Genomic DNA, 225719 nt, shown 5'->3' on the forward strand with positions numbered 1-225719 from the left:
CCCAATTCGTTGTGCAGTTTGCGGTAGCCATAGGGGAAGTACCAGGCGATCGCGCAAGCGGTGTGTTTCTGCAGGTCATCGACCAGGTCCTGGAGTTCCTCGGGGCTGGCATGCTGGCCGGCCTTCCACGGAGTGACGAACAGCGCCCCGGCCTTGAATTGGCTGGCGTAGGCGATCGTCTTGGCGTGGTTGGCGGTTTCCTGCAAGGCCGGGCCCATGTCGAGACGGGCCATGCGCGGCCAGCGTTGGCTGGTGTGCAGGTGGATCGACTCTTCGGCGCTGTTGATACTCAGGTCGCCGCGGGCCTCACGCTCGCCTTCGTCACGCTGTTTCTTGCTCGTGTACTGCTGCAGCGCCGTCAGCTCGGCCTGCCAGGCGGCCGCTGCGAGCAGTCCGGTGTTGGCGGCGGCGCCATGCCAATAGGGGGCTTCGTTGTCGCCCTGGAACTGGTTGAAGCGGTCGATGCAGTCGACCCAGCGTTCCAGGGCCGGGCGCAGGAATTCCAGGCGCGGGTTATTGATGATCAGGCCTTGCATGCTGCGCTCCTTGTCATTGTGATTGAGGCCAGCCGAAATGGTGGCTAAGTGATATCACCGCTTTGAGTGTGGCACAAGCTGGCGGATCGGCCATTGACCCAGGCCAGAACGGTCTTCGTTCGATTGACGCTCCCGGTGCAACCCTCTAACCTTCGCGGCGTGTTTCAGGTGCCCGGCGAACTGCGGTTCGGCAGGGTGAAACTGGGAAGCCGGTGAGCGCCAGCAGGCGCGAGTCCGGCGCTGCCCCCGCAACGGTAGGTGAGTAAAAGACGGCGCATGGCCACTGGGTACAGGTATCCGGGAAGGCGCGTCGTCCGGGCATGTCCCGCTCGCGAGCCCGGAGACCGGCCTGTCACTGCCAACGGCATCACGGAGGGTGATGTGCGGTGCGATGTGGCCTTGGGCCACGGCCCCTGCGCGTTCTCCGTCTGCCCGCCTTTTCCCTGTCGCCAACCGGCGACAGCCTGCGGAGACCCCTGATGAGCGAATCCACCGAACGCGACGAACGTCACCTGGCGCGCATGCTGCGCAAGAAGGCGATCATCGACGAGCGCATCGCCAATTCCCCCAACGAGTGCGGCCTGCTGCTGGTACTGACCGGCAATGGCAAGGGCAAGAGCAGTTCGGCCTTCGGCATGCTCGCCCGCGCCCTGGGCCATGGCATGCAATGCGGTGTGGTGCAGTTCATCAAGGGCCGCAACAGCACCGGCGAAGAGCTGTTCTTCCGCCGCTTCCCCGAGCAAGTGCGCTATCACGTGATGGGCGAGGGCTTCACTTGGGAGACCCAGGACCGCCAGCGCGACATCGCGGCCGCCGAAGCGGCCTGGGCGGTATCGCGCCAGTTGCTGCAGGATCCGTCGATCCAGTTCGTGGTGCTCGATGAGCTGAACATCGCCCTCAAGCATGGCTACCTCGACCTCGACCAGGTGCTGTCGGACATCCAGGCCCGCCCACCGATGCAGCATGTGATCGTCACCGGCCGTGCGGCCAAGCCCGAAATGATCGAACTGGCCGATACCGTCACCGAGATGGGCATGCTCAAGCACGCCTTCCAGGCCGGTATCCGCGCACAGAAGGGCGTCGAGCTGTGAGTGACTCGCGCCAATGCCCCGCCGTACTGATCGCGGCCCCGGCCTCGGGCCAGGGCAAGACCACGGTCACCGCTGCCCTGGCCCGCCTGCACCGCAACCTCGGGCGCAAGGTGCGGGTGTTCAAGTGCGGGCCTGACTTTCTCGACCCGATGATCCTCGAGCGTGCCAGTGGCGCGCCGGTCTACCAGCTGGACCTGTGGATGATCGGTGCCGAGGAGAGTCGTCGCCTGCTGTGGGAAGCGGCGGGCGAAGCCGACCTGATCCTGATCGAAGGCGTGATGGGGCTGTTCGACGGCACGCCGTCGAGCGCCGACCTGGCCCGCCATTTTGGCGTGCCGGTGCTGGCGGTGATCGATGGCACGGCCATGGCCCAGACCTTCGGCGCCCTGGCCCTGGGCCTGGCACGTTACCAGCCCGACCTGCCGTTTGCCGGGGTGCTGGCCAACCGGGTTGGCAGCCTGCGCCATGCGCAGTTGCTCGAAGGCAGCCTCACCGAAGGCCTGCGCTGGTACGGCGGGTTGTCCCGCGAGCGTGGCATCGAGCTGCCCAGCCGCCACCTCGGCCTGGTCCAGGCCAGTGAACTGAACGACCTGGATGCGCGCCTGGATGCCGCCGCCGAAGCGCTGGGTGCCAGCTGCGATGCCGCATTGCCGCCACCGGTCGGTTTTGCCCGACCTGAGCTGCTGGGCGTGACCACGCCGCTTGCCGGGGTGCGCATCGGGGTGGCCCACGACGAAGCCTTCGCCTTCACCTATGGGGCCAACCTGGATCTGCTGCGCAGCCTCGGCGCGCAGCTCGAATTCTTCTCGCCGTTGCATGATCGTGAGTTGCCTGATGTAGACAGCCTGTACCTGCCAGGCGGCTACCCGGAGCTGCACCATCAGGCCCTGGCCGCCAACGCACCGATGCTGGAGGCGATCCGAGGCCACCACGCCGAGGGCAAGCCGTTGCTGGCCGAATGTGGCGGCATGCTCTACCTGCTCGACGCACTGACCGATGTGGCCGGTGTGCGTGCGCCGTTGGCAGGCCTGCTGCCGGGCGAGGCGACCATGCAGAAGCGCCTGGCGGCCCTGGCCCTGCAGGCCGTCGAGTTGCCCGAAGGCACCCTGCGCGGCCACACCTATCACCATTCGCTGACCAGCACCGAGCTGCAACCGATAGCCCGGGGCCTGAGCCCCAACGGCGGCCGCGGCAACGAGGCGGTCTTCCGCCTGGGCCGGCTGACCGCTTCCTACGTGCACTTCTATTTTCCGTCCAACCCCGACGCGGCGGCGGCGCTGTTGCGACCATGAGCGAACACGCGTACAGCGCCGTTGAACGCGCGGCTATCTACCGGGCCATCGGTGAGCGCCGCGACATGCGCCATTTCGCCGGCGGCGAGGTGGCGCCCGAGTTGCTCGGGCGTCTGCTGGCCGCGGCTCACCAAGCCCCCAGCGTGGGCCTGATGCAGCCCTGGCGCTTCATTCGTATCAGCCAGCGCGGTTTGCGCGAACGTATCCAGGCTTTGGTGGAGGAAGAGCGGGTGCGCACCGCCGAAGCCCTGGGCGAACGCTCCGATGAGTTCATGAAGCTCAAGGTCGAAGGCATCAACGACTGCGCCGAGGTGCTGGTGGCAGCGCTGATGGACAAGCGCGAGGCGCATGTCTTCGGCCGTCGCACCCTGCCGGAGATGGACCTGGCTTCGCTGGCCTGCGCCATCCAGAACCTGTGGCTGGCGGCGCGGGCCGAAGGGCTGGGCATGGGCTGGGTGTCGCTGTTCGAGCCCCGGGCCTTGGCCGAGCTGCTGGGCATGCCCGCGGGCGCCAAGCCCATGGCGGTGCTGTGCCTGGGGCCGGTGACCGAATTCTACCCGGCGCCGATGCTGGTGCTGGAAGACTGGGCCGAGCAACGGCCGTTGAGTGACATGCTGTACGAGAACCAGTGGGGGGAATGTCCATGAGCGTGGCCTTGCTGACCGTGGCCGGCGTGGCCCTGGACGCACTGCTGGGTGAGCCGCGGCGGCGCCATCCCCTGGTCGGTTTCGGCAACCTTGCCGCGCGCCTGGAGCAGCGTTTCAACGCCGGTGGCCGGGGCTGGCGCAGCCACGGTGTCACGGCCTGGTTCCTGGCGGTGGTGCCGCTGACCTTGCTGGCGCTGATCCTTTCCTGGCTGCCTGTTATCGGCTGGCTGGTGGATGTGCTGGCGCTGTATTGCGCCCTGGGCCTGCGCAGCCTGGGCGAGCATGTGCTGCCGGTGGCCCAGGCGTTGCGCCAGGGCGACCTGGAGGAGGCGCGGCGGCGCGTCGGTTACCTGGTCAGCCGCGAAACCCGCGAGCTGGACGAGCCTGCCGTGGCCCGGGCGGCCACTGAGTCGGTGCTGGAGAACGGCAGCGATGCGGTATTCGCCGCGCTGTTCTGGTTCGTCGTGGCCGGGGCGCCGGGGGTGGTGCTGTATCGCCTGAGCAATACCCTGGATGCCATGTGGGGCTATCGCAACGAACGTTTCGAGCGCTTCGGCTGGTGCGCGGCACGCATCGACGATGGGCTGAACTATATTCCCGCCAGGCTGGTGGCGCTGACCTATGCGCTGCTGGGCAAGACCCGCCTGGCCCTGGCCTGCTGGCGCAAGCAGGCGCCGCTGTGGGACAGCCCCAACGCCGGCCCGGTGATGGCGGCGGGGGCCGGAGCCCTGGGCGTGGAGCTGGGCGGCCCGGCGGTGTACCACGGCGAGTTGCACGAACGCCCGCGCCTGGGCGAGGGGCCGATGGCCGACGCCGACGCCATCGAGCGTGGCTGGAACCTGGTACAGCGCGGCGTCTGGCTGTGGGTGCTATTGATCTGCGTGGGAGCCTACCTGAATGCTTGAGCACGGTGGCCGTCTGCTACGGGCGGTGAAACAGTACGCGATCCCTCGGCACCAGTGGCTCGACCTGTCCAGTGGTATCGCGCCCTGGCCCTACCCGATACCACCGATTCCCGTGGACGCCTGGGCTCGACTGCCCGAGACCGAGGACGGCCTGGAGGCGGCTGCACGGCGCTACTATGGCGCGCAGCCGCTGCTGGCGGTGGCCGGCTCGCAGGCGGCGATCCAGGCTTTGCCGTACCTGCGTTCGACCGCTCGGGTCGGGGTGCTGACGCCATGCTATGCCGAACATCCGCATGCCTGGGCGCGGGCGGGGCATGCGCTGGTCGAGCTGGATGAGGCCCAGGTCGAGGACGTACTCGACAGCCTGGATGTCCTGGTGCTGGTCAATCCCAACAACCCCACCGGTCGCCGTGTGCCCCGCGAACGCCTGCTGGCCTGGCATGCGCGTCTGGCTGCGCGGGGTGGCTGGTTGCTGGTGGACGAAGCCTTCATGGACAACACGCCGGCACACAGCGTGGTCGATCAGGCCGGACAACCCGGGCTGATCGTACTGCGCTCGTTCGGCAAGTTCTTCGGTCTGGCCGGCGTGCGGCTGGGCTTCGTCGTCGCCGAGGCGGATGTGTTGCGGCAACTGGCCGAGGCGCTCGGGCCCTGGACCGTCAGTGGCCCGACCCGCGTGCTGGGGCAGGCGTGCTTCGCCGACGAGGCGACGCACCTGGCGCAGATTGCCCGTTGCGCCCAGGCCAGCCAGCGTCTGGCCATGACGCTCGAAGGCGCTGGCCTGCCACCCAGTGGCGGTTGCGACCTGTTCCAGTACGTGCGTGACGAACGTGCCGCGCACCTGCATGACTATCTCGCTCGCCGGGGCATCCTGGTGCGGCTGTTCGAGCGGCCATCGGCGCTGCGTTTCGGCCTGCCCGCCACGGCGGCGGACGAACAACGTCTGGCCCAGGCTTTGGCGGACTACCACAAGGAATCGGCATGACCACCCTCATGGTGCAAGGCACCACCTCCGATGCCGGCAAGAGCACGCTGGTCACCGCCCTGTGCCGCTGGCTGCTGCGCCAGGGCATCGCCGTGGTGCCGTTCAAGCCACAGAACATGGCGCTCAACAGCGCCGTGACCGCCGACGGCGGTGAGATCGGTCGCGCCCAGGCGGTGCAGGCCCAGGCCTGCCGGCTGGCGCCGCACACCGATATGAACCCGGTGCTGCTCAAGCCCAACAGCGACACCGGCGCCCAGGTGATCGTCCATGGCCGGGCGGTGACCAGCATGAACGCCGTGGCCTATCACGACTACAAGACCATCGCCATGCGGGCGGTGTTGGCCTCCCATGAGCGCCTGAGCGAGGCCTATCCGGTGGTGATGGTCGAGGGCGCGGGCTCTCCGGCGGAGATCAACCTGCGGGCCGGCGATATCGCCAACATGGGCTTCGCCGAGGCCGTCGACTGCCCGGTGATCCTGGTGGCCGATATCAACCGGGGCGGCGTGTTCGCCCATCTGGTCGGCACCCTGGAGCTGCTGTCGGCGAGCGAGCAGGCGCGGGTCAAGGGCTTCGTCATCAACCGTTTCCGTGGCGACATCGCCTTGCTGCAGTCTGGCCTGGACTGGCTGGAGCAGCGCACCGGCAAGCCGGTGCTGGGCGTGCTGCCCTACGTCACCGACCTGCACCTGGAGGCCGAGGATGGTATCGATACGCGCCAGGGCGAAAAGAGTGAGCGCCTGCTGAAGGTGATCGTCCCGGTGTTGCCGCGCATCAGCAACCACACCGACTTCGATCCGCTGCGCCTGCACCCTCAGGTGGACCTGCAGTTCATCGGCCCCGGCCAGCCGATCCCGCCTGCCGACCTGATCATCCTGCCTGGCTCCAAGAGCGTGCGCGGCGACCTGGCGCAACTGCGCGAGCGCGGCTGGGACGCGGCCATCGCCCGGCACCTGCGTTATGGCGGCAAGCTCATCGGCATCTGCGGCGGCCTGCAGATGCTCGGCGAGCAGGTGCATGATCCCCTGGGCCTGGAAGGACCGGCCGGCTCCAGTGATGGTCTGGGCCTGCTGGCGTACAGCACCGTGCTGGAAGCCGAGAAGCAGTTGCGTAACGTGACGGGCACGCTCGATCTCGAGCAGGCCCCGGTGGCGGGGTATGAGATCCATGCCGGCGTCACCAGCGGGCTTGCGCTGGAGCGCCCCGCAGTGCAGCTGGCCGACGGCCGTGCCGATGGCGCGATCAGCGCCGACGGGCAGATCCTCGCCACCTACCTGCATGGCCTGTTCGAGGGTAGCCAGTCGTGCGCCGCGCTGCTGCGCTGGGCTGGGCTGGCCGACGCGCAGACCATCGACTACGAGGCCCTGCGCGAGCGCGATATCGAGCGCCTGGCCGATCTGGTCGAGCAGCACCTGGACACCGCGCGCCTGCGCGAACTGTGTGGAGTCGCCTGAAATGCACAGCCTGATCCTCGGCGGCGCCCGTTCGGGCAAGAGCCGCCTGGCCGAACAACTGGCCGAAGCCAGCGACCTGCCGGTGACCTATATCGCCACCAGCCAGCCGCTGGACGGCGAGATGAATGAACGCGTGCGCTTGCACCGCGAACGGCGTCCGGCCCATTGGGGGCTGGTGGAGGAGCCCGTGGCGCTGGCCGCCGTGCTGCACGCCGAAGCCGACGAAGGGCGCTGCTTGCTGGTGGACTGTCTGACCTTGTGGCTGACCAACCTGCTGATGCTCGAGGATGACCAGCGCCTGGCGCAGGAGCGCGACGCGCTGCTCGCCAGCCTGGCGCAACTGCCGGGCACGATCATCCTGGTCAGCAACGAAACCGGCCTGGGCGTGGTGCCCATGGGCGAACTGACCCGCCGTTATGTCGACCTGGCAGGCACGTTGCACCAGGCCGTGGCCGAACGCTGCCAGCGCGTGGTGCTGACCGTCGCCGGCCTCCCTCTCATGCTCAAAGGACCCGCCTTATGACCCCGATGTGGTGGCGTGACGCCTGCCAACCCCTTGACAGCGCCGCCATGGACCAGGCCCGCGCCCGTCAGCAACAGTTGACCAAGCCGGCCGGCTCCCTCGGCCAGCTCGAAGGCCTGGCGGTTCGCCTGGCTGGCTTGCAGGGGCGCGAGCGTCCCAGTCTGGAGCGGGTCGCCATCACCATCTTCGCCGGCGACCATGGCGTGGTGGAGGAGGGCATCTCCGCCTATCCGCAGGCGGTGACCGGGCAGATGCTGCGCAACTTCGTCGGCGGTGGCGCGGCGATCAGCGTGCTGGCGCGCGAGCTGGATGCCGAGCTGCAAGTGGTCGACCTCGGCACCATCGACGCCAACCTGGAGCTGCCTGGCGTGCATCACTTGCGCCTGGGGGCCGGAACCGCCAATTTCGCCCGCCAGCCCGCGATGACCGAGGGGCAACTGGCGGCGGCATTGCAGGCTGGTCGCGACAGCGCCTTGCGCGCCATCGACAAGGGCGCCCAACTGTTCATCGGCGGCGAAATGGGCATCGGCAATACCACTGCTGCGGCGGCCCTGGCCAGCACCCTGCTGGGCTGCGCGGCACATGAGCTCAGTGGCCCTGGCACTGGCCTGGACAGCGCAGGTGTACGCCACAAGGCCGAAGTGATCGAGCGCGCCCTGGTATTGCACGGTTTGCGCGCCGACCAACCGCTGCAGGCATTGGCCTGTGTCGGCGGCTTTGAAATCGCCGCGCTGGCAGGTGCGTACCTGGCCTGCGCCCAGCATGGCGTGGCGCTGCTGGTCGACGGCTTCATCTGCAGTGTCGCCGCCCTGGTGGCGGTGCGCCTCAACCCGCAATGCCGTCCGTGGCTGCTGTTTGCCCACCAAGGCGCCGAGCCAGGCCACAAGGCCCTGCTGGCGGCGCTGGAGGCCGAGCCGCTGCTGGCCCTGGGGCTGCGCCTGGGCGAGGGCAGTGGAGCGGCGCTGGCGGTGCCGCTGATGCGCCTGGCCTGCGCCCTGCACGGGCAGATGGCGACCTTTGCCGAGGCCGCGGTGGCGGATCGTCCGGCATGATCCTCGAGCTACTGCGCCATGGTGAGACCGAGCTCGGCGGCGGCCTGCGCGGCAGCCTCGACGATGCCCTTACCGAAAACGGCTGGGCGCAGATGCGTCAGGCCACCGTCGCTGCCGGCCCCTGGGATGTGCTGGTGAGCTCGCCGTTGCAGCGTTGCGCGGCGTTTGCCGAAGAGCTGGGGGCCCGGATCAACCTGCCGGTGCAGCGCGAGGCCGGTGTGCGCGAGCTGCATTTCGGCGACTGGGAAGGGCAGAGCGCCGCCCAGATCATGCAGGCCGACGCCGATGCCCTGGGACTGTTCTGGAGGGATCCTTATGCGTTCACCCCGCCTGCGGGCGAGCCAGTGCTGGTCTTTGCCGAACGGGTGCTGGCCACGCTCAAGCGCCTGCGCCGCGAGCATGCCGGCAAACGGGTGCTGGTGGTGACCCATGGTGGGGTGATGCGCTTGCTGCTGGCGCGTGCACGCGGCCTGCCACGTGAGCAACTGTTGCAGGTCGAGGTCGGCCATGGGGCGCTGGTACGCCTGGCCGTGGCACAAGACGGTCAGTTGCACGAGGTGCGCTGAGATGCTGCCGTTCTGGATTGCCCTGCAGTTTCTCAGCAGCCTGCCGGTGCGCCTGTCGGGTATGCCGACGCCACAGGAAATGGGGCGTTCGCTGCTGTTCTATCCCGTGGTGGGGCTGCTGTTCGGCTTGCTGCTGTGGCTGGCCAGCCAGCTGCTGGATGGCGTGGCGGCCCCTCTGCACGCGGCCTTGCTCCTGGCGCTGTGGGTGTTGCTCAGTGGCGCGCTGCACCTGGATGGCCTGGCCGACAGCGCCGATGCCTGGCTGGGTGGCTTCGGCGACCGCGAGCGCACCTTGCAGATCATGAAGGATCCGCGCAGCGGGCCGATCGCCGTGGTCACCCTGGTACTGGTGCTGTTGCTCAAGTTCTGTGCCCTGTGGGTACTGGTCGAGCGGGGGGCTGGCGGCCTGCTGGTGCTGGCACCGGTGGTCGGGCGCGCGGCGATGCTGGGGTTGTTCCTCGGTACGCCCTATGTGCGCCCCGGTGGGCTCGGGTCGGCACTGGCCGAGCATCTGCCGCGGCATGGCGCTATCTGGGTGTTGCTGGCCACTGTGGCACTCTGCGTGGTCATGGGCGGCTGGCCGGTGCTGGGGGTAATGCTGCTGGCACTGCTGGTGTTCGCCTGGCTGCGACGGTTGATGTGCAAGCGGTTGGGTGGGGCCACCGGGGATACCGCCGGGGCACTGCTCGAATTGCTGGAACTGGTGGTGGTGCTTGGCCTGGCGTTGCAATAGGCCGCCGGCCGGGTGATCTGGTCGAGTATGCCGATCTTGTACGGATGAAAAAGTGGCGGGCCCGCGGGCGGTTCGGGTCGCATGACCTGCCTGCACTCAAAGCCCGTCGACACCTGCTGCCTGGCCTCACTTCCTGAAATGTCTTGCAACGTTGTGGATGCGGGTATATACACGTATCCATGCTGACCAGTGAATGCATCTGCACCCATCTACGTCGTGCCGCCCGTGGGGTGAGCCGGCATTACGACGAGGCCCTTGTCGGCTTCGGCATCAATGTCGCCCAGTTTTCCCTGCTGCGTCATGTCCAGCGCCTCGACCGCCCCAGCATCACTTGCCTGGCCGAGGCCATGGGCCTGGAGCGCAGCACCTTGGGTCGCAACCTCAAGGTGCTCCAGGCCGAGGGCTTGGTGCGGCTGGCCGACGGAGAAGACCAGCGCAACCGTGTGGTGCTGTTGAGTGAGGCGGGCAGGGCATGCCTGGATGCCGCCTACCCGGCCTGGCAGCAGGCCCAGGCGCAACTGGTGAAGCGGCTGGGTGAGGGGCAGCGTGACGAGTTGGTGCGCTTGTTGGAGCAACTTGCCTGATATTCGACGATTAAAAGCGGGTATATACCCGCATCAACCTTGCGATGGGCTGGAGACAACGACAATGACTTCCCTTTGGCGGAGCAGCGGTTGGGTACTTCTGGGGGCGGCGCTGATCCTCGCGCTGTCGCTGGGGGTGCGGCATGGTTTCGGTCTGTTCCTGGCGCCGATGAGCGCCGATTTCGGCTGGGGTCGCGAGGTATTCGCCTTCGCCATCGCCCTGCAGAACCTGATCTGGGGCCTGGCCCAGCCGTTCACCGGGGCCTTGGCCGACCGCCTGGGCGCGGCCAAGGTGGTGATCATCGGCGGCATTCTCTACGCAGTCGGCCTGGCGATGATGGCCTTTGCCGATTCGGCCTGGTCGCTGTCGCTCAGCGCCGGCCTGCTGATCGGCATCGGCCTGTCCGGCACTTCGTTCTCGGTGATCCTCGGCGTGGTCGGCCGCGCCGTGCCGGCGGAGAAGCGCAGCATGGCGATGGGCATCGCCAGCGCCGCCGGCTCTTTCGGTCAGTTCGCCATGCTTCCCGGCACCCTGGGCCTGATCCAGTGGCTGGGCTGGTCGACAGCCTTGCTGGTGCTGGGCCTGCTGGTGGCCTTGGTCGTGCCGTTCGTAGGCATGCTGCGTGACCGCCCGCTGCCCAGTCATTGCGCCGAGCAGACCCTCGGCCAGGCATTGCGGGAAGCCTGCGCGCATTCAGGTTTCTGGTTGCTGGCGCTGGGCTTTTTCGTCTGTGGTTTCCAGGTGGTGTTCATCGGCGTGCACCTGCCGGCCTACCTGGTCGACCAGCACCTGCCGGCGACTACCGGCACCACCGTGCTGGCGCTGGTCGGCCTGTTCAACATCGTCGGCACCTACACCGCGGGCTGGTTGGGTGGGCGCATGTCCAAGCCGCGCCTGCTCACCGGCCTGTACCTGCTGCGCGCCGTGGTCATCGTGCTCTTCCTCTGGGCGCCGGTGACCCAGTTCAGCGCCTACCTGTTCGGTATCGCCATGGGCCTACTGTGGCTTTCCACGGTACCGCTGACCAATGGCACCGTGGCCACGCTGTTCGGCGTGCGCAACCTGTCGATGCTCGGTGGCATCGTGTTCCTGTTCCACCAGCTGGGCGCCTTCCTCGGCGGCTGGCTGGGTGGCGTGGTGTATGACCAGACCGGCAGCTACGACCTGGTATGGCAGATCTCGATCCTGCTCAGCCTGCTGGCCGCGGCGCTGAACTGGCCGGTGCGCGAACGCCCGGTCGCCCGCCTGCAGGCCCAGGCGGCATGAACCGCCTGTTGGGGCACGGCCTGCTGGTGGTTGCCGCAGTGCTGGTATTGGCGCTGGTGTGGTGGGGCTGGCACAAGGGTGGCCTGGCACTGATGCAGTTGGGCATGAGCCTGTGTTAAGCGCTAACCTGCACATTCAAGGAATCATGTGCAGGAGACCGATATCATGCATGCGCGCTGGCTGACCCTACCCCTGCTGGCCCTGGCCGCCGCCACTTCGAGCTGGGCGGCGGACTGCCCGGCGCTGCTTCAGGGCAGCCTGCCCGAGCTGCGCGGCAAGGAGCAGATCGACCTGTGCCAGCGTTTTGCCGGCAAGCCGCTGGTGGTGATCAACACCGCCAGCTATTGCGGCTTCGCTCCGCAGTTCGAGGGGCTCGAGGCGACCTACAAGGATTACCGCGAGCAGGGCCTGGAAATGCTCGGCGTGCCGTCCAACGACTTCAAGCAGGAAGACGCCGACAGCGAGAAGACCGCCAAGGTCTGTTACGCCAACTATGGCGTGACCTTCACCATGACCAAGACCCAGGCTGTTCGTGGCAAGGATGCGATCCCGATGTTTGTCGAGCTGGCCCGGCAGAGCAGTGCGCCGAAGTGGAACTTCTACAAGTATGTGGTGGATCGCAAGGGCAAGGTGATCGGTAACTTCTCCAGCCTGACCAAGCCGGATGATCCGGCGTTCAAGGCGGCGATCGACAAGGCGATTGCTTCGCAGCCTTGAAGGCGCTCAGGAATAGACGCGGAGCGTCTGGCCTGGCGTTATTCAGGGTGTACAGTCAGTGATACCAGCCGGAGGACTACTGGTCGAACCATCAGGACACAGAAAAACGCCACCGGCATCGCTAGTTGATAAGCCTTCAGCACATTGTGCAGGTAGTCGGCATCGATCCCGCCGTTGGCTGCGGTAATCACGAAGCACATCAGCAGTGCCATGATAGCCGACATGTAAAAAGCAAAAACATAGGGCGTTGTGCCTCGGTGCAGCTTGCGTCGGCGACGCGGCGTAGCGAGTCCAGTCATGGTACTTCCTCGACGATGGGGTGGAGGCGCAGGTTAGCAACGGGGGGGCGAGGTGCTGTAGACCTTGATTGGTGAGTTCTTTATAAAGAGAAACTTACGAATCAGCCAGGCATCCCATGGATCTACTCAATATTCATGGAATACCTGCAACAGTGCCTGGGTGAACAATGGCCCGTACAGGCATGAAAAAACCGCCACAAGGGCAGCTTTTCCTGCAGCGGTGTAATAGGTCCAACGTGGAGCGAAAGGTGGGCTGACCTGATATTTTTACCAGTTACCTCCGGCGTCTGAGTGATGCACGCTTGCTGAAGTCATACGTGCGCGGAGAGCATCATGGCAATGCAAAATCTAACAGTATGTGACCAGCAACAGTCAGTTCTGGCCTCGGCGGATGCTGCTCGAAGCTATCCGCCTTATGGTGCATTGCCAGTAGCCATTGGCCCACGGCTGGCGTATTGTGGTCAGGCGCGTGAAGCAGCGACGGGCTTTTATCACTTGGGTAATGGGTATCGAAGTTATGATCCTTGCTTGATGCGTTTCTTGTCTCCCGATGCGTTGAGCCCGTTCGCAAAGGGAGGTATCAATGCATATAACTATTGCGCTGGAGATCCGATCAACTATCAGGATCGAAATGGTCGGGCGCCTCTCCGTAATACTTTGCCGGCGATTGGCGCACCTGGTTGGAACCTTAGAGGTAATATGTTCCAATCCGCCCCTAGCCCTGGAAGTACTTCCCCAATACTGACCTCGACACAAACTTATGACATAAGTACGTCGCCCTCGCCGGCAGGTGCCCTAGGGGTGGACGAATATGCATTGGCGGTTGGTTCAGCGGCTGCTGCCATGGGGCATGCACTGGTGGGCTTTAAACAGCTTGGCAGTAATCGCAAAGCAGCGCTTGCTAATTTTTTTGCAGCAGGCGTCCATTTCGTGGGGGCGGGCGTCGCAGCGGTGGAGTCTCGAGCGGGTTTATGGAACGATATTCCCGATCAAGAAAATTTACACCTTAGTCAATTCGGCTTTGGGGTGCTTTCAGGTTTTGTAAAAGGTGCACAAGCTGTAAGTAGCGCTTATGCAGCTTATCTGTCTGTGCCTGGTTCTAATACAAGGGCTAATGATGGACAGTCAGAAATTGGTATTGAGCTGCAGGTGCTTAATCCAGGTGCAAGTTCTTCGTCAGCTGCAGCTGGAAATAGTATAGAGGGCGCGCAATTGCGTGGCAGCAATTGAGCACCTTTTAGAGACAGTCATAATCGAAGGATTCGTCCGAAGTCCAGGGCCCGGGTGACGACTTTACTGCGTCACCGCACGCTCGTTGCGGTGCGAGGTGAAGTTCATGCAAATGGATTTGGGCAAATAATGGCCCGTGCAGGCATGAAAAAACCGCCACGAGGGCGGTTTCTTCATGCAGCGGGTGACACTCAGAAGCGGTAGGTCAGCGAAGCACCAATGCCGTGGGCACTGTTTTCGTACTTGGCCTGGTAGCTGCCTTTGAGGCCGGCTTCGGTCGGGCTGTGCGGCTGGTTGTTGACCTTGGTGTCCTCTTCCCACAGGTAGGAGTAGGCCACGTCGATGGTCATGTCGTCGGACGGGCTCCAACCGGCACCGATGCTGAAGATCTTGCGATCGCCAGTGGGGATGCGCGGCGAACGGTTGGTGTTGTTGGTCGGCGACTGGTCAACCGAGAAACCGGTACGCAGGACCCATTCCTTGTTCACCTTGTACGAGGCACCAATGGCGTGAGCCCAGGTGTCGTGCCAGTTCTGCTCTTCGTTGATGGTCGCGAACTGCCCGGCAGGGCCTGCCGGCACTTCGTTGTTGACGGTGATGTTCTCCAGGCGGCTCCAACGGGTCCAGGTGCTGCCTGCGTACAAGGTCCACTGGTCGTCAAGCTCGTGGGTGACCGAGAAGTCCACCGACTCGGGAGTCTTGATCTTCAGGGTGGCATCGAACTTGTTGCCGTCCAGGCCAAGCAGCGGGTAGCTGACCTTGGTCTTGCCTTCGAGCTTGTAGTCGACCATCGAGTGGTAGGTCAGGCCGACGCGGGTGCGGTCGGTGGCCTGGACCAGGATACCGATGTTGTAGCCAACCGCGGTGTCGTCGCCCTTGATCTTCACTTCGCCATCGGCCGGACGCAACGGCGAGATGCTGGCCAGGTTCGAGCCCAGTTCACCCTCGATGCGGTTGATGGTCGGACCGAAACCGATCGAGACCTTGTCGTTGAACGCATAGCTCACGGTCGGCTGGAAGGTCACGACCTGAACATGGCTTTTCTTGCCCCAGTAGCGCGCGGCATCGTCGCTGCCGTAGTCGGTGACCAGGCCGAATGGCACGTAGACGCCGAAACCGACGCTCCAGTGATCATCGATGGACTTGACGTAGTAACCCATCGGCACGCCGACCAGAGGCACCATGTCGCCGTCCATTTCCCCCCCTTTGTTGCTGCCGCGTCCGGAAATATCGGATTTGGCGATGACCGCGGCACCACCGACGGTCATTTGATCGCGCTTCAGGCGGGACATGCCCGCCGGGTTGCCATACACGGTGCTGGCATCTTCGGCAGAAGAAGAACGACCCGCAAAACCTGTCCCCATGCCGCTGATGCTCTGTTCGTTCAGGGCAAAGCCGCTGGCGAGCAATTGGCTGGAAGCGAGGGCAACGGCAACGCCGAGAGAGGTTTTGAGCATAACTTTTTTCATTATTAGAAACTCCTTGGGATCTCCGGGGCGAAACGCTACCAACAAATGCCGCGCTGCGCTATAGGCTAGAACGCAGGAGATAGAGCGGTTTTGTAGGACAATCCGACCAAAATTCCGTTTATTCCGGTTGTAGGACGTGGCTGTTCAGGAGGCGTGGGTAAGCATCGGCTCGATGCACTGGTGCCAGGCGTGGGTGAAATCCCGCAGGCGCCCCTGGGGGTGGAAGGTCTGCCGCCAGATCCGCGCCAGGCCCAGTAGATCGTCGGCGGCTGGAAGCGGCGTGGCCTGCTCTTCTATGAGCATCCAGGCGATGGCGGTGGCGTAGCGCAGGTTGACGGTGAGTTCGAGGTGGGGGCCACCGAGAAAGGCGTGCTGACTGGCCAGACCGCGGACCAGGCTGGCCAGTTCGGGGTCGCGGGCCAGGTATTCGTCCCACAAACAACTGTGACGATTCTCACCGATCCGGTAAAGCCCATGGCCGCGTCGGTCATGCAGGGCAGCGCCCAGCCCCGACTGGCTTGCGGCAACGCCCAGTAACAAAGCTTCTGCGCTGTCGCAGTGGCGGCCCAGGTAGATCAGGGTCGGTCGGATCACGTATCGACTCAACTCGTTCGCAGCGATGCCCATGATGGCCTCTTACGAAAAGGGCCGACGGGCGCTGGAGCTTGGCAGCTGGTGAGTGGTCAGGCCCGCCGGAAGCGGCAGGTGCCGCTCGAGTTGAAGTGTAGTGTGATAACTGTGGTGTAAAGGGCTGTTTTTAAATCGATTGCAGCCAGAAGGCGTGGAGCATATGCCCGCTGGCGATTAAGCCAATTACCTTCAGGCTGGCGCGTGCAGGGTGTATTCATGGGGTGAATCACCTGCCATTCATTCATGCGGTCAACGATTGGCGCGCACGCTCGATCACGGCCTGCAGCGGCTCGGCCCGGTTGTATTGGTCCGGATAGAGACGCTCGCTGTGGCAAGCCACACCGTATTCGTCGACCAGGGTGAAGCTGAAGCTGCCCTTGCGTGGGGCAACGATAAGGCACTTGAGTGGAGCGAAGGCCTGGGAAAGGGTGCCAAAGGCAGCCTGGATTTGTTGATGGTTACTCATATTGTTGGATGTTCCTGCATAAGACACGGTATGTGATCCGTGCACAATAGAAACGTTCCAGTGACGTCTTTATTAAGGAGACGCAGAACCTGACTGGAACAGGGCAGCCAGAGGGGCGCATGCAATAAGTGGCGCTGGGCTGACTGGTAGGTACGACAGAAGGCAGGCAGCACACCGACACCAGGGTTCTGGGCGCCGGGGAAGATCCTGATCAATCTGAAAACGTGATTCGTGCTGGGCAGGGTCTGCCGAGTGAATCATCGAATGGGCCGGTCCCGATGGGGCAGCGCCTGCTCGTCTTGAGCGCCGGGCTGTAGGGACTAAGTGGCCAGAATGACTTCAGCTGGGTACTAACAGGGCGCAACCCTACGCGAACATACAAGGGTTGGCAAGCTTTTTTTTTATTGCGGGGAGCCGAACATTATGTCGCCTATTGCACCTGCTGTGAAGAGGGGTAAATGCCCCGGCAATCGCCTGGATGTGCCGTTTTCGGGCGCAGTCGTGCCGTTTGATGGTGCACTTGTACACACTCGCCCGGAGACTTGTAACGCACTTGCAACATCCTGTGGAAGGCTCGCCAATGACTTGACTGCGGGCTTAAGTCAATGAAAAAAAACACTAATTTTTGCTGGTGAAAAAATCGACAGTTTGACTGAAAGCCCCATTTCACAGGGGTTTGCGGGCTGCCTTCAGGGGTTGTCCACCGACTTATCCACAGGTTCTGTGGATTGTCCCGGGCGCTTGCTCTAGGACGGGCGTGCCAGCTGTTTCATCGATTGTCCGACAATTGGTGGCGCGGTCTGGCATGGGCATTTTCACCGTGAAAACGTCAAGAAAAAATCATCGAAAAAAATGTCGATCAGCCGAAAGTCGCCCAGGCCAGTTTGCAAAAAATCGAGTAGAGTGGCGCGCCTCTCGAGTCACCCTTGCTGTTGGTCATGAAGCTTCGCGGTAAACACTTCGCCAGTCCTGATGCCTCTCCAGCGCTGCCGTCCCCCAAGCGCTTTTCCCTGAAAGTGGCCCTGTGGCTGCTCGACAGCCCGCGCCTGGGCGACAAGCCCAGCGTCAAGCACCTGGCCGGGCGCATGCTCAAGCAACCGGCGCGCCAGGGCGTGGTGGTGGCGCAAAGCCGCCTGGGGCAGATGCTTTGCCGGGATTGCGGCAATGCCCGCGACCGGCGTATCGGTCATGAGCTGTTGCGTCAGGCGGCCCGTGCCGGTGACCGTCGGGCACAGCTGGAGTTTGGCCGGTTGTGCCAGGCCCAGGAGCCTGAACAGGCCCGTTATTGGTTGGAGCTGGCGGCGGGGCAGGGTTCGCAGGAGGCGCGGCGGCTGTTGCGTCAGTGGTTCCCCGCCTGAACAGGCGCGGGCTTGCCCGCGACAGGGCTGCACAGGCAACCGCGCCAGCAGCCTGATAAGCTGCGCAGCATCAATCAGTGTTCGATCGGGGTAGGCATGACAGTGGATCTGACCAGCATTCTGCTGGGCTTGGTGGCAGGTGCCGTGCCTTGCCTTGGCTGGGTCATGCAGGTACAGCGCGGCCAGGGTGCGCGCAAGGCCGAGCAAGCACTGCTTGCAGAGCGCCTTGCCGCCGCGCAACTGGCCCAGGCTGGCCTGCAGGCGCAGCTGGAGGCCAGCCGTGACGAGATCAGCGACCTCAGCGAGGCCAACACCGTCAAGCAGACCCAGCTGGCCGCCCAGGGACGTGAGCTGGAGTTGCTGCAGATCGACCGCGACAACAGCCGCGATGCCGCCCACGCCTGGCATCTCGAGCGCGCCAACCGTGAGGCCGAGCTGCGCCGCCTGGAGGCGCAGGCCGCACGGCTGGAGGCCGAGTTGCGCGAGCAGCAGGAAAGCCACCAGCAACGCCTGGAAGACTTGCAGCAAGCCCGCGACACCTTGCGTGCCCAGTTCGCCGACCTGGCCACCAGAATCTTCGATGAGCGCGAACAACGCTTCGCCCAGACCAGCCAGCAGCACCTGGGCCAATTGCTCGACCCGCTCAAGGAGCGCATTCAGGCGTTCGAGAAACGTGTCGAGGAAAGCTACCAGCAGGAAGCCCGCGAGCGGTTCTCCCTCGGCAAGGAGCTTGAGCGTCTGCAACAGCTCAACCTGCGCCTGTCCGACGAAGCCACCAACCTTACCCAGGCACTCAAGGGCCAGAAGACCCAGGGCAACTGGGGCGAGCTGATCCTGGAGCGGGTGCTGGAGCACGCGGGGCTGGAGAAGGGCCGCGAGTACCAGACCCAGGTCAGCCTCAAGAGCGCCGACGGCGAGCGGTTCCAGCCCGACGTGCTGATCATGCTGCCGGGCGACAAGCAGGTGGTGGTCGATGCCAAGGTCAGCCTCACGGCCTACCAGCAGTTTGTCGGCAACAACGACGAGGCTGCGCTCAAGCAGCACGTGCAGTCGCTGCGCAATCACGTCAAGGGTTTGTCGAGCAAGGACTACAACCGCCTGGAGGGCCTGCACAGCCTCGATTTCGTGCTGTTGTTCGTGCCCATCGAGGCGGCGTTCTCGGCGGCGCTGCAGGCTGAGCCCAACCTGTTCCAGGAGGCCTTCGACCGGCAGATCGTGATTGTCAGCCCGACCACCTTGCTGGCCACACTGAGGGTGATCGACAGCCTGTGGAAACAGGAACGCCAGGGCCAGAACGCCCGCGAGATCGCCGAGCGCGCCGGCTGGCTGTATGACAAGTTCGTGCTGTTCATCCAGGACCTGGACGAGCTCGGCGCCCGCCTGGCCCAGGTCGACAAGGCCTATGCCGCGGCACGCAACAAGCTGTGCGAGGGGCGCGGCAACCTGGTCAGCCGCAGTGAGCAGCTCAAGCTGCTCGGCGCACGGGCCAGCAAGAGCCTGCCGGCCGAGCTGGTCGAGCGCGCCCTGAGCGACGAGGTCCTTACTGAACCAGGCTCAGATGCCGATTGAGCAGGGCGCGCAGCGCTGCCGGCTTGACCGGCTTGGCCAGGTAGTCCAGGCCTGCGGCATGGACCAGGGCGATGGTCTCGTTGCGTCCGTCGGCGCTGATCACGACACCGGGCACTGGCTCGCCCAGGCGCGCCCGTAGCCAACCCATCAGACCGGTACCGGTCTCGCCGTCATCCAGGTGGTAGTCCACCAACGCCAGGTGCGGGCGCAGGCCCTTGCCGAGCAGGGCCTCGCATTCGGCCTGGTTGCGCGCGGTCCACACCTGGCAGCCCCAGCGGCTGAGCAGGCTGTTCATGCCGATGAGGATGCTGTCTTCGTTGTCCACGCACAGCACCTGCAGCCCGGCCAGCGGCTGGCCGGCCTGTTCCACGGGGGCGGGCGTCGCGGGCGCGGGGCTGCGGGCGATGGGCACGCTGACGCGGAACACGCTGCCCTTGCCCGGCCAGGAACGTACCTCCAGCGCGTGCCCGAGCACCCGGCACAAACCATCGGCGATCGCCAGGCCCAGCCCCAGGCCTTTCTCGGCGCGGGTCTGGTGGCTGTCCAGGCGCTTGAACTCCTGGAAGATCACCGCCAGCTTGTCGTCGGCGATGCCGGGCCCGCGGTCCCACACTTCAAGCCAAAGACGTTCGCCCTTGCGTCTGGCGCCGAGCAGGATCGGACCCTTGCCGTAGCGCAGGGCATTGGTGAGGAAGTTCTGCAGCACCCGGCGCAGCAGTTTCATGTCGCTGTCGACCTGCAGGCGGCTGCCACGCAGGCGAAACTCCAGGCCCTTCTCGGCGGCCAGCACCTTGAACTCGGCGCCAAGGGTGTCGAACAGCTCATGGAGGGCGAAAGGCTTGATGTCGGGGGTGACCTTGCCGTTCTCCAGGCGCGAGATGTCGAGCAGGTCGCTGATCAGCTCTTCGGCGGAGCGCAGCGAACTGTCCATGTGCTGCACCAGTTGCCGGGCTTCGTCGTTCATGCCTTCGGCCTGCTGCGACAGGGCGGCGGAGAACAGCCGGGCGGCGTTGAGCGGTTGCATCAGGTCGTGGCTGACCGCGGCAAGGAAGCGGGTCTTGGATTGGCTGACCGCCTCGGCGCGGCTCTTGGCCTCGGTCAAGGCTTGGTTCAGCTGTGACAGCTCATGAGTACGCTCGGCGACCCGCTGTTCCAGCCCTTCGTTGGAGTCGCGCAGGGCCTGCTCGGCTTCGCGGAACGGGGTGATGTCGGTGAAGCTCATGACAAAGCCCCCGCCGGGCATAGGGTTGCCGATCAGCTCGATCACCCGGCCATTGGGGAACAGCCGCTCGGAAGAGTGGGCACGGCCCTGGCGCATCCAGTGCAGGCGCCGCGCCACGTGCACCTGTGCCTCGCCCGGGCCGCACAGGCCGCGTTCGGCGTTGTAGCGGATGATGTCGGCGATCGGTCGGCCGACGCTGATCAGCCCGTCGGGGTAGTTGAACAGTTCGAGGTACCGGCGGTTCCAGGCCACCAGGTGCAGGTTCTGGTCGACCACGCTGATGCCCTGGTTGATGTTCTCGATGGCCCCCTGCAGCAGCGCACGGTTGAACTGCAGCACTTCGCTGGCTTCGTCGGCGATGCGCACCACGTCCTCGAGCTGCATGTCGCGGCCTTCGATGGCGGCCTTGACCACCGCCCGGGTCGAGGAAGTGCCGAGAACGCCGGCCAGCAGTCGTTCGGTGTGCTCGATCCAGTCGCCGTCGGCGTTCTGGTTGGGGTTGAAGCCCTTGCCCTGACGGTAGGCGAAGCGGATGAAGCTTTGCCGCGCGCGCTCTTCGCCGACGAATCGCGCGGCGAGCTTGAGCAGGTCGTCGATCTGCACTGCCAGCAAGGGTTTGCTGGAGGGGCGGGCATTGGTCTGCTGGCCGATGAAGCGTCCGGCTTGCCAGTGCTCGGAGACCCGCGTGCGCGACAGGATCGAAACCCAGACGAACAGGGTGAAGTTGCCCGCCAGTGACAGCACCACGCCCTGGGTGAGCGGGGTTATCGGCAGGTTGAGTGGGTTGCCGTGCAGCCAGGCCAGGCCCGGGAACACTTGCAGTGGCCAGCCCAGGCTGTGGGCTGCGATTGGCAGGACCAGGGTGTAGAACCACAGGAAGATGCCGGCGGCCAGTCCTGCGAATACGCCGCGGCGGTTGGCCTGCTTCCAGTACAGCGCGCCGAGCATGGCCGGAGTGAGCTGGGTGACTGCGGCGAAGGCGATCTGGCCAATGGTCGCCAGGCTCGCGGTGGAGCCGAGCAGGCGGTAGCTGACATAGGCCAGCAGCAGGATCACCACGATGGTCACCCGGCGCACCGAGAGCATCCAGTGGCGGAATACCTCGAATGGCCGTTCGGCGTTGTTGCGCCGTAGCAACCAGGGCAGCAGCATGTCGTTGGAGACCATGGTCGACAGCGCCACGGCCTCGACGATGACCATGCCGGTGGCCGCCGAGGCGCCGCCGATAAATGCCAGCAGGGCCAGGCTCGGGTGGGCTTCGGCCAGCGGCAGGCTGATCACGAACGAGTCGGAGATTACCGCGCCCGGCAGCAGCATTTGCCCGGCCAGGGCGATGGGCACCACGAACAGCGCTGCCAGGGCCAGGTATAGCGGGAACACCCAGCGCGCCAGCCGCATGTCCTGGGGCTCGATGTTCTCCACCACGGTGACGTGGAACTGCCGCGGCAGGCAGATGATCGCCATCATCGCCACGGCGGTCTGCACCACCATCGACGGCCAGTTGATGGTTTCTTCCCAGTAGTCGTTCAGGTGCACGGATTGCCGGGCTTGGGTGAACAGGTCGTCGAAGCCGTCGTACAGGTTGAACACCACGAAGGCGCCCACGGCAAGGAAGGCCAGCAGCTTGACCAGCGATTCGAAGGCGATTGCCAGGACCATGCCGCGGTGGTGCTCGGTGACGTCCAGGCTGCGGGTGCCGAAGACGATGGCGAACAGCGCCAGCACCAGCGATACCACCAGTGCGGTGTCCTGCACCCGGCTGCCGGTGGCGTCGGCGTTGGCGCCGATCAGCAGGTTCACCCCCAGCACGATGCCCTTGAGCTGCAGGGCGATGTACGGCAGGACGCCAACCAGGCAGATCAGCGCCACCACCACCGCGAGGCTCTGCGACTTGCCGTAGCGGGCAGCGATGAAGTCGGCGATCGAGGTGATGTTCTGCTGCTTGCTGATCAGCACCATCTTCTGCAGTACCCAAGGCGCGAAGATCAGCAGCAGCACCGGGCCCAGGTAGATGGGCAGGAACGCCCAGAGCTGCTCGGCGGCCTGGCCGACCGCGCCGAAGAAGGTCCAGCTGGTGCAGTAGACGGCCAGCGACAGACTGTACACCCAGGCGCGCAGACGCGGCGGCAACGGTGTGCTGCGGCGGTCGCCGTAGAAGGCGATGGCGAACATGATGGCCATATAGGCCAGGGCGACCACGGCGATCAGCCCGCTGGACAACGACATGCAAACTCCGGAGCAAAAAAGAAAACGCGGTCCCGATCAATCAGTCTGGCACGCAGGGCGCGGTTCGTCAGCGCCGACGATGGTCGCAGTGGCAGGACGTCGCAGGGCCCGCGATGGGCCAGTATTGCCAACTAAGCCTGGCGGGCCCTGCGTATGCCCATCCAGTAGAACACCGCCGCCAGTAGCACCGACCCGATCAACAGGTAGAACACCGTCACCGGCACCACATGCCCCAGTGCCAGCCCTACCAGGATCGGCCCGAGCCCAGCGCCGAGGTTGGAGAGGTTCTGCGCGCCATAATAAACCCCGCGCAGATGCTCCGGCGCGATCAGGTCGATGAACATGAATTCGGCCGGAATCACGATGATCTCGCCCAGGGTGAATACCAGCATGGCCAGGCACCATGCCGGCGCCGAAGCGGCCACCGAGAACCCTAGCAATCCGGCAACGAACATGGCCATGCCTGCCATCAGCCAGGGCATCAGGTGCTGACGGGTGATGCGTCGGCCGATCAGGTACTGCAGGCCGATTACTGCCAGGGCATTGGTGGTGACCAGGTAGCCGGCCAGACGCGCCACCTCGGCGGGATCGTTCAGGGTCACTACCAGGTATTGCGAAAGGTAGGCGGTGAACTGGCCGAACACCACTGCACTGAGCACGCCGCCCAAAGTGAAGCACACCAGGCGCCGGTCGCGCAGCATGCCCAGGGCGACCTGGGTGAAGCCCGCTGCCGGCCTTTCCTCGCGCAGGCTCAGCAAGTTGCGTTCGCCAAGGCGGTAATAGACCAGGCTCAGGCTGAGGCCGATCAGGGCCGAAACCACGAACGGCAGGTGGTCGTCCGCCTCGATCAGCAGCACCCCCAGCATCGGCCCTGCGGCCCAGGCGATGTTGTTGAAGGTGTACTTGATGGCGAACACTTCGCCGCGTTGGTTCTCCGGCAGCAAGGCACAGAACCCGGCCTTGGCGGCAATGTCCACCACGGTCTGGGCCAGGTAGGCGATCACCAGGAAGCAGAAGAACAGTGCAGCCGAAGTGCTGGCCACGATGCCGAGGAAGGCCACGGCGAACACCAGGGTGCAGGCGACGATCAGGGTATGACTGTGCAGGGTGTCGACCAGGTGTCCGCCATAGAGGCTGAGCATGGAGGCCAGGAGCATCGCGCCGCCGACCAGCAGGCCGGTCTGGCCGACCGACAGGCCCAGGTGCGTTGACAGGTACACCACTAGATAGGGCAGGGTGATGGCCCGGGCCATGGTCAAGGTGAAGGTGGTGAACAACAGCAGGCGAACCGCAGCGGGGTAGCCTTTGAGGGCGCGTAGCATCGACTGATCCTTGTCATTGTCAGCGGTCAAGCATATGTCAAGTGCGGGCCGGGCTGCTATATCTTTGAAATCGATAACAGATAGAGAAATTACCCGTTATATAGATATTCTTTCCAGGCATAAGATATTCATACCTTACACAAGGGCAGGAGACAGCTTATGCCATGCACCCAGACCCGCGCGCCTTCCTGGCGCCCGTTCAGCCAGTTGGCCCACCCCCGCGAAGTTATCCGCCAGTTCACCCCCAACTGGTTCGCCGCGACCATGGGTACCGGCGTGCTGGCGCTGGCCTTCCATCAGGTCCAGGTGCCGGGGTTGGACTGCGTGGCCGAGGGCCTGTGGTGGCTGACCATTGGCCTGTTTACCCTGTTCTGTGTCCTGTACGGCGCCCGCTGGGTAATGTTCTTCGATGAGGCGCGGCGGATTTTCGCGCACTCCACCGTGTCGATGTTCTTCGGCACCATCCCCATGGGCCTGGCCACCATCCTCAACGGTGCCCTGGTATTCGGCTTGGCGCGCTGGGGCGAGGGCGTGGTGCCGTGGGTTGAAATGCTTTGGTGGCTGGACGTGGGCCTGGCGCTGCTATGCGGCGTGGCGATTCCCTACCTGATGTTCACCCGCCAGGAGCACAGCATCGACCAGATGACCGCGGTGTGGCTGCTGCCAGTGGTGGCTGCGGAGGTCGCCGCCGCCAGTGGCGGGCTGTTGGCGCCGCACCTGGTGGATGCGCACCGGCAGTTCCTGGTGGTGATCACCAGCTATGTGATGTGGGCGGTTTCGCTGCCGGTGGCGTTCAGCATCCTCACCATCCTCATGTTGCGCATGGCCCTGCACAAGCTGCCGCCGGCCAACATGGCCGCCTCCAGCTGGCTGGCGCTGGGCCCGATCGGTACCGGCGCGCTGGGCATGCTGGTGCTCGGTGGCGATGCGCCAGCGGTGTTCGCCGCCAATGGCCTGGGCGGTCTCGGTGAGGTGGCGCGTGGGCTGGGGCTGGTGGCCGGGATCGTGCTGTGGGGCGCCGGGTTGTGGTGGTTGCTGACGGCGGTGCTGATCACCCTGCGCTACATGCGCCAGGGCATGCCGTTCAACCTGGGCTGGTGGGGGTTCACCTTCCCGCTTGGCGTGTACTGCCTGGCCACGCTGAAGTTGGCGGGCTGGCTGCAGTTGAGTTTCTTCAGCGTATTCGGCCAGGTGCTGGTGGTGGCCTTGGCCATACTCTGGGCGCTGGTGGCCAGCCGAACCTTGCGCGGGGCCTGGCGCGGCGAGCTGTTCGTGTCGCCGTGCATTGCCCAGCGCTGAGCGGCTTCACAGGTTAGGGGTGTAGTCGAAGGCGCTGGTGGCTTGGTCATCGGTGAATGGGGTGACGGCCGAATGCTTGTTCATCACGCTGTTGACCAGCGACCCTGGGAACATCTGGATGCTGTTGTTGAAGCGCTCCACCTCGCCGTTGAAAATCACGATGGCCGCGCCGACGTTCTCTTGCTGCTCGGCAATTTCACGCATGAGGTTGTTCATCAGCTCCGAGGCCTTGAGCTCGGGGTAGGCCTCGAAGGCCACGCGCAGCCCACCGAGCAACGAACGGGTGGCGCCCTCGGCTTTGGCCAGGATCTTGCCGTCCGCTTCCACAGGCAGTTCGGCAATGGCGCTGCGCAGGCGGGTGATCCCGGCCAGCACGCTTTGCTCATGATCGCGGTACAGACCAGCCTGCTCCTGCAGCGCATCGAGGACCTTGGTCTTCTGCCGCTCATAAGTCAGCACATTGGCCCAGGCGCGTTTGACGCGGTTATGGTTACCGACGATGCCGTTGTACAGGCTGATGACGATCAGCGGTACGCCGATCAGTGCGGCCAGCAGGATAAGGGCGAAAAGGTCCATGTCAGTGCTCCGTCTGGATCTGTACCGGGGTAGGTAGATTGAAATTGTCGTCGTGCTGCTCGGCCAGTGTGTGCACGGCGTCGAGCAATACGGTGAGCTGCGGCAGGTGCACGCCGTGCTCGATCAGCAAGCGGAAATCGCTCGTGCGGGTCAGCTCGCAAGTCAGCTTGAAGCCAAGCGGGTTGTCGTTGCAGCTCAGGCACAGATGCCCGTTCTGCGAGAACTCCAGGTTGGGCGTCTCAAGCTGGCGATGCAGTTCGATCAGGAGCTGGCCGCTACTAGCGACCAGGCTAGGCAACGGGCTTGCCTTTATCGTGCATTCCCGTGCAGATTTGTGGCTTCGGGCGCTGAGCGTGCCTCCAATGACAAAGCCCAACCAGGTACAAGGACGATGAGTCACCCCTCGCAATTCACCCTGCTCGGCAAGCGGCGCTTCCTGCCGTTCTTCATCACCCAGTCGCTGGGTGCCTTCAACGACAACCTGTTCAAGCAGTCGCTGATCCTGGCGATCCTCTACAAGCTGAGCCTGGAAGGCGACCGCTCGATCTGGGTCAACCTGTGCGCCTTGCTGTTCATCCTGCCGTTCTTCCTGTTCTCGGCGCTGGCCGGGCAGTTCGGCGAGAAGTTCGCCAAGGACCGCCTGATCCGTGCGATCAAGCTGGCCGAGATCGTCATCATGGCCATCGGCGCGACCGGTTTCGTCACCCATCATCTGGAACTGATGCTGGTGGCGCTGTTCGCCATGGGCACCCACTCGGCGCTGTTCGGCCCGGTGAAATACTCGATCCTGCCCCAGGCCCTGCGTGAGGAGGAACTGGTGGGCGGCAACGGCCTGGTGGAAATGGGCACCTTCCTGGCGATCCTGGCCGGCACCATCGGCGCCGGTATGCTGATGTCCTCCAACCAGTACGCGGTGCTGGCCGCCACCGGGGTGGTGTGCACCGCGGTGCTGGGCTACCTGGCCAGCCGCTGGATCCCCCGCGCCGCTGCTGCCGCGCCGCAGATGAAGCTGGACTGGAACATCTTCAAGCAGTCCTGGCTGACCTTGCGCCTGGGCCTGGGCCAGACCCCGGCAGTATCGCGCTCGATCGTTGGCAACTCGTGGTTCTGGTTCGTCGGCGCGATCTACCTCACGCAGATCCCGGCCTACGCCAAGGACTGGCTGCACGGCGACGAGACCGTGGTCACCCTGGTGCTGACCCTGTTCTCGGTAGGCATCGCCGTCGGGTCGCTGCTGTGCGAGCGCTTGAGCGGGCGCAAGGTGGAGATAGGCCTGGTGCCGTTCGGCTCGTTCGGCCTGACCCTGTTCGGCCTGCTCTGGTGGTGGCACTCGGGGGATGTCCCGGTCGGTGCCGTGCCCCATGACTGGCTGACCTTGCTGGCCATGAGCCAGGCCTGGTGGATCATGCTGTCGATTGTCGGCCTGGGTATTTTCGGTGGCTTCTACATCGTGCCGCTGTACGCGCTGATCCAGGCGCGCACCGCGGAGGGCGAGCGGGCCCGGGTGATCGCCGCCAACAACATCCTCAACGCGATGTTCATGGTGGTGTCGGCGATCATCACCATCGTTCTACTGAGCCTTGCCAAGCTGAGCATCCCGCAGCTGTTCCTGGTGGTGTCGCTGCTCAACATCGCGGTCAATGCCTACATCTTCCGCATCGTGCCGGAATTCACCATGCGCTTCCTGATCTGGCTGCTCAGCCACTCGATGTACCGGGTCGAGCACCGTGAGTTGCAGCGCATTCCCGACGAAGGCGCGGCGTTGCTGGTGTGCAACCATGTGTCGTTCGTCGATGCGCTGCTGATCGGCGGCGCGATCCGCCGGCCGATCCGGTTTGTCATGTACTACAAGATCTACAACCTGCCGGTGCTCAATTTCGTGTTCCGCACCGCGGGCGCCATCCCCATTGCCGGGCGCGGCGAGGACGAGGCCACCTACGAGCGCGCCTTCGCCCGCATCGCCCGGTACCTGGCCGATGGCGAGCTGGTGTGCATCTTCCCTGAGGGCAAGCTGAGCGCGGATGGCGAGATCGATGTGTTCAAGGGCGGGGTGAACCGCATCCTGCAGGAGACGCCGGTGCCGGTGATCCCGTTGGCGTTGCAGGGGTTGTGGGGCAGCTTCTTCAGCCGCGACCCGAACAAAGGCTTCTTCAAGCGCCTGTGGTCGCGGGTGACCCTGGTGGCCGGCGCCGCCATCCCGGTGGAGGCGGCGCAGCCCGAGGCGCTGCGCGAGCAGGTGAGCCTGCTGCGCGGCGACGTTCGCTAGGGGTAACGGAGGAAGGTCAGCTGGCGCTGACCTTCAGGCCGACCAGGCCGGTGATGATCAGGGCGACACTGGCCAGGCGGATCAGCGCCATGGATTCACCGAACAGGATGATCCCGGCGATCACCGTGCCGACCGCGCCGACGCCGGTCCAGATGGCATAGGCGGTGCCCAGCGGCAGCTCCTTCATGGCCAGGCCCAGCAGGCCGAGGCTGATGACCATGGCGCCGACCGTCAGCACGGTGGGCAGGGGGCGGGTGAAGCCGTCGGTGTACTTGAGGCCGACAGCCCAGCCGACTTCGAACAGGCCGGCGAAGAACAGGATGATCCAGGACATGGTGAGTCTCCATCGTTATCAAAGATGGGGCCGTCCCCGGTATGTTCACGCACAGCGTCGTGAGGCCGTCCTCACAGTGCGCACTATAGTGCCCATTTGCCGAGGCTGGGGCAAGTTTCAAGGATCGGTGGTTGCCTCATCGCCGGCAAGCCGGCTCCCACAGGGTTAGCGCATGGCTGGCTTCATGCGGTCGGTGTGGGAGCCGGCAGGCCTGCGATGAGGCCGGGTCAGGCAACATCAATTTCTGGCAGATACGATGTTCTCAACCTCGGGCGCAGGCTCCTTCATCCGCCGGAACCACGTCGACAGCAAAGCCCCGGAGATGTTGTGCCATACGCTGAACAGCGCACTGGGCACCGCGGCCAGGGGTGAGAAGTGCGCCGACGCCAGGGCCGCGCCCAATCCGGAGTTCTGCATGCCCACCTCCAGTGCCAGCGCCTTGCGCTGGGCCAGCGGCAGCTTGCACAGCTTGCCGGTCAGGTAGCCCAGCAGGAAGCCGAAGCTGTTGTGCAGCACCACCACCGCCATGATCAGCAGCCCCGATTCGGCGATCTTCGCCTGGCTGACCGCCACCACCGCGCAGACGATCATCACGATGCTTACCACCGATACCAGCGGCAGCACCTGCACCGCCAAGTGCACCCGGGCGCCGAGCAGGCGCTGGGCGAGCACGCCGAGCACGATCGGCAGCATCACCAACTGCAGGATCGACCAGAACATGTCCATGAACGAGACCGGCAGCCACGCCGAGGCGAGGAACCAGATCAGCGCCGGGGTGAGCAGCGGGGCGAGCAGGGTGGTCACCGCGGCGATCGCCACTGCCAGTGCCAGGTCGCCCCTGGACAGCCACACCATGACGTTCGACGCCGTGCCGCTCGGGCAGCAGCCGACCAGGATCACGCCCACGGCGATTTCCGGCGGCAGATGGAACAGCTGGCACAACAGCCAGGCCACCCCGGGCATGATCACGAAATGCGCCATGACCCCCAGCGCCACCCGCCAAGGCTGGCGGGCGACGGCGGCGAAGTCGTCGAGCTTGAGGGTCAGGCCCATGCCGAACATCACCAGGCCCAGCAGCGGCACGATGGCGACCTTGAGGGCGACGAACCACTGCGGCTGAAGGAAGGCTAGGCAGGCGAACACCAGCACCCACAGGGCGAAGGTGTTGCCGACGAAGCGGCTGAGGGCGGCGAGGGCACGCATGGGGCAACCCTTGTTGTTCTGTTCAGCTGCCCCCGATCATACTCAAGACCAGCTCAGAATGGGCCAGCCGTTGGTTTGCGCGTGCTCGCGCAGCACCGGGTCCGGGTTGACCACATGGGGGTGATCCACCTTCAGCAACAGCGGCAGGTCGTTGCGCGAGTCGGAATAGAAGCTCGCGCCCTCGAGGTTTTCCTGTTCCTGGTCGAGCCACTCCAGCAGGCGGGTGATCTTGCCTTCGCGGTAGGTGAGCACGCCGTGGGTCTTGCCGGTGAACACGCCGTTGACCGCTTCCAGTTCGATGGCCAGGTATTCGTCCACGCCCAGGCGCGCGGCGATCGGGCCGACCAGGTGAGCACCGCTGGCCGAGATGATCAGGACCCTGTCGCCACGCTGGCGGTGCTCGGCGATGCAGCGGCACGCATCACCGTAGATGATCGGCTCGATCACATCCTCGACCCAGGGCTCGACCAGGTGCTCCACCTCTTCCAGGGTGCGCCCGGCGATCGGCTCCAGGCTGAAGGCCATGTAGTCCTCCATCTGCAGGTGGCCTTTGCCGTAGGCTTCCATCAGTTCATGGTCGCGCTTGAGGAAACTCTTGCCATCGACCCAGCCCAGTCGGGCCATCTGCTTGCTCCACAACGACGCGCAGTCGCCGTGGATGAGGGTTTCGTCCAGATCGAAAATTGCCAGTGCCATGCGTTGAATCTCCTTAGGCCACTTCCCGTAGCGCCGTGGGGTCGATCGACAAGGATACCCGTTGTCCGTCCGCGTGCAGATCGCTGGCGCAACGATTGAGTACGTCCACCACCAGTTCCACGCCGCGTACCTGGACGCGGTAGCGGATCACGTTGCCCAGCAGGCTGTGGCTGCGGATCTCGCCATCCAGCTCGCCGTTCAGGCTCAGGGTGATCGACTCTGGCCGGATCGCCAGGCGCGCGTCCACCGGGCGTTGCAGCAGGCGGCTGGCGCTGTCGGCGTCGAGCAGGTTGTAGTTGCCGATGAAGCCGGCGGCAAACAGGTCCACGGGCGCGGTGTAGAGGGTTTCGGCATCGCCGCTCTGGACGATGCGTCCCTGGTTCATCAGGACGATGCGGTCTGACATGGTCAGCGCTTCTTCCTGGTCATGGGTGACGAAGATGGTGGTCAGCCCCAGCTCGCGCTGGATGGCGCGGATCTGTTCGCGCAGGTGCTTGCGAATACGCGCATCCAGCGCCGACAGTGGCTCGTCGAGCAACAGCAGGCGCGGGCGGGTGACCAGCGAGCGGGCCAGGGCCACGCGCTGGCACTGGCCGCCGGACAGCTGGTGCGGGTAGCGCCCGGCGAAGCTGCCCAGCTCGACCAGGTCGAGTACCTCGCGCACCCGTGCCTGGCTTTCGTCGGCCTTGACCTTCTGCATGCGCAGGCCGAAGGCGACGTTCTGTTCCACGGTCATGTTGGGGAACAGTGCGTAGCTCTGGAACACCATGCCGATGCCGCGCTTCTGCGGGCTCAACGGCACGATATCCTGGCCGTCGAGCAGGATCCGCCCGCTGTCCACCGGGGTCAGCCCGGCGATGCAGCGCAGCAGCGTGGACTTGCCGCAGCCGGAGGGGCCGAGCAGGGTGACGAACTCGCCGCGTTCGATCTGGCAGTCGATGTTCTCGAACACCGGGCTGCCGGCGTAGCTCTTTTGCAGTTTCTGTACGCTGACGAAGCTCATGTCAGGTCTTGTCCTTGTTCAGGCGGTTGGCAACCCAGGTCAGCACCAGCACGAAGGCGAAGTAGGAGATCACCAGGGCGCTGTTGAAGTGGCCGCTGCTGTTGCGCATGTTGTTCAGGTACACCTGCAAGGTCTCGTAGCGGGTGCCCACCAGCAGGTTGGCGAACACGAACTCGCCGAACAGGAACGAGAACGACAGCAGCAGCGCCACCATCAGGCCCTTGCGCAGGTTCGGCAGCACCACCAGGAACGCCGCCTGCCAGGTGCTGGCGCCGAGCAGTTGCGCGGCGTCCATCAGGTCGCGCAGGTTGATCGCCTGCAGGTTGTTGGTAATCGCCCGGTACATGAACGGCAGGGCGATGGTGAAGTAGCAGCCGATCAGGATCCACGGCGTGCCGACCATGGCCATCGGCCCGCTGCCATAGAGTTGCAGCAAGCCCACCGCGGACACCACCGGCGGCACCGCGAAGGGCAGCAGGATGAGTACGTTCATCAAGGCGTCGAGCTTGGGGAAGTGGTAGTGGACCACGAACAACAGCGGCAGGATCAGCACCACAGACAGCACCAGCGCGCCCACGCACACCAGCAGCGACTGTCCGAAGGCGGCGAGAAAGCGCGGTTCGCTCCACAGTGCCACATACCACTTGATGGTCAGCCCGCTGGGCAGCAGGGTCGCCGACCAGCTGGTGGCCAGCGAATAGAGCAGGGTGCCGGCCAGTGGCAGCAGCAGGATGAGGAACAGCAGGTAGACCACCGCGCGGTGGTAGAGCCCGCCGCGTTTGTTTTCAGCGCGCATGGTAGCTCCTCTTGAGCAGCCATTGATGGGCCACCGTGACCACGGTCATCAGGCCCACCAGCACCATCGCCAGGGCGCTGGCCAGGTTCGGGTCGAGGCTGATGTCGCCGGCGACAAGACCGGCGATGCGAATCGGCAGCACGTTGAAGTTGCCGGTGGTCAGGGCGTAGACGGTGGCATAGGCGCCCAAGGCGTTGGCCAGCAGGATGACGAAGGTGCCAAGCAGCGCCGGGGTAAGCACGGGCAGGCCGATGTGCCGCCAGAACTGCCAATGGTTGGCGCCCAGCAGCGCGGCGGACTCACGCCAGTCTTCGCGCAGGGCGTCGAAGGCGGGGTAGAGCAGCAATACGCCCAGGGGGATCTGGAAGTAGGTGTAGACCAGGATCAGGCCGGTCTTGGAGTAGATACTGAAGTCGCCGAGCAGCCCCATCTGCTTGAGCAGCAGGGTGAGCGCGCCATTGAAGCCGAGCAGGATGATAAAGGCGAACGCCAGGGGCACGCCGGAAAAGTTGCTGGTCATGTTGGCGAAGGCGCTGACGAAGTCGCGCAGTTTCGAGTCGACCTGGCGCAGCGAATAGGCGCCCAACGTGGCGATGACGATGCCGAACAGGCTCGACCAGAAGCTGATCTCCAGGCTGCGTTGCAACGCTTGCAGGTAGAACTTCGAGGCGAAGATCTTGCTGAAGTTGGCCAGCCCCCAGCCACTCTCGCTTTGCAGGCTGTTTATCGCAACCCAGGCCAGCGGCGCGATCTGGAAAATGATGAAGAACACGGCGAACGGCAGCAGGCAGAGCAGGGCCAGGTAGCGGCCGCGATGGCTTGCATTCACTTGAGCAGCTCCCGGCAGACCGGTTTGTCGTGGGCGGCGCCGAGCAGTTCGCAGATCGTGCCGCACAGCTCGGTCTGCAGCGGCTTGGCCGCAGGGTCGAGGCTGAAGGCTTCACCGAACACGAACAGCGGCACTTCACGCTCCTCGGCGAGCAGGCCGTTGTGCGAGCGGTCGTTGTTCATGCCGTGGTCGGCGGTGACCAGCACCTGGTAGCCCTCCTCGAGCCAGCGCGGCAGGTAGTCGGCCAGCAGGATGTCGGCGCTGCGCGCGGCGTTGCGGTACTGGCTGCTGTCCAGGCCATGGCGATGGCCGGCGTCGTCGATGTTCATCGGGTGCACCAGGAGGAAATTCGGCGCATGGCGACGGCGCAGGTATTCGGCGTCGGCCAGCAGGTGCGAATCGGGGTAGTGGTCGGCGTAGTAGAACAGGCCATGCTGGATCGGCAGCTTCGGCGCGTGGGTGTGGCGGTCGCGCAGCGGGTCGAACGGCGAGCGGTTGTACAGTTCGCTCATCCAGTGGTAGGCCGCCGCCGCGGTGCCCAGGCCGGCCTCGCGGGCGTAGTGGAACACGCTGCGCTGGTTGGACAGGCGGTTGACGTTGTTGTGCACGATGCCGCTGTCGATTGGCGGTACACCGGTGAGAATGCATTCGTAAAGTGGTCGCGACAGCGACGGCAGCTCGCACTCCACGCGGTACAGCGCGGCGCGGTCGGCCTCGACATAGGCGTGCAGGTGGCCCATGGCGTGATGGGCCACCTGGTGGTTGAGGCCGTCGAGCAGGACCAGGATGACGTTGTGTGACATGTTGGCTCCAGGGGAAACGGGGCCTCGTGGGAGTGGCGGTGCGCCGATGCTCCCACGAGGTGGATGGCGCTTACTCCATCTCGATGATCACCTGCTCCTGCCACTTCTGTGGCAGGGCCTTGGAGGTCGCTTCCCAGGCCGCAGCATCTTTGATTGGCTGGGCGGCCTTGTACTGCTCGTTGGGCAGCAGCTTGGCCTGTACATCCGCCGGCAGCTTCAGGTGTTCGGCACGGATCGGTCGGGCGTGGCCGATGGCCAGGTTGGTCTGGCCGGCATCGCTGAAGATGTATTCACGGGTCAGCTTGGCCGCGTTCGGGTGCTTGGCGTATTTGTTGATGATGGTGGTATAGCCGGAGATGACCGACCCATCGGAGGGGATCAGCACCTCGAAGCGTTTCGGGTCGATCTGTTCGCGGTAGCTCAGGCCGTTGAAGTCCCACACCACGCCCACTTCCACCTCGCCTTTCTCCAGGGTCTGGATGGTTGGGTTGGCCAGCGACAGGCGCTTCTGCTGGGCCAGCTTGGTGAACAGCTGCAGGCCCGGCTCGATGTTCTTCTCGTCGCCCTTGTAGGCGATGGCGGCGGCAAGCACGCCGTTGGCGGCCTGGGCGGCGGTGCCTACGTCACCGATGGCGACCTTGTACTTGCCCTTTTCCAGGTCGTGCCAGGTGCTTGGGCGGTCCTCTTCCTTCACCAGGTCCTTGTTGATGATGAAGGCGATGGTGCCGGTGTAGGCCAGCGCCCAGTGGCCGTCCTGGTCCTTGGCCCACGCCGGGACCTGGTCCCAGGTGCTTGGCTTGTAGGGTTGGGTCACGCCCTTGGCGACCGCGATCGGGCCGAAGGCCGCGCCGACGTCGCCGATATCGGCGCTGGCGTTGTCCTTCTCGGCATCGAACTTGGCGACTTCCTGGGCCGAGCTCATGTCGGTGTCGCTGTGCTTGAGGCCGTATTTTTTCGCCAGGTCTTCCCAGGTGCCTTTCCAGTTGGCCCAGGCATCGGGCATGCCCACGCTGTTGACCGTACCTTCCTTGCGGGCGGCGTCTTCAAGGGCCTTGAGGTCCTGGGCCATGGCCGAGGTGCAAAAAGCGATGGCCGAACCGAGCAGTGACGCCATGAACAACTTTTTCATCCGAAGCTCCTTTGGTGGGTGCCTTGCATTCGTTGTTATGAACTGAAGCGGTGCTTGCGACCCCTTGGTCTAGGTCAGCAAACCTTGCGCCAAGGTAGGCCTGTTGCGTGACAGTTTGATGTAAGGGGCGGGGGCGGGTGGCAGGCCCAAGGCCCTGGAACTACAGCGTAGACCAGATCGAAAGCCTTGATTCGCGTGGGCTGGCGCGGATCTGGCAGATCTGGCAAGTGCCCTGTGGCGCCTGTGTCACAGGATGTTCATCAGCTGTGCCTAGGCTTGCACTACGCTCCAACTGCCCCGTTTCGGAGCTGGACTAGTCCAGATAGGTAACCTTTGATGCAAGCGACGCCACCGCGCGCGGTAACAGCTATCTGCCATGCGCTGCAGGAGCAGATCGAACACGGCCTGCTGGCACCCGGCGGCAAGCTGCCGGCCGAGCGCAGGCTCAGCGAGGTGTTCGACACCACGCGTATCACCCTGCGCGAGGCGCTGGTGCAGCTCGAGGCCATGGGCCTGATCTACCGCGAGGAGCGCCGTGGCTGGTTCGTCGCGCCCGAGCGGCTGACCTACGACCTGATCGAGCGCAGCCATTTCCATGCGATGGTGCGCGACCAGGGGCGGGTGCCGAGCACTGAGTTACTGTCTGCGCGCCTGCAGCCGGCCTCTGCGTCGATCTGTGCGCGCCTGCGCCTGCCGGCGTTGTCCAGCGTGGTGAGGATCTGCCGTTTGCGCCGGATCGATGGGCGAGCGGTGCTGTATGCCGAGCACTATCTCAACCCGCGTTACTTCCCGGGGATCCTCGAGCTGGACCTGGCGCGGTCGCTGACCGAGATCTACGCGCGGGAATACGCCATTCACTATGGGCAGGTGTGCTTTGAAATCCTGCCGACGGCGTTGCCGGCCGAGGCGGCGGCTGCCTTGAAGGTGTCGGCTGGCAGCCCCGGGTTGCATATCACCCGGGTCAACAGCGACCAGCATGGGCACCTGATCGACTGCGACCTGGAATACTGGCGTCACGATGCGATCCGCATTCGCGCCGAGGCTGGGTAGGGTGAACATCGCGGTGCGCCGATGCGACTTGCCCCGCGATGCGATCTAGCTGGAAACGTTGCTCTGAGCCATTGCCCCTCCGCCAGCCGTCACCACCTGCACCGACAGCCGTGGCGTCGCCAGATCCAACCCCGCTTCATCGAGCTGGCGCTTCAACGCCAGGTTGAACGCCCGCGACACCTCCCACTGCTTGATCGGCGCGGTCTTGAACCGCGCCCGCAGGATCGCCGAGCCCGACTCGAAGCTCTCTACCCCCTGCAACTCCAGCGGCGACCAGATGTTGCGGCGCATCAGCGGGTCGTTGCGCAGTTTCTGCCCGACCTCGCGGATCAGGGTGATGGCCTGGTCGATGTTCATGCTGTGCGGGATGGCCACGCGGAAGATCGCGTAGCCGAATTCGCGCGAGTAGTTCTTGATGCTCTTGATCTCGCTGAACGGGATGGTGTGCACGATGCCGTCGATGTCGCGCAGGCGCACGGTGCGGATGGTCAGGCCCTCGACCGTGCCCAGGTGGCCGCCGACATCCACGTAGTCGTCGATGGCCAGGGAGTCCTCGATGATGATGAACAGGCCGGTGATCAGGTCGGCCACCAGCGACTGGGCGCCGAAACCGATGGCCAGGCCGATGACACCGGCACCGGCCAGCAGTGGGGTGACGTTCACGCCCATGTTGGCCAGGGCGACGATCACCGCGATGATGACGATCACCACGAACATCACGTTGCGGATCAGCGGCATCATGGTCTGCGCACGGGCGTTGGCCAGCCCGCGCCGCGAATGCACCAGGGCATGGTGCACGGCGGTGTCGGCGAGGATCCACACCAGCCAGGCGACTATCAGCGTACCGGCCAGGCCCAGCAGGCGCAGGCTGACTTCATGGCCGTCACCCTCGGCGAAACTGATCATCGAGTGGCCCCAGACGCGCAGGCCCAGTTCGATGAACAGCAGCCAGATGAACAGGTGCACCAGCACATAGCCGAAGTTGCGCAGGCGTTCGGTATAGACCGCCTGGCGCTTGTTGGCGCGCCTGGGCTTTGCCGCGTGGCGACGGACCAGGCCATTGAGCACCATGCACACCACCACCAGCACCGTGCACATCAGCGACTGGCGCAGGGCGGTGCTGGTGTCGCCGGCGGAGACGAAGGTGGCGAACAGCGAGATCGCTACCAGGATCAGCGCCGGGAGGTACCAGAAGCTGCCGAGCAGTTCGATGGTGTCGCTCAGGGTGCGCCGGGTCAGTCGCCGGGACAGGGGCTGGTTGCGGATCAGGTGGGCGATCGGGCGGCGGAAGCGCAGGATGAACAGCCCCGTGCACAGAGCTGCGACCACATTGGCCAAGGTGGCCAGGGCATGGGCCAGGTGGCTGCCCAGCGCGGTGGTCAGGCGTGGGTCGCTCATCGCCTCGCCGAACGCGGCGAAGCTGCCGATCAGCCACAGCGGGCGGAACGCCTGGTGTCGCAGGATATGCAGGGCGCGGTGGCGATGCGGGCCGTCGAGCAGCGAGAAGGCAATTACGCAGATGGCCGAGAACAGGGTGCCGACCACCAGCGCGTAGGCCAGCACCATGGCCATCGACTTGCCCAGCGAGGAGGGCAGGGCGAAGCTCAGGTACACGGTGAACACCAGCGCCACCAGCCAGGGCCCCAGCTTGCGCAGGGCAAAGCGCACCAGGTCCCAGGTCCGCGGGTGTTGCGGCAGGTCTTCGGTCAGGCCGAAACGCAGGCGCACACGGTGGCCGATCCAGTTGAAGGCATAGGCCAGCAGGCCCCAGACCAGGATGACCCCGGCGAAGCCAAACAGGATCGCCGGCCATTGATGCACCGGCACCACCAGTGCGGCCAGTTCGTCCTGGGCTTGGTCGATTTCCAGGGACCAGCGCTTGAACGGGCTGGCATCGCCGCTGAACTGTTTCTCGAAGTCGTGCAGGGCACCGCCGATCAGGCCGAGCACCCCCTGTTCGACGGTGGGTTGCGATTGCCGGGTGGCGTCGCGCAGCTTTTTCAGGTCGGCCAGCAGCTTGGCGCGTTGCTGGTCGTTTTCCAGGTTCTTGATCACCTCGTCCAGGGACTTGCCCAAGGGCTCGCTGGCTTCGGGCTGGGCGGGCGTGCTGGAGCCGAGCAGGCCTGGCAGGCCGGCGGCGTGCGCTGGCGTGACGAGCAACAGGAACAGCAGCGTGATGCAACGCAGGAGGGCTGGCACCGGGAAATCTACCTCAGGTCAAACGTTTGCCCGAGTGTAGAGGTTTACGACGGCAGTTTCTCGAGGATCTTCCAGCAGGTGAGGCCGAAAATGCCGAGGGTGCCGATCCACATCATCAGCACGCCGACATTGCGTTCGCGCAGGCTGAAACCGATGGTCAGCAGCATCAGGAACAGGAACACCGGCACGAACAGGGACAGGAACGGCGATGACATGGACAGCATCCTTCTGTTTTGGGGGCCATGTATCAAGCATAGCGCTTTGCAAGCGAGGCGGATTGACCGGGGGCAGGTGCTGATCCGATCGCGGGGCAAGCCGCTCCCACAGGTCCGCGTGGGAGCGGGTTGGCCGTCAGGGCAGTTCGCGGCTGCGGTAGAAGGCGCCGAGCACCTTCACCAGGTGGGCCAGGTCATGGCTGCCGCACAGTTCGCGGATCGAGTGCATGGCGAAGGTCGGCAGGCCGATATCCACCGTGCGCACGCCCAGGTGGCTGGCGGTGATCGGGCCGATGGTCGAGCCGCAGCCCATGTCGCTGCGCACCACGAAGCTCTGCACCGGGACTTCCTCGGCCATGCACAGGTGGCGGAAGAACCCGGCGGTTTCGCTGTTGGTGGCGTAGCGCTGGTTGTTGTTGACCTTGATTACCGGGCCTGCGTTGAGCTTGGGGCCGTGGTTGCCGTCGTGTTTGTCGGCGTAGTTGGGGTGCACGCCGTGGGCATTGTCGGCCGAGACCATCAGCGAGCGCTGGATGGTGCGCACATAGTCGTCGCCATCGGGCAGCAGGCGTTGCAGGGTCTGCTCGAGCATCGGGCCATCAGCGCCGCAGGCCGAGCAGGAGCCGACTTCCTCGTGGTCGTTGCACACCAGTACGCAGGTCTCGTCGCCTTCGGCGTTCAGCAGCGCCTGCAAGCCGGCGTAGCACGACAGCAGGTTGTCCAGGCGGGCGGCGGCGATAAAGTCGCCGTTCAGGCCGATCAACGCGGCGTCCTGGGTGTCGTAGAAGCTCAGCTCGTAATCCAGCACCACGTCGGCGTTGAGGTCGTGTTCGCGGGCTAGCTGCTCGGTGAGCAGGGCGCGGAAGTCGACGCGCTCGTCGCCGGCGACCTGCGCCAGGATCGGTGGCAGTTCGGTCTGCGGGTTGATCTGCCAGCCTTCGTTGGCGGTGCGGTTGAGGTGGATCGCCAGGTTGGGGATCACCGCGATCGGCAGCTTGAAATCGATCAGCTGGCTTTCCACCTTGCCGTCACGGCGGAAAGTGACCCGGCCGGCCAGCGACAGGTCGCGGTCGAACCAAGGGGCGAGCAGGGCGCCGCCATAGACTTCGACGCCCAGTTGCAGGAAGCCCTGGCGCTGCAGTTCGGGCTGCGGCTTGACCCGCAGGCATGGGCTGTCGGTGTGGGCGCCGACCATGCGGATACCGCCGATCAGCGGCGAATGCTTGCCGAGCTTGATGGCGATGATCGAGGAATCGTTACGGGTCACGTAGTAGCGGCCGCCAGGCACGGTGGCCCAGCTGTCGCGTTCGTCCAGGCGCTGGTAGCCGGCGGCCTCGAGGCGTTGCGCGAGGCTGGCGGTGGCGTGGAAGGGCGTCGGGGAGGCCTTGAGGAATTCGATCAGGCCGGCGTTCAGGGCATCGCGCATAAGTCACTCCAGACAGCAGTGGCGCGAGTTTAGCGTAAATGCTCGAAAAATTGTGTCAGCCCTATCGCGAGGCGTTGGAGCGGGCTTGCCCCGCGATCGGGCCCGAGTCTCAGAACGGCGCCGGACACTCGAATTTCAGGCGTTCGCCGGACACCGGATGGGTAAAGCTCAGCATCGAGGCATGCAGGCACAGCCGCTCATGGGCCGCCAGCGCCTCGGGGTTGGCGTACAGCCGGTCGCCGAGCAGCGGGTGGCCGATCGACATCATGTGCACGCGCAGCTGGTGCGAGCGCCCGGTGATCGGCGTCAGCTCGACCCGGCAGTGATCGCCGCAGCGCTCGACGATGCGCCAGAAGGTCAGGGCATGCTTGCCCTGCTCATGGTCGACCACGTGGCGCGGCTTGGTCGGCGGGTCGTAACGCAGGGGCAGGTCGATGCTGCCGCTGTCGAGCGCGGGCTGGCCCCAGCACAGCGCGGTATAGGCCTTTTCGGTCTCGCGGTCGTGGAACTGGCGTGACAGTTCACGATGGCTGTCGGCGTCGCGGGCGAGCAGGATGATCCCCGAGGTTTCCCAGTCCAGGCGGTGGACGATCAGGGCTTCCGGGTAGCCGTTTTCCTGCAGGCGGGTGATCAGGCAGTCCTTGTTGTCCTCGGCGCGACCCGGCACCGACAACAGCAGGGTCGGCTTGTTGATCACCAGGACGGCGGCGTCTTCGTGAAGGATCTGGATGTTCGACAGCGGCATTGCTAGGTCTCGGTGAAATGGCGGAAAGCACTGGGGCCGCCTTGCGGCCCATCGCCGGCAAGCCGGCTCCCACAGGGTCCCGCGTTGTCTGTGGGAGTCGGCTTGCCGGCGATAGACTGCAAAGCAGCCCCAATGATTACACCCAGCTGCGCGATCAGCGATCAGGCAGGGTGATGTTCAGTTCCAGAATCGAGCAGCTGCCCTGGTTTTCCAGTTCAATCTGTACGTCGTCGTTGCCGATGTTGACGTACTTGCGGATCACCTCCACCAGCTCCTTCTGCAAGGCAGGCAGGTAGTCCGGGGTGCTGCGCTGGCCACGCTCGTGCGCCACGATGATCTGTAGACGCTCTTTCGCTACCGACGCGCTGCTCTGTTTCTGTCTGCCACGAAAGAAGTCAAAAAGGTTCATGGTTTATTTGCCTCCAAACAGGCGCGCGAAGAATCCTTGCTTCGGCACTTCGATGAACCGCAGTGGCTTGGGCTTGCCCAGCAGGCGGTCGACGGTGTCGCTGTACGCCTGGCCTGCATCGCTCTGGTCATCGAGGATGACCGGGATGCCCTGGTTGGAGGCTTTCAGCACGGCTTGGGATTCGGGGATGACACCCAGCAGTTCGACCGAGAGGATTTCCTTGACGTCCTCGACGCCAAGCATTTCGCCTTTTTCGACGCGCTCGGGGTGGTAGCGGGTGATCAGCAGGTGTTCCTTGATCGGGTCTTCACCCTGTTCGGCGCGGCGCGACTTGCTCGACAGCAGGCCGATCATGCGATCGGAGTCACGTACCGACGAAACCTCGGGGTTGGTCACGACGATGGCTTCGTCGGCGAAGTACATCGCCAGGTGCGCACCTTTCTCGATACCGGCCGGCGAGTCGCAGACCACGAAGTCGAACTGGTCCTTGAGCTCCATCAGTACCTTTTCGACGCCTTCCTTGGTCAGGGCGTCCTTGTCGCGGGTCTGGCTGGCGGCCAGCACGAACAGGTTTTCCAGGCGCTTGTCCTTGATCAGGGCCTGCTGCAGGTTGGCTTCGCCGTTGACCACGTTGACGAAGTCGTACACCACGCGGCGTTCGCAGCCCATGATCAGGTCGAGGTTACGCAGGCCGACGTCGAAGTCGACGATGACCGTCTTATGCCCGCGCAGTGCGAGGCCGGTACCGATGGCGGCGCTGGTGGTGGTCTTGCCCACACCCCCCTTGCCGGAAGTGACGACGAGAATCTTGGCCAAGGTGTTTCACCCCTAAATAAACGGGACGTGGGTCCCTGCAAATACGAAAAACGGCAACGTGAAAAAAGTTGCGCTAAAAATGCCGGCAAGTATCCGTTAAAGACGGGTGATGTTCAACACGTCGCCGGACAGGCTGACCTGCACCCCCGAACCCCATAACGGATCGCGGCGCAGGTCTTCGCACACTTTGTACTGGCCGGCGATGGAGACCATTTCCGCAGTCATCTGCAAGCAGAAGATGCGTGCCTTGGTATTGCCCTTGATACCGGCCAGGGCGCGACCGCGCATGGCGCCGTACACATGGATGTTGCCATCGGCGAGAAGTTCCGCGCCGGGGCTGACCGAGCCGGTCACCACCAGGTCGCCGCCCTGGGCGTAGATCTGCTGGCCGCCGCGCACCGTCGAGGTGATGATCCGCGTCGGGCGCACTTCGGGTTCGGCCGGCGCAGGTGGAGGCGCTGGGACTGGCTCGGGCTTCTTCACCTCGGGTTCCGGCTCGAGCGGACGTTCGCGGGCCCCGGACGGCGGCAGCACCGGCAGGTCGATGGCGATGGCGGCGGCGATGTCCTCGATGCGGCTGGCGCGGATCGCCAGGGTGCGCAGGCCATGGTGACGGCACACGCGCATCAGCCCGGGCAGGTCGATGGCGCCTTCGTCATGGGGCAGCTTGTCCAGGGCCAGGACCAGCGGCGTGTTGCTGAAGAAGTTCGGCGCCTGCGCGACCTTCGCCGCCAGTTGGCGGTCGAGGGACTCGAGGTCGTTGCGCGCCAGTTCCAGTACGGTGATGGCAAGCATGCTGCCCTTGAGCTGGAACACGGGGGCGTTGTCGGGTGTCTGGTTGGTGCTCATGGTCTGCATAGACGGCTTGTTGCGAAAAAAGTGCCCTGACTTATAGCGATAAGACCGTTTGCCCGCAACCGATGTAGAATGCCGGGCTCATGTCTTGCCGGAAGCTTCAATGGAACGCCCGCGTTTTCGATCCTCTTTCCTTCACCCGCGATTCTGGGGGCTGTGGCTGGGCCTGGGCCTGCTTTGGCTGGTCGCCCAGCTGCCGTACCGGGCCTTGTTGGCGCTGGGGCGCGCCCTGGGCGCGGTGATGTACCGGCTGGCGGGTGAGCGCCGACGCATCGCCGCGCGCAACCTGGAACTGTGCTTCCCGGCGCTGTCCGGCGACGAACGGCAGCGCCTGCTCAAGGAAAATTTCGCTTCCACTGGCATCGCTTTCTTCGAGATGGCCATGAGCTGGTGGTGGCCGAAGGCCCGGCTGGCGCGCCTGGCTCACATCGAAGGTATCGAGCACCTGCAGGCCGCCCAGCGTGAAGGTGAAGGGGCCATCCTTATGGCCGTACACTTCACCACCCTGGAAATCGGCGCCGCTTTGTTGGGCCAGGTCCATACCATCGACGGCATGTACCGTGAACATGGCAACCCGCTGTTCGACTTCATCCAGCGCCGCGGCCGCGAGCGTCACAACGCCGACTCGCTGGCGGTGGAGCGCGACGATGTGCGCGGCATGCTCAAGCTGCTGCGCAAGGGCCGTGCGATCTGGTACGCGCCGGACCAGGACTACGGCATCAAGCAGAGTATCTTCGTGCCGTTGTTCGGTATCCCTGCGGCCACCGTCACCGCCACCACCAAGTTCGCCCGGCTGGGCAAGGCGCGGGTGATTCCATTCACCCAGAAACGCCTGGAAGATGGCAGCGGCTATCGTCTGGTGGTGCATCCGCCGCTCGAGGACTTCCCCGGTCAAACCGAGGAGGACGATTGCCTGCGCATCAACCAGTGGGTCGAGGGTGTGCTGCGCGAGTGCCCGGAGCAGTACCTTTGGGCGCATCGGCGCTTCAAATCGCGGCCTGAAGGCGAACCACGGCTGTACGACAAGAAAAAGCGTTAGGGAGCGGGCTTGCCCCGCGATAAGGCCGGTACTGGCAACCACTGACTCCAGGAAGGATGCATGACCTCAACCACCGGCCTGATCCTCTCAGGCGGCGGTGCCCGCGCCGCCTACCAGGTCGGCGTGCTGGCCGGCATCGCCGAGCTGCTGCCGCCGGGCGCCGCCAATCCTTTCCCGGTGATCGTCGGCACCTCCGCCGGTGCTATCAACGCGGTCAAGCTGGCCAGTGGCGCCACCCGCTTCGCCGAGTCGGTACAGCATCTGACGGCCTTCTGGCAGAACTTTCGCAGCCACCTGGTGTTGCGTAGCGACTGGCCAGGGGTGATCCGCCAGGCCAGTCGCTTCGTCGGCCACAGCCTGCTGGGCCTTGGCGGCCAGGTCCCGGTGGCGCTGCTCGACAGCCGCCCACTGCGCGGTCTGCTGCACGAGCATCTGGACCTGGACGGCATCGCCCACTCCCTGGCGGCCAATCAGTTGCGCGCCATTGCCGTGACCGCGTTCGGTTACGAGTCCGGCCAGGCGGTGACGTTCTACCAGGGCCGCCACACCATCGAACCCTGGCTACGACATCGCCGCATCGGCATACCCACGCCGTTGACCATCGACCATCTGCTGGCCAGTTCGGCCATCCCGCTGCTGTTCGCGCCAGTACGCCTGGGTGAGGAATATTTCGGTGATGGCGCCGTGCGCCAGTCAGCGCCGATCAGCCCGGCGCTGCATCTGGGGGCCAGTCGCGTACTGGTGGTCGGCGTCAGCGGCAACCCCCAGCGACCGTCGCCCCCCTTGCCGACCCAGCGCGTGTTCAGTGGCCAGCAACCGAGCCTGGCGCAAATCGGCGGGCATATGCTCAACAGTACCTTCATCGACAGCCTCGAGGACGATATCGAGTTGCTGCAGCGGCTCAACCATCTCAGCCATCTGCTGCCGGCGCACCTGGACGCCCGGCGCCTGGGGTTGGCGTCGATCGAGGTGCTGGTGGTGGCGCCCAGCCAACCGCTGGACGAGATTGCCGCCCGTCACCGCCGCGAGCTACCGGCGGCGCTGAGGCTGTTCCTGCGCGGGCCGGGGGCGACCAAGACCAGCGGGGCAGGGGTGTTGAGCTACCTGCTGTTCGAGGCGAGCTATTGCAGCGAACTGATCGAGTTGGGGCGCAAGGATGCCTTGGCCAAGAAGCGGGAGCTGTGCCAGTTCCTGGGGATATGAGGGCCGCTGTAATGGCCTTTCCCTGGCTCGTCGTGGCGACGACCCGCCGCGAAAGGGCCGCGTAGCGGCCCCATGCTTACTATTCGGCGATCTGCAACTTGCGCGACTGGGTATACACGTATCGCAGCTTCTCGTACTCGAACGGCGAGTTGGTCTGCCCGTAGCGGAAGTTGGTGGTGTAGCGCTTGTCCACCGCCCGCAGGACGGTCAGTTCCGGGTGGTCGCTGGCGGTCTCGGGCACGTTCAGGTAGTTGATTTCCTTCTCCCCCACGTAATCCACCACCAGCCCGGTGGTGTCGCGCAGGTTCGACGGCCCGAAGATCGGCAGCATCAGGTACGGTCCGTCCGGCACCCCGTAGAAGCCCAGGGTCTGGCCGAAGTCCTCGCTCTGCCGAGGCAGGCCCATCTTGGTCGCCGGGTCCCACAAGCCGCCGACCCCGATGATGGTGTTGAACATCAATCGGGCGGTGATCTGTGCCGAACGCTGAGGCTTGAGCTGTAGCACACTGTTGAAAAGGTTGGGCACATCACCCAGGTTGTTGAAGAAGTTGCTCACCCCGGTGCGCACGAAGCTGGGGGTGATGTAGCGGTAGCCGTCGACCACCGGCAGGAACACCCATTGGTCGAAGCGGTAGTTGAAGTGGTAGATGCGCCGGTTCAGCGACTCCAGCGGGTCATAGATGTTCAGCGCGGCCAGGGTCGAGCGTTCGAATTCGCGCTGGTCCAGGCCGGGATTGAATTTCAGTTCGCGCAGCGGGTCGACGAAACCGTCCGATTCCACGGTGAGGGTTTCGGTCTTGTCGGCCTCGACCACGCTGGCACGTGGCGCGACTTCCTCGGCCAGGGCGCAGCCGCTGGCGAGCAGGGCGGTGACGAGCAGCAGTCTGTTAACCACGGAAGAACTCCAGCATGGCGTCGCTGTTGACGCGGTAGTTGAGGTTGCCGCAATGGCCGCCATGGGGGTAGAGCGTCAGGCGTTCGCCGAATACCCGGCGCAGGAAGCCGATATCGCCTGGGCCGAGAATCACATCGTCGGCGTTATGCATCACGGCGATCTTCGGGTTGTCACGCAGATAGTCCTCCAAGGCGTACAGGCTCACCTGGTCGATCAGTTGCAGCAAGCTGTTGCCGTCGGTGCGCGCGCGCCACATCGGGATCACCTGCTCGGTCAGGTAGCAGTCGAAGTCGCACTGCAGGGCCCGTTTGAAGAAGGGTTCCAGGCTGCTGCCCTCGGTGATCGGGAATTTAGGCGGAATGATCAGCCCGCGACGGTTGATCAGGTCGGAGGTAAAGGCGATGTCGGCGGCCGAGAAGCGGAACGAGGTGCCGATGAGCATGGCCATCTGCTCGTTGGACAGGTGCTCCCGCGACTTCTGGAAGTCGTAGAGCAACGCATCATTGAGGTCGATATAGCCCTTGTCCTGGAAGTAGCGGGTGAGCTTTTCCAGCATCAGTTCATAGAAAGTGGTGCTGCGGTCGATGCCCTTGACCCGGGTCTGCACCAGCTTGTCCAGGTTGGTGATCGAGGTGTAAAGGTTGACCGGCGGGTTGAGCAGCAGCACACGCTTGAACTTGAAGCTTTGGCGGGTTTCGTCGAGCTTGCTGACGAACGCCGCGTCCAATGCACCCAGGCTGTAGCCGGTCAGGTAATACTCGCTGACCGGCAGGCGTGCCTGCTGGGCGCGCACCGCCTGCATGACCCGGTACAAGTCCTTGGCATCTTCGCTCGACACCCCAGGGGTAGCGAAGCGCGAGGCGGCGCTCATGAAGTCCCAACTGGTGGGCGAGGACAGCTGCACCACATGGTAGCCGGCCTGGTAGAACAGCTTCTTCAGGTATTCGTTGATGCTGCTGGAGTAGGGCGCGCCGGTGCCGGCGATCAGGAAGATCAGCGGCGCTTCGTGATCTTGCCTGGCCAGGCGGTAGCGCAGCTTCTTCACTGACCAGAAGTTGTCGGGCAGGGTGAACTCGCGTTCCGGGCGCAGGGTGAGGCTGTAGTCGGCCTGGTCGATGTCATCGTCGCTGGGCAGCGTCGGGCGCTTTTCCGGCGGCGTGGTGGCGATGGTCGCCTCGAACGGGTTGGTCAACGGGTAACCGTAGCTCGCGGCATCGACATCCCGCGCCGAGGCGGCCGCAGCCATGAGCAGGCCGCCGAGCAGGGCGGCGAGGCGCAAAGATCGAAGCATGTAGTCCCCCAAGGAAAACGCAAGGTCGTGCATTACGCAGGCTAGGACCACTGCAGACTGTACAAAGTTGCCCGTCGCCCTGTCGTTCGTCGCACCAGATGTTGCCGCGCCAGCCAACGTTTGTCTTGTGCAACATAGCTGCTAGGCCATGATTTTGCCTTTCAGCACTGCGCTGGGGGATCATGCAGCGTTTCCATTACCGCTGTTGGAGAACCGGATGTCTCGTACGTGGCCACTCTATGTCCTGCTGGCGTGCCTGGGCCTGTGGCTGGCGGCCAGCTATGGCGTGCGTTATGGGTTGATGGAGGATGCCCGGTGGGTCGGGTTGTGCAGTGCGTCAGGGGATACCTGGCAATGCCAGGCGCGATCATTGCTCGGGTTGGCAATCCACTTTCAGGTAATGGCCTGGGCGGCACTGGGCCTGGCGTTGGTCTGCCAGTTGTGGCCGGGGCGGGGCGGCTGGTGGCTGGCGGTGCTGGCGTTGGTGTTTGGGGGGCCGGCACTGGTGCTGTATACCGCGAGCATCGCGGTGTTTGCGTTGGTGCTGGCGGGGTTGCGGCTGGTGCGGTAAATGCGCGGCCGCTGGGCGGCCCTCGCCGGTAAGCCGGCTCCCACAAGGTCTGACACGCTTATCTTTGGGAGCCGGCTTGCCGGCGAATCGAGGACGAAGTCCTCGCGCTGGGTTTCACGCCGGGCGCAACCTCAGGCTGCGCCACAACGCCCCGACCATCAATACGCTGACCACCGCCCACCCCCACGCCTGCGGGTTCTGCAGCCCTTCGCGGAACAACTGTGGCGCCACCCCGGCACCCACGATGAAGGCGAGCAGGGCCACCTCGGCTCGCCGCGCCGGGACTGGTCGCAACAGATAGACCAGCGACGGCAGCAGCAACGCAGCGCTGGGAAAGCTGCGATAGCGGGGGTCGAATACCATCGCCAGCATGCTCACCGCCCCCGCGAACCCTGCCGCCAGCAACCATAAGCCTGCGTGCGCCTCGAGCCAGGCGAACAGCCGCTGGCGCCAGCCATCACGCCGGGCCAGCGCCAGTGCGCCGTGGGCCAGCACCAGCAGGTTCAGCCCGGCCAGGGCGAATGCCCATAACCACTCGCCGGCAAAGCGGGCATTGGTGCGAACCAGCTCCCCCCACAACCCCAGGCAGCCGGCGCCCAGGGCCACGAGCAACGGTAGCAGCAAGGTGGCGCGCTGGTCGGCTGGACGCCCGGCCAGGGCAAGGACCGCCAGCATCAGGGCCACGCTGGCCAGCAACCAGTGTGGCCACAGTGCCAGGTTGCTCACCGGCCCTTCGAGCACGCCCTTGTCCTGGCGGTCGGCGTCGTACAGCCCCCAGTAGCCGCCCACGGCGCCTTCGCTGGCGCGCTTCCACGGCTGGTCGAAGGCTTCGATCAGGTTGTAGCGCCAGCCGTTGGCTTCGGCCAGGGCGACGAAGCCGCGGATGAAGCGGGCCTCGTTGACCCGGCTCGGCTCGGCGGTTTCGCGCTGGCGGCCCTCGCTGGGCCAGCCGGTTTCACCGATCAGGATGTCCTTGGGCGCAAAGCGGTTGCCGAATACCTGGCGCACCTCGGCGACATGGGCCAGCGCCGCATCGATGCCGCGGGGCTCGTCCTCCCAGTAGGGCAGCAGGTGGATGGTCAGGAAATCCACCGCCGGTGCGATCTGGGGATGCTGCAGCCAGAACTCCCAGACATCGGCATAGGTCACTGGCACGCTGACCTGGCTTTTGACCTTGGCGATCAGGCCGGCCAGGCGCTCGCCGGTGATTTCCTTGCGTAGCAGCGCCTCGTTGCCGACGATCACCGCGCTGACCACGTCGGGGTTGGCGTTGGCCGCGGCGATCAGCAACTCTACTTCCTTGTCGGTGTCCAGCGGGTTGGCGTTGACCCAGGCGCCGAGCATCACTTTCAGCCCGTGCTTGCGCGCCAGCGCCGGGATCGCCTCGAGGCCGGTCATCGAGTAGGTACGGATGCACTGGAAACGCTCGCTGAGCAACGCCAGGTCGGCATCCATGCGCGCCGGGCGCAGGCGCAACGGCTGGTCGAAGGGCGACTGGTCCTTGTCGAAGGGGGTGTAAGAGGCGCACTGCAGCTTGTGCGTCGGGCTAGCGGCATCGGGCAGGTGCACGGGCCTGCCGAGCCCATACCAGAGGGCGGCGAGAAAGAGGAAGGCGAGCAGGCTGGCGAACAGGTAGAGCGTGCGCAACATCGGGCGGTCCATCGTCGTATTCGGGAGCTGGGGCTACTGCGCGGCCCCTGGGACCCGTGATAGTAGCCCGGCGCCAAGCATTTGGCATGCAAGGATCGCGCAGGCTGCCCTGACTGGGTGACGCTAATGGCACAGTGCTGTCGCTGATCGCTCGCTGAACGTCGCTGCCAGAGCAGGTCGCAGGCGCAGGCAGGTCGATGATGCAATCTCCAAGACCTGACGAGGGATGCTTTGATGGCGACTATTACAAGAATGCGACGTTTCCTGGGCGTGAGTACCGCCCTGGTTTTGGCCATGAGTACTGCGCAGGCAATGGCCAAGGAAGTCAGCATCGGTTACGTGGATGGCTGGTCCGACAGCGTCGCCACCACCAACGTGGCCGCCGAAGTGATCAGGCAGAAACTCGGCTATGACGTGAAGCTGCAGGCCGTTGCCACCGGCATCATGTGGCAGGGCGTGGCCACCGGCAAGCTCGATGCCATGCTCTCGGCCTGGCTGCCGGTGACCCACGGCGAGTACTGGACCAAGAACAAGGACAACGTGGTCGATTACGGCCCCAACTTCAAGGACGCCAAGATCGGCCTGATCGTCCCCGAGTACGTCAAGGCCAACAGTATCGAAGATCTCAAGACCGATCAGAGCTTCAAACAGAAGATCGTCGGGATCGATGCCGGCTCCGGGGTCATGCTCAAGACCGATCAGGCCATCAAGGACTACGGCTTGACCGGGTACAAGCTGACCGCCAGCTCCGGCGCGGCGATGACTGCGGAGCTGGGCCGCTCCTACGCTAAACAACAATCCATCGCCGTGACCGGCTGGGTACCGCATTGGAGGTTCGCCAAATGGAAGCTGAAGTTCCTCGAGGATCCAAAAGGCGTGTATGGCGCCGCTGAGACGGTCAACAGCATCGGCAGCAAGGAATTGGCGAGCAAGGCTCCGGAAGTTGCCGAGTTCCTCAAGAAGTTCCAGTGGCAGTCCAAGGATGAGATCGGTGAGGTGATGCTGGCGATCCAGGAAGGCGCCAAGCCCGAGGCGGCAGCCAAGGACTGGGTGGCCAAGCATCCGGAGCGGGTCAAGGAGTGGACCGGCAAGTAAGCGCTGGAAGAATCGCGGGCAAGCCCGCTCCCACAAGCATCGTGGGGGCGGGCTTGCCCGCGATGCGTTTGCGGTTGTTGCAAATTTTGCAAAACACCGTTGCATCTAAGACTAAGGTCGTCTGGTTGGCGTCCATCGGCAGAATAAAGTGGAGTCGGGTTCTCCCTAATCTGTGCTGCTAGGACAAAAACAATGAACGACAGCATTTACCAATCGATACAGAACAGTCCGCGCTTCAAGGAACTGGTCACCAAGCGCGAGCGTTTCGCCTGGATTCTCTCGGCGATCATGCTCGGTCTCTATTGCGCCTTCATCCTCCTCATCGCTTATGGCCCGCATGTGCTGGGTGCCAAGCTCAGCGCCGGCTCGTCGATCACCTGGGGCATCCCCCTCGGTGTCGGGCTGATCCTCTCGGCATTCGTGCTCACCGCGCTCTATGTCCGCCGCGCCAACGGCGAATTCGACGAGTTGAACAAGGCGATCCTCGAGGAGGCCAAGCAATGATCCGACACGCCAAAACCCTGGCCGTCCTGGCCTGCGGTGCCTTCGCACCCGCCGTGTGGGCCGCCGATGCCTTGACCGGTGAGGTGCAGAAACAACCGCTGAACGTCGCTGCCATCGCCATGTTCGTGGCCTTCGTCGCTTTCACCCTGGGTATTACCTACTGGGCCTCCAAGCGCAACAAGTCCGCGGCGGACTATTATGCCGCCGGCGGCAAGATCACCGGTTTCCAGAACGGCTTGGCAATCGCCGGTGACTACATGTCGGCAGCCTCGTTCCTGGGTATTTCCGCCCTGGTGTTCACCTCGGGCTACGATGGCCTGATCTACTCCATTGGCTTCCTGGTCGGCTGGCCGATCATCCTCTTCCTGATTGCCGAACGCCTGCGCAACCTGGGCAAGTACACCTTCGCCGATGTTGCCTCGTATCGTCTCGGTCAAAAGGAAATCCGCACCCTGTCGGCTTCCGGTTCGCTGGTGGTGGTGGCGTTCTACCTGATCGCGCAGATGGTCGGTGCCGGCAAGCTGATCGAGTTGCTGTTTGGCCTGGACTACCATGTCGCAGTGATCCTGGTCGGTATCCTGATGTGCCTGTATGTGCTGTTCGGCGGCATGCTGGCCACCACCTGGGTGCAGATCATCAAGGCGGTGCTGTTGCTGTCCGGCGCCAGCTTCATGGCATTGATGGTGATGAAGCACGTCGGCTTCGACTTCAACACCCTGTTCTCCGAAGCGATCAAGGTACACGCCAAGGGCGAGGCGATCATGAGCCCGGGTGGTCTGGTCAAGGACCCGATCTCGGCCTTCTCGCTGGGCCTGGCGCTGATGTTCGGCACCGCCGGCCTGCCGCACATCCTGATGCGCTTCTTCACCGTCAGTGACGCCAAGGAAGCCCGCAAGAGCGTGCTCTACGCCACTGGTTTCATCGGTTACTTCTACATCCTGACCTTCATCATCGGCTTCGGCGCGATCCTGCTGGTCAGCACCAACCCCGACTTCAAGGATGCCGCCGGCGCCCTGATCGGCGGCAACAACATGGCAGCGGTACACCTGGCCGACGCGGTAGGTGGCAGCGTGTTCCTCGGCTTCATCTCGGCAGTGGCCTTCGCCACCATCCTCGCGGTGGTCGCGGGCCTGACCCTGGCTGGTGCCTCGGCGGTGTCCCATGACCTGTACGCCAGCGTCTGGCGCAAGGGCAAGGCCAACGACAAGGACGAGATCCGCGTGTCGAAGATAACCACCGTCGCCCTGGGCGTGCTGGCGATCGGCCTGGGCATCCTCTTCGAGAAGCAGAACATCGCCTTCATGGTCGGCCTGGCCTTCTCCATCGCCGCCAGCTGCAACTTCCCGGTGCTGTTGCTTTCGATGTACTGGAAGAAACTGACCACCCGCGGCGCCATGATCGGCGGCTGGATGGGCCTGGTCAGCGCGGTGGGCCTGATGATCCTCGGCCCGACCATCTGGGTGCAGATCCTCGGTCATGAGAAAGCCATCTATCCCTACGAGTACCCGGCGCTGTTCTCCATGATCATCGCCTTCGCCGGTATCTGGTTCTTCTCGGTCACCGACAAGTCCAAGGCAGCCGAGAACGAACGTGCACTGTTCTTCCCGCAGTTCGTCCGTTCGCAGACCGGCCTGGGGGCCAGTGGCGCAGTCTCGCACTGATACCTCGCGCGGAACACACAATGCCCCGGCCAATGCCGGGGCATTGTGCTTCCAGGCTTGTGACATGACTTGCCGCTAGGAAATTTCTTAGGCTCGCTCGGAACGGTCTTAGTCATCGTCGTGACGTATTCACCAATACTTCTCCTCACCCGCTGGCCATGCGCCGGCAGGCATTGACCACTTCAAGGAGATCAGATTCGTGAAACGTACGTTACTCGCCCTTCCCCTGGCCATGTTCTTCGCGGGCTCCGCTTTTGCGGTGGACCCGATCGAGAAGCAGGTCCAGGTGACTGCCCAGGTGCCGACCGACGCTTTCTTCGTCGAACCGGTGGGCGGCAACTGGATGAACGACCCGCAGGAAATGGCCTGGAACTCGTATCAGGCCAAGCTCGATCCGATCCGCAAGGAATTGCAGGTCAAGAGCACTGTGGGCCCGATCACCGCCTATCTGGTTTCGCCGGCGGTCATCGCCAGTGGCACCGAAAACATCGGCCTCGACGTCAAGGTCGGCGACACCGTGTTGCAGACCACCCCTGCCGAAGTCGTCAGCGCCACCCAGGCGGCACCGGGCGCGATCATTGGCTTCGAGGTGGCGGCCCAGCCTGCGCCAGCTAGTGGTTATGTGCCGGGCAACTACCAGGGCCTGGTGAGCATGATCTTCGAAACCGCCGCACCCTGAGTCCTCTCTCTTCGTTCATCCGTTGTTCCCCCTGACCCTCGGCTCCCGCCGAGGGGCGGGTGGGTATTGCCTGCAAGCGACGCCTCATGACCAATCATTCCACCCTGGCGGCCATGGGCCGCTGGTTGCTGTTGCCGGCCTGGCTGGCCGTCCATTCGCCCGCCAGCCAGGCCGCCGGCAATGCACTTGGTGCCCTCGATGGCCTGCCGCGCGAGTTCGAAGCACATTTTTTTGATGTGCCGCTGGCAGTCCGGGTCGACCTCGATGGGCGCTACCTCGGTGATGCCATGGTGGTGCTCAGTCGCGATCAGCGCGTGCAACTGCTGGAGTTCACCGATACCCTCGACAGCCGTGAACCGGAAAGCCTGCGCCGCCGCTGGCGCGAGCGCCTGATTGACGGCCGTCCGTTGGGGGACTGTCGCGCCGATTGCCCCGACGGCCTGCGCGCGGTGCACTACAGCCTGGTGAACTCGCAGCTGTCGCTATTGACCGACCAGGCCGAGATCTCCGATGTCAGTGAACGTTTTCATCGTCAGCCGGAGCAGGGCAGCTATGGGCTGCTGCTGCGCAACCAGCTCAACCTGGTCAATGACGGCCATGCCACCAGTGGTCGTTATGCCTTGCAGGGCCAGGGCAGCGTGGGCAACTGGACCACCTTGGCCGACGGCCAGCTCGACCGGGGCAGCGACAGCCGCCAGGGCACGCGCCATCGGGTCGACCAGTTGTATGCCGAGCGCCTGGTGGAAAACCAGTTCTATCGGCTGGGATACTTCACTCCCAGCGCCCAGGGTTTGACCCGCCAGCCGCGGTTGATGGGCTCCAGGGCTGACACCACCCTTGGCCTGATGCTTGGCAGCAGCGACAGCCTGACTATCGACACTGGCGCACCCAGTGCCACGCCGATCTACGTGACCCCCAATCGTCCAGCCGTCGCCGAGGTCTATCGCAATGGCGTGCTGATCAACAGTCAACCGGTGCAGCCTGGTTTGCAGGCCCTCGACACCAAAGTGCTGCCCGGAGGCATCTACGAAGTCGAGGTGCGCCTGGTCGAAGACGGCCAGGAAACCTCGCGCAGTCAGGAATTCATCTACAAACCCAGCAACTGGCGCAGCACCGACGCGCCCTGGCGCTACAACCTGTACCTGGGGCGCCAGAGCACGTTGTTGAGCAACTGGGAGCGGGGCAACGACGACAGCCTCGCCGCTGGCGTGCTGGCCAACTACATGCTGCATCCGCGGGCGATCCTGGGCTTGTCGGCGCAGCGCGTCGATGACGCCCTGCAGTATGGCACCTCGCTGGACTGGGACATGCGGGAGCGGTTCAAGCTTTACGCCAACCTGTTCCAGACGCAAGGCCAGGGCAACGGCTACGACTTCCAGCTGATCCATGCCTATGACAGTGGCTCGTTTGTTGCCAGCCACAGTCGAACCTGGCTGGCGCGCCCTGAATGGCGTCGCCTCGATGATGGAGCGTCGCGGCCATTCCAGGCACGCCAGACGCAGTCGTCCCTGTCGCTGAGCCATCGCCTCGATCCGCGCAATACCGTCAGCATGCGGCTGTCGCAGGCTGAAGGCGCCAATGCCGGCACCGGTCTCGACCTGGGGTGGTCGTACTATGGCCGGCTGCTGGGCTCCGATGCCAACTGGCGGTTGTCGCTGTTCGATCGTCCAGGAACGGCAGCCACCGGCGAGTCTCGCAGCCGCGGCGTCAACTTGAGCCTGAGCATGAGTCTGGGTGGCGGCAGTGGTCGGCGTGTGTCCGCCAGTGTCGGCAGCCGCACCTCGCGCGACGGTGGTCGCGACCTCAACGCCTCGCTGGCCTACCAGCAAGATGTCGATATCGGCCCACTGCGCAGCGTCGGCGCTACGCTCACTGCGGACCGCTACGGCGCAGGGCTTGGCGGCGACACCCAGTTCGAGAACCAGGTCGTGCACGGCGACGCCTATATCCAGCGTTCGTCCTACAGCGGCGACTTCAACGGTGGCCTCAATCTGCAGAGCATGTTGGCCGTGGGAGCTGGCAAGGCGGCCATGAGTGGTCAGTACCTGCCGCACCAGGCCGGGCTGATCGTAGATGTCGAGACCGATATCGACGGGTTGAAGCTGCGCGCCGACGACCGCCATGGCGGTTCCGCCAACCTGCGGCCTGGGCGCAACGTGATCCCGGTTGCAGCCTACAAGGCCGGGCATGTGCAGTTCGACTTCGAGGGCAGCGCGGGCACCGCAGCCGTCATCCAACCCGCGAGCCTGGACTATCACCTCAACCGTGGCGGCATCGAATACCGTCAACTGCGGGTGTTGCGTACCGTTACCGTGTTGGGGCGCCTGTTTGACGAGCATGGCAAGCCGATGCGCGGCGCCCAGGTGATCAATCACGCCAGCCGCAGTGTTACCGAAACCGATGGCTTCTTTGCGGTCGAGATGAGCGAGTCGACCCCTAGCCTGGAGGTTCGCCAACAAGGGCGAGCGGTGTGTCTGCTCAGCCTGGACATCAACACCCTCGAGCGCGAGGACGATGTGCTGCTGGCTGGCGATCAACGTTGTGTGCCTGGGGTGGCGCAGGTCGAAGCAGCGGTTGCACGCAATGGGCAGGGTTAAGCCGTTCAGTAAGACGCATCTCAGGTGATAGCCCTGCACAGAGCAAAGGCCTACTGCCGTTTGGGACGTTTCAGGTTGCCATGCGGGAAGGATCCCGCTGGTTCGGCCATGGCCACGGAGCCACTCCCCATCAATACTTTCCCGTCAATGACGCACGGAGTTCGCATCATGAATATTTTCCGCCTGCTGGCCTCGACACTGCTGACGCTGCCCCTGGTCGCCAGTGCCGCCCCCGAGCTCAATGTCGGCGCGCTTTACGACTACATTGACGGTGACAAGAGCACCTTGCTCAAGCGGGTACGCAACAGCGGCGACACCACTGCGTTCGTCAAGGTCAGCGTCGCCGAACTGGTGTATGACGCAACTGGCGTTGCCCGTGAAATTGTCACTGATGGGCTGCCACTGGAGCAGCGCGGCTTGGTCGCCAGCCCGGCGCGGCTGATCGTACCCGCCCAAGGCATGCAAGCGGTACGCCTGCTTTACCGTGGCTCACGGGAGCAGGAGCGCTATTTCCGTCTGCGCTTCGTGCCGGTGCTACCGGAGCAGGGCGATGGTTTCATGGTGGATGAGCAGGAGGCTGAAAAGTACCGTGACAGCCTCAAGGCTGGGGTCAATCTGCTGGCCGGATATGGCTCGCTGTTGTTCGTCCGGCCTGCCGAGACACGTTATCAGACCCACGTAGGGCGCGCAGGCGGACAACTGACGGTCGTGAACCAGGGTAATGCCACGGTCGTGCTCGATCATTTTCGCCTGTGCCAAGCCGCAGGGCAGAAATGTGGGCCCGCCACCAAACACCACATCCTGCCGGGTCGCACCCGACAGTTCGATGGGCAGGTCGGCAAGGTGCATCAGCTCGAGTTAATCGAGGGCGGTAATGCCAAGGCAATGGTGGTGGAGGGATGATCGTGCGTTTTTCTTCCACCAGACAGCGAGGGTGGGCGCGCTGGGGCTGGGCGATTGTACTGTGCGGGGTCATGCCAGTGGCCAGCGCATTGGAAGTGACTATCAGCGCACAGTATCGGGGTGGCGGATCAGGTCGCTTCGAAAACACAACCCCACCGGGTGGGGTGTGCAGGTACTGGCCTGCCACGTGCGGAGGGGTCACGACGGTCGACTTGCCGATTACCTTCACGAAAAAAGCGGTACAGGAGGCGGCGGATCCGCGCGACGAGTTCTTCCTGCAGCTTCCCGGGCGGCGTGAGGTGGATGTCTACCACGATGAAACCGGTGAGCCGCGACGAATGAGCTTCGAGTGGACGTTGTTCAGCGTGGTTGCCAAGAGCGCAAGACTCGATCGCAATCCAACCTATAGCCGGATACTCGGAGGATGTGTTTCCGGTGGTGGAGCGTCCGGCGGTTGGGGGGATGGCAGGGCTCGGGTGCTTTGGCGTCTCAGTGATTCGCTGACGCCTGGAGCTTGCTGGTCGCGTAGCACCTATGCCCCCGCAGGCACTGTGATGCAGGCTGACGTGGAAGAACTCAGTGTGGGTTTCAACCTGAACATACCGCCACCTTACCGGCTCAAGGCCGGCAAGTACCGGGGCTTCACCACCTTTCGCATCGGACCGGGCGGTGATTTCGACTTTGGTAACGATGTCAGCAACCTGAGTGGTGACAGCCTCACCGTCAATTTCGAACTTGATGTGCAGCACGCCTTCATGTTCGAGTTTCCACCCGGCTCTGATCGCGCTGTGCTGGAGCCCAGGAACGGCTGGCAGGCCTGGTTGGCAGGTGGCAAGGCGCCGCAGCGCATCTATCGCGACCTGCCGTTCAGGGTGTGGTCCACCGGCCCGTTCAAGGTCTACAAGCTTTGCCAGCACGACATGGGCGCGCATTGCGCGATCAGCAGTGACGAAGGGGAACAGGTGGCCGTGGAGGTCGCCGTGAGTCTGCCTGCGGGTATCCAGCACCGGGGCCAGGCGGTGGAACGCCTGCAGTTGCCTACTGGCCGCTTCGCGGCGCTTCAGTTCGAGGCCGCCATGCCAACGCTGAACCGACCAGGCCAGTTGCATTTCGAGGTGGGACGCAATGATGTACAAGCGATGCTCAAGCACCCTGGCAGTAATTATGCCGGCCAGGTCACCGTTGTCTTCGACGCCGAGCTTTAAGCGGCTGACGTAGCGCGCGAGGTAAACGCTATGCACAGAGCCCTTGTGGTCGACGACCACCCTTTCATCCGCAGCACTGTCTGTATGCTGCTGCGCCAGCAACGCCTGGAGATCATCGGCCAGGCCGACAATGGCATCGACGCGGTGCGCCTGGCCCGTGAGCAGACACCGGACCTGGTGATTCTCGATATCGCCATGCCGGGCCTGGACGGGCTGGAAGTAATCGCCCGGATCAAGGCCCTGGGGACGCTCACCCGTATAGTGGTGCTGACCTCGCAACTGGCCGAGTCCTACTCGTTGCGCTGCATGCAAGCTGGGGCCGTTGGGTATGTGTCCAAAACCGATGATCTCGATGAACTCGGCAAAGCGGTACGCGCAGTTCTGTCAGGCTACAGCTACTTTCCCGAAGTGGCGCTCAGCTCGGTCAACCGCCGCGACCTGCAGGCAACCGAGGCACAGTGCATCGCCAGTTTGACCGATCGCGAGTTGATGGTCCTCCAGCACCTGGCGCGAGGCTATAGCAACAAGGCCATCGGCGAGGCGATGTTGCTGAGCAACAAGACCATCAGCACCTACAAGATTCGCCTGCTGGAAAAGCTGCGACTCAGCTCGTTGATCGACCTGGCGGATTTCGCCCGTCGCAACGCGCTCATCTGAGCGCGGTCCCCGTGTTCCTGCGTGCCTTGCTGATAGGGATACTGGGGGGGCTTAGCTACCTGCCAACTTGCGGGGCCGTGCAATTGCATGCACGTCCCGCCCCACAGACGCCGCCGCCGGCCCTGGATAACGAGGAACTGCGTTGGCTGTGGGAGCACCGCGAGTTGCGCCTGGGCGTGATCGCCCGTGACAATCCACCGTTCGACATGCTTACCACAGGGCAGGCCTACGAGGGCATCACCGCCGACTACGTCGGGCTGCTGGCGAGCCAACTGCGCCTCGAAGTGCAGTTGCAGGTGTTTGCATCGTTCGCCGAGGCGGCAGCTGCCCTGCGCCAAGGCAGTATCGACCTGCTCGGGTCCGTCAGCCCACAGCAGGCGCTTGAGGCAGGTTTGCATCTGTCTGCGCCCTATGCTCAGGATCGCCCCTTGCTGGTCGCCCCGCAGCAGCATGCGCGGGAACGAGTCAGCAGGGGCGCCAGCTTCAGGTTGGCGCTGGTCGACGGATACCGCCCGCGTGAACAGGTTCAGGCGTTGTACCCCTTGGCCGAAATCCAGCTTCATCCCTCGCCGTTCAGTGCCTTGGCGGCCCTCGCCTTGGGTGACGCCGACCTTTATCTGGGCAGCACGCTGGGAAGCCGTTATCTCCTGGGCCGCAACCAATGGAACGGTGCCGAGGAAATTGGCCATGCGGCCCTGGCCCGCCAGGCTGTCGGTTTTGCCATGGCCCGGGACAACAAGGCGTTGATCGGCCTGGTGGATCGGGTACTGGACGGCCTTGGTGATCAGCATGCGGATATTCACGAGCGTTGGCACGCCCGACCTGCTGCCGTGCACAGGTCGCCAGGCATCCCGCTGAGCGATGCCGAGCGGCACTGGCTAGCCGAAAACCCACGCATCAAGGTCCTGGTGAATGAACAGGCGATGCCGCTGAGCTATCGCGATGGTAAAGGGCAACTGCAAGGGCTGAGCCTCGATCTGTTGCAATTGCTTGGTCGGCGAACGGGCTTGGAGTTTCAGGTCGAAGCAGGTGGTACTACGGCACAGATGGTCGAGCAGGTGCGTATGGGAAAGGCACAACTGATTGCCGGCCTGCCCTACAGCCCGGCGCGTGGAGAGCGCCTGGGATTCAGTCGAGGCTATCTGAGCTCTGCGTATGTACTGGTGATGCAGGGGCACGCCGACCGGCCAGCTGAGCTGGCCCAGCTGAACGGGCGGCGGCTGGCACTGGAGGAGGGCAGCTTGGCGCAGGTGTTGCTGGCCCAGGCGTATCCGAGGGTCGTACAGTCACCGGTCAGTGGCGCATTGGAGGCGGTACACGCGGTGGCCGCCGGGAGGGTCGCGGCAGCCGTTTTGCCCCTCGACCAGGCCCGCTTGCTGGTCGCGCGCTGGTACCCGGGGCGGCTGCGGATCAGCAGTCTGGCCTTGCCAGCGGCGCATTTCGCGTTCGCCAGCAGCCCGGGGACGGTTCATCTCCAGAGCATCCTTGACAAGGCAATGCTCGACCTTGCCCCACGCGAAATCGATGCTTTGGTCCGGCGCTGGCGCAGTCCGCTGATCGTTGCCGCCAGTGCCTGGCAGCGGTACCGGCCTCACCTGCTGCTGGGATTTCTCGGCGCTTTTGTCGCATTGGTGGTGGCGCTGCTGTGGATCCGCTACCTACGCCGTCTGCAGGTGCAGCTGCGGCGGGCCAAGCAAGGGGCCGAGGCAGCAAGCCACGCCAAGACGCATTTTCTGGCAGCCATGAGCCATGAAATCCGTACGCCGTTGCATGCCCTTCTGGGCATGCTGGAACTTGCCCAGCGCAAGGCGGGCCAGGGCGTGCTCGATCACTTGGCCATCGAGGTGGCCGCTGACGCTGCCCGGGGACTCCAGGAGCTGATCGGCGATATCCTCGATGTAACCCGTATCGAGGCGGGCGAGTTGCAGTTGACGCCGGCAGTGGCATGCCTGCGCCAACAGGTGTCGCAGGTTATCCAGTGGTTCGACCACCAGGCCCGTGACAAGGGATTGCGGCTCGATCTGACTGTTGAGGGAGAAGTTGACCGCCCGGTGCTGCTTGACCCGGTGCGCTTTCGGCAGGTGTTGGCGAACCTGTTGAGTAATGCGATCAAGTTCACCCCGCAGGGGCGGGTACAGGTGAGTGTCTGTGCTCAGTCCCGCAGCGATCGCCTGGTGGTACGCCTGATCGTCGAGGACACCGGTATCGGCATTGCCAAGGCCGAATTGGCCGAGCTGGGCCAGCCCTTTCGCCAGGCCAGCAACCAGTCCCAGTCCCCGCGCTGCAGTACCGGGCTTGGCTTGGGCATCTGCCGCAGCTTGTGCCAGATGATGGGCGGTGACTTGCAGTTGAACAGCGAGCTGGGCAGGGGCACCCAGGCGCAAATTCACCTGGAGCTGCCAATTCCCCCACTGGATCCGTCAGCGACCGTGGTTGAGCCATGCAGTGATGCCCCTTCGGATGCTGTACCGCTGCGCGTGCTGGTGGTGGACGATTATCCGGCGAATCGATTGCTGTTGGCTCAGCAACTCGACTACCTAGGGCATCAGGCGCGGGTTGCCGAAGATGGAGCGCAGGCTCTACGGCTGTGGTTGAACGAGCACTTCGATGTCGTCATCAGCGATTGCAGCATGCCGCGGCTCGACGGTTATGGTTTGGCCAAGGCGATTCGTCTGCATGAGCGACGCAAGGGCCGGACCGCGTGTCGGTTGGTCGGGCTCACCGCCAGCGCGTTGGCGGACGAACGACGGCGATGCCGTGCGGCAGGCATGGATGATTGCCTATTCAAACCCCTAGGCTTGCAGGCGCTGATTGGCGCCCTGGGCGGTAGTGTTGCGCAGCAGGGCAAGCGTCTGGGGGCTCAGTGCGCGGACAAGGCGGTGTTCGATTTCGAGCATTTGCGACAGTTGGCGGACAATGATCAGGGCGCGCTGGAGGCGGTGCTCGCCGACCTGCGTCGCAGCAACCGTGATGATCTCACCCGCCTGGCAGATTCAGCCGAGGACCCAGTGGCTCTGGCGGTCTTGGCGCACCGGGTCAAGGGCGGCGCACGCATCTTGCGCGCGGTTGACCTTATCAACGCCTGCGAGCGGCTCGAAGGCAGTTGTGCCCGCGAGCCCTTGGATCTTGAACGACTGCGCCGAGATGCTCAGGCCTTGCATGCGGTGATGCAAGACCTGGAGCGCTATCTGGCCAGTTTCACTCAGGGATGAGCCTCATGCCAGACCGGGTTCATATCCTGCCAAGCAACAAGAGGATCAACAGGACCACCAGTACCACCCCGATAATGCCGGACGGGCCGTAACCCCAAGCGCGGGAGTGAGGGAAAACCGGTAAGCCGCCGATCAGCAGCAGGATCAGGATGATGATGAGTATCGTGGTCATGGCGAAGTCCTTGCGTTATGGAAGGGCTGGGGCATAGCGGTAGCCGCTTAATGTTTCCGACCGGTGCCTTTGGATAAAAATTCAATCCACCTGCCTGGCGATTTAATGGCCTGCCGCCCGATGGCGCCGTATTCAGCAGTTTGATGCCGTACCGGCAGCCGGGGTGTTGTGGCTAGACTCCAGCCATTCCCACTGTTCAAGGCGCTGCACCATGCACAACCGAATGATGATCACTGGCGCCGGCTCCGGCCTTGGCCGCGAGATTGCCCTGCGCTGGGCCCGGGAGGGCTGGCATTTGGCCCTGGCAGACGTCAATGAGGCGGGGCTGCGCGAGACCCTGGCCTTGGTGCGCCAGGCGGGTGGCGACGGCTTCACCCAACGCTGCGACGTGCGCGATTACAGCCAGCTTACCGCCCTGGCCCAGGCTTGCGAGGAGAAGTTCGGTGGGGTCGATGTGATCGTCAACAATGCCGGAGTGGCCTCTGGTGGCTTTTTCGCCGAGCTGTCCCTGGAGGACTGGGACTGGCAGATCGCGGTCAACCTGATGGGCGTGGTCAAGGGCTGCAAGGCGTTCCTGCCACAGCTCGAGCGCAGCCGCGGGCGAATCATCAACATTGCCTCGATGGCGGCGCTGATGCAGGGGCCGGGCATGAGCAACTACAACGTGGCCAAGGCCGGCGTATTGGCGCTCTCTGAGAGCCTGCTGGTGGAGCTGCGTCAGGTGGAGGTAGCGGTGCATGTGGTGTGCCCGTCATTTTTCCAGACCAACTTGCTCGATTCGTTCCGTGGGCCAGATCCGGCGATGAAGGCGCAAGTGGGCAGGCTATTGGAAGGCTCGCCGATCAATGCGGCCGATATCGCCGAGTACATCCATGCTCGGGTGGCTGCTGGAGAGTTCCTGATCCTTCCCCATGAAGCCGGGCGACAGGCCTGGAAACTCAAGTGTCAGGCGCCTCAGCGGCTATACGATGACATGGCGGACATGGCGGTCAAGATGCGGGCAAAGTCGCGTAAAGCTAACTAATCAGAGAGTTTCTGTAGGTTTTCTTTACCTTCACAAGTAGGAAATGTCTATTTCTGCGACGAAGGATTGAGTAGGCGAAAGCTGGCGAGGCAGTCTCCGATTTTCCCTTGAGCGAGAGGCAACGGAGCATGCTGGTTATCGGACGCGAAGTGGGCGAAGTCATCGTCATTGACGGCGGCATCAGGATTCAGGTGATGTCGGTGGAGAACGGCCAGGTGCGCTTCGGCATCTGCGCTCCTCGAGATGTTGAGGTGCATCGGATAGAAGTCTACAAACGTATCAAGGCCCTGGAGCTACAGAAGCAGCGGGCCTGACGGGCCGTTACTCCAGCAGTTCCCGCGGCACTTCATGCCGGGCCAGCAACTGGCATTGCTGGCTTTCCAGGTCGAACAAGATGAACGCCTGCCCTTTGGCCAGTGCCTGGCGTACCCGAAGCACCCGTGTTTCCAGCGGTGTGTCGTCGCCATTGTCGGTGCCGTCGCGGGTGACGAAATCCTCGATCAGGCGGGTCAGGGTTTCGCTTTCGAGTTGGTCGTGGGGAATCAGCATGGGATTGCGCAGTGGTGAAGGGAATGAGCACATGCTACGTGAAATCATCTGTCATGCGCAGTCGATTGGCGTAGGAGGTCTGTGTAGGAGCGGCGCAGCGTCGCTCCTACAGATTGTGCACATCGCTATCAGCCCTTGTTGCCCACCAAGCTGTCCACCGCCGGCACCCTGGTGTCGCTTTCCATCTGCGCATCGTGCTCCAGCTGGTGGCTGAAGCGCTCCAATGAAGCGTTGGCTGGCTGTGAATCGCTGGCGAACACCGGCGGGCTCAGCAGGTAGGCACCGAGCAGCCGGCTGAGGGCCGCCAGACTGTCGATATGGGTGCGCTCATAGCCGTGAGTGGCGTCGCAGCCGAACGCCACCAGGGCGGTGCGGATATCGTGCCCGGCGGTCACTGCTGAGTGGGCGTCGCTGAAGTAATAGCGAAACAGGTCGCGGCGCACGGGCAGGTCGCGGTCACCGGCCAGTTTCAGCAGGTGGCGCGACAGGTGGTAGTCGTAAGGTCCGGACGAGTCTTGCATGGCCACGCTCACCGCGTGCTCGCTGGACGCCTGTCCCGGTGCCACCGGCGCGATGTCGATACCGACAAACTCGCTGACGTCCCACGGCAGGGCAGCCGCGGCCCCCGAGCCGGTTTCCTCGGTGATGGTGAACAACGGGTGGCAGTCGATCAGCGGTTGCTGGCCGCATTCCACCACGGCCTTGAGCGCTGCCAGCAACGCCGCCACGCCGGCTTTGTCGTCCAGGTGACGTGCACTGATATGGCCGCTTTCGGTGAACTCAGGCAAGGGGTCGAAGGCGACGGAGTCACCGATGGCGATGCCCAGTGCTTCACAATCGGCGCGGGTGGTGCAGTAGGCGTCCAGGCGCACCTCCACATGCTCCCAACTGATCGGCATCTGGTCGATGGCAGTGTTGAAGGCGTGACCGCTGGCCATCAACGGCAGTACGCTGCCGCGGTACACGCCCGTGTCGGTGAACACGCTGACCCGGCTGCCCTCGGCAAAGCGGCTCGACCAGCAGCCCACCGGTGCCAGGGCCAGGCGGCCATTGTCCTGTAACTGGCGAACGCTGGCGCCGATGGTGTCCAGATGCGCCGAAACGGCACGGTCGGGCGAGCTCTGGCGGCCCTTCAGCGTGGCGCGAATGGTACCGCGACGTGTCAGCTCGTAGGGGATGTTCAGTTCATCCAGGCGCTCTGCGACGTAGCGCACGATGGTGTCGGTGAAACCGGTGGGGCTGGGGATGGCGAGCATTTCCAGCAGAACGCGTTTGAGGTAGTCGAGGTCAGGTTCGGGGTGTTTCTCAGGCATCAGGATTACTCCTTTGTTTCGAGGGCCTCATCGCGGGGCAAGCCCGCTCCCACGCGATTGCGTGGGAGCGGGCTTGCCCCGCGATGGATTTCAGGCCAAAGCCCGGCTATGCGGGAACAACAAGTCGACGAAGCGCTCGGCCGTCGGTTGCGGTTCATGATTGGCCAGCCCGGCGCGCTCGTTGGCTTCGATGATCACATAGTCCGGGTGCTCGGCATCGCGGACCATGAAGTCCAGGCCGACCACTGGGATCTCCAGGGCGCGGGCGGCGCGCACGGCGGCATCGGCCAGCACCGGGTGCAGGCGCTCGGTGACATCCTCCAGGGTGCCACCGGTATGCAAGTTGGCGGTGCGACGCACGGCCAGGCGTTGCCCGGCGGGCAGGATGTCGTCGTAACCCAGGCCCTCTGCTTTGAGCGTACGTTCGGTCTCGTCATCCAGCGCAATACGGCTCTCCCCGCCCGTGGCGGCCTGGCGCCTGCGGCTCTGCGCTTCGATCAGGGCACGGATGCTGTGCTTGCCGTCGCCGATAACGTGAGCCGGATGGCGAATCGCCGCGGCCACCACTTCGAAGCCAATCACCACGACGCGCAGGTCGTAGCCGGCATGGAAGCTTTCCAGCAGTACACGGTTGTCAAAGCGCCTGGCCTGTTCCACGGCGTTGCTGACTTCCTCGATCGTCGTGAGGTTGACCGCCACCCCTTGGCCCTGCTCGCCATCAACCGGCTTGACCACAACAGCGCCATGCTCTTCGAGAAACGACAGGTTGTCGTCGGCGTTGCCCGCCAACTGCTGCGCCGGAACCTGCAGGCCGGCATTGTGCAGGGCGCGCTGGGTCAGGCGCTTGTCCTGGCACAGCGTCATGGTCACCGCGCTAGTCAGGTCGCTCAACGATTCGCGACAGCGGATCCGCCGCCCACCCAGGCTGAGAGTGAACAGGCCGCTGGCGGCATCATCGACCTGCACCTCGATGCCACGTCGCAGCGCTTCGTCGACGATGATCCGCGCATAGGGGTTGAGCGTCGCCTCGGGGCCGGGGCCGAGGAACAGTTGCTGATTGATGCCGTTCTTGCGCTTGATGGCGAAGGTCGGCAGGTTGCGGAAACCGAGCTTCTTGTATAGACGCTTGGCCTGGCGGTTGTCGTGCAGCACCGAAAGGTCGAGGCAGGCCAGGCCGCGGCTCATGAAGTGCTCAATGAGGTGGCGCACCAGCACTTCGCCGACGCCGGGACGCGTGCACTGAGGATCCACCGCCAGGCACCACAGGCTGCAGCCGTGTTCAGGATCATCGAAAGCCTTGCTGTGGTCCAGGCCCGTGACACTGCCAATCACTGCTTGGCTGTCCTCGTCCTCGGCCAGCCAATACACCGGTCCGCCGAGTTCTCGTGGGGTCAGCAGCTCGGGGTCGACCGGCAGCATGCCGCGGGCCTGGTACAACGTGTTGATCGCCTGCCAGTCCGCTGGCCCCTGCGCCCTGCGGATGCGAAAACCACGGAACACTCGTTGTGCAGGACGATAGTCGGTGAACCAAAGGCGCAAGGTATCGGAAGGGTCGAGGAACAACTGCTGCGGCGCCTGGGCCAGTACCTGTTGAGGCGCCGCGACATACAGGGCGATGTCGCGCTCGCCCGCCTGCTCCTGCAGCAGGTCTTCAGCCAGGCTGAGCGGATCGGGGTAGGTATGCCCGATCAAGAGCCGTCCCCAGCCACAGTGCAGCGCCCGTGGCCTGTCGTGAGGCTCGCTGCCATCACCGGCCAGGCGTGCCTGCAGACGCTCGTAGGATGGCGCCTGGCCGCGCAGCAAGCGCTGGCCGTAGGCGATCTCATGGGCTTTCATCGGTCAGATTCCTTGTTCGCTGAGCCACAGGTTCAGGGCCGCCAGTTGCCACAGCTTGGAGCCGCGCAGGGGCGTAAGCTGGCCGTGTGGGTTACTCAGCAGGCGGTCGAGCATGGCCGGATCGAACAGGCCGCGATCCTGGCTCGGGTCGGTCAGCAGCTCGCGTACCCAGCCCAGGGTGGCACCTTCCAGGTGTTTGAGGCCGGGTACGGGGAAGTAGCCCTTCTTGCGGTCGATCACCTCGTGGGGGATGACCCGGCGCGCCGCCTGCTTGAGCACCTGCTTGCCGCCGTCAGGCAGCTTGAAGCGCGCCGGGATGCGCGCCGACAGCTCTACCAGGCGATAGTCGAGGAACGGCGTGCGCGCTTCCAGGCCCCAGGCCATGGTCATGTTGTCGACCCGCTTGACCGGGTCGTCCACCAGCATCACCGTGCTGTCCAGACGCAGCGCCTTGTCCACCGCGTCCGCCGCGCCGGGGCGGGCGAAGTGCTCGCGGACGAAGTCGCCGGCCGCGTCGTTATCCAGCCGCCAAGGCGCCTGCACGGTGTCGCGGTACTCGGCATGGCTGCGGTCGAAGAAGGCCTTGCGATAGGCCGCGAAGGCATCTTCGGCGCCATCGACCTGCGGGTACCAATGGTAGCCGGCGAACAGTTCGTCGGCGCCTTGGCCGCTCTGCACGCCTTTGCAATGCTTGGCCACTTCCCGGGACAGCAGGTAGAAGGCGATGCAGTCGTGGCTTACCATCGGTTCGCTCATGGCGCGGAATGCCGCCGGCAGTTGCTCGATGATCTCGTGCTCGGCGATGCGCAATTGGTGGTGGCGCGTGCCGTAGTGCCGGGCGATCAGGTCGGAGTACTGGAACTCGTCGCCGCGTTCGCCGCCGGCATCCTCGAAGCCGATGGAAAAGGTCGACAGGTCGTCCACCCCGGCCTCGCGCAACAGGCCGACCAGCAGGCTGGAGTCGACACCGCCGGACAGCAGCACGCCGACATCCACCGCCGCGCGCTGACGGATGGCCACGGCGTCGCGGGTGGCGTCGAGCACGCGGCTGGTCCAGCCTTCCAGGTCGAGTTCGCGCTCGTCCGGGTTCGGGCCGTAGTGCAGCTGCCACCAGGTCTGGCGCTCGACTTCACCATGGCGGTCGACGCGCATCCAGGTGCCGGGCTCGAGCTTCTGCACATTGGCCAGCAGGGTACGCGGCGCGGGCACCACGGCGTGGAAGTTCAGGTAGTGGTTTAGCGCGACCGGGTCGATCACCGGGTCGATATCGCCGCCCTTGAGCAGCGCCGGCAAGGTCGAGGCGAAGCGCAGGCGCTCGCCGTTTCGCGACAGGTACAGAGGTTTGACGCCCAGGCGGTCGCGGGCCAGGAACAGGCGCTGGTTGTCGCGCTCCCAGATGGCCAGGGCGAACATGCCGTTGAGTTTGGGAAGCAGTGCCGCGCCCCAGGCGTGGTAGCCCTTGAGCAGCACTTCGGTGTCGCCATCCGACCAGAAGCGGTAGCCCAGGTCCTGCAGTTCCTGGCGCAGCTCGGGGAAGTTGTAGATCGCGCCATTGAAAGCCAAGGCCAGGCCCAGGTCATTGTCGACCATGGGTTGTGCCGAGCCGTCGGATAAATCCATGATCTTCAGGCGCCGATGGCCAAGGGCGATCGAGCCCTGGCTATGGAAACCCCAGGCATCGGGGCCACGGGGCGCCAGGTGGTGGGTGATGCGCTCCACCGCGGCGAGGTCCGCCGGGCGAGGCGCTTGGTCGATGGGGGTGAAACGTAACTCTCCTGCTAATCCGCACATAAGTCCTTACCGGTTTTGCCGTTGGGGAGGGTGTGCCGCGAAGGCGGGCACTTAGGTAGTGACCGGGGCAGGATGTGAGAGTTTTAGATCGATCTGTTATATAGGGCGAGTGGTCGCCGGTTTCGCGAGTAGGACTTTCGCCGACAAGGTGCTTCTGTGCATTGAAGCTACCTTGCCGACAATGAGGTTGGAAATGGTCAGGCCAGGTTCACCGTTGCCACCGGCTTGCGTGATGCCAGGCTGACCAGCACGAAGCTCAGCAGGCCGATGCCCAGGCTGTAGTAGATCGGCGAATTGGCATCCAGGCCGTCCTTGAACATGAAGAACAACGCGGTGGCGAAGCCCAGCGTCATACTGGCGATGGCGCCGGCGGTGGTCGCGCGTTTCCAGAAGATCGCCCCCATCAGCGGGATGAGCATGCCGCCCACCAGCAGGTTGTAGGCCAGGGTCAGGGCGCTGATCACATCGTTCACCGCCAGGGCGATGCCCAGCACCACCAGGCCGGTGAGCAGGGTGAAGAGGCGGTTAATGCCCAGGCTCGACTGCTTGCCCCCGCGTAGTTTTGGCAGCAGGTCTTCGGTCAGGGTGGTCGAGGCGGCCAGCAGGCCGGCGCTGGCGGTGGACATCATCGCGGCCAGGGCGGCGGCCATCAGCAGGCCACGGATGCCCTCGGGCAGTTGGCCCTTGATCATCTCGGCGAAGGCGTTGTTCGGGTTGGCAAGGTCCGGCATCAGCACGTGGGCGGCCATGCCGATCAGTGCGCAGGCCAGGCCGTATAGCACGCAGTAGACCCCGGCGGTGGTGCCGGCGCGCTGGCAGACCTTCTCGTCACGGGCGGTGAACACGCGCTGCCAGATGTCCTGGCCGATCAGGATGCCGAAGAAGTAGATCAGGAAGTAGGTAATGATGGTGTCCCAACCGATGGTGGTCCAGCTGAAGCTGGCCGCCGGCAGCTTGGCCACCAGGGCATCCCAGCCGCCGGCCTTGTACAGGCACACCGGCAGCAGGATGAACATCAGGCCCACGGTCTTGATCACGAACTGGACGATGTCGGTCAGGGTCAGCGACCACATGCCGCCGATGGTCGAGTACACCACCACCACGCCGCCGCCGAACAGCAGGGCCATCCAGAAGGGCACGTCGAGCAGGACCTGCAGCACTGTGCCCATGGCCAGGGTCGAGGTCACCGCGATCATCAGTGCGTAGGCGAGCATGATCGCCGCGCTGGCCTGGCGGGCCATCGGGTTGTAGCGGCGCTCCAGCACCTGGGTGACGGTGAAGATCTTCAGGCGCAGCAGCGGCTTGGCCAGGAACGGGTTGAGGGCGATGATCCCCAGGCCCAGGGCGGCGCACAGCCAGAAGCCGGAGATGCCGTGCACATAGCCCAGGCGCACTGTGCCGACGGTGGAAGCGCCGCCGAGCACGGTGGTGGCCATGGTGCCCATGTACAGCGTCGGGCCGAGGTTGCGCCCGGCCACCAGGTAGTCTTCGTGAGTCTTCGCGCGCCGCATGCCGTACCAGCCAAGCGCGAGCATGCCGGCGGCATAGATCAGTACAACGATGATGTCCAAGGCCATTGGGGGTCTCCCGATTATCTTTATTATGGCGAGATCGGCCGTCCGGACGGTGCAAGGCGCCCGGCGGTTCTGTCTTGTGTTGGCGGGCCTCTATGGCCCTCCCGAATGGCTCCTGCCGGGGGTGTTTCTATGCTGGTGTCGTGACGTCTTCATCGCTGGCAAGCCAGCTTCCACAGGAAACCGGTTTGCCAGCGATGAGGTATCAGCGGCGTACCACCCCTGGCAGCACGCAGAGCATTTCGAACAGCAGGTTGGCACCCAGCAACGAGGTGTTGCCGGTGGTGTCGTAGGGTGGGGAAACCTCGACCAGGTCGCAGCCGATCAGGTCCAGGCCGTGGCAGCCGCGGATGATCTCCATCGCCTGGATGGTGGTCAAGCCGCCGATCTCCGGGGTGCCGGTGCCGGGCGCCCAGGCCGGGTCGATGCCGTCGATGTCGAACGACAGGTAAACCGGGCCGCCACCGACTTTCTCGCGCACTTCGGCCATCAGCGGCGCCAGCGACTTGTGCCAGCACTCCTCGGCCTGCACCACGCGAAAGCCCTGGCGGCGGCTCCAGTTGAAGTCGTCGGCGGTGTAGCCCTGGGCGCGCAGGCCGATCTGCACCACTCGGTCGCAATCGAGCAGGCCTTCTTCCACGGCGCGGCGGAAGGTGGTGCCGTGGGCGATCTTCTCGCCGAACATGTGGTCGTTGACGTCGGCGTGGGCATCGATGTGAACCAGGCCTATCTTGCCGTGCTTCTTGTGCAGGGCACGCAGGATCGGCAGGGTGATGGTGTGGTCGCCGCCCAGGGTCAGCGGGATGACATTGTGCTCGACGATTTCGTCGTAGGCCTCTTCGATGATGCGCACGGCGTCGAGCAGGTTGAAGGTGTTGATCGCCACGTCACCGATGTCGGCCACCGACAGCGAGTCGAACGGGGCGGCGCCGGTGGCCATGTTGTAGGGGCGGATCATCACCGACTCGGCGCGGATCTGCCGCGGGCCGAAGCGGGTGCCGGAACGCAGCGAGGTGCCGATGTCCAGCGGCACGCCGATGAACGCGGCGTCCAGGCCTTCGGCGCTTTGCAGGTGGGGCAGGCGAAGCATGGTGGCGATGCCGCCGAAACGCGGCATTTCGTTGCCGCCCAGTGGTTGGTGGAGAATCTTGTCCACGGTGGGCCTCATTAGTCGGTCGATTGTTCTGTTTGTTCGAACCTGTGCCGCCGCGCGCCTGGATCATCTGGTCATGCTGGCGGGCAGGGACATTTCGCCGCAGTCTGCGCAAGGTAGTGGTCGGGAAGAATCGCTACCGACAAATACTTACTTCAGGATTCTCTGAACTATCGGCCGGCAACCGAGTTAGACTCTGGCGATTTCCACCCTGCGGACCCTGCACCATGGCTTCATCGCTGCCCGACCTGAAACTGCTGCGCATCTTCGCCAGCGTGGTGCGCCACCAGGGTTTCGCCAACGCCCAGCGTGACCTCAACCTGTCGACCTCGGCGATCAGCACCTACATGAGCCAGCTGGAAAGCGCCCTGGGCATCGTGCTCTGCCACCGTGGCCGGGGCGGCTTCAGCCTGACCAGCAAGGGTGAACTGTTCCACCAGGAGACCTTGCGCCTGCTCGGTGAGCTGGACGGTTTCGAACAGTACGCCGCGGCGCTCAAGGGCGAGCTGCGCGGTACCCTCAACCTGGGGGTGATCGACTCCACCGTTGGCGACAGCGCCCTGCCGCTGGCCGAGGCCATTGGCGCCTACAGCCAGGAACACCCGGCGGTGCACCTGCACCTGTCGGTATCGAGCCCCTACGAACTGCAACTGGGGGTGCAGGACAACCGCCTGGACCTGGCCATCGGCGCGTTCTCCTCGCGCATGAGCGGGCTGGTCTACCAGCCGCTGTACCGCGAGCAGCACTGGCTGTATTGCAGCAGTCGTCACGCGCTGTTCGGCGAGCGGCGCATTCCTGAGCCGGTGATCACCCAGCAGCGCATGGTCGGACGGGGCTACTGGAGCCAGGCCGAGCTGGCCAGGCATGGTTTCAAGCACAGCGCGGCCACCGTGGAGAGCATGGAGGCGCAGTTGATCCTCATTCTCTCCGGCGCCTACATCGGCTACCTGCCCGAGCACTATGCCCAGGCCTGGGTCGACAAGGGCGACCTGCGCGTGCTGTCGCCGGCCACGTTCGGCTACCAGGCACCGTTTTCCCTGATCATCCGCCGTGGCCGCAGCCGGGAATCGTTGATCCAGACCTTCCGCGACCTGCTCAAGAGCCAGCTCAACGTAGGGTGAGGACTGTCGCGTTGTGAACATTCCGTCAGGGCGGGCGAATTTTCTACAAAACTTGACCGCTGGCATGCTGGCCTTCTGCTAAATATCTACTTGCTTTGATGATTTTCCCACTCATCTGGATAAGCAAGGGATCGCCAACGATGCGCATGAATTTGCCCGTCACCGAGCACGAAAGAACCTTTCCCCAAGACCAGCGGCTGATCTCCACCACCGACCTGAACAGTCGCATTACCTATTGCAACGACGCATTCGTGGCCATCAGCGGCTTCACCTACGACGAACTGGTCGGCCAGCCACACAACCTGGTGCGTCATCCCGACATGCCGCCGGCGGTCTTCGGGCATATGTGGGACACCATCAAGCAAGGCAAACCGTGGATGGGCGTGGTCAAGAACCGCGCCAAGAATGGCGATTTCTACTGGGTCAGCGCCTACGTCACGGCGGTGTACGAGAACGGCCGCATCAGTGGCTACGAATCGGTGCGCTCGGTGCCGAGCCGGGAGCAGATCCGCCGGGCGGAAAAGCTGTACGCCCGTCTGCGGGCGGGGCGCTCGCCGGTCCCGCTGGCAGCACGCCTGGGGCATGGGATCGGCCATGGCTGGCCGCTGATCGGCGCGGGCCTGCTGTCGGCCGCCGCCTACCTGTGGTTTCCCCCCTATGCGGCGCTGGGGGGGCTGATGGCCAGCCTGCTGGCGGCCTGGTACGTGGTTGAGCACCGGCAGAACCAGTCGATTCGCCGTACTCTCGAAGAGCACCCCAAGGCCTTTACCAGCCCGCTGGTGGCCCTGACCTACAGTGACAACCCCGGCCTGCAGGGCCAGCTAGACCTGGCCATCATCAGCGAAGAGGCGCGCCTGCAGACCGCGCTGACCCGCCTGGTGGATGCCGGTGTCGGGGTCAAGTCACGGGCCGCGCAGTCCGCCGGGCTGTCCGATGCCCAGGCGCAGATGCTCGACCGCCAGCGCAGCGAGACCGACCAGTCGGCCACCGCCATCGCGCAGATGGCGGCGACCATCCAGCAGGTGACCCATAACGTGCAGACCACCGCCCACGCCGCCAGCGACGCTGACCAACTGGCCCAGCAGGGCAGCGACCTGGCGCAGCAGAGCCTGCGCGCCATGGGCAGCATGAACGAGGCGGTCAGCGACATCGGCCAGGCGGTCAATGCCCTGGCCGAGCAGACCCAGTCCATCGGCAGCGTGGTGGATGTGATCACCTCGATTGCCGAGCAGACCAACCTCCTGGCGCTCAATGCCGCCATCGAGGCGGCGCGGGCCGGCGAGCAGGGCAGGGGCTTCGCCGTGGTGGCGGACGAGGTGCGGTCGCTGGCGCAGCGCACCCGCGCCTCGACCGAGGAGATCCACCACATCATCTCCACCCTGCGTTCCGGTGCCGACCGTGCGGTGGCCAGCGCCAGCCGCGGGCAGCAGATCTCCAGCGACAGCGTGCACAGCGTCGAGGCGGTGCAGGAGGCGTTGTCGGGGATCGCCCAGGCGATCAGTCGCATCACCGGCATGAGCCAGCAGATGGCCACGGCGTCGGAGCAGCAGAGCCATGTGGCCGAGGATATCAACCAGCAGATCGTGCGCATCGCCCATTTGTGCGACGAGAGCGCGGGGCAGGCCAAGCAGGGCGCCGAGATCAGTCAGGACCTGGAGCGCATGGCGGAGTACCTGCACAGCCTGGCGGAGCGGTTCAACCGCTGATGCCCGTTGCCTTCATCGCCGGCAAGCCGGCTCCCACAGGGACAGTGCAAGGCTTGAGGTTTGCGCGGTCGGTGTGGGAGCCGGCTTGCCGGCGAAAGGCCCGCAAAGCGGGCCCAAATTTCCAGCCTGTGGCAAAATCCCTCCGCCAACGGAGATCCCCATGCCCAGACCTCGCTGCGAGCGCTGCCAGCGCCCGCTCGCCCATTGCCTCTGCCCACTGATCCCGCACCTGGACAGCCGTACCCGCGTGATCGTGTTGCAACACCCCAGTGAAACCGCCCACGCCCTGAACACGGCTCGCCTGGCCGCCCTTGGGTTAGTGAATGCAGAGTTGCGGATCGGCGAGGTGTTCGATGACCTGGCGACCTTGCTGACGACACCGGGTTATCGCCCGGTGCTGTTGTTCCCAGGTGATGAGGCAGAGGTCCTGCAGGCATACGGGCAGGGTGATGATCTGCCGTTGCTGCTGATCGTACCCGACGGCACCTGGCGCAAGGCACGCAAGATGCTCTACCTGAACCCGCAGCTGGAAGCCTTGCCACGGGTGACGCTGGGCGCAGTCCTGCCTTCGCGCTACCGGTTGCGCAAGGCCCCTGAGCCAGGCGCCGTATCAACCCTCGAGGCGATCGTGCAGGCGCTGAACGTGCTGGAAGCGCCTGCTGGCTTCGATGCGTTGTTGCGCCCGTTCGAGGCGTTGATCGACGGGCAGATCGCAGCCATGGGCGCGGAAACCTTCGAGCGTAATCACGGCCAGGGTTGATCAAACGGTTGGCTGTGCCGGCCTTATCGCGGGGCAAGCCCGCTCCCACTGATATTCAGATCGCGCTCAGCGCTCGCGCAACGCCTCGGTCCGGGCCTTCATCACCGGCTTCAGCAGATAGTCCAGCACGCTCTTCTGCCCGGTAATGATGTCCACCGTGGCGACCATCCCCGGGATGATCAGCAGCGGCTTGTTGTCGCCCCCCAGGTGGTTCTTGTCGGTGCGCACCTGGATCAGGTAGAACGCATTGCCTTTGTCGTCGGTGACGGTGTCCGCGCCGATCAGCTCCAGCTTGGCCTTGAGCCCGCCGTAGATGGTGTAGTCGTAGGCGCTGAACTTGACCATTGCGGTCTGCCCCGGGTGCAGGAACGCCACGTCCTGCGGCCGTACCTTGGCCTCGATCAGCAGGTTGTCCTCGATAGGCACGATCTCCACCAGGTCGCTGCCGGGCTGCACCACGCCGCCGATGGTGTTGACCTTGAGCAGCTTGACGATGCCGCGCACCGGCGACACCACGGTGGTGCGGTTGACCCGGTCGTCGATGGCTATGCTGGTGGCGGTGATCTTCGACAGTTCGGTGCGTTTGTCGTTGAGCTCCTTGGCGGCGTCGGAGCGAAAGCTTGCGTCCGATTCCTGAATCTTGCTGCGGATCTCGGCGATCGCCGCTTCGGCGCGGGGTATGGCCAGGTTGGTCGCGTTCAGCTGGCCGCGCGCCTCGACGCTGCGCTGCTTGAGGCGCAGGATCTCCACCGGGGAGATGGCGCCCTTGCTCACTAGCGGCGAGGACATGTCCAGTTCCTGCTGCAACAGGCCCACCGCCGAGCGGTACTGGTCGACCTTGGAACGAAACTCGGCCAGCTCCTGAGTCTTCTGCCGTAGCTGTTCATTGAGGGTCTGCTTCTCGCTGGTCAGGCGGCGCTGGCGTGATTCGTATAGCGCGGCCTCGTCCTCGGCCACCTGCGGCGCCTTGGCGCGTACTTCGCTCGACAGCACGAAGGGGCGGCCTTCGGATTCGGCCGACAGGCGCTCCACCTGCGCGGTGAGGGCGTAACGGTCGGCCTCGCTTTCACCCTTGTTCGACTTGAAGCGCGTGTCATCCAGGCGCAGGAGGGTGGCGCCTTTGTCGACCATCTGCCCCTCGCGCACGAAGATCTCGGTGACGATGCCGCCTTCGAGGTTCTGCACCACCTGCACCTTGCTCGACGGGATTGCCTTGCCTTCGCCGACGGTGACTTCATCGAGCACCGCGAAGTTGGCCCAGACCAGCGCCACCAGCAGCAGGATCGCCGCCAGCCACACGGTCAGGCGCGACAGGCTGGGCGACTCCTGCAGGGTGGCGCCGGCCAACTCTGGCATATAGTCGCGTTCGGCGCGGCTGTCGCCGCCCTGGAGGTAGCTGCGCACGCTGTGGCTGATGGGCATGTTCTACCTCCGATGCAGGCCGGGGCCCGCTCCCACAGGGATTCAACAGTGTTGGTTTACAGCGCCGCGCCGATACGGCCCTTGCGCAGCGCGTCGATGACCGCATCCTTCGGCCCGTCGGCAACGATCTTGCCGTTGTCCAGTACCAGCAGCCGGTCCACCAGGCTGAGCATCGAGGTGCGGTGGGTGACCAGCAGCAGGGTCTTGCCGGGCACCCAGTTCAGCAGGCGCTGGCGCAGTTGCTCTTCGCTGCTGTTGTCCATGTGGCTGGTGGGCTCGTCGAGTATCAGGATCGGCGGCTCCAGCAGCAGGGCCCGGGCCAGCAGCACGGCCTGGCGCTGGCCGCCGGAGAGCAGCTGGCCGCGCTCGCCCACCGGGCGGTCGAAGCCTTGCGGGTGCTGGCGGGCCAGCTCGCTGACGCCGGTCAGTTCGGCGACTTCCAGCATGCGCGCGTCGCTGACGTGCCGTGCGCCGAGGGTGAGGTTGTCGCGCAGGCTGCCGGCCAGCAGCGGCAGGTCGTGGGCCACGTAGCCGAGTTGGCTGCGCAGGTCGCTGATATCCAGTTGGCGCAGGTCGAGGTTGTCCAGCAGCACCTGGCCTTCGTCGGGGTGATGGAATCCCATCAACAGCCGGGCAAGGGTGCTCTTGCCCGAGCCGCTGCGGCCGATGATACCGATGCGCTCGCCCGGCTTGAGGGCGGCGCTGACGTCGTTGAGGGCTGGCGCCGTTTGCCCGGCATAGCGGAAGGTGGCGTGGTTGATGGTGATGCCACCTTGCAGCGAGGTGTGCTCCAGCGCCTGGTGCTCGGCCTCGCGCTCCTGGGGCAGGCTCATCAGGGCGTCGGTGCTGCGCATGGTCAGCTGGGCTTGTTGGTAGCGGGTGATCAGCCCAGCGATCTGGCCGAGCGGGGCGAGCACCCGGCTGCCGAGCATGTAGCTGGCCACCAGCGCGCCGACGCTGAGGTTGCCGGCGATGATGCTGTACACCCCGGCGACGATCGTCGCCATGCCGCAGAACTGCTGGATGAACAGCGTGCCGTTGCTGGCCAGCGACGACAGGTTGCGGGCATGGGCGTCGAGGCGGGCGATGGCGCCGTTGGTGTGTTCCCACTGGTACTGGCGTTCGCTTTCGGCGCCGCACGCCTTGAGGGTTTCCAGGCCGCCGAGGGTCTCGATCAGCAGCGCCTGGCGCACCGCGCCGAGGCTCAGGCTTTTTTGCACGGTGTCGCGCAGGCGCACCTGGATGAACAGCGCCAGGCCTACCGCCAGCGGGAACGCGATCAGCGGGATCACCACCAGCCAGCCCCCGAGCAGGCCGATCACCAGCAGCATCAGGGCCACGAACGGCAGGTCGATGATGCTGGTCAGGGTCACGGCGGTGAGGAATTCGCGCAGCCCCTGGAAGTCATGGATGCTCTGGGCGAAGCCGCCGATGGTGGCCGGGCGCGCCTTCATGCTCATGCCGGTGATGCGTTCGAACAAGGTGGCGGAGAGAATCAGGTCGGTCTTCTTGCCGGCCTGGTCCAGCAGGTGGGCGCGAACCATGCGCAGCACCAGTTCGAAGGCGGTGCCGATGAACAGGCCGGCGACCAGCACCCACAGGGTGGACAGCGCCTGGTTGGGGACCACGCGGTCGTAGGTCTGCATGACGAACAGCGGCACCATCAGGCCCAGGAGGTTGATCAGCAGGCTGGCCAGCAGGGCATCGCTGTACAGCCAGCGGGAGTGGCGCAGGGTGTCGCGGAACCAGGCGTTGACCCGCGGGATCAGCGGCGCGCGTACATCCTCCAGGGTATGCCGGGGGCGCGCGAACAGGGCCTGGCCGCTGTAGGCCTGCGCCAGGGCTTCGCGCTCGACCCACTGCTCACCACCCTCGGCCTCGCAGGGCAGCAGCAATGCCCGGCCGTTTTCGCCCCAGCGTTGCAGCACGGCGCTGCGGCCGTCATCGAGGATCAGCAGCACCGGCAAGTTGAGCGGGGAAATGGCGTCCAGGTCACGCCGCAGCACGCGAGCCTGCAACCCGGCACGTGCGGCGGCGCGGGGCAGCAGGCCCAGGCCCAGGCGTTGCTCGGCCAGTGGCAGGCCACTGCACAGGCTGGCACGGCTGGCCGTGCAGCCATGCAGCTTGCACAGGATCAGCAGGCCATCGAGCAACGGATCATCAACATCCAGGCGCGGTTGCGCGCTTTGCATACTGGTCACGATGGCCTACTCCTGCCGCGGTGGACGGGAAATGGGCGCTGGCGAAAAGTCCCTTGTCTCGTCAGAACCTAACGCATGTCAGGCAATGTCGCCTCGTTGCGCACTTCGGTCTTGGCGATGGCTTCCGGCGGCAGCGAGATACGCTGCTTGCTCAGCAGCTCGCCCATGGTCGCCAGCACCCGGTACATCGAGAACTCTTCGGTATAGCGCACCTCGGTGTAGCGACGGTTGGCGTTGTACAGCTCGTTCTCGCTGTCGAGCACGTCGAGCAGGGTGCGCTGGCCCAGGCCGAACTGGTCCTGGTAGGCGGCACGCACGCGCTGGGTGGTCTCGGCGTACTCGCGGGCGCTTGGGGTCTGCTTGCGGGCGTTGTTCATCGCGTTCCAGGCCAGGCTGAGGTTTTCGTTCAGCTCGCGCAGGGCGTTGTTGCGGATGTCCATCGCCTGGTTGATCTTGTGCGCGTCCGACTGCAGGCGGGCTTTGTCGCTGCCGCCGCGGAACAGGTTGTAGCTGAGCTCGACGCCGGCCTGCCAGTCATTGTTGTCGTGCCCCTTCTGGCCGCCGAGGTTGTTGTTGGCACCGGTGGCCAGCACTGCATCCAGGCGTGGGTAGAAGGGCGACTTGGCCACTTCGTATTGCTGCTCGGCGGAGCGCACGTCGGCCTGCGCCGACTTGAGGTAGGGGTTGTTCTCGAGCATGCCCTGGCGGGCATTGAGCAGGTCGCCCGGTACTTCGCCCTTGATGGTGACCGGGGTTTCCAGCTCGTCCGGCAGGCGCCCGACTACGCTGTAGAAGTTGGCCTCGGCGTCGGCCAGGTCGACTTCGGCGGTATCCAGGTTGTTCTCGGCCAGTGCACGACGGGCGCGGGATTGGTCGAGGTCGGCGGTGCTGCCCACGCCGCGCTCGCTACGCAGGCCGATCTGGTCGTTGACCCGCAGGTGGGCCTGCAGGTTGTTCTTGGCCAAGCTCACCAGCTCGCGGCGCTTGAGCACCTCTAGGTAAACCTCGATCGCACGCAGGGCGATGCTCTCGGCAGTGGCCTGGGTGTAGTAGGCGCGTGAGGTGGCCACCGCTTCGGTGCGGGCGACCTCGTTGGAGGTATTGAAGCCGTCGAACAGCATCTGCCGCAGGCGCAGTTCCGACTGGGTGTAGTTGAGCGTTTCCTTGTTGTGGTTACGCGTGCCGTCCGGGTTGAAGCCGCGGGTGTTGGTGTTGTCCGAACGTTGCCGGCCGTAGCCTGCGACCAGATCGACGGTTGGGTAGTACCCCCCGCGGGCGAACTTCACATCCTCGTCAGCGGACAGCCTGCTGTTGCGGCTGGCGCTGATCTCGGGATGCTGGTCCACGGCGTTCTGGACAGCCTCGGTAATCGACATCGCCTGACTGTTGGCACACGCCATGGCCAACAAAATCGCACTGGTGATGGGGGTTAAAGCGCGCATGGGGTACATCTCCCTGGTCCTGAATAATGTCCTGCTGTTCGCCAAAAAAATGACGAAAAATTAGAATCAAACCGTTTCAGGTTTGTAACAACAGAGCTAAGAACATTTACCGGGCGAGCTAAGAAGATTTTTTCATAAGATATATGCGAAAAAAAACTTATGCGGTCTAAGAAATCCGGGACATTGTTTCATTCAGGTGGTTACGGGAATTGGCTGGGACAGGCGATTTTCGGGCTTTGGTGAAAGTTCCAGATTTTTTGCAGCTAAGGAGACAGGGGAGGAAGGCGAAAGCGGAATTTGGCGACAAAAAAATGGCACTCAATAATGGCCATTCGCCCTGTCCACTATCGCGGCAGTCGTCACAAGGAGCGTGGTTTCTCACGAACGTGACAGCAACGGTTCCAGCAACCATGGCACTCGGAACCTTGCGCACATTACCCGGCACGCCTTGATCTGCGAAAAGCCCATCGGCAGGGGAGGCGTACGCTCATGGCTAAATTAGTCGGTGTGGTCGGCAAGGTAGTCGGCCAGGTATTCGCGGTGGGCGATGACGGTCATCGCCGCCTGTTGGTGGAAGGGGATCGCCTGTTCGCCGGCGAGCAACTGGAGACCGGAAGCGAGGGCGCGGTGGCGGTGCGCTTGCAAAACGGTGCCGAGCTGACCCTGGGCCGTGGCAGCAGCCTGGAGATGACCCCCGACCTGCTGGCCGATCGCGCTCCTCATGTACAAGCGCCGGACACGCAGCCCAGCAACGCCCAGCTCAGTGACGTCGAGCAACTGCAAAAAGCCATTGCCGCAGGCGCCGACCCCACGCAGGAAGCCGAAGCGACCGCGGCGGGCGGCAACCCTGGTGGCGTGTCGGGTGCGCTCGGTGGCGGCCACAGTTTCGTGATACTGACCGAGGTGGCCGGTCGGGTGGATCCCACCATCGGTTTCCCTACGGCGGGCTTCAACGGCTTCCCTTTGCTGGCCAACCTCGAGCTTGGTGGGCTCGATGGCAATGACGCGGCGCCCCTGCCGGCCGGCGCGCCACCCGCTGACAATCCGGTCAGCCTCACCGGCCTGGATGTCAGCCCTGCCGAGTTGAGCCTGGACGAGGCGAACCTGCCCCAGGGCTCGGCCAGCAACCCTCTGGCCTTGACCCAGTCGGGCAGCTTCACGGTGGTTGCCGCCGATGGCGTGTTCAACCTCAGTGTCGGTGGCATCAATGTGGTCACCGCTGGCGTGGTGACCGGCGTCGGCCAGTCCATCGTCACCGGGCTCGGCAATGTGCTGACCATCACGGGCTACAACCCGGCCACGGGCGTGGTGAGCTACAGCTACACCCTGACCGGCGCGGAACATCATCCGGACGGTGCCGGGACCAATACATTGGGCGAGCAGTTCCCGGTGCTGGTCAGCGACACCGATGGCGATGTGGCCAGCGGCACGCTGGACGTTATCGTTCGTGACGATGTGCCCAGGGCTGTGAATGACAGCAATGCCACCACCGCCACCGAGCAGCATCTGGAACTCAGCGGCAATGTGCTGACCAACGATATCCAGGGCGCGGACCGCATCCCCAGCGGCCCGGTGGTGGCCGGTACCTTCGTTGGCACCTACGGCACCCTGGTGCTGGCGGCGGATGGTTCCTACACCTACACCCTCAATACCAACGATCCGGACTTCAAGAATCTGCACGGTGGCGGCAGTGGGGTGGAAAACTTTACCTACACCCTGAAAGACGCCGACGGCGACACCAGCACCGCGACCCTGACCCTCAACGTCAGCAACCTCGATGACCCGGTGACCCTCGGCGGGCTGGACGTCAAAGGCGGCGAGTTGACCGTCTACGAGAAGAACCTGGCCGACGGCAGTGCACCCAATCCCGATGCGCTGACGCAGAGCGGCACCTTCACGGTGACGGCGCCCGATGGCCTGCAGACCTTGAACGTCGGCGGCATCACCGTGGTCAGTGGCGGCGTGGCGGCAAGTTTCCCGCAGTCGATCACCACTACGCTGGGCAACACCCTGACCATCACCGGTTACAACCCGGCCACGGGTGTGATCAGCTACAGCTACACCTTGCTGGACAACGAGAGCCACGCCAACGGCGACGGCGCCAACAGCCTGTCCGAGCATTTCACTGTCACCGCCACGGACACCGATGGCAGCACGGCCACTGGTTCGCTGGACGTGAACATCGTCGACGACCTGCCCAAGGCCAATCCCGATGCGGCCAGTGTCGTCGAAGGCGGCACGGTCAGCGGCAACGTGCTCGACAACGATACGTCTGGCGCGGACGTACGGGCCGATGGTCGTTACGTGGTGGGTGTGCGAGCCGGGTCCGACACCTCGACATCGGCCAGTGGCCAATTGGGCGATCCGGTCCAGGGCCAGTACGGTTACCTGACCCTCGATGCCCAAGGCAACGCCACCTATCACGCCAACCCCAATGCCGTGGCGCCGGCGGGTGCCACGGATGTCTTCGTCTATACCGTGCGTGACAGTGATGGCGACGAAAGCACCACCACCATTACCATCGACGTGCGCGATTGCTCGCTGATCGCCGGGCCTGACAGCGAGGTCACGGTCTACGAGAAAGCACTTGATCTGAACAAGGATGGCAACGATCTGGCCGGTGGCAATGTTACCGGCAGTGCACCGGGTTCCACCGGTGAGACGGCCAGCGGTTCGTTGGCCAGTTCCGTCAGCGGTGGCGTGGGCGGGCTGACCTTCACCTTGGTCGGTAACGCCACCGGCCAGTATGGCCAGATCCAGCTCAATACGGATGGCACCTACACCTACACCTTGACCTCCGCGCCGAACTCGCCGAATCACGTCAACGATGGCCCGAATGTGCTGACTGAATCCTTCACCTACCAGGTCAAGGATTCGCTCGGCAACACCACCACCAGCACCATCGTGATCAGCATCGTCGATGACGTGCCCAAGGCTCACAGCGACTTTGCCAATGTCTACGAAGGCGGCACGGTCAGCGGCAATGTGCTGGTCAACGACGTGGTTGGTGCCGATGTGCGTGCCGATGGGCAATATGTGGTCGGCGTGCGTGCCGGCAGCGACACCGCGACCTCGGCCATCGGCCAGCTGGGCAGCAACGTGGCGGGGCAATATGGCTACCTGACGCTCGACGCCCAGGGCAATGCCACCTATCACGCCAATCCCGATTCGGTGGCACCGGCCGGTGCCACGGACGTGTTCGTCTACACCATCCGCGATGCCGATGGCGACGAAAGCACCACCACCATCACCATCAACGTGCACGACAACTCCCTGGTCGCCTGCCCGGATGACACGGCCAAGGTCTACGAGAAAGCCCTGGACCTGACCAAGGATGGCAACGACCTGGCAGCGGGCAATGTCACCGGCAGCGATCCGCAGTCCAGTGCGGAAACCACCAGTGGTTCGCTGGCAGGTTCGGTAAGCGGCGGTATCGGTGCGTTGACCTTCACCCTGGTCGGCAATGCCACCGGCCAGTATGGCCAGATCCAGCTGAACAGTGATGGCAGCTACACATACACCCTGACCTCGGCGCCGAACTCGCCCAACCACGTCAACGATGGCCCGAACGTGGTTACCGAGAGCTTCACCTACCAGGTCAAGGATTCGCTCGGCAACACCACCACCAGCACCATTGTGGTCAGCATCGTCGACGACGTGCCCAAGGCCCATAGCGATTTCGCCAATGTCTACGAAGGCGGTACGGTCAGCGGCAATCTGCTGGTCAACGACGTGGTTGGTGCCGATGTGCGTGCCGATGGGCAGTATGTGGTCGGCGTGCGCGCTGGCAGCGACACCTCGACCTCGGCCATCGGCCAGTTGGGCAGCAATGTGGCGGGGCAATATGGCTACCTGACGCTCGACGCCCAGGGCAATGCCACCTATCACGCCAATCCCAATTCGGTGGCACCGGCCGGTGCCACGGACGTGTTCGTCTACACCATCCGCGATGCCGATGGCGATGAAAGCACCACCACCCTCACCATCGATGTGCACGACATTTCGCTGGTGGCCTGCCCGGACGAGACGGCCAAGGTCTACGAGAAAGCCCTGGACCTGACCAAGGACGGCAACGACCTGGCAGCGGGCAACGTCACCGGCAGCGATCCGCAATCCAGTACGGAAACCACCAGTGGGTCGCTGGCAGGTTCTGTCAGCGGCGGTATCGGTGTCTTGACCTTCACCCTGGTCGGCAATGCCACCGGCCAGTATGGCCAGATCCAGCTGAACGCGGATGGTTCCTACACCTACACCCTGACCTCGGCGCCGAACTCGCCCAACCACGTCAACGATGGCCCGAACGTGGTTACCGAGAGCTTCACCTACCAAGTGAAGGACTCGCTCGGCAACACCACCACCAGCACCATTGTGGTCAGCATCGTCGACGACGTGCCCAAGGCCCATAGCGATTTCGCCAATGTCTACGAAGGCGGCACGGTCAGCGGCAATGTGCTGGTCAACGACGTGGTTGGTGCCGATGTGCGTGCCGATGGGCAATATGTGGTCGGCGTGCGCGCCGGCAGCGACACCTCGACCTCGGCCATCGGCCAGCTGGGCAGCAACGTGGCGGGGCAATATGGCTACCTGACGCTCGACGCCCAGGGCAATGCCACCTATCACGCCAATCCCGATTCGGTGGCACCGGCCGGTGCCACGGACGTGTTCGTCTACACCATCCGCGATGCCGATGGCGACGAAAGCACCACCACCCTCACCATCGATGTGCACGACATTTCGCTGGTGGCCTGCCCGGACGAGACGGCCAAGGTTTATGAGAAAGCCCTGGACCTGACCAAGGACGGCAACGACCTGGCAGCGGGCAATGTCACCGGCAGCGACCCGCACTCCACCACGGAAACCACCAGTGGTTCGCTGGCCGGCTCGGTCAGCGGCGGTATCGGTGCCTTGACCTTCACCCTGGTTGGCAATGCCACCGGCCAGTATGGCCAGATCCAGTTGAACAGCGATGGTAGCTACACCTACACCCTGACCTCGGCGCCAAACTCGCCCAACCACGTCAACGATGGCCCGAACGTGGTCACCGAGAGCTTCACCTACCAGGTCAAGGATTCGCTCGGCAACACCACCACCAGCACCATCGTGGTCAGCATCGTCGACGACGTGCCCAAGGCCCATTGCGACGTGGCCTCGGTCAAGGAGGGCGCCAGCGTCAGCGGTAACGTGCTGGACAACGATGTGGTCGGCGCCGATGTGCGTGCCGACGGGCAGTACGTGGTCGGTGTGCGCGCCGGCTCCGACACCTCTACCTCGGCCATCGGCCATGTCGGCGACACCATCGTTGGCCAGTACGGCTACCTGACCCTGGACAGCCAGGGCAACGCCACCTACCACGCCAACCCCGACAGCGTGCCGGCCGCCGGCGCGACCGACAGCTTCGTCTACACCATCCGTGACGCCGATGGCGACGAGAGCACCACGACCATTCGCATCAATGTGCAGGACAGCAAGCTGGTGGCGTGTGAGGATAACGACGTCACCGTGTACGAAAAAGCCCTGGACCTGCACAAGGACGGCAATGACCTGGCCGCCGGCACCGTCACCGGCAGCGATCCAGGCTCCACTGGCGAGACGGCCTCCGGCAGCCTGGTCGGGTCGGTCCAGGGCGGCGTCGGTGCGCTGACCTACAGCCTGGTCGGCAATGCCGTGGGCCAGTACGGGCAGATCCAGCTCAATGCCGACGGTTCCTACACCTACACCCTGACCTCGGCGCCGAAGACCCCGGGGGGGGCCAACGACGGCGCCAACACGGTCAACGAGTACTTCACCTACAAGGCTACCGACGCCTTGGGCAACAGTGTCACCAGCACCATCGCCATCAACATCGTCGACGATATGCCGACGGTCCAGTGCGCGGTACGCAGCATCACGCCCGGCCAGGTGGACTCGAACATCCTGCTGGTGGTGGATGTGTCCAGCAGCATGGCGGCAAGCTCCGGCGTGCCGGGGCTGACCCGTCTGGAACTGGCCAAGCAGGCGATCAATGCCTTGCTCGACAAGTACGACGAGATGGGCGACATCAAGGTGCAGATCGTCACCTTCGGCACCGGTGCGCAGGTGCAGACCCCGGTATGGGTCACGATCGGCGAGGCCAAGAACCTTATCGCCGGGCTCAGCCCAGGTGGCTCGACCTACTACGATTCGGCGGCGACCAAGGCCCAGGAAGCCTTCGCCACCACCGGCAAGCTGGTAGGCGCGCAGAACATCAGCTACTTCTTCTCCGACGGTGAGCCCACCAATGGCCATGCCATGACCGCGCCACGGGAAGCCGCCTGGGAATCCTTCCTCGACAGCAACGGCATCAAGTCCTACGCCATCGGCATGGGCAGCGGGGTCAACGAGGGCAACCTCAATCCGCTGGCCTACGACGGCAGCAGTCATACCGATACCAATTCGGTGGTGGTCACCGACCTCAGCCAGCTGAGTGCGGTGCTCTCCGGTACGGTGCAGGGTGCGCCAATTACCGGAAGCCTGATGAGCGGCGGCGACTTTGGGGCCGACGGTGGTTTCATCAAGGCGCTGCTGGTCGATGGCACCACCTACACCTACGATCCGAAGGCCAATGCCGGGCAGGGCGGATACGCGGCCAGTGGCGGCGCGGACAAAGCCACCTTCGACACCGTGAGCAACAGCCTGAGCATCAAGACCGGCCTGGGCGGCACCCTGGTGGTGAACATGGACAACGGCGAGTTCACCTACACGCCACCGAAGGACAACGGCAGCGGCCAGGTGGAGAAGTTCGGCTTCACCGCCAGCGACAACGACGGCGATACCCGCAATGCCAGCCTGACGGTCAACATCAACAGCAATGGCGCGCCGGTCGCGGGTGCCGACCACATCATCACCAATATCAAGGGCGCTACCCTGACGGTGCCGGCAGAGGCGCTGCTGGCCAATGACCGCGACCCGGACCACGACACGCTGAGTGCCGCGCCGACCACCTTCAATACCAACTTCGCCGACAAGGGCGCGGGCTTCACGACGGGCACCCAGGCGCAGACCATCAAGTTCGATGCCACCGCCAGCAAGGCCGAGAACCAGTTGCGCGACCTGGCCCGCAGCGAGTTCACCAGCCTCAACGGCAGCATGACCGCTGCCCTGGTGGTGGCGGGTTACCTGGGCTCGATCAGCACCGCCAATGCCAACGACGAGGACACCCTGACGGTGACCCTGCGCAAGGGCGAGACCCTGACCCTCGACCATGACCGGCCTGCGGGCAACCTGCTGATGGAATGGAAGGATGCCAGCGGCAGCTACCAGACCATCGCCGATGGCGGCAGCTTCACGGCCACCCATGACGGGGTGTACAGCATCCATGTGATCAATACCGAGAACGCCGCCGGCAACAGCAAGGCTGCCGAGAACTACAAGCTGAGCCTGGTGGTGGACTACAGCAATGCCAGCAACGAGGACTATCACGGCAGCTACACCGTCAGCGACAACCACGGCGGCTACGGCACCGGAGCGGTGGATATCACTTACCAGGCCGGCAACACCCTTACCGGCACCGGCGGTGATGATGTCCTGCTGGCCGGGGCCGGCGATACCACCCTCAACGGTGGCGCCGGTAACGATGTGCTGGTGGCGGGGGCGGGCAACAACAGCCTGCACGGTGGTGATGGCGACGACCTGCTGATCGGTGGGCCTGGCAATGACCTGCTCGACGGCGGAGCCGGCAATGACACTGCCAGCTACGCCAAGGCCACCGTTGGCGTGACCGTGGACCTTGGCCATGTCGGGCAGCAGAACACCGTCGGCGCCGGGCTGGACACCCTGAGCGGTATCGAGAATCTGATCGGCTCGGACTACAACGACACCTTGACCGGCAATGACGGTGACAACCTGCTCAACGGCGGCGCGGGCAACGATGTGCTCAAGGGCGGTGCCGGCAACGACATCCTGATTGGCGGGCCGGGCAACGACACCCTGACCGGCGGCAGTGGCAACGACAGCTTTGTCTGGCAGAAGGGCGATACCGGGCATGACACTGTGACCGACTTCACCCCCGGCAGCGATCACCTGGATCTGTCGCAACTGCTACAGGGTGAGAACGCCACCAGCGCCTCGCTGGACGACTACCTGCACTTCAAGGTCAGCGGCAGCGGCGTCAGCGTGGTGTCGACCATCGAGGTAAGCAGCGTCGCTGGCGCGGCGCCGACCCAGACCATCGACCTGGCCGGAGTGGACCTGGCGCAGCACTACGGGGTGTCCGCCGGGGCGGGCGGGCTGATCGCGGCCGGGCATGACACCGCGACCATCATCAACGGCATGCTCAATGACCATTCGTTGAAGGTGGATACGGTGTAAGCCAGCAGCCCATCGCGGGGCAAGCCCGCCCCGCGATGGCGTCACTGTGGCCGGTGCAGGGTCTTCTGCTTGAGGATCCAGGCGCTGACCAGCACCGCGCTGGTCAGCATGAACGCCCGCGCCCAGAACAACGGCACCAGGTAGCAGGACAGCCCGATGCTGGCCCACATCAACCCGATCGCATAGACCTTGCCCTTGAGCGGAATCCCCTCACCGCTGAGGTAGTCGCGGATCCACGGCCCGAGTTTCGGGTGGTTCACCAGCCAGTGGTGAAAACGTGGCGAGCTGCGGGCGAAGCAGGCCGCCGCCAGCAGCAGGAACGGGGTGGTGGGCAATACCGGCAGGAAGATCCCCGCCACCCCCAGCGCGACGCTGAGCCAGCCGGCGGCCAGCAGCAGGTAGCGCACCACCTCGATCAGTGGTGGCGTGGCTTGAGCAGGGCAGGCTTCTCTTCGGGGGCGTGCAGCAGCAGGAACAGTGCGCTCAGTGCCTCGGGGATCTGCACGATCATGTCGTCCTGCAGGTTGGCGTTGCCGGCAATGTCGGCGAACTCGGGTTGTTCGTCGAACAGGCCCGAGCCGACCATGATCGGCAGGAGCATTTCGCTGACTTCTTCCTCGGCGTTCTCGAACCAGGCCTCTTCACGCAGGAACACGCCCTCCATGAAGCCGATGCACCAGCCGCGCAGGTCGGAATCGTCCGGCTCTTCGGTCAGGTCTAGTTCACAAGGCAGGTCGAATTCCTCGTCGCTGGCCAACTGGCGGGCGATGTGGCCCTTGAGCGCGACCAGGGTGGCCTCGATCTCGGTGCGCTGGGCATCGCTGGCGTAATGGGGTTCTTCGGCGAACAGCGCGTCGATCCATTCGCGTTCTGGAACTTCCTCGGAGCAGATCGACAGCGCGGTCAGGTAGCCGTGGGCGGCGACGTAGTCCAGCGCTTCTTCGTGCAGCTCATCGGCGTCGAGGAAGGCTTGCAGGCGGGTCAGTTGCTCGGCGAAGGACATTACAGGGCTACCTTGGGGAATAAACGATGCTGAATTCTAGCACCTTGCGGCGCTCGCGGGGCAAAGCGAACGTCTGTCACCGGGGCATGCCGGGGTACGCGGCAGTCGGGTATACTCCGCTGTTTTTCGTGCCAGGTGGCGTTTTGCGGCCATCCGGCAAAAACCGCTTACGCATTCGGTGTGTGCGCGGCGGATTTATCGTCCAGCCTGAGTCCAGGATGGTACGGCGATTTTGGAGTGGCAAATGCTCGAACAGGCTCAGCGCGTCCTCAAGGATGTCTTCGGTTACGATAGTTTCCGCGGGCGCCAGGCAGCGATCATCGAATGTGTGGCGGGCGGTGGCGACGCGCTGGTACTGATGCCCACTGGTGGCGGCAAGTCCCTGTGCTTCCAGGTGCCCGGCTTGCTGCGCCCCGGCTTGACGGTGGTGGTGTCGCCGCTGATCGCGCTGATGGACGACCAGGTCGCCACCCTCGACGAGCTGGGCGTGGCCGCCGCTGCGCTGAACTCCACGCTCAGCGCCGAGCAGCAGCGCGACCTGGCCGGGCGCCTGCGCCGCGGCGAGGTGAAGATGCTGTACCTGGCTCCTGAGCGCCTGGTGCAGCCGCGCATGCTGGACTTCCTGCGCGGCCTGGACATCTCCCTGTTCGCCATCGACGAGGCCCACTGCGTCTCGCAATGGGGCCACGACTTCCGCCCCGAGTACCTGCAACTGGGCCAGCTCGCCGAGCTGTTCCCCCATGTGCCGCGTATCGCCCTGACCGCCACCGCCGACATGCGCACCCGCGAGGAGATCGTCCAGCGCCTGCACCTGCAGGGCGCCGAGCGTTTCCTGTCGAGCTTCGACAGGCCGAACATCTTCTACCGCATCGTGCCCAAGGAGGCGCCGCGCAAGCAGTTGATGGCGTTCCTCGGCGAGCGGCGCGGCAACGCCGGCATCGTCTATTGCCTGTCGCGCAAGAAGGTCGACGAGACCGCGGCCTTCCTTTGCGACCAGGGCTTCCCGGCGCTGCCGTACCACGCCGGCCTGGCTGCCGAGACCCGCGCCGCCAACCAGCACCGCTTCCTCAACGAGGAAGGGCTGATCATGGTCGCCACGATTGCCTTCGGCATGGGCATCGACAAGCCCAACGTGCGCTTCGTTGCCCACCTCGACCTGCCCAAGTCGCTCGAGGCCTATTACCAGGAGACCGGCCGTGCCGGCCGTGACGGCCTGCCGTCGGACGCCTGGATGGCCTACGGCCTGCAGGACATGGTGATGCTCAAGCAGATGCTGCAGAACTCCGAGGGCGACGAGCGCCACAAGCGCATCGAGCAGCACAAGCTCGACGCCATGCTGGCCCTCTGCGAGGAAACCCGTTGCCGCCGCCAGTCGTTGCTGGCCTATTTCGACGAGGTGCTGGAGCAGCCCTGCGGGCACTGCGACAACTGTGTCGACAACGTGCAGACCTGGGACGCCACCGAGCCCGCGCGCCAGGCCTTGTCGGCGGTGTTTCGCACCGGCCAGCGCTATGGTGTCGGCCATCTGGTCGATGTGCTATTGGGCAAGGACACCGAGAAGGTACGCAATTTCGGCCACGAGAAGCTGTCGGTGTTCGGCGTCGGCAAGACGCTGGCCGAGGCCGAGTGGCGCTCGCTGTTCCGCCAGTTGGTGGCGCGCGGGCTGGTGGACATCGACCTGGAAGGCTACGGCGGCCTGCGCCTGTCTGATAGCTGCCGGCCGCTGCTGCGCGGTGAGGTGAACCTGCAACTGCGCCGCGACCTCAAGCCGCAGACCGTGGCCAAGGCGTCCGGCGGTAGTGGCGGCAGCCCGGCCAGCCAGCTGGTGCGCGCCGAGGAGCGCGAACTGTGGGAGGCGTTGCGCACCTTGCGGCGCAAGCTGGCCGAAGAGCACAGCGTGCCGCCTTATGTCATCTTCCCCGACTCCACTTTGCTGGAGATGTTGCGCAGCATGCCCACCAGCCTCAGCGACATGGCCCAGGTCAGTGGCGTCGGCGCGCGCAAGCTGGAGCGCTACGGCCAGGCCTTCCTCGAGGTGCTCAATGGCTCCGGTGGCACCGAGGAAGCGCCGAAGGTGGTGCTCGACCTGCGTCACGAACTGGTCAGCCTGGCCCGCGCCGGCATGACGCCGGCGCAGATCGCCGGGCAGCTCAACTGCACCGAGAAGAACGTCTACAGCTTGCTGGCCGAGGCCATCGGCCGCCAGGAGCTGAGCCTGGAGCAGGCGCTGGACCTGCCCGAAGAGCTGATGATGGAAGTACAGGATGCCTTCCTCGACGGCGAGGGCGAGCTGCCGCCGGTGTCAGCTGTGGCACCGCTGTTCGGCCAGCGGGTGCCCGAAGGTGTGCTGCACTGCGTGCGGGCGGCGCTGGCGGTGGAGTTCGGCGTGTGATTGCCGGCATTTGTGCCATTTGCTGACCTTTGTCATACCCTTACATGATTATCAGTCATTTCCATGGCGTCGAACCTTGCCTGATCGGTCGGGCCATGGTTAGCTGGCTAATAATTAGTTCTATTCATTGAGTTACTTATGCCCCTGACCGACAACCAACACCGCTTCGGCATGCAGCTGGCCCAGATGTCCCGAGGCTGGCGCGCCGAGCTGGACCGCCGCCTGGCCGGGCTCAACCTGTCGCAAGCCCGCTGGCTGGTGCTGCTGCACCTGGCCCGGTTCGACGAGGCGCCGACCCAGCGTGAGCTGGCCCAGAGCGTGGGCGTCGAGGGCCCGACCCTGGCGCGCCTGCTCGACAGCCTGGAAAGCCAGGGGCTGGTGCGCCGCCAAGCCGTGATGGAGGACCGTCGGGCCAAGAAAATCCTGCTGTGCCCGCCGGCCAAGCCGCTGATCGACCAGATCGAGACCATCGCCAATGCGTTGCGGCTCGAGTTGTTCACCGGGGTCGATGAGGCCGACCTGGAAGTGTGCATGCGCGTGCATGCGAAGATTCTCGATAATCTCGAAAAGTCCTGAGCTTTACCCGGATCGCGGGGCAAGCCCGCTCCCACAAGATTTTGCTTGGCTTGTGGGGGCGGCTTGCCCCGCGATCATTTCTAGAAGGTATGCCCCAGGTTCAGGTACACCGCCTTCTCATGCGCATCGTTGGCGCCATAGCTCAAGTTCAACGGCCCCAGCGGCGTTTCCAGCCCCAGGAAGATGCTCGCCGCATTGATGTAGCCGCTGTCGAACTCGTTGTCGTTGTTCCACGCACGGCCGCGCTCCAGCGAGCCGCCCAGGTACAGCGGGAAGTCCAGCGGCAGGTAGGCGCGTGGCGTCAGGCGGCGGTAGTAGACCATGCGCAGCAGGCTCATGTTCTGCCCGGAGATCGAGTCTTGGCGGAACCCCGATAGCTGCCGTGCGCCGCCGAAGACGAAGCTTGAGGTCACCACTTCGGCATCGTCCAGGGTGCGTCCGTAGCGCCCGCCCAGCACCAGGGTGTTCGGCCCGCTGCTGATGGCCTTGTCGAGGTTGAACAGCCACTGCCGGTAGTTTTGGTCCGAATCCAGTGACTTGTCGTACTTGCGCACGGTCAGGCCTATGTCTTCGCCGCTGTGCGGGAAGTAGACGTTGTCGAAGGTGTCGAAGGAGTACTTGAGTTCGTAGAAGCCCTCATTGAAGCTGACCTTGGGCAGGTCCTGGTCGCCGATACGCACCTCGGCGTTGCCCCAGGCCTTGCCCACGCCCAGGCGCACCTCGCCGTAGGTGCCGATCTGCCGCCCGACATTGAGCCCGAAGCCGTAGCGTTCGAGGCGGTATTCGGCCACCGGGTCGTTGTCCAGGGTGGCCTCGACATTCTGCGAACCCAGGGCCAGGTAGGGGGCGATGAAGTAGCGCGAGCCCACGTCCAGCGGCTGGTAGAACTCGCTGTACAGCTCCTGTTCGTCGCCGATCTGGGCCCGGGTCAGCCATTCGCCGCCGAGCCGGTTGATGCCGTTGACCCGGTAGCTGGCGCCAAGGTTGAAGGCGCTGTCGCCGCGCAGGTCGTCCGACAGGTTCAGGCCCAGGCGCAGGTAATCGGTACCGCCACGCCGCCCGCGGGCGTTGATCACCAGGGTATGTTCATCGCCCTTGTGCGCGACGCGGTATTGCACCTGGTCGAAGTAGTCCAGCCCATAGAGGGTGCCCATGTCGGTCTGCAGGCGGCCGAGGTCCAGCGGTTCGCCGATGGGTTGGCGGATGTAGTAGCGGATCACGTCGTCGCTGACCTTGGAGTCGTTCTCCACCTTGATGGCGGTGATGATCGGCGTGCGCTGCTTCGGCGAACGCGCCATTGCCAGGTTGCTGTCACCCTCGGGCCGGCGCAGCGACGCCAGGCGCGGATCGAGGGCGCGGGTGGCGCGGTAGCCGGCATCGATCATATCCTGGGCGCGGCCGAAGTCGGTGACGCCGAACGCGGACAGCGGCGGCTGGACGAGGATGTCCTCGCGGCGCAGGCTGGCCAGCTGTTCCTCGGAGTTACGCCGGGTCATCAGGGTGATCGACTGGTTGAGTACATCCACCACCGTGGCCAGTTGCTTGCGGTTGCGCAGCGGGGTGCCGATGTCGACTACGATGGCCAGGTCCACGCCCATCTCGCGCACCACGTCCACCGGGATGTTGTCGGTCATGCCGCCATCCACCAGCAGCCGGCCGTCCAGTTCCACCGGGGCGAACACTGCCGGAATCGACATGCTGGTGCGTATCACCTGGGGCAGGTGGCCGCGGCGGAAGATCACCTTCTCGCCACTGGTAATGTCGGTGGCCACGGCGCGAAACGGGATCGGCAGCTTGTCGAAGTCGCGCACGTCGGCGGCATGGGCCAGCTTGCTTTCCAGCAGCAGGGCGAGGTTCTGGCCCTGGATCACGCCCAGCGGCAGGCCCAGGCTGCCGTCGTCGCGAAAGCTCAGCTTCTGCTTGACCAGGAAGTCGCGGTCGTCCTGCTTGCGTCGGAACGGCACGTCCTTGCGCGGTGGGGCGTCGGACAATGCCTGTTGCCAGTCGAGGGTGGTGGCCAGTTTTTCCAGTTCGGCGATGCTGTAGCCCGAGGCGTACAGCCCGCCGACCACCGCGCCCATGCTGGTGCCGGCGATGGCGTCGATGCGCACGCCCTGTTCTTCCAGGGCCTTGAGTACGCCGATATGGGCCAGGCCGCGGGCGGCGCCGCCCGACAGCACCAGGCCGATTTTCGGTCGCGCCGTTTCGGCGGCATGCAAGGTGATGGAAGTGAGCATCAGCAGGAGGCAGAACAGCAGGCGGCGCATCGTGAGTCTCAAACCAGAGGGTAAAGACCGCTAGTATAAGCGGCCCTTCCTACGGAGTTCCCCGACATGGCAGACAGCAAGCCACAAATTGTCATCACTTATTGCACCCAGTGCCAATGGCTGCTGCGCGCCGCCTGGCTGGCGCAGGAGTTGCTCAGCACTTTCGCTGACGACCTCGGTCAGGTCGCCCTGGAACCTGGTACCGGCGGGGTGTTCCGCATCACCTGCGACGGCGTGCAGATCTGGGAGCGCAAGGCCGACGGCGGCTTCCCCGAGGCCAAGGCGCTCAAGCAGCGGGTGCGTGACCAGATCGATCCGCAGCGCGACCTGGGTCACAACGATCGCTGATCAGGCGCTTTCGGCCACGGTCTGCCGGGAGGGTTGCTCGGCGGCCAGGCGGCTGGACAGGATGATGGCGAAGATGATCAAGGCACCACCGGCGAGCATGCGCAGGGTCGGCTGTTCGGCGAACACCACCCAGGCCACGGCGATGCCGTAGACCGGCTCCATGCCGAACACCACCGCGGCGGTACGCGCCTTGATCACCGCGAGGCTGGCGACGAACAGGCTGTGGGCGACGCCGGTGCAGAAGATGCCGAGCAGGGCGATCCACAGCCAGTCCATGGGTGCCACGGCAGCCAGGCCCGGCGCGGCGAACGGCAGCAGGCACAGGCTTACCACCAGGTTCTGCCACAGCGCCGCCTGTACGGCGGGCAGGCGCCCGGAACCGGCGCGGTTGGTCAGCGACAGCAGCGAGAACAGCAGGCCCGAGAGCAACGCCCAGAGCAGCCCGCCGGTGGCCTCGCTGGCGAGGTCGAAGGCGGGGGTGACCAGCACCAGGCCGATGCTCACCAGCAGCACCAGGACAGCCTCGTTTCGGCGAATGCGTTCACGGAACAACAAGCCTTCAAGGATCACCGTGAATGCCGGAAAGCTGGCGAAGCCGAGGGTGGCGATGGCCACGCCGCCGACCTTGACCGCGATGAAGAAGCTCACCCAATGCCCGGCCAGCAGCACACCCCCCAGCAACAGGCGGCGCAAGTCCTGGCCGCGCAGCGGTTGCCAGGCCTGGCGCGCCAGGCCGGCAAACAGGCCCAGCGCCAGCACGGCGAACGCGGCACGACCAAAGACGATGATCGAGGGGCTGGCACTGGCGGCCAGTTTGCCGAAGACGCCAGTCAGGCCGAAGAACAGCGCGCCGATATGCAGGGCGCCAAGGGCGGTGCGGTGGTTCATGGTGGTCCTTTGAGTACAGTGAGCGTTGCGTGCTGGCTCCATCACGGGACAAGTCGCGATGAGGTCGATACAGGCAGCAGTGTATGTTCGATCCTCAGGCAGATCTGTCGCCCACCTCGCGCCCGTTGTTGCCAGACTCGCGCCGCAACGCCAGCGGCGTGCAGCCGAACGCCCGCAGCACCGCCGCGCTGAATGCGCTCTGCGAGCCATACCCCACGCGCGCGGCAATCTCGCCCACCGGCAACACCGTCTCACGCAACAGCCGGCGCGCCATCGTCAGCCGCCGTTGGCGGATGTAGTCCATCGGCGTCAGGCCGCACTCGCTGGCAAACCGTGCATGCAGCCGCGCACTGGACAGCCCCGCCAGTCGCGCCAGGTCGGCGACCTGCAGCGGGTAGGCGGCGTGCTGCTCGATATGGCGGTCGAAGGCAGCATAGGGCAAGCGCCTGCTGGACAGCACCGGGGCGCAGGCCTGTGGATTGAGGCTGGCCAACAGCAACACCGCGCCCTGGCGGGCAATCAGCGGGTCGTCCACGGGGCTGCTTGCCAGCCAGTCCACCAACTGCTGCTGGCGGCTGTCCAGGCTCAGTGGGCCGGGGCTGTCGAGCAGGCGCCGGCTGTCGTGGGCGTGCTCGCCCAGATGATCGCCGAGCCATTGTCCGCCCGGTACGTCCAGTACCAGGCAATCGCTGCCCTCTCGGCTCCCACAAGTGTGGTGGGCACCGGCGGGAACCACCATCAGGGCCTGGCGAGCGACCCGGCCGCCGCGTCCATCCACCTCGAAATCCAGGCGCCCGCCGAGGCCGAACACCAACTGTGGATGGTCGTGGCTGTGGGCGATCAGGTCGTGGCGGTAGTGGCGCAACGAGAGCAAGGGGCCGGCGGTCATGGTGAGTCCTCACGGGGCAGGCGAAGATTGTACACCTGCAGGCGAGGGCAGGATGGTCATGTACCTGCCACCAATCTGTCACCTGCGCCTGCCAGTCTCCAGCAAACAGCGCCGGAGCCTGCCCATGAGCCACGCCGAACCTCTTCGCCCGTCACGCAAGCAGCGTGTCCGCACCTTGTGGATTTCCGATGTACACCTGGGCACCCGCGACTGCCAGGCCGAACACCTGGCGCATTTCCTCAAGGGCTACCAGGCCGAGCGTATCTACCTGGTCGGCGATATCATCGATGGCTGGAAACTGCGCAGCGGCATCTACTGGCCTCAGGCCCACACCAATGTCATCCGCCGCCTGCTGACCCTGAGCAAGCGCGGCACCGAGGTGATCTACGTTACCGGCAACCATGACGAATTCCTGCGGCGCTACTCGAAACTCATCCTGGGCAACATCCAGCTGGTGGACGAGGCCGAACACCTCACAGTCGACGGCCGGCGCCTGCTGGTGATCCATGGCGACCAGTTCGACGTGATCACCCGCTACCACCGCTGGCTGGCTTTTCTTGGCGACCGGGCCTACGAGTTCACCCTGGTGCTCAACCGTTGGCTCAACCACTGGCGCGCCCGCTATGGCTACGGCTACTGGTCGTTGTCGGCGTACCTCAAGCACAAGGTCAAGGGCGCGGTTAACTTCATCAGCGACTTCGAGGACGCCATCGCCCACGAGTGCACCCGGCGTGGCTTCCATGGTGTGGTGTGCGGGCATATCCACCATGCCGAGATCCGCCAGGTGGGCGAGGTGGAGTACCTCAACTGCGGCGACTGGGTGGAGTCGTGCACCGCGCTGATCGAACACTGGGACGGGCGGATCGAGCTGTACCGGTTTGCCGAGGCGCAGGCGCTGGAAGCAGCGCTGCGCTTGGCAGAACTGGGCGAGCCGGCCTAGTGTCTCGTCGGCTGAGCCTGTGATCGCGGGGCAAGCCCGCTATCGGTAGTGGCAGATCAGGCGGTGGCTTGCAGGGCTGCCTTGTAGATGGACTGCCTGGGCTGGGCGAACAAGCGCTCCAGCATGGGCTCGAAGAACGCAAGCGGCAGGCTTTCATAGTCCGGATCGAACGCCGCCGCGTCGTAGCGGGCGCAGAACTCGAGGGTCCGCTGGTAATGCGGGTGATCGCGGAATTGCTCGCGCAGGTTGCGATTCATGCCCAGGTGGTGGAAGAAGAAGTAGCCCTGGAAGATCCCGTGTTTCTCGATCATCCACAGGTTCTCGTCGCTGACGAACGGCTTGAGGATCGCCGCGGCGATATCGGGGTGGTTGTAGCTGCCCAGGGTGTCGCCGATGTCATGCAGCAGGGCGCAGACCACGTACTCTTCATCGCGGCCGTCGCGGTGGGCACGGCTGGCGGTCTGCAAGGAATGGCTCAGGCGGTCGATGGGGAAGCCGCCGAAGTCGCCGTCGAGCAGGCGCAGGTGGGCGAGGATGCGCTGGGGCAACTGCTGGGCGTAGGCACGAAAGTCGTCGGCGATGATCGCCCAGTCCTGGGCGGTGCCATCGCGCATGTGGCTGAAACTGGCTTGCTTGCTCATCACCGCGTGCCGCTCGTGTCGGGGAACATACCGCAGTGTTGGCCAGGATCCGGGCTTTGGCAGTGGCCGGCCGGGACGCGAACCTGGCCTTGCGGGCCGATTCAGAGGCTCAGGCGGCCCAGCAGGATGTCGCGGAACATGGCGAAGTCGCCGACCAGGCTGTACCAGGGGTGGCTGAAGGTGGCGGGGCGGTTCTTCTCGAAGAAGAAATGCCCGGCCCAGGCAAAGCCATAGCCGGCCAGCGGCACGGCCAGCAGCAACAGCCACTTGCCGCTGCCGATGCTGTAGGCGAGCAGGGCGATCACCAGGCTGGTGCCGACGAAATGCAGGCGGCGGCAGGTGGGGTTGCTGTGCTCGCCCAGGTAATAGGGGTAGAACTCTGCAAAACTGCGGAACTGCGCGGTGCGGGTCATGGCGGGCTTCCGGATCTGCGGGTCTTGCTGACAGGATACACGGCGTGGAGCCTGAATCGAGTCTAGAGTCACTGGGTGCGATGGCCAGTGACAATAGGCGCCAATTGAGTATCCTTTCAGTTCACCGCAGGAGCGGTCAGCACAAGAGCCTGTCATGAGTGAGAGAACCACGTCAGCCAGCTGGGCATCAGGGATCGTCAAGGCACTCGAGCTGGAAGGGCTCGATTGTCCGGCCATGTTCAAGCAGCTCGGGCTCGACTTCGCCGCCCTGGACGACCCCGACGCGCGATTCACCCAGGATTCGATGACCCGGCTGTGGCAGCTGGCGGTCGAGCTTTCCGGCAACGAGGCGATCGGCCTGAACATGGCCAGGGTGGTACGCCCCGCTTCGTTCCATGTGGTGGGCTATGCGTTGATGTCCAGTCGTACCCTGGCCGAGGGCTTCGAGCGACTGGTGCGCTACCAGCGCATCATCGCAGAGAGTTCGGACTTGAGCTTTCGCCTCGAACCCGACGGCTATGCCTCGAACCCGACGGCTATGCCTTGGTACTGACCGTGCACGGCGATCACCTGCCGCCGACCCGGCACAGCGCCGAAGCCTCGCTGGCCTGTGCTCTGGCGTTGTGCAGCTGGCTCAGCGGGCGGCCGATCCAGCCGCGGCGTGTACTGATCCAGGGCGCCCTGCCGAAAAATGTCGAGCCATACAAGGTGGCTTTCCACGCGCCGCTGCAGTTTGGCGCGGCCCATGACGCGCTGGTGTTCGCACGCGCCGACATGGAGGCGCCGTTGCCTACCGCCAACGAGGCGATGGCGGTGCTGCACGACCGTTTCGCCGGCGAGTACCTGGCGCGTTTCTCGGAAAGTCGGGTGACCCACCGCGTGCGCCAGGTGCTCTGCCGCATACTGCCCCAGGGCGAGCCCAAGCGCGAAACCGTGGCCCAGGCCCTGCACCTTTCGCAGCGCACCTTGCAGCGGCGCCTGCAGGACGAGGGCACCAGCTTCCAGACCCTGCTCGACGACACCCGCCGCGAACTGGCCGAGCAGTACCTGGCGCAGCCAGGCACCACGCTGCTGGAAACCGCCTACCTGCTGGGATTTGCTGATCCGAGTAATTTCTACCGGGCGTTTCGCCGCTGGTTCGACAGCACGCCGAGCGAGTACCGCACGCGTCTGTCGGTCAGTGACGCCAGAACGCCGGCATGCACAACACCAGCACCGTGATGATCTCCAGGCGGCCCAGCAGCATGCCGCCGGCAAGGATCCATTTGGCGGCATCCGGCAGTGTCGCGTAGTTGCCGGCCGGGCCGATCACTTCGCCCAGCCCGGGGCCGACGCCCGAGACGGTCCCGGCGGCACCGGTGAGCGCGGTCATCCAGTCCACGCCCAGCAGCGACAGCAGCAGGGCGATGATGCAGATGGTGATGGCGAAGAAGAACGAGAAGGTCAGGATCGAGCGCACGATCTCTTCGTCGAGTCGGTGGCCGTTGTATTTCTGCTTGATCACCGCGCGCGGATGGATCAGCTGGTTGAGGTTGGCCTTGAGCAGGATGTAGGCGACCTGGAAGCGGAAGATCTTGATACCGCCGGCCGTCGAGCCGGAGCAGCCGCCGACGAAGCCCAGGTAGAAGAACAGCATCAGCGAGAAGTTGCCCCACAGGCTGTAGTCGCCCAGGGCGAAGCCGGTGGTGGTGACCACCGAGGTGACGTTCAGCGCCACGTGGCGCAGGGCATCGAGCCAGTGCAGCTCGGTGGTGGCCCAGTACCAGGTGCCGAGGACCAGCCAGGTGGCCACCAGCATGGCCAGCAGGCCCTGCACCTGCTGGTCCTTGATCAACGCCCGGCGGTGGCCGCGCAGGGTCGCCACGTACAGGGTGAATGGCACGCTGCCCATGATCATCACCACCACCGCGACCCAGTGCACCGCAGGGATATCCCATTTGGCCAGGGACTGGTCGGAGGTGGAGAACCCGCCGGTGGAGATCGCCGACATGGCGTGGTTGATCGCATCGAACAGGCCCATCCCCGCCCACCAGAAGGCCAGGCTGCCGAACACGGTGATGCCGACGTACACCGCCACGATCGACTTGGCGACCATGTGCGAGCGCGGCATGACCTTCTCCGAGCGGTCGGAGGACTCGGTCTGGAACAGGCGCATGCCACCGATGCGCAGCAACGGCAGGATCGCCACCGCCATGCCGATGAAGCCGATGCCGCCCAGCCAATGCAGCATCGAGCGCCACATCAGGATGCCCGGCGACATGCTGTCCAGGCCGCTGAGCACGGTGGCGCCGGTGGCGGTGATGCCGGACATGCTTTCGAAGAAGGCGTCGGTGTAGCTGATGTGCTGGGTCAGCAGGAAGGGCAGGGCGGCGAACACGCAGACCACCAGCCAGCTGCTGACGGTCAGCAGGTACATGTCGCGGGGGCGCAGGTGCACGTGCTCGGGGCGGCCGGGGATGACCAGGCCCAGGCCCGCGAGGAAGGTGATCAGGCTCGACCAGAGGAACGACGGCATGTCGCCGGTGCGCTCGAAGACCACCAGGGTCGCCATGGGCACCACCATGCTCACCGCCAGGGTGATCAGGAAGATGCCGATGATGAAACCAATGATCCTTAAGGTCGGCAACGCCATGTGATCTGCTCTGACTCGCTACGGAAAGGGCGCCATTCTACCTGTGGGCCGGGTCTTGTAAACGCCGATTGCTGGCCTCCACGGAGCGGGCTTGCACCGCGATGGCCGGATCGCGGGGCAAGCCCGCTCCCACGATCCCCCTCGATGGTGCAGAATGGCCGCACTTTCAATCTGCCAGGAGGGTAGCCCATGGAGGCTCTCGACGCATTGCTCAACCGTGTTTCCGTGCCACGCCTGACTGACCCGGCGCCCAATGCCGCCCAGCGCGAGGCGCTGTTCCAGGCCGCATTGCGTGCGCCTGACCATGGCCAGCTGCGCCCCTGGCGTTTCCTGACCATCGAAGGGCAGGGCCGGGAAAAGCTCGGCGAGCTGTTCGCCGAAGCCGTGCAAGCCAAAGGTGAAGCCACCCAGGCGGCGCTCGACAAGGCCCGGGCGATGCCGCTGCGTGCGCCGTTGCTGATCGTGGTGATCGCCCGGCTGCAGGATCACTTCAAAGTGCCGAAGATCGAGCAGCGACTGGCCGCCGGCTGCGCCGCCCATGGCATCCTGATCGCCGCCCATGCCCAGGGTATCGGCGCGGTATGGCGCACCGGCGACATGGCCTTCGACGCCCATGTGCACAAGGGGCTGGGGCTTGCCGAGAACGAAGAGCTGATCGGTTACCTGTATGTCGGCACGCCAATGGCCGAGCCACGCACCGCGCCGATCCTGGAAACTGCCGAGTACGTCAGCGCCTGGGGCGAGTGATTGAGTGGGGCCGCTGCGCAGCGGCCCCTGTATTAGTCAGCCAGCGCTAACTTCGCTGGGCAGTTCCAGCGTAGCCACGAACCCACCCTGCGGATGGTTCGCAAGCTTCAGGCTGCCACCATGGCGCTCCGCCGCCTTGCGTGCAATCGCCAGCCCCAGCCCATGTCCCGGCGCCTCTTGCCCCGGTGCCCGGAAGAATGGCTCGCCCAGCTGCGCGAGATGCTCGGCCGCCACCCCCGGTCCATGGTCGCGCACGCTCAGCACGATACGGTCCTGCTCGCGGCTGGCGCGCAGCTCGATCGGCTGCCCGGCCGGATTGAAGCGCAGCGCATTGCGCAGCAGGTTGTCCACCGCCCGTTCGATCAGCGTCGGCCAGCCTTGCAGGGTCAGGCCAGGCTGCATCTCCAGACGCACCTCCTGATCCGGCGCTGACAGCTGGGCATCCTTGCGCACGCCGCCCAGCAAGGCATTGAGGTCCACCGGCTCGGCATGTGCCTGCTCGGCATCGACCCGGGCAAGCACGAGGATTTCGCTGATCAAGTCTTCCAGACGATCGCATTCGCGGGTCAGGCGTGGCCACAGGGCCTGACGCTGTTCCGGCTCGGCGCGCTCGGCCAGGGCCAGGGCGATGCGCAGCCGGGCCAGGGGTGAACGCAGTTCGTGGGACACATCGCGCAGCAGCTGGCGCTGGCTGCCGATCAGGCTCTGCAGGCGTGCGCCCATCTTGTTGAAGTCGTTGGCCAGCACGCCGAACTCGTCACGGCGCACGGCCAGCCGCGCCAGGCTGTTCTGCTGGTAGCTGGTCTGCCCCAGGTCGTGCACGGCGCCGCGCAGGCGGCTGAGCGGGCGGGTGATCGACAGGGTTACCAACAGGCTGAACAGGGTCAGCACCACCAAGGCTATGCCCAGGGCGCTGAGCGGCCAGATAAGGCTTTCGCGGTGCCAGGCGGCCAGCTCCGGGTGGGGGATACGGTAGATCAGCAGGTAGGTCTCACCGCTGCCGGGGCTGGTGTATTCCTCGGTCAGGCGGCGCCACGGCAGGCGACGTTCGTCGTTGTGCTGGCGTGCCTCGAAGGCCGCGGCGCGGCGCGGGAAGGTGCCGGGGACCACGGCATCGCCGCTGTCGTCGAGCACCTGCACGTCGATCTTGTAGCGCTGCTTGCGCCGTTCCAGGAAGCGTTGCGACGACTCCAGGCCTTCCTGTTCGTAGTGCTGGGCCCAGTGGCTGGCCAGGTTGTTCAGGCCTGGGTGGCGACTGAGGATCCAGGTGTCCTGGTTGAGCATGTGCCCGAGCAGGATTGACAGCCCGGCGACTAGGGCGATGGCCAGCCAGAAGCTGGCCAGGATGCGCCAGAACAGTGAACGCAAGACAAGCACCTCCAGGAAATGGCGAAAGCCCGGCGCGCTGGGAAGCGGGCCGGGCATCGGGCTGACAGCTTACTGGGCCTTGCCGGTTTTTTCAGCCTTCCAGGCCTGGAACTCCTGCCACTCGGCCTTGCGCGCGGCGCGCTCCTTCCGCAGGTCGTCGAATTTCTTCTGCTGGTCGGGCTTGAGCAAGGCGCGGATCTGGCCTTCGGTCTTGTCGTGGCTGGCCTTGAGCTCGTCCTTCAGGGCTTTCTGCTCGGCGGCGGGCAGCTTGGCGATGTAGCGTTCGTTGATGTCGCGGCGCTGCTTCATCTGCTCGCCCATCAGCTTGCCGATCTGCTGGCGCTGGTCGCGGCTCAGGTCCAGCTGGGCGAAAGGCGCGTCACCGCGATGATGCGGGCCGTCGTGGCGCGGGCCGCCTTCGGGCATGGCCGTGGCCACGGTCGGCAGGGCGGCGGCGAACATCAGGGCGATAAGGGTCTTGCGCATGGTGTCTCTCCTTTCAGGGGCCGGTGGTTACCGGATGAGCCCAGTCTAGGGAGATCAAGGTCAAGGGCGGTCAGGCGAGGGTAAAGGCTGGGTAAAGATGACAGGGCCGCGCAGCGGCCCCGGTTTTACTACAGACTGTAGTAATAGCCGCGGCTGCGCAGGGCGACGATGCGCGGGCGGCCATCCGGGTGCGGCCCGATCTTCTTGCGCAGGTTGCTGACATGCATGTCCAGGCTGCGGTCATAAAGCGTGAGCTTGCGGCCCAGGCCGATCTGCGCCAGTTCCTGCTTGTCCAGCGGCTCGCCGGGTTGGCGCAGCAAGGCTTCGAGGATGCGGCTTTCCGACAGCGTGAGGGTCATCTCGCGCTGGTCGATGCTGACCACGCCGCGTACCGGGCTGAAGATCAGGTCGCCGATCTCCACCTGGCTGCTGGGCGCGCTGGGGTGGCTGCGGCGCAACACTGCGCGCAGGCGGGCGGTGAGCTCGCGGGGGTCGCAGGGCTTGGCCAGGTAGTCGTCGGCGCCCAGCTCCAGGCCAAGGATGCGGTCCAGCGGCTCGCCGCGGGCCGAAAGCATCAGCACCGGCAGGTCGGTGTGTTCGCTGCGCAGCTGTTTGAGCAGTTCCAGGCCGCTGCCATCGGGCAGCATGACATCCAGCACCACCGCCGCCGGGGCGTGGGTGGCCAAGGCCTGGCGCGCACTCTGGCCATCGTGGCAGGCGCGCACCGCAAACCCTTCCTGGGTCAGCCAGCTGCCGAGCAGCTCGCACAGTTCCTGGTCATCATCAATTAGTAACAGCTCGCTCATTTCTCACTCAATTCAACCATTGCCGGCGTCTTCTGTGTCCGCCGCTGGCTAAGATACCGCAGACTGCGGACAACAGTGCAACGGCCGAGCCGATCAGGAACCATTGCTGCTGGTCGGTCAGCGGGCTTCGCGGGGCGCTGGCGCCTGCCTGCAGTTCCTTGATCGTCAGCTTCAGGCGCTGGTTGTCCTGGCGCAGGCGGGCGAGCTGGGCGCTTTCACGCTCGCTGTCCTGGTTCTGCAGTTGCTGGGTCAGCGCCGTGCGCTGTTTCTCGCTTTCTTCCAGGCGCTGCTGCAAGTCGGTGATCCGCGCCCCGGCTTCCAGCGACAGCGGCTGTTCGGCCGTGGCGAAAGGGGACAGCAGCAACAGGCAAAGCAGCAGGGACATCGGACCTTGACGCATTGGAACTCCTGATTCGTATCGATTCAGGAGGTTGTCGGCCAGTCGTCGGATTTTATGAGTAGTGCCGCGCGGGGTGTAGCAGGGAGCGGCTTCGTGGGGGCGGGCTTGCCGCTGCGAAGCCCGTCCCGGTAAAGCCTGTTACGGCAGGACTTGCTTGAACGGCTTGACCACGACCTTGGCGTACACGCCCGCGGCAATGTACGGATCGGCGTCGGCCCAGGCCTGGGCGGCGGCCAGGGAGTCGAACTCGGCGACGATCAGGCTGCCGCTGAAGCCGGCGGCGCCCGGGTCGTTGCTGTCGATGGCCGGGTGCGGGCCGGCAAGCACCACACGGCCCTCGGCCTTGAGCTGCTGCAGGCGTTCGATATGCGCGGGGCGGGCGGCCAGGCGGTTTTCCAGGGAGTTTTCGACGTCGCTGGCGATGATGGCGTAGAGCATGTCAGTCCTTGGGTTTGGAGGTGGAGGGGTCGGCATCGTGCAGGTGGCGCGACAGGTAGACCCCCTGGGCCACCAGGAACAGCACGGTCATGCCCAGGCTGCCGAATACCTTGAAGTCGACCCAGATGTCCTGGAAGGTGAAGGCGACGAACAGGTTGGCGGCGCCGCACACCAGGAAGAAGGCGATCCACGCCACGTTCAGGCGGTTCCACACTGTTTCTGGAAGTGTCAGGGCATGGCCCATGATGCGTTTGATCAGTACCCGGTCACCGATGAAGTGGCTGCCGGCGAACGCCAGGGCGAACAGCCAGTTGACCACGGGCGCCTTCCACTTGAGGAAGGTCTCGCTGTGGAAGGCCAGGGTCAGGCCACCGAACACCAGGCAGGCGACCAGGGTCAGCAACTGGCCCTTCTCCAGCTTGCCGTGGCGCAGGAACAGCGCGCCATAGACCACCACGGAGCTGACGATCAGCATGGCGGTGGCGCTGTAGATCCCGCCGAACTCGAAGCCGTGGCCGGCGAAATCGACCGGGCGCGGGTCAAGCTTGTAGACGATGAAGAACAGCAGCAGCGGGATGAAATCGATGAATTGTTTCACAGTGGCAGCCAGAAGCGGGATGTGACGGCATAATAACAAACATCGATTCCTGCGAAAGCGCTCCTCCATGAATGTTGATCTGCACTGTCACAGCACGGCCTCCGACGGCGCCCTGTCGCCCACGGCACTGGTCGCCCGGGCCCATGAGCACGGGGTGCGCACGCTCTCGCTCACCGACCATGACACCCTCGAAGGCCTGCCGGAGGCGCGCCAGGCGTGCCTGGACAACGGCATGCAGTGGGTCAGCGGCGTGGAGCTGTCGTGCACCTGGGGCGGCGCCACCATTCATGTGCTGGGCTACGACTTCCCCCTCGACGCGCCGCCGTTGCTCGATGCCATCGCCAACCTGCACCGCGGTCGTTGGCTGCGCGCCGAGGAAATCGACCGCAAGCTGGCGGCCAAGGGCATGCCCGGCGCGCTGGACGGCGCGCGGGCCGTGCAGCAAGAACTGGGCGACAGCGGCAACGCCCCGGCGCGCCCGCACTTCGCCGAGTTCATGGTCCGCGCCGGCTTCGTCAAGGACCGCGGCGAGGCGTTCCGCAAGTGGCTGGGCGCCGGCAAGCTGGGCGACGTCAAGCTGCACTGGCCGACGCTTGAGGAAACTGTCGCGACGCTGCGTGAGTCCAATGCGTGGGTGAGCCTGGCCCATCCCATGCACTACGAACTGACCCGCAGCAAGCGCAGACGGCTGATTGCCGACTATATTCAGGCTGGAGGGCAGGCACTGGAAGTGGTCAACGGGATGATGCCGCCCGAGCAGGTGGGGACGATGTCGATCCTCACCCGTGAGTTCGGCCTGCTGGCAAGCGCCGGCAGCGACTTCCACGGCCCTGGCACCTGGGGCGAGATCGGTGCCTACCGGCCATTGCCTGAGGACCTGCCACCCCTGTGGCGCCGATTCCGACATGAACAGCCTATGGCGGTATGAACAGGACGACTTCGTGAGCCAATTTTTCCAGATTCATGCGGAGAACCCGCAGCCGCGCCTGATCAAACAGGCTGTCGAGATCATCCGCAAGGGTGGGGTGGTGGTTTATCCGACCGACTCGGCCTATGCCATGGGCTGCCAGATCGGTGACAAGGCTGCCATCGAGCGCGTGCGCCGCCTGCGCCAGCTGGACAAGCACCACAACTTCACCCTGCTGTGCTGCGACCTGTCCGAGATGGGCACCTTCGCCAAGATCGACACGGCGACGTTCCGCCTGCTCAAGGCCCACATTCCGGGCCCGTACACCTTCATCCTCAACGCCACCCGCGAGGTGCCGCGCCTGCTGATGCACGACAAGCGCCGCACCATTGGCCTGCGCGTGCCGTCCAACCCCATCGTCCTGGCCCTGCTCGAGGAACTGGGCGAACCTCTGATGAGCGTCAGCCTCATCCTGCCGGGCGACGAGGAGCCGATGACCGACCCCTACGAGATCCGCCAGCGCCTGGAGCACCACGTCGACCTGATCATCGACGGCGGCTTCGGCGACCTGAAGGCCTCGACCGTCATCGACCTGTCCGGTGACGAGCCCGAGCTAATCCGTGAAGGCTGCGGGGATCCGACGCCGTTCCTGGTCAACGCGTGAGCCAGGTACAAGCCCCCGAGGCGCCGGCCACAGAGGCGCAGACGCCGTTCCAGCTGCAACTGGCCCTGGTCTACGGCGAAGCCCTGACCGAGATGCCGGTCGACCTGTACATCCCGCCGGATGCCCTGGAAGTCTTCCTCGAAGCCTTCGAAGGCCCGCTGGACCTGTTGCTGTACCTGATCCGCAAGCAGAACGTGGACATTCTCGACATCCCCGTGGCCGAGATCACTCGCCAGTACATGAGCTATGTCGAGCTGATGAAGAGCGTGCGCCTGGAGCTGGCGGCCGAGTACCTGGTGATGGCCGCCATGCTCGCCGAGATCAAGTCGCGCATGCTGCTGCCGCGCTCCGGCGAGGTCGAGGAGGAGGAGGGCGACCCGCGCGCCGAACTGATTCGCCGGCTGCAGGAGTACGAGCGGTTCAAGGCCGCCGCCGAAGGTATCGATGAGTTGCCCAGGGTCGGACGCGAAGTCGTCGTGCCGCGCCTGGAGGCTTCGCAAGCCAAGGTGCGCAAGTTGTTGCCGGAGGTGGCGCTGGAAGAGATCCTGCTGTCCATGGCCGAGGTCATGCACCGCAACGACCTGTTCGAGAGCCACCAGATCACCCGCGAGGTGCTGTCGACCCGCGAACGCATGAGCGAAGTGCTCGACCGCCTCAAGGGCGGTGCCTTCGTGCCCTTCGTCGAGCTGTTCACCCGCGAGGAAGGCAAGCTCGGCGTGGTGGTGACCTTCATGGCGATTCTCGAGCTGGTGAAGGAATCCTTGATCGAACTGGTGCAGAATGAGCCCTTCGCCCCGATTCACGTCCGTGCCCGGGCAGAATGACCTGACAACTATCGATGAACCTGAACGAACCCCGTGAACTGGCGTCGCTGATCGAGGCCTTCCTGCTTGCCTCGGGCAAGCCGCAATCCCTCGAGCGCCTGTACGAGCTGTTCGAGGAGGCCGAGCGCCCGGCCCCCGCCGTTTTCAAGAAGGCCCTGGAAGTGCTGGGCAAGTCCTGCGCTGGCCGCGCCTTCGAGCTCAAGGAAGTAGCGACCGGCTATCGCCTGCAGATCCGCGAGGACTACGCACCCTGGGTCGGCCGCCTCTGGGAGGAGCGTCCGCAGCGCTATTCCCGCGCGCTGCTGGAAACCATGGCGCTGATCGCCTACCGCCAGCCCATCACCCGTGGCGAGATCGAGGACGTGCGGGGTGTGGCGGTCAACAGCAACATCATCAAGACGCTCATGGAACGCGAGTGGATCCGCATCGTCGGCTACCGCGAGGTGCCCGGGCGACCGGCGATGTTCGCCACCACCAAGGCATTCCTCGATCATTTCAACCTCAAGAGCCTCGATGAGCTGCCGGCGTTGGTCGAGCTGCGCGAGCTGGAGGTGGAACCCGAGGTCGATCCGGACGATGCGCCGGTACCCGCACACCTGCAAGCCCTGGCCGATGCCAGCCTGGGCGAGGAGGGCGAGGAAATGGAGCCGAAGGAGGAGACCAGCTTCCGCTCGCTGCTGGTGGAGCTCGACGCAATGGAAGAAGGGCTCAAGATTGATTTCGATGATTTGCGCGATGAGGCTTCCACCGAGCCCGAGGACGAACCAAAGGCCTGACAACCTAACTCTGTGGAAGCTGGCTTGCGCCTTTGGGCGGAATCTGCTGAACGATCGGCAAAAACCTTCTACCCTCCAGTGCGTTCCCTTGCTGAACCGCGTATGATGCGCGCCCGCTTTCACTACTACACCGGGAGGTGCCCAGATGAGTGACAAAGACCTGCAAGACCAACAACCTACCCCGCCGTCCGGCGAAAAGCTGCAGAAGGTGCTGGCGCGCATCGGCGTCGGCTCGCGCCGTGACGTCGAGGCCTGGATCGGCCAGGGCCGGATCAAGGTCAACGGCGTCGAGGCCACCCTCGGCCTGCGCGTCGACCTGCACGACGCCATCACCGTCGACGGCAAGCTGATCAAGCGCGTCGAAGCCGCCGAGGCGACCCGCCGCGTAATCATGTACAACAAGCCCGACGGCGAGATCTGCACCCGTGACGACCCGGAAGGCCGCCCGACCGTGTTCGACCGCCTGCCGCGGCCGAAAGAGGGCCGCTGGATCAACATCGGCCGCCTGGACATCAACACCACCGGCCTGCTGCTGTTCACCACCGACGGTGAGCTGGCCAACCGCCTGATGCACCCGTCTTATGAAATGGACCGCGAGTACGCAGTGCGTGTGCGCGGCGAAGTCGACGACGACATGGTCGACCGGCTCAAGGCCGGCGTGGTGCTCGAGGATGGCCCGGCCAAGTTCACCGATATCCAGAAGGCGCCAGGTGGCGAAGGCTTCAACCACTGGTACCACTGCGTGGTGATGGAAGGACGCAACCGTGAGGTGCGTCGCCTGTGGGAATCCCAGGGTGTGGTGGTCAGCCGCCTGAAGCGCGTGCGTTTCGGCCCGGTGTTCCTCAACTCCGACCTGCCGATGGGCCGCTGGCGCGAAATGAGCCAGGGCGAGATCGACATTCTCGCCGCGGAAGTCGGCCTGCAGCCGGTGGCACTGCCGGAAATGAAGCTCAAGGCCAAGGACAAGCTCGAGCGCCTGCAGCGCAAGTCGACCCGTCCGCTGGGGCGTGGCGAGCGCGTGCGCACCCTGCGTCCTGCCGCCGAAGGCCAAGCCGAGCGTCCGGCACGTGCGCCGCGTGAAGACGCAGCGCCGCGCAAGGGCAACCGCGGCAGCACGGTGGCCGAGCGTCCGAGCGAGATGCGCAAGCGTCCGTCCCGTCCTGAAGGCGACAAGCCGGCAGGTCGTGGTCGCGGCAAGCCGCGCGGCTGATTCGGCCCGGTAGCGAGAGAGCCAGCCTTCGGGCTGGCTTTTTTGTGCCTGCGGTAAATGGCCCATCGCGGGGCAAGCCGCTCCCACGAATAGTGTGCGCATCGAGGCAGCGGGCCTGCCCCGCAATGGGGCGCAAGGCGGCCCCAAGTACTTGAACGGACAGAAAATTTCCCGACTAGTGGCAAATTTTCAAACCACCTTGTAAAGAAAATTATACGTTTTTGGGCGTTTTGCCCGGCTTAGCTGTGCTTTTCCATTCTTCGTCACAAAATCTTTCCAAAGCCTGCGCGCCAGAGCCTCCCCGGCCCTCTCCACCCCCTTCCCAAACCCCCGCCCAGGCGCTGAGATAGCGCCATTGCCGTGTGCAGAGCCAGGCAGGATCGCCAGGCACTTAAAACAACAAAATGGAGGCGCCATGCACGCCGATCACTCCGCCTTTTCAGGCCTTCACCCCAGGAACGCTGCGTTTTTTCCACAGGAAACGATGCAACGCGTTGACGCCTGCGCGTTTGCAGGGGTATACAATGCGCCGCGTTTTACCTGTGACTCCCTTGCGTACCGCGCACGCTTGCTGACACCCGGTTGATCCGCCCCTGGCCACCAAGGCCACGAGCGACTGCCCGTCACAAGTATCCAAGGTAACCACCTTGCCCATTCCGCTGCGCCACGAGTGCGGTGGGTCCGATTCCGTCACAGATAAAAACAAGCAGGTGACTTCGTTCATGAGTGGACATAACTCACAGTCCGGCGAACTCAAGCGTGGCTTGAAGAACCGCCATATCCAATTGATCGCCTTGGGCGGCGCCATCGGCACCGGGTTGTTCCTGGGCTCGGCCGGCGTGATGAAGTCCGCCGGTCCGTCGATGATCCTCGGCTATGCGATCTGCGGCTTCATCGCCTTCATGATCATGCGCCAGCTCGGCGAGATGATCGTCGAAGAGCCGGTGGCCGGCTCCTTCAGCCATTTCGCGCACAAGTACTGGGGCGGTTTCGCCGGTTTCCTGTCGGGCTGGAACTGCTGGGTGCTGTATATCCTGGTGGGCATGTCGGAACTGTCGGCGGTGGGCAAGTACGTCCACTACTGGTGGCCGGAAATCCCGACCTGGGTAACCGCGGCGGCGTTCTTCCTGCTGATCAACGCGATCAACCTGATGAACGTGAAGTTCTTTGGCGAAGCCGAATTCTGGTTCGCCATCATCAAGGTGGTGGCCATCGTCAGCATGATCGGCCTGGGTGCCTACCTGCTGACCAGCGGCAGCGGCGGTCCTGAAGCCTCGGTGACCAACCTGTGGGCCCATGGTGGTTTCTTCCCGCACGGTGTCAGCGGGCTGGTGATGGCGCTGGCGTTCATCATGTTCTCCTTCGGTGGCCTGGAGATGCTCGGCTTCACCGCCGCCGAGGCCGACAAGCCGAAGACCGTGATCCCCAAGGCGATCAACCAGGTCATCTACCGCATCCTGATCTTCTATGTCGGCGCCCTGGTAGTGCTGCTGTCGCTGACCCCATGGGACAACCTGGTGGCGAGCATCGACGCCTCCGGCGGCAGCTACGGCAGCAGCCCGTTCGTCCAGGTGTTCTCGTTGCTGGGCAGCGACGTGGCGGCCCACCTGCTGAACTTCGTGGTCCTGACCGCGGCGCTGTCGGTGTACAACAGCGGCACCTACTGCAACGCCCGCATGCTGCTGGGCATGGCCGAGCAAGGTGATGCGCCGGCGGCGCTGGCCAAGGTCGACCGCCGCGGCGTGCCGGTACGTTCGATCCTGGTCTCGGCAGCCGTGACCCTGATCGCGGTGCTGCTCAACTACCTGATGCCGCAGAATGCCCTGGAGCTGCTGATGTCGCTGGTGGTGGCGACCCTGGTGATCAACTGGGCGATGATCAGCTACTCGCACCTCAAGTTCCGCCAACACCTTGACCGCACCGGCCAGAAGCCGCTGTTCAAGGCCCTGTGGTACCCTTACGGCAACTACCTGGTGCTGGCGTTCGTGGTGCTGATCCTGGGCATCATGCTGCAGATTCCGGGCATCCAGGTGTCGGTGTACGCGATGCCGGTGTGGCTGGTAGTGATGTATGTGGCCTACCAGCTCAAGAGCAAGCGTGGCTCCCAGGCCAATGGCGCTGCCGGCAGCATCGCCAAGTAAGCGCTGAGGCGCACCAACAAAAAACCCGATGCCGAATAACCGGCATCGGGTTTTTTGTTGCCTGTGCAGGCCTCAGATCTGTTCGAGCAACCAGCCACGAAACGCTCGCAACGATGGCAATGCCTCGTTCCTGGGTGGATAGATCAGGTAGTAGCTACGCTGGCTGGCAAACGGTGTGCCCGGGCTGAACAGTTCGCCGCTGGCCAGTTCCTCCTGCACCAGGATCCTGGGCACCAGGCCAATGCCTATGCCTGCCCGAACCGCCTGTATCAAATGCGAGGTCAGCTCGAAACTTGGCCCAAGGCGCATCGCCCGGTGGGGCAGGGCATGGTGGGAAAACCACTCGCCCCAGGCATGGGGGTTATTGGCGACGTTGAGCAGTACTTCCTCGCTGATCCTTTGCGGGCTCCATTGGCCATCCGCATTGGCTTCGGGCGGCAGGATCACCACCAATTCCTCGGCATGCAGGCGATGGCAGATCAGTCCGGGCAGGTCGTGGCTGGCAACGCCGATGGCCGCGTCGATTTCGCTAGTGTCGAAGTTGATGGCTTCGATACGTGAATGAATGTGTACCAGCATGCCGGGGTGAGCGCCGTAGAAGGCATGCAGGCGCGGTAGCAGCCATTTCGAGCCGAAGGTCGGCAGCGTTGCCAGGCGCAGGGTTCCGACGCCCGACTGATAGGCCAAGGCCTGCAGGGTGGCGCTGCGGATGCGCCCGAGGGCTTCGCTGAGTTCGCGCTGGTAGAGGCGGCCGACGTCGGTCAGTTGCACCTGACGCCCCTCGCGGCGAAACAGGGTGAGCCCCAGCTGTTGCTCCAGTGCCTGCACCTGCCGGCTCACCGCGCTCTGGGTCAGCGACAGCTCGGCGGCGGCGCGGGTATAGCTTTCATGCCGCGCGGCGGCCTCGAAAGCCAGAAGGAGCGACATCGAAGGGGTGAGGTGGCGGTAATTCATTCATAAAGCTCATCGATAGCGGCAGGAATATCCGTTTGCCCCTGGCGCGAAACTACAGGAACATTGACGTATTCGAAATCCTCCCATGATCCATTCATACCGGAGCGACAAGATTTCCGTGAATTAGCCGATATCAAAGAGGCATCCTTCGATGATCGCCCAGCTGCCGCCCCGCGCGCCCGCCGCCCAATACCCCGAATTCCTCGACGCCCTGAAGAACAGCGGCTTCCGTGGCCAGATCAGCGCCGACTACGGCACCCGCACCGTGCTGGCCACCGACAACTCGATCTACCAGCGCCTGCCCCAGGCGGCGGTGTTCCCGCTGGACGTCGACGACGTGGCGCGGGTCGCCACGCTGATGGCCGAGCCGCGTTTTCGTGACATCAAGCTGACCCCGCGTGGCGGCGGTACCGGCACCAACGGCCAGTCGCTGACCGACGGCATCGTCGTCGACCTGTCGCGGCATATGAACAGCATCCTTGAAATCAACGTTGAGCAACGCTGGGTTCGGGTGCAGGCGGGTGTGGTCAAGGACCAGCTGAATGCCGCGCTCAAGCCCCACGGGCTGTTCTTCGCCCCGGAGCTGTCCACCTCCAACCGCGCCACCGTCGGCGGCATGATCAACACCGACGCCAGTGGCCAGGGCAGCTGCACCTACGGCAAGACCCGCGACCACGTGCTCGAATTGCACAGCGTGCTGCTCGGCGGTGAGCGCCTGCACAGCCTGCCGATCGACGATGCGGCGCTGGAGCAGGCCTGCGCCGCCCCAGGCCGGGTCGGCGAGGTGTACCGCATGGCCCGCGAGATCCAGGAAACCCAGGGCGAGTTGATCGAGAGCACCTTCCCCAAGCTCAACCGCTGCCTGACCGGCTACGACCTGGCGCACCTACGCGACGATCAGGGCCGCTTCAACCTCAACAGCGTGCTGTGCGGGGCCGAGGGCTCGCTGGGCTATGTGGTCGAGGCCAAGCTCAATGTGTTGCCGATCCCCAAGTACGCGGTGCTGGTCAACGTACGCTACACCAGCTTCATGGACGCCCTACGCGACGCCAATGCGCTGATGGCGCACAAGCCGCTGTCGATCGAGACCGTAGACTCCAAGGTGCTGATGCTGGCGATGAAGGACATCGTCTGGCACAGCGTCGCCGAATACTTCCCGGCCGACCCCGAGCGCCCGACCCTGGGCATCAACCTGGTGGAGTTCTGCGGTGACGAACCGGACGAGGTCAACGCCAGGGTCCAGGCCTTCGTCGCGCACCTGCAGGCGGACAAGAGTGTCGAGCGCCTGGGCCACACCCTCGCCGAAGGCGCCGAAGCGGTGACCCGCGTCTATGTGATGCGTAAGCGCTCAGTAGGGCTGCTGGGCAACGTAGAGGGTGAAGTGCGCCCGCAGCCGTTCGTCGAGGACACCGCGGTTCCGCCGGAGCAACTGGCCGATTACATTGCCGACTTCCGTGCATTGCTCGATGGCTATGGCCTGGCCTACGGCATGTTCGGCCATGTCGATGCCGGTGTGCTGCACGTGCGCCCGGCGCTGGACATGAAAGACCCGGCCCAGGCCGCGCTGGTCAAGCCGATCTCCGATGCCGTGGCGGCGCTGACCAAGAGCTATGGGGGCCTGCTGTGGGGCGAGCACGGCAAGGGCCTGCGCTCGGAGTACGTGCCGGAGTACTTCGGCGAGCTGTACCCGGCGCTGCAGCGGCTCAAGGGCGCGTTCGACCCGCACAACCAGCTCAACCCGGGCAAGATCTGCACCCCACCGGACAGCGCCGAAGGCCTGACCTCGGTGGATGGCGTGACCCTGCGCGGCGACCTGGACCGCAGCATCGATGAGCGCGTGTGGCAGAGCTTCGGCAGCGCAGTGCACTGCAACGGCAACGGCGCCTGCTACAACTACGACCCCAACGACGCCATGTGCCCGTCGTGGAAGGCCACCCGCGAACGCCAGCACTCGCCCAAGGGCCGTGCCTCGCTGATCCGTGAGTGGCTGCGCCTGCAGGGCGAGGCGAACATCGATGTGCTCGCCGCCGCCCAGCGCAAGGCCTCCTGGCTCAAGGGGTTGCCGGCGCGGCTGCGCAACAGCCGTGCGCAACGGCAGGGGCAGCACGACTTCTCCCACGAGGTGTACGACGCCATGGCCGGTTGCCTGGCGTGCAAGTCCTGCGCGGGGCAGTGCCCGATCAAGGTCAACGTGCCGGATTTCCGCTCACGCTTCCTCGAGCTGTATCACGGCCGCTACCAGCGTCCGCTGCGCGACTACCTGATCGGCTCGCTGGAGTTCACCATCCCGTACCTGGCTCATGCGCCGGGCCTGTACAACGCGGTGATGGGCTCGAAGTGGGTGAGCAGGCTGCTGGCGGACAAGGTCGGCATGGTCGACAGCCCGCTGATCAGTCGTTTCAACTTCCAGGCCACCCTGACCCGTTGCCGGGTTCAGGTTGCCAGCGTGCCCGCGCTGCGTGAGCTGACCCCGGCCCAGCGCGAGCGCAGCATCGTGCTGGTGCAGGACGCCTTCACGCGCTATTTCGAGACGCCACTGCTGGCCTCGTTCATCGAGCTGGCCCATCGCCTGGGGCACAAGGTGTTCCTCGCGCCCTACAGCGCCAACGGCAAGCCGCTGCATGTGCAGGGTTTTCTCGGTGCCTTCGCCAAGGCGGCGGTCCGCAACGCCACCCAGCTCAAGGCCTTGGCCGACTGCGGCGTGCCGCTGGTGGGGTTGGACCCAGCGATGACCCTGGTCTATCGCCAGGAGTACCAGAAGGTCGATGGCGTGGAGTGCCCGTCGGTACTGCTGCCCCAGGAGTGGCTGATGAACGTGCTGCCCGAGCAGGCGCCGTTCAAGGCCGACAGCTTCCGCCTGATGGCCCACTGCACCGAGAAGACCAATGTGCCGGCCAGTACCAGGCAGTGGGAGCAGGTATTCGCCCGCCTGGGGTTGAAGCTGGTCACCGAGGCCACCGGCTGCTGCGGTATGTCTGGTACCTATGGGCACGAGGCGCGTAACCAGGAGGTCTCGAAGACCATCTTCGAGCAGTCTTGGGCGACCAAGCTGGACAAGGCGGGGGAGGCCCTGGCGACTGGGTATTCATGCCGCAGCCAGGTCAAGCGCATGACCGAGAAGCAACTGCGCCACCCGCTGGAGGTAGTGCTGCAGTTCGCGCAGCGCTAGTGATATTGTCGGGGCCGCTATGCGGCCCAATCGCCGGCAAGCCGGCTCCCACTCTGATCGCATAAGCCCGAGACATGCGCTAACCCTGTGGGAGCCGGCTTGCTGGCGATTAGGCCGGTGAAGCTACAGCCGAATCAGGATTGATGTGCACTTTGGCGCATCCGCCGCGCCTGGCGATACAGGTACAGGCTCAGCACCAGCCCGCACGCCGCCGCCCCAGCCGCAAACAGGAACATCGAGGCAAAGCCGAAGCCAGCCGCAACGGCGCCCACCAACGGTCCGGTGATGCCCAGCGACAGGTCGATGAACAGCGAGTAGGCCCCCACCGCCGCGCCGCGGTTGGCCGCCGATACCTGGTTGACCGCCTCCACCCCCAGTGCCGGGAACACCAGCGAGAACCCGAAACCGCTCAACGCTGCACCCGCCAGGGCCAATCCGGGCGTCGGCGCCAGCCATAGCATCAGCAATCCCAGGGTTTCCACCGACAGGCAGGCGACAGCGACGCGAAAACCGCCGATACGGTTGATCAGGTGGCCAAACAGCAGTCGTGCACAGATGAAGCTGGCGCCGAACAGGCTCAAGGTCAGTGCGGCGTCTGGCCAATCGCGGCTGGCATAGTACAGCGTGATGAAGGTGGCGATGGTGCCGAAGCCGATCGAGCCCAGGGCCAGGCCAGCTCCATGGGGGAACACTTTTCCCAGCACCCGCAGGAACGGCAGGCGAACGCCGGCGACCACCGGCGCGGCGCGTTTGGGCCAGGCCAGCAGCAAGCCGAGCGCGCCCAGCAGGATGATGCTCGCGCCCATGCTCCACAGGCCCAGTTGCTTGACCATCAGCACCCCCAGTGGCGCGCCGATGGCCAGTGCGCCATAACTGGCGATGCCATTCCACGAAATGACCTTGGCAGTGTTCTGCGAGCCGACCCGCCCGATCCCCCAGCCGATTGAACCCGATCCCACCAGGCTTTCGGCGCTGCCCAACACCAGGCGGCCGACGAACAGGCAAGCCAGGCTCATCCAGGGCAGGTGGGTAAGGAAGCTGCAGGCCAGCATCAAAACGCCGCTCAGGCCGCAGCCGAACAGGCCGTACATGACCGCTTTCTTGCTACCGAGGTTATCGATGACGCGGCTGGCGGTGGGGCGGCTGAGCAGGGTGGCCAGGTACTGCACACTGATCACCAGGCCCGCAATCACGGTACTGAAACCCAGTTCGTTGTGTACGTAGCCGGGCAGCACGGCCAGCGGAATGCCGATGCTCAGGTAGCCGATGAAGGTGAACAGGACAATGGCGACCACCTGGGGCGTGGTCGCGAGGGATGAAGGCCGATGCTCGGGCATGAGAGGTTCCGGAACCGATAAAGCGAATGCCGGGACATCATAGCCGCGCAGGCCAAGGTTTGTAGATGAAGGATTTCGTTGGAAGCGATGGCCGCCTTGACCACCGCCAGATTCTCTCGCAAGCGTCAGTTGTTGTACGGCAGCAGCCAACTGACGCTGAACTCGGCATTCGGGTAGTCAAGGCGTAGGCGGGGGAGGACAAAGCCGCCACAGGAGCGGCAAGTATCCATCAGGGTGAAGACCTTGATGCTGGCCACGTCGTCGGGCCGGTTGAGAAGGTCCTGGTTGATCGTCGAGGCGATCAGGCGCTCGGAGTCCAGGTGGCGGCGGTGGTTCCTGATGGTCAGCCAGTTGGCGCGTCGCAATACCGGGAGATGAGTGAAGCGTGGGTCCGGGTCCACCCCCTGCATGCGTGCGCGGGCGTCGATGTAGTCGATAGGTGGATGCTGGCCGGGCGCAGGGGTGGTGACAATGATTCCCCTTCTGGCCCGGCCGCCGGAAAGTGCGAAGTACACGCGGCGATTGCCGTTGCCGAAGGTGACTGTGGCGAAGGCCAGGTTGGCGCCCGACAGATGTTGCTTCAATTGTTCCATGCCGTCATCAGTGAGCATCTGGGCTAGGGTCATCGGGGCGTACTCGGCACGTGTGCCTGAGGCCGGCAGCAACCGATTGAGGATGCCGTTTACATGCAATTGCTCCACGGTGGTGAACCTGGCCAGGTTATGGAAGCGGGGGATGATTGATTTGTTCAGCCCCATCACGTCGGTGAGTGAAAAACCGGCCAGGCCATCCTGGGCATGGGCTGATGTCAGAATATTACGTGCGAAGAGTGGGTACTGCGATTCCTCCATTTGGTCGAGCGCACTATGCAGGGCGGTCGGCCCGGTGGGGGGCGCGGTGCGTCGCTGGTGGCGCATCCAGTCGCGCAACAAGCCTGCGAGGTTGTCGATGTCTTGTTGCAGGTCAGGTCGAGAGGCCACTATTCGATAGGTTTCGCTGACGTCAAGATACTGGGTGATGGCGTCGAGGTTAGTGACCCGGGTGAATGTCAGGCGTGTGCTTTGCTCTGGCACGGGATATCGGGTAGGGCTCAGCGTGCCATTTAGCAGGGCTGCTACCTGACTGCGTTGCCAAGCCTCGAAATCGAAAGGTGTGCCATAGAATACGCCGGTATCGGCTTCGACCAGCAACCAGTCCCGATCGCGATAGTGTACGCGAGCACCGCGCAAGGTACGCCGATCAGCGAGCACTCGGCTCAGCCTGCCAAGCCTTACGGGTGGGCAATGGCCGGTGAGCAGCGCGACTTGGTCGGCTGTCATGGAGGCGGGTAGGCCAAACCAGTGCTCGCTCAGGGGGTAGCCAGGCACTCCCTCGTTGTAACAGTGCGCAATGTTGGGTAACCCCATCAAATCGGCGTCTTCATCACTCAACGGTTTGAGAATCAAGCGTTGGGTGTGGCGGCCCCTGTTGGGCATCACTTCCTCGGTGTACTGCACCAGCCGGTTCTCCCTGATCATGACGTGGGCAACGCTATCGCTGTTCGCGCCGTTCGCCCGGTAGGTGATCGGTACTGGTTCGATGCGAATGGTCTCGAATGCCCGGCTGACCTGCTGGCCGTACGCTGGCGTGCCGGCTTGGTTGGCAACAGGCGCCAGCTGTATCGCAATCCCCTGTGGTGGCGCGTCGGGGTAAGGGGGGGGCAGGCGCACAGGGGGCTGTGACCACAGCAATGGCGTCTGTGGTACACGCTGGGCCAAGCCTGCGGATTGACCGATCCGGTGGCGGTAGGCGACACCATTGATGATTGCGTCTACATGATCAGGGTCGCGGAGGATAAAGATCGGGTAGACCACCGGGTTGGACGTCTTGTCCCAGGCCCGGGTGATATCCTCGCCTTCGCCGAGCAGCAGCGTGATGACATCGGGTTTATGGCCGGGTAGCAGTTTTTCTTGAGGGAGTACTGCGCCGAGCTGTGCGCGGGCACTCTCATCGAGGGCGCCGCTCCAGCTTCCGGAGCCTGCGCCATGGCGATACAGCTTGGCGGGTATCGGCTGGTCTTTCCAGTACCTGGCGGCTTGCAGCATTCCAAGGCGCATGGCGCTGGCGCTCTTGCCGGCCATACCATATAGCCTCGCCAGGGGCCTTATGATGCGCCCACCGAGGGCAAATGTTGAGCCCAGGGCGCCAAGGGCGTCCAAGCCGCAGCTCAGGGCTTCGGTACCACTGCGAACGTCCGCGCAGCTGAGTCCTGGCACACTGTTGGAGAGCAGTCTTAACAGATAGCGCCCCGTGCTGTCCTTGCGCTTTTCGGCAAGAAAAAGTTCGAGAGGCGTTGCGCCCTTGCCGCTGCTGTAAAGCTCATCGCGGTTCCCCAGGGCCACCGAAGTGGCGTAACAGCGGGCCAGTGCCTGCAACCGGTCTTCGTTCGGTGCACTGGCCAGCGCGACAGTTTCTGCAATGGAGCTGGTGTGCCAGGGGAGATCGACTTCGTTGTACTCCCGGTAGTCGAAATGAAGTGTTGCGGTCCATACCGCGCGCCGCTGTGCGGTAACGACGTGGCGGCGCCATTTCAATGTTTCCGGAAACAGTTCATAAAGGGTATCTGCCGCCTCCCCGGGAAGATAGACGACTATCCCTTGGGTGCCGATTTCTGGCTTCCAGTCAGAGGCCGGCGAGTGTTCCTGCCTGGGAATGCCGCCTTTGACAGGACCTATGTAGGTCGGCCAAGTGACCGCATGGCACTGCCACCTGCCGTCACGCAATTGGCGCTGAGCCGTTTGCGGAAGATGGCGCAGCAAGCGGTGCATCATGTCTTCGTAGACTGCCTGGGCGCGTCGTTGCCACGCCTTGAATTCATGGTCGTAGAGTGCCGTGGCGTCAGGCAGTTTGCTGTGCTGGTAGCCAGCGCCGTGGTCCAGATAAGCGTTGAGGTGCAACTGTTTGTCCGCATTTCTGCTGTCAGGCGCGATCCCCGCCTGGCGTAGTTGCCAGCTGGCAAGATCGAAACGATCAGGCAGGTCCCGCAAGCTTTCTCGATCCCACGCAATGAGGTAGTGGTCATAAGCCTGTTGCCAGTGTGATTGCGACCATGGCGGCGACTCGGTGAGGATACCCTGCAACTGCGCCCACTCAGCGAGGGTTTGGGCCAGAACCCGTTCGAACACCGCGGTGTCCTTCTCAGGCAGGTTGGTGGCGCCCTCCGCAGCGTCGAAGGTCACCGGTTTGCGCCGGGCCTGCAACAGGTAGGCGCCTTGGCGCAGGTTGGCCCAGCGCAAGTCGGGCTCATACAGATAGTCAGGGGAGTCATCGTCGATCAGCAATTCTGGCGCGAAACGGCGTATCAGCAGTTCGGCGGCGATTTCCGCCATGGCGGGTACACCGCCGAGATGCATGTAGAGACTGTTGACCAGGTCGAGCCGAATCTCGCTGAAGTGTTCGTACTTGTTATGGGCATTGAACAGCTCGAAATCCAGAATGTGGCCTGGTCGGCGCTGCTCCGCTGGATAGAGTGCATCGATCAGCGCCTGCTCAGCGAGGGCGCGATGCAGTGCAGCGGTTGTCGGGGTGTAGTCCCCTTGGGCTGCCGTCGCCAGGCGCTGGCCCAGGCGTTCGAAAGCTCTGGCGCCAAGCAGCGCTTCGACGACCTGTCCAGGCGGTGCATTCAGGGCCGAACCGTCCATTGCGATGCGCCCAGAAGGGTTCGCCAGCCCGCCCGCCTCGCGCTCGCGAGTGGTGGGATGCCTGTATCGCAATCCTTGGTAGTAGAACGACGCCTGCGCTTGGTTGAGCAGCTTTTCGAACAGGCTGCTGCCGGGAGCATGTGCGAACAGGTGGCCGGCGAGGAGCGGGAGATCAAGGTACTTGCTGGTTTCCAGGGGGGCGTGCCAGCCGCGGTTGGATGCTGCGGTCAGTTGGCCGCGAAGCAGCAGCGTTGCTATGAGATAGGCGTCCGTCCGTCTGAGACTCGGGTAATGGTGCCAAAGTGCTTGGCCAAAGCTGCAGACTGCATAAGAGGCGTCCAGATGCGCTCGTGGAAGCAGTTCGGGAAACTTGTGGGTGTCGGCGTCTTTGATGAGCTGTCTGGCCAAGCTTGCATAAAACAGCGCGCAATCGTCCAGGTTCACCTGCAGGGACGTTTCACGCCCTAGAAAATGATTAAGGTGCTGTTTAGCGCTGTCCTTGGCCAGAGCTGCATCCAGGGCGCCTTCAAGCTCCAGGTCAAGCAGCGTTGACGGGTAAAGTGCGCCAAGATCGAATGCTCGATCAAAATGGTCGCTCAGTGAGGTGGCGACGTCTTGTGCGCCGGAAAGCTCACTGATGACAACGACCTGTGCCGGGGTAAGTGCGCGAATCCTAGCCCTTTCGGCAGAATCGAGGGTCGAGCGACGTGACATGGCGGCCTCCGCTGTGTGAAAGGCGTCAGTCTGTCGAAACCGGGTACGGCCAGGGCGGTGCCAGGGCACCACACACTGGTGGGGAGCTGGCGGTGTGAAAACGTGATGACGGGGATATCCCGCAGGTCAGCCGTTTTCACACTGTCGCAGGGGTGCGCGGCTATTCCTGGTCGGCGCTGGATTGATCGTCACCGTCCTGCTCGACGCCGGGCGTCGGTTCAGCGTGGACAGCAACGGATTGCTCTTCAGGGTTCAGGCTTGGGAAGGGAAGATTCGGGATTTCATGCATCTCGTCGTTCCTCGCAAGTGTGAGTGAAAAGGCAGCGCTTGGCGCATATGAGGCTTCGAAAAGCTGGGGCAGGATACAGCAGTCTGGATGACAGTTTGCGATTTTTCATGGGCGCTGGTCGATTTTCGCGGGCGGCTATCGAACATCGGGAAGCAGGAAGGGCGCGAGAGCGAGCAGCCCGCGACAGTGTTATCGCGGGCTGCTCGCGGGCCATCGGCCAGGTTCAGCGACAGACGTCGGCGACGGCCGCTGCCAGCTGTTCCAGGCGCTTGGCGTCCGCTCCGGCGATGTTCGCCCGGCCGGTACCGACCATGTATACGCTGTGTCGCTCGCGCAGCAGACGCACCTGTTCGGGATTCAGCCCGGTGTAGGAGAACATCCCGCGTTGCGCGGCGATATGCGCGAAGCGCCCGGCCAGGCCATGGGGCTCCAGCGCTTTCACCAGGCCGACGCGAAGCTCGGCGATGCGCTGGCGCATGGCGTTCACTTCCTCGATCCACAACGCCTTGAGTGCCGGGTCACCGAGAATCTCGGCGACCACCGCCGCGCCATGGTCTGGCGGCGTCGACCACAGGTTGCGCGCAATGAACGCCAGCTGGCTGCGCACATCCTGCAGTTTATCGGCGTCGTGGCTGCACACCAGCAGGGCGCCGGTGCGCTCACGGTACAGGCCGAAGTTCTTCGAGCAGGAGCTGGTGATCAGCAGTTCCGGCAGTTCGGCGGCGAACAGGCGCACTGCCCAGGCGTCCTCCTCCAGGCCGTCACCGAAGCCCTGGTAGGCAAAGTCGATCAATGGCAGCAAGTTGCGCCGCTTGACGATGTCGAGCACCGCGCGCCAGTCGTCCCGGCCCAGATCGAAGCCGGTGGGGTTGTGGCAGCAGGCGTGCAGCAATACCACGTCGCCTTCCGGTGCTTGCTCCAGTGCGGCGAGCATGGCGTCGACGTTCAGGCGGTTGTCCGCGCCCACGTAGGGGTAGTGCGACACCTTGAGCCCGGCACCGGCGAAGATCGTCTCGTGGATCGGCCAGGTCGGGTCGCTCAGCCAGATACCGCGGCCCGGCAGGCAGTGGGCGATAAACTCCGCCGCCAGGCGCAGGGCACCTGTGCCGCCAGGGGTCTGGGTGGCGCCGGCGCGCTGGCTTTTGAGCAGCGTGGAATCGCTGCCCAGCACCAGCTCGCTGACCAGGCGTCCAAAAGCTGCATCGCCATGACCGCCAACATAGCTCTTGGTGGCTTGCCGCTCGACCAGGCGTTGCTCAGCCTGCTTTACCGCCGCCGGAATCGGCGTCAGCCCCTGAGCGTCCTTGAACACGCCGACACCCAGGTCGAACTTGGCCGGGTTGCCGTCGCGGGCGTAGGCTTCCATCAGCCCCAGGATCGGGTCGCCAGGGACCCGAGCGATGGCGGCGAAGTGCATCACTTGCGCCCTTCAGCAGTTTTGGCGACCTCGTCGGTGCGCGCGCACATGATGAAGTCGTTGCGGTGCAGGCCTTTGATCGAGTGGCTCCACCAGGTCACGGTGACCTTGCCCCACTCGGTCAGCAGGCCAGGGTGGTGGCCTTCGGCTTCGGCGATCTCGCCGATGGCGTTGGTGAAGGCCAGGGCGTGCTTGAAGTTCTTGAACAGGAACTCGCGCTCGAGCTCCATGTGGCCGTCGCGGGTTTCGATGTTCCAGTCCGGGATCAGTCGGATCAGTTCCGCCAGCTCCTCGTCGGTGACTTTCGGCGCATCGGCGCGGCAGGCTTCGCAGTGGGCTTGGTTCAAGGCATTCATGGGTGTTTTCCGGTTTGAGTTGTTATCGACAGGGGCGCTCAGGCAGCGACCTTGGGTGGAAACTTCGGTGCGTGCAGGCCCAACTGCATGGCCTGGTGGACCATGGTCATGATGTCTTCGTGGGCCAGGTCGAACAGACGCTTCATGTTCGGCAGGACGAAGTACAAGGGCTGCAGGATATCGATGCGGTAGGGCGTGCGCATGGCTTCGATCGGGTCGAAGGCCTGGTGCTCTGGTTCGCTGGACAGGCTGTAGACCGTCTCTTTCGGCGAGGAGAGGATGCCGCCGCCGTAGATCTTGCGGCCTTGCGCGGTCTCCATCAGGCCGAACTCGATGGTCATCCAGTACAGGCGCGCCAGGTAGACACGCTGTTCCTTGGTCGCCGCCAGGCCGAGCTTGCCATAGGTGTGGGTGAATTCGGCGAAGAACGGGTTAGTCAGCAGCGGGCAGTGGCCGAAGATCTCGTGGAAGATGTCCGGCTCCTGCAGGTAGTCCAGCTCTTCCGGGGTGCGGATGAAGGTGGCGACCGGGAAGCGCTTGCTGGCCAGCAGTTCGAAGAAGGTCTGGAAGGGGATCAGCGCAGGGACGCGGGCGACCTGCCAGCCGGTGGTGGCGCCAAGCACCTTGTTGACTTCGCCCAGCTGCGGGATGCGGTCATGGGGCAGCTTGAGCTGGTCGATGCCGTCGAGGTACTCCTGGCATGCCCGGCCTTCGATCACTTTCAACTGACGGGTGATCAGGGTGTTCCACACCGCATGCTCTTGCTGCGGGTAGTCGATAAAGCCATGCGCATCGGGCTCGCGTGCCACGTACTGCGTCTGTTTCATGTGGCTCTCCTGGTGAGGGCGTTCTTGTTATGTACAGGACATACCTTAGGAATATCCCTACAAACGAGGTTTTGCACCGGGGTGCGCGCCCGTCCTGCGCCGCCGTTTATCTTCTGTGCGTAACGATAATTTTACAAAATTAGCGTCATCCCGGAAAATCACGGACATCGAGCTGGGCAGACGGCTATTTTTGTCAGCTTATCTTTACGACTTTTCCGTGGCGCGAGCAAAAACTCGGCCCCTTAGAGAGCCTTCATGCGCATCAAAGTGCATTGCCAGAACCGCATCGGCATTTTGCGGGACATCCTCAACCTGCTGGTGGAGTACGGGATCAACGTGTTGCGCGGCGAAGTGGGGGGAGACCATGGCAATGCCATCTACCTGCACTGCCCGAACCTGATCAACCTGCAGTTCCAGGCCCTGCGGCCCAAGTTCGAGTCGATCGCCGGGGTGTTCGGGGTCAAGCGCGTCGGCCTGATGCCCAGCGAGCGCCGGCACATGGAGCTCAATGCGCTGCTGGGGGCGTTGGACTTCCCGGTGCTGTCGATCGACATGGGCGGCAGCATCGTCGCCGCCAACCGTGGCGCGGCGCAGCTGCTCGGCGTACGGGTGGACGAAGTGCCGGGCATTCCGCTGTCGCGATATGTCGAGGACTTCGACCTGCCGGAGCTGATACGGGCCAACAAATCGCGGATCAACGGCCTGCGGATCAAGGTCAAGGGCGATGTGTTCCTGGCCGATATCGCACCGCTGCAGTCCGAGCATGACGACAGTGAAGCCCTGGCCGGCGCGGTAATCACCTTGCACCGCGCGGACCGTATCGGTGAGCGCATCTACAACGTGCGCAAGCAGGAGTTGCGTGGGTTCGACAGCATCTTCCAGAGCTCACGGGTAATGGCCGCCGTGGTGCGCGAGGCGCGGCGCATGGCGCCGTTGGACGCACCGCTGCTGATCGAGGGCGAGACCGGCACCGGCAAGGAGCTGCTGGCGCGGGCCTGTCACCTGGCCAGCCCGCGTGGCCAGGCGCCGTTGATGGCGCTCAACTGCGCCGGCCTGCCCGAGTCGATGGCCGAGACCGAGCTGTTCGGCTATGGGCCGGGGGCGTTCGAGGGCGCGCGGGCCGAGGGCAAGCTGGGGCTGCTGGAGCTGACGGCCGGCGGCACGCTGTTCCTCGACGGGGTGGGGGAGATGAGCCCGCGCTTGCAGGTCAAGTTGCTGCGCTTCCTGCAAGATGGCTGTTTCCGTCGGGTCGGCAGCGACGAAGAGGTGTACCTGGATGTGCGGGTGATCTGCGCGACCCAGGTCGACCTGTCCGAACTGTGCGCCCGTGGCGAGTTCCGCCAGGACCTCTACCACCGCCTCAACGTGCTGTCGCTGCACATCCCGCCGCTGCGCGAATGCATGGATGGCCTGGAAGGGCTGGTGCAGCATTTCCTCGACCAGGCCAGTCGGCAGATCGGCTGCCCGCTGCCGCGCCTGGCGCCGCCGGCGATGGAAAAACTCGGCCAGTATCATTGGCCGGGCAATGTGCGCCAGTTGGAAAACGTGTTGTTCCAGGCAGTGTCACTGTGCGAAGGCGGGGTGGTGAAGAGCGAACATATCCGCTTGCCGGATTATGGCGCGCGTCAACCGTTGGGCGAGTTTTCCCTGGATGGCGATCTTTCGCAAATTGTCGGGCGGTTTGAAAGGGCGGTATTGGAAAGTTTGATGAGTGAATTTCCAAGTAGTCGGGCGCTGGGGAAAAGATTAGGCGTTTCCCATACGACCATTGCCAACAAGTTGCGAGATTATTCGCTGAACAAGTCGGCGGAATAATCTGGAAGTTTATCGAGGCTTGAATTGATCGCGGGGCAAGCCCACACACGAATGCAGTGGTGGGAGGGGCTTGCCTCGCGATAAGCCTATGGTCTCAGCCGTTGGAGCAACCGTTGCCCATCACGCGGTATTCGAGAATGTGCTTCTGGCCCTGGGAGTCCTCATAGGTCATGCGCGCAGGCACCACTTCGCAGACGTTCGGCACTTCGCTCATGGAGATGACGCGGGCGATATCCAGGTGCTGCGAATAACTGTACTGTTCAACCGGAATCTGCTCGACATCTTTTGCTTCGCCGGCCAGTGCCGCGCCGCAAAAACCGCCAAGTACCAATACCAGTAAAGCTTTCATTTTCAATTTACCTGTCTAAGGTCGTGAGGGGGCGCGCGGCGCTTGTGGCGCCGCGAGTGCAACTAAGTTTCAACTATCAGGATAAGGTGCGGATTAACGTTGCCTTCGTGGGGGCTGTTTCCAAGTTAATCGCGTTGCCGTTGCTGGCGAGGTGAATTCTAGGAGGGTGGTCCGGGCTGAAACAGAGCGGGTTTTGATAAAGTCTTTTGACAGAATCTGTAACAATCACTGGCAAAGCGCTGCCTTTTGCCGCCGGCGATGGCTGGATGCCATGCGCTAGAGCGGTTGCTGTAAATTCGTGGGCTGACGGTTCGTCGCGTTACTACCAACGTCGAATGGTCTTTGTCGCTCTGGTACAGTTACAAACGCTTCCATACAAAAACAACTATTACACCGAGGTAACACAGATGAGTGCGGCTCCACTGTATCCCGTTCGTCCCGAGGTTGCGGCCAGTACCCTGACCGACGAGGCCACCTACAAGGCCATGTACCAGCAATCGGTGATCAACCCGGACGGCTTCTGGCGCGAGCAGGCCCAGCGTCTGGACTGGATCAAGCCCTTCACCAAGGTCAAGCAGACCTCGTTCGACGACCACCATGTCGATATCAAATGGTTTGCCGACGGCACTCTGAACGTCTCCTACAACTGCCTGGACCGCCACCTCGAAGAGCGCGGCGACCAGCTGGCGATCATCTGGGAAGGCGACGACCCTTCCGAGCATCGCAACATCACCTACCGTGAGCTCCACGAGCAGGTCTGCAAGTTCGCCAACGCCCTGCGTGGCCAGGACGTGCACCGGGGTGACGTGGTCACCATCTATATGCCGATGATCCCCGAGGCCGTGGTCGCCATGCTGGCCTGCGCGCGCATCGGGGCGATCCACTCGGTGGTGTTCGGCGGCTTCTCGCCCGAGGCGCTGGCCGGCCGCATCATCGACTGCAAGTCCAAGGTGGTGATCACCGCCGACGAAGGCCTGCGTGGTGGCCGCCGTACCCCGCTCAAGGCCAATGTCGACCTGGCCTTGACCAACCCTGAAACCAGCAGCGTGCAAAAGATCATCGTGTGCAAGCGCACTGGTGGCGACATCGCCTGGCACCAGCACCGCGATATCTGGTACGAAGACCTGATGAAGGTCGCCTCCAGCCACTGTGCGCCGAAAGAAATGGGTGCCGAGGAGGCGTTGTTCATCCTCTATACCTCCGGCTCCACCGGCAAGCCCAAGGGCGTGCTGCACACCACCGGTGGCTACCTGGTGTATGCCGCGCTGACCCACGAGCGCGTGTTCGACTATCGCCCGGGCGAAGTGTACTGGTGCACCGCTGACGTGGGTTGGGTCACCGGCCACAGCTACATCGTCTATGGCCCGCTGGCCAATGGTGCGACCACGCTGCTGTTCGAAGGTGTGCCGAACTACCCGGACATCACCCGCGTGTCGAAGATCGTCGACAAGCACAAGGTCAACATCCTCTACACCGCGCCGACCGCCATCCGCGCCATGATGGCCGAGGGCGAGGCGGCGGTCGCCGGCGCCGATGGCTCCAGCCTGCGCCTGCTGGGTTCGGTGGGCGAGCCGATCAACCCTGAAGCCTGGAACTGGTACTACAAGACAGTCGGCAAGGAACGTTGCCCGATCGTCGATACCTGGTGGCAAACCGAGACCGGCGGCATCCTCATCAGCCCCTTGCCGGGCGCCACGGGGCTCAAGCCGGGTTCGGCGACCCGTCCGTTCTTCGGCGTGGTGCCGGCACTGGTGGACAACCTGGGCAACCTGATCGACGGCGCCGCCGAGGGCAACCTGGTGATCCTCGATTCCTGGCCGGGCCAGTCGCGTTCGCTGTACGGCGACCACGACCGCTTCGTCGACACCTATTTCAAGACCTTCCGTGGCATGTACTTCACCGGTGACGGCGCCCGTCGCGACGAAGATGGCTACTACTGGATCACCGGCCGCGTGGATGACGTGCTCAACGTTTCTGGCCACCGCATGGGCACCGCCGAGATCGAGAGCGCGATGGTGGCGCATCCGAAGGTCGCCGAGGCGGCGGTGGTGGGCGTGCCGCACGACATCAAGGGGCAGGGCATCTATGTCTACGTCACCCTGAACGCCGGCGAGGAATCGAACGAGCAATTGCGCCTCGAGTTGAAGAATTGGGTGCGCAAGGAGATCGGCCCGATCGCTTCGCCGGACGTCATCCAGTGGGCGCCGGGGCTGCCGAAGACCCGCTCGGGCAAGATCATGCGCCGCATCCTGCGCAAGATTGCCACTGGCGAGTACGATGCGCTGGGCGATATCTCCACCCTGGCCGATCCAGGGGTGGTGCAGCACCTGATCGATACCCACAAGGCGATGAGCCTGGCTTCGGCCTGAGTCGAACCATCGCGGCAAGTCGGCTCCTGACGGTCGTGGGAGCGGGCTTGCCTCGCGATGAGGCTGTCACAAAAACCCCCGCCCATATCCGGCGGGTTTTTTGCTTTACTGATACAAACTGTTACTCCGAGAGTCATCGGTAACCGTCGCTGTCACCGATTGCGCCCAAATGCGGGGCTTGTGGAAACATCTGTATGCCAAATGGGTGCATTCTGCGAGCGTTTCGTGCAGGCTCGCACGCTGCGCTTGCCGGAATACAAGGCTTTGCCAATAATGGGCCCGCTTATTGCTTTGGGTATAGGGGCGGTTGCAGGAGCTGAGTGCAACACGGTCATTGAATTGAAACTGGAGCATCATGCCGCATAGCCATGGCCTTCTGCATCACCTCGCCCATAACTTCGATTGGGCATTTGAAGTCGAAGCGCTTACGCGGACGCATGTTCAGTTGCAGTGCGATGGCATTCAGTTCTTCCTGGCTGTGTACCGACAGGTCTGTGCCTTTGGGCAGGTACTGGCGGATCAGGCCATTGATGTTTTCGTTGCTACCGCGCTGCCAAGGGCTGTGCGGGTCGCAGAAGTAGATCGCCACGCCGGTTCTTTGGGTGATCTCGGCGTGTCGCGCCATCTCCCGGCCCTGGTCGTAAGTCATGCTCTTTCGCATCTCCAGCGGCATGCCATTGAGCGCGGCGCTGAAGCCTTCCAGCGCCGAAGTCGCCGTCGCGTCGTTCATCTTTACCAGCATCAGGTAGCCACTGGTGCGTTCCACCAGCGTACCGACGGACGAGGCGTTGGCCTTACCCTTGATGAGGTCGCCTTCCCAATGCCCCGGCATCTGCCTGTCTTCAATCTCCGGCGGGCGCACATGAATACTGACCATCTCGGGGATCTGGCCGCGCCGATCCACACCACCAGAGCGCGGTCGGCGTGTCGTCTTGCTTTGCCGCAGGCAGATGATCAGCTCCTTGCGCAGTTCACCGACCGGCAGGGCATAGATCGCGTTATAGATCGTCTCGCGACAGACGTAGGCATCTCTGAGGCTGGGAATGTTCATGCTGCGCAGCTTGCCGGCAATCTGCTCGGGAGACAAACGCTCACGGAGCATATGCGCCACCAACTCGAAGCGCTCACCACCCGGCAACAGCTTTCGCTTCGGTCGACACACCTGGCGGCGAGCCTGCATCTGCTGCTGGGCCGCGTGGGCCGAGTAGCCGCCACAGACATCTCGATTGCGGCGCAGCTCCCGGCTGATGGTCGAAGGGGATCGGTTGATCAAGCAGGCAATCCTACGCAGGCTGAAGCCTTGAGTACGACCGATTTGAATGGTGGCGCGCTCTTCAACGCTGAGTTCGGTATAAGACATAGTGGCAGCACCGTACCGGAAAGGTCAGGTGTTGCACTCAGTTTTTGCCGCCGCCAGGTTATTTCTCTTTTGCTCTTGCATATCTCGCGGGAGCTGTCAATATCGCCCGCCGCGGTTCCTGGCGCTTCTGTAATTAGTTGTCGCTTTGAAGAAATATCGACCACCGGGCTGTCGCTAGAATGCCACTCACTCGCTCGTGGTCTGCGACCTTGGTCGAAACCTGCGCGGCTCGCGCTGTACCCATTCGCATATCGGGCAGCTGTTACAACTGCCTTGTATTGCCCCGTACCGATGGAGTTACCTGATGAAGAAGCTCGCACTGCTTGGCGCCTTGGCGCTTTCCGTGTTTTCCCTGGTTTCGCAGGCCGATGAGAAGCCGTTGAAGATCGGTATCGAGGCCGCCTACCCACCCTTCGCCTTCAAGCAGCCCGATGGCAGCCTCGCCGGCTTCGACTACGACATCGGCAACGCCCTGTGCGAACAGATGAAAGCCAAGTGCACCTGGGTCGAGCAGGAGTTCGACGGTCTGATCCCTGCACTGAAAGTGCGCAAGATCGACGCCATCCTGTCGTCCATGTCGATCACCGACGACCGCAAGAAGTCGGTCGACTTCACCAAGCGCTACTACCTGACCCCGGCGCGCCTGGTGATGAAGGAAGGCACCACCGTCAGCGACAGCCTGGCTGAGCTCAAGGGCAAGAAGATCGGCGTGCAGCGCGGTTCGATCCACGACCGTTTCGCCAAGGAAGTCCTGGCCCCGCAAGGCGCCACCGTGGTGCCCTACGGTACCCAGAACGAAATCTACCTGGATGTCGCCGCCGGCCGCCTGGACGGCACCGTGGCCGATGCCACCCTGCTCGAGGACGGCTTCCTGAAGACCGATGCTGGCAAGGGCTTTGCCTTCGTCGGTCCGGCCTTCACCGACACCAAGTACTTCGGTGATGGCGTCGGTATCGCCGTGCGCAAGGGCGACACCGCCAACGCCGAGCGCATCAACGCCGCCATCGACGCGATCCGCGCCAACGGCAAATACAAAGAGATCGAGAAGAAGTACTTCAACTTCGACATCTACGGTCCAGACTCGAAGTAACCATCGAGTTTCACCTGTGCAATGGTGCAAACAGCAGAATCTCTGAGGTTTGCACCATTTTTCATTCCCAAGCCCTGAGGAATTCGAATCATGTTGAAAGGCTATGGGGCAGTCATCCTCGACGGGGCGTGGCTGACGCTGCAGCTCGCCCTGTCGTCGATGGCCCTGGCCATCGTCCTCGGCCTGATCGGCGTGGCGCTGCGTTTGTCGCCGGTGCGCTGGTTGGCCTGGCTGGGGGACCTGTACTCCACGGTGATCCGTGGCATCCCTGACCTGGTCCTGATCCTGCTGATTTTCTATGGCGGCCAGGACATCCTCAACCGGGTGGCGCCGCTGCTCGGCTATGACGACTATATTGACCTCAATCCCCTGGTCGCTGGCATCGGCACGCTGGGCTTCATCTTTGGCGCGTACCTGTCGGAAACCTTCCGCGGTGCCTTCCTCGGCATCCCCAAGGGCCAGGCAGAGGCGGGCGCGGCCTACGGCATGAGCGGTGTCCAGGTGTTCTTCCGCATCATGGTGCCGCAAATGATCCGCCTGGCGATCCCGGGCTTCACCAACAACTGGCTGGTGTTGACCAAGGCGACTGCGCTGATTTCGGTGGTCGGCCTGCAGGACATGATGTTCAAGGCCAAGCAGGCGGCGGACGCCACCCGCGAACCCTTCACCTTCTTCCTCGCGGTGGCGGCTTTGTACCTGGTGCTGACCAGTGTCTCGCTGCTGGCGCTGAAGTATCTCGAGAAGCGCTACTCGGTGGGCGTCAAGGCGGCTGAACTATGATCTTCGACTACAACGTCATCTGGGAAGCCATGCCGCTGTACCTGGGCGGTCTGCTGACCACCCTCAAGCTGCTGGCGCTGTCGCTGCTGTTCGGCCTGCTGGCGGCCATCCCGCTGGGCCTGATGCGCGTCTCGAAACAGCCGCTGGTGAACATCAGCGCCTGGCTGTACACCTACGTCATTCGCGGCACGCCGATGCTGGTGCAGCTGTTCCTGATCTACTACGGCCTGGCCCAGTTCGAGGCGGTGCGCGAGAGCATCTTCTGGCCGTGGCTGTCCAGCGCGACCTTCTGCGCCTGCCTGGCTTTTGCCGTCAACACCAGCGCCTACACCGCCGAGATTATCGCCGGCAGCCTCAAGGCCACGCCCCATGGCGAGATCGAGGCGGCCAAGGCCATCGGCATGTCGCGCATGAAGATGTACCGCCGCATCCTGCTGCCTTCAGCGCTGCGCCGGGCGCTGCCGCAGTACAGCAACGAAGTGATCATGATGCTGCAGACCACCAGCCTGGCGTCGATCGTCACCCTGATCGACATCACCGGTGCCGCGCGCACGGTCAACGCCCAGTACTACCTGCCTTTCGAGGCCTACATCACGGCGGGCGTGTTCTACCTGTGCCTGACCTTCATCCTCGTGCGCCTGTTCAAGATGGCCGAACGCCGCTGGCTCGGTTACCTGGCGCCGCGCAAGCACTGACCGCTCTGTGAGATCCGACAGTATGTACAAACTCCAAATCCAAGACCTGCACAAGCGCTACGGCAGCCATGAGGTGCTCAAAGGCGTCTCCCTCGAAGCCAAGGCAGGCGACGTGATCAGCATCATCGGCTCCAGCGGTTCGGGCAAATCGACCTTCCTGCGCTGCATCAACCTGCTCGAGCAGCCGCACGCGGGCAAGATCCTGCTCAACAACGAAGAGCTCAAGCTGGTCGCCGGCAAGGACGGCGCGCTCAAGGCTGCCGACCCGAAACAGCTGCAGCGCATGCGTTCGCGCCTGTCGATGGTGTTCCAGCACTTCAACCTGTGGTCGCACATGACCGCGCTGGAAAACGTCATCGAGGCGCCGGTGCACGTGCTGGGCGTGAACAAGAAGGAAGCGCTGGAGAAGGCCGAGCACTACCTGGCCAAGGTTGGCGTATCCCACCGCAAGGACGCGTTCCCCGGGCACATGTCCGGTGGCGAGCAGCAGCGTGTGGCCATTGCCCGCGCCCTGGCCATGGAACCGGAGGTGATGCTGTTCGACGAGCCGACTTCGGCGCTGGATCCGGAGCTGGTGGGCGATGTGCTCAAGGTCATGCAATCTCTGGCCCAGGAAGGCCGCACCATGGTAGTGGTCACCCACGAGATGGGCTTTGCCCGCGAGGTTTCCAACCAGCTGGTGTTCCTGCACAAGGGCCTGGTGGAAGAGCGGGGCTGCCCGCGTGAAGTGCTGGTCAATCCACAGTCGGAGCGCCTCAAGCAGTTCCTTTCTGGCAGCCTGAAGTAAAGGCTGCACTTTTGCACCATGATGGGGCATGCTGCGCAACGCACGCAGCATGCCCCGGCGCCACAAGCGCGACCCTCCTTTTCAGGTTTCGGACCACGCCCTATGACCACCCAGCGAATCGGATTTCTCATCTGGCCCAGCACCAAGCCGCTGACCCTGGCGTTGGCCGAAGAGGTGTTGCAGGTGGCCCAGCGGGTGCATCCGGACGTGGTCTACACAATGTCCTTCCTGCAGGCCGAGGCCGGGCAGGAGGGCGCCTGGCGCCTGCCGGGCGAAGCGTGGGCCGGACGCCTGGAGGGCTATCACAAACTGTTCCTGCTGGCTGATGAGCCGCCGGCGGCGATCGGTTCGGCATTGTCCGTCGCGCTCAAGCAGTTGGCGCGCAGCGGTTGCATGATCGGTGGCTTGTCGGCCGGGGTTTATCCGCTGGCGGCGCTGGGCCTGCTCGACGGCTACCGCGCCGCGGTGCATTGGCGCTGGCAGGATGATTTTGCCGAGCGCTTCCCCAAGGTGATCGCCACCAGCCATCTGTTCGACTGGGATCGCGATCGCCTGACTGCCTGCGGCGGCATGGCGGTGACTGACCTGCTGCTGGCGGTGCTGGCCCGGGACCATGGGGCGGAGCTGGCCGGCGCGGTGTCGGAAGAGCTGGTGGTCGAGCGCATTCGCGAAGGTGGCGAGCGCCAGCGCATCCCGCTGCAGAACCGCCTGGGCTCCAGCCACCCCAAGCTCACCCAGGCGGTGCTGCTGATGGAGGCCAACATCGAAGAGCCGCTGACCACCGACGAGATCGCCCAGCATGTGTGCGTGTCCCGCCGCCAGCTGGAGCGGATCTTCAAGCAGTATCTCAATCGCGTGCCCAGCCAGTACTACCTGGAGCTGCGCCTGAACAAGGCGCGGCAGATGCTGATGCAGACCAGCAAGTCGATCATCCAGATCGGCCTGTCCTGCGGGTTCTCCTCCGGGCCGCATTTCTCCAGCGCGTACCGCAATTTCTTCGGCGCCACGCCGCGCGAAGACCGTAACCAGCGACGTAACAGCAGCCCGTTCGAGCTGAGTTCGGCGCCGGCCGAGCGCGGCTGAAGACCTCCCTGCCAGCGAAGACGCTAGCGTGGGGCAAGCCGGCTCCCGCGCAGTGTATTGCTGGTGGGGGCGGGCTTGTCCCGCGATGCGATTTGTATATGTGAACACCCGTTCACCCAATTCTCACCGAGCATCTCCCCGCCACCCCCTGCTGCCGTTACACTGCGCGATTGCGACACTGTTTGTCGCATTGCCGAAAACCGCGTGAAAACTCGGTTTGGCGCTGTAACAAGTTGTCGCCTGGCAGCAAGGACAGGCGCCGATCAGTCCTTACAATCCCTTCATCGCTCGCCACTTCCAGGCCAGCGTTCCTCTTCAGGAGACTCAGATGTCCGTTGAGCAAGCCCCGGTGCAACGTGCCGATTTCGACCAGGTCATGGTTCCCAACTACTCCCCGGCGGCCTTCATTCCTGTGCGAGGCGAGGGCTCCCGAGTATGGGACCAGTCCGGGCGCGAGCTGATCGACTTCGCCGGCGGCATCGCGGTCAACGCACTCGGCCACTGCCATCCGGCGCTGGTCAAGGCGCTGACCGAGCAAGCCAATACCCTCTGGCATGTCTCCAACGTGTTCACCAACGAGCCGGCCCTGCGCCTGGCGCACAAGCTGGTGGACGCGACCTTTGCCGAGCGCGCCTTCTTCTGCAACTCCGGCGCCGAGGCCAACGAGGCCGCCTTCAAGCTGGCCCGCCGTGTCGCCCATGACCGTTTCGGCCCCGAGAAGCACGAGATCATCGCCACCGTTAACAGCTTCCACGGTCGCACCCTGTTCACCGTCAGCGTCGGTGGCCAGCCCAAGTACTCCGACGGCTTCGGGCCGAAGATCACCGGCATCAGCCACGTGCCGTACAACGACCTGGAAGCGTTGAAGGCGCAGATCTCCGACAAGACCTGCGCCGTGGTCATCGAACCGATCCAGGGCGAGAGCGGCGTGGTGCCGGCCGACAAGGCCTACCTGGAAGGCGCGCGCAAGCTGTGCGACGAGCACAATGCGCTGCTGATCTTCGATGAAGTGCAGACCGGCGTCGGCCGTACCGGCTCGCTGTATGCCTACCAGCACTACGGCGTCACCCCGGACATCCTGACCAGCGCCAAGAGCCTGGGCGGCGGCTTCCCGATTGGCGCGATGCTGACCACCAGCGACCTGGCCAAGCACCTGGCCGTCGGCACCCACGGCACCACCTACGGCGGCAACCCGCTGGCCTGTGCCGTCGCCTGCGCCGTGCTCGATGTGGTCAACACCCCGGAAACCCTGGCGGGCATCAAGGCCAAACATGAGCGCTTCAAGACCCGCCTGGAGAAGATCGGCCAGGATACCGGCCTGTTCACCCTGGTGCGCGGTGTCGGCCTGCTGATCGGCTGCGTGCTCAGTGACGCCTGGAAGGGCAAGGCCAAGGACATCCTCAACGCCGCCGAGAAGGAAGGTGTGATGGTTCTGCAGGCAGGCCCCGATGTCGTGCGCTTCGCCCCGAGCCTGGTGGTCGAGGACAGCGATATCGATGAAGGCCTGGAGCGCTTCGAGCGCGCTGTGCGCAAACTGACCCAGGGCTGATCCTGCGGTTCTGTCGCCGGCCTCTAGCGAGGCCGGCGATACCTGATTCCAGTGCGGGCACCTGCTTGCAGGTAGTGGCGCGTGCCCGCCGTTTTTTCGTGCCGAGTTGATCGGTGCGCTTTCCCGAAAGGAGTGACACCATGCTGGTGATGCGCCCCGCGCAAATGGCTGATCTGAACGAAGTGCAGCGCATGGCTGCCGACAGCCCCATTGGTGTCACCTCGCTGCCGGACGATGCTGGCCGCCTGGGCGACAAGATCGCCGCGTCGGAAACCTCTTTCGCCGCCGAGGTCAGCTTCAACGGCGAGGAGAGCTACTTCTTCGTGCTCGAGGACAGCGCCACCGGCGAGCTGGTCGGTTGCTCGGCCATCGTCGCCTCGGCCGGCTACTCCGAGCCGTTCTACAGCTTCCGCAACGAGACCTTCGTGCACGCCTCCCGCGAGCTGAAGATCCACAACAAGATCCACGTCCTGTCGTTGTGCCACGACCTAACCGGTAACAGCCTGCTGACCAGCTTCTACGTGGTGCCGGAGCTGGTGACCAGCGCCTTTGCCGAACTCAACTCGCGTGGCCGCCTGCTGTTCATGGCCTCGCACCCGGAGCGCTTCGCCGAGTCGGTGGTCACCGAGATCGTCGGCTACAGCGACGAGCAGGGCGAATCACCGTTCTGGGACGCTATCGGCCGCAACTTCTTCGACCTCAACTATGCCGACGCCGAGCGCCTGTGCGGCCTGAAGAGCCGCACTTTCCTGGCTGAACTGATGCCGCATTACCCGATCTATGTGCCGCTGTTGCCGGACGCCGCCCAGGAAGCCATGGGCCAGGTGCATCCGCGGGCGCAGATCACCTTCGACATTCTCATGCGCGAAGGCTTCGAGACCGAGCACTATATCGACATCTTCGACGGCGGACCTACCTTGCATGCCCGTACCTCGGGCATCCGCTCCATCGCCCAGAGCCGGGTGGTGCCGGTCAAGCTAGACGGCGCGTCGGTCAAGGGCGGCCGTCCGTACCTGGTGTGCAATGGCCAGTTGCAGGACTACCGCGCGGTGCTGCTGGAACTGGACTGGGTGCCGGGCAAGCCGGTCAGCCTCAGCGGCGAAGCTGCCGAGGCCCTGGGTGTCGGCGAGGGCGCCAGTGTGCGCCTGGTCGCGGTCTGAACCGCCGCAACAGAGAGTTTCGCGGCAGGCACAGACCGCCGCACAAGGAGATAGCATGATCGTTCGTCCTGTACGCAGCAGCGATTTACCCGCGCTGATCGAGTTGGCCCGCAGCACCGGTACCACCGGGCTGACGACGCTGCCTGCCAATGAGGAGCGCCTCGGCCAGCGGGTTGGCTGGGCGGAAAAGACTTTCCGCGGCGAAGCCGAGCGCGGCGATACCGACTACTTGTTCGTGCTGGAGAACGACGAGGGCCTGGTGGTCGGCATCAGCGCCATCGCTGGCGCTGTCGGCCTGCGCGAGCCCTGGTACAACTATCGGGTCGGCCTGACCGTCAGCGCTTCCCAGGAGCTGAACATCTACCGCGAGATTCCCACGCTGTTCCTGGCCAACGACCTGACCGGCAACTCCGAGCTGTGTTCGCTGTTCCTGCGCAGCGATTACCGCAGCGGGCTCAACGGGCGTCTGCTGTCCAAGGCGCGAATGCTGTTCATCGCCGAGTTCCCGCAACTGTTTGGCAACAAGATCATCGCCGAGATGCGCGGCATGTCCGACGAGGCAGGTCGTTCGCCATTCTGGGAAAGCCTGGGCCGGCACTTCTTCAAGATGGAGTTCAGCCAGGCCGACTACCTCACCGGCGTGGGCAACAAGTCGTTCATCGCCGAGCTGATGCCCAAGTTTCCGCTGTACACCTGCTTCCTCTCGGAAGCGGCGCGCAACGTCATTGGTCGCGTGCATGCCGATACGGAGCCGGCGTTGGCCATGCTCAAGCGTGAAGGTTTCAACTACCAGGGCTACGTCGACATCTTCGACGCAGGCCCCGCAATCGAATGCGAGACCTCGAAGATCCGCGCCGTGCGTGATAGCCAGACCCTGGTGCTGGCCGTTGGTACACCAGGCGACGACGCCACCCCTTTCATCATCCACAACCGCAAGCGCGAAGACTGCCGCATCACGGCCGCGCCGGCGCGCCTGGCCGCAGGCACCCTGGTGGTCGATCCGCAGACCGCCAAGCGCCTGCGCCTGGGCGCCGGCGACAACGTGCGTGCCGTGCCACTGTCCGCCGGTCGGGAGGCCCAGTAAATGAATACGCATTACATTGCCGGCCAGTGGCTGGCTGGCCAGGGCGAAGCCCTGCAGTCGCTCAACCCCGTCACCCAGGCGGTGATCTGGCAAGGGCAGGGCGCCGATGCCGCGCAGGTCGAGAATGCCGTGCAGGCTGCCCGCCAGGCGTTCCCCGCCTGGGCATCGCTGAGCCTGGATGCGCGTATTAACGTTCTGGAGGCCTTCGCCGAGAAGCTCAAGGCCAATGCCGAGGCGTTGTCGCGCTGCATTGGCGAAGAAACCGGCAAGCCGCTGTGGGAATCGGCCACCGAAGTGACCAGCATGGTCAACAAGGTTGCCATCTCGGTGCAGAGCTACCGCGAGCGTACCGGCGAGAAGAGCGGTCCGCTGGCCGACGCCACTGCCGTACTGCGCCACAAGCCCCATGGCGTGGTGGCGGTATTCGGCCCATACAACTTCCCCGGCCACTTGCCCAACGGCCATATCGTTCCGGCGCTGCTGGCGGGCAACTGCGTGGTGTTCAAACCCAGCGAGCTGACTCCCAAGGTTGCCGAGCTGACGGTCCAGTGCTGGATCGAGGCCGGGTTGCCGGCTGGTGTGCTCAACCTGGTCCAGGGCGCTCGTGAGACAGGCGTGGCGCTGGCCGCCAACCCAGGTATCGACGGCCTGTTCTTCACCGGTTCCAGCCGTACCGGCAACCTGCTGCACCAGCAGTTCGCCGGCCGCCCGGACAAGATCCTGGCCCTGGAGATGGGCGGCAACAACCCGCTGGTGGTTGACGAGGTCAAGGACCTGGATGCCGCGGTGTACACCATCATCCAATCGGCCTTCATCTCCGCCGGCCAGCGTTGCACCTGTGCCCGCCGCCTGCTGGTACCGCAGGGCGCCTGGGGTGACGCGCTGATCCAACGCCTGGTCGAGGTGAGCCGCAGCATCAGTGTCGGCGCCTTCGATCAGCAGCCCGCGCCGTTCATGGGGTCGGTGATTTCGCTGCAGGCGGCCCGCGCATTGCTGGCGGCCCAGGCCGAACTGCTCGGCAAGGGCGCCGTGGCGCTGCTGGAGATGACCCAGCCGCAGGCTGACGCCGCCTTGCTTACCCCCGGCATCATCGACGTCACTGCTGTGACCGGGCGCCCGGACGAGGAATTCTTCGGCCCATTGCTGCAGGTGATCCGATACGCCGATTTCGATGCGGCAATCGAGGAAGCCAACAACACCCAGTACGGCCTGGCCGCCGGCCTGCTGTCGGACTCCAATGCCCGTTACCAGCACTTCTGGCTGCGCAGCCGCGCCGGCATCGTCAACTGGAACAAGCAGCTCACCGGTGCTGCCAGCAGCGCGCCGTTCGGTGGTGTCGGTGCCAGCGGCAACCACCGCGCCAGCGCCTACTACGCGGCGGACTACTGCGCCTACCCCGTGGCTTCGCTGGAGACCGCGAACCTCGTACTGCCGGCGACCCTGACGCCGGGCGTCACCCTATAACAACAGGTCTCGGAGCCTTGCCGATGAAATCCTTTGAAGTGAATTTTGATGGCCTGGTGGGGCCGACCCACAACTACGGCGGCCTGTCCTACGGCAACGTGGCCTCGCAGAGCAACAGCCAGCAGGGTTCCAACCCGCGCGAGGCGGCGCGCCAGGGCCTGGCGAAGATGAAGGCGCTGATGGAAATGGGCTTCAAGCAGGGCGTGCTGGCCCCGCAGGAGCGCCCGGATGTGGCCGCATTGCGCCGCCTGGGTTTCACCGGCAATGATGCCGAAGTGATCCAGCGTGCCGCCAAGGAAGCCATGCCGCTGCTGGTCGCCAGCTGCTCGGCGTCGAGCATGTGGGTGGCCAACGCCGCCACCGTCAGCCCCAGCGCCGATACCGCTGATGGTCGTGTGCATTTCACCGCCGCCAATCTCAACTGCAAGTACCACCGTAGCATCGAGTACCCGACCACCAGTCGGGTGCTGGGCGCCATGTTCAGTGATGACAAGCACTTCGCTCATCACCAGGCCTTGCCGGCCGTGGCGCAGTTCGGTGACGAAGGCGCGGCCAACCATACGCGGTTCTGCCGTGCCTATGGCGAAGCGGGGGTGGAGTTCTTCGTCTATGGCCGCAGCGCCTTCGACAGCCGCTACCCCGCGCCGCAGAAGTATCCGGCGCGCCAGACTCTGGAGGCTTCCCAGGCCGTCGCCCGCCTGCATGGGCTGAGCGATGATGGCGTGGTCTACGCTCAACAGAATCCGGCAGTGATCGATCAGGGCGTGTTCCACAACGACGTGATCTCGGTAGGCAATGGCGAAGTGCTGTTCTACCACGAGGACGCCTTCCTCGAGACCGATGCGGTGCTTGGCCAGCTGCAGGCTAAACTGGCCAGCAAGGGTGGCCGCTTCCAGGGCATCTGCGTGCCGCGTGCGGCGGTGACGGTGGAGGACGCGGTGCGTTCCTACCTGTTCAACAGCCAGCTGCTCAGTCGCGAAGACGGCTCGATGCTGCTGGTGGTGCCGGAAGAGTGCCGCAACAACGAGCGGGTCTGGGCGTACCTGGGGCAACTGACCAGCCAGGGCGGTCCGGTGAAGGAGGTCAAGGTGTTCGACCTCAAGCAGAGCATGCAGAACGGCGGTGGCCCGGCTTGCCTGCGGCTGCGCGTGGCGTTGAAGGAAAACGAACTGGCGGCGGTGAACCAAGGCGTTATCATGACCGCCCCGCTGTACGACACCCTGGTGCAATGGGTCGACAAGCACTACCGCGATCGCCTCGGCGAGGCGGACCTGGCCGACCCGCAGTTGCTGGTGGAATGCCGCACGGCACTGGATGAACTGACCCAGATCCTCAAGCTGGGTTCGGTCTATCCGTTCCAACGCCAACCTTGAAGAGAGAAATTGCAATGTCCGACGCCCTGCGCCTGATCCTGGAAGATGAAGACGGCACCCAGCTGGAAACCTCGTGCACCCGTTTTGCGGTGGTCTGGCAAGGCAAGGAGGTGTGGATCCAGCAGGACGGTCGCGGCCAGCTGCTGATCGGCGTCGATGTCGAGGAAGACGACACCGAGTACGCCAACCTGCTGCTGCGCCCGATGGCCACCAACCTGGTCAGCCTGCAACTGGAAATGGAGCCGGCCGATGTCGCCGGTGACGACGACCACGTCCACGGCCCGGACTGCGGCCACCACCACTAAGGAAGCGCCTATGCTCGCCCTTGGCAAACTGCTTGAGCTGACCCTGACCGATCACGAACCGGCCGAGAAGACCCAAGTGACCACCCGGGGCGTGCGTTTGCGCTGGCTGGGGGAGGGTGCGTTGGAAGTGCGCCCGCCCGAAGGTGAGGATTGCGGGCTCGACCTGCTGCTGTCGGCTGGTATCCATGGCAACGAGACAGCGCCGATCGAGTTGCTCGAAAGGCTGCTGCACGGCGTGGCCAACGGCAAGATCAAGCCACGTGCGCGGGTGTTGTTCCTGTTTGGCAACCCGGCGGCGATCCGCAAGGGTGAGCGTTTCATCGAGCAGGACATCAACCGGCTGTTCAATGGCCGGCATGAACTGTCCAGTGGCTTCGAGGCATTGCGTGCCGCAGAGCTCGAGCAGTTTGCCCGGGTATTTTTCAGCAAACCCGAGCGCACCCGCCTGCATTACGACCTGCATACCGCCATTCGTGGGTCGAAGATCGAGCAGTTCGCGCTGTATCCCTACAAGGAAGGCCGCCAGCACTCCCGCCGAGAGCTGGCGCGTCTGGCGGCGGCCGGTATGGAGGCGGTGCTGTTGCAGAGCAAGTCGTCGATCACCTTCAGCGCCTTCACCTATGAGCAGCTCGATGCCGAGGCCTTCACCCTGGAGCTCGGCAAGGCCCGCCCGTTCGGGCAGAACGAGGAGGTCAACCTCGACAAGCTCGAAGCGCGCTTGATCCAGCTCATCGAAGATACCGAGCCGCAGATCGAGCAGTCCCTGGATGGCCTCAAGCTGTTCAGCGTCGCCCGCGAGATCATCAAGCACAGCGACAGTTTCCGCCTGCACCTGCCGGCGGACATCGAAAACTTCTCCGAGCTGAAAAAGGGCGATCTGTTGGCCGAGGACCTGGCCGAGACGCGTTGGGTGGTGGAGGAGGAGGGCGCACGGATCATCTTCCCCAACCCCAAGGTGAAGAACGGGCTGCGCGCCGGCATCCTGATCGTCCCGGATTCGGGGCAACGCCTGGCCTGATACCCGTAGGCGCGGGGCAAGCCCGCGCCTGCGATTTTGGATCCCTTCGGTGATGAAATTCTTTTAATTCACCAACCTGTTAATTTTCCCTGCCCCGGGACCGTAATTGGCTTGCCAGTAGCGAAACGCTGGCGATAGCATCGCGGTCATGCCGTTTTCAATTGCTTTAGCCCTGCAAGCCGTCCAATCGACGGTTTCTATCGCATAAACACACTGCACCGAGACTGCAGGACCGATATAATGCGGCCCTTTGCCGTCGTTTCGTCGATTCGACGTGTGGCCGCCGTTTCCGTGGAAGAACCTATGAAAAGCGCAGAAATCCGTGAAGCCTTCCTCCGCTTCTTCGAAGAGCAGGGACATACTCGCGTTGCCTCCAGCTCCCTGATCCCGGGTAATGACCCGACCCTGCTGTTCACCAACGCCGGCATGAACCAGTTCAAGGACTGCTTCCTCGGCCAGGAAAAGCGCGCCTACACCCGCGCCGTGAGCAGCCAGAAGTGCGTGCGCGCCGGTGGCAAGCACAACGACCTGGAAAACGTCGGCTACACCGCCCGTCACCACACCTTCTTCGAGATGCTGGGCAACTTCAGCTTCGGCGACTATTTCAAGCGCGATGCCATCACCTTCGCCTGGACCTTCCTGACCTCGGACAAGTGGTTGAACCTGCCCAAGGAAAAGCTGTGGGTCACCGTCTACGCCAGCGACGACGAAGCCTACGACATCTGGACCAAGGAAGTCGGCGTGCCGGCCGAGCGCATGGTGCGCATCGGCGACAACAAAGGCGCCCCGTACGCCTCCGACAACTTCTGGACCATGGGCGACACCGGCCCGTGCGGCCCGTGCACCGAGATCTTCTATGACCACGGCGCCGACATCTGGGGCGGCCCACCCGGCTCGCCGGAAGAAGACGGCGACCGCTACATCGAGATCTGGAACAACGTCTTCATGCAGTTCAACCGTACCGCCGACGGCGTCCTGCACCCGCTGCCCGCCCCGTCGGTGGACACCGGCATGGGCCTGGAGCGCATCAGTGCGGTGATGCAGCACGTGCACTCGAACTACGAGATCGACCTGTTCCAGAGCCTGCTGGCCGCCGCCGCCGAAGCCATCGGCTGCAGCAACGACGACCAGCCATCGCTGAAAGTGGTCGCCGACCATATCCGTTCCTGCGGCTTCCTGATTGCCGACGGCGTGCTGCCGTCCAACGAAGGCCGTGGCTACGTGCTGCGCCGCATCATTCGCCGCGCCTGCCGCCACGGCAACAAGCTGGGCGCCAAGGGCAGCTTCTTCCACAAGATCGTCGCCGCCCTGGTGGCCGAGATGGGTCAAGCCTTCCCAGAGCTCAAGGGCCAGCAGGCGCACATCGAGCGCGTGCTCAAGACCGAGGAAGAGCAGTTCGCCAAGACCCTCGAGCAGGGCCTGCGCATCCTCGAGCAGGACCTGGCCCAACTGCAGGGCAAGGTCGTCCCGGGCGACGTGGTGTTCAAGCTGTACGACACCTACGGCTTCCCCATGGACCTCACCGCCGACATCGCCCGCGAGCGCGAGTTGACCATCGACGAAGCCGGCTTCGAGCGTGAAATGGAAGCCCAGCGCGAGCGTGCCCGTTCCGCCAGCGCCTTCGGCATGGACTACAACAGCCTGGTCAAGGTCGACACCGCCACCGATTTCCTCGGCTACGACACTACCGAAGGGCAAGGCAAGATCGTCGCCCTGTACAAGGATGGTCAGTCGGTCGACCAGTTGGGCGAAGGCGAGGAAGGCGTGGTCGTGCTCGACCGCACGCCGTTCTACGCCGAGTCCGGCGGCCAGGTTGGCGACAGCGGCTACTTGCAGGCCGCTGCCGCGCGCTTCGACGTGCGCGATACCACCAAGACCGGTGGTGCCTTCCTGCACCACGGCGTGGTCGCCAGCGGTGCGCTGGTCATCGGCTCGCCGGTCGAGGCCAAGGTCGATGCCGAGGTGCAACACGCCACCTCGCTGAACCACTCGGCCACTCACCTGCTGCACGAAGCGTTGCGCCAGGTGCTGGGCGATCACGTGCAGCAGAAGGGCTCGCTGGTCGACAGTCAGCGCCTGCGTTTCGACTTCAGCCACTTCGAGGCGGTGACGCCTGCGCAGATCAAGGCCCTGGAAGACATCGTCAACCGCGAAGTGCGCAGGAACACCCCGGTCGAGACCGAGCTGACCGATATCGAAACCGCCAAGGCCAAGGGCGCCATGGCACTGTTCGGTGAGAAATATGGCGACACCGTGCGTGTGCTGAGCATGGGCGGTGATTTCTCCGTCGAGCTGTGTGGCGGCATCCATGCCAAGCGCACCGGCGACATCAGTCTGTTCAAGATCATCAGCGAAGGCGGCGTGGCCTCTGGCGTGCGCCGTATCGAAGCGGTCACCGGCGCCGCTGCGCTGGCCTACCTGAACGCTGCCGAAGAGCGGGTCAAGGAAGCCGCGCAACTGGTCAAGGGCAACCGCGACAACCTGATCGACAAGCTGTCGGCTGTGCTTGAGCGCAACCGCCAGCTGGAAAAGCAGCTCGAGCAGCTGCAGGCCAAGGCCGCCAGCGCCGCCGGGGACGATCTCTCCAACGCGGCCGTTGAGGTCAAGGGTGCCAAGGTCCTCGCCGCCCGCCTGGATGGGCAGGATGGCAAGGCCCTGCTGGCGCTCGTCGATCAGCTGAAGAACAAGCTCGGCCATGCAGTGATCCTGCTGGGCAGCGAGCATGAGGGCAAGGTCGTGCTGGTGGCTGGCGTGACCAAGGACCTCTCCAGCCAACTCAAGGCTGGCGATCTGATGAAACAAGCCGCTGCGGCGGTCGGTGGCAAGGGCGGCGGTCGCCCTGACATGGCCCAGGGTGGTGGCGTCGACGTCGCCGCGCTGGATCAGGCCCTGGCCCTGGCCGTGCCGTTCGCCGAGCAGGGTCTTTGAGATGAGGCGGCCGGCGGTCTAGTCGCCGGTCGTTTCATGTTGGATTGTTTTTTGGGGCCCTTTAGGGCTGAGGCACCTTTGAAATGGCGTTGATCGTACAGAAATTTGGCGGTACCTCTGTCGGTTCCATCGAGCGGATCGAGCAGGTTGCCGACAAGGTCAAGAAATTCCGCGAGCAAGGCACCGACCTGGTGGTCGTGCTGTCGGCGATGAGCGGGGAAACCAATCGCCTGATCGACCTGGCGAAGCAGATCACCGACAAGCCCGAACCCCGCGAGCTGGACGTGATCGTCTCGACCGGCGAGCAGGTCACCATCGCCCTGTTGTCCATGGCCCTGATGAAGCGTGGCGTGCCGGCGGTGTCCTACACCGGCAACCAGGTGCGCATCCTCACCGACAGCGCGCACAACAAGGCGCGCATCCTGCAGATCGACGACCAGAAGATCCGCGCCGACCTCAAGGCCGGGCGCGTGGTGGTGGTGGCTGGTTTCCAGGGGGTCGACGAGCACGGCAACATCACTACCCTCGGTCGTGGCGGTTCCGACACCACCGGCGTGGCCCTGGCGGCGGCCCTGAAGGCCGATGAGTGCCAGATCTACACCGATGTCGACGGCGTCTACACCACCGACCCGCGAGTCGTGCCCCAGGCCCAGCGTCTGGAGAAGATCACCTTCGAGGAAATGCTGGAAATGGCCAGCCTCGGCTCCAAGGTGCTGCAGATCCGCTCGGTGGAGTTCGCCGGCAAGTACAACGTCCCGCTGCGCGTGCTGCACAGTTTCAAGGAGGGTCCGGGTACCCTCATAACCATCGATGAAGAGGAATCCATGGAACAGCCGATCATTTCCGGTATCGCCTTCAACCGCGATGAGGCCAAGCTGACCATTCGTGGCGTCCCGGACACCCCAGGCGTTGCCTTCAAGATCCTCGGCCCGATCAGCGCCGCGAACATCGAAGTGGACATGATCGTGCAGAACGTCTCGCACGATAACACCACCGACTTCACCTTCACCGTGCACCGCAACGAGTACGAGAAGGCGCTGAGCGTGCTGGAAAACACCGCCCGCGAGATCGGCGCGCGTGAAGTGGTCGGCGATACCAAGATCGCCAAGGTATCGATCGTCGGCGTCGGCATGCGCTCCCACGCGGGCGTTGCCAGCCGCATGTTCGAGGCCCTGGCCAAGGAGAGCATCAACATCCAGATGATCTCCACCTCTGAGATCAAGGTCTCGGTGGTTATCGAAGAGAAGTACCTGGAGCTGGCCGTACGCGCGCTGCACACCGCGTTCGAGCTCGACGCTCCCGCCCGACAGGGTGAGTGACACGCTGCCTGGAGGGGCGCGGCTTGCCGCGCCCTTCGTGTTTCTGGCCGCTGATGGTGTCCCTGTCCAGGCGCCATTGGCGGGTTGACCTGGGCCCAGGCCGTCGTCCCCGGCCAGGCCCTGCTTTTAAAGACTGTTGTCCCTGAAGATTCATGTGAGGAGAAAACTATGCTGATTCTGACTCGTCGGTGCGCCGAGAGCCTGATCATTGGTGACGGTGAGATCACCGTGACGGTCCTGGGTGTCAAAGGCAACCAGGTGCGTATTGGCGTGAGCGCGCCTAAAGAAGTGGCCGTTCACCGCGAGGAAATCTACCTGCGGATCAAGAAAGAGAAGGACGAGGAGCCAAGCCTTTAATTTTTTTGAAGTTTTTTTCAAAAAAAGGGTTGCAAACGAGGAAGGGTGTGTTTAATATTCGCCTCGTGTTGCGGTGAGGTGGCCGAGTGGCCGAAGGCGCTCCCCTGCTAAGGGAGTATACCTCATAAGGGTATCGGGGGTTCGAATCCCCCCTTCACCGCCATTATTTGCCTAGAGCGCGTCAAGCGATCTGAATGGCACAGCAAGACACGGACTCATAGCTCAGCTGGATAGAGTACTCGGCTACGAACCGAGCGGTCGGAGGTTCGAATCCTCCTGAGTCCGCCATTTTTGAAGTGGCTTTGCCTGCAAGGCTGCTTCAATCAACCAGTGGTAACCTGGTCTAAAACTACCCCACGGACTCATAGCTCAGCTGGATAGAGTACTCGGCTACGAACCGAGCGGTCGCAGGTTCGAATCCTGCTGAGTCCGCCACTTTTGAAGTGGTTTTGCTTGCAAGGGCACTTCAACAAGCCAGTGGTAATCTGGCCTAAAACTACCAACCACGGACTCATAGCTCAGCTGGATAGAGTACTCGGCTACGAACCGAGCGGTCGCAGGTTCGAATCCTGCTGAGTCCGCCACTTTTTGAAGTGGCTCTGCTTGCAAAGACGCTTCAACAAGCCAGTGGTAATCTGGCCTAAAACTACCAACCACGGACTCATAGCTCAGCTGGATAGAGTACTCGGCTACGAACCGAGCGGTCGCAGGTTCGAATCCTGCTGAGTCCGCCATACATCAAGAAGCCCGCTCATTTGAGCGGGCTTTTTGTTTTTCTGGCGCACTGAATTGTCGCTGATGTGCATCTACGCTTTTCAGTAGGTCTCGCGATCTGCGGAGGAGCCGGCCTTGCCGGCGAACACCGGCGCAGCCGGTGCCCAGCCATCGCGTCGCCTGGTTCGCCAGCAAGGCTGGCTCCTACAGGTCGAGGTCAGTCGCGAATTGTTCGGGGCCCTGAAAGCGATGTGCTTTTTCCGCCCGACCCACCGTCGCACTGTTGGCTTCGAGCGTTGTCACAGCTTTAGCGCGCAAACGATTGTTCTGGCCAAAAAAATTTAAGCGATCCGACAGCTTGCACAGTGTATGATTGCGCCCGTCAGCCCCGCCGGGGCTTGTGGAATACCACCATGGACTTACCCAGTAGTTACTCGCTAACACGCTTCATACCGCAAGATCTGACCGATTGATTCTCCCGGCGTGCTCCGCTGCTGGGAGTGGAGTTCGCCTATGACCGAAATCGAAGTAAAGAAAACTCAAGACAGCCTGCAGGATCGCCTGGCCCAGGTGATCGAACTGCTGCAGCGCCAGCGCGTGGTCGAAGACCTGACGCACCGTCAGGAAGGTCATCATCATGACCTGGTGGAAAACCTCGTCCACCGCCAGAACCTGGTCGAGCTGCAGCGCAAGCTCGACGACCTGCACCCTGCCGACATTGCCTACATCCTCGAAGCCCTGCCACTGGACGATCGCCTGACGGTCTGGCAGTTGGTGCGCTCGGATCGTGACGGCGATATTCTGCTCGAAGTTTCCGACGCTGTTCGCCAGACCCTGATCGCCGACATGGACGATCACGAGCTGCTGGCCGCCGCCAAGGAAATGGACGCCGACGAACTCGCCGACCTGGCGCCGGAGCTGCCGCGCGACGTTGTTCATGAGTTGATGGAAAGCCTCGATGCGCAGCAGCGCGAGCGCGTGCGTTCGGCCCTGAGCTATGACGAGGAGCAGGTCGGTGCGCTGATGGACTTCGAGATGGTGACCATCCGTGAGGACGTCAGCCTCGAAGTGGTGTTGCGCTACCTGCGTCGACTCAAAGAATTGCCGGGGCATACCGACAAGCTGTTCGTGGTCGACTACGATGGCAAGCTCAAGGGCGTGCTGCCGATCAAGCGGTTGCTGGTCAACGACCCGGACAAGAAAGTCGCGGAGGTCATGGCCAATGACCCGGTGACTTTCCATCCCGAGGAAGATGCCTACGATGCCGCCCAGGCGTTCGAGCGTTACGACCTGGTTTCCGCGCCAGTGGTGGACAAGAGCGACCGCCTCATCGGCCGTTTGACCATCGACGAGATGGTCGACCTGATTCGTGAGGAGAGCGAAAGCGAAGTGCTCAACATGGCTGGTCTGCGCGAAGAGGAAGATATCTTCGCCTCGGTCTGGCGATCGCTGCGCAACCGTTGGGCCTGGCTGGCCATCAACCTGATCACCGCCTTCGTGGCATCGCGGGTAATCGGTCTGTTCGAAGGCTCCATCGAAAAGTTGGTCGCCCTGGCCGCGCTGATGCCGATCGTGGCGGGCATCGGTGGCAATTCGGGCAACCAGACCATCACCATGATCGTCCGTGCCATGGCCCTGGACCAGGTGTCGCCGGGCAATACCAGTCGCCTGATGCGCAAGGAGCTGGCGGTTTCGCTGCTCAATGGCCTGATCTGGGGTGGGGTGATCGGCGTCGTGGCGTTCTGGTTGTACGGCAGTTGGTCATTGGGCCTGGTGATGACCGCGGCGATGACCTTGAACCTACTGCTCGCCGCCTTGATGGGGGTGTTGATCCCGATGACCCTGACGCGCCTGGGGCGGGATCCGGCCATGGGCTCGAGCGTTATGATCACCGCCGTGACCGACAGTGGCGGGTTCTTTATCTTCCTCGGCCTGGCTACGCTGTTCCTGTTGTAGGAGCGACCCAAGGCCGCTCCTACAAAGAGCGTGCGTTACCCCGCCGTGCCCCCCGCAATCACCAGATGCAAAAAAGCCAGCTTGCGCTGGCTTTTTTGTGTGCGACTGTTGCGTGCCTGAGTCAGGAGGCGTCGGCCGCCATTTCCACATCGTGAGCGATGAGGGCGACCAGGGCATTCTGCTGGCGGTGAGACAGTTGACGGAAGCGCTGCAGCAGCTCGCGTTCATGCAGGCTGAGCTCTGGGCTGTCCAGGCGCATGCTCAGCTCGTCACCCAGCGCACCTTCCTGGATAAGGCTCTGTTCCAGGCGTGCGATGATCTCGGAGTTCATGCTGCGGTGATGGTTGCGCGCTACCTCGGCAATGCGCTCACGCATCCCGTCTGGCAGGCGAACGACGAACTTGTCAGCGGTGCGGCTCGAATAGATAGCCTGTTTCATTGGGCGCATATAAATTGACCGGTTGTTCTGGTTCAGGGGAAGCGGTTCTCAAATTGGCCGCACGGTGGAAGTACGACCGCGGCGACGACAAAATGTTCAACCGTGATGTGATTTTGGATGTTCATCTTGCCTCATGGTCGCCGTTTCCTTGGCGTCAATTCTGTGACAAATAGTGAGCCGGATAAAGGCTTTTTGCCAGTACCAATTATCAGAAATGAGCACTGGTTTGAAAAGTTTCACAGACATCCGTGTTCGGTAGTGTCAGACGTTTGTCGTCAAAATCTGGTAAAAGGCAACAAAAGCCACGGGAAAAGCTTACAATTTGCTGGTTTCCTTCACGTTGAGCATAGTGGCTATGCAATATGACGCAAGCAGTGGGGCGATCTCAAGGGCGCGTGTGATATTGCTCATAGGACCGTCTGGCTCGGGAAAAGATTCCCTGATAGACGCGGCGCGTGAGCCATTGCGCGCGTATGGGGTGGAAGTGGCCCGCAGGGTCATCACCCGCTCGGCCGAGGCCAAGGGCGAAGACGCCTACGGTGTGAGCGAGGCGCAGTTCCAGGCCATGCGCGAAGCCGGCGCGTTCGCCCTGGATTGGCAGGCCAATGGCTGGTGCTATGGCATTCCTATACAGATCGACAGTTGGCTTGATGCCGGCAAGTCGGTGCTGATCAACGGTTCCCGTGGTCACTTGGCCGCCGCCCGGCGCCGGTATCCCGACCTGCTGGCGGTGGGCCTGGCGGTATCGCCCGGGGTCTTGCGCGAGCGTTTGCTGGCCAGGGGGCGAGAAAGCCTGCAGGACATCGAGCAGCGACTGGCCCGCAATACCAGCCTGCAAGCCTATGATGCCGACGTCCATGTGCTCGACAATTCGGCTACATTGGCACAAGCGTTGCGCGCCTTGCTCTGCTTGCTGGGCGAGCAGGGGGTAATCCGCTCGAGCCTGGCGAAAAAACCGACATGCAATTTGCCCGATTGAGGCATGACAAACGGCGGCATGCTGGTTAACATGCTTGCCGTTGTGTCGTACAGCCTTCGCTGGCGGCTTGCATGTCTCAGTAGCTCAATTGGATAGAGCATCCCCCTCCTAAGGGGAAGGTTGCAGGTTCAAATCCTGCCTGGGACGCCATTCTCATTTCCCCCAGTGCAATCGCGCCGTCAATGTTCAAAGGTTGGCGGAATATCGCTGCTCGATGTCCTGAACAGTGGCTTTCTCTGGCTCGTCACCCACCAGGTTGGCAGCCTGCACGCGATGCTGTTCCTGTTCGATCTTGGCTTGGGTCTTCAACTCGGCTTCTTCCTGGACGCGCCGGGCGATCTTCTCGTCGATGCGCATTTTCCGCTCAGGTGGCAGCGCATCGTATTCCTCCGGCGTCAGGCCCAACTCCTGAAGCATCTTTTCCTTGATCTTCTGCGCCGGTGACTTGGCCATGTAGTCGTGAAATTCCTGCGCGGCGTCGGATGCCTTCTGCTTGCCGGCGCGGGTTTGCGAGGCCGTGTCGGTCTGCGGGTTGTCCAGCGAGACCCGCATCTTGGCAAAGGCCTCCTTGCGGTTATCCTCGGCGTGCTGTTGCGATGTGCCGCCTTGGCTGTGCTGCTGCGTCTGGGCCTTGCCGGTCGCGGTGATGGCTGGGAACCCGGGGGCGGGGTTGGTCACTGGTTCGTTGCCGTTGTGCTGGGGTTGTTGCACGGTTTGCCAATTCAGGCCGGTTGCGCCGACAAGCATGGTTTCCTCCATGGACTGCTACGTAGGACCCGGCGAAAGGGGCAAAAGCTGTGCCAGGGTGTAATCTGTCGTGAAATAGCCCCTTCGGGCTATTCCTGGCGCTATGCGCTCGGCATATGCTTGCCTGCAAGAGGCGCAGGCTTGCCGCCTGCGGCAATTGTCATGAATGTCGGCAGCACCGTAATCGGGGCGCAGTTGCTGGATACCAAGGAGAGCGTCCATGAGTCAGCCACCCCAACCGGTTCCGGCGGGCTTTACCGAGCAGCAGCTGCACACCCTGTTCGACCTGATCAGCGATGGTATCTGGGACTGGGATGCCAACAGCGGTTATGTCTACCGCAACCCGGGCTGGTACGCGATGCTGGGGTATGCCAGTCACTCCATGGCCAACTCGGTGCTGAGCTGGGAAAGCGTGATCCACCCGCAGGATTATCCACGGGTGATGGCGCACTTCGAGGCCTACATCAACCAGCGTAACGAGCGTTACCGCATCGAGTACCGCTGCCGCTGCCAGGACGGCAGCTACCTGTGGATCGAGGACAGCGGCCACATCATTGCCCGTAACGCCGATGGTTCGGTGGCCCGCATGCTGGGCGCGCACCGTAATATCGATGCCGGCAAGCGCCTGGTGGCGGGCCTGGAACAACGCAACCAGTCGCTGGAGACCCAGGTCGCCGAACGCACCCGCGAGCTGTCGTGGGTCAACCAGCAATTGCAGCGGCAGTTGGACGAGAACCGTGAACTTGCCGAACGCGATGCGCTGACCCGCACCGCCAACCGCTATTGCCTGGAAAAGACCTTGCAGCGCGAATGCGAGCGCGCCGCCCGCTTCCGTGAGCCGCTGGCGTTGATCGCCATGGACCTGGATGACTTCAAGCCGATCAATGATCGTCATGGTCATGCCCGGGGCGATGCTGCGTTGATCGAGGTAACCGAGCGCATCCGCACCTGTCTGCGGCCTCAGGACCTGCTGGCCCGGTGGGGCGGGGATGAGTTCGCGGTGGTGCTGCCGGGTGGCGGTCTTGACGAGGCCCGTGCGCTGGCCGTGGCTATTCGCCAGGCGATGGGGCCGATGGTGGCGATTGATGATTGCCAGCTGACCATGAGCTATGGCGTGGTGCAATGGCAGGAAGGCGACGACGCCGCGCGCTTGCTCGAACGCGCCGACCAGGCGTTGTACCGGGCCAAGGCCGATGGCAAGAACGCCATGGCTGAGTGACGCCATCAATGGCCCCGGCTATGCCGGTGTTCGCCGGCAAGGCCGGCTCCTACAATGTTTGTGGCATACCTCAGTCCTGTAGGAGCCAGCCTTGCTGGCGAAGCGGGCGACGCGCTGGATGATGATAAAAAAAGACCCGCGGCGCCGGGGGCGCAGCGGGCCAAATTACCGCTTCAGTGACTCAGATATGCAGTGCGTGCCCCAGGGCCCGTAGTGCTGCTTCCTGTACCGCCTCGCCGAGGGTCGGGTGCGCATGGATGGTGCCGGCGATGTCTTCCAGGCGCGCGCCCATCTCCAGTGATTGGGCGAAGGCGCTGGACAGCTCGGACACCGCCACCCCCACGGCCTGCCAGCCAAGGATCAGGTGGTTGTCGCGACGCGCCACCACCCGCACGAAGCCGGTTTTGGATTCCAGGCTCATGGCCCGGCCGTTGGCGGCGAAGGGGAACTGCGCGACGATGCAGTCCAGGCCCTGCTGGCTGGCCTGCTCCGGGGTCTTGCCGACGACCACGACCTCCGGGTCGGTGAAGCACACCGCAGCGATGGCGCTGGGTTCGAAGCGCCGGGATTTGCCGGCGATGACTTCGGCGACCATCTCGCCCTGGGCCATGGCCCGGTGCGCCAGCATCGGCTCGCCGGCCACGTCGCCGATGGCCCAGACATTGCGCATGCTGGTCTGGCAGCGCTCATCGATGGCAATGGCCGCGCCGTTCATCTGCAGGTCCAGGCTTTCCAGGCCGAAACCTTTGGTGCGTGGACGGCGGCCCACGGCAACCAATACCTGGTCGGCTTCCAGGCGCAGTTGACCGCCCTGGCCATCGCTGGCCAGCAGGCAGCCGTCGGCATAGCCTTCGACGCCATGGCCCAGGTACAAGGCGATGCCCAGTTTCTTGATCGACTCAGCCACCGGCGCGGTCAACTCGGCATCATAGGTCGGCAGGATGCGCTCGCGTGCTTCGACCACGCTGACCTTGGCACCGAGCTTGCGGTAGGCGATGCCCAGTTCCAGGCCGATGTAGCCGCCGCCGACCACCACCAGGTGCTGGGGCAGTGCCTTGGGTGCCAGGGCCTCGGTGGATGAGATGATCGGCCCACCGATCGGCAGCATCGGCAGTTCGACGCTGTTGGAACCAGTGGCCAGTAGCAGGTGTTCGCACTGGATGCGTTGGCCATCGACTTCGACGCTCTTGCCGTCGAGGATCTTCGCCCAGCCGTGGATCACCTTCACGCCATGTTTCTTCAGCAGCGCGGCGACGCCGCTGGTCAGGCGGTCGACGATGCCATCCTTCCACTCGACGCTGCGGCTGATGTCCAGGCGCGGCGAGGACACGCTGATGCCCAGCGGCGAAGGTTCGGTGTAGCGGCTGGCCTGGTGGAATTGCTCGGCCACATGGATCAGCGCCTTGGACGGAATGCAGCCGATGTTCAGGCAGGTGCCGCCCAGGGCCTGGCCTTCGACCAGCACGGTGGGGATGCCCAGTTGCCCGGCGCGGATGGCGGCCACATAGCCGCCGGGGCCGCCACCGATGATCAGCAGGGTGGTGTTGATGAGCTCTTGCATGATCACTCCACGAACAAGCAGGCGGGCTGTTCCAGCAGGCCGCGCACGGCCTGGATGAACAGTGCGGCATCCATGCCATCGACCACGCGGTGGTCGAACGAGCTGGACAGGTTCATCATCTTGCGCACGACGATCTGGCCGTCGATCACCATTGGCCGCTCGACCATGCGATTGACGCCGACGATCGCCACTTCCGGGGTGTTGACCACCGGTGTGCTGACGATGCCGCCAAGGGCGCCGAGGCTGGTGAGGGTGATGGTCGAGCCGGACAGTTCTTCACGGCTGGCCTTGTTGTTGCGCGCTGCGTGAGCAACACGGGCGATCTCACTGGCGTTGCTCCACAGGCTGCCGGCTTCGGCATGGCGCAGCACGGGTACCATCAGGCCGTTGTCACCCTGGGTGGCGATGCCGACGTGCACCGCGCCGTGGCGGGTGATGACCTGGGCTTCGTCGTCATAGGTGGCGTTGATCTGCGGGAAGTCGCGCAGGGCGACGACCATGGCGCGCACCAGGAACGGCAGCAGGGTCAGCTTACCGCGGCTATCACCATGCTTGGCGTTGAGCTGCTGGCGCAGGGCCTCGAGGGCAGTGACGTCGATTTCCTCGACGTAGCTGAAGTGGGCGACACGACGCTTGGCGTCCTGCATGCGCTGGGCGATCTTGCGGCGCAGGCCGATCACCGGCACCTGTTCGCTGTCGGTGCGTTTGCCGTAGCCGCCGGGTGCCTGCCCGGAACTGCTCTGCGGCTTGCTGATGAAGGCGTCGAGGTCTTCGTGCAGGATGCGCCCAGCCGGGCCGCTACCGTGCACGTAGCGCAGCTCGATACCGGCATCCAGGGCACGCTTGCGTACCGCCGGGGAGGCCAGTGGCTTGTCATGGGCCTCGCGCGGCACGATGGGCGCGGTTGCCTGGGTTGCGGCAACCTGCGGCTGGGGCTCGACGCGTGGCTCGGGGCGGGCCGCGGCCTGCACCGCTGCAGGTGCGGGTGCAGGCTCGGCCGGCTTGGCCTGAGGCGTGTCGACATGGTTGCCGCTGCCTTCGACCTCAATGCGGATCAGCTCGCTGCCGACCGCCATCACTTCACCTGGCTGGCCGCCCAGGGCCAGCACCTTGCCGCTGACCGGCGAAGGGATTTCCACGGTGGCCTTGTCGGTCATGACATCGGCCACCACCTGGTCCTCGGCGATCAGGTCGCCGACCTTGACGAACCATTCCACCAACTCGACCTGCGCGATGCCTTCGCCAATGTCCGGCATCTTGATGACGTGCGTGCCCATTCAGACCTCCATGACCCGTTTCAGTGCCGCGCCTACCCGCGAAGGGCCTGGGAAATACGCCCATTCCTGTGCGTGGGGGTAGGGGGTATCCCAGCCGGTGACGCGCTCGATCGGCGCTTCGAGGTGATGGAAGCAGTGCTCCTGGACCAGCGATACCAGCTCCGCGCCGAAGCCGCAGGTGCGGGTGGCTTCGTGCACGACCACGCAGCGGCCGGTTTTCTTCACCGACGCGACGATGGTCTCCAGGTCCAGCGGCCACAGGCTGCGCAGGTCGATGACCTCGGCGTCGACGCCGCTCTCTTCGGCCGCCACTTGCGATACATACACGGTGGTGCCATAGGTCAGCACGGTGACGTCGTTGCCCGGGCGGGTGATCGCCGCCTTGTCCAGCGGCACGTTGTAGTAGCCGTCCGGCACCGCGCTGTGTGGGTGCTTGGACCACGGCGTCACCGGGCGGTCGTGATGGCCGTCGAACGGGCCGTTGTACAGGCGCTTGGGCTCGAGGAAGATCACCGGATCGTCGCATTCGATCGAGGCGATCAGCAGGCCCTTGGCGTCGTAGGGGTTCGATGGCATCACGGTGCGCAGGCCGCAGACCTGGGTGAACATCGCCTCGGGGCTCTGGCTGTGGGTCTGGCCGCCGTAGATGCCGCCGCCGCAAGGCATGCGCAAGGTCAGCGGCGAGATGAACTCGCCGGCCGAGCGATAGCGCAGGCGGGCCATCTCCGAGACGATCTGGTCGGAGGCGGGGTAGAAGTAGTCGGCGAACTGGATCTCGACCACCGGGCGCAGGCCGTAGGCGCCCATGCCCACGGCGGTGCCGACGATGCCGCTTTCGGAGATCGGCGCGTCGAACACGCGAGATTTGCCGTACTTGGTTTGCAGGCCTTCGGTGCAGCGGAACACGCCGCCGAAGTAACCAACGTCCTGGCCATAGACCACCACGTTGTCATCGCGCTCGAGCATGACATCCATGGCCGAGCGCAGGGCCTGGATCATGGTCATGGTGGTGGTCGACATGGCGTTTTCCAGATGGATGCTATTGTTGTGATCGTTCATCTCAGACCCCCAGTTCCTGGCGCTGACGGCGCAGGTGATCGGGCATTTCCTTGTACACATCCTCGAACATCGAGGCGGCGCTGGGGATATGGCCGTTGCTCAGGGTACCGAACTGCTCGGCGTCCTTCTGCGCCTTGATTACCTCGGCCTCGAGCTCGGCGCTGACCGCCTGGTGCTCGTCCTCGGACCAATGGCCGGCCTTGATCAGGTGCTGCTTGAGACGGGCGATCGGGTCGCCCAGCGGGAAGTGGCTCCAGTCGTCGGCAGGGCGGTACTTGGACGGGTCGTCCGAAGTGGAGTGTGGGCCGGCGCGGTAGGTGACCCATTCGATCAGCGTCGGGCCAAGGCCGCGGCGGGCGCGTTCGGCGGCCCAGCGCGAGGCGGCGTAGACCGCGATGAAATCGTTACCGTCAACCCGCAGCGAGGCGATGCCGCAGCCCACGCCACGGCCGGCGAAGGTGGTCGACTCGCCCCCGGCGATGGCCTGGAAGGTGGAGATCGCCCATTGGTTGTTGACCACGTTGAGGATCACCGGGGCGCGGTAGACATGGGCGAAGGTCAGCGCGGTGTGGAAGTCGGACTCGGCGGTGGCGCCATCGCCGATCCAGGCCGAGGCGATTTTCGTGTCGCCCTTGATCGCCGAGGCCATGGCCCAGCCGACCGCCTGGACGAATTGGGTGGCGAGGTTGCCGCTGATAGTGAAGAAGCCGGCTTCGCGCACCGAGTACATGATCGGCAACTGGCGGCCCTTGAGCGGGTCGCGGGTGTTGGACAGCAGCTGGCAGATCATCTCCACCAGCGACACGTCGCGGGCCATGAGGATGCTCTGCTGGCGGTAGGTGGGGAAGCACATGTCGCTGCGGTTCAGGGCCAGGGCCTGACCGCTGCCGATGGCTTCCTCGCCCAGGCTCTGCATGTAGAAGGACATCTTCTTCTGGCGCTGGGCGACTACCATGCGGCTGTCGAAGATGCGCGTCTTGAGCATGGCGCGCATGCCCTGGCGCAGCACCTGCGGATCGATGCCCTCGGCCCAGGGGCCAACGGCGTCGCCGTGTTCGTTGAGCACACGCACGAGGCTGTAGGAGAGGTCCGCGGTATCGGCGGGTTCGACATCGATGGGCGGTTTACGCACAGAACCGGCGTCGTTCAGGCGCAGGTAGGAGAAATCGGTCTGGCAGCCTGGCCGGCCTGTAGGCTCGGGCACATGCAGACGCAGGGGGGCGTACTCGTTCATTGCTTTTTACGCTCGCTCGAATGTTGTTTTTGTGAGCTTTGAAGCGGTCGCCGCTGAGTACCGGCTCGTGACTGGCAAGTCAGCGTCTTTTACATCATAGGGGGATGGCCGGAGAATTTTTCTCTCAAGTTCGTTGCCTTTGCCGAGCGAGGAAGATAAACATTCCGCACAAACACAAAAACCAGGTGAATTTGTCTCATGCGTAAGTTGGATCGTACGGATATCGGCATTCTCAACAGCCTGCAGGAAAACGCCCGCATCACCAACGCGGAGCTGGCACGCTCGGTCAACCTGTCGCCCACGCCGTGCTTCAACCGGGTCAAGGCCATGGAGGAGCTGGGGGTGATTCGTCAGCAGGTCACCTTGTTGTCGCCCGAGGCATTGGGGCTGGACGTCAATGTGTTCATCCATGTCAGCCTGGAGAAGCAGGTGGAGCAGTCGCTGCATCGCTTCGAGGAGGAGATCGCCGAGCGCCCGGAAGTGATGGAGTGCTACCTGATGACGGGCGACCCGGATTACCTGCTGCGGGTGTTGCTGCCGAGCATCCAGGCGCTGGAGCGGTTTCTCGATTACCTGACGCGGTTGCCGGGGGTGGCCAATATTCGCTCCAGCTTTGCCTTGAAACAGGTGCGTTACAAGACCGCGTTGCCGCTGCCGGCCAATGGTATGACCTTGCGCGAGCAGTGAAGGGGGAGCGCCGGCAAGCCGGCTCCTACAGGTAAAGGGCGGGTGCTTGATATTTTAAACACCCCAGGCCTATGTTGTGTTCATCGCCACTCCGGCATGCCAGCACAACAACAAGGACAGCGTCATGACGACCGCAGGCCCGCATCACCAGGCACAACAGCTGCAGGGCATCGATGAAATCGAATGCGTCACCCCCGACCTCAACGGCGTCGCCCGCGGCAAGGTGATGACTGCCGAGGGCTTCCTCGAAGGCCGGCGCTTGCAGATGGCGCGCGGGGTGTTGCTGCAATGCATCATGGGGGGGTATCCGCCGGCGAAGTTCTACGGCAGCGACGATGGCGACCTGGCGCTGGTGGCTGACCCGGCGCAGATTCACCGCCTGCCCTGGAGCGACGAGCCCCGTGCCCTGGCCATTTGCGACGCGGTCGAGCTCGATGGCAGGCCGTCGGGGTTGTCCAGTCGCGGCCAGTTGAAGGCGGTAATCGCCCGCTATGCCGAACGCGGCCTGGCGCCGGTGGTGGCCACCGAACTGGAGTTCTTCGTCTTTGCGCCCAACGCCGACCCGACCCAGCCGTTCTTGCCTCCCCAGGGCAAGGATGGGCGTCGGGAAATGGGCCATTCGGCGTTCAGCGTCAGTTCCAACAACGGCCTGCGCCCGTTCTTCCATGAGGTGTACCGCTGCATGGCGGCGCTGGGCCTGCCGCGCGACACTTTCATGCACGAGATGGGCGTCAGCCAGTTCGAGATCAACCTGCTGCACGGCGACCCGCTACTGTTGGCCGACCAGACCTTCCTGTTCAAGCACTTGCTCAAGGAGGTCGCGCTCAAGCATGGCCTGACCGTGGTGTGCATGGCCAAGCCCCTGGCGCGCACCCCCGGCAGCTCGATGCATATTCACCAGAGCCTGGTCGACAGCGCCAGCGGGCGTAACCTGTTCAGCGACGAACACGGCGCCCCGACCGATACCTTCCACCATTTCATCGGTGGCTTGCAGGCTTGCCTGGCCGACTTCACCGTGCTGTTCGCGCCCAACGTCAATTCCTACCAGCGTTTGTGCCATCCATACGCCTCGCCGAACAACGCCTGCTGGTCAGAGGACAACCGCGCCGCCGGCTTGCGTATCCCCGCCAGCGCGCCGGTGGCGCGGCGGGTGGAGAACCGCTTGCCGGGCGCCGATGCCAACCCCTACCTGGCGATCGCCGCGAGCCTGGCTGCCGGCCTGCATGGCATCGAGCGGCAGATCGTGCCGGCCGCCGCCATCCAGGGCGAGTTCGAGGTGCCTGAGCACCTGAGCCTGCCCTGCACCCTGCATGCGGCCCTGCAGCGCCTCAAGCACAGTGCCCTGGCCCGGGAACTGTTCGGCCATGAGTTCATCGAAGGCTACATCGCCACCAAGACCCTCGAGCTGAGCGACTTCCTCGACGAGATCACGCCGTGGGAGCGGCGCGTACTGGCGGCGCAGGCCTGAGCGCGACACTACCTGTAGCGGGCGCGCCGTCGGCGGCGCATTTCGCGGTTTGGGGCCTGCGCGTTGGATGATTTGCTCTTATGCTAGCTCTGCACCCCACGCCACCTGACGAAGGAGCCCGACGGGACGTATGCGCAATATCTGGAAGCCGTTTCAGTCGCTGTATTTCGCTGCCTTGATGATGTTGATCGGCTCAGGCTTGCTCAGTACCTACCTGGCATTGCGCCTGGCTGCCGAGCATGTCGACAGCCTGTGGGTCGGTGCGCTGATGGCCGCCAACTATTTCGGCCTGGCCCTGGGCGGCAAGATTGGCCACCGGTTGATTGGCAGGGTGGGGCACATCAGGGCTTACGCGACCTGTGCCGGCATCGTCGGCGCGGCGGTGCTCGGCCATGGCTTGACCAGTTGGCTGCCGGCCTGGGTCGGGCTGCGGATGATCGTTGGCCTGGGCATGATGTGCCAATACATGGTCATCGAAAGCTGGCTCAACGAACAGGCCGATGCCAAGCACCGCGGGGCGGTGTTCAGCGGTTACATGATCGCGTCCTACCTGGGCCTGGTACTCGGCCAATTGATCCTGGTGGTGCACCCGCAGTTGGGGCCGGAGCTGCTGATGCTGGTGGCCATGTGCTTCGCCTTGTGCCTGGTGCCGGTGGCCATGACCCGGCGTATTCACCCCGCGCCCTTGCGGCCGGCGCCGATGGAGCCGAAGTTCTTCATCAAGCGGGTGCCGCAGTCATTGTCCACGGTGTTGGGTTCGGGTTTGATCGTCGGCTCCTTCTATGGCCTGGCGCCGCTGTACGCGGCCAACCAGGGGCTGTCCACCGAGCAGGTCGGCTTGTTCATGGGCAGCTGTATTTTCGCCGGCTTGGTGGTGCAATGGCCGTTGGGTTGGCTCTCCGACCGCTACGATCGCGCGGTGCTGATCCGCAGCGTGGCAAGTGGCCTGGCGCTGGCGTCGGCGCCCTTGGCCATCCTGCCGAGCGTGCCGCTGGCGCTGCTGTTCGGCATCGGCTTTGTCATTTCGTTATTGCAGTTTTGCCTGTATCCGTTGGCGGTGGCGTTCTCCAATGACCATGTGGAGAGCGAACGGCGGGTGTCGCTGACGGCCATGCTGTTGGTGACCTACGGCGTTGGCGCCTGCATCGGGCCATTGGCTGCCGGGGTACTGATGAAGCTGTTCGGCGCGCAAATGCTGTATGCCTTCTTCCTGTTTTTCGCGCTGGTACTGGTCTGGCGAATCCGGCCGAAAGCGGTGACCGGCTTGCACCAGGTCCAGGATGCCCCGCTCGGCCACGTGGCGATGCCGGCGGCGGGCTCGCCGTTGTCGGCGGCGCTCGATCCGCGAGTCGATGAGCAAACGGTGCAGGAGGTGATGCAGGCGCCGGTGGCGGCGGAAGATACCGAGGATGAGGACAAGGGCGCTTGCGCAACGGCGGCTGAGGCCGAGCAGGGTGCATTCCCGAAACTGTAGGAGCGAGCCTCGCTGGTTCGCCGGCAAGGCCGGCACCTGCTGTTGTCCCATGAGCGAAAACGCCACCCGAGGGTGGCGTTCGACGATCAGTAATCGTCCTTGTCGAACCTGCGCGCTTCGCGCTGTAGCTGGTAGACGAAGCTTTCGATCTTGCGCTGCGCCTGGCCGTTGAGGTTATGGAAGCGTACCCCGGCGAAGGTGGTGTTGATGCGCTCCTCGAAATGCAGGTGGCGCAGCTCGACCATGATGTCGGCTAGCCCCAGCGGGTTGCCAGCCTTGAAGCGCTCGTAGACCTGGCCCAGTTGCAGGCGTTCTTCGACATTGCCTTCGAAGCGCAGCTTGCAGCCGGTGGCGGAGATGTCCAGCAGCTTACCGCGCAGGGCGCCGTTGCCCTTGAGGTGGGTGCCGTCGAGGGTCACGTCGACCAGTTGCGACAGCTTCAGCGCGGCGCGGAAGGCATTGCGCCGCTGATGGTAGGTGACTTCCGTGGGCAGTGGGCCGCGGTAGCAGCGGTGGCCGTCGATCTCGCTGATGGTCAGTGGGATGTCGCTTTCCCAGGCGATGCGCACGCCGTCATGGAAACCTTCGATGCGAAACGGCTCGCCGTTCTCGATATATTTTTCGCCGTCGCGCGGGATCATCTCGTCCAGCGCCAGTACCCCGGCCTCGCGGTCGACATGCACCACGTAGCTTTGGAAGCGCTGGCTGCGTTCGTGGAAGCTGATGATCAGCGGGTCGTGGCTCTCCAGCAGCTGGCGCAGGTTGGCCGCAATCTCCAAAGGAGTGCTCAGCACCTTTGGTGGCTGGGGAGCATCGGATTCATTGAACACGGGTTTTCAATCTCCAGGCAAAAACGACACACGCAATTAACGGCATTTTGCCAGTATGTTCCGTGCCTTGATACCACTAATCACACTTGGCTGATGGCCCGGGGCTTGGCCATCGGCGAGGTGCCGCCACGGCTGTCGTAGAGCGACGGAGAATCGCCACCCTGAAGGATTCTGACCTGGTTGGCCGTGACGTGCTGCTGCACCTGGATGATCTGGCCGTTGGTGGCGTTGACCTGCTGGCAGGCATCCATCAGTTGGCTCAGCTCGTCGAGCCGGGCGAGGATCGCCGGGCCATTGCTCGACTGGGCCGCCAGGGTTTCTGCGCCAGCACGATCGGCACTGAGGCCGAGGCTGGCGAGCAGTTGGCTGCGGCGCCGACCCTGCTGCTCGAGCAAGATGATCAACGACTGCTTGCGGGCCAGGATCTGTTCCAGCACCCCCATGTCGCGGCCGTGCAGGGCTATCGCTTCGTTTTGCAGAAGCTCGAGCAGTTCCTGCGTGGGCGCGATGTCGTTTTCGATCAGTTGCAGCAGAGTGATGTCGTGCATGGCTAACTCTTGGCGTGTTGCGTCCTTGAAGTCAGCGCGCCTGAAGGTTAGCGCTGGGCTTCGAAATCAAGCAGTTTGCTGGCGACCCGGTCGGCATCGACCTTGTAGCTGCCGTCGGCGATAGCCTGTTTCAACTCGGCCACACGGGCGCTGTTGACGCTTGGCTGATCGCGCAGCTTGTCGCTGATCTTCTGCAATTGCTGGGCCTCAGGGCTCAGATGTACCGCTTCTCCGCTGGCGCTGGCGCGTTTGGGCGCCTCGCTGGCTTCGCCGGCTTTTTCGGCGGTGCCTGGCGCGGCATTGCCGCGAACGCCGCCCGTGATGGACGGAGAATTATTCAAACGACTGAAGTCGATGACCATGATCAGAACCCCTGGGTATTAGGACGCATGCCTTGTTTTCGGCCAACCCGAAAGAAACTTTAGACAGGAATGCATCACTGCCTCAAAGCCGGCCTGCGCAACCCGATTTCGGACACAGTTTAGGGCCCACGGTTCCTTACCGCCAGCTTTCCGTCATCGTCCTGCAGCCTGGGCTACATGGCCACCTCGACCTGTCCTGGCCCGGTCACCCTGGCCTTGACCACTCGTTTGGAATTGAGGTTGCGCACCCGGATCTGGGTTTGCAGCCCGCCTTTGTCCAGTGCTTCGCCGGGCATGCGTACGCTGAGGCTGCCGCTGCGGGCGACGATCACCACGTGATCGCCCTTGCGCACCACCTCGGCCTGCTCCAGATGTTGCTGGGTGAGCAACTGGTCGACCACCGTCGGGCGCAGCAATTTCAGGCCCACGGCCTGGTCCAGTTGGGTCAGGTAGCCTTGGCCGAGGCTGCCGACATCGCGCTCGCGCAGGGCCACGTCGCCTTCGCCGATGACGCTGTCGCGCTTGAGCGGGCGGGTCATGACCACCACGTCGCGCAGCAGGCGCACCTGGGCCGGCACGAACACTGTCCAGGGCGCCGCGCCGTCGCAGCGCACCCTCACCGTCACCCGCCCCAGCGGCGTGGAGCCTTCCAGCGAGGCGTCCAGTTGCTGGCTGCACTGCGGCATGCGCAGGCGCGGATCGAGTTTGTTCACCTGGATCTCGTAGCGACCCTGGGTCTGGGTGGTCGCCAGATAATCCTCCACGGTGAATTCAAGAAACCCTTGAGTGACACCGATAAGCTGTTCAGGCAAGGTAAAAGCGTCCGCCAGCGCCTGGGTGCCGGGTACCATCAGGCACAATGCGGCCAGGGAGCCGGTCAGCAGGCGCGTCAGTCGTCGGAAAAATGTCGTTTTCGTGTACATGGCGCTCAAAAAAGCAAAGCCCGTGCCGACTTGGTACTTAGGCAATCATTGAAGGAGTCCGGCATGGCTGGAGTGATGGATTCGGTCAACCAGCGCACGCAGCTGGTGGGGCAGAATCGCCTGGAGCTGCTGCTGTTTCGCCTCAATGGCGACCAGCTCTATGGCATCAATGTGTTCAAGGTCCGCGAGGTGCTGCAGTGCCCGGATCTGACCCTGCTGCCCAAGTCCCATCCGGTGGTGCGCGGCGTGGCCAACATTCGCGGGGCGACCATCCCGATCCTCGACCTGTCGATGGCCACCGGCTTGCCGGGCCTTCAGGAAGAGACGCGCAAGAGCTTCGTCATCATCACCGAGTACAACACCAAGACCCAAGGGTTCCTGGTGCACTCGGTGGAGCGCATCGTCAACATGAACTGGGAAGAGATCCATCCGCCACCCAAGGGCACCGGGCGCGATCACTACCTGACCGCGGTCACCCGGGTCGACAACCGCATGGTCGAGATCATCGATGTGGAGAAGGTGCTGGCCGAAGTGGCGCCGTCGTCCGAGTCGGTGTCCGAAGGGGTGATCGATGCCGAGGTGCAGGACAAGGCGGTGTTGTTGCGGGTGCTGACGGTCGATGACTCGTCGGTGGCGCGCAAGCAGGTCAGCCGCTGCCTGCAGACGGTGGGGGTCGAGGTCGTGGCGCTCAATGACGGTCGCCAGGCCCTGGATTACCTGCGCAAGCTGGTGGACGAGGGCAAGCGTCCGGAGGAGGAGTTCCTCATGATGATTTCCGATATTGAAATGCCGGAAATGGACGGCTATACCCTCACGGCGGAGATTCGCAGCGATCCGCGCATGCAAAAACTACACATCTGCCTGCATACTTCGCTATCTGGGGTATTCAACCAGGCAATGGTCAAGAAGGTCGGCGCCGACGACTTCCTGGCCAAGTTCAAGCCGGACGACCTCGCCCAGCGCGTGGTCGACCGGATCAAGGCGGCACATTGAAACGGCCGGGGCCTGGCTCCGGCGCACGCGACATATAAGAAGAGGCGGCAGCATTGTCTACGGGTAATTTGGATTTCGAACAGTTCCGGGTCTTCCTGGAGAAAGCCTGTGGCATCCTGCTGGGCGAGAATAAGCAGTACCTGGTCTCTAGCCGTCTCAACAAGCTGATGGAGCAGCAGGGCATCAAGTCGCTGGGCGAGCTGGTGCAGCGTATCCAGACCCAGCCACGCGGTGGCCTGCGCGAGCAGGTGGTCGATGCCATGACCACCAACGAGACGCTGTGGTTTCGCGACACCTATCCGTTCGAAGTGCTCAAGAACAAGGTGATCCCGGAGTTCATCAAGGGTAATCCCGGCCAGCGTCTGCGTATCTGGTCGGCGGCCTGTTCGTCGGGACAGGAGCCGTATTCCATCTCCATGGCCATCGACGAGTTCGAGCGCACCAACCTGGGCCAGTTGAAGATGGGCGCGCAGATCGTCGCCACCGACCTCTCCGGCGCCATGCTCAACAACTGCAAGACCGGGGAGTACGACAGCCTGGCTATCGCTCGTGGGCTGTCCCAGGAGCGTCTGCAGCGCTATTTCGACACCAAGGGGCCTGGGCGTTGGGCGGTCAAGCCGCCGATTCGCAGCCGCGTCGAGTTTCGCTCGTACAACCTGCTCGACAGCTACGCGCCGCTGGGCAAGTTCGACATCGTGTTCTGTCGCAACGTGCTGATCTACTTCTCGGCCCAGGTCAAGAAGGACATCCTCATGCGTATTCATGGCACGCTCAAGCCGGGCGGCTACCTGTTCCTGGGGGCGTCCGAGGCGCTCAATGGCCTGCCGGACCACTACCAGATGGTGCAGTGCAGCCCGGGGATCATCTACCAGGCCAAGTGAGGATAAAAAGGCCGGTATCGCGAGATACCGGCCTTTTCATTTGTGCGGTATCACGCGAGCAATCTGCATGCGTACTGCACGCGGGCCGAGAATACATCGGCATCGAAGCCTGATTTGCCTACGTAGTCGTAGCTCGCCCCGATGCTCACCGCGCCCAGCTTGTAGCGGCGCTCAGGCCCGCTTCGTAGCTGTTGCGCGTCAACGGGCTACGAAGGTGGAAGTGTTCTGCACAGGGTCGGCGGCAAAGTCGTGGTAGGCCATCAGCTTCAGCTGTGGCTCCAGGGTGCCGGCGCCCAATGGCAGGTTGCCGGCCTGGCGCGCGCCGTCGCTGAAAGCGGCGCGCATCCGTGCGACGACATGCCGTGTTGGTTTGAGCGGATGCGCGAGGGTGCGAATGCTATCGCCAATGATGGCGATATGGCATGTATGGTTGACGTCAATTTTTTGGATTGCCGCTTTTGCCGTCTGCCGATTGCCGCTTGGTCGCTATCAGGCGGAAGCACTTTGCCGCTTTTCTGGCAGGAGGACGTAGAACTGCTGGGCGCGGCCCCGTGTTCATGGGGATTTTGTTGGTTGGCACAGCCCTTGCTTTAGCGTTAGCCAACGAAACTCTGGTCAACCTTCGAAGGTTCCCCGACATGAGCATCAGCTTCGACAAGGCGCTTGGCATCCACGAAAAGGCACTGGGCTTCCGTGCCCAGCGTGCCGAGGTGCTGGCCAACAACATCGCCAACGCCGACACGCCGAACTACAAGGCGCGCGACATGGACTTCTCGTCGGTGCTCGCCGCCGAGTCCGACAAGCAGCAGAAAGGCCGCATTGCCCTGGACCGCACCAACAATCGCCATATCGAGGCCGAAGGCCTGGCGATGATGGATGACACCCTGAAGTACCGCACGCCGATGCAGCCGTCGATCGACCAGAACACCGTGGACGCGCAGATCGAGCAATCGAACTACACGGAAAACGCCGTTGGCTTCCAAGCCAGCTTCACCCTGCTTAACAGTAAATTCAAAGGGCTGGTATCGGCCCTGCGCGGAGAGTGACCATGTCCCTTGCCAGTGTCTTCAATATCGCCGGTAGCGGCATGAGCGCGCAGAACACGCGCCTGAACACCGTCGCCTCGAACATCGCCAACGCCGAGACCGTCTCGTCGAGCATCGACCAGACCTACCGCGCCCGTCACCCGGTGTTCGCCACCACCTTCCAGCAGGCCCAGGCCGGCGCCGGCCAGTCGCTGTTCGAGGACCAGGGCGAGGCGGGGCAGGGCGTTCAGGTCAAGGGCATCATCGAGGACCAGAGCAACCTCGAGGCGCGTTACGAGCCGAACCATCCGGCGGCGAACAAGGACGGCTACGTCTACTACCCGAACGTCAACGTGGTCGAGGAGATGGCTGACATGATCTCCGCCAGCCGTGCGTTCCAGACCAACGCCGAGCTGATGAACACCGCCAAGAACATGATGCAGAAAGTGCTGACCCTGGGTCAGTAAGCAGAGAACCTAAATGACTACCACCAATACAGATAACAAGGTCGGCAGCGGCTATCTGGATTCCCTGCAGAAGTCCAACAACAAGAACAACGCCAGCACCGGCCGGGCCGGTAGCGCTTTGGGCAAGGATGCGTTCCTGCAGTTGTTGGTCACACAGATGAAGAACCAGAACCCGCTCGATCCGCAGAAGAACGGCGAGTTCGTCGCGCAGCTGGCGCAGTTCAGCAGTCTCGAAGGCATCCAGTCGCTCAAGCAGTCGGTTGACGGCATCCTCACCGGCATCGGTTCGTCCCAGGCCCTGCAAGCAACGTCGCTGGTCGGTCGTTCGGTGATCGTGGCGACCGACAAAGCCGTGGTCGACACCACCAAGAGCTTCAATGGCCAGGTCGTGGTGCCGTCGAACATCAGCGAAGGCAAGGTCACCATCAAGGACAAGGACGGCAATGTGGTCAAGACCATCGAGCTGGGCGCGCAGAAGGCCGGCACCGCCGACTTCATCTGGGATGGCACCAACGACAAAGGCGAGAAGGTCGATCCGGGCACCTACACCTTCAGCGCCGAGACCAAGGTCGACGGCAAGGCCAAGACGCTGGCCACGCTGCTGCCGGCCAAGGTCAACAGTGTCAGCTTCCAGAATGGCAGCGAGATGATGCTCGACCTGGCCGGTATCGGCAAAGTCGGTATCTCCAAAGTCACCACCATCGGAATTTAACGCCGCAGAATCGGCACAAGGAGCGCGTAAATGTCTTTCAATATCGGCCTTAGTGGTCTCAATGCGGCGAACAAGGCTTTGAACGTTACCGGCAACAACATCGCCAACGTCGCCACCACCGGTTTCAAATCGTCGCGCGCCGAGTTCGGCGACCAGTACTCGCAGTCGATCCGCGGCACCGCTGGCGGTAAGACTCAGGTCGGCAGTGGCGTGAAGACCATGGCGGTCTCGCAGTTGTTCAACCCGGGCAACATCAATGGCACTGGCCAGGCACTGGACATGGCCATCGACGGTAATGGCTTCTTCGCCCTGAACGACAACGGTTCGCGTATCTATACCCGTGCCGGCGCCTTCTACAGCGACAAGGAAGGCTACGTGGTGAATGCCAACGGCGCCAACCTGCAAGGCTACCCGGTGGATGATAACGGCAAGGTGATCCCCGGTTCGCTGACCAACCTGAAGATCGACACCTCGAACCTGTCGCCAAAGCCGACCGGACGCATTTCCGAAACCGTCAACCTGAATTCCAGTGCCAGCGCGCCGACGGTTTCGCCGTTCGACCCGACCAACGTCAACAGTTACAACTACACCTTCAATACTCCGGTGTACGATAGCCAGGGTAACGAGCACCAGATGAACCAGTATTTCGTCAAGGATGCCGGCACCAACTCCTGGACCATGTACACCACTATCGACGGCCGTAACCCGGCCAACCCGGCCTCGCCCGCGCCGTTGGTCAACAAGCTGCCATTTACCTCGGCAGGTAAGCTGGATACCGCGGCCATGGTCGTCGGACCGGTTACCGGAGGCCTGACCATCGCCGCCGACAAGACCTTCCAGTTGGGTAATTGGGTGCCGGCCGAAAAAAACGCCGCCGGTGCCTGGGTTGGGAATGGCGCTACCGCGCGTGCTGGGGGCGTGACCCTGGATATGTTGGCTACCACTCAATACAACGCTGCCTCGGCCACTACCGCCAAGGATCAGGATGGCTACGCGACTGGTGAGCTTGCCGGCCTGACTGTCGATAAGAGCGGTAATCTGTTCGCCAACTTCACCAATGGTCAGAACAAGGTGATCGGCCAGGTGGCGATCGCCAGTTTCGCCAACCTGCAAGGTCTGACGCCGGTCGGTGCCACCGCTTGGAAAGAGTCCTACGCGTCGGGCGTGCCGGTTATTGGTGAACCGGACACCGGTACGCTGGGTCGCATCGCTGGCAGCTCCCTGGAAGATTCCAACGTGGACCTGACCAGCGAGCTGGTCAACCTGATCAAGGCGCAGAGCAACTACCAGGCGAATGCCAAGATCATTTCCACCGAAAGTACCCTCATGCAGACCATCATCCAGATGACCTGATGAGCGTGGTGTGATCGAGCCCCTGCTTGCAGGGGCTTTTTCACGTCTGGCAGAGGAGGTTGATGCCATGAACAAGCCGATGCTGGTGGCTGCCAGCGCCTTGTTGCTGGCGCTGTCGCTGCAGGCTGCGCCAGCGCCCTGGTACCAGTGGCAGAGCCTGGCGACCGGGCGCTACATGTGCTCGGCCAACGACCCGGGGGAGGGTTGGAAGCGTCATTCCGGCCCCTACACCAATGGTGCGTGTCGCGCCGACTGACGCAGGCTTTGCCGCCAGCGGCAACGATTCGCCGACAAACTGACGCTTGCCTTGGCGCAGGCCGCTGAAAGCCCCGTGTTAAAGGGCTTTGTCAGTTTGGTTCGATAATTGCTTCATCCTTGCCAACGACAGCGCGGCAAGGTTCGCGTAGAGGAGATGCTGTGGACAAGATGCTTTATGTGGCCATGACCGGCGCCAGCCAGAACGCGCTGGCGCAGAAGGCCCATGCCAACAACCTGGCGAACGTTTCCACCAATGGCTTCCAGCGTGACCTGGAGCAGGCGCGTTCGATGCCGGTGTTCGGCGACAGCTTTCCGGCGCGCGCCTTCGCCATGACCGAGCGTCCGGCCACCGACTTCAGCGAAGGTGCCCTGGTCGAGACCGGCCGTCCTTTGGACGTGGCCGTGGCCGGCAAGGGCTTCATCGCCGTGCAGGCGCCCGATGGCAGCGAGGCCTACGTGCGCACCGGCAGCCTGAACATCGACGCCCTGGGCGTGCTGCGTGCCGGCAACGGCATGCCGGTGATCGGCAATGGCGGCCCGATCGCCATTCCGCCGGAGCAGCAGGTCGAGGTGGGTGACGACGGCACCATCAGCATCCGCGCCATGGGCGAGGATCCGCGGGTGATGGCCGAGGTCGACCGCATCAAGCTGGTCAACCCCGACATCAAGGGCCTGACCAAGGGCCTGGACGGCATGATCCACACCAGCAATGGCCAGCCTGCCGACGCCGACGTCAATGTCCGCGTGGTCTCGGGCTTCCTGGAGTCGAGCAACGTCAACGCCGTCGAGGAAATGACCTCGGTGCTGGCGTTGTCCCGCCAGTTCGAACTGCACGTCAAGATGATGAACGCGGCCAAGGAAGGCGATGAAGCCATGGCCCGCGTCTTGCAAATCGGCTAATCACATTTGAACGGGTGCCGAAAATCAGGCGCACGAGGAGAACACTAAATGCTTCCAGCTCTTTGGGTCGCGAAAACCGGCCTGTCCGCCCAGGACACCAACCTGGCGGTCATCTCCAACAACCTGGCGAACGTCTCGACCACCGGTTTCAAGCGTGATCGTGCCGAGTTCCAGGACCTTTTGTACCAGATCAAGCGTCAGCCTGGCGCTCAGTCGACCCAGGACAGCGAACTGCCTTCGGGCCTGCAGGTCGGTACCGGTGTGCGCATCGTCGGCACCCAGAAGAGCTTCATCGCCGGCAGCCTGCAGACCACCCAGAACCCGCTGGACATGGCGGTCAACGGCCGTGGCTTCTTCCAGATCCTGCAGCCGGACGGCACCGTGAGCTACACCCGTGACGGTACCTTCCACCTGAACTCCGACGGTCAGATCGTCACCGCCAACGGCTTTGCCCTGGAGCCGGCCATCGTCGTGCCACCAGACGCGCAGACCTTCACCGTCGGCAAGGACGGTACCGTCTCGATCACCACCGTGGGCAACCCGGCCGCGCAGGTCATCGGCAACATCCAGACCGCCGATTTCATCAACCCGGCCGGCCTGCAGGCCATCGGCGGCAACCTGTTCCTGGAGACCGCCGCCAGCGGCGCGCCGCAGGTCGGCACCCCAGGCCTGAACGGCTTCGGCACCACCGAGCAGCAGACTCTGGAAGCCTCCAACGTCAGCACCGTCGAGGAACTGGTGAACATGATCACCACCCAGCGCGCCTACGAGATGAACTCCAAGGTCATCTCCACCGCCGACAAGATGCTGTCGTTCGTCACCCAGCAGTTGTAAGCCCTGGCGGCCCGCCTGGCGTGGGCCGTTGACTCTGCGCTCGTTGTTGCAGCGCCTGTTTCACCGTGAGGTAAGTGTCATGATGCGTTCGTTGTCCGTATTCGCCCTGGGGGGGGTGGTGTTGTTGGCCGGTTGCGTCGCGCCGACGCCCAAGCCCAACGACCCGTACTATGCGCCGGTGCTGCCGCGCACCCCGCTGCCGGCGGCGGCCAACAACGGCTCGATCTACCAGGCCGGCTTCGAGCAGGGCCTGTACACCGATCGCAAGGCGTTCCGGGTCGGCGACATCATTACCATCACCCTCAACGAGCGCACCTCGGCGAGCAAGAACGCAGGTTCGCAGATCCAGAAGAACAGCAAGGCCAACCTTGGCCTGACGTCGCTGTTCGGTACCGTGCCCAACACCAACAACCCGTTGGGTGGCGGCGACCTGAGCCTGGAAGCCGGCTACAGCGGTGACCGCAGCACCAAGGGCGACAGCAAGGCCACCCAGGGCAACACCCTGACTGGTTCGATCACCGTCACCGTGGCCGAGGTGCTGCCCAACGGCATCATCGCCGTGCGTGGCGAGAAGTGGATGACCTTGAACACCGGTGAAGAACTGGTACGCATCGCTGGCCTGGTGCGCGCCGACGACATCGCCACCGACAACACCGTGCCGTCCACCCGCGTGGCCGACGCGCGCATCACCTATTCGGGCACCGGCTCGTTCGCCGATGCCAGCCAGCCGGGTTGGCTGGACCGTTTCTTCATCAGCCCGCTCTGGCCTTTCTGAGTACGGATGACCATGTTCAACGCTAGGCGGTTGATTGCCGCGACCTTGCTCCTGTCCTGCGCGTTCGGTGCCCACGCCGAGCGTCTGAAGGATATCGCCAGCATTTCTGGCGTGCGCGCCAACCAATTGATCGGCTACGGCCTGGTCGTGGGGCTCAATGGCACGGGTGACCAGACCACCCAGACGCCATTCACCCTGCAGACCTTCAACAACATGCTCTCGCAGTTCGGCATCAAGGTGCCGCCGGGGTCGGGCAACGTGCAGTTGAAGAACGTCGCCGCGGTATCGGTGCATGCCGATCTGCCGGCGTTCGCCAAGCCGGGCCAGGTGGTCGACATCACCGTGTCGTCCATCGGTAACTCCAAGAGCCTGCGCGGCGGCAGCCTGTTGATGACGCCGCTCAAGGGTATCGACGGCAACGTCTACGCCATCGCCCAGGGCAACCTGGTGGTGGGTGGTTTCGATGCCGAGGGTCGCGACGGCTCGAAGATCACCGTCAACGTTCCGTCGGCCGGGCGGATCCCTGGCGGCGCGTCCGTCGAGCGTGCGGTGCCGAGTGGTTTCAACCAGGGCAACAGCCTGACCCTGAACCTCAATCGCCCGGACTTCACTACCGCCAAGCGCATCGTCGACAAGGTCAACGAGTTGCTCGGCCCGGGTGTCGCCCAGGCCATCGATGGTGGTTCGGTGCGGGTGACCGCGCCGATGGACCCGAGCCAGCGTGTCGACTACCTGTCGATCCTGGAGAACCTCGAGATCGATCCGGGCCAGGCAGTGGCCAAGGTCATCATCAATTCGCGCACCGGTACCATCGTCATCGGCCAGAACGTCAAGGTGTCGCCGGCGGCGGTGACCCACGGCAGCCTGACCGTGACCATCACCGAAGACCCGATCGTCAGCCAGCCGGGGCCGTTCTCCAACGGCCAGACCGCGGTGGTGCCGCGCTCGCGGGTGAATGCCGAGCAGGAAGCCAAGCCGATGTTCAAGTTCGGCCCGGGTACCACGCTGGATGAGATAGTCCGCGCGGTGAACCAGGTCGGCGCGGCGCCCAGCGACCTGATGGCGATCCTCGAAGCCCTGAAGCAGGCCGGCGCGTTGCAAGCCGACCTGATCGTGATCTGAGGACGCCTGGGATGAACCCGAAGAGCCTGATTTCCAGCCCGGCCGACAGCGGTGCCTTCACCGACCTCAATCGCCTGAGTTCGCTCAAGCACGGTGATCGCGAAAGCGAGGGCAACATCCGCAAGGTGGCCCAGGAGTTCGAATCCTTGTTCGTCAGCGAGATGCTCAAGGCCTCGCGCAAGGCCAGCGATGTGCTGGCCGACGAAGAAAACCCGATGAACAGCGACACCACCAAGCAGTACCGCGACATGTACGACCAGCAGTTGGCGGTCAGCATGTCCCGCGAGGGTGGTGGTATCGGCCTGCAGGACGTGCTGGTGCGCCAGTTGAGCAAGAACAAGGGCGCTGCGCCCAACAACAGCCCGTTCCCGCGTATCGACGGCCCGGCGCCAGCGCTGTGGGGTGGCGGTCGTGTCGCCCAGCCGGTGCGTGGCGAGCAAGCCGCGGCCGGGCGCAACGATGTGGCGGCGCTCAATTCACGGCGCCTCGCGCTGCCGGGCAAGCTTACCGATCGCCTGCTGGCCGGCATCGTGCCGTCGGCCGCCGCGGCAGGCGACACGGCCCTGCCACAGCGCAGCGGACCATCGCTGGCCGGTGTCGCCCGCGGCGACTGGCAACCAGCGCAGAGCTTTGCCGCGCCGCGTGAGCGCGAGGGCATGCGCATCCTCGGCCGCGCCGTGGCCCAGCCGCCGCTGGCGCCGAACAAGGCCTTCAGCGACAGCGACGCGTTCGTTGCCACCATGCTGCCGATGGCCGAGCAAGCGGCCAAGCGCATTGGCATCGACCCGCGTTACCTGGTGGCCCAGGCCGCGCTGGAAACCGGTTGGGGCAAGTCGGTGATGCGCAACCCCGATGGCAGCAGCAGCCACAACCTGTTCGGCATCAAGGCCACCGGCAACTGGCAAGGTGGCGAGGCGAGGGCGATCACCAGCGAATTCCGCGGTGGCCAGTTCGTCAAGGAGACGGCGGCGTTCCGTTCCTACGATTCGTACCAGGACAGCTTCCACGACCTGGTCAGCCTGTTGCATAACAACAGTCGCTATAAAGATGCGGTCGGCTCGGCCGATAAACCGGAACAGTTTGCAAGAGAGCTGCAGAAGGCTGGCTACGCCACCGACCCGGACTACGCCCGCAAGATCATCAGCATTGCCCGGCAGCTGCAGCCGACCCAGGAATACGCCATGGCTGGCACTACCACGAATCTATAAGGATTGAACCATGTCTAACCTGATCTCGATCGGGCTGTCGGGCCTGAGTGCCAGCCAGACCGCGTTGGCCATCACCGGTAACAACATCGCCAACGCGGCGGTTTCCGGCTATTCGCGGCAGCAAACCATCCAGACTACGGGGCCGTCGCACAACATCGGCGCGGGCTTCGTCGGCACGGGCACCACGTTGTCGGATGTGCGCCGCATCTACAATGCCTATCTGGACAAGCAACTGCAGACCGCGACTTCGCTCAATACCGATGCGGCGGCGTTCCAGGATCAGATCACGGGTATCGACAAGTTGCTGGCCGAAAGCGACACCGGCATCAGCTCGGTACTGACCGCCTTCTTCTCGGCCTTGCAGACCGCGTCGGCCAAGCCCAGCGATGTGGCGTCGCGGCAACTGCTGCTGACCCAGGCGCAGACCTTGAGCAATCGCTTCAATGCCATCTCCAGCCAGATGAGCAAGCAGAACGACAGCATCAACAGCCAATTGGATACGCTGTCCGGCCAGGTCAACAAGTTGACTTCGAGCATCGCCGATCTCAATAAGCAGATCACCCAGTTGTCGGCGTCCGGCGCTTCGCCGAACAGCCTGCTGGATGCGCGCAACGAGGCGGTGCGCCAGCTCAACGAGCTGGTCGGCGTTACCGTGCAGGAGCGCGACGGCAATTACGATGTGTACCTGGGCAATGGCCAGTCGCTGGTCACCGGTAATCGCGCCAACACCTTGAGCGCCGTGCCGAGCGCCGCCGACAAGAGCCAGTACAGCCTGCAGATCAACTACCCGAACTTCTCCTCGGACGTCACTTCGGTGGTCAGTGGTGGGCAGATTGGCGGCTTGCTGCGCTACCGCAACGACGTGCTCACCCCGTCGATGAACGAGCTGGGGCGTGTCGCCCTGGTGGTGGCCGACAGCATCAACAGCCAGCTGGGGCAGGGCCTGGACGCCAACGCTCAGTTCGGCAGTGCGCTGTTCTCCAGCATCAACAGCGCCGCGGCAATCAGCCAGCGCAGCCTGGCCTCGTCGAACAACAGCGCAGGCTCCGGCAACCTGGATGTGACCATCGCCAACAGCGGTGCGCTCACCACCTACGACTATGAGGTCAAGTTCACCGGCCCCAATCAGTACAGCGTGCGCCGTTCCGACGGCACCGACATGGGCAACTTCGACCTGACCGCCACGCCGCCGCCGGTGATCGATGGCTTCACCCTGAAACTGAACGGTGGCGGTCTGGCGGCCGGGGACAGCTTCAAGGTGAGCCCGACCCGTTCGGCGGCAGGCTCTATCAATACCGTCATGACCGATGCCAACAAGCTCGCCTTCGCCGGGCCGATCAATGGCATCGTGGTCGGTGACAACACCGGTAGTGGCACCATTACCCAGCCAACACTGGGCAAGCTGGACATTTATGGTGGGGCCGATACCGCGCTGATTCAGAACTCGATCAAGCATTCGATGCCGGTGAGGGTCGAGTTCGGGGCGGCCAGCGGTGGCACCCAGGGCTACAAATTGTTCGATGCCAAGGGTGGGCTCATTGGCAGTGGAACAATTGTCCCGGGGCAGGAGAACAAGCTGGCGATCAACGTGCCCATGCGTGACGCTGCGGGTAACGCGATTGTCGATGGCAGTGGCAATCCGCGCACGTTCAGCATGGAGACCGTGGTCGGCGGCAGCCCGGCGGCAGGTGATCGCTTCGAGTTCCGTTTCAATGCCGACGGCAAGTCGGACAACCGCAACGCCCAGGCGCTACTGGGGTTGCAGACCAAGTCCACGGTCGGTGTGACCTCCGGTGGCGGCTCCAGCTTCACTTCGGCTTACGCTTCGCTGGTCGAGCGCGTCGGCGCCAAGGCCAACCAGGCCAAAATCGATACCGTCGCGACCAAGGCCGTGCTCGACTCGGCCAAGGAAAGCCGCAACGGGGTTTCCGGTGTCAGTCTGGATGATGAGGCTGCCAACCTAGTCAAGTTCCAGCACTACTACACCGCGTCGTCGCAGATCATCAAGGCGGCGCAGGAAGTCTTCAGAACCCTGATCAACGCTTTGTAAGGAGTCGCCATCGTGCGTATTTCCACCGCTCAGTTCTATGAGTCGAGCGCCAGCAGCTACACCAAGAACTTCGCCGGCCTGATGAAGAGCAAGACCCAGATCGACAGCGGGGTGCGTATCCAGACCGCCGCCGACGATCCGGTCGGTGCCGCGCGCCTGCTGTTGCTGCAGCAGCAGCAGGCGTTGCTCAAGCAGTACGGCGGCAACATGACCACGGTGAACAACTCGCTGCTGCAGGAAGAGAGCGTGCTGGCCACCATCAACGAAGCGATGCAGCGTGCCAGCGAACTGGCCCTGCGCGCTGGCGGGGCTGGCGTGACCGATGCCGACCGTGCGTCCATCAGTGGCGAACTGAAAGAGATCGAGGCCAACATTTTCGGCCTGCTCAATTCCCGCGACGCCAACGGCGACTACATGTTCGGTGGCACCAAGACCTCGTCGCCGCCCTATGTGCGCAATGCCGACGGCACCTACAGCTACCAGGGCGACCAGACCCAGCTGAGCCTGCAGGTGTCCGACACCCTGAGCCTGGCGACCAATGACACCGGTTTCAGCATTTTCGATTCGGCCAAGAACAAGAGCCGTACCGAGTCCACCCTGGTGGCGCCGCCGGTCGACGATGGCAAGGTCGCGCTGTCGCCGGGCCTGCTGACCTCGAACAATAGCTTCAACGACAGCTTCACCGCAGGCCAGCCGTACAAGATCACCTTCACCAGTGCCACCCAGTACAAGGTGACCGATGCCCTGGGCAACGATATCACCGCCGAGACGCCCACCAACGGCACCTTCGACAGCAAGACCGAGGGTGGCAACCGCATCGCCCTGCGTGGCGTCGAGTTCGAAGTCAATGTTTCGCTCAAAGAGGGCGAGGACGCCGATGCCACCGTCGCTGGCCGTGAATTCAGCGTGCAGGCGCGCCCCGATTCGCTGACCAGCGTGCGCGGTGCCGGCAACCCGTCCAGCGCCCAGGTGACCGGCAGCGCCGTGACCGACCAGGCGGCTTACCGCAGCACCTTCCCGAGCAATGGCGCGGTGATCAAGTTCACCGGGGCCAACACCTACGAGTTCTACGCCCAGCCCTTGACCGCCGACAGCAAGCCGGTGGCCAGCGGTACGTTCACCGCGCCGTCGTTGACGGTCGCTGGCGTGACCTACCAGGTGTCCGGCGCGCCGCAGGCGGGTGATCAGTTCGCCATCAACGCCAACAACCACCAGAACCAGAGCGTGCTGGAGACCATCAGCCAGCTGCGCTCGGCGCTGGACGCGCCGCCCGGGACCGCAGGCAACAACCTCGCCATCAAGAACGCCGTCGCCTCGGCGGTGGCCAACCTGGCCAGTGCGCGCGAACAGGTCGATATCACCCGGGGCTCGATCGGCGCCCGTGGCAACTCGCTGGATATCCAGCGTCAGGAAAACACCAGCCTGAGCACGGCCAACAAGGTCACCCAGGATGCCATCGGTAACACCGACATGGCCGAAGCATCGATCATGCTGACCTTGCAGCAAGCCATGCTCGAGGCCTCGCAACTGGCGTTCTCGCGGATCTCGCAGCTGAGCCTGTTCAACAAGCTCTGATCGCGCCTGCGCTAAAAAAGCCCCGGTCAGCTGTGTGCTGCCGGGGCTTTTTCGTGTCTGCGGCGCGGCGCTGGGGCGCTTTTGCCGATAAATGAGTGTGACCAATGAGTCAAAACGCGCATCTTCCCTGTATTCTATGCGGCAGCTGCTGCAGCATTTTGTTACCGGTGTGCGAGCGACAGTCTGGTTTCGGCCTGTCTCGGGCTGCAGTGGTTTCGACCCGGTATTGGCGCCCTCAATTCATCGAGTGGTGGTCTTTGGCTGTTTTCATTGGGAAGCCAGAATGATTGGCATCAAAAGCATTGCGAGTTACGTGCCTACCGCTGGCCTGGACAACTACGTCCAGGGTGCGAAGTTCGGCAAGGACGAAGCGTTCATGTTCGGCAAGATCGGCGCCTCGTTCCTGCCGCGCAAGGCCGATGAGCAGGAAACCTCCGACCTCTGCGTCGAGGCCGCCCGCGCGTTGTTCGCCAACAACCCGGAGCTGGATCCGCAGTCGATCGATGTGCTGATCGTGGTCACCCAGAACGGTGACGAGGAAGGGTTGCCGCACACCGCGGCCATCGTGCAGGACAAGCTGGGCCTCTCGACCCGTGTCGCCGCCTTCGACGTGTCGCTGGGCTGCTCCGGCTATGTCTATGGTTTGTACGCGATCAAGGGCTTCATGCAGGCGGCTGGGCTGAAGAACGGCTTGCTGATCACCGCCGATCCGTATTCAAAGATCGTCGATCCGGAAGACCGCAACACCACCATGCTGTTCGGCGATGCCGCCACCGCCACCTGGATGGGCGAAGATGCCGTGTGGCAGTTGGGCGAGGCGCGTTTCGGCACCGACGGCTCGGGTGCCGAGCATTTGAAGGTCAGCGATGGCACCTTCTTCATGAATGGCCGCCAGGTGTTCAACTTCGCCCTGGTCAAGGTGCCGGCGCACCTGCATGAGCTGCTCGAGGCCAGTGGCCTGCAGTCGGCGGATATCGACGCGTTCTGCATTCACCAGGGCAGTGCGGCCATCGTCGATGCCGTGGCGCGCCGCTTTGAAGAACAGCACCCGGAGAAGTTCGTCAAGGATATGCTCGAGACCGGCAATACCGTGTCCTCCAGCGTGCCGTTGCTGTTGCAGAAGCACATGCTCGACAGTACCTGGAAGCGCGTGGCCATCAGTGGCTTCGGTGTCGGTCTGTCGTGGGGTTCGGCGATCCTTTACCGGGGCTGAATCAGCGCTTGCTCGAAGCAGCGCCTGGCGTATCCCGCCAGGCGCTTTTTTTTGCCCGTTGATCGTCTATCGGTACCTTAACCCCCTGATTTTGTAGGGGTGGCGGGGTGATGGCATTTTTTTTTTGAAAATGCCCTCAAGCAACCCCCGCAAACGACGATAACCATTACGAAGGTTCTCTAGGCCATACCCGGCGGATGCCAGGGCCGGAAGCCGCAGTACCCATCCAACGAGGATTTCGTCATGGCTTTAACTGTAAACACCAACATTGCCTCGGTTACTACTCAGGTTAACCTGAACAAGGCCAGCACCGCCCAGACCACTTCGATGCAGCGCCTGTCTTCCGGCCTGCGCATCAACAGCGCCAAAGACGACGCTGCCGGCCTGCAGATCGCCAACCGCCTGACCAGCCAGATCAACGGCCTGGGCCAAGCAGTCAAGAACGCCAACGACGGTATCTCGATCGCCCAGACCGCCGAAGGCGCGATGCAGGCTTCGACCGACATCCTGCAAAAAATGCGTACCCTGGCTCTGTCCTCGGCCACTGGCTCCCTGAGCCCCGACGACCGTAAGTCGAACAACGACGAGTACCAGGCTCTGACCGCCGAGCTGAACCGTATTTCCGCTACCACCACCTTCGGTGGCCAAAAGCTGCTGGACGGTTCCTACGGCACCAAGGCCATCCAGGTCGGCGCCAACGCCAACGAAACCATCAACCTGACTCTGGATAACGTTTCGGCTAAGAGCATTGGTTCGCAGCAGCTCAAGACTGGCAATATCTCTATCAGTAAATATGGCCTTGCTGCAGGTGAATTGGCTGTAACTGGTAACGGACAAACCAAAACAGTCAACTATGGTCTCGGTGCATCGGCTAAGGATGTCGCGGCTCAACTGAATGGTGCTATTGGCGGGTTGACCGCTACTGCCAGCACTGAAGTGAAGTTGGATGCGAGCGGTGCAACTGCTGCGGCTCCAGCTAACTTCGATTTGACCGTTGGCGGCTCTACCGTTAGCTTCGTCGGTGTCACGGATAACGCTAGCCTGGCAGACCAACTGAAGTCGAACGCTGCGAAGTTGGGTATTAGCGTCAACTATGACGAGTCGACCAAGAATCTGGAAATCAAGTCTGATACCGGCGAAAACATTACCTTCGCACCGAAAGCCGGTGCTCCGGGTGTGAAAATTGCTGCAAAAAATGGCAGCGGCACCTACGGCGCTGCCGTGCCTCTGAATGCTGCGGCTGGCGATAAGTCGGTTGTGACTGGTCAGATTTCGCTGGATTCGGCCAAGGGCTACTCGATTGCGGATGGTGCTGGTGCCAATGGCGCTGGCAGCACTGCTGCCCTGTATGGCACTGGTGTTACTTCGGTTTCCTCGAAGAAAACCAATGTTTCCGATACCGATGTTACAAGCGCAACCAATGCACAGAACGCTGTGGCGGTAATTGACAAGGCCATCGGTTCGATCGACAGCGTCCGTTCGGGCCTGGGTGCTACCCAGAACCGTCTGACCACCACCGTCGACAACCTGCAGAACATCCAGAAGAACTCCACCGCTGCTCGCTCCACCGTGCAGGACGTGGACTTCGCTTCGGAAACTGCAGAACTGACCAAGCAGCAGACCCTGCAGCAGGCTTCGACTGCGATCCTGTCGCAGGCTAACCAGCTGCCTTCCTCGGTCCTGAAACTGCTTCAGTAATTCAGGCGTCTGAGTAAGAGGTGGAAGGGCGCGTTTACGTGCCCTTTCGCCTTTTTGACATGAGGAGTTCGAAACATGGACATGAGTGTCAAGCTCAACCAGGTGTATCCTTCGCTGCAGCCCCAGGCGGTGACCGCTGTCAAGGAGCCACTGGCGCCTGTCAAGGTGCAGGAGGCGGCGGCCGCGGACGACAAGCCGCATACCCGCGAGGATCTGGAAAAGGCGGTTGGCGAAATTCGTGATTTCGTCCAGTCGAGCCAGCGCAAGCTGGATTTTTCCATCGATGATTCCACCGGCCGGGTCGTGGTCAAGGTGATCGCCACCGAATCGGGTGACGTGATCCGCCAACTCCCGTCGGAAACCGCGCTGAAGCTGGCGCAAAGCCTCAGTGAAGCCAGTAGCCTGCTGTTCGACGGGCTGGCATGATTTTTGTTGCTGCCGATCTTTCTAGGGATTTTTCCGCCAAGGATCCGGCAGCCACCGTACAAGGAGAGCAATGATGGCAGGTTCAACAATCAGCGGTATCGGTTCGGGCATCGATACCCAGGCGATTGTGAAGTCCCTGGTGGACGCGCAAAAGGCGCCGAAGCAGGCACAGATCAATACCCAGACACTGAAGGCAACCACCACATTGTCCTCGATCGGCAAGATCCAGGCGGCCCTGGATGCCTTCCGTGGCGCGTTGACCAGCATGACCAACGACAACAGCTTCGGCGGTTTGGCATTGAAGTCTTCGGATGAGAAGGTTGCCACCATTACCGCAGGCGCGGGCGCGGCCAATGGTTCGTTCAGTCTGCAGGTGGAAAAATTGGCGTCTGCGTCCAAGGTGTCCACCAAGGTTTACTCCAGTGGCGCGAACAGCGTGGTCAACCCCGGGACCACCGCCACCAAGCTGATTATCACCCAGAATGGCAAGGGTCACGATGTCAGCATCCCGCCGGGCGCCACGTTGCAACAGGTGCGCGAGGCGATCAACAGTCAGCTAGGGACCGCCGGTCTGAGTGCCAACGTGTTGACCGATGCCTCGGGTTCGCGCCTGGTGATCACCTCCAACAAGATGGGCGTTGGCTCCGATATCACCCTGTCGGGCAATTCCGGTCTTGATACTGGCTACACCGTTGTGGATAAGCCTGAGAACGCCAAGTACACGCTTGATGGCATTGCCATGGAGTCCAAGACCAACGATATCAGTGACGCGGTGAGCGGTCTGAATATCAAGCTGGTGGGTGTCTCTCCCAAGGAAAAGGAAGGCGAAGCCTTGGTCAAGACCACGCTGTCGTTGACCACCAGCACCACTGCGCTGAAGTCGGGCCTGAAGGGCTTTATTGACAGCTATAACGCACTGATGAAAGTGGTCAATGCGGAAACCCGGGTGACCAAGAACGCCAATGGCACCATGACGCCGGCGGCGCTTACCGGGGATGCCTCCATGCGTGCCTTGGTATCGTCGATCCGTGAAGAGATGAATGCGCTGTCCGGCAATGGCACGATGAAGTCGCTGGCCGCATTCGGCGTCACCTCGTCACAGGATGGTGGGTTACTGAGCCTGGACGACAAGAAGTGGGACAAGGCCGCGGCCACCAATGCCGCTGACCTGACCAGTATCTTCAATGGCAAGGACGGCATGCTCGCTCGCCTGCAGAAGGTCACCGAGCCTTATGCCAAGGCCAGCACCGGTACCCTCGCTGAGCGTTCCAAAACGCTGTCTGAAAGCCTGACCAAGCTCAAGACCGAGCAGGACACCCTCGATACACGCATGGAAGCCCTGCGGGTCAGCTTGCAGGATAAGTACAACCACATGGATACCCTGGTCTCGCAGCTGCGTCAGCAGCAGCAGAACGTGCTGGGGACGCTCAACGCGTTGAACAACGCCAAGAACCATAAATAATCCGTGAACGTCGGCTGAAGTCCGGGCATGATGCCCGGCTTCAGCTCAGCGGTCGGTAAAGTTTTTCTTCGCCGGCCCGATACAAAGACTATCGAACCAGTCGTTTTTGCCCGTCACGAGGTCGCAAGATGAATCCCATGAGAGCCCTTCGTCAGTACCAGAAGGTCAATTCCCATGCCCAGATTTCCGAAGCCACGCCCCATCGCCTGGTGCAGATGCTGATGGAGGGTGGGCTCGATCGCATGGCACAGGCCAAAGGTGCGCTGGCCCGTGGCGACATCGCCGAAAAAGGCCTGATGCTGGGCAAGGCGATCGATATCATCATTGGCCTGAGCGACGGTCTCGATGCGCAGAAGAGCGCGGACCCTGCCTATATCGAGCAGTTGTCGAGCCTGTACGCCTACATGACCAACCGCCTGATGCAGGCTAACATCGACAACGACCCGGCGATCATCGACGAGGTCGCGCAACTGCTGATCACCGTCAAGAGCGGTTGGGATGCCATTGCCGATGCACAGCCGGCCGGCTGAGGAGTCAAGCATGAGCAGCGCGCTGCAACGTTTCGAAGAAACCCAGGACGCCTTGCGCGATGCCCTGGCTGCCCGTGACTGGGAGGCCATTCGCACGCTCGACGAGAGTTGCCGCACCTGCATCGACGACATGCTCAGTGCGCCAAGCCTCGATGAAGCGCTGGTCAAGGAGCGTCTGGAAGGGCTGCTGGAGGTCTACCGCGACCTGCTCGATGCCACCATCGGCGAGCGCCAGGCAATCGCCGATGAGATGACCCAGATCAAGCAAGCAAAGAATGCTTCGAAGGTTTACCATTTATTCAGTTAAGATGCACCGAACTGAGTAAGATGCGCCATAAATTTGACTGTTACGGTCTTTTTGACTTTACTAGTGGCTGTTTTCGAAATTCAGACGTCCGAACACTGACCATTCAGTCGGAATGATGTCGTGCACGCCTTCGGGCGCCGATATGACTAGGGAAGTTGCTATTGCATGTGGCGTGAAACCAAGATTCTCCTGATCGATGACGACAGCGAACGCAGCCGCGATCTGGCGGTGGTCCTGAATTTTCTCGGCGAAGAAAACCTTTCTTGCTCCAGCCAGGACTGGCAGCAGGTGGTCGAAGGTTTGTCTTCCAGCCGTGAAGTGCTGTGTGTCCTGATCGGGACCGTAAATGCGCCAGCCAGTGTGCTGGGGCTCCTTAAGACAGTGGCTGGCTGGGATGAGTTCCTTCCGGTGCTGCTTTTGGGTGAAATTTCTTCCGCGGAGTTCCCCGAGGACCTGCGCCGTCGTGTGCTCTCCAACCTGGAGATGCCGCCCAGCTACAGCCAGTTGCTCGATTCGCTGCACCGTGCCCAGGTCTATCGCGAGATGTACGACCAGGCCCGCGAGCGCGGTCGTCAGCGCGAGCCGAATCTGTTCCGCAGCCTGGTGGGCACCAGCCGTGCCATCCAGCACGTGCGGCAGATGATGCAGCAGGTGGCCGACACCGACGCCAGCGTGTTGATCCTCGGTGAGTCCGGCACTGGCAAGGAGGTGGTGGCGCGCAACCTGCACTACCACTCCAAGCGTCGCGAGGCGCCGTTCGTGCCGGTCAACTGTGGGGCGATCCCGGCGGAGCTGCTCGAGAGCGAGCTGTTCGGTCACGAGAAGGGCGCCTTCACCGGGGCGATCACCAGCCGTGCCGGACGCTTCGAGCTGGCCAACGGCGGCACCCTGTTCCTCGACGAGATCGGCGACATGCCGTTGCCGATGCAGGTCAAGCTGCTGCGGGTGTTGCAGGAGCGTACTTTCGAGCGCGTGGGCAGCAACAAGACCCAGAGCATCGACGTGCGCATCATCGCCGCGACCCACAAGAACCTCGAGAGCATGATCGAGGACGGTACCTTCCGCGAAGACTTGTATTACCGGTTGAGCGTGTTCCCCATCGAGATGGCGCCGTTGCGTGAGCGGGTGGAAGACATCCCCCTGCTGATGAACGAGCTGATCTCGCGCATGGAACACGAGAAGCGCGGTTCGATTCGCTTCAACTCTGCCTCGATCATGTCGCTGTGCCGTCACGGCTGGCCGGGCAATGTGCGCGAGCTGGCCAACCTGGTGGAGCGCATGGCGATCATGCATCCGTACGGGGTGATTGGCGTGGCGGAACTGCCGAAGAAGTTCCGCTATGTGGATGACGAGGACGAGCAGTTGGTCGACAGCCTGCGTTCCGACCTCGAGGAGCGCGTGGCGATCAATGGCCATGCGCCGAACTTCGCCAACCATGCCATGCTGCCGCCCGAAGGGTTGGACCTCAAGGACTACCTTGGCAGCCTGGAGCAGGGGCTGATCCAGCAGGCGCTGGACGATGCCAACGGCATCGTCGCCCGTGCCGCTGAGCGCCTGCGCATTCGCCGCACCACGCTGGTGGAGAAGATGCGCAAGTACGGCATGAGCCGCCAAGGCGGCGAGGAACAGGCCGACGAGTGATGGGCTGCCGGCTGGGCAGGTTTGCGCGTACCTTGTAGGAGCGGCCTTGTGTCGCGAAAGGGCCGCGCAGCGGCCCCGGCGGCATCGGCTCAGCGCTGTAATCAGGGGCCGCTCACACAGAAATCAGGTCGGGTCAGGCTTATGGCCAGCCCCTTGAGCCTGATCAACAACCCGCCCGCCAACCTTCCTTTATCCCCATCTCCGGCACGGCTATTGCTACACCGCAGGTAACATACCGTTTTTATGACGGTCAGCCATGCGAGAGAGCACGATGCCCCAGGCCGCCCACCGTTCCCCAGCCCCCGATCCGCGCGGGCACACCCCGCTCGAACAGGAAAGCCGGCAGGGCCTTGAACAGGCTTTCGCCCTGTTCGACCAGGTTTCCAGCCAGCTGAGTCAGTCCTACAACCTGCTCGAGGCCCGGGTCAGTGAACTCAAGGGTGAGTTGGCGGTGGTCAGTGGTCAGCGCATGGCCGAGCTGGATGAGAAGGAGCGCCTGGCCAATCGTCTGCAGAACCTGCTCGACCTGTTGCCCGGCGGGGTGATCGTGATCGATGGCGACGGTTACGTGCGCGAGGCCAATCCGGCCGCTTGCGAGTTGCTTGGCGAGCCGCTGCTGGGGCAACTCTGGCGGCAAGTAATCGCTCGCAGCTTCGCGCCGCGCGAGGACGATGGCCATGAGGTCTCCCTGCGTGACGGTCGGCGCCTGTCTATCGCCACGCGCTCGCTGGATGCCGAGCCCGGGCAGTTGGTACTGCTCAACGACCTGACCGAAACCCGTCGTCTACAGGATCAATTGGCGCGCCATCAGCGCCTGTCGTCGCTGGGGCGCATGGTGGCTTCGCTGGCCCACCAGATCCGCACGCCGCTGTCGGCCGCGATGCTCTATGCCAGCCACCTGGCGGACCCTGCGCAGGACCTGCCGGGGGAAACCCGCCAGCGTTTCGCCGGTAACCTCAAGGAGCGCCTGCACGAACTGGAGCACCAGGTGCGCGACATGCTGGTGTTCGCCCGCGGCGAGCTGCCGCTCAACGACCGGGTCAGCCCCAAGGCATTGTTCCAGGCCTTGCAGCAGGCGGCGCAAGCCCACGTGCAGGGGCACGCGGTGCGTTGGCAGTGCGATAGCCACCTGGGTGAGGTGTTATGCAATCGCGATACCTTGGTCGGCGCCATGCTCAACCTGATCGAGAACGCCTTGCAGGCCAGCGTCGAGCCGGCGCGGCTGAAGGTGCACCTGATGCGCCGCGAGGGGGGCTTGCAACTGTGTGTCAGCGATGCCGGCAGCGGCATCGATGCGCAGTTGCTGGAGCGTCTGGGCGAACCCTTCCTGACCACCAAGGCCACCGGAACCGGCTTGGGCCTGGCGGTGGTCCAGGCCGTGGTTCGCGCCCATCGTGGCGAGTTGCGCCTGCGTTCGAAGGTTGGGCGCGGTACCTGTGTGACGGTGGTGCTGCCGCTGTTCGAGGCGCGTGAGGAGAGGGGGTGATGAGTATCAAGGTGCTGCTGGTCGAGGATGATCGCGTGTTGCGTCAGGCCCTGGCCGATACCCTGGAGATCGGCGGGTTCGCCTACCGTGCCGTTGGCAGCGCCGAAGAGGCGTTGCGTGTGGTGGATGAAGAGGCGTTCGGCCTGGTGGTCAGCGATGTGAACATGCCGGGCATGGACGGCCATCAGTTGCTCACGCAATTGCGTCGCCAGCAGCCGCATCTGCCAGTATTGCTGATGACTGCCCACGCCGCGGTGGAGCGGGCGGTCGACGCGATGCGCCAAGGCGCCGCCGATTACCTGGTCAAGCCATTCGAACCCAAGGCCCTGCTCAGCCTGGTGGCGCGGCATGCCGTGGGCGCGGCGGAAGAGGAGGGGCCGGTGGCCTGCGAGCCGGCCAGTCGGCAATTGCTGGAGTTGGCCGTGCGTGTTGCGCGTAGCGATTCCACGGTGTTGATTTCCGGTGAGTCGGGCACGGGCAAGGAGGTGCTCGCCCGTTATATCCATCAGCAGTCGCCGCGGGCTGGGCAGGCCTTCGTCGCGATCAACTGCGCGGCGATTCCCGACAACATGCTCGAGGCCACGTTGTTCGGCCACGAGAAGGGCGCGTTCACCGGGGCCATTGCCGCCCAGGCGGGCAAGTTCGAGCAGGCCGATGGTGGCACCTTGCTGCTGGACGAGATTTCCGAAATGCCGCTGGGCTTGCAGGCCAAGTTGCTGCGTGTGTTACAGGAGCGCGAGGTCGAGCGGGTCGGCGGTCGCAAGCCGATCGCGCTGGATATCCGGGTGCTGGCCACCACCAACCGCGACTTGGCTGGCGAGGTCGCGGCGGGGCGCTTCCGCGAAGACCTCTACTATCGCCTGTCGGTGTTCCCCATGGCCTGGCGGGCATTGCGCGAGCGGCCTGCCGATATCCTACCGTTGGCCGAGCGCCTGCTGGCGCGGCATGTGGCGAAGATGCGCCATGCCCGGGTGACGCTGTCTGCGCACGCGCGTGCCTGCCTGCAAGCCTACGCCTGGCCAGGCAACGTGCGTGAACTGGACAACGCCCTGCAGCGGGCGCTGATCCTGCAGCAGGGTGGCGTCATCGAGGCGGCGGATTTCTGTCTGGCCGGCGCCATTCCATTGTCGTCGGCGAAAGTGGCCACTATTGAGCCATTACCCGTCGATACGGCTGGCGGAGCGGGGGCAGAGGTAGGCGGCTTGGAGGGCGACATGCGCCGTCACGAGTTCCAGATGATCATCGACACCCTGCGCGCCGAGCGCGGGCGTCGCAAGGAAGCCGCCGAGCGCCTGGGGATCAGCCCGCGCACGCTGCGCTACAAGCTGGCGCAGATGCGTGACGCCGGCTTCGATGTCGAGGCCAGCCTGTTCGGTTGAACCACTGTTTTGAATAGTCCCTGGGCTGGCTGGCACTCCTCTTGCTAGTTCCAGCTCATTCGCTGCATGAGTGTCAAAAAAATGCGGCCGCCGGAGAGAGAAGTCCATGACCCAAGGTGTTGAATTCAATCGTCTGATGTTGGACATGCGTGCCATGCAGGCCGATGCCATGTCCCTGCCCAAGGTGGCTGCCGCGCCCGAGTTGGCGCCAGGGCAGAGCAGTTTTGCCGACATGCTCGGCCAGGCCATTGGCAAGGTGCATGAGACGCAGCAGGCGTCCACCCAACTGGCCAATGCCTTCGAGATCGGCAAGAGCGGTGTCGACCTGACCGATGTGATGATTGCCTCGCAGAAAGCCTCCGTGTCGTTCCAGGCCCTGACCCAGGTGCGCAACAAGCTGGTACAGGCGTACCAGGACATCATGCAGATGCCGGTATAAGGGCGAGAGTGAGTCATGGCCGAAGCAGTCGTCGATAACGCCCCCGCCAAAAGTGGCCCGCCAGCCGCCAAGCCGCCGCTGTTCGGCATGGCGTTCCTGGAAAACATCTCGCAGATGCCCATGCTGCGTCAGGTTGGCCTGCTGGTCGGCCTGGCCGCGAGCGTGGCCATCGGCTTTGCCGTGGTGCTCTGGTCGCAGCAGCCGGACTACCGGCCGCTGTACGGCAGCCTGGCGGGCATGGACACCAAGCAGGTGATCGATACCCTGGCCTCGGCCGACATTCCCTACCGCGTGGAGCCCAACTCCGGCGCGCTGCTGGTCAAGGCCGACGACCTCTCCCGTGCGCGCCTGAAACTCGCCGCCGCCGGCGTGGCCCCCAGCGACGGCAACGTCGGCTTCGAGCTGCTCGACAAGGACCAGGGGCTGGGTACCAGCCAGTTCATGGAAGCCACCCGCTACCGCCGTGGCCTGGAAGGCGAGCTGGCACGCACCGTTTCGAGCCTGAACAATGTCAAGGCCGCCCGCGTGCACCTGGCGATTCCGAAAAGCTCGGTGTTCGTCCGTGACGAACGCAAGCCCAGCGCCTCGGTGCTGGTCGAACTGTATCCGGGGCGCGCCCTGGAGGCCGGCCAGGTAATGGCCATCGTCAACCTGGTGGCGACCAGCGTGCCGGAACTGGACAAGTCCCAGGTGACCGTGGTCGACCAGAAGGGCAATCTGCTCTCCGATCAGTTGCAGGACACCGCCCTGACCATGGCCGGCAAGCAGTTCGACTACAGCCGCCGCATGGAAGGCCTGCTCACCCAGCGCGTGCATAACATCCTGCAGCCGGTGCTGGGCAACGACCGTTATAAAGCCGAGGTGTCGGCCGATGTCGACTTCAGCGCCGTCGAGTCCACCTCCGAGCAGTTCAACCCGGATCAACCTGCCCTGCGCAGCGAGCAGTCGGTCAACGAACAGCGTGCCAGCAGCCAGGGTCCGCAGGGTGTGCCGGGCGCGCTGAGCAACCAGCCGCCGGCCGGCGCCTCCGCGCCCGAAAATGCCAAGGCCACCGCTACCCCGGCCGGCGCCATCCAGCCTGGTCAGCCGCTGGTGGACGCCAACGGCCAGCAGATCATGGACCCGGCCACCGGCCAGCCAATGCTGGCTCCGTACCCGAGTGACAAGCGCCAGCAAAGCACCAAGAACTTCGAGCTGGACCGCTCCATCAGCCACACTCGCCAGCAGCAGGGTCGCCTGACCCGCCTGTCGGTGGCAGTGGTGGTGGACGACCAGGTCAAGCTGGACGCCGCCAGCGGCGAAGCCACCCGCACCCCATGGGGCGCCGAGGACCTGGCGCGCTTCACCCGCCTGGTGCAGGACGCGGTGGGCTTCGATGCCAGCCGCGGCGACAGCGTCACCGTGATCAACGTGCCGTTCGCCGCCGACCGTGGCGACGAGCTGGGCGACATTCCGTTCTACTCGCAGCCGTGGTTCTGGGACATCGTCAAGCAGGTGCTGGGCGTGCTGTTCATCCTGGTACTGGTGTTCGGCGTGCTGCGTCCGGTGCTCAACAACATCACAGGTGGCGGCAAGCAGGCGGCCACGGATAGCGACATGGAGCTGGGCGGCATGATCGGTCTGGATGGCGAACTGGCCAACGACCGCGTCAGCCTGGGTGGCCCGACAAGCATTCTGTTGCCAAGCCCGAGCGAGGGTTACGAGGCACAGCTCAACGCAATCAAGGGCCTGGTGGCCGAGGACCCGGGCCGCGTGGCCCAGGTCGTGAAAGAGTGGATCAACGCCGATGAGTGACAATCGAGCCATTACCGCCAAGCTGAGCCGCGTCGACAAGGCGGCCATCCTCCTGCTCTCGCTCGGCGAGACCGATGCCGCGCAGGTGCTGCGCCACATGGGGCCCAAGGAAGTGCAGCGGGTCGGTGTGGCCATGGCGCAGATGGGCAACGTCCATCGCGAGCAGGTCGAACAGGTGATGAGCGAGTTCGTCGAGATCGTCGGCGACCAGACCAGCCTGGGCGTCGGCTCCGACGGCTACATCCGCAAGATGCTCAACCAGGCGTTGGGCGAGGACAAGGCCAACGGCCTGATCGACCGCATCCTGCTCGGTGGCAACACCAGTGGCCTGGACAGCCTCAAGTGGATGGAGCCGCGCGCCGTGGCCGACGTCATCCGCTACGAGCACCCGCAGATCCAGGCCATCGTGGTCGCCTATCTCGACCCCGACCAGGCCGGCGAGGTGCTGAGCAACTTCGACCACAAGGTACGCCTGGACATCGTCTTGCGCGTGTCGTCGCTCAACACCGTGCAGCCGGCGGCGCTCAAGGAACTGAACCAGATCCTCGAGAAGCAGTTCTCGGGCAACTCCAACGCCGCGCGTACCACCTTGGGTGGCATCAAGCGCGCCGCCGACATCATGAACTTCCTCGACAGCTCCGTGGAAGGTGCGCTGATGGACGCGATCCGCGAGATCGACAGCGACCTGTCGGAGCAGATCGAAGACCTGATGTTCGTCTTCAACAACCTGGCCGATGTCGACGACCGTGGTATCCAGGCGCTGTTGCGCGAGGTGTCCTCGGACGTGCTGGTGGTGTCGCTCAAGGGTGCCGACGAGCGGGTAAAGGACAAGATCTTCAAGAACATGTCCAAGCGTGCGTCCGAGCTGCTGCGCGACGACCTGGAGGCCAAGGGGCCGGTGCGGGTCAGCGACGTGGAAACGGCGCAGAAGGAAATCCTCACCATCGCCCGCCGCATGGCCGAGGCCGGCGAGATCGTGCTTGGCGGCAAGGGCGCCGAGGAAATGATTTAAGCGGCAAGTCTCAAGCGGCAAGCAACAAGAAACGGCGGACCTAGCGAGGGCTGCCTTTTCTTGCTGCTCGAAGCTTGATGCTTGTCGCTAAAGAGGTTTTTGAGCATGTCCACCACCGAACACCCCAGCGACCTGATCCGCGCCCGCGACCTCGAGGGCGTCGACGTGTGGGCGTTGCCCAGCTTCGATCCGCAGCCAGAGCCTGAACCTGAGCCCGAGCCGGAAGTCATCGAGGACGAAGTCGAAGAGGTGCCGCTGGATGAAGTCCAGCCACTGACCCTCGAGGAGCTCGAGGCCATCCGCCAGGAGGCCTACAACGAAGGCTTCGCCACCGGTGAGCGGGAGGGCTTCCACAGCACCCAGCTGAAGGTGCGCCAGGAGGCTGAAGTGGCTTTGGCGGCCAAGTTGGCCAGCCTCGAGCAGGTCATGGGCCACTTGCTCGAGCCAATCGCCGAACAGGACACCCAGATCGAAAAGGCGCTGGTGCAACTGGTGGCGGGCATGACGCGCCAGGTCATCGGCCGCGAGCTGCGCGGCGACTCCAGCCAGATCACCCATGTCCTGCGTGAAGCGCTGAAACTGCTGCCGATGGGTGCCGACAATATCCGCATCCACCTCAACCCCCAGGACTTCGAGCTGGCCAAGGCCCTGCGCGAGCGTCACGAGGAAAACTGGAAGCTGCTCGAGGACGAGGCGCTGCTGCCAGGTGGCTGTCGCATCGAAACCGCCCATAGCCGCATCGACGCGACCATGGAAACGCGGATCGACAAGGCCATCGCGCAATTGTTCGACCAATCCCATGACCAGGCGCTGCACCCGGCGGCGCCGGACATCTCGATCGAACTTCACGCCGCCCAGGATCAAGCCGATGCGCCTTGATCGCACCAGTTTCGGCAAGCGCCTGGAAGGCTACGCCGACGCGGTGAAGCTGCCCGAGCAGCCGATCGTCGAAGGTCGCCTGCTGCGCATGGTCGGCCTTACCCTCGAGGCCGAAGGCTTGCGCGCGGCGGTGGGTAGCCGCTGCCTGGTGATCAACGACGACAGCTACCATCCGGTGCAGGTCGAGGCCGAGGTTATGGGCTTTGCCGGTAGCAAGGTGTTCCTCATGCCGGTCGGCAGTATCGTCGGCCTGGCGCCGGGTGCGCGAGTGGTGCCGCTGGACGACAGCGGTCGCCTGCCCATGGGCATGAGCATGCTTGGCCGGGTGCTCGATGGCGCCGGGCGCGCGCTGGACGGCAAGGGCGGCATGAAGGCCGAGGATTGGGTGCCGATGGATGGGCCGATCATCAACCCGCTCAACCGCGACCCGATCAGCCAGCCGTTGGACGTGGGCATCCGCAGCATCAACGGCCTGCTCACCGTTGGCCGTGGCCAGCGCCTGGGCCTGTTCGCCGGTACCGGGGTCGGTAAATCGGTGCTGCTGGGCATGATGACGCGCTTTACCGAGGCTGAGATCATCGTGGTTGGGCTGATCGGTGAACGGGGCCGCGAGGTCAAGGAGTTCATCGAGCACATCCTTGGCGAGGAGGGGCTCAAGCGCTCGGTGGTGGTGGCATCGCCCGCGGACGACGCGCCGCTGATGCGGTTGCGCGCGGCCATGTACTGTACGCGTATTGCCGAGTATTTCCGCGACAAGGGCAAAAATGTCCTGTTGCTGATGGATTCGCTGACCCGTTTCGCCCAGGCCCAGCGCGAGATCGCCCTGGCCATCGGCGAGCCCCCGGCCACCCGTGGTTACCCGCCTTCGGTGTTCGCCAAGCTGCCCAAGCTGGTGGAGCGTGCCGGCAACGGCGAGCCGGGGGGCGGTTCGATCACGGCCTTCTACACGGTGCTGTCCGAAGGCGACGATCAGCAGGACCCGATCGCCGACTCGGCGCGGGGTGTGCTCGACGGTCACTTCGTGCTGTCCCGGCGCTTGGCCGAGGAAGGGCATTACCCCGCCATCGACATCGAGGCCTCGATCAGCCGGGTCATGCCCCAGGTGGTCGATCCGGACCATCTGCGCCAGGCGCAGAAGTTCAAGCAGTTGTGGTCGCGCCTGTCGCAGAGCCGCGACCTGATCAGCGTCGGTGCCTATGTGGCGGGTGGCGATCCGGAAACCGACCTGGCCATCGCCCTGCAGCCCAAGCTGGTGGACTTCCTGCGCCAGCGCCTGGATGAAAACGTCGGCATGGCGCAGAGCCGTGAAGAACTGGCCGCGGTGTTCGCGCCGCCGGCGGGCTGATAGGCCATGGCCCAGCCCAGCCGAGCCGCGCGCCTGGCGCCGGTGGTGGAGATGGCCGAGGAGGCTGAGCGCAAGGCTGCCCAGCGCCTGGGGCATTTCCAGAAGCTGCTCGGTGATGCCCAGGCCAAGCTGGCCGAGCTCGAGAGTTTTCGCGAGGCCTACCAGCAGCAGTGGATCAACCGAGGCTCGCAAGGGGTCGACGGTAACTGGCTGGTCAACTATCAGCGCTTCCTCGGGCAGCTGGAAACAGCGATGACCCAGCAGCGTCAAAGCATGGCCTGGCACCAGACCAACCTCAATAACGCGCGCAATACCTGGCAGCAGACCTATGCCCGGGTCGAAGGGCTGCGCAAGCTGGTGCAGCGGTATATGGACGAGGCGCGCCGGGCCGAGGACAAGCGCGAGCAGAAACTGCTCGACGAACTGTCCCAGCGCTTGCCACGCCAAGGGCATATCTAGCGGCGTCCTTTGTCGGCGCAACTGCCTTGCTGGCATTTCTCGATCTAGCGCGATTCCTGTAGGAGCGGCTTTAGCCGCGAACACCGGCGCAGCCGGTGCCAGGCACGGTGTTGCCTGGTTCGCCAGCAAGGCTGGCTCCTACAGCTTGCGGGGTGCTTGGCTGGCTGCTAAACCTTCAGGAGCTGCATTCGCCATTATCGAAGGAATCGCTCGTATGGCAGTCGAAACTGATTTCTCACAGGACGGGAAAAAACTGACGATCAAGGTCAAGGGTCGTTTCGATTTCGGCAAGCATCAGGAGTTTCGGGACGCCTACGAGCGCCAGCGCCCGCGCCCGGACTCGGTGGTGGTCGACCTCAAGGAGGCCACCTACCTCGACAGCTCGGCGCTGGGGATGTTGTTGCTGCTGCGCGACCATGTCGGCGGCGAGGAGTCGGATATCCGCGTGGTCCACGCCAGCCCGGATGTGCGCAAGATCCTGGCCATTTCCAATTTCGAAAAACTGTTCGACATCAGTTGAGTGTCATCATGCCTGCCGAACAGGCGTTGACCGTGCTGGTGGCCGAGGACGGTGCCGCCGATCGCCTGTTGCTTGCGCAGATCGTCCGCCGTCAAGGCCATGAGGTGCTCACCGCGGAAAACGGCGAGCAGGCGGTTGCGCTGTTTGCCGAGCGGCGCCCGCAACTGGTGTTGCTGGACGCCCTGATGCCGGTGATGGACGGTTTCGAGGCGGCGCGGCGGATCAAGGCGTTGGCCGGCGATGCGCTGGTGCCGATCATCTTTCTCACCTCGCTCAACGAGGAGCAGGCGCTGGTGCGTTGTCTCGAGGCCGGGGGCGATGACTTCATGGCCAAGCCCTACAGCGCGGTGATCCTCGGCGCCAAGATCCGCGCCATGGACCGCTTGCGCCGGCTGCAGACCACGGTGCTCGAGCAGCGCGACCAGATCACCCGGCACCACCATCACCTGCTCAACGAGCAGCGGGTGGCCAAGGCGGTGTTCGATAAGGTCGCCCATGCCGGTTGCCTGAATGCCTCGAACATCCGCTACCTGCAATCGCCTTATGCGCTGTTCAATGGCGACCTGCTGCTGGCCGCGTTCACGCCGTCTGGCGACATGCATGTGCTGCTCGGCGACTTCACCGGCCACGGCTTGCCCGCCGCGGTGGGCGCCATGCCCCTGGCCGAGGTGTTCTACGGCATGACCGCCAAGGGCTACGGCCTAGTCGAGACATTGCGCGAGATGAACGCCAAGCTCAAGCGCATCCTGCCCGTGGACATGTTCTGTTGCGCGCTGTTGCTCAACCTGAGTTTCCAGCGCGCCACGGTCGAGGTGTGGAATGGCGGGATGCCCGATGGCTACCGCTTGTCCGCTGCGGGCGAGGTGCTGGCGGTGTTGCCATCGCGGCATCTGCCGCTGGGTATCCTGAGTGCCGAGCAGTTCGACGACAGCACCGAGGTCATGCCGCTGGCGGCTGGCGAGCGGCTGTTCCTGTTGTCCGATGGCGTGGTCGATAGCGCTGATGCCCAGGAGCGGCTGTTCGGCGTGCAGCGCTTGCGTGAGGTGTTGGCGAGCAATCGCCAGCCGGCCTGCCTGTTCGACGAGGTCATGCAGGCGTTGGCGTGTTTCGGCGGCCAGGCGCGCGATGACATCAGCCTGTGCGATATTCGCATGCTCGGGCCTGGGCAGGTGGTCGCGCCGGCGGTGGTCTACTCCGACAGCGGGCGTTCCAGCCCGCTGGACTGGTCGCTGCGTTTCGAGTTGCGTGGCGAGAGTTTGCGGCGTTTCAACCCCGTGCCTTACCTGGTGCAACTGCTGCAAGAGATCCATGGCCTGCGGCCCAGCAGCGGCCAATTGCACAATGTGCTCAGCGAGTTGTACTCCAATGCCCTCGAGCACGGTGTGCTAGGGCTGAATTCACGGCTCAAGCGAGACGCGCAGGGGTTCGCGGAGTACTATCGCCAGCGCGCCGAGCGCTTGGCGGGGCCGCTCGCAGGCTTCGTCAGCATTGACTTGCGGGTGGAACCGCAGGGAGACGGAGGGCGTCTGATGATTGAAGTCCGGGACAGTGGCAGCGGCTTCGATGTGGCGCAGGTGCTGGCCGATAGTCCGGCTGACCGCGGTTTCAGCGGTCGAGGGCTGAGCCTGGTGCGACGCCTGGTGAGCCAGGCCCGCTGGTTGGAGGGTGGGCGCGTGGCGCAGGTGGAATTTGAATGGTGAATGGGTGCGGGCTCCGGTGTAATCAGGCTTGATCAGGGAGTGAGCAAGTGGACGTGAAAATCGATCAAAAGGTGCTGAGTGACCTTCAGGAGGTCATGGAAGATGGCTACCCGCAGTTGCTGGAAACCTTTCTGGAGGATTCCGAGCGGCGTCTGAGCCAGTTGCATGAGGCCAAGGATGCGAGTGAGCTCGGGATGGCGGCACACAGTTTCAAAGGTAGCAGCAGCAATATGGGTGCCATGGGGTTGGCTGATCTGTGCCAGCAGCTTGAAGAGCGTGTTCGCCAGCAGCCACTGTATGGCATCGAGGACCTGATCAATCGCATCGATAAGGAATACCTTGAGGTGCAGCGCTTCTATCGTGGCGAGCGACAACGAATTTCCGCGCAATAGCGAAAACTTGGCGCGAGTCTTGCTTTTCCTGCTCCAGATGTGATTTTTCAGTTTCTGGCGCGGAGACCTTTCAATGCCTGTCGCACCCAATCCATTGTTGCAAGCCGGCCTGCTGAGCAAGGCCCCGCGCCCGGCTGTCGGCACTGCGGACAAGCCGCAGCAGGCTGCGCCCGAGCCGGGTGCTGGCTTCGACAAGGTCATGGCCAATCAGGGGCGTGACAGTGTGCCGGGGCGTGACGACAAGACCGCGCCAGGCAAGAAGCGCGACGCGGCGGAGCCTGCCGCCGACGGCAAGTCGGGCGGCAGCAGTGCGCCGACGGTTGCCGATGACGGCAAGCGCTTGCCATCCACTATCAAGCCGCTACCCGCCAGCGACAGCGACGACGGCGAAGCAACCGCACCGCTCGACGCCAGCCTGGTGGCCGGGCAGGTAACCGATGCCCAGCCGGGGGCGCAGTTGCTCCAGGCCCAGGCCGAGGCCGTGGCGCCGGTATTGCAGGCGGCGGTGCAGCCGCCATTGCAGCCGGCGCCTGCGCCGGTACCGGCGACGCTCGGCGCGGTGGACGAGGCGACCAAGGCCGCGTTCGACCCTGAAGCCGACCCGCTGGCCGACATGCCGACCCTGCGCCTGGCGCTCGAGCAGGACGCCCAGGCCAAGGGCACGACCTCGGTCCATGCGGTAAGCCCGCGCAGTGAGCCTAGTCAGCAACCCGCCGACCCGACCAACGTTGCCGTCAATACCTTGGCGAATCTCGCTGACAAGGGCGAAGCAGAGGCGGGGCATGCCGAGCACGGCGACAAGGCGTTCGCCGGCCTGCTCGACGACGGTCTCAAGGATATCAAGGGCGCCAGCAGCGATACGCGGGTCGATGACTTCGCCAATCGTCTGGCCAACCTCAGCCAGGCGGTGACCGCCAAGGTCGCCAATGCCGCGCCGGTCAACCCGAGCCCGCTGCAGCAGCCGTTGGCGATGAACCAGGGGGCCTGGACCGAGGGTCTGGTCAACCGGGTGATGTACCTGTCCAGCCAGAACCTCAAGTCGGCGGACATCCAGCTTGAGCCTGCTGAGCTGGGGCGCCTGGACATTCGCGTCAATGTCGCGGCGGACCAGTCGACGCAGATTCACTTCGTCAGCGGTCACGCCGGTGTGCGTGATGCGCTCGACAGCCAGGTGCACCGTCTGCGCGAGTTATTCACCCAGCAGGGCCTGGCCCAGCCGGATGTCAGCGTCGCCGACCAGTCTCGCGGCCAGCAGCAACAGCAGGCGCAGCAGGGTGGATCGAGCAACCTGTCGGGCGTCGCCGCGCGGCGTGCCGAGGCGGGCGCCGAGGGCGGCGAAGTGGCCGGTGCTGTGGGCCCGGTAGAGCAACAGATGGTGGTGGGCGACAGCGCGGTCGACTACTACGCCTGATGTTCCACGGCTTTGTGCCCACGCCCCTGCAGGAGCGGCCTTGCGCGACACAAGGCCGCTCCTGCAGGGGCGCGCAGTAAGCTTCTGACAAATCTGGCATAACACTTGCTCAAGCCACGTCATCCTTCTTTGAAACCGCGATGGACGACGGATTATTGGCATGGCGAAGAGCGACGCAGTGAAAGACCCCGCCACTAAAGGCAAACTCAAGCTGATCCTGCTGCTGGTGCTGGCCCTGCTCCTGGCGGTCGGTCTGTCGGTGGGCGCAACCTGGTTCTTCATGCACAAGAGCGAGTCGGCGCCCGCGGCAGATGCAGCCCAGAGCAACGTCAAGGCGGCGGCGATCTACGAGCCCCTGGCACCGGCCTTCGTGGTCAACTTCAACCAGAATGGCCGTCAGCGCTACATGCAGGTGAGCATCACCATGCAGGGGCGCAGCCAGGCTGATCTCGACGCGCTGAAAGTGCACATGCCGGTGATCCGCAACAACCTGGTGATGATGTTCTCCGGCCAGGGCTTCGATACCCTCGCCAGCAGCGCGGTCGGCCAAGAGATGCTGCGCCAGAAAGCCACCGCGGTGGTGCAGGAAGTGGCTCAGAAAGAAGTCGGCAGGCCGGTCGTCGACCAGCTGCTGTTCACCAATTTCGTATTGCAGTAGGAGCACATAGATGGCCGTGCAGGACCTGCTGTCCCAGGATGAGATCGACGCCCTGCTGCATGGGGTGGACGATGGGCTGGTACAAACCGAAAGTGCCGCCGAACCCGGCAGCATCAAGAGCTACGACCTGACTAGTCAGGATCGTATCGTCCGGGGGCGCATGCCGACCCTGGAAATGATCAACGAGCGGTTCGCCCGTTATACGCGCATCAGCATGTTCAACCTGCTGCGGCGCTCCGCCGACGTGGCGGTGGGCGGCGTGCAGGTGATGAAGTTCGGCGAGTACGTGCATTCGCTGTATGTGCCGACCAGCCTGAACCTGGTCAAGATCAAGCCGTTGCGCGGCACCGCGCTGTTCATCCTCGACGCCAAGCTGGTGTTCAAGCTGGTGGACAACTTCTTCGGTGGCGACGGCCGCCACGCCAAGATCGAGGGGCGTGAATTCACCCCGACCGAGCTGCGCGTGGTGCGCATGGTCCTGGACCAGTGCTTCGTCGACCTCAAGGAAGCCTGGCAGGCGATCATGCCGGTCAACTTCGAGTACATCAACTCCGAGGTCAACCCGGCCATGGCCAACATCGTCGGCCCCAGCGAGGCCGTGGTGGTTTCGACCTTCCACATCGAACTCGATGGCGGTGGCGGCGACCTGCACGTGACCATGCCGTACTCGATGATCGAGCCGGTGCGTGAAATGCTCGATGCCGGCTTCCAGTCCGACCTGGACGACCAGGATGAGCGCTGGGTAAAGGCGCTGCGCGAGGATGTGCTGGACGTCAATGTGCCGCTGTCGGCCACTGTTGCCCGCCGTCAGCTCAAGCTGCGCGACATCCTGCACATGCAGCCAGGCGATGTGATCCCGGTGGAGCTCCCCGAGCACCTGGTGCTGCGCGCCAATGGCGTGCCGTCGTTCAAGGCGCGGCTGGGTTCGCACAAGGGCACCCTGTCGCTGCAGATCATCGACCCGATCGAACGCCGCTGACGGCGTGCCGGTCGCTCTAACGTATTGAATGCCTGTCGAGGAAATCATGGCTAACGAAAACGAGATCACTTCTCCCGAGGAACAGGCTCTGGCCGATGAGTGGGCCGCGGCTCTGGAAGAGACCGGTGATGCCGGTCAGTCCGATATCGACGCGCTGCTGGCTGCCGACGCCTCGGGTACCGGCCGCCTGCCGATGGAAGAGTTCGCAAGCTCCCCCAAGCCCAACGAGAATGTCAGCCTCGAAGGTCCCAACCTCGATGTGATCCTGGATATTCCGGTGAGCATCTCGATGGAAGTGGGCAGCACCGAAATCAACATCCGCAACCTGCTGCAACTCAACCAGGGTTCGGTGATCGAGCTTGATCGCCTCGCCGGCGAGCCGCTGGATGTGCTGGTCAACGGCACGCTGATCGCCCATGGCGAGGTCGTGGTGGTCAACGAGAAGTTCGGCATTCGCCTGACCGACGTGATCAGCCCCAGCGAACGTATCAAGAAGTTGCGCTGAGTGAAGCGCATGGTGCGGGCCATGCTGGCCCTTGGCACGTTGCTGGCTAGTGAGGTGGTGATCGCCGCTGCCGAGCCGGTAACCGTGCCGGCTGCGGCGCCTGCCCCTGGCGGCTTCGGCGCGCAGCTGGCGCAAACCGTATTCGGCCTGCTGGTGGTCGTCGGCCTGATCTTTTTCCTGGGCTGGTTGCTGCGGCGCATGCAGGGTTCGGTGCAGCGGGGCGCTCCGGTCATCGAGATCGTCGGCACCCGTGCCATTGGCCCGCGCGACCGGCTGCTGCTGATCCAGGTGGGCAAGGAGCAGATTCTCATTGGCCATACCCCTGGCAGCATCGAGGCGTTGCATGTGCTGGCCGAGCCTGTCGACGTGCCCGCCGATGCGCGCCAGGCCACGCCGGAATTCGCCCAGCGGCTGCTTGAGCTGATGGGCAAGGATCAGAAGGACAAGAAGTGATGACCGGCGCACTGCGCTTACTGTTGACGCTGGCGCTGCTGCTGGCTGCACCGCTGGCCCTGGCTGCCGACCCGTTGTCCATCCCGGCCATCACCCTGTCCAATGGCGCGGACGGGCAGCAGGAGTATTCGGTCAGCCTGCAGATTCTGCTGATCATGACGGCGCTGAGCTTCATCCCGGCGTTCGTCATCCTGATGACCAGCTTTACCCGCATCATCATCGTCTTCTCGATCCTGCGTCAGGCTCTGGGCCTGCAACAGACTCCCTCGAACCAGATCCTCACCGGCATGGCGCTGTTCTTGACCATGTTCATCATGGCGCCGGTGTTCGAGCGGGTGAACAAGGATGCCATCCAACCTTATCTGGCCGAGCAGATGACGGCCCAGCAGGCCATCGACAAGGCCCAGGGCCCGTTGAAGGACTTCATGCTGGCACAAACCCGGCAGAGCGACCTGGACCTGTTCATGCGCCTGTCCAAGCGCACCGATATCGCAGGCCCGGATCAGGTGCCGCTGACGATCCTGGTGCCGGCGTTCGTGACCTCCGAGCTCAAGACGGCGTTCCAGATCGGCTTCATGATCTTCATCCCGTTCCTGATCATCGACATGGTGGTCGCCAGTGTGCTGATGGCCATGGGCATGATGATGCTGTCGCCGCTGATCATTTCGTTGCCGTTCAAGATCATGCTGTTCGTGCTGGTCGATGGATGGGCGCTGATCATGGGCACCCTGGCGGGTAGTTTTGGCGGTGTCTGACGCCATCAAGGAGAGCCTTGCATGACACCTGAAGTCGCTGTCGACCTGTTCCGTGAAGCCTTGTGGATGACCTCCATGATGGTGGCTATCCTGGTGGTGCCGAGCCTGCTGGTCGGCCTGGTGGTGGCGATGTTCCAGGCGGCCACGCAGATCAACGAACAGACCCTGAGCTTCCTGCCGCGCCTGTTGGTGATGCTGGTCACGCTGATCATCGCCGGCCCTTGGCTTGTGCAGAAGTTCATGGAGTACTTCATTGGCCTGTACACCAGCATCCCGCAGTTGATCGGTTGACGCGGCCATGCTGGAGCTGACCGATACTCAGATCGGTACCTGGGTGGCTACCTTCATCCTGCCGTTGTTTCGGGTGACGGCGCTGCTGATGACCATGCCGATCTTTGGCACCAAGATGCTGCCGGCCCGGGTGCGGCTGTATGCGGCCTTGGCCATTACCGTGGTGATAGTGCCGGCGCTTCCGCCGTTGCCGCCGATAGACCCCTTGAGCCTGCACGGCGTGCTGTTGTGCGGCGAACAGGTGATCGTTGGGGCGTTGTTCGGGTTCTCCCTGCAGTTGCTGTTTCAGGCCTTCGTGATCGCGGGGCAGATCATTGCGATCCAGATGGGTATGGCGTTCGCCTCCATGATGGACCCGACCAACGGTGTCAACGTGGCGGTGGTCAGCCAGTTCATGACGATGCTGGTGAGCGTGTTGTTCCTGCTGATGAATGGCCACCTGGTGGCGTTCGAGATCCTCACCGAGAGCTTTACCACGCTGCCGGTGGGCAACGCTCTTGTGGTCAACCATTTCTGGGAGATGGCGGGGCGCCTTAGCTGGGTGCTGGGGGCGGGGTTGCTGTTGATCTTGCCGGCAATTGCATCGCTGCTGGTGGTCAACGTTGCGTTCGGGGTCATGACCCGCGCAGCCCCACAGTTGAACATCTTCTCCATCGGCTTCCCGCTGACACTGGTGTTGGGCCTGATCATTTTCTGGATCGGCCTGGCCGATATTCTTTCCCATTACCAGGCACTGGCCAGCGAAGCGCTGCAGTGGCTGCGTGAGCTGGCACGGGCGCGCTGAGCATGGCAGAGAGCGAGAGCGGTCAGGACAAGACAGAGGAACCCACCGACAAGCGCAAGAAAGACTCGCGCGAAAAGGGGGAGATTGCCCGTTCCAAGGAGCTGAACACCGTCGCGGTAACCTTGGCAGGCGCGGGTGCGCTGATGGCGTTCGGTGGCTACCTGGCCGAGACGTTGATGGCCTTGATGCGCATGAACTTCAGCCTTACGCGGGAGGTGCTGGTCGACGAGCGCAACATGGCGGCATTCCTGTTGGCCTCGGGCAAGATGGCCATCTGGGCTGTGCAGCCGGTACTGCTGCTGCTGTTCGTGATTTCATTCGTGGCGCCCATTGCGCTGGGAGGGTTCTTGTTCTCGGGCAGCTTGCTGCAGCCGAAGTTCAGCCGCATGAACCCGTTGTCGGGGATCAAGCGCATGTTCTCACTGAATGCGTTGACCGAACTGGTCAAGGCCATGGCCAAGTTCTTCATGATCCTGATCGTTGCCCTGGTCGTGCTGTCGGCGGACCGTCAGGCGTTGCTGGCGATTGCCAATGAGCCGCTCGAGCAGGCGATCATCCACTCGGTGCAGGTGGTGGGGTGGAGTGCGTTGTGGATGGCGGCGGGGCTGCTGTTGATTGCGGCGGCGGATGTGCCGTTCCAGCTTTGGCAGACGCACAAGAAAATGAAGATGACCAAGCAGGAAGTGAAGGACGAGTACAAGGACAGTGAGGGCAAGCCTGAGGTCAAGCAGCGTATCCGGCAGTTGCAGCGTGAGGCGTCGCAGCGGCGGATGATGGCGGCAGTGCCTGAGGCGGATGTGATCATCACCAACCCGACTCACTATGCGGTGGCGTTGCAATACGACCCTGAGAAGGGGGGTATGGCGCCGTTGCTGGTGGCCAAGGGCACCGATTTTGTCGCGCTGAAGATTCGTGAGATCGGGGCCGAGCACAATGTGCAGATACTCGAGTCGGCGGCCCTGGCGCGGGCTATCTACTACTCCACCGAGCTTGAGCAGGAGATCCCGGCGGGGTTGTACCTGGCGGTGGCGCAGGTATTGGCGTTTGTGTTCCAGGTTCGGCAGTACCGGGCGGGCAAGGGCAAGGCGCCTGAGCCTTTGAACAAGGATTTGCCGATTCCCGATGATTTGCAGCGTGATAGCTGAGTTTGTAGTTTGTAGTTTGTAGTTCGGAGTTCGGAGTTCGGAGTTCGGAGTTCGGAGTTTTCGGTTGTATTGGGGGTTGTGTGCGCATTCATTTGCGATGGCGACGCTTATTCACCTTTCCGCCCTTACGGCGGCCTACTTTGGTCTTGGCCAAAGTAGGCAAAGCCGCTCGCTCCATTCATACGGCCCCTACGCTTCGCTCCGGGGTTCCCTCGCTCCGGCCTTGCTCCCGGGAGGACCGCGCTGAACGCCCCATCCTGGGGCGCAGCGCTTGACGGGCATCCATGCCCGTCACCTCCCTCCGCAAGACCTGCGTTCGGCCTCCTGAAGTCGCGAAGGTACGAGCGGCGCCTGGGCTGGCGCAGCTGTCGCTAGTTGGAACGTAATTAATCTCTCGATTGTTTCACGGGGCAAGCCCGCTCCCACAGAGACGAATACTGCTTGACGTGAAATCAACGTGGGAGCGGGCTTGCTCCGCGATACGTCGGAACAGCCAATATATAACTAGCTGTCAAATAACCAAATTCGCATTTTCAGCTCTTGCTCTTGCTCTTGCTCTTGCTCTTGCTCTTGCTCTTGCTCTTGCTCTTGCTTCTAAGCGCACGATAGATCAGGCGCCACCAATTGCGACTTCAGGAGGCCGAGCGGAGTTCTTGCGTAGTGGGGCGACGGCCATGGATGGCCGTCGAGCGCTGCGGCCCAGGATGGGCCGTACAGCGCGGTACCCACGGGAGCAAGAACGGAGCGAGGGGACCCCGGAGCGAAGCGTAGGGGCCGGATGAACGGAGCCGAACGGTTTTGCCTCCTTTTCCCAAGAGAAAAGGAGGTCGCCGTAAAGGCGAAAAGGTGACTGTGCGTCGACGTGGCGGATGAATGCGCATACAAGAATCAAAACACACACTCTTAAGCCCGAGCCCGAGCCCGAGCCCGAGCCCGAGCCCGAGCCCGAGCCCGAGCCCGAGCCCCTCAAAATCCCCACCCCCAGAAAAGTTGGAAGGCTTCTTGCAAAGGCAGCGCCAGGCGCCACGCAGGCGTCAAAGTTTTGCTTGAAGAGGAATCGCGGTGGATCGCACTCAGTTAATCAGCAACGCCCGCAACAACCTGGCCGGTCTCGGCCGGGGCAATCTCGGCGTGCCGCTGCTGCTGCTGGTGATGTTGGCAATGATGATGTTGCCGATACCGCCGTTCCTGCTCGACGTGTTCTTCACCTTCAACATCGCCCTGTCGATCGTGGTGCTCCTCGTCTGCGTCTATGCGCTGCGTCCCCTGGACTTCGCCGCCTTCCCGACGATCCTGCTGGTGGCGACCCTGCTGCGTCTGGCGCTGAACGTCGCGTCCACCCGCGTGGTCATGCTGCACGGTCAGGAAGGCCATGGCGCCGCGGGCAAGGTGATCCAGGCCTTCGGTGAAGTGGTGATCGGCGGCAACTATGTCGTCGGTGCCGTGGTGTTCGCCATCCTCATGATCATCAACTTCGTGGTGGTGACCAAGGGTGCTGGGCGTATCTCCGAAGTGAGCGCACGGTTCACCCTCGACGCCATGCCCGGCAAGCAGATGGCCATCGACGCCGACCTCAACGCCGGCCTCATCGACCAGGCCCAGGCCAAGGCGCGGCGTAGCGAAGTTGCTCAGGAAGCCGAGTTCTACGGTTCCATGGACGGTGCCAGCAAGTTCGTGCGCGGTGACGCCATTGCCGGCCTGCTCATCCTCTTCATCAACCTCATCGGTGGCATGCTTGTCGGCATGTTGCAGCACGGCATGAGCTTCGGCGATGCCGGCAAGGTCTATGCCTTGCTGACCATCGGTGACGGTTTGGTGGCGCAATTGCCATCACTGCTGTTGTCCACTGCGGCTGCAATCATGGTCACCCGCGCCTCGGGCTCCGAGGACATGGGCAAGCTGATCAATCGTCAGATGTTCGATTCGCCCAAGGCGCTGGCGGTTTCTGGCGGGCTGATGATTGTCATGGGGTTGGTGCCGGGCATGCCGCACATGGCCTTCCTGGGCCTGGGTGGAGTGGCCTGTGGTGGCGCCTACCTGCTCTGGAAAAAACAGCAAAAGGCCAAGGTCGTGGCCCAGCAGGAGGCCCAGCGCCAGCAGGACCTGCTGCCATCGCCGCAACGCGCCATGGAAACCAAGGAGCTGGGCTGGGACGACGTCACCCCCATCGACATGATCGGCCTGGAAGTCGGCTACCGCCTGATTCCGCTGGTTGATCGCAACCAGGGCGGCCAGTTGCTGGCGCGGATCAAGGGCGTGCGCAAGAAGCTTTCCCAGGATCTGGGCTTCCTCATGCCCACCGTGCACATTCGCGACAACCTCGACCTGCAGCCCAGCGCCTACCGCCTGACGCTGATGGGTGTGATCCTGGCTGAGGCCGAGATCTACCCGGACCGGGAGCTTGCGATCAACCCGGGCCAGGTGTTCGGCGCCCTCAACGGCATCGCCTCGCGAGATCCGGCATTTGGCCTGGAGGCAGTGTGGATCGATGTCGGTCAGCGCGCCCAGGCGCAATCGCTGGGCTACACGGTGGTGGACGCCAGCACCGTGGTCGCCACCCACCTCAACCAGATCCTGCAGAAACACTGCCACGAGCTGATCGGCCACGAGGAAGTGCAGCAGCTGCTGCAAGTGCTGGCCAAGGTCTCGCCGAAACTGGCCGAGGAGGTGGTGCCGGGCGTCATTTCCTTGTCGGGCCTGCTCAAAGTCCTGCAGGCGCTGCTCGCCGAGCAGGTGCCGGTGCGTGACATCCGCAGCATTGCCGAAGCCATCGCCAACAACGCGGCCAAGAGTCAAGATACCGCCGCGCTGGTGGCGGTGGTGCGCGTCGGATTGTGTCGCGCCATCGTGCAAAGCATTGTCGGCGTTGAGTCCGAGCTGCCTGTGATTACCCTTGAGCCAAGGTTGGAACAGATCTTGCTCAATAGTCTGCAAAGGGCCGGGCAGGGTCAGGAAGATGGTGTTCTTCTTGAGCCGAGCATGGCCGAAAAGCTTCAGCGTTCGTTGATCGAGGCAGCCCAGCGCCAGGAAATGCAGGGCCAGCCGGCCATCCTTCTGGTAGCCGGCCCGATCCGCGCCATGCTGTCGCGCTTCGGTCGCCTGGCTGTACCGAATTTGCATGTTTTGGCGTATCAGGAAATACCTGACAACAAGCAAGTCACCATCGTTGCCACCGTGGGCCCCAACGGCTGAGGTAGTGGGTTATGCAAGTTAAGCGTTTTTTTGCCGCCGATATGCGTCAGGCCATGAAGCTGGTCCGTGATGAGCTCGGCTCCGATGCCGCCATCATTGGCAACCGGCGCATTGCTGGCGGTGTCGAGCTGACGGCTGCGCTGGACTACAAGCTGTCCGCCCTGGCCCCGCGCGTGCCCAACGCAGAGCTCGAAGACGAGCTGCGCAAGACCCAGTCGCGCATCGTTACCGCCCAGGCCGAACTGACCGGGCGTGGCGATGCCGTCGAAGGCGGCAACCGGCAATTGTTCGCCGGGCAGCCGCTGACCGCCTCGGAGCCGCTGATCGAGCAGCATGTCGATGAACCCGCGGTGGTTACCGCGCCGGCGTCGGCACCGGTTGATCCACGCCTGTTCGATGCCATGCGTTTCGAGCTGACCGGCTTGCGCGAGCTGCTTGAAGTCCAGCTCGGTTCGCTCGCCTGGAGCCAGCTGCAAGGCAGCAAGCCGCAGCAGGCCAACCTCTGGCGCCGGCTGCAGCGCCTTGGCCTTTCCGGTGGCCTGGCCCGCGAGCTGCTCGACCTCACCGCCGGCATCGAAGAACCACGTCATGCCTGGCGCATGGTCCTGGCGCACTTGGCGCGGATGATCGATGTGCCCGAGATCGAACCGATCGAAGAGGGCGGGGTGATCGCCATGGTCGGCCCCGCCGGCATGGGCAAGACCACCACGCTGGCCAAGCTCGCCGCGCGCTACGTGCTCAAGTACGGCGCGAACAACCTGGCGCTGGTGAGCATGGACAGCTTCCGCATTGGCGCCCAGGAACAGCTCAAGACGCTGGGTCGCATCCTCAATGTGCCGGTCACCTACGTCGATCCGGGCGAGTCGCTGGCCCAGGCCCTGGAGCCGCTGCTGCGCAAGCGTGTGGTGCTGATCGACACTGCCGGCCTGCAGGCCAGTGATCCGGCGCTGCGCATGCAGCTCGAGACTCTGGCCGGGCGCGGCATCGCCGCGAAGAATTACCTGGTGCTGGCGACCACCAGCCAGAAGCAGGTGCTCACCGCCGCCTACCACAGCTACAAGCGCTGCGGCCTGGCCGGGTGCATCCTGACCAAGCTCGACGAAACGGCCTGCCTCGGCGAAGTGCTGAGCCTGGCCATCAGTCATGAATTGCCGGTGGCCTATCTGACCGATGGGCCGCGCATTCCCGACGACCTGCAGCTACCGCGCAAGCACCAGTTGGTAAGCCGCGCCGTCAGTGTGCAATTGCAGGAAGAGCCCAGCGACGAGGCCATGGCCGACATGTTCGCTGATCTGTACCACAGCCCTGGCAAGCGCGCGGGTTGAGGGTGAATACTGTGCAAAGTACCTACATCATGGGGTTGCCCGGCCGGACCGTGGCCTTGAATGTTCAGCCCCTCATGTGGCCTGGGTCCAAGCGAGACAAGGTAAAGAACAGACATGGGTAGCATGCATCCCGTACAGGTGATCGCCGTGACCGGTGGCAAAGGTGGCGTCGGCAAGACTAACGTTTCAGTGAACCTGTCCCTGGCGCTGGCCGAGCTCGGCCGCCGGGTGATGTTGCTGGACGCCGACCTGGGCCTGGCCAATGTCGACGTTCTGCTGGGGCTCACGCCCAAGCGCACCCTCGCCGACGTGATCGAAGGCCGCTGCGAGCTGCGCGATGTGCTGTTGCAAGGCCCGGGTGGTGTGCGCATCGTCCCGGCGGCCTCCGGCACGCAGAGCATGGTGCACCTGGCGCCCGCGCAACACGCCGGCCTGATCCAGGCCTTCAGCGACATCGGCGACAACCTCGATGTGCTGGTGATCGACACGGCTGCGGGTATCGGTGACTCGGTGGTCAGTTTCGTCCGCGCCGCCCAGGAAGTGTTGCTGGTGGTGTGCGACGAGCCGACCTCGATCACCGACGCCTACGCGCTGATCAAGCTGCTTAACCGCGATTACGGGATGAACCGGTTCCGTGTGCTGGCCAACATGGCCCAGAGCCCACAGGAAGGCCGCAACCTTTTCGCCAAGTTGACCAAGGTCACGGACCGCTTCCTCGACGTCGCCCTACAATACGTCGGTGCCGTGCCTTACGACGAATGCGTGCGCAAGGCCGTGCAGAAGCAGCGGGCGGTCTATGAGGCCTTCCCTCGGTCCAAGTGTGCGCTGGCGTTCAAGGCCATCGCGCAGAAGGTCGACAGCTGGCCGCTGCCTGCCAACCCGCGTGGGCACCTGGAATTCTTTGTCGAGCGCCTGGTGCAGCCCACCAGTGCAGGGCCGGTGCTATGAACGCGAGCGGTTTCAAGATGTACAGCAAGGCCGCCAAGGACGCGCAGTACGAGCTGATCGAACGCTACGCGCCACTGGTCAAGCGTATCGCCTACCACCTGTTGGCGCGTCTGCCGGCCAACGTCCAGGTCGAGGATCTGATCCAGGCCGGGATGATCGGCTTGCTGGAAGTGGCCAACAAATACGATGCGAGCAAGGGTGCCAGTTTCGAAACCTACGCCGGTATTCGTATTCGCGGCGCCATGCTCGACGAGGTGCGCAAGGGCGATTGGGCGCCACGTTCGGTGCACCGCAACACGCGCATGGTCAGTGACGCGATCCGCTGTGTCGAAGCAAAGACTGGCCGCGACGCTAAAGATCACGAGGTTGCTGCCGAACTCCAATTGAGTCTCGATGATTACTACGGGATTTTGAATGACACCTTGGGCAGCCGCCTGTTCAGTTTCGACGACCTATTGCAGGACGGCGAACATGAAGGGCTGCACGAGGACGGAGCCAGCGGCCAGCTGGAGCCGGCGCGTGACCTGGAAGACGAGCGCTTCCAGGCTGCGCTGGCCGATGCGATCGCCAACCTGCCGGAGCGTGAACGCCTGGTCCTGGCGCTGTACTACGACGAAGAGCTGAACCTCAAGGAAATCGGTGAGGTGCTGGGGGTCAGCGAATCGCGTGTCAGCCAGTTGCACAGCCAGTGCGCCGCGCGTTTGCGCAGCCGCCTTGGGGAGTGGCGGGCACGTTGAACCCGGGTTCAGTGCAGTCGTTTTTTTTGTAGTGCCGAATTGATTGAGCGCGCGCTCGGCGCCGAGCGCGTTTAAGACTGCTTGGAGGTCTAATTGAACAAAGACATGAAAATCCTCATCGTTGACGACTTTTCGACGATGCGGCGGATCATCAAGAACCTGTTGCGTGACCTGGGGTTCACCAACGTCAAGGAAGCTGATGACGGCAACACGGCACTGCCGATGCTCAACAGCGAGCCTTTTGACTTCCTGGTAACCGACTGGAACATGCCGGGCATGACCGGTATCGACCTGCTGCGCGCGGTCCGTGCCGACGAGCGCCTCAAGCACCTGCCGGTACTGATGGTCACCGCGGAAGCCAAGCGCGAGCAGATCATCGAGGCGGCCCAGGCCGGCGTCAACGGCTACGTGGTCAAGCCTTTCACCGCCCTGGCGCTGAAAGAAAAGATCGAAAAGATCTTCGAACGCGTCAACGGCTGAGTCACGTCTGGGGGGCGCAATGGAGTCAACCAACAACTCTTTGGGTGAGTTCGAATCAACCCTGAAGAAGCATGCCCAGGAGCTGGTCGAGAGCCTCGAGCGCGGCCGGTTCGGTGAGGCGGTGCAGCTGATCCACCAACTGAACCAGACCCGCGACCGCGGGCTGTACCAGGAAGTCGGCAAGCTCACCCGCGAACTGCACAGTGCAATCGTCAACTTCCAGATCGACCCGGCCATGCCGCAGGCCGAGGAAGTGTCGCAGATTACCGATGCCGCCGAGCGCCTCTCCTACGTGGTCCGCCTCACCGAAGGTGCGGCCAACCGCACCATGGACCTGGCGGAGGCGTGTACCCCGGTGCTCAACGATCTTGCCAGCGAGGCGCAGAGCCTGTCCGCCGACTGGCAGCGCTTCATGCGCCGCGAGGTGGCAGCGCCGGAATTCCGTGAGCTGGTCAAGCGTGTGGACAGTTTCCTGACGCACAGTGCCGAAGGTAATCAGAAGGTCGCGGGCCATATCAACGATATCGTCCTGGCCCAGGATTATCAGGATCTCACCGGCCAGGTGATCAAACGGGTGACCACGCTGGTCACCGAAGTCGAAAGCAATCTGCTCAAGCTCGTGCTGATGGCAAGCCAGGTCGACCGCTTTGCCGGTATCGAACATGACCACCAGCAGCTGCGCGCTGAAAAAGATCAAGAAAAACATCCGACTCGGGGTGAAGGTCCGCAGATTCATGCCGATAAGCGTGAAGACGTCGTGTCCAGCCAGGACGATGTCGACGATCTGTTGTCCAGCCTGGGTTTTTAAGGAGCACGTTTAATGAGCTTCGGCGCCGATGAAGAAATCCTCCAGGATTTCCTGGTAGAAGCCGGCGAAATCCTCGAGCAACTGTCCGAGCAATTGGTCGAGCTGGAAAGCCGGCCCGATGATGCGGACCTGCTCAACGCGATTTTCCGCGGTTTCCACACTGTAAAAGGGGGCGCCGGCTTCCTTCAGCTCAATGAGTTGGTGGAGTGCTGCCACATTGCCGAGAACGTGTTCGACATCCTGCGCAAAGGTGAGCGCCGGGTCGACGCGGAACTGATGGACGTGGTGCTCGAAGCACTCGACACGGTCAACAGCATGTTTGGCCAGGTGCGCGAGCGCACCGACGTCACACCGGCCACCCGCGAGCTGCTGGCAGCGCTGTCGCGCCTGGCCGAGCCCGCTGGCGCCGAAGAACCGGCTCCGGTCGAGGTCGCCGTTGTCGCCGAAGTGCCGGCTGCCGAGCCCGACATCACCGACACCGAGTTCGAGCAACTGCTTGATTCGCTCGATGCGGTCAAGGCCGAGGCCCAGGTTCACGAGCAACTGCAGGGTGAACAGGTCAGCGCGGGTGGTGACGAGATTACCGACGCCGAATTTGAGTCGTTGCTCGACCAGTTGCACGGCAAAGGCCAGTTTTCGCCAGATACCGCTGCCAGTGAGCCAGCGGCCGTTGCCCCTGCCAGTGATGAGATCACCGACGACGAATTCGAGTCGCTGCTCGATCAGTTGCACGGCAAGGGCACCTTCGCCGTCGACGCATTGCCTGGCGTCGCTGCGCCTGCAGCCAGTGAGGCCCCAGCGGCGGCCGACGAGAGCATCACCGAACACGAATTCGAGGCGCTGCTCGACCAGTTGCACGGCAAGGGCAAGTTTTCTGGCGAGGCGGTTGTTGCCGAGGCGCCAGCCGCCGCTGTTGCCGCACCTGTCGCGGCCAAGGCCGAAGCCAAGCCGGTTGCCAAGCCGGCGCCTGCCCCCGCTCCCGCGCCAGCCGCTGCCAAGCCTGCCGCTCCGGCCCGGGCGCCGGCGCCGGCCGCCGACAAGCATGGCGCCAGCGAGGCGGAGACCACCGTGCGGGTCGACACCGCGCGCCTGGACGAGATCATGAACATGGTCGGCGAACTGGTGCTGGTGCGTAACCGCCTGGTGCGCCTGGGGCTCAACAGCGGCGACGAGGCCATGTCCAAGGCCGTGTCCAACCTCGATGTGGTCACCGCCGACCTGCAGACCGCGGTCATGAAGACGCGCATGCAGCCAATCAAGAAGGTCTTCGGGCGGTTCCCGCGCCTGGTTCGCGACCTGGCTCGCCAGCTCAAGAAAGAGATCAACCTGGAGCTGGTCGGCGAAGAAACCGACCTGGACAAGAACCTGGTCGAGGCTCTGGCCGACCCGTTGGTGCACTTGGTGCGCAACGCCGTCGACCATGGCGTCGAGATGCCCGACGAGCGCGAGGCCTCCGGCAAGTCGCGCATGGGTCGGGTGGTGCTGTCCGCCGAGCAGGAAGGTGATCACATCCTGCTGTCGATTTCCGACGACGGCAAGGGCATGGACCCGAGCATCCTGCGCGCCAAGGCCGTGGAAAAGGGGCTGATGGACAAGGACGCGGCCGACCGCCTGAGCGAGTCGGACTGCTACAACCTGATCTTCGCCCCGGGCTTCTCGACCAAGACAGAGATCTCCGACGTGTCCGGCCGCGGTGTCGGCATGGACGTGGTGAAGACCAAGATTTCCCAGCTCAACGGCTCGATCAACATCTTCTCGGCCAAGGGTCAGGGCTCGAAGATCGTCATCAAGGTGCCGCTGACACTGGCGATCATGCCGACGCTGATGGTGATGCTGGCCAACCAGGCGTTCGCCTTCCCGCTGGTCAACGTCAACGAGATCTTCCACCTCGACCTGTCGCGCACCAACGTGGTCGATGGCCAGGAAGTGGTGATCGTGCGCGACAAGGCGCTGCCACTGTTCTACCTCAAGCGCTGGCTGGTCCAGGACCACGAGCACGAAGAGCAGCACGAAGGTCATGTGGTGATCCTCTCGGTCGGCACCCAGCGCATCGGTTTCGTGGTCGACCAGTTGGTCGGCCAGGAAGAGGTGGTGATCAAGCCGTTGGGCAAGATGCTGCAGGGAACCCCGGGCATGTCCGGCGCGACCATCACCGGTGACGGCCGTATCGCGCTGATCCTCGACGTCCCGAGCATGCTCAAGCGTTACGCCGCCCGGCGTATTTGATTTCGGTGGCGCGCCCAGGCGGGTGCGCCGCCTAACGGAGTGTTTATGGCAGTCAAGGTCCTGGTGGTGGATGATTCCGGTTTCTTCCGCCGCCGTGTCTCGGAAATTCTCGCGTCCGACCCGACGATCCAGGTCGTGGGTACCGCGACCAACGGCAAGGAAGCGATCGACCAGGCGCTGGCGCTCAAGCCCGATGTCATTACCATGGACTATGAAATGCCCATGATGGACGGCATCACTGCGGTGCGTCACATCATGCAGCGCTGCCCGACGCCGGTATTGATGTTCTCCTCGCTGACCCATGAAGGCGCCCGCGTCACCCTCGACGCCCTGGATGCCGGTGCGGTCGACTACCTGCCGAAGAATTTCGAAGACATCTCGCGCAACCCGGAGAAGGTCAAGCAGATGCTCTGCGAGAAGGTCCACACCATCTCGCGCAGCAACCGACGTTTCAGTGCCTATTCGAGCCCGGCCCCAGCCGCCGCGCCTGCACCGGCCAGCAGCCAGGCTCCAGCCAGCAGCTTTGCCGGTACCGCGCCTGCGCGCACTGCCACCCCGGCCCGCGCCGCAGCAACGGCTGCCACGCATTCGCCGGCACCCAAGCGTAAGCCGTACAAACTGGTTGCGATCGGCACCTCCACGGGCGGTCCGGTTGCGCTGCAGCGGGTGCTGACCCAACTGCCCGCCGGTTTCCCGGCGCCGATCGTGTTGATCCAGCACATGCCGGCGGCCTTCACCAAGGCCTTTGCCGAGCGCTTGGACAAACTGTGCAAGATCAATGTCAAAGAGGCCGAGGACGGTGACGTGCTGCGCCCGGGCCTGGCCCTGTTGGCCCCGGGTGGCAAGCAGATGATGGTCGACGGCCGTGGCACGGTGAAGATCCTGCCGGGCGATGAACGCCTGAACTACAAACCCTGCGTGGATATCACCTTTGGTTCCGCTGCCAAGTCCTACGGCGACAAGGTGCTCTCGGTGGTCCTCACCGGCATGGGCGCCGATGGCCGCGAAGGCGCGCGCCTGCTCAAGCAGGGTGGCAGCACCGTGTGGGCGCAGGATGAAGCCAGCTGTGTGATCTATGGCATGCCCATGGCGATCGTCAAGGCCAACCTCGCCGACGCTGTCTACAGCCTTGACGAGATCGGCAAGCACTTGGTCGAGGCGTGCGTCTGATGGATGTATTGAGCCTGATCGGCCTGATCCTCGCCTTTGTCGCCATCGTCGGCGGCAATTTCATGGAGGGCGGCCACGTCGGTGCGCTGATCAACGGCCCGGCGGCACTGATCGTGCTGGGCGGCACCCTGGCGGCGGCATTGCTGCAGTCGCCGCTGTCGTCGTTCAAACGTGCCCTGCAGATCATCCGCTGGATTTTCTTCCCGCCACGGGTGGACCTGGCCGGCGGCATCGACCGGGTGGTGAACTGGAGCCTGACGGCGCGCAAGGAAGGCCTGCTGGGCCTGGAAGGCGTCGCCGATGCCGAGCCTGACCCCTATGCGCGCAAAGGCCTGCAGTTGCTGGTCGACGGTGCCGAGCCGGAAGCCATTCGCAGCATCCTCGAAGTCGATTTCTTGACCCAGGAGTCCCGTGACATCCAGGCTGCCAAGGTGTTCGAGAGCATGGGCGGCTACGCGCCGACCATCGGCATCATCGGTGCGGTCATGGGGCTGATCCATGTGATGGGCAACCTCGCCGATCCCTCGCAACTGGGCAACGGCATCGCCGTCGCCTTCGTCGCCACCATCTATGGCGTGGCCAGCGCCAACCTTATCCTGTTGCCGGTCGCCAACAAGCTCAAGGCCATCACCCTGCGCCAGTCGCGTTACCGCGAGATGCTGCTCGAAGGCCTGCTGTCGATTGCCGAAGGCGAGAACCCACGCTCGATCGAGCTGAAGCTGCAAGGCTTCATGGAGTAAGCCATGGCACGCCGTCGCAAAGTCGAAGAGCACGAGAACCACGAACGCTGGTTGGTCTCGTATGCCGACTTCATTACCCTGCTGTTCGCCTTCTTCGTGGTCATGTACTCGATTTCGTCGATCAACGAAGGCAAGTACAAGCAGATCTCCCAGGCGCTGATCGGCGTGTTCAACGACCCCGAGCGCAGCATGAAACCGATCCCGATCGGCGATGAGCGCCCGCTGAGCGTCAAGCCGGCCGAACCGTTGATCAAGGACAGCGAGCAGACCGACGCGGGCCTGGCGCAGACCAGCGCCGACCCGCTCAAGACCATCGCCGACGATATGCGTGACGCCTTCGGCGACCTGATCAAGTCCAACCAGATGACCGTGCGCGGTAATGAATTGTGGGTGGAGATCGAGCTCAACTCCTCGCTGTTGTTCGCCAGCGCCGATGCCATGCCCAGTGATGTCGCATTCGAAATCATCGAGAAGGTGGCGAAGATCCTCAGGCCGTTCGCCAACCCGGTGCACGTCGAGGGTTTCACCGACAACCTGCCGATCCGTACCGCCCAGTATCCGACCAACTGGGAGCTGTCGTCGGCGCGGGCGGCGAGCATCGTCCGCTTGCTGGCCATGGAAGGGGTCAACCCGGCGCGCATGGCATCGGTGGGGTATGGCGAGTACCAGCCGGTGGCCAGCAACGACACTGCCGACGGCCGCGCGCGCAACCGCCGGGTGGTGCTGGTGATCTCGCGTAACCTGGAAGTGCGCCGCAGCCTGACCGGCAGCGGCAGCGCCAACGCCACCCCGGACGCGGCGATGCGCCGGGCTGGCACACAAAGTGCACCAGCCTCGCCAGCACCGACGACCGGGGGCTGATTTCGTCAAATCCCCGTCACTGAACTTCACACCGTTCCCGGCAGGGCAGGCGGCCATACCGGGAGGAAGCAACGCACGATGAGAGTCTGGGCAGTAGCCAATCAAAAAGGTGGCGTCGGCAAGACCACCACCACCATCGCCCTGGCCGGCCTGCTGGCCGAGGCGGGCAAGCGCGTGGTCGTGGTCGACCTCGACCCGCACGGCTCGATGACCAGCTACTTCGGGCACAACCCCGATGCGCTGGAGCACAGCTGCTACGACCTGTTCCTGCACAAAGGCACGGTGCCCGACGGGCTGCCGGGCCAGCTGCTGCTACCCACCAGTGATGAGCGTATCTCGCTGCTGCCGTCGAGCACCGCGTTGGCGGTGCTTGAGCGTCAGTCGCCGGGCCAGAGTGGCTTGGGCCTGGTGATCGCCAAGAGTCTGGCGCAGCTGTGGCAGGATTTCGACTTCGCCCTGATCGACAGCCCACCCTTGCTGGGCGTGCTGATGGTCAACGCCCTGGCCGCCAGCCAGCAGTTGGTGATCCCGGTGCAGACCGAGTTTCTCGCGGTCAAGGGCCTGGAGCGCATGGTTGGCACGCTGGGCATGATCAACCGTTCGCGCAAGCAGGCGTTGCCGTACCAGATCGTGCCGACCCTGTTCGACCGCCGCACGCAGGCTTCGCTGGGCACCTTGAAAGTGCTGCGCGACACCTATGGCGATCAGGTCTGGCAAGGCTACATCCCGGTGGATACACGCTTGCGCGATGCCAGCCGTAACGGCGTAACGCCTTCGCAGTTCGATGGCAAGAGCCGTGGCGTGGTGGCCTATCGCGCGCTGCTCAAGCACCTGTTGACCTACCGTTCCGCGTTGCAGGTGGCCTGATGAACCAGGCGCCGCATATCACCACCAAGCCGCAGATGGCTTTGCAGTCCTACCTTGATGGTTTGCTGCAGGAAGCCACCGAGCCATTCGAGTTGCCGCCCGAGCAGGATCTGCCTGTCGCGCCACCCGTGGAGCCGGCCCCCGCCGATGAGTTCGAGGTGGCGGTCCGCGAGGAACAGGCCCGCGATGCTCAACGCCAGGCCATGCCAGTCGCGCCTGCGCCCCGGCCTTTCGCCGAGCCGCAGGCCAAGGTCCTGCCAACCGTTCTGCCGCCTGCCACGCCTGTCATGGAGCCGGTGGTGGCGGTGGTCGAGCGCGAGGTGCTGGCCGAGGCGAGCATCCCGCTGTTGACTGAAGCCCCGGCCATCGAGCCGGCAATGCCACTGGTGGAACTGCACGTACCGGCGGCCCCTGCCGCGCCAACACCTCCGGCGACAGTCGACGGGCGCCCGGAATGGGCCGCCGAGCCATTCGAATGCCTGCTGTTCGATGTCGCCGGGCTGACCCTGGCGGTACCGCTGGTGTGCCTGGGCTCGATCTACACTCTGGCCGGCCAGGAGTTGACGCCGCTATTCGGCCAGCCGGACTGGTTCCTCGGCATCCTCACCTGCCAGGCGGGCAACCTCAAGGTGCTGGATACCGCCCGCTGGGTCATGCCCGACCGCTACCGGGACGATTTCCGCCAGGGCCTGCAATACGTCATTTCGGTCCAGGGCTACGAATGGGGGCTGGCCGTGCACCAGGTCAGCCGCTCGCTGCGCCTGGACCCGAGCGAGATCAAGTGGCGCAGCCAGCGCGGCCAACGCCCGTGGCTGGCCGGCACGGTGATCGAACACATGTGCGCGCTGCTCGACGTCGCCGAGCTGGCCGAGCTGATCGCCAGTGGCGCGGTCAAGCAGATGAACACCAAACACAACTGAATCAACGCCGCTACTGCCGCGGCAACACAGAGCACACCGCCAATGGCGGATTTTGAGGGCTAGGGAATGAAAAAGTCGTCTGCACAAGGTTCCGAAGATCCGATCCTGCAGTGGGTAACCTTCCGTCTGGACAACGAGTCCTACGGCATCAATGTCATGCAGGTGCAGGAAGTCCTGCGCTACACCGAGATCGCCCCGGTACCGGGCGCCCCCAGCTATGTGCTGGGCATCATCAACCTGCGCGGCAACGTGGTGACGGTGATCGACACCCGCCAGCGCTTCGGCTTGATGTCGAGCGAAGTCACCGACAACACCCGTATCGTCATCATCGAGGCGGACAAGCAGGTGGTCGGCATCCTCGTCGACAGCGTCGCTGAAGTGGTGTACCTGCGCCAGTCGGAGATCGAGACCGCGCCGAACGTCGGCAACGAAGAATCGGCGAAGTTCATCCAGGGCGTGTGCAACAAGAATGGCGAGCTGCTGATCCTGGTCGAGCTGGACAAGATGATGACCGAGGAAGAGTGGTCCGAGCTGGAGAACATCTGAGTTGATCTTCGAGGTTGCTGTCATCTTCCTGGCGCTGCTGTGGGCACTGAGCCTGTGGTTCTTCCTCAACTACAGCAAGCGCCAGCGCGAGCTGGCCGCCCAGCAGGCCCAGGGCGATGCGCTGCGTGACCAGCGCATCAAGGACCTCGCCAAACGCTTGGACGACTACCAGAACGGTACCGTGCGCATGGGCGAAGCGATCCATGAATTGCGCGCGGTGGTGGCGCCGCTGCCCGAGAAGCTCCAGCAACTCGAGCAGCGCGACCCCAACAGCGTCACCTTCGCCCAGGCCGCCAAGCTGGTGGGCATGGGCGCCAGCGTCGAGGAGCTGACCCAGACCTGCGGGTTGACCCAGGCCGAGGCGCAGTTGATGAGCAAGCTGCACCGCGGCGAGTGAGCAAGGAAGGCGACCTGGCGGTCGCCTTTTTTCATCCCGCAATCAGGGCCTTGCCCATGAATGATTGCCACCCACGCGCATCAGGCGGTTGAACGGCAGCCACTGGCGTAATGCAGCCCGATAGGCCTCTGGATTCACATACTGGAAGGTATTGATGCGGGGCATCTGGAACAGATTGGTGATATGGCGCAGGGTCCTCAGCACCGGCAGGTGCTGGTCTACGACGTCGGTGAGCAGCCCCGGGCCGGTCAAGCGGTTGAGGCTGGCGGCATAACGATAGAAGCCGGCTGGGTCGTCCCGCAGACTGGGGCAGCTGCCATAGAACTCTGGTTCAACCAGATAGCGGCTGCGCATCTCCTCGCTGATTGCCAGCAGTGTCGGGTTGCCGGCGTGGCTGCCGATCAGGCTGGTGTTGAACTGGCAGTTCATCCCGAGCTTTTCGTTGGACATCGGAGGGAACAGCAGCAGCCCGTCGTCGGTGGTGCTCAGGTCCACCTGCTCGATGGCTTCAGCAGGGCTGCCCACCGGCCGGCCATTCACCTTGTAGGGATATTCGCCCACCGCCAGCAGGTGGTCGTCAACGTCCATGTAGATACCGCCTTGGCTGTGGAGCATGCAATAGCGCAGCACATCAGAGGCGGAGGCGAAATTGCCGCCATCGAGGGCTGCCTGATACTGGGGATGGTATGGGCCTTCACGAAAGTGGCGGAACCAGTCCTGTTCCTCCAGTGGCACTATCTGCACGCCAGGTGCTTTCTTTGCAAGCAGGTGCAGATTTTCATCAAAGGCGCTGGTGCTGGCCTTCGACAGGTATAGCCGCAGGGTGTAGGCACTGCCGTGCAGGCGTTCTGCATTGCTGCGCAGATTGCTCAGTAATGGCGGGTCGATTGCTTTGTCCCCCACCCATAGGCTCAGGAATTGTCGTGGAACGGGCCGTGCCCCGGCTGGAAACGGACCAGGCATCTGTACCGGCAAATGCAGCTCCACGCCAAGGGCGCGCAGCGTGCGCATGCGCATGGCATCGGTGACCTCTCGGCCGGCCAGGCTCACCGGTTGCAGGTCGCGGGTGCCGAGCCGGGGAAGGTAGTACTGGGGATCGACCGCATTAATATCGCCCTCGAGGATGAAGCTGTCGTTCTCCAGGTCGTAAACCACTTCGGTGTTGTAGCCGCCCACGCAGGCTGCCAACAGATCGGGTGTTCCATCAAATCGTGGTCTTCGATCAATGGCTTGGTAGGTAGCCGTATCGGCGCCCTCCAGCGCTGGGATGGGGTCGGGAATGTGGAAGTAGGGCGCGACCTCGCTCACGGGTAAGCGCGGCGGTGAGACGGGGCTTAGTGGATAGCCCAGTCGACCATTGATCGCCTGCGGCGCAATGAAACCCTCGTTCTTGAAGCGGTAGAGCGCTGCATCGCGCGTCAGGGTGGCGTGCGCCAACGGCAGGGCGTTTAGCACGCCAAAGGTAGCCATGCCTACGCCTTCGGCGCGCTCCTGCTGGCCATGACCATTGATCACCTGATCCAGACCCAGACCAAGTTGAGCGATGCCGCCCAAGGCAAGGATCGGCGCCAGTTCCGGTACAACGATGGCAAGCGGGGCAAGCAGGTTGACCGCCGCGTTCAAGTAGGCGCGCCAGCGAGCTTTGGTGATTTCGCCATTGCTGGTGATGCGATAGTCGGCGTCCTCATAGCTGCGTTTGCGTTGTTGGTGGGTCAGCGCCCAGAAAAGCTCCTCCTCGATCAGCGGGCTGTACTTGTCCGGCTTGTAGTTGACGTAGGTGCTTGGTTGCCAGACGCCTTCAGCGGTGAACCCGGGGCGGTTGCTAGACAGGTGGTTGAGTGTGGGGAAGGCGGCGAGCCCGTCCAGTGCGGTAGCCAAGCCGCTGAAGTCGAGGCCGTCGGGTTGGTCGGCGAGAGCAAAGTGATGTAGCAGGGCAGCGCGGGTGTCCGTGTTGCGGCACTGACTGGCGACCCAGTCCTGCAGCGCCGAGGGGGTGGCGAAGGTATGCAGTGGCGCGGAGTTGCCAGGGATATAGAGCAGGGTCAGGCCGCTTTCAGGGTCGCTGATCTGCAGCAGGTCGGTGGCGACATAGCCATAGATGTTCACGAAGCGTCGGAGCAGCGGCTGTGGGGCCTGCTCCAACCCCGCAGCGCGCCAGGCGAGCCGGCGCGCCTGGTCGTCGAGGCTGCCTTCGGCGAGCTGGCGGTTGCAGGCGGTAATGAAGGCGATTTTCGCCGCCAGCCGATGACTGGTTGCGTGGCTACGCCAGTACGTGTCCAGCATGGCCTTGTAGGCGCTGTGAAAGTCGAGGTCGCAGATAAACTGCTGGAGGTCTTCTGCAGCCAGTCTCACATGGGTCCGGGCGCTGTATTCGCTGGGGGTGGTCTGGCGGAACAAGCCATTGTAGATGGCATAGCCGCTACTGTTGGATAGTGGACCAGGGGGATCCAGTCGGTCGACCAGGGTGATGCTTTGGCTGTCGGGAAAGTGCCCGGCCCAGGGGCTGTTCAAGGCTGCGCCAATGAGGTTGTTGCTGGACTCGCCCTGCCAGTTGGCCATGACGGCCTGAGTGAGCGTCATTTTCTGTGCCACGACGCCAACCTCGCCCACGCCGTGGCGCCATTGATGGTGCAGTACGACCACATCGGTGCGGTCGGGGTCCAGAGACTGACCGCGGCGAGCGGCCCAGTCGCGAATCGCCGTGGCCGCGGCATGATCGGGGCGTGGGAAGTCCTTGAGGTGGTCGCGGACATAGCGCACACCGGCATTGTTGACGAAACGGGGCTTCATGGTGATGACCCTGGAAAGAATGGGTCGTCACGATGAGCGATTCGCCCCGCCCGCGTGCGGCAGTCGGCTACCGCCCGTCGTCAGGAATGGTAGGGCAGGCCGGGCAGTTGGGGGGTGATGTCGCGCTCGGCGGCGGGTGCATCGCTGAAGCCCATGGGCATCTTGCCGCGCAGCTGCCAGGCGAACGCGATGATCTCGGCGATGGTCAGGTATAACGCCTCGGGGATCTGTTCCCCCAGCTCCAGGCGCGCCAGTAGGCGCACGAGCTCGGCGTTCTCGTAGATCGGCACGTCATGTTCGCGGGCCAGGGCGAGGATGGCTTCGGCCAATTCGTCGTCGCCTTTGGCGCTCAGGGTCGGGGCCTGTTGCCCGTCGTAGCTCAGGGCAATGGCCTGGCGCGGTTGCTTGCTGCTCATGCGTTCTCGTCCACCCAGCGTTGTTCCAGGCGCGTGCGCGGGCCTTGGGGCGGCGTGCCGGGGTGGCATTCCAGGTCGCCAACGTCCAGCCCGCGGGCCACCAGGCGTTCGCGCAAGGCGCCCAACTGGCTGTCGATCAGCCGCGCGGTTTGTTCCTGCTGAGCCCACAGCTGGCCGGACAGTCGACCCTGGGCCAATTGCGCCTGGACCTGCAGCGGGCCAAGTGGGGACAGGTCGAATGCCAGTTCGATGCGCCACAGGGCCTTCAACGGATCATCCTGTTCACGTTCACGATCGGCTTGTTGCTCCGGGGTTTCTTCGCGTTGCAGCTTCACTTGCAGGGGAATGAACTCTTGGCCATGGCGCACCGGGACCTCGGTCTGCCAGGTGGTCTGCTGGTTACCGTTGTCGAGTGTGCCGCTCTGCTGCAGGCTGGACAGCGAATGGCTCTGCAGCCGCGAGATCGCCGCGGCGGCCAGGCGCAGCAGTTGCTGCAGGTCGCCTTCGCTTTCCAGCTTCTGCAGCAGCCGCGAGGGCAGGGGAAAAGCGCTTGGCAGCGGTCGTGGGCTGACCTGGCCGAGCATGCCCAGGGCGCTGCGCGCCAGCCCTGGCAGGGCCTGGGCGAGGGTGCCGGTGGCCAGCGCGGTAGCCAGCGGTGGATGGCCGGGCATGCTGGGCAGCGCCTGGGCCACCAGCTTGACCAGTTGTGCCTTGAGGTCGGGCGCGATGCCGCTGGCGAGTCCGCCCAGCAGCTTGGATTCGAAGAACGTGCCGCTGTTGTTCAGTGCCTGGGCCAGGTTTTTCGCATCGCCGAGTTGCCGCGCTTCCGGCAGGCTGGCGAGCAGGCGCTCGGCACTGGCGCGCAGCTCCGGGGCTGCATCGGGGCTGCTGGTGATCTGCTGCAGGCTGTTGAGCACACCCGGCAAGGAGGCCTGGAGGCTTTGCTGGGTCGACAGGTGCTGGGTAACGGCCAATTGGTCCTGGCGGCCGCTCAGGGGCACAAAGCGCAGCGCCTGCTCGCCCTGCACCAGCGCGCTGAGCAGGCTGCCCACGGGAAGCCTGCGCGGGCTGTCGATGGCCAGGGTGGCACCCGCCTGGCTGCTGTTGAGCAGGCTCACCAGCGAGCGGAAGGTGACGGCTGAGCCAGGGCTTTGCGGCAGTACCTGGCTGGTCAGCACCTTGGCCTGCAGCAAGGTGCCGACCGGGAGCTGCCGGGTATCCAGTTGAGTCAAGGTAGCGATGTTGCCGGCACTGGCCTGCTGCACCATCACCGCCAGGCGGCTGCTCTCGGGCTGGGTGACGGTGATCAAACTGCCGGGGGGCAGCGGCTGGCTGGCGGTGGTCAATACCTGGATCTGGTTGCCATTGGCCTGGGTGAGCCGCAGCAGCATCTGGAACTCCTGGCCGATCTGGCGCAGGGTGACGACCTCGGCTTCGGCGACTTCTCCAGGCGGCAGCAGACCGGGCTGGGCCTGCAGCAGGCGCAGCAGTTCGCCGGACATCGCGGCCCTGGTCGCTTGGGCGCTTACCGCGGTTTGTGTGCTGAGACTATTGATTTCAGTCATGATTGTATACAACCTGTCGAACCAGCCCTCTTGGCAGCGCCGTGGCGCGTGCAATAATGCCGCTCGCTCGCCATTGCCAGTATAACGGCAGGGGTTGGAGCGACTTGAGACACAGA

At 63.8% G+C, this 225719-nt stretch carries 204 protein-coding genes, 6 tRNA genes, 2 pseudogenes and 1 riboswitch (1 of these 213 only partly in view); of the genes and pseudogenes, 138 read left to right on the forward strand and 74 right to left on the reverse strand.

Going from position 1 to position 225719, the window contains the following annotated elements:
- Window positions 1-536, reverse strand: the 5' portion of a protein-coding gene (locus C3F42_RS24575; RefSeq protein WP_023630053.1) for a hypothetical protein. The gene continues 43 nt to the left of window position 1, outside the view; only the first 536 of its 579 coding nucleotides appear in the window; the start codon lies at window positions 534-536; its stop codon lies off the left edge, out of view.
- A gap of 149 nt (window positions 537-685) precedes the next feature.
- A riboswitch (cobalamin riboswitch) is annotated at window positions 686-904 on the forward strand.
- 111 nt (window positions 905-1015) lie between these two features.
- Here C3F42_RS24575 and cobO point away from each other — a divergent pair.
- The 14 genes from cobO (at window position 1016) to C3F42_RS24640 (ending at window position 12349) form a co-directional block, all read left to right on the forward strand.
- Window positions 1016-1627 carry a cob(I)yrinic acid a,c-diamide adenosyltransferase gene (gene cobO, locus C3F42_RS24580; protein ID WP_046854540.1) on the forward strand — a complete coding sequence of 204 codons (612 nt, stop codon included), beginning with the start codon at window positions 1016-1018 and terminating at the stop codon, window positions 1625-1627.
- On the forward strand, window positions 1624-2919 hold the full coding sequence (locus tag C3F42_RS24585; protein ID WP_104445021.1) for a cobyrinate a,c-diamide synthase: 1296 nt from the start codon (window positions 1624-1626) through the stop codon (window positions 2917-2919). Before cobO ends, C3F42_RS24585 begins: the two co-directional genes overlap by 4 nt.
- Window positions 2916-3566: a 5,6-dimethylbenzimidazole synthase gene (bluB, locus tag C3F42_RS24590; RefSeq protein WP_094011810.1), complete on the forward strand. Its 651-nt coding sequence runs from the start codon at window positions 2916-2918 to the stop codon at window positions 3564-3566. The genes C3F42_RS24585 and bluB overlap by 4 nt, the downstream gene beginning before the upstream one ends.
- Window positions 3563-4471 (forward strand): adenosylcobinamide-phosphate synthase CbiB, encoded by a 909-nt coding sequence (gene cbiB / locus C3F42_RS24595; RefSeq protein ID WP_094011811.1) that lies wholly within the window; start codon window positions 3563-3565, stop codon window positions 4469-4471. The genes bluB and cbiB overlap by 4 nt, the downstream gene beginning before the upstream one ends.
- Window positions 4464-5456: a threonine-phosphate decarboxylase CobD gene (gene cobD, locus C3F42_RS24600; RefSeq protein ID WP_094011812.1), complete on the forward strand. Its 993-nt coding sequence runs from the start codon at window positions 4464-4466 to the stop codon at window positions 5454-5456. Before cbiB ends, cobD begins: the two co-directional genes overlap by 8 nt.
- Window positions 5453-6907: a cobyric acid synthase gene (locus tag C3F42_RS24605; RefSeq protein ID WP_094011813.1), complete on the forward strand. Its 1455-nt coding sequence runs from the start codon at window positions 5453-5455 to the stop codon at window positions 6905-6907. The genes cobD and C3F42_RS24605 overlap by 4 nt, the downstream gene beginning before the upstream one ends.
- Window position 6908: 1 nt before the next feature.
- Entirely contained in the window at window positions 6909-7430 is a 522-nt protein-coding gene (gene cobU, locus C3F42_RS24610; RefSeq protein ID WP_023633119.1) for a bifunctional adenosylcobinamide kinase/adenosylcobinamide-phosphate guanylyltransferase, read from the forward strand.
- Complete coding sequence (gene cobT / locus C3F42_RS24615) at window positions 7427-8482, forward strand: nicotinate-nucleotide--dimethylbenzimidazole phosphoribosyltransferase (protein ID WP_104445022.1); 1056 nt, start codon at window positions 7427-7429, stop codon at window positions 8480-8482. Before cobU ends, cobT begins: the two co-directional genes overlap by 4 nt.
- On the forward strand, window positions 8479-9048 hold the full coding sequence (gene cobC, locus C3F42_RS24620) for an alpha-ribazole phosphatase family protein (RefSeq protein WP_094011816.1): 570 nt from the start codon (window positions 8479-8481) through the stop codon (window positions 9046-9048). The genes cobT and cobC overlap by 4 nt, the downstream gene beginning before the upstream one ends.
- Window position 9049: 1 nt before the next feature.
- Window positions 9050-9781 (forward strand): adenosylcobinamide-GDP ribazoletransferase, encoded by a 732-nt coding sequence (locus C3F42_RS24625; protein WP_038706612.1) that lies wholly within the window; start codon window positions 9050-9052, stop codon window positions 9779-9781.
- A 179-nt stretch (window positions 9782-9960) separates the two neighbouring features.
- The gene (locus C3F42_RS24630; RefSeq protein WP_023632908.1) at window positions 9961-10365 is read left to right on the forward strand and encodes a MarR family winged helix-turn-helix transcriptional regulator; all 405 of its coding nucleotides are present in this window, start codon (window positions 9961-9963) and stop codon (window positions 10363-10365) included.
- Window positions 10366-10429: 64 nt separating this feature from the next.
- Window positions 10430-11632, forward strand: a complete 1203-nt coding sequence (locus tag C3F42_RS24635) for an MFS transporter (RefSeq protein ID WP_094011817.1) — start codon at window positions 10430-10432, stop codon at window positions 11630-11632.
- Complete coding sequence (locus C3F42_RS30000) at window positions 11629-11751, forward strand: hypothetical protein (protein WP_256586229.1); 123 nt, start codon at window positions 11629-11631, stop codon at window positions 11749-11751. The genes C3F42_RS24635 and C3F42_RS30000 overlap by 4 nt, the downstream gene beginning before the upstream one ends.
- 46 nt (window positions 11752-11797) lie before the next feature.
- The gene (locus C3F42_RS24640) at window positions 11798-12349 is read left to right on the forward strand and encodes a glutathione peroxidase (RefSeq protein ID WP_104445337.1); all 552 of its coding nucleotides are present in this window, start codon (window positions 11798-11800) and stop codon (window positions 12347-12349) included.
- 38 nt (window positions 12350-12387) lie between these two features.
- Here the strand turns inward: C3F42_RS24640 and C3F42_RS24645 are convergent, their stop codons facing one another.
- Window positions 12388-12648 (reverse strand): DUF2798 domain-containing protein, encoded by a 261-nt coding sequence (locus C3F42_RS24645; protein WP_094011818.1) that lies wholly within the window; start codon window positions 12646-12648, stop codon window positions 12388-12390.
- Window positions 12649-12981: 333 nt separating this feature from the next.
- Here C3F42_RS24645 and C3F42_RS24650 point away from each other — a divergent pair, with 333 nt between their 5' ends.
- Window positions 12982-13878, forward strand: coding sequence for an RHS repeat-associated core domain-containing protein (locus tag C3F42_RS24650; protein WP_104445023.1), 897 nt, complete (start codon window positions 12982-12984; stop codon window positions 13876-13878).
- A 191-nt stretch (window positions 13879-14069) separates the two neighbouring features.
- Here C3F42_RS24650 and C3F42_RS24655 read toward each other — a convergent pair whose 3' ends face one another.
- The 3 genes from C3F42_RS24655 to C3F42_RS24665 form a co-directional block, all read right to left on the reverse strand.
- Complete coding sequence (locus tag C3F42_RS24655; RefSeq protein ID WP_046854555.1) at window positions 14070-15347, reverse strand: OmpP1/FadL family transporter; 1278 nt, start codon at window positions 15345-15347, stop codon at window positions 14070-14072.
- 144 nt (window positions 15348-15491) lie between these two features.
- Window positions 15492-15974 (reverse strand): hypothetical protein, encoded by a 483-nt coding sequence (locus C3F42_RS24660; protein WP_094011820.1) that lies wholly within the window; start codon window positions 15972-15974, stop codon window positions 15492-15494.
- A 244-nt stretch (window positions 15975-16218) separates the two neighbouring features.
- Window positions 16219-16443 (reverse strand): hypothetical protein, encoded by a 225-nt coding sequence (locus C3F42_RS24665; protein ID WP_023632427.1) that lies wholly within the window; start codon window positions 16441-16443, stop codon window positions 16219-16221.
- Between the two features lie 938 nt (window positions 16444-17381).
- Here C3F42_RS24665 and C3F42_RS24670 point away from each other — a divergent pair.
- Together C3F42_RS24670 and rmuC are read left to right on the forward strand one after the other, a co-directional pair.
- Window positions 17382-17801, forward strand: coding sequence for a tetratricopeptide repeat protein (locus C3F42_RS24670; RefSeq protein WP_038707589.1), 420 nt, complete (start codon window positions 17382-17384; stop codon window positions 17799-17801).
- 210 nt (window positions 17802-18011) lie between these two features.
- A complete protein-coding gene (rmuC, locus tag C3F42_RS24675) occupies window positions 18012-19370 on the forward strand; it encodes a DNA recombination protein RmuC (protein ID WP_167335936.1) in 1359 nt (452 codons plus the stop codon).
- Here the strand turns inward: rmuC and C3F42_RS24680 are convergent.
- Complete coding sequence (locus tag C3F42_RS24680; protein WP_104445024.1) at window positions 19342-22818, reverse strand: NahK/ErcS family hybrid sensor histidine kinase/response regulator; 3477 nt, start codon at window positions 22816-22818, stop codon at window positions 19342-19344. The two genes, rmuC and C3F42_RS24680, sit on opposite strands and share 29 nt — an antisense overlap.
- A 131-nt stretch (window positions 22819-22949) precedes the next feature.
- Window positions 22950-24140, reverse strand: a complete 1191-nt coding sequence (locus tag C3F42_RS24685) for an MFS transporter (protein WP_104445025.1) — start codon at window positions 24138-24140, stop codon at window positions 22950-22952.
- Window positions 24141-24299: 159 nt separating this feature from the next.
- On the opposite strand from C3F42_RS24685, the gene C3F42_RS24690 reads away from it, so the two are divergent.
- A complete protein-coding gene (locus tag C3F42_RS24690; RefSeq protein WP_104445026.1) occupies window positions 24300-25439 on the forward strand; it encodes a TDT family transporter in 1140 nt (379 codons plus the stop codon).
- A 6-nt stretch (window positions 25440-25445) separates the two neighbouring features.
- On the opposite strand, the gene C3F42_RS24695 is transcribed toward C3F42_RS24690, so the two are convergent.
- Window positions 25446-26015 (reverse strand): LemA family protein, encoded by a 570-nt coding sequence (locus tag C3F42_RS24695; RefSeq protein ID WP_104445027.1) that lies wholly within the window; start codon window positions 26013-26015, stop codon window positions 25446-25448.
- Between the two features lies 1 nt (window position 26016).
- Entirely contained in the window at window positions 26017-26313 is a 297-nt protein-coding gene (locus C3F42_RS24700) for a hypothetical protein (protein ID WP_094011825.1), read from the reverse strand.
- A gap of 93 nt (window positions 26314-26406) precedes the next feature.
- On the opposite strand from C3F42_RS24700, the gene C3F42_RS24705 reads away from it, so the two are divergent.
- On the forward strand, window positions 26407-28281 hold the full coding sequence (locus C3F42_RS24705) for an MFS transporter (RefSeq protein WP_104445028.1): 1875 nt from the start codon (window positions 26407-26409) through the stop codon (window positions 28279-28281).
- A gap of 16 nt (window positions 28282-28297) precedes the next feature.
- On the opposite strand, the gene sugE is transcribed toward C3F42_RS24705, so the two are convergent.
- The 8 genes from sugE to C3F42_RS24745 form a co-directional block, all read right to left on the reverse strand.
- Window positions 28298-28615: a quaternary ammonium compound efflux SMR transporter SugE gene (gene sugE, locus C3F42_RS24710; protein WP_023631604.1), complete on the reverse strand. Its 318-nt coding sequence runs from the start codon at window positions 28613-28615 to the stop codon at window positions 28298-28300.
- Between the two features lie 237 nt (window positions 28616-28852).
- A complete protein-coding gene (locus C3F42_RS24715) occupies window positions 28853-29818 on the reverse strand; it encodes a bile acid:sodium symporter family protein (protein WP_094011827.1) in 966 nt (321 codons plus the stop codon).
- A 42-nt stretch (window positions 29819-29860) separates the two neighbouring features.
- Window positions 29861-30514, reverse strand: a complete 654-nt coding sequence (locus C3F42_RS24720; RefSeq protein WP_094011828.1) for an HAD family phosphatase — start codon at window positions 30512-30514, stop codon at window positions 29861-29863.
- 13 nt (window positions 30515-30527) lie between these two features.
- Window positions 30528-31517 (reverse strand): ABC transporter ATP-binding protein, encoded by a 990-nt coding sequence (locus C3F42_RS24725; RefSeq protein WP_094011829.1) that lies wholly within the window; start codon window positions 31515-31517, stop codon window positions 30528-30530.
- 1 nt (window position 31518) lies between these two features.
- Window positions 31519-32313 (reverse strand): ABC transporter permease, encoded by a 795-nt coding sequence (locus C3F42_RS24730; RefSeq protein ID WP_094011830.1) that lies wholly within the window; start codon window positions 32311-32313, stop codon window positions 31519-31521.
- On the reverse strand, window positions 32303-33142 hold the full coding sequence (locus tag C3F42_RS24735) for an ABC transporter permease subunit (protein WP_104445029.1): 840 nt from the start codon (window positions 33140-33142) through the stop codon (window positions 32303-32305). The genes C3F42_RS24730 and C3F42_RS24735 overlap by 11 nt, the downstream gene beginning before the upstream one ends.
- The gene (locus C3F42_RS24740) at window positions 33139-33945 is read right to left on the reverse strand and encodes an alkaline phosphatase family protein (protein WP_023631599.1); all 807 of its coding nucleotides are present in this window, start codon (window positions 33943-33945) and stop codon (window positions 33139-33141) included. Before C3F42_RS24740 ends, C3F42_RS24735 begins: the two co-directional genes overlap by 4 nt.
- 70 nt (window positions 33946-34015) lie before the next feature.
- A complete protein-coding gene (locus tag C3F42_RS24745) occupies window positions 34016-35074 on the reverse strand; it encodes an ABC transporter substrate-binding protein (RefSeq protein WP_023631598.1) in 1059 nt (352 codons plus the stop codon).
- Between the two features lie 336 nt (window positions 35075-35410).
- Between C3F42_RS24745 and C3F42_RS24750 the strand changes: the two genes are divergently transcribed.
- Window positions 35411-36124 carry a UTRA domain-containing protein gene (locus C3F42_RS24750; RefSeq protein ID WP_023631597.1) on the forward strand — a complete coding sequence of 238 codons (714 nt, stop codon included), beginning with the start codon at window positions 35411-35413 and terminating at the stop codon, window positions 36122-36124.
- Window positions 36125-36169: 45 nt separating this feature from the next.
- Here C3F42_RS24750 and C3F42_RS24755 read toward each other — a convergent pair whose 3' ends face one another.
- From C3F42_RS24755 to minC, 7 genes are all read right to left on the reverse strand, one after another.
- Window positions 36170-38323: a mechanosensitive ion channel family protein gene (locus C3F42_RS24755; RefSeq protein ID WP_104445030.1), complete on the reverse strand. Its 2154-nt coding sequence runs from the start codon at window positions 38321-38323 to the stop codon at window positions 36170-36172.
- 44 nt (window positions 38324-38367) lie between these two features.
- Window positions 38368-38538: a hypothetical protein gene (locus tag C3F42_RS29655; protein ID WP_167388396.1), complete on the reverse strand. Its 171-nt coding sequence runs from the start codon at window positions 38536-38538 to the stop codon at window positions 38368-38370.
- A 136-nt stretch (window positions 38539-38674) separates the two neighbouring features.
- Entirely contained in the window at window positions 38675-39964 is a 1290-nt protein-coding gene (locus C3F42_RS24760; protein ID WP_023631594.1) for a M18 family aminopeptidase, read from the reverse strand.
- Between the two features lie 109 nt (window positions 39965-40073).
- A complete protein-coding gene (locus C3F42_RS24765) occupies window positions 40074-40709 on the reverse strand; it encodes an RluA family pseudouridine synthase (RefSeq protein ID WP_038706606.1) in 636 nt (211 codons plus the stop codon).
- A gap of 154 nt (window positions 40710-40863) precedes the next feature.
- On the reverse strand, window positions 40864-41118 hold the full coding sequence (gene minE / locus C3F42_RS24770; RefSeq protein ID WP_023631120.1) for a cell division topological specificity factor MinE: 255 nt from the start codon (window positions 41116-41118) through the stop codon (window positions 40864-40866).
- 3 nt (window positions 41119-41121) lie between these two features.
- A complete protein-coding gene (minD, locus tag C3F42_RS24775; RefSeq protein WP_023631119.1) occupies window positions 41122-41934 on the reverse strand; it encodes a septum site-determining protein MinD in 813 nt (270 codons plus the stop codon).
- Window positions 41935-42030: 96 nt separating this feature from the next.
- Entirely contained in the window at window positions 42031-42792 is a 762-nt protein-coding gene (gene minC / locus C3F42_RS24780) for a septum site-determining protein MinC (RefSeq protein WP_038706605.1), read from the reverse strand.
- A gap of 100 nt (window positions 42793-42892) precedes the next feature.
- On the opposite strand from minC, the gene C3F42_RS24785 reads away from it, so the two are divergent.
- Together C3F42_RS24785 and C3F42_RS24790 are read left to right on the forward strand one after the other, a co-directional pair.
- Window positions 42893-43828: a lipid A biosynthesis lauroyl acyltransferase gene (locus tag C3F42_RS24785; RefSeq protein WP_104445031.1), complete on the forward strand. Its 936-nt coding sequence runs from the start codon at window positions 42893-42895 to the stop codon at window positions 43826-43828.
- Window positions 43829-43888: 60 nt separating this feature from the next.
- Complete coding sequence (locus C3F42_RS24790; RefSeq protein WP_094011834.1) at window positions 43889-45031, forward strand: patatin-like phospholipase family protein; 1143 nt, start codon at window positions 43889-43891, stop codon at window positions 45029-45031.
- Window positions 45032-45110: 79 nt separating this feature from the next.
- On the opposite strand, the gene C3F42_RS24795 is transcribed toward C3F42_RS24790, so the two are convergent.
- Together C3F42_RS24795 and C3F42_RS24800 are read right to left on the reverse strand one after the other, a co-directional pair.
- Entirely contained in the window at window positions 45111-45926 is an 816-nt protein-coding gene (locus C3F42_RS24795; protein WP_023630784.1) for a VacJ family lipoprotein, read from the reverse strand.
- Window positions 45919-47217 (reverse strand): serine/threonine protein kinase, encoded by a 1299-nt coding sequence (locus C3F42_RS24800; protein ID WP_031315201.1) that lies wholly within the window; start codon window positions 47215-47217, stop codon window positions 45919-45921. Before C3F42_RS24800 ends, C3F42_RS24795 begins: the two co-directional genes overlap by 8 nt.
- A gap of 217 nt (window positions 47218-47434) precedes the next feature.
- On the opposite strand from C3F42_RS24800, the gene C3F42_RS24805 reads away from it, so the two are divergent.
- Window positions 47435-47788, forward strand: coding sequence for a hypothetical protein (locus C3F42_RS24805; protein ID WP_094011836.1), 354 nt, complete (start codon window positions 47435-47437; stop codon window positions 47786-47788).
- Between the two features lie 114 nt (window positions 47789-47902).
- Here C3F42_RS24805 and C3F42_RS24810 read toward each other — a convergent pair whose 3' ends face one another.
- A complete protein-coding gene (locus tag C3F42_RS24810) occupies window positions 47903-49450 on the reverse strand; it encodes a beta (1-6) glucans synthase (protein ID WP_094011837.1) in 1548 nt (515 codons plus the stop codon).
- Between the two features lie 222 nt (window positions 49451-49672).
- Between C3F42_RS24810 and C3F42_RS24815 the strand changes: the two genes are divergently transcribed.
- From C3F42_RS24815 to C3F42_RS24855, 9 genes are all read left to right on the forward strand, one after another.
- Window positions 49673-50533 (forward strand): glycine betaine ABC transporter substrate-binding protein, encoded by an 861-nt coding sequence (locus tag C3F42_RS24815; RefSeq protein WP_104445032.1) that lies wholly within the window; start codon window positions 49673-49675, stop codon window positions 50531-50533.
- Between the two features lie 192 nt (window positions 50534-50725).
- The gene (locus C3F42_RS24820; protein ID WP_023629970.1) at window positions 50726-51037 is read left to right on the forward strand and encodes a DUF485 domain-containing protein; all 312 of its coding nucleotides are present in this window, start codon (window positions 50726-50728) and stop codon (window positions 51035-51037) included.
- Window positions 51034-52698 carry a cation acetate symporter gene (locus C3F42_RS24825; protein ID WP_038706600.1) on the forward strand — a complete coding sequence of 555 codons (1665 nt, stop codon included), beginning with the start codon at window positions 51034-51036 and terminating at the stop codon, window positions 52696-52698. Before C3F42_RS24820 ends, C3F42_RS24825 begins: the two co-directional genes overlap by 4 nt.
- A gap of 199 nt (window positions 52699-52897) precedes the next feature.
- Window positions 52898-53377: a CS1 type fimbrial major subunit gene (locus tag C3F42_RS24830; RefSeq protein WP_023629971.1), complete on the forward strand. Its 480-nt coding sequence runs from the start codon at window positions 52898-52900 to the stop codon at window positions 53375-53377.
- A gap of 86 nt (window positions 53378-53463) precedes the next feature.
- Complete coding sequence (locus tag C3F42_RS24835; protein WP_104445033.1) at window positions 53464-55974, forward strand: CS1-pili formation C-terminal domain-containing protein; 2511 nt, start codon at window positions 53464-53466, stop codon at window positions 55972-55974.
- 168 nt (window positions 55975-56142) lie between these two features.
- Window positions 56143-56877: a pilus assembly protein gene (locus C3F42_RS24840; protein ID WP_094011840.1), complete on the forward strand. Its 735-nt coding sequence runs from the start codon at window positions 56143-56145 to the stop codon at window positions 56875-56877.
- 212 nt (window positions 56878-57089) lie between these two features.
- The gene (locus C3F42_RS29660) at window positions 57090-58082 is read left to right on the forward strand and encodes a hypothetical protein (RefSeq protein WP_256586231.1); all 993 of its coding nucleotides are present in this window, start codon (window positions 57090-57092) and stop codon (window positions 58080-58082) included.
- A gap of 30 nt (window positions 58083-58112) precedes the next feature.
- Window positions 58113-58739 (forward strand): response regulator transcription factor, encoded by a 627-nt coding sequence (locus C3F42_RS24850; RefSeq protein ID WP_023630062.1) that lies wholly within the window; start codon window positions 58113-58115, stop codon window positions 58737-58739.
- An 83-nt stretch (window positions 58740-58822) separates the two neighbouring features.
- Entirely contained in the window at window positions 58823-61951 is a 3129-nt protein-coding gene (locus tag C3F42_RS24855) for a transporter substrate-binding domain-containing protein (protein ID WP_158659590.1), read from the forward strand.
- 19 nt (window positions 61952-61970) lie between these two features.
- Here C3F42_RS24855 and C3F42_RS24860 read toward each other — a convergent pair whose 3' ends face one another.
- On the reverse strand, window positions 61971-62123 hold the full coding sequence (locus C3F42_RS24860) for a DUF3309 family protein (RefSeq protein ID WP_023630061.1): 153 nt from the start codon (window positions 62121-62123) through the stop codon (window positions 61971-61973).
- 211 nt (window positions 62124-62334) lie between these two features.
- On the opposite strand from C3F42_RS24860, the gene C3F42_RS24865 reads away from it, so the two are divergent.
- Together C3F42_RS24865 and C3F42_RS24870 are read left to right on the forward strand one after the other, a co-directional pair.
- Window positions 62335-63147, forward strand: coding sequence for an SDR family oxidoreductase (locus C3F42_RS24865; protein WP_094011842.1), 813 nt, complete (start codon window positions 62335-62337; stop codon window positions 63145-63147).
- A gap of 128 nt (window positions 63148-63275) precedes the next feature.
- The gene (locus tag C3F42_RS24870; protein WP_023630059.1) at window positions 63276-63461 is read left to right on the forward strand and encodes a carbon storage regulator; all 186 of its coding nucleotides are present in this window, start codon (window positions 63276-63278) and stop codon (window positions 63459-63461) included.
- A 7-nt stretch (window positions 63462-63468) separates the two neighbouring features.
- Here the strand turns inward: C3F42_RS24870 and C3F42_RS24875 are convergent, their stop codons facing one another.
- The 6 genes from C3F42_RS24875 to speB all read right to left on the reverse strand — a co-directional run bounded on the left by C3F42_RS24875 (window position 63469) and on the right by speB (window position 71366).
- Window positions 63469-63696, reverse strand: a complete 228-nt coding sequence (locus C3F42_RS24875; RefSeq protein WP_023630058.1) for a YheU family protein — start codon at window positions 63694-63696, stop codon at window positions 63469-63471.
- A 128-nt stretch (window positions 63697-63824) separates the two neighbouring features.
- Complete coding sequence (locus C3F42_RS24880; RefSeq protein WP_023630057.1) at window positions 63825-65009, reverse strand: osmoprotectant NAGGN system M42 family peptidase; 1185 nt, start codon at window positions 65007-65009, stop codon at window positions 63825-63827.
- Between the two features lie 90 nt (window positions 65010-65099).
- The gene (gene ngg / locus C3F42_RS24885) at window positions 65100-66845 is read right to left on the reverse strand and encodes an N-acetylglutaminylglutamine synthetase (protein WP_104445036.1); all 1746 of its coding nucleotides are present in this window, start codon (window positions 66843-66845) and stop codon (window positions 65100-65102) included.
- A gap of 3 nt (window positions 66846-66848) precedes the next feature.
- On the reverse strand, window positions 66849-68636 hold the full coding sequence (locus tag C3F42_RS24890; protein ID WP_094011844.1) for an N-acetylglutaminylglutamine amidotransferase: 1788 nt from the start codon (window positions 68634-68636) through the stop codon (window positions 66849-66851).
- A 197-nt stretch (window positions 68637-68833) separates the two neighbouring features.
- Window positions 68834-70213, reverse strand: coding sequence for a sodium:solute symporter (locus C3F42_RS24895; protein ID WP_104445037.1), 1380 nt, complete (start codon window positions 70211-70213; stop codon window positions 68834-68836).
- 202 nt (window positions 70214-70415) lie between these two features.
- Complete coding sequence (gene speB, locus C3F42_RS24900) at window positions 70416-71366, reverse strand: agmatinase (protein WP_046854594.1); 951 nt, start codon at window positions 71364-71366, stop codon at window positions 70416-70418.
- A 224-nt stretch (window positions 71367-71590) separates the two neighbouring features.
- Between speB and C3F42_RS24905 the strand changes: the two genes are divergently transcribed.
- From C3F42_RS24905 to C3F42_RS24915, 4 genes and pseudogenes are all read left to right on the forward strand, one after another.
- A complete protein-coding gene (locus tag C3F42_RS24905) occupies window positions 71591-72484 on the forward strand; it encodes a LysR family transcriptional regulator (protein ID WP_023631522.1) in 894 nt (297 codons plus the stop codon).
- Between the two features lie 146 nt (window positions 72485-72630).
- Window positions 72631-72933, forward strand: a pseudogene (locus C3F42_RS30390) (PAS domain-containing protein); the annotation flags it as partial.
- A gap of 228 nt (window positions 72934-73161) precedes the next feature.
- Window positions 73162-74190 (forward strand): methyl-accepting chemotaxis protein, encoded by a 1029-nt coding sequence (locus C3F42_RS24910; protein WP_371041529.1) that lies wholly within the window; start codon window positions 73162-73164, stop codon window positions 74188-74190.
- 160 nt (window positions 74191-74350) lie between these two features.
- Window positions 74351-74950 (forward strand): tRNA-uridine aminocarboxypropyltransferase, encoded by a 600-nt coding sequence (locus C3F42_RS24915; RefSeq protein ID WP_023632203.1) that lies wholly within the window; start codon window positions 74351-74353, stop codon window positions 74948-74950.
- Window positions 74951-75016: 66 nt separating this feature from the next.
- Here C3F42_RS24915 and C3F42_RS24920 read toward each other — a convergent pair whose 3' ends face one another.
- The 3 genes from C3F42_RS24920 to C3F42_RS24930 all read right to left on the reverse strand — a co-directional run bounded on the left by C3F42_RS24920 (window position 75017) and on the right by C3F42_RS24930 (window position 80015).
- On the reverse strand, window positions 75017-76372 hold the full coding sequence (locus tag C3F42_RS24920) for an HlyD family type I secretion periplasmic adaptor subunit (RefSeq protein ID WP_023632204.1): 1356 nt from the start codon (window positions 76370-76372) through the stop codon (window positions 75017-75019).
- 56 nt (window positions 76373-76428) lie between these two features.
- Window positions 76429-78564, reverse strand: coding sequence for a type I secretion system permease/ATPase (locus C3F42_RS24925; RefSeq protein WP_094011847.1), 2136 nt, complete (start codon window positions 78562-78564; stop codon window positions 76429-76431).
- 77 nt (window positions 78565-78641) lie between these two features.
- Window positions 78642-80015 (reverse strand): TolC family outer membrane protein, encoded by a 1374-nt coding sequence (locus C3F42_RS24930; RefSeq protein ID WP_038707585.1) that lies wholly within the window; start codon window positions 80013-80015, stop codon window positions 78642-78644.
- Between the two features lie 489 nt (window positions 80016-80504).
- Between C3F42_RS24930 and C3F42_RS24935 the strand changes: the two genes are divergently transcribed.
- The gene (locus C3F42_RS24935) at window positions 80505-88340 is read left to right on the forward strand and encodes a retention module-containing protein (protein ID WP_104445038.1); all 7836 of its coding nucleotides are present in this window, start codon (window positions 80505-80507) and stop codon (window positions 88338-88340) included.
- Between the two features lie 41 nt (window positions 88341-88381).
- Here C3F42_RS24935 and C3F42_RS24940 read toward each other — a convergent pair whose 3' ends face one another.
- Complete coding sequence (locus tag C3F42_RS24940) at window positions 88382-88747, reverse strand: YbaN family protein (RefSeq protein ID WP_023630695.1); 366 nt, start codon at window positions 88745-88747, stop codon at window positions 88382-88384.
- Between the two features lie 8 nt (window positions 88748-88755).
- Entirely contained in the window at window positions 88756-89343 is a 588-nt protein-coding gene (locus tag C3F42_RS24945) for a YecA family protein (protein ID WP_023630694.1), read from the reverse strand.
- A 244-nt stretch (window positions 89344-89587) separates the two neighbouring features.
- On the opposite strand from C3F42_RS24945, the gene recQ reads away from it, so the two are divergent.
- Window positions 89588-91735: a DNA helicase RecQ gene (gene recQ / locus C3F42_RS24955; protein WP_038706593.1), complete on the forward strand. Its 2148-nt coding sequence runs from the start codon at window positions 89588-89590 to the stop codon at window positions 91733-91735.
- A 138-nt stretch (window positions 91736-91873) separates the two neighbouring features.
- Complete coding sequence (locus C3F42_RS24960) at window positions 91874-92311, forward strand: MarR family transcriptional regulator (RefSeq protein WP_038706592.1); 438 nt, start codon at window positions 91874-91876, stop codon at window positions 92309-92311.
- 80 nt (window positions 92312-92391) lie between these two features.
- On the opposite strand, the gene C3F42_RS24965 is transcribed toward C3F42_RS24960, so the two are convergent.
- Complete coding sequence (locus C3F42_RS24965) at window positions 92392-94578, reverse strand: patatin-like phospholipase family protein (RefSeq protein WP_104445039.1); 2187 nt, start codon at window positions 94576-94578, stop codon at window positions 92392-92394.
- A gap of 66 nt (window positions 94579-94644) precedes the next feature.
- On the opposite strand from C3F42_RS24965, the gene C3F42_RS24970 reads away from it, so the two are divergent.
- A complete protein-coding gene (locus tag C3F42_RS24970) occupies window positions 94645-94926 on the forward strand; it encodes a SelT/SelW/SelH family protein (RefSeq protein ID WP_023633166.1) in 282 nt (93 codons plus the stop codon).
- Here the strand turns inward: C3F42_RS24970 and C3F42_RS24975 are convergent, their stop codons facing one another.
- Both C3F42_RS24975 and C3F42_RS24980 read right to left on the reverse strand, forming a co-directional pair.
- On the reverse strand, window positions 94927-95814 hold the full coding sequence (locus C3F42_RS24975; protein ID WP_038706590.1) for a DMT family transporter: 888 nt from the start codon (window positions 95812-95814) through the stop codon (window positions 94927-94929).
- A gap of 94 nt (window positions 95815-95908) precedes the next feature.
- Entirely contained in the window at window positions 95909-96703 is a 795-nt protein-coding gene (locus C3F42_RS24980; RefSeq protein ID WP_104445040.1) for an AraC family transcriptional regulator, read from the reverse strand.
- Window positions 96704-96827: 124 nt separating this feature from the next.
- Between C3F42_RS24980 and C3F42_RS24985 the strand changes: the two genes are divergently transcribed.
- Entirely contained in the window at window positions 96828-97643 is an 816-nt protein-coding gene (locus C3F42_RS24985) for a UDP-2,3-diacylglucosamine diphosphatase (protein WP_031315776.1), read from the forward strand.
- Between the two features lie 56 nt (window positions 97644-97699).
- Here C3F42_RS24985 and C3F42_RS24990 read toward each other — a convergent pair whose 3' ends face one another.
- Together C3F42_RS24990 and C3F42_RS24995 are read right to left on the reverse strand one after the other, a co-directional pair.
- A complete protein-coding gene (locus C3F42_RS24990; RefSeq protein WP_023631732.1) occupies window positions 97700-98284 on the reverse strand; it encodes an HD domain-containing protein in 585 nt (194 codons plus the stop codon).
- 101 nt (window positions 98285-98385) lie between these two features.
- Window positions 98386-98697 (reverse strand): DUF962 domain-containing protein, encoded by a 312-nt coding sequence (locus C3F42_RS24995; protein ID WP_023631733.1) that lies wholly within the window; start codon window positions 98695-98697, stop codon window positions 98386-98388.
- A gap of 154 nt (window positions 98698-98851) precedes the next feature.
- On the opposite strand from C3F42_RS24995, the gene C3F42_RS30395 reads away from it, so the two are divergent.
- Entirely contained in the window at window positions 98852-99250 is a 399-nt protein-coding gene (locus C3F42_RS30395) for an AraC family transcriptional regulator (protein WP_371041521.1), read from the forward strand.
- 2 nt (window positions 99251-99252) lie between these two features.
- On the forward strand, window positions 99253-99918 hold the full coding sequence (locus C3F42_RS30400; protein ID WP_371041530.1) for a helix-turn-helix domain-containing protein: 666 nt from the start codon (window positions 99253-99255) through the stop codon (window positions 99916-99918).
- Here C3F42_RS30400 and C3F42_RS25005 read toward each other — a convergent pair.
- Window positions 99875-101329 carry a TrkH family potassium uptake protein gene (locus C3F42_RS25005; protein ID WP_038706587.1) on the reverse strand — a complete coding sequence of 485 codons (1455 nt, stop codon included), beginning with the start codon at window positions 101327-101329 and terminating at the stop codon, window positions 99875-99877. The two genes, C3F42_RS30400 and C3F42_RS25005, sit on opposite strands and share 44 nt — an antisense overlap.
- A gap of 189 nt (window positions 101330-101518) precedes the next feature.
- Here C3F42_RS25005 and C3F42_RS25010 point away from each other — a divergent pair, with 189 nt between their 5' ends.
- Window positions 101519-102076: an NAD(P)H nitroreductase gene (locus tag C3F42_RS25010; protein ID WP_038706586.1), complete on the forward strand. Its 558-nt coding sequence runs from the start codon at window positions 101519-101521 to the stop codon at window positions 102074-102076.
- 36 nt (window positions 102077-102112) lie between these two features.
- Here the strand turns inward: C3F42_RS25010 and C3F42_RS25015 are convergent, their stop codons facing one another.
- The 6 genes from C3F42_RS25015 to C3F42_RS25040 all read right to left on the reverse strand — a co-directional run bounded on the left by C3F42_RS25015 (window position 102113) and on the right by C3F42_RS25040 (window position 106172).
- Window positions 102113-103501 carry a HAMP domain-containing sensor histidine kinase gene (locus C3F42_RS25015; RefSeq protein WP_052062223.1) on the reverse strand — a complete coding sequence of 463 codons (1389 nt, stop codon included), beginning with the start codon at window positions 103499-103501 and terminating at the stop codon, window positions 102113-102115.
- A gap of 12 nt (window positions 103502-103513) precedes the next feature.
- Entirely contained in the window at window positions 103514-103930 is a 417-nt protein-coding gene (locus C3F42_RS25020; protein ID WP_094011856.1) for a Spy/CpxP family protein refolding chaperone, read from the reverse strand.
- A 128-nt stretch (window positions 103931-104058) separates the two neighbouring features.
- Window positions 104059-104736 carry a response regulator transcription factor gene (locus tag C3F42_RS25025; protein WP_038706585.1) on the reverse strand — a complete coding sequence of 226 codons (678 nt, stop codon included), beginning with the start codon at window positions 104734-104736 and terminating at the stop codon, window positions 104059-104061.
- Between the two features lie 7 nt (window positions 104737-104743).
- Complete coding sequence (locus C3F42_RS25030) at window positions 104744-105136, reverse strand: hypothetical protein (RefSeq protein WP_023632893.1); 393 nt, start codon at window positions 105134-105136, stop codon at window positions 104744-104746.
- 138 nt (window positions 105137-105274) lie between these two features.
- Window positions 105275-105574: a YciI family protein gene (locus tag C3F42_RS25035; protein WP_038706584.1), complete on the reverse strand. Its 300-nt coding sequence runs from the start codon at window positions 105572-105574 to the stop codon at window positions 105275-105277.
- A gap of 1 nt (window position 105575) precedes the next feature.
- A complete protein-coding gene (locus C3F42_RS25040; protein ID WP_094011857.1) occupies window positions 105576-106172 on the reverse strand; it encodes a septation protein A in 597 nt (198 codons plus the stop codon).
- A gap of 67 nt (window positions 106173-106239) precedes the next feature.
- Here C3F42_RS25040 and C3F42_RS25045 point away from each other — a divergent pair, with 67 nt between their 5' ends.
- From C3F42_RS25045 to C3F42_RS25070, 6 genes are all read left to right on the forward strand, one after another.
- Window positions 106240-107100, forward strand: coding sequence for a PHP domain-containing protein (locus C3F42_RS25045; protein WP_038706583.1), 861 nt, complete (start codon window positions 106240-106242; stop codon window positions 107098-107100).
- Window positions 107101-107113: 13 nt separating this feature from the next.
- Window positions 107114-107743, forward strand: a complete 630-nt coding sequence (locus tag C3F42_RS25050) for an L-threonylcarbamoyladenylate synthase (protein WP_094011886.1) — start codon at window positions 107114-107116, stop codon at window positions 107741-107743.
- Between the two features lie 125 nt (window positions 107744-107868).
- Window positions 107869-108567, forward strand: coding sequence for a ScpA family protein (locus C3F42_RS25055; RefSeq protein ID WP_177410857.1), 699 nt, complete (start codon window positions 107869-107871; stop codon window positions 108565-108567).
- Window positions 108568-108581: 14 nt separating this feature from the next.
- A complete protein-coding gene (scpB, locus tag C3F42_RS25060; RefSeq protein ID WP_094011859.1) occupies window positions 108582-109343 on the forward strand; it encodes an SMC-Scp complex subunit ScpB in 762 nt (253 codons plus the stop codon).
- A 145-nt stretch (window positions 109344-109488) separates the two neighbouring features.
- Window positions 109489-110553 carry a 23S rRNA pseudouridine(2605) synthase RluB gene (gene rluB / locus C3F42_RS25065; RefSeq protein WP_038706581.1) on the forward strand — a complete coding sequence of 355 codons (1065 nt, stop codon included), beginning with the start codon at window positions 109489-109491 and terminating at the stop codon, window positions 110551-110553.
- 722 nt (window positions 110554-111275) lie between these two features.
- On the forward strand, window positions 111276-112694 hold the full coding sequence (locus C3F42_RS25070; RefSeq protein WP_023632492.1) for an amino acid permease: 1419 nt from the start codon (window positions 111276-111278) through the stop codon (window positions 112692-112694).
- Window positions 112695-112766: 72 nt separating this feature from the next.
- Here the strand turns inward: C3F42_RS25070 and C3F42_RS25075 are convergent, their stop codons facing one another.
- The gene (locus C3F42_RS25075; RefSeq protein WP_038706580.1) at window positions 112767-113648 is read right to left on the reverse strand and encodes a LysR substrate-binding domain-containing protein; all 882 of its coding nucleotides are present in this window, start codon (window positions 113646-113648) and stop codon (window positions 112767-112769) included.
- Between the two features lie 151 nt (window positions 113649-113799).
- Between C3F42_RS25075 and C3F42_RS25080 the strand changes: the two genes are divergently transcribed.
- On the forward strand, window positions 113800-116817 hold the full coding sequence (locus tag C3F42_RS25080; protein ID WP_094011860.1) for an FAD-binding and (Fe-S)-binding domain-containing protein: 3018 nt from the start codon (window positions 113800-113802) through the stop codon (window positions 116815-116817).
- Window positions 116818-116951: 134 nt separating this feature from the next.
- On the opposite strand, the gene C3F42_RS25085 is transcribed toward C3F42_RS25080, so the two are convergent.
- The 6 genes from C3F42_RS25085 to phhA all read right to left on the reverse strand — a co-directional run bounded on the left by C3F42_RS25085 (window position 116952) and on the right by phhA (window position 125437).
- Complete coding sequence (locus C3F42_RS25085; protein WP_038706578.1) at window positions 116952-118154, reverse strand: MFS transporter; 1203 nt, start codon at window positions 118152-118154, stop codon at window positions 116952-116954.
- A gap of 125 nt (window positions 118155-118279) precedes the next feature.
- A complete protein-coding gene (locus C3F42_RS25090) occupies window positions 118280-122548 on the reverse strand; it encodes a deaminase domain-containing protein (RefSeq protein ID WP_094011861.1) in 4269 nt (1422 codons plus the stop codon).
- A 160-nt stretch (window positions 122549-122708) separates the two neighbouring features.
- The gene (locus tag C3F42_RS30005; protein WP_023628479.1) at window positions 122709-122837 is read right to left on the reverse strand and encodes a hypothetical protein; all 129 of its coding nucleotides are present in this window, start codon (window positions 122835-122837) and stop codon (window positions 122709-122711) included.
- 223 nt (window positions 122838-123060) lie between these two features.
- Window positions 123061-124257, reverse strand: a complete 1197-nt coding sequence (locus C3F42_RS25095) for an amino acid aminotransferase (RefSeq protein ID WP_177182928.1) — start codon at window positions 124255-124257, stop codon at window positions 123061-123063.
- A complete protein-coding gene (locus tag C3F42_RS25100) occupies window positions 124254-124610 on the reverse strand; it encodes a 4a-hydroxytetrahydrobiopterin dehydratase (RefSeq protein ID WP_104445042.1) in 357 nt (118 codons plus the stop codon). Before C3F42_RS25100 ends, C3F42_RS25095 begins: the two co-directional genes overlap by 4 nt.
- Window positions 124611-124648: 38 nt before the next feature.
- Entirely contained in the window at window positions 124649-125437 is a 789-nt protein-coding gene (gene phhA / locus C3F42_RS25105; RefSeq protein ID WP_094011863.1) for a phenylalanine 4-monooxygenase, read from the reverse strand.
- A gap of 255 nt (window positions 125438-125692) precedes the next feature.
- On the opposite strand from phhA, the gene C3F42_RS25110 reads away from it, so the two are divergent.
- Window positions 125693-127252: a sigma-54-dependent transcriptional regulator gene (locus tag C3F42_RS25110; protein WP_094011864.1), complete on the forward strand. Its 1560-nt coding sequence runs from the start codon at window positions 125693-125695 to the stop codon at window positions 127250-127252.
- A gap of 94 nt (window positions 127253-127346) precedes the next feature.
- Here the strand turns inward: C3F42_RS25110 and C3F42_RS25115 are convergent, their stop codons facing one another.
- Window positions 127347-127601 carry a DUF2790 domain-containing protein gene (locus C3F42_RS25115; RefSeq protein ID WP_023630669.1) on the reverse strand — a complete coding sequence of 85 codons (255 nt, stop codon included), beginning with the start codon at window positions 127599-127601 and terminating at the stop codon, window positions 127347-127349.
- 407 nt (window positions 127602-128008) lie between these two features.
- Between C3F42_RS25115 and acs the strand changes: the two genes are divergently transcribed.
- Window positions 128009-129970 carry an acetate--CoA ligase gene (gene acs / locus C3F42_RS25120; RefSeq protein ID WP_038706576.1) on the forward strand — a complete coding sequence of 654 codons (1962 nt, stop codon included), beginning with the start codon at window positions 128009-128011 and terminating at the stop codon, window positions 129968-129970.
- Between the two features lie 331 nt (window positions 129971-130301).
- Here acs and C3F42_RS25125 read toward each other — a convergent pair whose 3' ends face one another.
- Window positions 130302-131330 (reverse strand): IS30 family transposase, encoded by a 1029-nt coding sequence (locus C3F42_RS25125; RefSeq protein ID WP_100774681.1) that lies wholly within the window; start codon window positions 131328-131330, stop codon window positions 130302-130304.
- A gap of 304 nt (window positions 131331-131634) precedes the next feature.
- Between C3F42_RS25125 and C3F42_RS25135 the strand changes: the two genes are divergently transcribed.
- The 22 genes from C3F42_RS25135 to mgtE all read left to right on the forward strand — a co-directional run bounded on the left by C3F42_RS25135 (window position 131635) and on the right by mgtE (window position 150992).
- On the forward strand, window positions 131635-132420 hold the full coding sequence (locus C3F42_RS25135; RefSeq protein WP_023630943.1) for an ABC transporter substrate-binding protein: 786 nt from the start codon (window positions 131635-131637) through the stop codon (window positions 132418-132420).
- 90 nt (window positions 132421-132510) lie between these two features.
- Window positions 132511-133200 carry an ABC transporter permease gene (locus C3F42_RS25140; RefSeq protein ID WP_023630944.1) on the forward strand — a complete coding sequence of 230 codons (690 nt, stop codon included), beginning with the start codon at window positions 132511-132513 and terminating at the stop codon, window positions 133198-133200.
- A complete protein-coding gene (locus C3F42_RS25145; RefSeq protein ID WP_094011865.1) occupies window positions 133197-133895 on the forward strand; it encodes an ABC transporter permease in 699 nt (232 codons plus the stop codon). The genes C3F42_RS25140 and C3F42_RS25145 overlap by 4 nt, the downstream gene beginning before the upstream one ends.
- A 22-nt stretch (window positions 133896-133917) precedes the next feature.
- Window positions 133918-134682 carry an ABC transporter ATP-binding protein gene (locus C3F42_RS25150; protein ID WP_023630946.1) on the forward strand — a complete coding sequence of 255 codons (765 nt, stop codon included), beginning with the start codon at window positions 133918-133920 and terminating at the stop codon, window positions 134680-134682.
- 102 nt (window positions 134683-134784) lie between these two features.
- Window positions 134785-135765 carry a transcriptional regulator ArgR gene (gene argR / locus C3F42_RS25155; protein WP_104445044.1) on the forward strand — a complete coding sequence of 327 codons (981 nt, stop codon included), beginning with the start codon at window positions 134785-134787 and terminating at the stop codon, window positions 135763-135765.
- Window positions 135766-136093: 328 nt separating this feature from the next.
- Entirely contained in the window at window positions 136094-137314 is a 1221-nt protein-coding gene (locus tag C3F42_RS25165; protein ID WP_038706574.1) for an aspartate aminotransferase family protein, read from the forward strand.
- 140 nt (window positions 137315-137454) lie between these two features.
- Window positions 137455-138474 carry an arginine/ornithine succinyltransferase subunit alpha gene (gene aruF / locus C3F42_RS25170; protein WP_038706573.1) on the forward strand — a complete coding sequence of 340 codons (1020 nt, stop codon included), beginning with the start codon at window positions 137455-137457 and terminating at the stop codon, window positions 138472-138474.
- Between the two features lie 55 nt (window positions 138475-138529).
- Window positions 138530-139558 (forward strand): arginine N-succinyltransferase, encoded by a 1029-nt coding sequence (gene astA / locus C3F42_RS25175; RefSeq protein ID WP_094011867.1) that lies wholly within the window; start codon window positions 138530-138532, stop codon window positions 139556-139558.
- Entirely contained in the window at window positions 139559-141022 is a 1464-nt protein-coding gene (astD, locus tag C3F42_RS25180) for a succinylglutamate-semialdehyde dehydrogenase (RefSeq protein WP_094011868.1), read from the forward strand.
- A 23-nt stretch (window positions 141023-141045) separates the two neighbouring features.
- Window positions 141046-142395 carry an N-succinylarginine dihydrolase gene (astB, locus tag C3F42_RS25185; RefSeq protein ID WP_094011869.1) on the forward strand — a complete coding sequence of 450 codons (1350 nt, stop codon included), beginning with the start codon at window positions 141046-141048 and terminating at the stop codon, window positions 142393-142395.
- 14 nt (window positions 142396-142409) lie between these two features.
- Window positions 142410-142700: a hypothetical protein gene (locus C3F42_RS25190; RefSeq protein WP_011534960.1), complete on the forward strand. Its 291-nt coding sequence runs from the start codon at window positions 142410-142412 to the stop codon at window positions 142698-142700.
- Window positions 142701-142710: 10 nt separating this feature from the next.
- Window positions 142711-143718 (forward strand): succinylglutamate desuccinylase, encoded by a 1008-nt coding sequence (gene astE, locus C3F42_RS25195; RefSeq protein WP_094011870.1) that lies wholly within the window; start codon window positions 142711-142713, stop codon window positions 143716-143718.
- Window positions 143719-144021: 303 nt separating this feature from the next.
- Window positions 144022-146646: an alanine--tRNA ligase gene (alaS, locus tag C3F42_RS25200; RefSeq protein ID WP_158659591.1), complete on the forward strand. Its 2625-nt coding sequence runs from the start codon at window positions 144022-144024 to the stop codon at window positions 146644-146646.
- 83 nt (window positions 146647-146729) lie between these two features.
- On the forward strand, window positions 146730-147965 hold the full coding sequence (locus C3F42_RS25205) for an aspartate kinase (protein ID WP_104445046.1): 1236 nt from the start codon (window positions 146730-146732) through the stop codon (window positions 147963-147965).
- 168 nt (window positions 147966-148133) lie between these two features.
- A complete protein-coding gene (gene csrA, locus C3F42_RS25210) occupies window positions 148134-148322 on the forward strand; it encodes a carbon storage regulator CsrA (protein ID WP_003254503.1) in 189 nt (62 codons plus the stop codon).
- Window positions 148323-148394: 72 nt separating this feature from the next.
- A tRNA-Ser gene (locus tag C3F42_RS25215) sits at window positions 148395-148485 on the forward strand.
- Between the two features lie 48 nt (window positions 148486-148533).
- Window positions 148534-148610: transfer RNA gene (locus tag C3F42_RS25220), tRNA-Arg, on the forward strand.
- 70 nt (window positions 148611-148680) lie between these two features.
- A tRNA-Arg gene (locus C3F42_RS25225) sits at window positions 148681-148757 on the forward strand.
- 72 nt (window positions 148758-148829) lie between these two features.
- Window positions 148830-148906 (forward strand) — tRNA-Arg (locus tag C3F42_RS25230).
- Between the two features lie 73 nt (window positions 148907-148979).
- A tRNA-Arg gene (locus C3F42_RS25235) sits at window positions 148980-149056 on the forward strand.
- Between the two features lie 115 nt (window positions 149057-149171).
- Window positions 149172-149381, forward strand: coding sequence for a hypothetical protein (locus tag C3F42_RS29490; protein WP_158659592.1), 210 nt, complete (start codon window positions 149172-149174; stop codon window positions 149379-149381).
- Between the two features lie 168 nt (window positions 149382-149549).
- A complete protein-coding gene (gene mgtE / locus C3F42_RS25240; RefSeq protein WP_104445047.1) occupies window positions 149550-150992 on the forward strand; it encodes a magnesium transporter in 1443 nt (480 codons plus the stop codon).
- 121 nt (window positions 150993-151113) lie between these two features.
- Here the strand turns inward: mgtE and C3F42_RS25245 are convergent, their stop codons facing one another.
- The gene (locus tag C3F42_RS25245; RefSeq protein ID WP_003254499.1) at window positions 151114-151440 is read right to left on the reverse strand and encodes an Arc family DNA-binding protein; all 327 of its coding nucleotides are present in this window, start codon (window positions 151438-151440) and stop codon (window positions 151114-151116) included.
- Window positions 151441-151786: 346 nt separating this feature from the next.
- Between C3F42_RS25245 and phnN the strand changes: the two genes are divergently transcribed.
- Together phnN and C3F42_RS25260 are read left to right on the forward strand one after the other, a co-directional pair.
- Window positions 151787-152410, forward strand: a complete 624-nt coding sequence (phnN, locus tag C3F42_RS25255) for a phosphonate metabolism protein/1,5-bisphosphokinase (PRPP-forming) PhnN (RefSeq protein ID WP_104445049.1) — start codon at window positions 151787-151789, stop codon at window positions 152408-152410.
- Window positions 152411-152483: 73 nt separating this feature from the next.
- Window positions 152484-152560, forward strand: a tRNA-Arg gene (locus C3F42_RS25260).
- A gap of 36 nt (window positions 152561-152596) precedes the next feature.
- On the opposite strand, the gene C3F42_RS25265 is transcribed toward C3F42_RS25260, so the two are convergent.
- Window positions 152597-153157 (reverse strand): hypothetical protein, encoded by a 561-nt coding sequence (locus C3F42_RS25265; RefSeq protein WP_104445050.1) that lies wholly within the window; start codon window positions 153155-153157, stop codon window positions 152597-152599.
- 220 nt (window positions 153158-153377) lie between these two features.
- Here C3F42_RS25265 and C3F42_RS25270 point away from each other — a divergent pair, with 220 nt between their 5' ends.
- Window positions 153378-154376: a diguanylate cyclase domain-containing protein gene (locus tag C3F42_RS25270; protein WP_104445051.1), complete on the forward strand. Its 999-nt coding sequence runs from the start codon at window positions 153378-153380 to the stop codon at window positions 154374-154376.
- A 181-nt stretch (window positions 154377-154557) separates the two neighbouring features.
- Here the strand turns inward: C3F42_RS25270 and lpdA are convergent, their stop codons facing one another.
- From lpdA to C3F42_RS25290, 4 genes are read right to left on the reverse strand one after another with little or no spacing between them, the layout of a single operon-like run.
- Window positions 154558-155937 (reverse strand): dihydrolipoyl dehydrogenase, encoded by a 1380-nt coding sequence (gene lpdA / locus C3F42_RS25275; RefSeq protein WP_104445052.1) that lies wholly within the window; start codon window positions 155935-155937, stop codon window positions 154558-154560.
- 2 nt (window positions 155938-155939) lie between these two features.
- Window positions 155940-157214, reverse strand: a complete 1275-nt coding sequence (locus C3F42_RS25280) for a dihydrolipoamide acetyltransferase family protein (protein ID WP_104445053.1) — start codon at window positions 157212-157214, stop codon at window positions 155940-155942.
- Window positions 157215-158273 carry an alpha-ketoacid dehydrogenase subunit beta gene (locus C3F42_RS25285; protein ID WP_104445054.1) on the reverse strand — a complete coding sequence of 353 codons (1059 nt, stop codon included), beginning with the start codon at window positions 158271-158273 and terminating at the stop codon, window positions 157215-157217.
- A 1-nt stretch (window position 158274) separates the two neighbouring features.
- Window positions 158275-159507, reverse strand: coding sequence for a 3-methyl-2-oxobutanoate dehydrogenase (2-methylpropanoyl-transferring) subunit alpha (locus C3F42_RS25290; protein WP_104445055.1), 1233 nt, complete (start codon window positions 159505-159507; stop codon window positions 158275-158277).
- Window positions 159508-159705: 198 nt separating this feature from the next.
- Between C3F42_RS25290 and bkdR the strand changes: the two genes are divergently transcribed.
- From bkdR to C3F42_RS25305, 3 genes are all read left to right on the forward strand, one after another.
- Window positions 159706-160194: a Bkd operon transcriptional regulator BkdR gene (gene bkdR, locus C3F42_RS25295; RefSeq protein WP_028691050.1), complete on the forward strand. Its 489-nt coding sequence runs from the start codon at window positions 159706-159708 to the stop codon at window positions 160192-160194.
- A gap of 226 nt (window positions 160195-160420) precedes the next feature.
- Window positions 160421-161662: a glutamine synthetase family protein gene (locus tag C3F42_RS25300; protein WP_177410858.1), complete on the forward strand. Its 1242-nt coding sequence runs from the start codon at window positions 160421-160423 to the stop codon at window positions 161660-161662.
- A gap of 130 nt (window positions 161663-161792) precedes the next feature.
- Window positions 161793-163136, forward strand: a complete 1344-nt coding sequence (locus tag C3F42_RS25305; protein ID WP_104445056.1) for an MFS transporter — start codon at window positions 161793-161795, stop codon at window positions 163134-163136.
- Between the two features lie 86 nt (window positions 163137-163222).
- Here the strand turns inward: C3F42_RS25305 and C3F42_RS25310 are convergent, their stop codons facing one another.
- The 4 genes from C3F42_RS25310 to flgA form a co-directional block, all read right to left on the reverse strand.
- Window positions 163223-163966, reverse strand: a complete 744-nt coding sequence (locus tag C3F42_RS25310) for a flagellar brake protein (RefSeq protein ID WP_104445057.1) — start codon at window positions 163964-163966, stop codon at window positions 163223-163225.
- 80 nt (window positions 163967-164046) lie between these two features.
- Window positions 164047-164514: a flagella synthesis protein FlgN gene (locus C3F42_RS25315; protein WP_104445058.1), complete on the reverse strand. Its 468-nt coding sequence runs from the start codon at window positions 164512-164514 to the stop codon at window positions 164047-164049.
- 47 nt (window positions 164515-164561) lie between these two features.
- A complete protein-coding gene (gene flgM / locus C3F42_RS25320) occupies window positions 164562-164876 on the reverse strand; it encodes a flagellar biosynthesis anti-sigma factor FlgM (RefSeq protein ID WP_104445059.1) in 315 nt (104 codons plus the stop codon).
- 173 nt (window positions 164877-165049) lie between these two features.
- A complete protein-coding gene (gene flgA / locus C3F42_RS25325) occupies window positions 165050-165799 on the reverse strand; it encodes a flagellar basal body P-ring formation chaperone FlgA (protein ID WP_104445060.1) in 750 nt (249 codons plus the stop codon).
- A gap of 63 nt (window positions 165800-165862) precedes the next feature.
- On the opposite strand from flgA, the gene C3F42_RS25330 reads away from it, so the two are divergent.
- Complete coding sequence (locus C3F42_RS25330) at window positions 165863-166792, forward strand: chemotaxis protein CheV (protein ID WP_104445061.1); 930 nt, start codon at window positions 165863-165865, stop codon at window positions 166790-166792.
- Between the two features lie 53 nt (window positions 166793-166845).
- Window positions 166846-167673, forward strand: a complete 828-nt coding sequence (gene cheR / locus C3F42_RS25335; RefSeq protein ID WP_104445062.1) for a protein-glutamate O-methyltransferase CheR — start codon at window positions 166846-166848, stop codon at window positions 167671-167673.
- A gap of 50 nt (window positions 167674-167723) precedes the next feature.
- Here cheR and C3F42_RS25340 read toward each other — a convergent pair.
- A pseudogene (locus tag C3F42_RS25340) lies at window positions 167724-167997 on the reverse strand (autotransporter domain-containing protein); the annotation flags it as partial.
- Window positions 167998-168311: 314 nt separating this feature from the next.
- Between C3F42_RS25340 and flgB the strand changes: the two are divergent.
- From flgB to C3F42_RS25605, 53 genes are all read left to right on the forward strand, one after another.
- On the forward strand, window positions 168312-168719 hold the full coding sequence (gene flgB / locus C3F42_RS25345) for a flagellar basal body rod protein FlgB (RefSeq protein WP_104445063.1): 408 nt from the start codon (window positions 168312-168314) through the stop codon (window positions 168717-168719).
- Between the two features lie 2 nt (window positions 168720-168721).
- A complete protein-coding gene (gene flgC / locus C3F42_RS25350; protein ID WP_104445064.1) occupies window positions 168722-169165 on the forward strand; it encodes a flagellar basal body rod protein FlgC in 444 nt (147 codons plus the stop codon).
- 13 nt (window positions 169166-169178) lie between these two features.
- Window positions 169179-169877 carry a flagellar hook assembly protein FlgD gene (gene flgD / locus C3F42_RS25355; protein WP_104445065.1) on the forward strand — a complete coding sequence of 233 codons (699 nt, stop codon included), beginning with the start codon at window positions 169179-169181 and terminating at the stop codon, window positions 169875-169877.
- A gap of 30 nt (window positions 169878-169907) precedes the next feature.
- Complete coding sequence (gene flgE / locus C3F42_RS25360; RefSeq protein WP_104445066.1) at window positions 169908-171230, forward strand: flagellar hook protein FlgE; 1323 nt, start codon at window positions 169908-169910, stop codon at window positions 171228-171230.
- A 67-nt stretch (window positions 171231-171297) separates the two neighbouring features.
- The gene (locus C3F42_RS25365; protein ID WP_104445067.1) at window positions 171298-171486 is read left to right on the forward strand and encodes a hypothetical protein; all 189 of its coding nucleotides are present in this window, start codon (window positions 171298-171300) and stop codon (window positions 171484-171486) included.
- Window positions 171487-171647: 161 nt separating this feature from the next.
- On the forward strand, window positions 171648-172388 hold the full coding sequence (gene flgF / locus C3F42_RS25370; protein WP_104445068.1) for a flagellar basal-body rod protein FlgF: 741 nt from the start codon (window positions 171648-171650) through the stop codon (window positions 172386-172388).
- 48 nt (window positions 172389-172436) lie between these two features.
- Complete coding sequence (gene flgG, locus C3F42_RS25375) at window positions 172437-173222, forward strand: flagellar basal-body rod protein FlgG (protein WP_104445069.1); 786 nt, start codon at window positions 172437-172439, stop codon at window positions 173220-173222.
- Between the two features lie 79 nt (window positions 173223-173301).
- On the forward strand, window positions 173302-173997 hold the full coding sequence (gene flgH, locus C3F42_RS25380; RefSeq protein ID WP_104445070.1) for a flagellar basal body L-ring protein FlgH: 696 nt from the start codon (window positions 173302-173304) through the stop codon (window positions 173995-173997).
- A 12-nt stretch (window positions 173998-174009) separates the two neighbouring features.
- A complete protein-coding gene (locus tag C3F42_RS25385; protein ID WP_104445339.1) occupies window positions 174010-175119 on the forward strand; it encodes a flagellar basal body P-ring protein FlgI in 1110 nt (369 codons plus the stop codon).
- Between the two features lie 11 nt (window positions 175120-175130).
- Window positions 175131-176327, forward strand: coding sequence for a flagellar assembly peptidoglycan hydrolase FlgJ (gene flgJ, locus C3F42_RS25390; RefSeq protein WP_104445071.1), 1197 nt, complete (start codon window positions 175131-175133; stop codon window positions 176325-176327).
- Between the two features lie 10 nt (window positions 176328-176337).
- Window positions 176338-178377 (forward strand): flagellar hook-associated protein FlgK, encoded by a 2040-nt coding sequence (flgK, locus tag C3F42_RS25395; protein WP_104445072.1) that lies wholly within the window; start codon window positions 176338-176340, stop codon window positions 178375-178377.
- Between the two features lie 12 nt (window positions 178378-178389).
- Window positions 178390-179952 (forward strand): flagellar hook-associated protein 3, encoded by a 1563-nt coding sequence (locus C3F42_RS25400; RefSeq protein ID WP_104445073.1) that lies wholly within the window; start codon window positions 178390-178392, stop codon window positions 179950-179952.
- A 283-nt stretch (window positions 179953-180235) separates the two neighbouring features.
- Complete coding sequence (locus C3F42_RS25405; RefSeq protein ID WP_104445074.1) at window positions 180236-181165, forward strand: ketoacyl-ACP synthase III; 930 nt, start codon at window positions 180236-180238, stop codon at window positions 181163-181165.
- A gap of 243 nt (window positions 181166-181408) precedes the next feature.
- Window positions 181409-182863, forward strand: a complete 1455-nt coding sequence (locus C3F42_RS25410; protein ID WP_104445075.1) for a flagellin — start codon at window positions 181409-181411, stop codon at window positions 182861-182863.
- A gap of 75 nt (window positions 182864-182938) precedes the next feature.
- Entirely contained in the window at window positions 182939-183289 is a 351-nt protein-coding gene (locus tag C3F42_RS25415) for a flagellar protein FlaG (protein ID WP_104445076.1), read from the forward strand.
- 73 nt (window positions 183290-183362) lie between these two features.
- A complete protein-coding gene (gene fliD, locus C3F42_RS25420) occupies window positions 183363-184751 on the forward strand; it encodes a flagellar filament capping protein FliD (RefSeq protein WP_104445077.1) in 1389 nt (462 codons plus the stop codon).
- 128 nt (window positions 184752-184879) lie between these two features.
- A complete protein-coding gene (gene fliS, locus C3F42_RS25425) occupies window positions 184880-185281 on the forward strand; it encodes a flagellar export chaperone FliS (protein WP_104445078.1) in 402 nt (133 codons plus the stop codon).
- A 10-nt stretch (window positions 185282-185291) separates the two neighbouring features.
- The gene (locus C3F42_RS25430; RefSeq protein WP_104445079.1) at window positions 185292-185588 is read left to right on the forward strand and encodes a flagellar protein FliT; all 297 of its coding nucleotides are present in this window, start codon (window positions 185292-185294) and stop codon (window positions 185586-185588) included.
- A 165-nt stretch (window positions 185589-185753) separates the two neighbouring features.
- Complete coding sequence (fleQ, locus tag C3F42_RS25435) at window positions 185754-187229, forward strand: transcriptional regulator FleQ (RefSeq protein ID WP_104445080.1); 1476 nt, start codon at window positions 185754-185756, stop codon at window positions 187227-187229.
- A 271-nt stretch (window positions 187230-187500) separates the two neighbouring features.
- Window positions 187501-188715, forward strand: coding sequence for a PAS domain-containing sensor histidine kinase (locus tag C3F42_RS25440; protein WP_104445081.1), 1215 nt, complete (start codon window positions 187501-187503; stop codon window positions 188713-188715).
- Window positions 188715-190094 (forward strand): sigma-54 dependent transcriptional regulator, encoded by a 1380-nt coding sequence (locus C3F42_RS25445; RefSeq protein ID WP_104445082.1) that lies wholly within the window; start codon window positions 188715-188717, stop codon window positions 190092-190094. Before C3F42_RS25440 ends, C3F42_RS25445 begins: the two co-directional genes overlap by 1 nt.
- A gap of 106 nt (window positions 190095-190200) precedes the next feature.
- Window positions 190201-190533 carry a flagellar hook-basal body complex protein FliE gene (gene fliE, locus C3F42_RS25450; RefSeq protein WP_104445083.1) on the forward strand — a complete coding sequence of 111 codons (333 nt, stop codon included), beginning with the start codon at window positions 190201-190203 and terminating at the stop codon, window positions 190531-190533.
- 15 nt (window positions 190534-190548) lie between these two features.
- Entirely contained in the window at window positions 190549-192327 is a 1779-nt protein-coding gene (gene fliF / locus C3F42_RS25455; RefSeq protein WP_104445084.1) for a flagellar basal-body MS-ring/collar protein FliF, read from the forward strand.
- The gene (gene fliG, locus C3F42_RS25460; RefSeq protein WP_028692791.1) at window positions 192320-193339 is read left to right on the forward strand and encodes a flagellar motor switch protein FliG; all 1020 of its coding nucleotides are present in this window, start codon (window positions 192320-192322) and stop codon (window positions 193337-193339) included. The genes fliF and fliG overlap by 8 nt, the downstream gene beginning before the upstream one ends.
- A gap of 105 nt (window positions 193340-193444) precedes the next feature.
- Window positions 193445-194218, forward strand: a complete 774-nt coding sequence (fliH, locus tag C3F42_RS25465) for a flagellar assembly protein FliH (RefSeq protein WP_104445085.1) — start codon at window positions 193445-193447, stop codon at window positions 194216-194218.
- Window positions 194208-195563 (forward strand): flagellar protein export ATPase FliI, encoded by a 1356-nt coding sequence (gene fliI, locus C3F42_RS25470; RefSeq protein ID WP_104445086.1) that lies wholly within the window; start codon window positions 194208-194210, stop codon window positions 195561-195563. Before fliH ends, fliI begins: the two co-directional genes overlap by 11 nt.
- Window positions 195564-195569: 6 nt before the next feature.
- Window positions 195570-196022, forward strand: coding sequence for a flagellar export protein FliJ (gene fliJ / locus C3F42_RS25475; protein ID WP_104445087.1), 453 nt, complete (start codon window positions 195570-195572; stop codon window positions 196020-196022).
- 214 nt (window positions 196023-196236) lie between these two features.
- Window positions 196237-196542, forward strand: a complete 306-nt coding sequence (locus tag C3F42_RS25480; protein WP_104445088.1) for an STAS domain-containing protein — start codon at window positions 196237-196239, stop codon at window positions 196540-196542.
- Between the two features lie 8 nt (window positions 196543-196550).
- On the forward strand, window positions 196551-198242 hold the full coding sequence (locus C3F42_RS25485; protein ID WP_104445089.1) for a fused response regulator/phosphatase: 1692 nt from the start codon (window positions 196551-196553) through the stop codon (window positions 198240-198242).
- Between the two features lie 95 nt (window positions 198243-198337).
- A complete protein-coding gene (locus tag C3F42_RS25490) occupies window positions 198338-198634 on the forward strand; it encodes an Hpt domain-containing protein (RefSeq protein ID WP_104445340.1) in 297 nt (98 codons plus the stop codon).
- Between the two features lie 73 nt (window positions 198635-198707).
- Window positions 198708-200045, forward strand: a complete 1338-nt coding sequence (locus tag C3F42_RS25495) for a flagellar hook-length control protein FliK (protein WP_104445090.1) — start codon at window positions 198708-198710, stop codon at window positions 200043-200045.
- A gap of 160 nt (window positions 200046-200205) precedes the next feature.
- Entirely contained in the window at window positions 200206-200703 is a 498-nt protein-coding gene (gene fliL / locus C3F42_RS25500; RefSeq protein WP_104445091.1) for a flagellar basal body-associated protein FliL, read from the forward strand.
- 10 nt (window positions 200704-200713) lie between these two features.
- Window positions 200714-201682 (forward strand): flagellar motor switch protein FliM, encoded by a 969-nt coding sequence (gene fliM, locus C3F42_RS25505; protein WP_104445092.1) that lies wholly within the window; start codon window positions 200714-200716, stop codon window positions 201680-201682.
- Window positions 201683-201728: 46 nt separating this feature from the next.
- Complete coding sequence (gene fliN, locus C3F42_RS25510; protein ID WP_104445341.1) at window positions 201729-202187, forward strand: flagellar motor switch protein FliN; 459 nt, start codon at window positions 201729-201731, stop codon at window positions 202185-202187.
- On the forward strand, window positions 202188-202640 hold the full coding sequence (fliO, locus tag C3F42_RS25515) for a flagellar biosynthetic protein FliO (protein WP_094012453.1): 453 nt from the start codon (window positions 202188-202190) through the stop codon (window positions 202638-202640). It begins immediately after the preceding gene.
- Window positions 202640-203395, forward strand: coding sequence for a flagellar type III secretion system pore protein FliP (gene fliP, locus C3F42_RS25520; RefSeq protein ID WP_046854685.1), 756 nt, complete (start codon window positions 202640-202642; stop codon window positions 203393-203395). The genes fliO and fliP overlap by 1 nt, the downstream gene beginning before the upstream one ends.
- 21 nt (window positions 203396-203416) lie before the next feature.
- Entirely contained in the window at window positions 203417-203686 is a 270-nt protein-coding gene (fliQ, locus tag C3F42_RS25525) for a flagellar biosynthesis protein FliQ (protein WP_046854686.1), read from the forward strand.
- Window positions 203687-203693: 7 nt separating this feature from the next.
- Window positions 203694-204470 (forward strand): flagellar biosynthetic protein FliR, encoded by a 777-nt coding sequence (gene fliR / locus C3F42_RS25530; protein ID WP_094012454.1) that lies wholly within the window; start codon window positions 203694-203696, stop codon window positions 204468-204470.
- Window positions 204471-204472: 2 nt separating this feature from the next.
- Window positions 204473-205615 (forward strand): flagellar biosynthesis protein FlhB, encoded by a 1143-nt coding sequence (gene flhB, locus C3F42_RS25535; protein WP_094012455.1) that lies wholly within the window; start codon window positions 204473-204475, stop codon window positions 205613-205615.
- A gap of 1062 nt (window positions 205616-206677) precedes the next feature.
- Window positions 206678-208807 carry a flagellar biosynthesis protein FlhA gene (gene flhA, locus C3F42_RS25540; protein WP_104445093.1) on the forward strand — a complete coding sequence of 710 codons (2130 nt, stop codon included), beginning with the start codon at window positions 206678-206680 and terminating at the stop codon, window positions 208805-208807.
- An 11-nt stretch (window positions 208808-208818) separates the two neighbouring features.
- Window positions 208819-210132 carry a flagellar biosynthesis protein FlhF gene (gene flhF / locus C3F42_RS25545; protein ID WP_046854690.1) on the forward strand — a complete coding sequence of 438 codons (1314 nt, stop codon included), beginning with the start codon at window positions 208819-208821 and terminating at the stop codon, window positions 210130-210132.
- Window positions 210133-210246: 114 nt separating this feature from the next.
- Window positions 210247-211080, forward strand: coding sequence for a flagellar synthesis regulator FleN (gene fleN / locus C3F42_RS25550; RefSeq protein WP_023630864.1), 834 nt, complete (start codon window positions 210247-210249; stop codon window positions 211078-211080).
- The gene (gene fliA / locus C3F42_RS25555) at window positions 211077-211817 is read left to right on the forward strand and encodes an RNA polymerase sigma factor FliA (protein WP_038706555.1); all 741 of its coding nucleotides are present in this window, start codon (window positions 211077-211079) and stop codon (window positions 211815-211817) included. The genes fleN and fliA overlap by 4 nt, the downstream gene beginning before the upstream one ends.
- A gap of 105 nt (window positions 211818-211922) precedes the next feature.
- Window positions 211923-212297 (forward strand): chemotaxis response regulator CheY, encoded by a 375-nt coding sequence (locus C3F42_RS25560; RefSeq protein ID WP_177182950.1) that lies wholly within the window; start codon window positions 211923-211925, stop codon window positions 212295-212297.
- A gap of 19 nt (window positions 212298-212316) precedes the next feature.
- Entirely contained in the window at window positions 212317-213105 is a 789-nt protein-coding gene (locus C3F42_RS25565) for a protein phosphatase CheZ (protein ID WP_023630862.1), read from the forward strand.
- 12 nt (window positions 213106-213117) lie between these two features.
- Window positions 213118-215331 (forward strand): chemotaxis protein CheA, encoded by a 2214-nt coding sequence (locus tag C3F42_RS25570; RefSeq protein WP_038706554.1) that lies wholly within the window; start codon window positions 213118-213120, stop codon window positions 215329-215331.
- A gap of 45 nt (window positions 215332-215376) precedes the next feature.
- Window positions 215377-216501 carry a chemotaxis response regulator protein-glutamate methylesterase gene (locus C3F42_RS25575; RefSeq protein WP_038706553.1) on the forward strand — a complete coding sequence of 375 codons (1125 nt, stop codon included), beginning with the start codon at window positions 215377-215379 and terminating at the stop codon, window positions 216499-216501.
- Window positions 216501-217241, forward strand: a complete 741-nt coding sequence (locus C3F42_RS25580) for a flagellar motor protein (protein WP_023631606.1) — start codon at window positions 216501-216503, stop codon at window positions 217239-217241. Before C3F42_RS25575 ends, C3F42_RS25580 begins: the two co-directional genes overlap by 1 nt.
- Window positions 217242-217244: 3 nt before the next feature.
- Entirely contained in the window at window positions 217245-218102 is an 858-nt protein-coding gene (gene motD / locus C3F42_RS25585; protein ID WP_094012458.1) for a flagellar motor protein MotD, read from the forward strand.
- Between the two features lie 78 nt (window positions 218103-218180).
- On the forward strand, window positions 218181-218969 hold the full coding sequence (locus C3F42_RS25590) for a ParA family protein (protein ID WP_023631839.1): 789 nt from the start codon (window positions 218181-218183) through the stop codon (window positions 218967-218969).
- The gene (locus C3F42_RS25595; RefSeq protein ID WP_094012459.1) at window positions 218969-219889 is read left to right on the forward strand and encodes a CheW domain-containing protein; all 921 of its coding nucleotides are present in this window, start codon (window positions 218969-218971) and stop codon (window positions 219887-219889) included. The genes C3F42_RS25590 and C3F42_RS25595 overlap by 1 nt, the downstream gene beginning before the upstream one ends.
- Before the next feature lie 66 nt (window positions 219890-219955).
- Window positions 219956-220435 carry a chemotaxis protein CheW gene (locus C3F42_RS25600; protein ID WP_023630607.1) on the forward strand — a complete coding sequence of 160 codons (480 nt, stop codon included), beginning with the start codon at window positions 219956-219958 and terminating at the stop codon, window positions 220433-220435.
- Between the two features lies 1 nt (window position 220436).
- Complete coding sequence (locus tag C3F42_RS25605; protein ID WP_023630608.1) at window positions 220437-220832, forward strand: DUF2802 domain-containing protein; 396 nt, start codon at window positions 220437-220439, stop codon at window positions 220830-220832.
- Window positions 220833-220874: 42 nt separating this feature from the next.
- Here the strand turns inward: C3F42_RS25605 and C3F42_RS25610 are convergent, their stop codons facing one another.
- The 3 genes from C3F42_RS25610 to C3F42_RS25620 form a co-directional block, all read right to left on the reverse strand.
- Complete coding sequence (locus C3F42_RS25610) at window positions 220875-223622, reverse strand: dermonecrotic toxin domain-containing protein (RefSeq protein WP_094012460.1); 2748 nt, start codon at window positions 223620-223622, stop codon at window positions 220875-220877.
- A gap of 80 nt (window positions 223623-223702) precedes the next feature.
- Complete coding sequence (locus tag C3F42_RS25615) at window positions 223703-224038, reverse strand: EscU/YscU/HrcU family type III secretion system export apparatus switch protein (protein ID WP_023630609.1); 336 nt, start codon at window positions 224036-224038, stop codon at window positions 223703-223705.
- The gene (locus C3F42_RS25620) at window positions 224035-225603 is read right to left on the reverse strand and encodes a flagellar hook-length control protein FliK (protein WP_094012461.1); all 1569 of its coding nucleotides are present in this window, start codon (window positions 225601-225603) and stop codon (window positions 224035-224037) included. Before C3F42_RS25620 ends, C3F42_RS25615 begins: the two co-directional genes overlap by 4 nt.
- Between the last annotated feature and the right edge of the window lie 116 nt (window positions 225604-225719).

Origin of the sequence: Pseudomonas sp. PONIH3 (assembly GCF_002934345.1) — a bacterium.
Classification (GTDB): domain Bacteria; phylum Pseudomonadota; class Gammaproteobacteria; order Pseudomonadales; family Pseudomonadaceae; genus Aquipseudomonas; species Aquipseudomonas soli.

What these genes read in the sequence shown, in the direction of transcription:
- cobO (WP_046854540.1), top strand. Translation starts at nt 1,016, where the DNA reads ATGAGCGAATCCACCGAACGCGACGAACGTCACCTGGCGCGCATGCTG.
- bluB (WP_094011810.1), top strand. Translation starts at nt 2,916, where the DNA reads ATGAGCGAACACGCGTACAGCGCCGTTGAACGCGCGGCTATCTACCGG.
- cbiB (WP_094011811.1), top strand. Translation starts at nt 3,563, where the DNA reads ATGAGCGTGGCCTTGCTGACCGTGGCCGGCGTGGCCCTGGACGCACTG.
- cobD (WP_094011812.1), top strand. Translation starts at nt 4,464, where the DNA reads ATGCTTGAGCACGGTGGCCGTCTGCTACGGGCGGTGAAACAGTACGCG.
- C3F42_RS24605 (WP_094011813.1), top strand. Translation starts at nt 5,453, where the DNA reads ATGACCACCCTCATGGTGCAAGGCACCACCTCCGATGCCGGCAAGAGC.
- cobU (WP_023633119.1), top strand. Translation starts at nt 6,909, where the DNA reads ATGCACAGCCTGATCCTCGGCGGCGCCCGTTCGGGCAAGAGCCGCCTG.
- cobT (WP_104445022.1), top strand. Translation starts at nt 7,427, where the DNA reads ATGACCCCGATGTGGTGGCGTGACGCCTGCCAACCCCTTGACAGCGCC.
- cobC (WP_094011816.1), top strand. Translation starts at nt 8,479, where the DNA reads ATGATCCTCGAGCTACTGCGCCATGGTGAGACCGAGCTCGGCGGCGGC.
- C3F42_RS24625 (WP_038706612.1), top strand. Translation starts at nt 9,050, where the DNA reads ATGCTGCCGTTCTGGATTGCCCTGCAGTTTCTCAGCAGCCTGCCGGTG.
- C3F42_RS24630 (WP_023632908.1), top strand. Translation starts at nt 9,961, where the DNA reads ATGCTGACCAGTGAATGCATCTGCACCCATCTACGTCGTGCCGCCCGT.
- C3F42_RS24635 (WP_094011817.1), top strand. Translation starts at nt 10,430, where the DNA reads ATGACTTCCCTTTGGCGGAGCAGCGGTTGGGTACTTCTGGGGGCGGCG.
- C3F42_RS30000 (WP_256586229.1), top strand. Translation starts at nt 11,629, where the DNA reads ATGAACCGCCTGTTGGGGCACGGCCTGCTGGTGGTTGCCGCAGTGCTG.
- C3F42_RS24640 (WP_104445337.1), top strand. Translation starts at nt 11,798, where the DNA reads ATGCATGCGCGCTGGCTGACCCTACCCCTGCTGGCCCTGGCCGCCGCC.
- C3F42_RS24645 (WP_094011818.1), bottom strand. Translation starts at nt 12,648, where the DNA reads ATGACTGGACTCGCTACGCCGCGTCGCCGACGCAAGCTGCACCGAGGC.
- C3F42_RS24650 (WP_104445023.1), top strand. Translation starts at nt 12,982, where the DNA reads ATGGCAATGCAAAATCTAACAGTATGTGACCAGCAACAGTCAGTTCTG.
- C3F42_RS24655 (WP_046854555.1), bottom strand. Translation starts at nt 15,347, where the DNA reads ATGAAAAAAGTTATGCTCAAAACCTCTCTCGGCGTTGCCGTTGCCCTC.
- C3F42_RS24660 (WP_094011820.1), bottom strand. Translation starts at nt 15,974, where the DNA reads ATGGGCATCGCTGCGAACGAGTTGAGTCGATACGTGATCCGACCGACC.
- C3F42_RS24665 (WP_023632427.1), bottom strand. Translation starts at nt 16,443, where the DNA reads ATGAGTAACCATCAACAAATCCAGGCTGCCTTTGGCACCCTTTCCCAG.
- C3F42_RS24670 (WP_038707589.1), top strand. Translation starts at nt 17,382, where the DNA reads ATGAAGCTTCGCGGTAAACACTTCGCCAGTCCTGATGCCTCTCCAGCG.
- C3F42_RS24680 (WP_104445024.1), bottom strand. Translation starts at nt 22,818, where the DNA reads ATGTCGTTGTCCAGCGGGCTGATCGCCGTGGTCGCCCTGGCCTATATG.
- C3F42_RS24685 (WP_104445025.1), bottom strand. Translation starts at nt 24,140, where the DNA reads ATGCTACGCGCCCTCAAAGGCTACCCCGCTGCGGTTCGCCTGCTGTTG.
- C3F42_RS24690 (WP_104445026.1), top strand. Translation starts at nt 24,300, where the DNA reads ATGCCATGCACCCAGACCCGCGCGCCTTCCTGGCGCCCGTTCAGCCAG.
- C3F42_RS24695 (WP_104445027.1), bottom strand. Translation starts at nt 26,015, where the DNA reads ATGGACCTTTTCGCCCTTATCCTGCTGGCCGCACTGATCGGCGTACCG.
- C3F42_RS24705 (WP_104445028.1), top strand. Translation starts at nt 26,407, where the DNA reads ATGAGTCACCCCTCGCAATTCACCCTGCTCGGCAAGCGGCGCTTCCTG.
- sugE (WP_023631604.1), bottom strand. Translation starts at nt 28,615, where the DNA reads ATGTCCTGGATCATCCTGTTCTTCGCCGGCCTGTTCGAAGTCGGCTGG.
- C3F42_RS24715 (WP_094011827.1), bottom strand. Translation starts at nt 29,818, where the DNA reads ATGCGTGCCCTCGCCGCCCTCAGCCGCTTCGTCGGCAACACCTTCGCC.
- C3F42_RS24720 (WP_094011828.1), bottom strand. Translation starts at nt 30,514, where the DNA reads ATGGCACTGGCAATTTTCGATCTGGACGAAACCCTCATCCACGGCGAC.
- C3F42_RS24725 (WP_094011829.1), bottom strand. Translation starts at nt 31,517, where the DNA reads ATGAGCTTCGTCAGCGTACAGAAACTGCAAAAGAGCTACGCCGGCAGC.
- C3F42_RS24730 (WP_094011830.1), bottom strand. Translation starts at nt 32,313, where the DNA reads ATGCGCGCTGAAAACAAACGCGGCGGGCTCTACCACCGCGCGGTGGTC.
- C3F42_RS24740 (WP_023631599.1), bottom strand. Translation starts at nt 33,945, where the DNA reads ATGTCACACAACGTCATCCTGGTCCTGCTCGACGGCCTCAACCACCAG.
- C3F42_RS24745 (WP_023631598.1), bottom strand. Translation starts at nt 35,074, where the DNA reads ATGAAAAAGTTGTTCATGGCGTCACTGCTCGGTTCGGCCATCGCTTTT.
- C3F42_RS24750 (WP_023631597.1), top strand. Translation starts at nt 35,411, where the DNA reads ATGCAAGCGACGCCACCGCGCGCGGTAACAGCTATCTGCCATGCGCTG.
- C3F42_RS29655 (WP_167388396.1), bottom strand. Translation starts at nt 38,538, where the DNA reads ATGTCATCGCCGTTCCTGTCCCTGTTCGTGCCGGTGTTCCTGTTCCTG.
- C3F42_RS24760 (WP_023631594.1), bottom strand. Translation starts at nt 39,964, where the DNA reads ATGCGCGATGCCCTGAACGCCGGCCTGATCGAATTCCTCAAGGCCTCC.
- C3F42_RS24765 (WP_038706606.1), bottom strand. Translation starts at nt 40,709, where the DNA reads ATGCCGCTGTCGAACATCCAGATCCTTCACGAAGACGCCGCCGTCCTG.
- minE (WP_023631120.1), bottom strand. Translation starts at nt 41,118, where the DNA reads ATGAACCTTTTTGACTTCTTTCGTGGCAGACAGAAACAGAGCAGCGCG.
- minC (WP_038706605.1), bottom strand. Translation starts at nt 42,792, where the DNA reads ATGCAGACCATGAGCACCAACCAGACACCCGACAACGCCCCCGTGTTC.
- C3F42_RS24785 (WP_104445031.1), top strand. Translation starts at nt 42,893, where the DNA reads ATGGAACGCCCGCGTTTTCGATCCTCTTTCCTTCACCCGCGATTCTGG.
- C3F42_RS24790 (WP_094011834.1), top strand. Translation starts at nt 43,889, where the DNA reads ATGACCTCAACCACCGGCCTGATCCTCTCAGGCGGCGGTGCCCGCGCC.
- C3F42_RS24800 (WP_031315201.1), bottom strand. Translation starts at nt 47,217, where the DNA reads ATGCTTCGATCTTTGCGCCTCGCCGCCCTGCTCGGCGGCCTGCTCATG.
- C3F42_RS24805 (WP_094011836.1), top strand. Translation starts at nt 47,435, where the DNA reads ATGTCTCGTACGTGGCCACTCTATGTCCTGCTGGCGTGCCTGGGCCTG.
- C3F42_RS24810 (WP_094011837.1), bottom strand. Translation starts at nt 49,450, where the DNA reads ATGGACCGCCCGATGTTGCGCACGCTCTACCTGTTCGCCAGCCTGCTC.
- C3F42_RS24815 (WP_104445032.1), top strand. Translation starts at nt 49,673, where the DNA reads ATGGCGACTATTACAAGAATGCGACGTTTCCTGGGCGTGAGTACCGCC.
- C3F42_RS24820 (WP_023629970.1), top strand. Translation starts at nt 50,726, where the DNA reads ATGAACGACAGCATTTACCAATCGATACAGAACAGTCCGCGCTTCAAG.
- C3F42_RS24825 (WP_038706600.1), top strand. Translation starts at nt 51,034, where the DNA reads ATGATCCGACACGCCAAAACCCTGGCCGTCCTGGCCTGCGGTGCCTTC.
- C3F42_RS24835 (WP_104445033.1), top strand. Translation starts at nt 53,464, where the DNA reads ATGACCAATCATTCCACCCTGGCGGCCATGGGCCGCTGGTTGCTGTTG.
- C3F42_RS24840 (WP_094011840.1), top strand. Translation starts at nt 56,143, where the DNA reads ATGAATATTTTCCGCCTGCTGGCCTCGACACTGCTGACGCTGCCCCTG.
- C3F42_RS24850 (WP_023630062.1), top strand. Translation starts at nt 58,113, where the DNA reads ATGCACAGAGCCCTTGTGGTCGACGACCACCCTTTCATCCGCAGCACT.
- C3F42_RS24860 (WP_023630061.1), bottom strand. Translation starts at nt 62,123, where the DNA reads ATGACCACGATACTCATCATCATCCTGATCCTGCTGCTGATCGGCGGC.
- C3F42_RS24865 (WP_094011842.1), top strand. Translation starts at nt 62,335, where the DNA reads ATGCACAACCGAATGATGATCACTGGCGCCGGCTCCGGCCTTGGCCGC.
- C3F42_RS24870 (WP_023630059.1), top strand. Translation starts at nt 63,276, where the DNA reads ATGCTGGTTATCGGACGCGAAGTGGGCGAAGTCATCGTCATTGACGGC.
- C3F42_RS24875 (WP_023630058.1), bottom strand. Translation starts at nt 63,696, where the DNA reads ATGCTGATTCCCCACGACCAACTCGAAAGCGAAACCCTGACCCGCCTG.
- C3F42_RS24880 (WP_023630057.1), bottom strand. Translation starts at nt 65,009, where the DNA reads ATGCCTGAGAAACACCCCGAACCTGACCTCGACTACCTCAAACGCGTT.
- ngg (WP_104445036.1), bottom strand. Translation starts at nt 66,845, where the DNA reads ATGAAAGCCCATGAGATCGCCTACGGCCAGCGCTTGCTGCGCGGCCAG.
- C3F42_RS24890 (WP_094011844.1), bottom strand. Translation starts at nt 68,636, where the DNA reads ATGTGCGGATTAGCAGGAGAGTTACGTTTCACCCCCATCGACCAAGCG.
- C3F42_RS24895 (WP_104445037.1), bottom strand. Translation starts at nt 70,213, where the DNA reads ATGGCCTTGGACATCATCGTTGTACTGATCTATGCCGCCGGCATGCTC.
- C3F42_RS24905 (WP_023631522.1), top strand. Translation starts at nt 71,591, where the DNA reads ATGGCTTCATCGCTGCCCGACCTGAAACTGCTGCGCATCTTCGCCAGC.
- C3F42_RS24910 (WP_371041529.1), top strand. Translation starts at nt 73,162, where the DNA reads ATGGCCAGCCTGCTGGCGGCCTGGTACGTGGTTGAGCACCGGCAGAAC.
- C3F42_RS24915 (WP_023632203.1), top strand. Translation starts at nt 74,351, where the DNA reads ATGCCCAGACCTCGCTGCGAGCGCTGCCAGCGCCCGCTCGCCCATTGC.
- C3F42_RS24920 (WP_023632204.1), bottom strand. Translation starts at nt 76,372, where the DNA reads ATGCCCATCAGCCACAGCGTGCGCAGCTACCTCCAGGGCGGCGACAGC.
- C3F42_RS24925 (WP_094011847.1), bottom strand. Translation starts at nt 78,564, where the DNA reads ATGCAAAGCGCGCAACCGCGCCTGGATGTTGATGATCCGTTGCTCGAT.
- C3F42_RS24930 (WP_038707585.1), bottom strand. Translation starts at nt 80,015, where the DNA reads ATGCGCGCTTTAACCCCCATCACCAGTGCGATTTTGTTGGCCATGGCG.
- C3F42_RS24935 (WP_104445038.1), top strand. Translation starts at nt 80,505, where the DNA reads ATGGCTAAATTAGTCGGTGTGGTCGGCAAGGTAGTCGGCCAGGTATTC.
- C3F42_RS24945 (WP_023630694.1), bottom strand. Translation starts at nt 89,343, where the DNA reads ATGTCCTTCGCCGAGCAACTGACCCGCCTGCAAGCCTTCCTCGACGCC.
- recQ (WP_038706593.1), top strand. Translation starts at nt 89,588, where the DNA reads ATGCTCGAACAGGCTCAGCGCGTCCTCAAGGATGTCTTCGGTTACGAT.
- C3F42_RS24960 (WP_038706592.1), top strand. Translation starts at nt 91,874, where the DNA reads ATGCCCCTGACCGACAACCAACACCGCTTCGGCATGCAGCTGGCCCAG.
- C3F42_RS24965 (WP_104445039.1), bottom strand. Translation starts at nt 94,578, where the DNA reads ATGCGCCGCCTGCTGTTCTGCCTCCTGCTGATGCTCACTTCCATCACC.
- C3F42_RS24970 (WP_023633166.1), top strand. Translation starts at nt 94,645, where the DNA reads ATGGCAGACAGCAAGCCACAAATTGTCATCACTTATTGCACCCAGTGC.
- C3F42_RS24975 (WP_038706590.1), bottom strand. Translation starts at nt 95,814, where the DNA reads ATGAACCACCGCACCGCCCTTGGCGCCCTGCATATCGGCGCGCTGTTC.
- C3F42_RS24980 (WP_104445040.1), bottom strand. Translation starts at nt 96,703, where the DNA reads ATGACCGCCGGCCCCTTGCTCTCGTTGCGCCACTACCGCCACGACCTG.
- C3F42_RS24985 (WP_031315776.1), top strand. Translation starts at nt 96,828, where the DNA reads ATGAGCCACGCCGAACCTCTTCGCCCGTCACGCAAGCAGCGTGTCCGC.
- C3F42_RS24990 (WP_023631732.1), bottom strand. Translation starts at nt 98,284, where the DNA reads ATGAGCAAGCAAGCCAGTTTCAGCCACATGCGCGATGGCACCGCCCAG.
- C3F42_RS24995 (WP_023631733.1), bottom strand. Translation starts at nt 98,697, where the DNA reads ATGACCCGCACCGCGCAGTTCCGCAGTTTTGCAGAGTTCTACCCCTAT.
- C3F42_RS30395 (WP_371041521.1), top strand. Translation starts at nt 98,852, where the DNA reads ATGAGTGAGAGAACCACGTCAGCCAGCTGGGCATCAGGGATCGTCAAG.
- C3F42_RS25005 (WP_038706587.1), bottom strand. Translation starts at nt 101,329, where the DNA reads ATGGCGTTGCCGACCTTAAGGATCATTGGTTTCATCATCGGCATCTTC.
- C3F42_RS25010 (WP_038706586.1), top strand. Translation starts at nt 101,519, where the DNA reads ATGGAGGCTCTCGACGCATTGCTCAACCGTGTTTCCGTGCCACGCCTG.
- C3F42_RS25015 (WP_052062223.1), bottom strand. Translation starts at nt 103,501, where the DNA reads ATGCCCGGCCCGCTTCCCAGCGCGCCGGGCTTTCGCCATTTCCTGGAG.
- C3F42_RS25020 (WP_094011856.1), bottom strand. Translation starts at nt 103,930, where the DNA reads ATGCGCAAGACCCTTATCGCCCTGATGTTCGCCGCCGCCCTGCCGACC.
- C3F42_RS25025 (WP_038706585.1), bottom strand. Translation starts at nt 104,736, where the DNA reads ATGAGCGAGCTGTTACTAATTGATGATGACCAGGAACTGTGCGAGCTG.
- C3F42_RS25030 (WP_023632893.1), bottom strand. Translation starts at nt 105,136, where the DNA reads ATGCGTCAAGGTCCGATGTCCCTGCTGCTTTGCCTGTTGCTGCTGTCC.
- C3F42_RS25035 (WP_038706584.1), bottom strand. Translation starts at nt 105,574, where the DNA reads ATGCTCTACGCCATCATCGCCAGCGACGTCGAAAACTCCCTGGAAAAC.
- C3F42_RS25045 (WP_038706583.1), top strand. Translation starts at nt 106,240, where the DNA reads ATGAATGTTGATCTGCACTGTCACAGCACGGCCTCCGACGGCGCCCTG.
- scpB (WP_094011859.1), top strand. Translation starts at nt 108,582, where the DNA reads ATGAACCTGAACGAACCCCGTGAACTGGCGTCGCTGATCGAGGCCTTC.
- rluB (WP_038706581.1), top strand. Translation starts at nt 109,489, where the DNA reads ATGAGTGACAAAGACCTGCAAGACCAACAACCTACCCCGCCGTCCGGC.
- C3F42_RS25070 (WP_023632492.1), top strand. Translation starts at nt 111,276, where the DNA reads ATGAGTGGACATAACTCACAGTCCGGCGAACTCAAGCGTGGCTTGAAG.
- C3F42_RS25075 (WP_038706580.1), bottom strand. Translation starts at nt 113,648, where the DNA reads ATGAATTACCGCCACCTCACCCCTTCGATGTCGCTCCTTCTGGCTTTC.
- C3F42_RS25080 (WP_094011860.1), top strand. Translation starts at nt 113,800, where the DNA reads ATGATCGCCCAGCTGCCGCCCCGCGCGCCCGCCGCCCAATACCCCGAA.
- C3F42_RS25085 (WP_038706578.1), bottom strand. Translation starts at nt 118,154, where the DNA reads ATGCCCGAGCATCGGCCTTCATCCCTCGCGACCACGCCCCAGGTGGTC.
- C3F42_RS25090 (WP_094011861.1), bottom strand. Translation starts at nt 122,548, where the DNA reads ATGTCACGTCGCTCGACCCTCGATTCTGCCGAAAGGGCTAGGATTCGC.
- C3F42_RS30005 (WP_023628479.1), bottom strand. Translation starts at nt 122,837, where the DNA reads ATGCATGAAATCCCGAATCTTCCCTTCCCAAGCCTGAACCCTGAAGAG.
- C3F42_RS25100 (WP_104445042.1), bottom strand. Translation starts at nt 124,610, where the DNA reads ATGAATGCCTTGAACCAAGCCCACTGCGAAGCCTGCCGCGCCGATGCG.
- phhA (WP_094011863.1), bottom strand. Translation starts at nt 125,437, where the DNA reads ATGAAACAGACGCAGTACGTGGCACGCGAGCCCGATGCGCATGGCTTT.
- C3F42_RS25110 (WP_094011864.1), top strand. Translation starts at nt 125,693, where the DNA reads ATGCGCATCAAAGTGCATTGCCAGAACCGCATCGGCATTTTGCGGGAC.
- C3F42_RS25115 (WP_023630669.1), bottom strand. Translation starts at nt 127,601, where the DNA reads ATGAAAGCTTTACTGGTATTGGTACTTGGCGGTTTTTGCGGCGCGGCA.
- acs (WP_038706576.1), top strand. Translation starts at nt 128,009, where the DNA reads ATGAGTGCGGCTCCACTGTATCCCGTTCGTCCCGAGGTTGCGGCCAGT.
- C3F42_RS25125 (WP_100774681.1), bottom strand. Translation starts at nt 131,330, where the DNA reads ATGTCTTATACCGAACTCAGCGTTGAAGAGCGCGCCACCATTCAAATC.
- C3F42_RS25135 (WP_023630943.1), top strand. Translation starts at nt 131,635, where the DNA reads ATGAAGAAGCTCGCACTGCTTGGCGCCTTGGCGCTTTCCGTGTTTTCC.
- C3F42_RS25140 (WP_023630944.1), top strand. Translation starts at nt 132,511, where the DNA reads ATGTTGAAAGGCTATGGGGCAGTCATCCTCGACGGGGCGTGGCTGACG.
- C3F42_RS25145 (WP_094011865.1), top strand. Translation starts at nt 133,197, where the DNA reads ATGATCTTCGACTACAACGTCATCTGGGAAGCCATGCCGCTGTACCTG.
- C3F42_RS25150 (WP_023630946.1), top strand. Translation starts at nt 133,918, where the DNA reads ATGTACAAACTCCAAATCCAAGACCTGCACAAGCGCTACGGCAGCCAT.
- argR (WP_104445044.1), top strand. Translation starts at nt 134,785, where the DNA reads ATGACCACCCAGCGAATCGGATTTCTCATCTGGCCCAGCACCAAGCCG.
- C3F42_RS25165 (WP_038706574.1), top strand. Translation starts at nt 136,094, where the DNA reads ATGTCCGTTGAGCAAGCCCCGGTGCAACGTGCCGATTTCGACCAGGTC.
- aruF (WP_038706573.1), top strand. Translation starts at nt 137,455, where the DNA reads ATGCTGGTGATGCGCCCCGCGCAAATGGCTGATCTGAACGAAGTGCAG.
- astA (WP_094011867.1), top strand. Translation starts at nt 138,530, where the DNA reads ATGATCGTTCGTCCTGTACGCAGCAGCGATTTACCCGCGCTGATCGAG.
- astD (WP_094011868.1), top strand. Translation starts at nt 139,559, where the DNA reads ATGAATACGCATTACATTGCCGGCCAGTGGCTGGCTGGCCAGGGCGAA.
- astB (WP_094011869.1), top strand. Translation starts at nt 141,046, where the DNA reads ATGAAATCCTTTGAAGTGAATTTTGATGGCCTGGTGGGGCCGACCCAC.
- C3F42_RS25190 (WP_011534960.1), top strand. Translation starts at nt 142,410, where the DNA reads ATGTCCGACGCCCTGCGCCTGATCCTGGAAGATGAAGACGGCACCCAG.
- astE (WP_094011870.1), top strand. Translation starts at nt 142,711, where the DNA reads ATGCTCGCCCTTGGCAAACTGCTTGAGCTGACCCTGACCGATCACGAA.
- alaS (WP_158659591.1), top strand. Translation starts at nt 144,022, where the DNA reads ATGAAAAGCGCAGAAATCCGTGAAGCCTTCCTCCGCTTCTTCGAAGAG.
- C3F42_RS25205 (WP_104445046.1), top strand. Translation starts at nt 146,730, where the DNA reads ATGGCGTTGATCGTACAGAAATTTGGCGGTACCTCTGTCGGTTCCATC.
- csrA (WP_003254503.1), top strand. Translation starts at nt 148,134, where the DNA reads ATGCTGATTCTGACTCGTCGGTGCGCCGAGAGCCTGATCATTGGTGAC.
- mgtE (WP_104445047.1), top strand. Translation starts at nt 149,550, where the DNA reads ATGACCGAAATCGAAGTAAAGAAAACTCAAGACAGCCTGCAGGATCGC.
- C3F42_RS25245 (WP_003254499.1), bottom strand. Translation starts at nt 151,440, where the DNA reads ATGCGCCCAATGAAACAGGCTATCTATTCGAGCCGCACCGCTGACAAG.
- phnN (WP_104445049.1), top strand. Translation starts at nt 151,787, where the DNA reads ATGCAATATGACGCAAGCAGTGGGGCGATCTCAAGGGCGCGTGTGATA.
- C3F42_RS25265 (WP_104445050.1), bottom strand. Translation starts at nt 153,157, where the DNA reads ATGCTTGTCGGCGCAACCGGCCTGAATTGGCAAACCGTGCAACAACCC.
- C3F42_RS25270 (WP_104445051.1), top strand. Translation starts at nt 153,378, where the DNA reads ATGAGTCAGCCACCCCAACCGGTTCCGGCGGGCTTTACCGAGCAGCAG.
- lpdA (WP_104445052.1), bottom strand. Translation starts at nt 155,937, where the DNA reads ATGCAAGAGCTCATCAACACCACCCTGCTGATCATCGGTGGCGGCCCC.
- C3F42_RS25280 (WP_104445053.1), bottom strand. Translation starts at nt 157,214, where the DNA reads ATGGGCACGCACGTCATCAAGATGCCGGACATTGGCGAAGGCATCGCG.
- C3F42_RS25285 (WP_104445054.1), bottom strand. Translation starts at nt 158,273, where the DNA reads ATGAACGATCACAACAATAGCATCCATCTGGAAAACGCCATGTCGACC.
- C3F42_RS25290 (WP_104445055.1), bottom strand. Translation starts at nt 159,507, where the DNA reads ATGAACGAGTACGCCCCCCTGCGTCTGCATGTGCCCGAGCCTACAGGC.
- bkdR (WP_028691050.1), top strand. Translation starts at nt 159,706, where the DNA reads ATGCGTAAGTTGGATCGTACGGATATCGGCATTCTCAACAGCCTGCAG.
- C3F42_RS25300 (WP_177410858.1), top strand. Translation starts at nt 160,421, where the DNA reads ATGACTGCCGAGGGCTTCCTCGAAGGCCGGCGCTTGCAGATGGCGCGC.
- C3F42_RS25305 (WP_104445056.1), top strand. Translation starts at nt 161,793, where the DNA reads ATGCGCAATATCTGGAAGCCGTTTCAGTCGCTGTATTTCGCTGCCTTG.
- C3F42_RS25315 (WP_104445058.1), bottom strand. Translation starts at nt 164,514, where the DNA reads ATGCACGACATCACTCTGCTGCAACTGATCGAAAACGACATCGCGCCC.
- flgM (WP_104445059.1), bottom strand. Translation starts at nt 164,876, where the DNA reads ATGGTCATCGACTTCAGTCGTTTGAATAATTCTCCGTCCATCACGGGC.
- flgA (WP_104445060.1), bottom strand. Translation starts at nt 165,799, where the DNA reads ATGTACACGAAAACGACATTTTTCCGACGACTGACGCGCCTGCTGACC.
- C3F42_RS25330 (WP_104445061.1), top strand. Translation starts at nt 165,863, where the DNA reads ATGGCTGGAGTGATGGATTCGGTCAACCAGCGCACGCAGCTGGTGGGG.
- flgB (WP_104445063.1), top strand. Translation starts at nt 168,312, where the DNA reads ATGAGCATCAGCTTCGACAAGGCGCTTGGCATCCACGAAAAGGCACTG.
- flgC (WP_104445064.1), top strand. Translation starts at nt 168,722, where the DNA reads ATGTCCCTTGCCAGTGTCTTCAATATCGCCGGTAGCGGCATGAGCGCG.
- flgD (WP_104445065.1), top strand. Translation starts at nt 169,179, where the DNA reads ATGACTACCACCAATACAGATAACAAGGTCGGCAGCGGCTATCTGGAT.
- flgE (WP_104445066.1), top strand. Translation starts at nt 169,908, where the DNA reads ATGTCTTTCAATATCGGCCTTAGTGGTCTCAATGCGGCGAACAAGGCT.
- C3F42_RS25365 (WP_104445067.1), top strand. Translation starts at nt 171,298, where the DNA reads ATGAACAAGCCGATGCTGGTGGCTGCCAGCGCCTTGTTGCTGGCGCTG.
- flgG (WP_104445069.1), top strand. Translation starts at nt 172,437, where the DNA reads ATGCTTCCAGCTCTTTGGGTCGCGAAAACCGGCCTGTCCGCCCAGGAC.
- flgH (WP_104445070.1), top strand. Translation starts at nt 173,302, where the DNA reads ATGATGCGTTCGTTGTCCGTATTCGCCCTGGGGGGGGTGGTGTTGTTG.
- C3F42_RS25385 (WP_104445339.1), top strand. Translation starts at nt 174,010, where the DNA reads ATGTTCAACGCTAGGCGGTTGATTGCCGCGACCTTGCTCCTGTCCTGC.
- flgJ (WP_104445071.1), top strand. Translation starts at nt 175,131, where the DNA reads ATGAACCCGAAGAGCCTGATTTCCAGCCCGGCCGACAGCGGTGCCTTC.
- flgK (WP_104445072.1), top strand. Translation starts at nt 176,338, where the DNA reads ATGTCTAACCTGATCTCGATCGGGCTGTCGGGCCTGAGTGCCAGCCAG.
- C3F42_RS25405 (WP_104445074.1), top strand. Translation starts at nt 180,236, where the DNA reads ATGATTGGCATCAAAAGCATTGCGAGTTACGTGCCTACCGCTGGCCTG.
- C3F42_RS25410 (WP_104445075.1), top strand. Translation starts at nt 181,409, where the DNA reads ATGGCTTTAACTGTAAACACCAACATTGCCTCGGTTACTACTCAGGTT.
- C3F42_RS25415 (WP_104445076.1), top strand. Translation starts at nt 182,939, where the DNA reads ATGGACATGAGTGTCAAGCTCAACCAGGTGTATCCTTCGCTGCAGCCC.
- fliD (WP_104445077.1), top strand. Translation starts at nt 183,363, where the DNA reads ATGGCAGGTTCAACAATCAGCGGTATCGGTTCGGGCATCGATACCCAG.
- fliS (WP_104445078.1), top strand. Translation starts at nt 184,880, where the DNA reads ATGAATCCCATGAGAGCCCTTCGTCAGTACCAGAAGGTCAATTCCCAT.
- C3F42_RS25430 (WP_104445079.1), top strand. Translation starts at nt 185,292, where the DNA reads ATGAGCAGCGCGCTGCAACGTTTCGAAGAAACCCAGGACGCCTTGCGC.
- fleQ (WP_104445080.1), top strand. Translation starts at nt 185,754, where the DNA reads ATGTGGCGTGAAACCAAGATTCTCCTGATCGATGACGACAGCGAACGC.
- C3F42_RS25440 (WP_104445081.1), top strand. Translation starts at nt 187,501, where the DNA reads ATGCCCCAGGCCGCCCACCGTTCCCCAGCCCCCGATCCGCGCGGGCAC.
- C3F42_RS25445 (WP_104445082.1), top strand. Translation starts at nt 188,715, where the DNA reads ATGAGTATCAAGGTGCTGCTGGTCGAGGATGATCGCGTGTTGCGTCAG.
- fliE (WP_104445083.1), top strand. Translation starts at nt 190,201, where the DNA reads ATGACCCAAGGTGTTGAATTCAATCGTCTGATGTTGGACATGCGTGCC.
- fliF (WP_104445084.1), top strand. Translation starts at nt 190,549, where the DNA reads ATGGCCGAAGCAGTCGTCGATAACGCCCCCGCCAAAAGTGGCCCGCCA.
- fliG (WP_028692791.1), top strand. Translation starts at nt 192,320, where the DNA reads ATGAGTGACAATCGAGCCATTACCGCCAAGCTGAGCCGCGTCGACAAG.
- fliH (WP_104445085.1), top strand. Translation starts at nt 193,445, where the DNA reads ATGTCCACCACCGAACACCCCAGCGACCTGATCCGCGCCCGCGACCTC.
- fliI (WP_104445086.1), top strand. Translation starts at nt 194,208, where the DNA reads ATGCGCCTTGATCGCACCAGTTTCGGCAAGCGCCTGGAAGGCTACGCC.
- fliJ (WP_104445087.1), top strand. Translation starts at nt 195,570, where the DNA reads ATGGCCCAGCCCAGCCGAGCCGCGCGCCTGGCGCCGGTGGTGGAGATG.
- C3F42_RS25480 (WP_104445088.1), top strand. Translation starts at nt 196,237, where the DNA reads ATGGCAGTCGAAACTGATTTCTCACAGGACGGGAAAAAACTGACGATC.
- C3F42_RS25485 (WP_104445089.1), top strand. Translation starts at nt 196,551, where the DNA reads ATGCCTGCCGAACAGGCGTTGACCGTGCTGGTGGCCGAGGACGGTGCC.
- C3F42_RS25490 (WP_104445340.1), top strand. Translation starts at nt 198,338, where the DNA reads ATGGAAGATGGCTACCCGCAGTTGCTGGAAACCTTTCTGGAGGATTCC.
- C3F42_RS25495 (WP_104445090.1), top strand. Translation starts at nt 198,708, where the DNA reads ATGCCTGTCGCACCCAATCCATTGTTGCAAGCCGGCCTGCTGAGCAAG.
- fliL (WP_104445091.1), top strand. Translation starts at nt 200,206, where the DNA reads ATGGCGAAGAGCGACGCAGTGAAAGACCCCGCCACTAAAGGCAAACTC.
- fliM (WP_104445092.1), top strand. Translation starts at nt 200,714, where the DNA reads ATGGCCGTGCAGGACCTGCTGTCCCAGGATGAGATCGACGCCCTGCTG.
- fliN (WP_104445341.1), top strand. Translation starts at nt 201,729, where the DNA reads ATGGCTAACGAAAACGAGATCACTTCTCCCGAGGAACAGGCTCTGGCC.
- fliP (WP_046854685.1), top strand. Translation starts at nt 202,640, where the DNA reads ATGACCGGCGCACTGCGCTTACTGTTGACGCTGGCGCTGCTGCTGGCT.
- fliQ (WP_046854686.1), top strand. Translation starts at nt 203,417, where the DNA reads ATGACACCTGAAGTCGCTGTCGACCTGTTCCGTGAAGCCTTGTGGATG.
- fliR (WP_094012454.1), top strand. Translation starts at nt 203,694, where the DNA reads ATGCTGGAGCTGACCGATACTCAGATCGGTACCTGGGTGGCTACCTTC.
- flhB (WP_094012455.1), top strand. Translation starts at nt 204,473, where the DNA reads ATGGCAGAGAGCGAGAGCGGTCAGGACAAGACAGAGGAACCCACCGAC.
- flhF (WP_046854690.1), top strand. Translation starts at nt 208,819, where the DNA reads ATGCAAGTTAAGCGTTTTTTTGCCGCCGATATGCGTCAGGCCATGAAG.
- fleN (WP_023630864.1), top strand. Translation starts at nt 210,247, where the DNA reads ATGGGTAGCATGCATCCCGTACAGGTGATCGCCGTGACCGGTGGCAAA.
- fliA (WP_038706555.1), top strand. Translation starts at nt 211,077, where the DNA reads ATGAACGCGAGCGGTTTCAAGATGTACAGCAAGGCCGCCAAGGACGCG.
- C3F42_RS25560 (WP_177182950.1), top strand. Translation starts at nt 211,923, where the DNA reads ATGAAAATCCTCATCGTTGACGACTTTTCGACGATGCGGCGGATCATC.
- C3F42_RS25565 (WP_023630862.1), top strand. Translation starts at nt 212,317, where the DNA reads ATGGAGTCAACCAACAACTCTTTGGGTGAGTTCGAATCAACCCTGAAG.
- C3F42_RS25570 (WP_038706554.1), top strand. Translation starts at nt 213,118, where the DNA reads ATGAGCTTCGGCGCCGATGAAGAAATCCTCCAGGATTTCCTGGTAGAA.
- C3F42_RS25575 (WP_038706553.1), top strand. Translation starts at nt 215,377, where the DNA reads ATGGCAGTCAAGGTCCTGGTGGTGGATGATTCCGGTTTCTTCCGCCGC.
- C3F42_RS25580 (WP_023631606.1), top strand. Translation starts at nt 216,501, where the DNA reads ATGGATGTATTGAGCCTGATCGGCCTGATCCTCGCCTTTGTCGCCATC.
- motD (WP_094012458.1), top strand. Translation starts at nt 217,245, where the DNA reads ATGGCACGCCGTCGCAAAGTCGAAGAGCACGAGAACCACGAACGCTGG.
- C3F42_RS25590 (WP_023631839.1), top strand. Translation starts at nt 218,181, where the DNA reads ATGAGAGTCTGGGCAGTAGCCAATCAAAAAGGTGGCGTCGGCAAGACC.
- C3F42_RS25595 (WP_094012459.1), top strand. Translation starts at nt 218,969, where the DNA reads ATGAACCAGGCGCCGCATATCACCACCAAGCCGCAGATGGCTTTGCAG.
- C3F42_RS25600 (WP_023630607.1), top strand. Translation starts at nt 219,956, where the DNA reads ATGAAAAAGTCGTCTGCACAAGGTTCCGAAGATCCGATCCTGCAGTGG.
- C3F42_RS25610 (WP_094012460.1), bottom strand. Translation starts at nt 223,622, where the DNA reads ATGAAGCCCCGTTTCGTCAACAATGCCGGTGTGCGCTATGTCCGCGAC.
- C3F42_RS25615 (WP_023630609.1), bottom strand. Translation starts at nt 224,038, where the DNA reads ATGAGCAGCAAGCAACCGCGCCAGGCCATTGCCCTGAGCTACGACGGG.
- C3F42_RS25620 (WP_094012461.1), bottom strand. Translation starts at nt 225,603, where the DNA reads ATGACTGAAATCAATAGTCTCAGCACACAAACCGCGGTAAGCGCCCAA.